General features: G+C 37.2%; 181 protein-coding genes and 7 pseudogenes (1 of these 188 only partly in view). 145 read left to right on the forward strand and 43 right to left on the reverse strand.

What is annotated here, in order from left to right; all coding sequences use genetic code 11:
* Positions 1-615, forward strand: partial view of a GmrSD restriction endonuclease domain-containing protein gene (locus ACQKMH_RS20215; protein WP_427589192.1) — the 3' portion only. It extends 564 nt beyond the left edge of the window; the window shows 615 of its 1,179 coding nt (coding positions 565-1,179); the start codon falls outside the window, past its left edge; the stop codon is at positions 613-615.
* An 813-nt stretch (positions 616-1,428) separates the two neighbouring features.
* Here ACQKMH_RS20215 and ACQKMH_RS20220 read toward each other — a convergent pair.
* On the reverse strand, positions 1,429-1,758 hold the full coding sequence (locus ACQKMH_RS20220; protein ID WP_427589193.1) for a hypothetical protein: 330 nt from the start codon (positions 1,756-1,758) through the stop codon (positions 1,429-1,431).
* Between the two features lie 795 nt (positions 1,759-2,553).
* Here ACQKMH_RS20220 and ACQKMH_RS20225 point away from each other — a divergent pair.
* From ACQKMH_RS20225 to ACQKMH_RS20235, 3 genes and pseudogenes are all read left to right on the forward strand, one after another.
* Positions 2,554-3,282: a DUF4145 domain-containing protein gene (locus ACQKMH_RS20225; protein ID WP_427589194.1), complete on the forward strand. Its 729-nt coding sequence runs from the start codon at positions 2,554-2,556 to the stop codon at positions 3,280-3,282.
* Between the two features lie 65 nt (positions 3,283-3,347).
* Positions 3,348-4,652: a hypothetical protein gene (locus ACQKMH_RS20230; protein ID WP_427589195.1), complete on the forward strand. Its 1,305-nt coding sequence runs from the start codon at positions 3,348-3,350 to the stop codon at positions 4,650-4,652.
* 1,038 nt (positions 4,653-5,690) lie between these two features.
* Positions 5,691-5,780 (forward strand): annotated as a pseudogene (locus ACQKMH_RS20235) (transposase); the annotation flags it as partial.
* A 310-nt stretch (positions 5,781-6,090) separates the two neighbouring features.
* Here the strand turns inward: ACQKMH_RS20235 and ACQKMH_RS20240 are convergent.
* The gene (locus tag ACQKMH_RS20240) at positions 6,091-6,984 is read right to left on the reverse strand and encodes an AraC family transcriptional regulator (protein ID WP_427589196.1); all 894 of its coding nucleotides are present in this window, start codon (positions 6,982-6,984) and stop codon (positions 6,091-6,093) included.
* A 127-nt stretch (positions 6,985-7,111) separates the two neighbouring features.
* On the opposite strand from ACQKMH_RS20240, the gene ACQKMH_RS20245 reads away from it, so the two are divergent.
* From ACQKMH_RS20245 to ACQKMH_RS20285, 9 genes and pseudogenes are all read left to right on the forward strand, one after another.
* Positions 7,112-8,437, forward strand: coding sequence for an alpha-glucosidase/alpha-galactosidase (locus ACQKMH_RS20245; protein WP_427589197.1), 1,326 nt, complete (start codon positions 7,112-7,114; stop codon positions 8,435-8,437).
* A 111-nt stretch (positions 8,438-8,548) separates the two neighbouring features.
* Positions 8,549-9,664, forward strand: a complete 1,116-nt coding sequence (locus tag ACQKMH_RS20250) for a LacI family DNA-binding transcriptional regulator (RefSeq protein WP_427589198.1) — start codon at positions 8,549-8,551, stop codon at positions 9,662-9,664.
* Complete coding sequence (locus tag ACQKMH_RS20255; RefSeq protein ID WP_427589199.1) at positions 9,661-10,926, forward strand: extracellular solute-binding protein; 1,266 nt, start codon at positions 9,661-9,663, stop codon at positions 10,924-10,926. Before ACQKMH_RS20250 ends, ACQKMH_RS20255 begins: the two co-directional genes overlap by 4 nt.
* Before the next feature lie 123 nt (positions 10,927-11,049).
* Entirely contained in the window at positions 11,050-11,925 is an 876-nt protein-coding gene (locus ACQKMH_RS20260; RefSeq protein ID WP_289327283.1) for a carbohydrate ABC transporter permease, read from the forward strand.
* Positions 11,925-12,755, forward strand: coding sequence for a carbohydrate ABC transporter permease (locus ACQKMH_RS20265; RefSeq protein ID WP_427589200.1), 831 nt, complete (start codon positions 11,925-11,927; stop codon positions 12,753-12,755). The genes ACQKMH_RS20260 and ACQKMH_RS20265 overlap by 1 nt, the downstream gene beginning before the upstream one ends.
* Before the next feature lie 281 nt (positions 12,756-13,036).
* The gene (locus ACQKMH_RS20270) at positions 13,037-14,218 is read left to right on the forward strand and encodes a galactokinase (RefSeq protein WP_427589201.1); all 1,182 of its coding nucleotides are present in this window, start codon (positions 13,037-13,039) and stop codon (positions 14,216-14,218) included.
* Positions 14,215-15,250: pseudogene (galE, locus tag ACQKMH_RS20275) on the forward strand (UDP-glucose 4-epimerase GalE). Before ACQKMH_RS20270 ends, galE begins: the two are co-directional and overlap by 4 nt.
* Positions 15,216-16,715, forward strand: coding sequence for a UDP-glucose--hexose-1-phosphate uridylyltransferase (galT, locus tag ACQKMH_RS20280; RefSeq protein WP_427589202.1), 1,500 nt, complete (start codon positions 15,216-15,218; stop codon positions 16,713-16,715). Before galE ends, galT begins: the two are co-directional and overlap by 35 nt.
* Positions 16,716-17,394: 679 nt before the next feature.
* On the forward strand, positions 17,395-18,312 hold the full coding sequence (locus tag ACQKMH_RS20285) for an aldo/keto reductase (RefSeq protein WP_427589203.1): 918 nt from the start codon (positions 17,395-17,397) through the stop codon (positions 18,310-18,312).
* A 196-nt stretch (positions 18,313-18,508) separates the two neighbouring features.
* On the opposite strand, the pseudogene ACQKMH_RS20290 reads toward ACQKMH_RS20285, so the two are convergent.
* Positions 18,509-19,110, reverse strand: a pseudogene (locus tag ACQKMH_RS20290) (IS6 family transposase); the annotation flags it as partial.
* 445 nt (positions 19,111-19,555) lie between these two features.
* Positions 19,556-20,419, reverse strand: a complete 864-nt coding sequence (locus tag ACQKMH_RS20295; protein ID WP_427589204.1) for a hypothetical protein — start codon at positions 20,417-20,419, stop codon at positions 19,556-19,558.
* Between the two features lie 464 nt (positions 20,420-20,883).
* On the opposite strand from ACQKMH_RS20295, the gene ACQKMH_RS20300 reads away from it, so the two are divergent.
* Positions 20,884-21,111, forward strand: coding sequence for a hypothetical protein (locus ACQKMH_RS20300; RefSeq protein ID WP_427589205.1), 228 nt, complete (start codon positions 20,884-20,886; stop codon positions 21,109-21,111).
* Positions 21,112-21,399: 288 nt separating this feature from the next.
* On the opposite strand, the gene arfA is transcribed toward ACQKMH_RS20300, so the two are convergent.
* Together arfA and ACQKMH_RS20310 are read right to left on the reverse strand one after the other, a co-directional pair.
* Positions 21,400-21,537 carry an alternative ribosome rescue factor ArfA gene (gene arfA, locus ACQKMH_RS20305; protein WP_427589206.1) on the reverse strand — a complete coding sequence of 46 codons (138 nt, stop codon included), beginning with the start codon at positions 21,535-21,537 and terminating at the stop codon, positions 21,400-21,402.
* A gap of 41 nt (positions 21,538-21,578) precedes the next feature.
* Positions 21,579-21,848 carry a YesK family protein gene (locus tag ACQKMH_RS20310; RefSeq protein WP_427589372.1) on the reverse strand — a complete coding sequence of 90 codons (270 nt, stop codon included), beginning with the start codon at positions 21,846-21,848 and terminating at the stop codon, positions 21,579-21,581.
* A 406-nt stretch (positions 21,849-22,254) separates the two neighbouring features.
* Between ACQKMH_RS20310 and ACQKMH_RS20315 the strand changes: the two genes are divergently transcribed.
* Entirely contained in the window at positions 22,255-23,223 is a 969-nt protein-coding gene (locus ACQKMH_RS20315) for an HNH endonuclease signature motif containing protein (RefSeq protein ID WP_427589207.1), read from the forward strand.
* A 23-nt stretch (positions 23,224-23,246) separates the two neighbouring features.
* Complete coding sequence (locus tag ACQKMH_RS20320) at positions 23,247-23,795, forward strand: SMI1/KNR4 family protein (RefSeq protein WP_347941999.1); 549 nt, start codon at positions 23,247-23,249, stop codon at positions 23,793-23,795.
* 45 nt (positions 23,796-23,840) lie between these two features.
* On the opposite strand, the gene ACQKMH_RS20325 is transcribed toward ACQKMH_RS20320, so the two are convergent.
* The 3 genes from ACQKMH_RS20325 to ACQKMH_RS20335 all read right to left on the reverse strand — a co-directional run bounded on the left by ACQKMH_RS20325 (position 23,841) and on the right by ACQKMH_RS20335 (position 25,414).
* The gene (locus ACQKMH_RS20325) at positions 23,841-24,038 is read right to left on the reverse strand and encodes a hypothetical protein (RefSeq protein WP_427589208.1); all 198 of its coding nucleotides are present in this window, start codon (positions 24,036-24,038) and stop codon (positions 23,841-23,843) included.
* Positions 24,039-24,212: 174 nt separating this feature from the next.
* Positions 24,213-24,416, reverse strand: a complete 204-nt coding sequence (locus ACQKMH_RS20330) for a hypothetical protein (RefSeq protein WP_427589209.1) — start codon at positions 24,414-24,416, stop codon at positions 24,213-24,215.
* 410 nt (positions 24,417-24,826) lie between these two features.
* Positions 24,827-25,414 (reverse strand): tyrosine-type recombinase/integrase, encoded by a 588-nt coding sequence (locus ACQKMH_RS20335; RefSeq protein ID WP_427589373.1) that lies wholly within the window; start codon positions 25,412-25,414, stop codon positions 24,827-24,829.
* 99 nt (positions 25,415-25,513) lie between these two features.
* On the opposite strand from ACQKMH_RS20335, the gene gloA2 (ACQKMH_RS20340) reads away from it, so the two are divergent.
* From gloA2 (ACQKMH_RS20340) to ACQKMH_RS20355, 4 genes are all read left to right on the forward strand, one after another.
* Positions 25,514-25,900: an SMU1112c/YaeR family gloxylase I-like metalloprotein gene (gene gloA2, locus ACQKMH_RS20340; RefSeq protein WP_427589210.1), complete on the forward strand. Its 387-nt coding sequence runs from the start codon at positions 25,514-25,516 to the stop codon at positions 25,898-25,900.
* A 244-nt stretch (positions 25,901-26,144) separates the two neighbouring features.
* On the forward strand, positions 26,145-27,140 hold the full coding sequence (locus tag ACQKMH_RS20345) for a LacI family DNA-binding transcriptional regulator (protein ID WP_427589211.1): 996 nt from the start codon (positions 26,145-26,147) through the stop codon (positions 27,138-27,140).
* A 191-nt stretch (positions 27,141-27,331) separates the two neighbouring features.
* Positions 27,332-28,624 carry a histidinol dehydrogenase gene (gene hisD / locus ACQKMH_RS20350; RefSeq protein WP_427589212.1) on the forward strand — a complete coding sequence of 431 codons (1,293 nt, stop codon included), beginning with the start codon at positions 27,332-27,334 and terminating at the stop codon, positions 28,622-28,624.
* Positions 28,625-28,954: 330 nt separating this feature from the next.
* Complete coding sequence (locus ACQKMH_RS20355; protein WP_427589213.1) at positions 28,955-30,391, forward strand: GntP family permease; 1,437 nt, start codon at positions 28,955-28,957, stop codon at positions 30,389-30,391.
* 162 nt (positions 30,392-30,553) lie between these two features.
* Here the strand turns inward: ACQKMH_RS20355 and ACQKMH_RS20360 are convergent, their stop codons facing one another.
* Both ACQKMH_RS20360 and ACQKMH_RS20365 read right to left on the reverse strand, forming a co-directional pair.
* Complete coding sequence (locus ACQKMH_RS20360; RefSeq protein ID WP_427589214.1) at positions 30,554-30,682, reverse strand: hypothetical protein; 129 nt, start codon at positions 30,680-30,682, stop codon at positions 30,554-30,556.
* Between the two features lie 279 nt (positions 30,683-30,961).
* On the reverse strand, positions 30,962-31,189 hold the full coding sequence (locus tag ACQKMH_RS20365; protein ID WP_427589215.1) for a hypothetical protein: 228 nt from the start codon (positions 31,187-31,189) through the stop codon (positions 30,962-30,964).
* A gap of 21 nt (positions 31,190-31,210) precedes the next feature.
* On the opposite strand from ACQKMH_RS20365, the pseudogene ACQKMH_RS20370 reads away from it, so the two are divergent.
* Positions 31,211-31,455: pseudogene (locus ACQKMH_RS20370) on the forward strand (IS6 family transposase); the annotation flags it as partial.
* Between the two features lie 117 nt (positions 31,456-31,572).
* Here the strand turns inward: ACQKMH_RS20370 and ACQKMH_RS20375 are convergent.
* Entirely contained in the window at positions 31,573-32,010 is a 438-nt protein-coding gene (locus tag ACQKMH_RS20375; RefSeq protein WP_427589216.1) for a MarR family winged helix-turn-helix transcriptional regulator, read from the reverse strand.
* Between the two features lie 478 nt (positions 32,011-32,488).
* Here ACQKMH_RS20375 and ACQKMH_RS20380 point away from each other — a divergent pair, with 478 nt between their 5' ends.
* Entirely contained in the window at positions 32,489-33,736 is a 1,248-nt protein-coding gene (locus ACQKMH_RS20380) for an MFS transporter (protein ID WP_427589217.1), read from the forward strand.
* Between the two features lie 1,647 nt (positions 33,737-35,383).
* Here ACQKMH_RS20380 and ACQKMH_RS20385 read toward each other — a convergent pair.
* Positions 35,384-36,601, reverse strand: coding sequence for a cytochrome P450 (locus ACQKMH_RS20385; RefSeq protein WP_427589218.1), 1,218 nt, complete (start codon positions 36,599-36,601; stop codon positions 35,384-35,386).
* Between the two features lie 388 nt (positions 36,602-36,989).
* On the opposite strand from ACQKMH_RS20385, the pseudogene ACQKMH_RS20390 reads away from it, so the two are divergent.
* Both ACQKMH_RS20390 and gloA2 (ACQKMH_RS20395) read left to right on the forward strand, forming a co-directional pair.
* Positions 36,990-37,278: pseudogene (locus ACQKMH_RS20390) on the forward strand (hypothetical protein); the annotation flags it as partial.
* 281 nt (positions 37,279-37,559) lie between these two features.
* Positions 37,560-37,841: pseudogene (gloA2, locus tag ACQKMH_RS20395) on the forward strand (SMU1112c/YaeR family gloxylase I-like metalloprotein); the annotation flags it as partial.
* Positions 37,842-38,515: 674 nt separating this feature from the next.
* On the opposite strand, the gene ACQKMH_RS20400 reads toward gloA2 (ACQKMH_RS20395), so the two are convergent.
* Positions 38,516-39,160 carry a GntR family transcriptional regulator gene (locus ACQKMH_RS20400; RefSeq protein WP_427589219.1) on the reverse strand — a complete coding sequence of 215 codons (645 nt, stop codon included), beginning with the start codon at positions 39,158-39,160 and terminating at the stop codon, positions 38,516-38,518.
* A gap of 182 nt (positions 39,161-39,342) precedes the next feature.
* On the opposite strand from ACQKMH_RS20400, the gene ACQKMH_RS20405 reads away from it, so the two are divergent.
* The 6 genes from ACQKMH_RS20405 (at position 39,343) to ACQKMH_RS20430 (ending at position 46,449) form a co-directional block, all read left to right on the forward strand.
* Positions 39,343-40,071 (forward strand): RraA family protein, encoded by a 729-nt coding sequence (locus tag ACQKMH_RS20405; RefSeq protein ID WP_427589220.1) that lies wholly within the window; start codon positions 39,343-39,345, stop codon positions 40,069-40,071.
* A gap of 100 nt (positions 40,072-40,171) precedes the next feature.
* A complete protein-coding gene (locus ACQKMH_RS20410; RefSeq protein WP_427589221.1) occupies positions 40,172-41,488 on the forward strand; it encodes an MFS transporter in 1,317 nt (438 codons plus the stop codon).
* A 45-nt stretch (positions 41,489-41,533) separates the two neighbouring features.
* Positions 41,534-42,715, forward strand: coding sequence for an aminotransferase A (locus ACQKMH_RS20415; RefSeq protein ID WP_427589222.1), 1,182 nt, complete (start codon positions 41,534-41,536; stop codon positions 42,713-42,715).
* Between the two features lie 25 nt (positions 42,716-42,740).
* Positions 42,741-44,417: a M20/M25/M40 family metallo-hydrolase gene (locus ACQKMH_RS20420; protein WP_427589223.1), complete on the forward strand. Its 1,677-nt coding sequence runs from the start codon at positions 42,741-42,743 to the stop codon at positions 44,415-44,417.
* A 268-nt stretch (positions 44,418-44,685) separates the two neighbouring features.
* Complete coding sequence (locus ACQKMH_RS20425) at positions 44,686-46,110, forward strand: amino acid permease (RefSeq protein ID WP_427589224.1); 1,425 nt, start codon at positions 44,686-44,688, stop codon at positions 46,108-46,110.
* Positions 46,111-46,302: 192 nt separating this feature from the next.
* Positions 46,303-46,449, forward strand: a complete 147-nt coding sequence (locus ACQKMH_RS20430; RefSeq protein ID WP_427589225.1) for a hypothetical protein — start codon at positions 46,303-46,305, stop codon at positions 46,447-46,449.
* A 604-nt stretch (positions 46,450-47,053) separates the two neighbouring features.
* Here the strand turns inward: ACQKMH_RS20430 and ACQKMH_RS20435 are convergent.
* Positions 47,054-48,265, reverse strand: a complete 1,212-nt coding sequence (locus tag ACQKMH_RS20435) for an ROK family protein (RefSeq protein ID WP_427589226.1) — start codon at positions 48,263-48,265, stop codon at positions 47,054-47,056.
* A gap of 236 nt (positions 48,266-48,501) precedes the next feature.
* Between ACQKMH_RS20435 and uxaC the strand changes: the two genes are divergently transcribed.
* From uxaC to ACQKMH_RS20475, 8 genes are all read left to right on the forward strand, one after another.
* Positions 48,502-49,905 carry a glucuronate isomerase gene (uxaC, locus tag ACQKMH_RS20440; protein ID WP_427589227.1) on the forward strand — a complete coding sequence of 468 codons (1,404 nt, stop codon included), beginning with the start codon at positions 48,502-48,504 and terminating at the stop codon, positions 49,903-49,905.
* A 125-nt stretch (positions 49,906-50,030) separates the two neighbouring features.
* On the forward strand, positions 50,031-51,458 hold the full coding sequence (locus tag ACQKMH_RS20445; protein WP_427589228.1) for a glycoside-pentoside-hexuronide (GPH):cation symporter: 1,428 nt from the start codon (positions 50,031-50,033) through the stop codon (positions 51,456-51,458).
* Between the two features lie 150 nt (positions 51,459-51,608).
* Complete coding sequence (locus ACQKMH_RS20450) at positions 51,609-54,011, forward strand: TIM-barrel domain-containing protein (RefSeq protein ID WP_427589229.1); 2,403 nt, start codon at positions 51,609-51,611, stop codon at positions 54,009-54,011.
* An 868-nt stretch (positions 54,012-54,879) separates the two neighbouring features.
* Positions 54,880-55,938, forward strand: a complete 1,059-nt coding sequence (locus ACQKMH_RS20455; protein WP_427589230.1) for an ABC transporter substrate-binding protein — start codon at positions 54,880-54,882, stop codon at positions 55,936-55,938.
* Positions 55,892-56,785: an ABC transporter ATP-binding protein gene (locus ACQKMH_RS20460; RefSeq protein ID WP_427589231.1), complete on the forward strand. Its 894-nt coding sequence runs from the start codon at positions 55,892-55,894 to the stop codon at positions 56,783-56,785. Before ACQKMH_RS20455 ends, ACQKMH_RS20460 begins: the two co-directional genes overlap by 47 nt.
* Positions 56,786-56,805: 20 nt before the next feature.
* Complete coding sequence (locus ACQKMH_RS20465) at positions 56,806-57,630, forward strand: ABC transporter permease (protein WP_427589232.1); 825 nt, start codon at positions 56,806-56,808, stop codon at positions 57,628-57,630.
* 298 nt (positions 57,631-57,928) lie between these two features.
* Positions 57,929-58,825 (forward strand): DMT family transporter, encoded by an 897-nt coding sequence (locus ACQKMH_RS20470; RefSeq protein WP_427589233.1) that lies wholly within the window; start codon positions 57,929-57,931, stop codon positions 58,823-58,825.
* Between the two features lie 230 nt (positions 58,826-59,055).
* A complete protein-coding gene (locus tag ACQKMH_RS20475; protein WP_427589234.1) occupies positions 59,056-59,187 on the forward strand; it encodes a hypothetical protein in 132 nt (43 codons plus the stop codon).
* Positions 59,188-59,447: 260 nt separating this feature from the next.
* Here ACQKMH_RS20475 and ACQKMH_RS20480 read toward each other — a convergent pair whose 3' ends face one another.
* Positions 59,448-61,226 (reverse strand): LamG-like jellyroll fold domain-containing protein, encoded by a 1,779-nt coding sequence (locus tag ACQKMH_RS20480; RefSeq protein ID WP_427589235.1) that lies wholly within the window; start codon positions 61,224-61,226, stop codon positions 59,448-59,450.
* 871 nt (positions 61,227-62,097) lie between these two features.
* On the opposite strand from ACQKMH_RS20480, the gene ACQKMH_RS20485 reads away from it, so the two are divergent.
* The 4 genes from ACQKMH_RS20485 (at position 62,098) to ACQKMH_RS20500 (ending at position 67,182) form a co-directional block, all read left to right on the forward strand.
* Entirely contained in the window at positions 62,098-63,573 is a 1,476-nt protein-coding gene (locus ACQKMH_RS20485; protein ID WP_427589236.1) for a spore germination protein, read from the forward strand.
* A 26-nt stretch (positions 63,574-63,599) separates the two neighbouring features.
* Complete coding sequence (locus tag ACQKMH_RS20490; RefSeq protein ID WP_427589237.1) at positions 63,600-64,814, forward strand: Ger(x)C family spore germination protein; 1,215 nt, start codon at positions 63,600-63,602, stop codon at positions 64,812-64,814.
* Positions 64,811-65,902 (forward strand): GerAB/ArcD/ProY family transporter, encoded by a 1,092-nt coding sequence (locus ACQKMH_RS20495; protein ID WP_427589238.1) that lies wholly within the window; start codon positions 64,811-64,813, stop codon positions 65,900-65,902. Before ACQKMH_RS20490 ends, ACQKMH_RS20495 begins: the two co-directional genes overlap by 4 nt.
* A gap of 722 nt (positions 65,903-66,624) precedes the next feature.
* The gene (locus tag ACQKMH_RS20500; RefSeq protein ID WP_427589239.1) at positions 66,625-67,182 is read left to right on the forward strand and encodes a GNAT family N-acetyltransferase; all 558 of its coding nucleotides are present in this window, start codon (positions 66,625-66,627) and stop codon (positions 67,180-67,182) included.
* Between the two features lie 79 nt (positions 67,183-67,261).
* Here the strand turns inward: ACQKMH_RS20500 and ACQKMH_RS20505 are convergent, their stop codons facing one another.
* Positions 67,262-67,588, reverse strand: coding sequence for an antibiotic biosynthesis monooxygenase family protein (locus ACQKMH_RS20505; RefSeq protein ID WP_427589240.1), 327 nt, complete (start codon positions 67,586-67,588; stop codon positions 67,262-67,264).
* 311 nt (positions 67,589-67,899) lie between these two features.
* Here ACQKMH_RS20505 and ACQKMH_RS20510 point away from each other — a divergent pair, with 311 nt between their 5' ends.
* The 5 genes from ACQKMH_RS20510 (at position 67,900) to ACQKMH_RS20530 (ending at position 73,351) form a co-directional block, all read left to right on the forward strand.
* Positions 67,900-68,745 carry a hypothetical protein gene (locus tag ACQKMH_RS20510; RefSeq protein ID WP_427589241.1) on the forward strand — a complete coding sequence of 282 codons (846 nt, stop codon included), beginning with the start codon at positions 67,900-67,902 and terminating at the stop codon, positions 68,743-68,745.
* Positions 68,746-68,808: 63 nt separating this feature from the next.
* Positions 68,809-69,360 (forward strand): dihydrofolate reductase family protein, encoded by a 552-nt coding sequence (locus ACQKMH_RS20515; protein WP_427589242.1) that lies wholly within the window; start codon positions 68,809-68,811, stop codon positions 69,358-69,360.
* Between the two features lie 384 nt (positions 69,361-69,744).
* On the forward strand, positions 69,745-70,614 hold the full coding sequence (locus ACQKMH_RS20520; protein WP_427589243.1) for a cation diffusion facilitator family transporter: 870 nt from the start codon (positions 69,745-69,747) through the stop codon (positions 70,612-70,614).
* A 465-nt stretch (positions 70,615-71,079) separates the two neighbouring features.
* Positions 71,080-72,708, forward strand: a complete 1,629-nt coding sequence (gene abc-f / locus ACQKMH_RS20525; RefSeq protein WP_427589244.1) for a ribosomal protection-like ABC-F family protein — start codon at positions 71,080-71,082, stop codon at positions 72,706-72,708.
* A 226-nt stretch (positions 72,709-72,934) separates the two neighbouring features.
* Positions 72,935-73,351, forward strand: coding sequence for a VOC family protein (locus ACQKMH_RS20530; RefSeq protein WP_427589245.1), 417 nt, complete (start codon positions 72,935-72,937; stop codon positions 73,349-73,351).
* A 226-nt stretch (positions 73,352-73,577) separates the two neighbouring features.
* Here the strand turns inward: ACQKMH_RS20530 and ACQKMH_RS20535 are convergent, their stop codons facing one another.
* The gene (locus ACQKMH_RS20535; RefSeq protein WP_427589246.1) at positions 73,578-73,853 is read right to left on the reverse strand and encodes a ribbon-helix-helix domain-containing protein; all 276 of its coding nucleotides are present in this window, start codon (positions 73,851-73,853) and stop codon (positions 73,578-73,580) included.
* Between the two features lie 679 nt (positions 73,854-74,532).
* Here ACQKMH_RS20535 and ACQKMH_RS20540 point away from each other — a divergent pair.
* From ACQKMH_RS20540 to ACQKMH_RS20585, 10 genes are all read left to right on the forward strand, one after another.
* Positions 74,533-75,861, forward strand: coding sequence for a PTS sugar transporter subunit IIC (locus ACQKMH_RS20540; RefSeq protein ID WP_427589247.1), 1,329 nt, complete (start codon positions 74,533-74,535; stop codon positions 75,859-75,861).
* Positions 75,854-76,150 (forward strand): hypothetical protein, encoded by a 297-nt coding sequence (locus ACQKMH_RS20545; protein WP_427589248.1) that lies wholly within the window; start codon positions 75,854-75,856, stop codon positions 76,148-76,150. Before ACQKMH_RS20540 ends, ACQKMH_RS20545 begins: the two co-directional genes overlap by 8 nt.
* Positions 76,147-77,229 (forward strand): DUF871 domain-containing protein, encoded by a 1,083-nt coding sequence (locus tag ACQKMH_RS20550; RefSeq protein WP_427589249.1) that lies wholly within the window; start codon positions 76,147-76,149, stop codon positions 77,227-77,229. Before ACQKMH_RS20545 ends, ACQKMH_RS20550 begins: the two co-directional genes overlap by 4 nt.
* Before the next feature lie 85 nt (positions 77,230-77,314).
* A complete protein-coding gene (locus ACQKMH_RS20555; RefSeq protein WP_230159835.1) occupies positions 77,315-77,620 on the forward strand; it encodes a PTS sugar transporter subunit IIB in 306 nt (101 codons plus the stop codon).
* Between the two features lie 30 nt (positions 77,621-77,650).
* Entirely contained in the window at positions 77,651-77,977 is a 327-nt protein-coding gene (locus ACQKMH_RS20560; RefSeq protein ID WP_427589250.1) for a PTS lactose/cellobiose transporter subunit IIA, read from the forward strand.
* Positions 77,978-78,323: 346 nt separating this feature from the next.
* Positions 78,324-79,226 (forward strand): aldo/keto reductase, encoded by a 903-nt coding sequence (locus ACQKMH_RS20565; protein ID WP_427589251.1) that lies wholly within the window; start codon positions 78,324-78,326, stop codon positions 79,224-79,226.
* A 287-nt stretch (positions 79,227-79,513) separates the two neighbouring features.
* Positions 79,514-80,854 (forward strand): sulfoquinovose isomerase, encoded by a 1,341-nt coding sequence (gene sftI / locus ACQKMH_RS20570; RefSeq protein ID WP_427589252.1) that lies wholly within the window; start codon positions 79,514-79,516, stop codon positions 80,852-80,854.
* A 93-nt stretch (positions 80,855-80,947) separates the two neighbouring features.
* A complete protein-coding gene (locus ACQKMH_RS20575) occupies positions 80,948-81,673 on the forward strand; it encodes a GntR family transcriptional regulator (protein ID WP_427589374.1) in 726 nt (241 codons plus the stop codon).
* 30 nt (positions 81,674-81,703) lie between these two features.
* Positions 81,704-83,137: an aldehyde dehydrogenase family protein gene (locus ACQKMH_RS20580; protein WP_427589253.1), complete on the forward strand. Its 1,434-nt coding sequence runs from the start codon at positions 81,704-81,706 to the stop codon at positions 83,135-83,137.
* 94 nt (positions 83,138-83,231) lie between these two features.
* Positions 83,232-84,134 (forward strand): AEC family transporter, encoded by a 903-nt coding sequence (locus ACQKMH_RS20585; protein ID WP_427589254.1) that lies wholly within the window; start codon positions 83,232-83,234, stop codon positions 84,132-84,134.
* A 777-nt stretch (positions 84,135-84,911) separates the two neighbouring features.
* On the opposite strand, the gene ACQKMH_RS20590 is transcribed toward ACQKMH_RS20585, so the two are convergent.
* Positions 84,912-86,141, reverse strand: coding sequence for a Gfo/Idh/MocA family protein (locus tag ACQKMH_RS20590; RefSeq protein ID WP_427589255.1), 1,230 nt, complete (start codon positions 86,139-86,141; stop codon positions 84,912-84,914).
* 667 nt (positions 86,142-86,808) lie between these two features.
* On the opposite strand from ACQKMH_RS20590, the gene ACQKMH_RS20595 reads away from it, so the two are divergent.
* From ACQKMH_RS20595 to ACQKMH_RS20610, 4 genes are all read left to right on the forward strand, one after another.
* Complete coding sequence (locus tag ACQKMH_RS20595; RefSeq protein ID WP_427589256.1) at positions 86,809-88,206, forward strand: MFS transporter; 1,398 nt, start codon at positions 86,809-86,811, stop codon at positions 88,204-88,206.
* A 280-nt stretch (positions 88,207-88,486) separates the two neighbouring features.
* Complete coding sequence (locus ACQKMH_RS20600; protein WP_133345340.1) at positions 88,487-89,167, forward strand: transaldolase family protein; 681 nt, start codon at positions 88,487-88,489, stop codon at positions 89,165-89,167.
* Positions 89,168-89,236: 69 nt separating this feature from the next.
* Complete coding sequence (locus ACQKMH_RS20605; protein WP_427589257.1) at positions 89,237-89,914, forward strand: DUF4867 family protein; 678 nt, start codon at positions 89,237-89,239, stop codon at positions 89,912-89,914.
* A 481-nt stretch (positions 89,915-90,395) separates the two neighbouring features.
* Positions 90,396-91,532: a DNA alkylation repair protein gene (locus ACQKMH_RS20610; protein WP_427589258.1), complete on the forward strand. Its 1,137-nt coding sequence runs from the start codon at positions 90,396-90,398 to the stop codon at positions 91,530-91,532.
* 177 nt (positions 91,533-91,709) lie between these two features.
* Here ACQKMH_RS20610 and ACQKMH_RS20615 read toward each other — a convergent pair whose 3' ends face one another.
* Together ACQKMH_RS20615 and ACQKMH_RS20620 are read right to left on the reverse strand one after the other, a co-directional pair.
* Positions 91,710-92,264 (reverse strand): HPP family protein, encoded by a 555-nt coding sequence (locus ACQKMH_RS20615; protein ID WP_427589259.1) that lies wholly within the window; start codon positions 92,262-92,264, stop codon positions 91,710-91,712.
* A 119-nt stretch (positions 92,265-92,383) separates the two neighbouring features.
* On the reverse strand, positions 92,384-92,968 hold the full coding sequence (locus ACQKMH_RS20620) for a CGNR zinc finger domain-containing protein (RefSeq protein WP_427589260.1): 585 nt from the start codon (positions 92,966-92,968) through the stop codon (positions 92,384-92,386).
* Positions 92,969-93,339: 371 nt separating this feature from the next.
* Between ACQKMH_RS20620 and treP the strand changes: the two genes are divergently transcribed.
* From treP to treR, 3 genes are all read left to right on the forward strand, one after another.
* The gene (gene treP, locus ACQKMH_RS20625) at positions 93,340-94,791 is read left to right on the forward strand and encodes a PTS system trehalose-specific EIIBC component (protein ID WP_427589261.1); all 1,452 of its coding nucleotides are present in this window, start codon (positions 93,340-93,342) and stop codon (positions 94,789-94,791) included.
* Positions 94,792-94,872: 81 nt separating this feature from the next.
* Positions 94,873-96,540 (forward strand): alpha,alpha-phosphotrehalase, encoded by a 1,668-nt coding sequence (gene treC, locus ACQKMH_RS20630; RefSeq protein ID WP_427589262.1) that lies wholly within the window; start codon positions 94,873-94,875, stop codon positions 96,538-96,540.
* Between the two features lie 31 nt (positions 96,541-96,571).
* Positions 96,572-97,282, forward strand: a complete 711-nt coding sequence (treR, locus tag ACQKMH_RS20635; protein WP_427589263.1) for a trehalose operon repressor — start codon at positions 96,572-96,574, stop codon at positions 97,280-97,282.
* 156 nt (positions 97,283-97,438) lie between these two features.
* Here treR and ACQKMH_RS20640 read toward each other — a convergent pair whose 3' ends face one another.
* The 3 genes from ACQKMH_RS20640 to ACQKMH_RS20650 form a co-directional block, all read right to left on the reverse strand.
* Positions 97,439-97,786: a DMT family transporter gene (locus tag ACQKMH_RS20640; RefSeq protein ID WP_427589264.1), complete on the reverse strand. Its 348-nt coding sequence runs from the start codon at positions 97,784-97,786 to the stop codon at positions 97,439-97,441.
* Positions 97,787-97,811: 25 nt separating this feature from the next.
* Entirely contained in the window at positions 97,812-98,141 is a 330-nt protein-coding gene (locus tag ACQKMH_RS20645; RefSeq protein WP_427589265.1) for a DMT family transporter, read from the reverse strand.
* A 435-nt stretch (positions 98,142-98,576) separates the two neighbouring features.
* Positions 98,577-99,071, reverse strand: a complete 495-nt coding sequence (locus tag ACQKMH_RS20650) for an AAA family ATPase (protein WP_427589266.1) — start codon at positions 99,069-99,071, stop codon at positions 98,577-98,579.
* Positions 99,072-99,198: 127 nt separating this feature from the next.
* Here ACQKMH_RS20650 and ACQKMH_RS20655 point away from each other — a divergent pair, with 127 nt between their 5' ends.
* Positions 99,199-99,783 carry a GNAT family N-acetyltransferase gene (locus ACQKMH_RS20655; protein WP_427589267.1) on the forward strand — a complete coding sequence of 195 codons (585 nt, stop codon included), beginning with the start codon at positions 99,199-99,201 and terminating at the stop codon, positions 99,781-99,783.
* 64 nt (positions 99,784-99,847) lie between these two features.
* Here ACQKMH_RS20655 and ACQKMH_RS20660 read toward each other — a convergent pair whose 3' ends face one another.
* Both ACQKMH_RS20660 and ACQKMH_RS20665 read right to left on the reverse strand, forming a co-directional pair.
* A complete protein-coding gene (locus tag ACQKMH_RS20660; RefSeq protein ID WP_427589268.1) occupies positions 99,848-100,150 on the reverse strand; it encodes a CotD family spore coat protein in 303 nt (100 codons plus the stop codon).
* A 211-nt stretch (positions 100,151-100,361) separates the two neighbouring features.
* The gene (locus ACQKMH_RS20665; RefSeq protein WP_427589269.1) at positions 100,362-101,273 is read right to left on the reverse strand and encodes a phosphotransferase family protein; all 912 of its coding nucleotides are present in this window, start codon (positions 101,271-101,273) and stop codon (positions 100,362-100,364) included.
* A 475-nt stretch (positions 101,274-101,748) separates the two neighbouring features.
* Here ACQKMH_RS20665 and ACQKMH_RS20670 point away from each other — a divergent pair, with 475 nt between their 5' ends.
* Positions 101,749-102,438, forward strand: a complete 690-nt coding sequence (locus ACQKMH_RS20670; protein WP_427589270.1) for an N-acetylmuramoyl-L-alanine amidase — start codon at positions 101,749-101,751, stop codon at positions 102,436-102,438.
* Between the two features lie 705 nt (positions 102,439-103,143).
* Here ACQKMH_RS20670 and ACQKMH_RS20675 read toward each other — a convergent pair.
* The gene (locus ACQKMH_RS20675; protein ID WP_427589271.1) at positions 103,144-103,782 is read right to left on the reverse strand and encodes a LexA family protein; all 639 of its coding nucleotides are present in this window, start codon (positions 103,780-103,782) and stop codon (positions 103,144-103,146) included.
* 133 nt (positions 103,783-103,915) lie between these two features.
* On the opposite strand from ACQKMH_RS20675, the gene ACQKMH_RS20680 reads away from it, so the two are divergent.
* Positions 103,916-104,140, forward strand: a complete 225-nt coding sequence (locus ACQKMH_RS20680; protein WP_427589272.1) for a helix-turn-helix transcriptional regulator — start codon at positions 103,916-103,918, stop codon at positions 104,138-104,140.
* An 813-nt stretch (positions 104,141-104,953) separates the two neighbouring features.
* Positions 104,954-106,486 (forward strand): esterase/lipase family protein, encoded by a 1,533-nt coding sequence (locus ACQKMH_RS20685; protein WP_427589375.1) that lies wholly within the window; start codon positions 104,954-104,956, stop codon positions 106,484-106,486.
* 604 nt (positions 106,487-107,090) lie between these two features.
* Here ACQKMH_RS20685 and ACQKMH_RS20690 read toward each other — a convergent pair.
* The gene (locus ACQKMH_RS20690) at positions 107,091-107,378 is read right to left on the reverse strand and encodes a hypothetical protein (protein WP_427589273.1); all 288 of its coding nucleotides are present in this window, start codon (positions 107,376-107,378) and stop codon (positions 107,091-107,093) included.
* A 596-nt stretch (positions 107,379-107,974) separates the two neighbouring features.
* Positions 107,975-108,598 (reverse strand): transcriptional repressor LexA, encoded by a 624-nt coding sequence (lexA, locus tag ACQKMH_RS20695; RefSeq protein WP_230159747.1) that lies wholly within the window; start codon positions 108,596-108,598, stop codon positions 107,975-107,977.
* Between the two features lie 155 nt (positions 108,599-108,753).
* On the opposite strand from lexA, the gene yneA reads away from it, so the two are divergent.
* From yneA to ACQKMH_RS20755, 12 genes are all read left to right on the forward strand, one after another.
* On the forward strand, positions 108,754-109,065 hold the full coding sequence (gene yneA, locus ACQKMH_RS20700; RefSeq protein WP_427589274.1) for a cell division suppressor protein YneA: 312 nt from the start codon (positions 108,754-108,756) through the stop codon (positions 109,063-109,065).
* A gap of 19 nt (positions 109,066-109,084) precedes the next feature.
* A complete protein-coding gene (locus ACQKMH_RS20705; protein WP_427589275.1) occupies positions 109,085-109,741 on the forward strand; it encodes a YneB family resolvase-like protein in 657 nt (218 codons plus the stop codon).
* Between the two features lie 65 nt (positions 109,742-109,806).
* Positions 109,807-110,040 (forward strand): DUF896 domain-containing protein, encoded by a 234-nt coding sequence (locus tag ACQKMH_RS20710; RefSeq protein ID WP_427589276.1) that lies wholly within the window; start codon positions 109,807-109,809, stop codon positions 110,038-110,040.
* Positions 110,041-110,269: 229 nt separating this feature from the next.
* On the forward strand, positions 110,270-112,273 hold the full coding sequence (gene tkt, locus ACQKMH_RS20715; RefSeq protein ID WP_427589277.1) for a transketolase: 2,004 nt from the start codon (positions 110,270-110,272) through the stop codon (positions 112,271-112,273).
* A gap of 293 nt (positions 112,274-112,566) precedes the next feature.
* Positions 112,567-113,007 carry a sporulation inhibitor of replication protein SirA gene (sirA, locus tag ACQKMH_RS20720; RefSeq protein WP_230159731.1) on the forward strand — a complete coding sequence of 147 codons (441 nt, stop codon included), beginning with the start codon at positions 112,567-112,569 and terminating at the stop codon, positions 113,005-113,007.
* Between the two features lie 84 nt (positions 113,008-113,091).
* Positions 113,092-113,307: a YneF family protein gene (locus ACQKMH_RS20725; RefSeq protein WP_230159729.1), complete on the forward strand. Its 216-nt coding sequence runs from the start codon at positions 113,092-113,094 to the stop codon at positions 113,305-113,307.
* 497 nt (positions 113,308-113,804) lie between these two features.
* Complete coding sequence (locus ACQKMH_RS20730) at positions 113,805-114,479, forward strand: hypothetical protein (RefSeq protein ID WP_427589278.1); 675 nt, start codon at positions 113,805-113,807, stop codon at positions 114,477-114,479.
* A gap of 298 nt (positions 114,480-114,777) precedes the next feature.
* The gene (locus tag ACQKMH_RS20735; protein ID WP_427589279.1) at positions 114,778-114,990 is read left to right on the forward strand and encodes a hypothetical protein; all 213 of its coding nucleotides are present in this window, start codon (positions 114,778-114,780) and stop codon (positions 114,988-114,990) included.
* Between the two features lie 106 nt (positions 114,991-115,096).
* Positions 115,097-115,516 (forward strand): RrF2 family transcriptional regulator, encoded by a 420-nt coding sequence (locus tag ACQKMH_RS20740; RefSeq protein ID WP_427589280.1) that lies wholly within the window; start codon positions 115,097-115,099, stop codon positions 115,514-115,516.
* Positions 115,517-115,625: 109 nt separating this feature from the next.
* Positions 115,626-116,012 carry an IDEAL domain-containing protein gene (locus tag ACQKMH_RS20745; RefSeq protein ID WP_427589281.1) on the forward strand — a complete coding sequence of 129 codons (387 nt, stop codon included), beginning with the start codon at positions 115,626-115,628 and terminating at the stop codon, positions 116,010-116,012.
* A 47-nt stretch (positions 116,013-116,059) separates the two neighbouring features.
* Positions 116,060-116,374, forward strand: a complete 315-nt coding sequence (gene trxA / locus ACQKMH_RS20750; RefSeq protein ID WP_427589282.1) for a thioredoxin — start codon at positions 116,060-116,062, stop codon at positions 116,372-116,374.
* Between the two features lie 106 nt (positions 116,375-116,480).
* Positions 116,481-117,605 carry an NADH-dependent flavin oxidoreductase gene (locus ACQKMH_RS20755; protein WP_427589283.1) on the forward strand — a complete coding sequence of 375 codons (1,125 nt, stop codon included), beginning with the start codon at positions 116,481-116,483 and terminating at the stop codon, positions 117,603-117,605.
* Positions 117,606-118,269: 664 nt separating this feature from the next.
* Here the strand turns inward: ACQKMH_RS20755 and ACQKMH_RS20760 are convergent.
* Positions 118,270-119,094: a hypothetical protein gene (locus ACQKMH_RS20760; protein WP_427589284.1), complete on the reverse strand. Its 825-nt coding sequence runs from the start codon at positions 119,092-119,094 to the stop codon at positions 118,270-118,272.
* Positions 119,095-120,668: 1,574 nt separating this feature from the next.
* Positions 120,669-121,067 (reverse strand): DoxX family protein, encoded by a 399-nt coding sequence (locus tag ACQKMH_RS20765; RefSeq protein WP_427589285.1) that lies wholly within the window; start codon positions 121,065-121,067, stop codon positions 120,669-120,671.
* A gap of 1,127 nt (positions 121,068-122,194) precedes the next feature.
* Here ACQKMH_RS20765 and ACQKMH_RS20770 point away from each other — a divergent pair.
* The 11 genes from ACQKMH_RS20770 to ACQKMH_RS20820 all read left to right on the forward strand — a co-directional run bounded on the left by ACQKMH_RS20770 (position 122,195) and on the right by ACQKMH_RS20820 (position 134,463).
* Positions 122,195-122,980 carry an IclR family transcriptional regulator gene (locus tag ACQKMH_RS20770; protein WP_427589286.1) on the forward strand — a complete coding sequence of 262 codons (786 nt, stop codon included), beginning with the start codon at positions 122,195-122,197 and terminating at the stop codon, positions 122,978-122,980.
* Positions 122,981-123,135: 155 nt separating this feature from the next.
* A complete protein-coding gene (locus ACQKMH_RS20775) occupies positions 123,136-124,329 on the forward strand; it encodes a CaiB/BaiF CoA transferase family protein (protein WP_427589287.1) in 1,194 nt (397 codons plus the stop codon).
* 58 nt (positions 124,330-124,387) lie between these two features.
* Complete coding sequence (locus tag ACQKMH_RS20780) at positions 124,388-125,170, forward strand: enoyl-CoA hydratase/isomerase family protein (RefSeq protein ID WP_427589288.1); 783 nt, start codon at positions 124,388-124,390, stop codon at positions 125,168-125,170.
* 76 nt (positions 125,171-125,246) lie between these two features.
* Positions 125,247-126,422, forward strand: coding sequence for an acyl-CoA dehydrogenase family protein (locus ACQKMH_RS20785; protein WP_427589289.1), 1,176 nt, complete (start codon positions 125,247-125,249; stop codon positions 126,420-126,422).
* 15 nt (positions 126,423-126,437) lie between these two features.
* Entirely contained in the window at positions 126,438-127,295 is an 858-nt protein-coding gene (locus tag ACQKMH_RS20790; protein ID WP_427589290.1) for a hydroxymethylglutaryl-CoA lyase, read from the forward strand.
* Positions 127,296-127,325: 30 nt separating this feature from the next.
* Positions 127,326-128,519: a thiolase family protein gene (locus ACQKMH_RS20795; protein WP_427589291.1), complete on the forward strand. Its 1,194-nt coding sequence runs from the start codon at positions 127,326-127,328 to the stop codon at positions 128,517-128,519.
* 74 nt (positions 128,520-128,593) lie between these two features.
* Positions 128,594-129,889, forward strand: coding sequence for an acetyl-CoA hydrolase/transferase family protein (locus tag ACQKMH_RS20800; RefSeq protein WP_427589292.1), 1,296 nt, complete (start codon positions 128,594-128,596; stop codon positions 129,887-129,889).
* 37 nt (positions 129,890-129,926) lie between these two features.
* Positions 129,927-130,838, forward strand: coding sequence for an SDR family NAD(P)-dependent oxidoreductase (locus ACQKMH_RS20805; RefSeq protein ID WP_427589293.1), 912 nt, complete (start codon positions 129,927-129,929; stop codon positions 130,836-130,838).
* A 194-nt stretch (positions 130,839-131,032) separates the two neighbouring features.
* Complete coding sequence (locus tag ACQKMH_RS20810) at positions 131,033-132,205, forward strand: acyl-CoA dehydrogenase family protein (RefSeq protein ID WP_427589294.1); 1,173 nt, start codon at positions 131,033-131,035, stop codon at positions 132,203-132,205.
* 337 nt (positions 132,206-132,542) lie between these two features.
* Positions 132,543-132,968 (forward strand): VOC family protein, encoded by a 426-nt coding sequence (locus ACQKMH_RS20815; RefSeq protein WP_427589295.1) that lies wholly within the window; start codon positions 132,543-132,545, stop codon positions 132,966-132,968.
* A 727-nt stretch (positions 132,969-133,695) separates the two neighbouring features.
* The gene (locus ACQKMH_RS20820; protein ID WP_427589296.1) at positions 133,696-134,463 is read left to right on the forward strand and encodes a hypothetical protein; all 768 of its coding nucleotides are present in this window, start codon (positions 133,696-133,698) and stop codon (positions 134,461-134,463) included.
* A gap of 431 nt (positions 134,464-134,894) precedes the next feature.
* Here ACQKMH_RS20820 and ACQKMH_RS20825 read toward each other — a convergent pair whose 3' ends face one another.
* Positions 134,895-135,632 (reverse strand): IclR family transcriptional regulator, encoded by a 738-nt coding sequence (locus tag ACQKMH_RS20825; RefSeq protein ID WP_427589297.1) that lies wholly within the window; start codon positions 135,630-135,632, stop codon positions 134,895-134,897.
* 151 nt (positions 135,633-135,783) lie between these two features.
* Between ACQKMH_RS20825 and ACQKMH_RS20830 the strand changes: the two genes are divergently transcribed.
* The 6 genes from ACQKMH_RS20830 (at position 135,784) to ACQKMH_RS20855 (ending at position 143,815) form a co-directional block, all read left to right on the forward strand.
* The gene (locus ACQKMH_RS20830) at positions 135,784-136,662 is read left to right on the forward strand and encodes a dimethylarginine dimethylaminohydrolase family protein (RefSeq protein ID WP_427589298.1); all 879 of its coding nucleotides are present in this window, start codon (positions 135,784-135,786) and stop codon (positions 136,660-136,662) included.
* A 14-nt stretch (positions 136,663-136,676) separates the two neighbouring features.
* The gene (locus ACQKMH_RS20835) at positions 136,677-137,441 is read left to right on the forward strand and encodes a dimethylarginine dimethylaminohydrolase family protein (RefSeq protein ID WP_427589299.1); all 765 of its coding nucleotides are present in this window, start codon (positions 136,677-136,679) and stop codon (positions 137,439-137,441) included.
* 128 nt (positions 137,442-137,569) lie between these two features.
* Entirely contained in the window at positions 137,570-139,177 is a 1,608-nt protein-coding gene (locus tag ACQKMH_RS20840; RefSeq protein WP_427589300.1) for a M20/M25/M40 family metallo-hydrolase, read from the forward strand.
* Positions 139,178-139,795: 618 nt separating this feature from the next.
* Positions 139,796-140,557: a dimethylarginine dimethylaminohydrolase family protein gene (locus ACQKMH_RS20845; protein WP_427589301.1), complete on the forward strand. Its 762-nt coding sequence runs from the start codon at positions 139,796-139,798 to the stop codon at positions 140,555-140,557.
* Between the two features lie 28 nt (positions 140,558-140,585).
* Positions 140,586-142,022 carry an amino acid permease gene (locus ACQKMH_RS20850; RefSeq protein ID WP_427589302.1) on the forward strand — a complete coding sequence of 479 codons (1,437 nt, stop codon included), beginning with the start codon at positions 140,586-140,588 and terminating at the stop codon, positions 142,020-142,022.
* A gap of 113 nt (positions 142,023-142,135) precedes the next feature.
* Positions 142,136-143,815: a M20/M25/M40 family metallo-hydrolase gene (locus tag ACQKMH_RS20855; RefSeq protein WP_427589303.1), complete on the forward strand. Its 1,680-nt coding sequence runs from the start codon at positions 142,136-142,138 to the stop codon at positions 143,813-143,815.
* A gap of 405 nt (positions 143,816-144,220) precedes the next feature.
* Here the strand turns inward: ACQKMH_RS20855 and ACQKMH_RS20860 are convergent, their stop codons facing one another.
* The 6 genes from ACQKMH_RS20860 to ACQKMH_RS20885 form a co-directional block, all read right to left on the reverse strand.
* On the reverse strand, positions 144,221-144,838 hold the full coding sequence (locus ACQKMH_RS20860) for a cell wall hydrolase (RefSeq protein WP_427589304.1): 618 nt from the start codon (positions 144,836-144,838) through the stop codon (positions 144,221-144,223).
* A gap of 1,050 nt (positions 144,839-145,888) precedes the next feature.
* Positions 145,889-146,518 (reverse strand): 2OG-Fe(II) oxygenase, encoded by a 630-nt coding sequence (locus ACQKMH_RS20865; protein WP_427589376.1) that lies wholly within the window; start codon positions 146,516-146,518, stop codon positions 145,889-145,891.
* Positions 146,519-146,926: 408 nt separating this feature from the next.
* Positions 146,927-147,763, reverse strand: a complete 837-nt coding sequence (locus ACQKMH_RS20870) for a TIGR03943 family putative permease subunit (RefSeq protein WP_427589305.1) — start codon at positions 147,761-147,763, stop codon at positions 146,927-146,929.
* A 14-nt stretch (positions 147,764-147,777) separates the two neighbouring features.
* Positions 147,778-148,632, reverse strand: a complete 855-nt coding sequence (locus tag ACQKMH_RS20875; protein ID WP_427589377.1) for a permease — start codon at positions 148,630-148,632, stop codon at positions 147,778-147,780.
* A 515-nt stretch (positions 148,633-149,147) separates the two neighbouring features.
* Entirely contained in the window at positions 149,148-149,888 is a 741-nt protein-coding gene (locus ACQKMH_RS20880; protein WP_427589378.1) for a polysaccharide deacetylase family protein, read from the reverse strand.
* Positions 149,889-150,077: 189 nt separating this feature from the next.
* Positions 150,078-150,437: a DUF4183 domain-containing protein gene (locus tag ACQKMH_RS20885; protein WP_427589306.1), complete on the reverse strand. Its 360-nt coding sequence runs from the start codon at positions 150,435-150,437 to the stop codon at positions 150,078-150,080.
* A 140-nt stretch (positions 150,438-150,577) separates the two neighbouring features.
* On the opposite strand from ACQKMH_RS20885, the gene ACQKMH_RS20890 reads away from it, so the two are divergent.
* Positions 150,578-150,958, forward strand: coding sequence for a DUF4183 domain-containing protein (locus ACQKMH_RS20890; RefSeq protein ID WP_427589379.1), 381 nt, complete (start codon positions 150,578-150,580; stop codon positions 150,956-150,958).
* A gap of 201 nt (positions 150,959-151,159) precedes the next feature.
* On the opposite strand, the gene ACQKMH_RS20895 is transcribed toward ACQKMH_RS20890, so the two are convergent.
* Positions 151,160-151,333 carry a Spo0E family sporulation regulatory protein-aspartic acid phosphatase gene (locus tag ACQKMH_RS20895; protein WP_427589307.1) on the reverse strand — a complete coding sequence of 58 codons (174 nt, stop codon included), beginning with the start codon at positions 151,331-151,333 and terminating at the stop codon, positions 151,160-151,162.
* A 257-nt stretch (positions 151,334-151,590) separates the two neighbouring features.
* On the opposite strand from ACQKMH_RS20895, the gene ACQKMH_RS20900 reads away from it, so the two are divergent.
* The 4 genes and pseudogenes from ACQKMH_RS20900 to ACQKMH_RS20915 all read left to right on the forward strand — a co-directional run bounded on the left by ACQKMH_RS20900 (position 151,591) and on the right by ACQKMH_RS20915 (position 154,444).
* Positions 151,591-152,298, forward strand: coding sequence for a cytochrome c biogenesis CcdA family protein (locus ACQKMH_RS20900; RefSeq protein ID WP_427589308.1), 708 nt, complete (start codon positions 151,591-151,593; stop codon positions 152,296-152,298).
* Positions 152,299-152,489: 191 nt separating this feature from the next.
* On the forward strand, positions 152,490-152,837 hold the full coding sequence (locus ACQKMH_RS20905; protein ID WP_427589309.1) for a response regulator: 348 nt from the start codon (positions 152,490-152,492) through the stop codon (positions 152,835-152,837).
* A 117-nt stretch (positions 152,838-152,954) separates the two neighbouring features.
* Positions 152,955-153,431 carry a CcdC family protein gene (locus ACQKMH_RS20910; RefSeq protein ID WP_427589310.1) on the forward strand — a complete coding sequence of 159 codons (477 nt, stop codon included), beginning with the start codon at positions 152,955-152,957 and terminating at the stop codon, positions 153,429-153,431.
* 136 nt (positions 153,432-153,567) lie between these two features.
* Positions 153,568-154,444 (forward strand): annotated as a pseudogene (locus ACQKMH_RS20915) (IS1595 family transposase).
* Positions 154,445-154,596: 152 nt separating this feature from the next.
* On the opposite strand, the gene ACQKMH_RS20920 reads toward ACQKMH_RS20915, so the two are convergent.
* Positions 154,597-154,770: a hypothetical protein gene (locus ACQKMH_RS20920; protein ID WP_427589311.1), complete on the reverse strand. Its 174-nt coding sequence runs from the start codon at positions 154,768-154,770 to the stop codon at positions 154,597-154,599.
* Positions 154,771-155,022: 252 nt separating this feature from the next.
* Between ACQKMH_RS20920 and ACQKMH_RS20925 the strand changes: the two genes are divergently transcribed.
* The 6 genes from ACQKMH_RS20925 (at position 155,023) to ACQKMH_RS20950 (ending at position 161,726) form a co-directional block, all read left to right on the forward strand.
* A complete protein-coding gene (locus ACQKMH_RS20925) occupies positions 155,023-156,078 on the forward strand; it encodes a YeeE/YedE thiosulfate transporter family protein (RefSeq protein ID WP_427589312.1) in 1,056 nt (351 codons plus the stop codon).
* Positions 156,079-156,117: 39 nt separating this feature from the next.
* Positions 156,118-156,345, forward strand: coding sequence for a sulfurtransferase TusA family protein (locus ACQKMH_RS20930; protein WP_048685981.1), 228 nt, complete (start codon positions 156,118-156,120; stop codon positions 156,343-156,345).
* Positions 156,346-156,468: 123 nt separating this feature from the next.
* Positions 156,469-156,774, forward strand: coding sequence for a DUF3219 family protein (locus tag ACQKMH_RS20935; protein WP_427589313.1), 306 nt, complete (start codon positions 156,469-156,471; stop codon positions 156,772-156,774).
* An 81-nt stretch (positions 156,775-156,855) separates the two neighbouring features.
* Positions 156,856-157,284 carry a DUF2621 domain-containing protein gene (locus tag ACQKMH_RS20940; protein ID WP_427589314.1) on the forward strand — a complete coding sequence of 143 codons (429 nt, stop codon included), beginning with the start codon at positions 156,856-156,858 and terminating at the stop codon, positions 157,282-157,284.
* A gap of 168 nt (positions 157,285-157,452) precedes the next feature.
* On the forward strand, positions 157,453-158,598 hold the full coding sequence (locus ACQKMH_RS20945) for an exonuclease SbcCD subunit D (RefSeq protein ID WP_427589315.1): 1,146 nt from the start codon (positions 157,453-157,455) through the stop codon (positions 158,596-158,598).
* Positions 158,595-161,726, forward strand: a complete 3,132-nt coding sequence (locus ACQKMH_RS20950) for an SbcC/MukB-like Walker B domain-containing protein (protein WP_427589316.1) — start codon at positions 158,595-158,597, stop codon at positions 161,724-161,726. The genes ACQKMH_RS20945 and ACQKMH_RS20950 overlap by 4 nt, the downstream gene beginning before the upstream one ends.
* 70 nt (positions 161,727-161,796) lie before the next feature.
* Here the strand turns inward: ACQKMH_RS20950 and ACQKMH_RS20955 are convergent, their stop codons facing one another.
* Entirely contained in the window at positions 161,797-162,204 is a 408-nt protein-coding gene (locus tag ACQKMH_RS20955) for an Hsp20 family protein (protein ID WP_427589317.1), read from the reverse strand.
* A 476-nt stretch (positions 162,205-162,680) separates the two neighbouring features.
* On the opposite strand from ACQKMH_RS20955, the gene ACQKMH_RS20960 reads away from it, so the two are divergent.
* The 23 genes from ACQKMH_RS20960 to ACQKMH_RS21070 all read left to right on the forward strand — a co-directional run bounded on the left by ACQKMH_RS20960 (position 162,681) and on the right by ACQKMH_RS21070 (position 186,131).
* On the forward strand, positions 162,681-162,824 hold the full coding sequence (locus ACQKMH_RS20960) for a hypothetical protein (protein ID WP_427589318.1): 144 nt from the start codon (positions 162,681-162,683) through the stop codon (positions 162,822-162,824).
* Positions 162,825-163,568: 744 nt separating this feature from the next.
* Positions 163,569-163,856 carry a hypothetical protein gene (locus tag ACQKMH_RS20965; RefSeq protein WP_427589319.1) on the forward strand — a complete coding sequence of 96 codons (288 nt, stop codon included), beginning with the start codon at positions 163,569-163,571 and terminating at the stop codon, positions 163,854-163,856.
* Positions 163,857-164,059: 203 nt separating this feature from the next.
* Positions 164,060-165,403: a YfcC family protein gene (locus ACQKMH_RS20970; RefSeq protein WP_427589380.1), complete on the forward strand. Its 1,344-nt coding sequence runs from the start codon at positions 164,060-164,062 to the stop codon at positions 165,401-165,403.
* Positions 165,404-165,451: 48 nt separating this feature from the next.
* The gene (locus ACQKMH_RS20975) at positions 165,452-166,630 is read left to right on the forward strand and encodes an amidohydrolase (RefSeq protein ID WP_427589320.1); all 1,179 of its coding nucleotides are present in this window, start codon (positions 165,452-165,454) and stop codon (positions 166,628-166,630) included.
* 287 nt (positions 166,631-166,917) lie between these two features.
* Positions 166,918-167,721, forward strand: coding sequence for an enoyl-CoA hydratase/isomerase family protein (locus ACQKMH_RS20980; protein WP_427589321.1), 804 nt, complete (start codon positions 166,918-166,920; stop codon positions 167,719-167,721).
* Between the two features lie 96 nt (positions 167,722-167,817).
* Positions 167,818-168,246: an acyl-CoA thioesterase gene (locus ACQKMH_RS20985; RefSeq protein WP_427589322.1), complete on the forward strand. Its 429-nt coding sequence runs from the start codon at positions 167,818-167,820 to the stop codon at positions 168,244-168,246.
* A gap of 95 nt (positions 168,247-168,341) precedes the next feature.
* Complete coding sequence (locus ACQKMH_RS20990) at positions 168,342-169,223, forward strand: PaaX family transcriptional regulator (RefSeq protein ID WP_427589323.1); 882 nt, start codon at positions 168,342-168,344, stop codon at positions 169,221-169,223.
* Between the two features lie 20 nt (positions 169,224-169,243).
* Positions 169,244-169,369, forward strand: a complete 126-nt coding sequence (locus ACQKMH_RS20995) for a hypothetical protein (protein WP_427589324.1) — start codon at positions 169,244-169,246, stop codon at positions 169,367-169,369.
* Complete coding sequence (locus ACQKMH_RS21000; RefSeq protein ID WP_427589325.1) at positions 169,362-170,342, forward strand: MBL fold metallo-hydrolase; 981 nt, start codon at positions 169,362-169,364, stop codon at positions 170,340-170,342. The genes ACQKMH_RS20995 and ACQKMH_RS21000 overlap by 8 nt, the downstream gene beginning before the upstream one ends.
* 151 nt (positions 170,343-170,493) lie before the next feature.
* Positions 170,494-171,432, forward strand: a complete 939-nt coding sequence (locus ACQKMH_RS21005) for a Phenylacetic acid catabolic protein (RefSeq protein ID WP_427589326.1) — start codon at positions 170,494-170,496, stop codon at positions 171,430-171,432.
* On the forward strand, positions 171,433-171,759 hold the full coding sequence (locus ACQKMH_RS21010) for a metal-sulfur cluster assembly factor (protein WP_427589327.1): 327 nt from the start codon (positions 171,433-171,435) through the stop codon (positions 171,757-171,759).
* Positions 171,756-171,986, forward strand: a complete 231-nt coding sequence (locus ACQKMH_RS21015; RefSeq protein WP_427589328.1) for a hypothetical protein — start codon at positions 171,756-171,758, stop codon at positions 171,984-171,986. Before ACQKMH_RS21010 ends, ACQKMH_RS21015 begins: the two co-directional genes overlap by 4 nt.
* 1 nt (position 171,987) lies before the next feature.
* Entirely contained in the window at positions 171,988-172,638 is a 651-nt protein-coding gene (locus tag ACQKMH_RS21020; protein WP_427589329.1) for a Phenylacetic acid catabolic protein, read from the forward strand.
* On the forward strand, positions 172,628-172,807 hold the full coding sequence (locus ACQKMH_RS21025) for a hypothetical protein (RefSeq protein WP_427589330.1): 180 nt from the start codon (positions 172,628-172,630) through the stop codon (positions 172,805-172,807). Before ACQKMH_RS21020 ends, ACQKMH_RS21025 begins: the two co-directional genes overlap by 11 nt.
* Positions 172,808-173,108: 301 nt before the next feature.
* Positions 173,109-174,662: a benzoate-CoA ligase family protein gene (locus tag ACQKMH_RS21030; RefSeq protein ID WP_427589381.1), complete on the forward strand. Its 1,554-nt coding sequence runs from the start codon at positions 173,109-173,111 to the stop codon at positions 174,660-174,662.
* 154 nt (positions 174,663-174,816) lie between these two features.
* Complete coding sequence (locus tag ACQKMH_RS21035; protein ID WP_427589331.1) at positions 174,817-176,595, forward strand: adenine deaminase C-terminal domain-containing protein; 1,779 nt, start codon at positions 174,817-174,819, stop codon at positions 176,593-176,595.
* A gap of 490 nt (positions 176,596-177,085) precedes the next feature.
* Positions 177,086-178,696, forward strand: coding sequence for a long-chain-fatty-acid--CoA ligase (locus ACQKMH_RS21040; protein WP_427589332.1), 1,611 nt, complete (start codon positions 177,086-177,088; stop codon positions 178,694-178,696).
* A gap of 130 nt (positions 178,697-178,826) precedes the next feature.
* Positions 178,827-180,104, forward strand: coding sequence for an MFS transporter (locus ACQKMH_RS21045; RefSeq protein ID WP_427589333.1), 1,278 nt, complete (start codon positions 178,827-178,829; stop codon positions 180,102-180,104).
* 86 nt (positions 180,105-180,190) lie between these two features.
* Positions 180,191-181,363 (forward strand): thiolase family protein, encoded by a 1,173-nt coding sequence (locus tag ACQKMH_RS21050; protein WP_427589334.1) that lies wholly within the window; start codon positions 180,191-180,193, stop codon positions 181,361-181,363.
* A gap of 173 nt (positions 181,364-181,536) precedes the next feature.
* Positions 181,537-182,685 (forward strand): acyl-CoA dehydrogenase family protein, encoded by a 1,149-nt coding sequence (locus ACQKMH_RS21055; RefSeq protein WP_427589336.1) that lies wholly within the window; start codon positions 181,537-181,539, stop codon positions 182,683-182,685.
* 108 nt (positions 182,686-182,793) lie between these two features.
* Entirely contained in the window at positions 182,794-183,978 is a 1,185-nt protein-coding gene (locus ACQKMH_RS21060; protein ID WP_427589337.1) for a thiolase family protein, read from the forward strand.
* Between the two features lie 93 nt (positions 183,979-184,071).
* The gene (locus ACQKMH_RS21065; RefSeq protein WP_427589338.1) at positions 184,072-184,476 is read left to right on the forward strand and encodes a PaaI family thioesterase; all 405 of its coding nucleotides are present in this window, start codon (positions 184,072-184,074) and stop codon (positions 184,474-184,476) included.
* A 65-nt stretch (positions 184,477-184,541) separates the two neighbouring features.
* Entirely contained in the window at positions 184,542-186,131 is a 1,590-nt protein-coding gene (locus tag ACQKMH_RS21070) for a long-chain-fatty-acid--CoA ligase (RefSeq protein ID WP_427589339.1), read from the forward strand.
* A 99-nt stretch (positions 186,132-186,230) separates the two neighbouring features.
* Here ACQKMH_RS21070 and ACQKMH_RS21075 read toward each other — a convergent pair whose 3' ends face one another.
* Both ACQKMH_RS21075 and ACQKMH_RS21080 read right to left on the reverse strand, forming a co-directional pair.
* Positions 186,231-186,983, reverse strand: coding sequence for a hypothetical protein (locus ACQKMH_RS21075; protein ID WP_427589340.1), 753 nt, complete (start codon positions 186,981-186,983; stop codon positions 186,231-186,233).
* Positions 186,984-187,433: 450 nt separating this feature from the next.
* Entirely contained in the window at positions 187,434-187,559 is a 126-nt protein-coding gene (locus ACQKMH_RS21080) for a hypothetical protein (RefSeq protein ID WP_427589341.1), read from the reverse strand.
* 639 nt (positions 187,560-188,198) lie between these two features.
* Here ACQKMH_RS21080 and ACQKMH_RS21085 point away from each other — a divergent pair.
* The 14 genes from ACQKMH_RS21085 (at position 188,199) to ACQKMH_RS21150 (ending at position 204,894) form a co-directional block, all read left to right on the forward strand.
* Complete coding sequence (locus tag ACQKMH_RS21085; protein WP_427589342.1) at positions 188,199-189,419, forward strand: M20 metallopeptidase family protein; 1,221 nt, start codon at positions 188,199-188,201, stop codon at positions 189,417-189,419.
* A 78-nt stretch (positions 189,420-189,497) separates the two neighbouring features.
* A complete protein-coding gene (locus ACQKMH_RS21090; protein ID WP_427589343.1) occupies positions 189,498-190,322 on the forward strand; it encodes a DUF3100 domain-containing protein in 825 nt (274 codons plus the stop codon).
* Between the two features lie 21 nt (positions 190,323-190,343).
* On the forward strand, positions 190,344-190,787 hold the full coding sequence (locus ACQKMH_RS21095; protein ID WP_427589344.1) for a hypothetical protein: 444 nt from the start codon (positions 190,344-190,346) through the stop codon (positions 190,785-190,787).
* A 942-nt stretch (positions 190,788-191,729) separates the two neighbouring features.
* The gene (locus ACQKMH_RS21100) at positions 191,730-193,049 is read left to right on the forward strand and encodes a transcriptional regulator (RefSeq protein WP_427589345.1); all 1,320 of its coding nucleotides are present in this window, start codon (positions 191,730-191,732) and stop codon (positions 193,047-193,049) included.
* 40 nt (positions 193,050-193,089) lie between these two features.
* Positions 193,090-194,568, forward strand: a complete 1,479-nt coding sequence (locus tag ACQKMH_RS21105) for a M81 family metallopeptidase (RefSeq protein ID WP_427589346.1) — start codon at positions 193,090-193,092, stop codon at positions 194,566-194,568.
* Between the two features lie 22 nt (positions 194,569-194,590).
* Positions 194,591-196,213 (forward strand): N-acyl-D-amino-acid deacylase family protein, encoded by a 1,623-nt coding sequence (locus tag ACQKMH_RS21110; RefSeq protein ID WP_427589347.1) that lies wholly within the window; start codon positions 194,591-194,593, stop codon positions 196,211-196,213.
* A gap of 52 nt (positions 196,214-196,265) precedes the next feature.
* The gene (locus ACQKMH_RS21115; RefSeq protein WP_427589348.1) at positions 196,266-197,495 is read left to right on the forward strand and encodes an MFS transporter; all 1,230 of its coding nucleotides are present in this window, start codon (positions 196,266-196,268) and stop codon (positions 197,493-197,495) included.
* Positions 197,496-197,969: 474 nt separating this feature from the next.
* Positions 197,970-198,521: a hypothetical protein gene (locus ACQKMH_RS21120; RefSeq protein WP_427589350.1), complete on the forward strand. Its 552-nt coding sequence runs from the start codon at positions 197,970-197,972 to the stop codon at positions 198,519-198,521.
* Between the two features lie 778 nt (positions 198,522-199,299).
* Positions 199,300-199,908 carry a ClpP family protease gene (locus tag ACQKMH_RS21125; RefSeq protein WP_427589351.1) on the forward strand — a complete coding sequence of 203 codons (609 nt, stop codon included), beginning with the start codon at positions 199,300-199,302 and terminating at the stop codon, positions 199,906-199,908.
* A 776-nt stretch (positions 199,909-200,684) separates the two neighbouring features.
* On the forward strand, positions 200,685-201,512 hold the full coding sequence (locus ACQKMH_RS21130) for a MerR family transcriptional regulator (protein ID WP_230156646.1): 828 nt from the start codon (positions 200,685-200,687) through the stop codon (positions 201,510-201,512).
* A 131-nt stretch (positions 201,513-201,643) separates the two neighbouring features.
* Positions 201,644-203,131, forward strand: a complete 1,488-nt coding sequence (locus ACQKMH_RS21135; RefSeq protein ID WP_427589352.1) for a UbiD family decarboxylase domain-containing protein — start codon at positions 201,644-201,646, stop codon at positions 203,129-203,131.
* Positions 203,132-203,186: 55 nt separating this feature from the next.
* Positions 203,187-203,762: a UbiX family flavin prenyltransferase gene (locus tag ACQKMH_RS21140; protein WP_427589353.1), complete on the forward strand. Its 576-nt coding sequence runs from the start codon at positions 203,187-203,189 to the stop codon at positions 203,760-203,762.
* 53 nt (positions 203,763-203,815) lie between these two features.
* Complete coding sequence (locus ACQKMH_RS21145; protein WP_427589354.1) at positions 203,816-204,277, forward strand: pyridoxamine 5'-phosphate oxidase family protein; 462 nt, start codon at positions 203,816-203,818, stop codon at positions 204,275-204,277.
* A 119-nt stretch (positions 204,278-204,396) separates the two neighbouring features.
* The gene (locus tag ACQKMH_RS21150; protein ID WP_427589355.1) at positions 204,397-204,894 is read left to right on the forward strand and encodes an HAD hydrolase-like protein; all 498 of its coding nucleotides are present in this window, start codon (positions 204,397-204,399) and stop codon (positions 204,892-204,894) included.
* The last annotated feature ends 432 nt before the right edge of the window (positions 204,895-205,326 follow it).

Genomic DNA, 205,326 nt, shown 5'->3' on the forward strand with positions numbered 1-205,326 from the left:
AAATATTATTACATCTTAAATTATGCTCAAGATTTGAATAAAGAAGAGCAAATGGAATGGTTTGATGTATTAAACTTAGCAGGTAGTCGAGTGACTGGAGTAATGGTTCATCTTACTGACATGTTAGAAAAAGGAGTAGACTTCTATGTTGAGTATGCTATCCCATTTGGAAAGAAGTTAGATGCAGTTGGATTAGGTCACTTGTTTATTAGGAAGACTACGGAAGTATCTATCCCGCTTGCTGCATTAAATGCTGCTTACGAAGTATTCAAGGGTAAGGAACGAAGCAATAACTTTAGTCCGATTCCTTCGGATGAAAAGTCTGAATTACTTGGGAAGTGTGAAAATGAGGAGATTAGACGTATTTTTAATATTACCTTAACAGCGTTGGATACTACACTTAATTTCATTTCAAGTATAAAAGATGATATTACACGAATTGACATAATAACATACTTGATTGGTGTGTTCGTTTATAATGACGTCAATAATTTTACTGATGAAACAAAACAAGAATTAATTGCTTGGGTAAAAGATGTTAATTTCACTAACCAATCAAATACTCAAAGAAGAGAAGAGTATAGTAGGCTTTTAAAAAAATTTAAGCAAGAATAACTGAAAGATACAAAAAGGAGCTGCTTATCTAAATTTCCTTTTTTTACATTTGAAAACTGAATGTGAGATGGGTAAAATCATGGACCAATTTTGAAAATGATTTCTTGATTGGTGTAAAGGCTTTGGGAATAATTCAGTTAGCGACATTAACAATCGAGTAAGCTTGCAAATAAACAATCATGATTGGAATTCATAATCTCTAAAAATAATAAAAACCCTTGATATATCAACATTCTTAAGCAATCCTTAATGGGTGGTGGCTTTACCATTGATAATCCCATTTCCATTGCATCATGTGGCTGTGGTTCTTCGTTTAAAAAAGCGAAGAATGAAGTACTCCAAATACTTTAGATCGAGTATCTAAGCTAGATATGGGTTAGATGCTTTATGATGAAAAACTTCTTTTATTAAATGAAAAACCAAACCCGTAAATTAAACGAGTTCGGTTTTTTGTTATTTTGTCGGTACATTTAATACATGGAAATCTTTGTGCCATTTAAAATATTTCTCTGTATTATCATTATAATAATCGCAAGGTTGATTGTGAAAATGCTTTAAGGTTTCTGTTAGATAAGGTGTGTTAGCAGTTTGATTCATTTTAAATACTCTGTCTTCAACCAAAATATCGCCTTTTTCAAAAGCAGCGTCACAACCGAAAGAACATAAAGGGAAGACAATATTTGAATCTAGTTTTTCCTCTTTAGATGCGAATTTACGTTTTTTAATATGAGCTGTAACTAAGTAACTAACAGGAAATTCCTTTTTACAACATGCACATTTTGCGGTTTTACGGTTACCGAAAAGAATTTTACGCTAGATACTTTGTTCTAAACGTCCTTGAGCTGTTGCATTGGAATTTAGGCTTTCTTTTTCTTCTAGAGCGAGTAAATCTTCTAGTAGGTTGTCATTAATTGAATCTGAGTCTTCTAAAATATACTCTGACTCAATAATTTCAAAAGCAAGTAACAGTTGAAGTGATTTTTCATGGCCTAATACACGGAAGCCCATTAGAGGAAACTTTTCTTCACGACCATAAACAAGTTTATTGAATTGCTCAACTGCTAAATTAAATGCTTCAACTTTAGTGACGAAATAAATGTTCTTATAAATCTCGTCTTTCCATAGGTATAAAGAGCTAATCAATATTGTTTTTTGGATGTTTTAAATAAAAAATGATTTTTCTGTTTTGTTTTTTAGTTTCTGTAATGAGGTTTATTAGTTGGAGTGCGGGGTACTTTTCCGATATTTGATTCAGTCAATAAAAACGATTTTGTACAACCTAGATCAACTACATTCAATGAGGATAAAAATGAAACGATTGGAAGTCTTGTTTTTGTGTTTATCAAAGCTCGGCTTAATGATGCGTGAAGTCAAACAAGGGGGATACGGTATTTCATCAAGCCCTTGAGGATGAGCTGAGAGAGTATCTTCAGAGGGTAATTGAAGAAGGGATATCTCAAAGAAACACTCAAATAAACAAACAGGCTGGCTCGTTAAGAGCTGGCTTTTTTTATTTGCCCTCACAGAATGCCCTCTGAGAAGCCTTATGAAGTTAACCTACTGTATAGTAAACACTCCACAATGAGCCACTGAGTGCCTTGCTTGAGTTGCCCTCATGTGCTTACTTCCCCAAGTACTCCCTCCGGTTTCACCATATGAGGAACAGGTCTATAGGTTGCTACTATATGAGCCCTATACAGTGTGTGTTCCGCTCAGATAAACTTTGATACATCGGGCTTTTGGAGGTGGATCTTGAGAGTGAACAGCTCAAGGAAAGACTTAAAAATCACGAGCATTGGAGGGTACTTCTCAATCTCATCTAAACATTTTTTGATGAGGTGAATTTCACACTTGTCACAATAAAAGAATTGATTATTATTAGAAATAATTACCTTTGAGGTGATATAATTTTTAAAAAACATATTGAGGGTGTACGAGTTGAGTGAAAAAGTAATTTTAACATGCCCCCATTGCGGGAATAAAGCTCCAATGAACTTGTTGAATAGATTTCAAAAAACCACAGACGTTCCTTTAGATTACAGTGAGGATGCTCAATTTCATGACATTTTTGAAGTATTTGAGTGTCCTGTATGTGATGGGTACCAATTAGTCCTCACACATTGGAATACTGAGGAAGCTTATTATGAAGATACAAATCTTTACGAAGTTGGTGAAGTTCTTTTTCCTACATTTGAAATGGTTAACCTATACAGATTACCCAAAAGTATTAAGGAAGCTTACGAATCAGCTATAAAGGTAAAATACATTGATAGCACTATATGTTTTATCGCACTTCGAAGGACGCTTGAAATGGTTTGCAAAGATAATGGAGCTGTTAAAGGGGAACTTCATCAAAAACTAAACCAACTACAGCAAAAGGGGATTTTACCACCTTTAATGGGAGATTTATTTAAGGTAATAAAGGATTTTGGAAATATGGCTGCTCATGGAGATCAAGTAACCTTTGAAAAGCCACTTGTTGAGAGTATGTTTAGGTTCACAAACAAAATACTTGAATATGTCTACATTCTTCCTAGAGAAATGAAACGAGCAAAAAGAGAACTTGAAATGTTAGCAGAAGAAGCGGGATTGCAACCTAGAGATGATGAAGAAAAACCACCTGAGGTAGAAACTAAATCGGTGGTGAAAACTGAGAAACAATCTTAAAGGTAGGACTATTCAGTTCGAGATAATCGTAACAGACAGTAATAAAATTTAATTGGGGAGACAAAATGATAACAAATTTTTTAATTTTTCCATTCATATACATAACAGCATTTTTCTTAGATGTATTTACTAGTCAAAAAAAATTAAAGAATATAATTACTATTTATAATATTATTTATGGATTGGTGCTTTCTGTCGTATATGGATTTTTGATTGGAATATTCTTGCTAATACTATTTAGTACTAGTAAAATTCCGATATGGACACCTATTCTATATTCAATAATTTTTATATTTTTTATTAATGTGTTTCTTAGTATTAAATATAAAGAAGAATATTTTATTTTGCCCAACCAATATATTATTATATTTGGACTAATGCTTTATATAATAAAAGAAAAGTATATGTTGAAGAGTCTTATTAAATTATTTGGAATTACAACACTTTTTTCCTTTTTATTTATTAATATAGTCATGATTGTTTTTAGGGAAAATTTAGAAGTTACTATGATAATTATTATAGGATTGTTCATTTCATTACTCCTGGCAATCCTGCTACTAAATAGAATTAATATACAGACATTAAAACAAGCAATATATCAATTTTTCCTTTACTTTAACTTATTTCTGATTGTGTTTTTGATAAGTGCAGTTCGTCTAACATTATATTCTGATTTTGGTTCAATCATAACATGGTTAGATATTTGTTTATTGATGTTATCAGTAATTGGTTTTATATTATCAGTTTTACCTTATGGAGCAGATGTTTACATAAAATTTAAGAGTCAATTTGAGAAAGGCTACCCTCTTTTTTGGGAAGAGCTTGAGAAGGTGAGTGGTTATTTTGAGGTAAAAACAAATTTTATAAAAGGTACTGTGGAGATTAAAGACGGCATTAATAACCTCAAAGTAGAATGGAAGAGTGGGGGTAAGAAAGAAATAGTAAAAAGGGCATTAATTAGTTTAGTATTAATACTTGTTTTGTGGTTATGTAGTTATCTTCTTTTCCAATATGATTATCTTATCAATATTGGAATACAAATGGTTTTTTCAAAACTATATGATTTTTGGAGTAGTTTATTTAATGATAATATTATTGTTCGAAAATCTTTATTTTTATTAATGAATTTTGTTTATTTACTATATTTAATATTTAAGCTTGTTTTTGCTATTAAGCACAAACATGCAGCGTCTGTTAAACTATTACAAATTAATAGACTTTTTTTCTTAATATTTATATTTATAATTTTTACAATTAGCATATACAATATACAAGCATCAAACTTTATCTTATTTTCTATAATTTTTTTATTTACTTCTTCTTTTATAATAAATATAGTTCAACATAAGTTAAAGCAAAATGGGAAGTAAACTTATTAATTAAACAATGGACAAATGACCTTTCCCCCCAGGAAGCCTTTTCGTCATTGCTTATACTTTGGCTACCCACTTTGATGATTTTGTTCAGATGTTGGCGGCACTTGTAAACAAAGGTAGTTAATAGGTTAGAAAAGAGTGGAGTTAACGCCCTCTTTTTTTTTACATTTTGCGTTTAATATAAAAGTTTCCTACAGTATTGACAAAGAGAGTCTACGAAATAAGCAAAGGGGGAGTGTTAAAGATAACTCAATTAAATCAAGAAGTAATTTAAGCAGAACGGAAAAATGGGTAGGATGAGCAAGGAAGCATTAACACGTCTTGAAGAAATGATTGAAGAAGTAAAAGCATTAGATCCTGATTTTTAACAGAAGTAATAGGGTAGTCATGAGATTTCCTCTTTGTAGTTCACAATTTTTCTAGTTTACATAACGTTTATTATAGGATGTTATAAAAACTCACAAACTTATAACTCAAAAAGATGAGTATTCATCAAATATAACGATGTCAAACAGTCCCTCTATTAATGGGAATATAGACGACACCACAATCACAAGCACCTACACTAAAACAGGTTAAGCGAGAAATGAATGAGAGCAATAATGATGCTCATAAGGTAATAGTATATAACCCCTTTAGATAATTTTCTAAAGGGGTTAACTGGTTTAACTTTTTTATAAACAGTTTAACTTTATTTCAAATACACAAAAAGGGTGATACATATTATACATGACTAATTTGTATCACCTTTTATTTTTTCTGACTTTTTATGATTTAATTGGAGGAAGAAGAGTTAAAAGAGCAAAGGGGAACCACCGATAAAATCCTGCCTATTAGAAGTGTACTGGCTTCTATAAAGCGAATCATGATGGAACGAGCGGAAGCGATGAACATTCGTGAGCATTTCTATATCTGCTTGTGTCTGTATCAGCAGTTTTTGACCACTGAAGGGCATTTTACCAGAAGAAAAGAGGGCGATTGACGCCCTCCCTTTGGTTTTTAAGTATGGTTAATTGTTATCAAATCTGATTGATAGGAGAAAAAATCGCAGCCATGATTATCTCAGAAATTGGTGAAATCGATCGGTTTAATCATCCGAAAAACCTGGCTGCCTTCGTTGGTTGCTGTAAATAATTATCCAATTAATTATATTAAGAGCATGATTTGATTAATCCTTTATCAAAACATGTTCTTTCTATTTAATCTTATATCAATTATTAGCATTAAAATTGATCAAACTTTATTTTAAAGCAACATCAGCGAAAGTTAAACGGCCTGATACCGTTCAAAATTATGGTGCCCTTTTGTGGAATTCATGGCAGCTTGAAGTTAGGGCAGTACTTGTCCTTTTGTTACCCGGATACATCCTAAGGTTTTTCTTTAAGTATACCAGGCGATGTGAGTGCAGAATCCATTCATTCAACTTATATAGCTAATCAATAATAACATGCTCAAAGTCTGGCATTTTTTTATCTTTTCGAAAACTGTCAGCAGAGGTGCCAATCATTTTTTTGAAAACTTTACTAAAATAATTCGCATTGTCATAGCCCGTTTCCATTGCAACTTCCTGAATCGTCATATTTGTTGTTGATAAAAGTTCCATTGCTTTCTGTATACGTCTCTTTGTCAAAAATTGAATGGGGGTTGTTTTCATGTACTTTTGGAATTTATTCGTAAAGTAGTATTTGGACAGTCCGGCGTGCTCCGCGATGGACTCCAATGACAGCGGTTCATGATAGTGTGTCGTCATGAATTGAATCGCCATGAGTATATCATCCGGTATCCCAGTTTGTTGGTTGTCCAGTCCTTTCGCAAAGCGATACAACCCCATGATAAATTCATATGCATATGCAGAAGAAGTAAAGGTATCTTCAATGCCTTCTTTTAAAGCAAATTGATAAATTTTTTGTAGTAAAAAAATTAACGGGGCATTTGCATCCACAGGGACTACCAGCTCAAATTGGCTAATCAGATAGTCCCAGCACTCCTCGGCTTTCGTCCCCTCCAGTGTAATGAAAATAAATTCCCACTCAGGACTTTCTTCAGGAAGATAATAACAATGTTCACTTGGTACTTTAACGATAAAAGCTTCGCCAGGTTTAACTGTATACGTTTTTTCACCTACCCGAACTTCTCCATATCCATTCAGTGTATATTGGAAAATACACGTTTTTAAATCATTTGGACGCATACGGCCATCCCAGTAATAATCAGTCGATGTTCGTTTTTCAAAACCGATGGAGGTTATCCGAGCTGCCTCAGTTAAAGGCTCCTTTGAAATATGATACACAAAGCTATGGTTATTGTCATTTGACCGAGATAGCAATATATTACCTCTTTTCCGATTTTATTTACCATTGCCTGGAAAATGGAAGCGCTGTATTATTTATTTAACAATATGTTAATTAAAATTTACTAAATTTTCAACACTAACTTTTAATGGAGGAAGACAAATGAAAAAAATTACATTCATCGGCGCAGGAAGTACCATTTTTACCAAAAACGTATTGGGTGACTGCATGTTGTCTCCTGCTCTTCAGGATTTTGAATTTGCTTTGTTCGATATCGATTCCGACCGTCTTTCAGAATCAGGGGTATTACTCAATGCTTTGAAAAGAACATTAAATGCCGGTGTTACAATCAAGACATACACAGATCGAAAAGAAGCATTGCATGGTGCAAAATATGTGATCAACGCCATTCAAGTTGGAGGTTACAAGCCAAGTACAGTTATTGATTTTGACATTCCGAAAAAGTATGGCCTTCGTCAGACAATTGCTGACACAATTGGAATTGGGGGACTGTTCCGTGCGCTACGTACGATTCCAGTTATGCTGGAAGTTGCCAAAGATATAGAAGAAGTTTGCCCGGATGCATGGCTCTTAAATTACACAAATCCGATGGCCACACTAACTGGAGCTGTCTCACGGCATACAAATGTGAAAATGGTTGGCTTATGCCATAGCGTTCAAGTATGTACAAGCGATTTACTAAAAGATCTTGATATACCATATGAAAACATTGAAGAACGTATTGCCGGTATTAATCATATGGCATGGCTGCTTGAAATCAAATCTAACGGCAAGGATTTATATCCTGAAATTAAGAAACGGGCGAAAGAAAAGCAAAAATCAAAGCATCACGACATGGTCCGCTATGAGCTAATGGACAAATTCGGATACTATGTGACGGAATCTTCTGAACATAATTCGGAATATCATCCTTTCTTCATCAAAGGTAAATATCCTGAATTAATTGACCGATTCAATATCCCCCTTGATGAATATCCGCGTCGATGTGAAGAACAAATTACCAATTGGTTAAGAACGAAAGAAGAGCTGATGAATGACCAATACTTGACGCATGAACGCTCCAAAGAATATGGATCGCGCATTATCGAAGCGATGGAAACGAACGAACCATTCGTATTTGGCGGCAACGTGTTAAATACCGGCGGCCTCATTTCCAATCTGCCGGAAAAAGCAGTTGTAGAAGTGCCTTGTATTGCGAATCGAAATGGTATTACACCAGCTTATGTGGGTGAACTTCCGGAACAGCTTGCGGCGTTGAACCGCTCTAATATTAATACACAGCTATTGACCATTGAAGCGGCTATGACAAAATTAACGGAAAAAATTTATCAGGCAGCAATGCTTGATCCGCATACAGCGGCAGAGCTTTCCATGGATGATATTATCTGCATGTGTGACGACTTAATTGAAGCGCATGGTGAGATGCTTCCGGAATATAAAACGAATATACAAGCTATCAGACAGTAAAAATGTCTGGTATCTAATAACTGAATATTCAGTGTGTATTATTGTAAGCGCTAACTTTCCGTGCTACACTCATTTTATTCAGTAAATTTTACTAAAAATGAGGGAAGTCTTATGGCAACAATAAAAGATATTGCCAAGCAAACGAATTTATCCGCTGCCACTGTGTCGCGAGTCTTAAATCATGATGAAACACTTTCTGCTTCACCAGAAACTAAAAAAAAAGTTTTCCAGATGGCCAGAGAGTTAAATTACCAGACGGTCAAAAGCAGGCGCATGCAAAATCAGGTCCATCAAAAAGAAGCAGTTAAAAAAGAAGATATAAAAATTGGAATGGTACTGCTTCAGTCACAAGAGGAAGAAGCAAGAGATCCTTACTGGCAGTCCATTAGGGAAGGCATTGAAAAAGAAAGTGCTGACAGGGGAATCACATCGTTAAAGTTAATTCGCCTTCAGCATATGGTCAAAGCAAAAGAAGAACTTTCAGAACTGGACGGATTGGTTGTTGTTGGACGGATAGACGCTCATATTCTTGAATCAATTTACGACTATAACCGCAATATTGTTCTTATTAACCAAGACGCGCATAAAGATCAATTCGATTCAATCATCTTTGATTATGAAAAGGCAGCCAGCTTGGCGATGGATCATTTGGGAGATTATGGGTACAGGCGAATTGGCTATATTGGAGGGACAGAACGAATATCCGTTGAAGATGCACAGGCATTGAAGAAGATTTATACACCTGATGCGCGCAAATCCGTTTATGAAAGCAAAATGAAGCAACGAAATGCCTATGATCCGGATTTGCTGTTTGTAAAAGAATATTCAATTCAGTCCGGCTACGATTTAATGAAAGAAGCGGTTGAAAAGGGCAGCTTGCCAGAAGCATTTTTTATCGCGAGTGACTCTATGGCGATTGGTGCCATAAGAGCGCTCCAGGAGGCAAATATCCGGGTCCCGGAAGATGTAGCAATCGTCAGTTTTAACGATATCGAAATGGCCCAATTTACAACACCGCCGCTGACAACTGTGAAAATCCCTACAGAAGAAATGGGGCGGTTTGGCGTCAAAATGATGCTTGATAGGCTAGAAGGCCGGGAAATGCCCGTAAAAATTATGGTTCCAACCACTTTAATGGTCCGGGAAAGCTGCGGTGTAAAGCAAAAGAAGCGGGCAGAAAATCATTCACTTAAAGATATTCATTTACAATCGGAGGGAAATCCATGAAAAAACGAATGGCATTATCTGTACTTTCTTTATCAGCAATTATGGCACTGACAGCCTGTGGAAATAACAGCGTGGATGGCGGAGGAGAAAGCGGCGGTCAAGTTAAATTAACACTCATGTCCACGGCAACGGTAAAAGCGGACATGGATACTTTTAAAGAAATCGTAGCGGATTTCGAGAAAGAAAATCCAAATATTGATATTGAAGATACATACCCGGGGGACGGTTATGAAGACCTTGCACGCGTTAAAATGGCAGCGGACGATATGCCGGACTTATTTGATACGCACGGATGGGCAAAAAGCCGGTATGGGGAATACACTGAAGATTTAGGTGATATGGAATGGGCAGCAAACTTGGATCCGGCTATGAAGCCTATTTTGACGGACGATGAAGGAAAACTTCACGCCTATCCTATTAACCAGGCTCTGGATGGATTGTCATACAACAAAACCTTGTTAGATGAATATGGCATTGAAGCACCTTCAACATTCGATGAATTCATGGCGGCACTTGAAGCCGTTAAAGAAAAAAGCAATGGAGAAGTGGTTCCATTTTGGTTGGGCGGATCAGATAAAAGCCAATTTGGCCAATATTTTGATCAATTTTCAACGCCGCTCCTTATCACCGATAAAGAAGACAGCTATAAAAAAGAGCTTTTGGACGGTTCCTTTGACTGGTCCAACTACACGTATCTTCCTGAAAAGCTGAAAGAAATGAATGATAAAGGACTGCTGAATAAAGACGTGCTGACAGCCCAGGTAACACAGGGGGCTGAATTGATGGCACAAAATAAAATTGCGTTTACGATGCTGAACGGTTCGATTGGCCGTGAAGTAACGGGGCTGAATCCGGAAGTGAAAGTTGGCACAATGCCGGTTCCGGCTATTCATCAAGGCGATTCACCAAGCTGGATCGGGGGCGAACGACTGACCCTTGCTGTATCGAAAAAATCGGAGCATCTCGAAGAAGCAAAGCAATTTATCAAGTATATTGCCCAGCCGGAAGTAGCGAAAAAGTTCGCGGAAGGTACGTCTCTTCCATCAGCGTTGACAAATGTAGAAGCAGACAACTACTTTGCGGAATTTTATAAACAATATAAAGGAACACAGATTCATCCTTACTTTGATCGCGAGTATTTGCCAAGCGGTATGTGGGATCCAATGGGTTCAACCGGACAAGAACTTATTGCCGGGACGATGAAGCCAGAACAGGTTTCTGAAAAAATGGCACAGGAATACACACGTTTAAGAGGGAAATAACAGCATCGGGAAAAGGAGCGGGCACCAGCTCCTTTTCTCCAATCGCTTAGAAAAAGGAGCTGGATAAAAATGGCTGTAGTGCTAACGAAGGCATCTGAAAAAACGAAAACGACGAGTCGAAAAATGAAAAAAAGCAGGCGGGAATCGTCACTGTGGTGGATGTATCTGCCAAGTGTACTAATTGTGTTTTTGTTTATTATCTATCCGTTCTTGGACGGCATCAGGATTTCATTTACAAACTGGAACGGCTTCTCGCAGACGTATGACTACGTTGGGATTGATCAATATAAGCGGATGTTTGCCGACCCTGATACATGGCTAGTAGTAAAAAATACATTGCTTTTTGGCATCGGCAGCACGATTTTACAAAACATCGTTGGACTTGGATACGCTTTATTGCTCAATCACAATTTAAAAGTACGATCCTTTACGAGAACGATCATTTATTTGCCTGTTATTATCAGCCCACTTATTATGGGGTACATCTGGTATTTCTTCTTTGCATTCCAGGGCGGTGCGTTAAACGATATTATTATGTTTTTCGGCAAAGAGCCAATTAATGCACTCGGCAATCCAGCGGTCAATCCTTACATAATTGTATTCGTTAACACGTTCCAGTTTGTTGGCATTGCGATGATTATTTATCTTGCTGGCTTGCAAAGCATTTCAAAAGATTACTTTGAAGCAGCGGATATTGATGGGGCGACTGGCTGGCAAAAGTTTAAAAACATTACCATTCCTCTATTAATGCCTTCGATCACAATTAATATGGTACTGAACATTATCGGCGGATTAAAGCTGTTTGATGTAATCGTTGCATTGACGAACGGCGGGCCGGGAAATGCATCTCAGTCGATGTCGACATTTATGTATAACTTGTATTTTTCAAGACAGGATGCGGGATACGCCGCAACGCAAGGGATATTGATGGCTTTGATTATTTTATTCATCAGTATGGCGGCACTTTTCTACTTTAAAAGAAAAGAGGTTGAAGCTTAATGGGGCAACTTTCATCACGGACAAAATGGCTGTTGACCGGACTGGCGCTGTTGATCACTGCGTTTCACCTGATCCCATTTTATATTTTAATCACGACGTCCTTAAAAAAGACGGACGATTTCACATCCAAATGGTCTTTTCCCGATTACTTTGACACAGAAAACTTCGTGCTCGCCTGGGAACAAGCTAATCTCGGAAATGCATTTGTAAACACGGCAATTATTACAATCTTCTCTGCAGTGCTTCTCATCTTTTTCGGCTCAATGTCAGCATATGCACTGGCAAGAAGAACAACAAAGCTAAACAAATACATGTATTTGCTGTTTGTAGGAGTTATGGTTATCCCTCCACTTACAGCACTTGTTCCATTGTACCGCCTTGTTGTCGATATCGGACTCATGAATACGCATTTGGTTGCGATTTTAAACAACGTCGCGGCATTTATGCCATTGACGATTTTCTTGTATGCAGGTTTTATCCGTTCAACCATTCCGAAAGAACTGGAAGAAGCCGCAAAACTAGACGGCGCTAGCACGCTTGGTGTATTTTTCAAAGTGGTATTTCCGCTCTTAAAACCGATTACAGCAACAGTATTGATTATCTCATCCGTATACATCTGGAACGACTACCAGTTTGCAATTTTCTTCCTTCAGGATTCAAGTGTGCAGACATTGACTGTCGCACTCGCAGGATTCTTTGGACAAAATGCCAGCCAGCTTAACCTGGTTGCAGCAGCCGCTTTAATGGCGTCGCTTCCGATGGTTATTGTCTTCCTATTCCTACAGAGGTTCTTTATCGAAGGACTGGCGGCTGGAAGTGTAAAGGGATAATCCTTCAGGTCCGGTTTTATACCGGGATTTTTCTTTTAACATTGTGGGAAAACCTTGAGCAAGCCCACTTACTAAACCTAATGTTTCCTTGGATTATCAGATTTGGATCACATCTCCCTTTCGGGGTTGGAGCCAGCCGCATAGGTGAACCTTTGAGGTTGGATACAGAATGTCCAGAACACACCACTCAAATGGAGAGGTGCCGATTTATATAGAAAATAAAAAAAGAGCGATCGTTTAATGATCTGAGGAGAAGCAGAGGAAGGAGTTAAAGTATTATTATGAAACAACAAGAACTAGAAGCATTATTTCAAGAGAAGTTTGAACATAACAACTATCGTTTATTTTTTGCACCTGGTCGTATTAATCTAATTGGAGAACACACTGATTATAATGGCGGGCATGTATTTCCATGTGCCATTACTTTTGGTACTTATGCTTTAGCAAGCAAACGAGACGATAAACTTATTCGCTTATATTCAGTGAATTTTCCTGAAGAAGGGCTTATTCAGCTTCACTTGGATAACTTACAATATGACCCAAAGCATTCTTGGACTAATTACCCGAAAGGGATGATTCGCTTTTTAAGAGAGGGTGGCTATGAAATTGAGACCGGTTTAGATATATTGGTTTACGGCAATATCCCTAATGGTGCAGGTTTATCCTCTTCTGCTTCGATTGAATTGGTCACTGGTGTTGCAGTGCAGGAGCTCTTGAATCTGGCTATAGACAGAGTGGAGCTAGTTAAAATCGGTCAGAAAGTTGAAAACCATTTTATCGGCGTCAATAGCGGCATTATGGACCAGTTTGCTATTGGTATGGGAAAAAAAGGATTTGGAATGCTTTTAAATTGCCAGACGTTATCTTTTGAATATGCCCCTATTGATTTAAATAATTACCACATCATTATTATGAATACGAATAAGCGGCGCGAATTAGCCGACTCTAAGTACAATAAACGAAAAAGTGAATGTGAGTGTGCGCTTAAAAAACTGCAGGAACATGTAAATATTGCATCACTTGGGGAATTAACGGAAGAATTATTTAACAGTCATCAAAATGTTATTGAGGATGAAGGGATTCGAAGACGGGTAAAGCATGTCGTTTATGAAAATTGCCGGACGATTAAAGCGTTGAAAGAGTTAAAAAACGGTAACTTATATAAATTCGGAGAATTAATGAATGATTCTCATCGTTCTTTACGTGATGATTATGAAGTAACGGGAAAAGAGTTAGATGCATTAGTAGAAGCTGTCTGGCAGCAAAAAGGCGTAATCGGAGCCCGAATGACAGGGGCCGGTTTTGGCGGATGTGCCATAGCGATTGTAAAATCTGATCAAGTAGATCAGTTTATTATGGATGTTGGCAGTTTGTATAAAGAAAAGATCGGTTATGAAGCAACCTTTTATGTTGCTCATATCGGAGATGGAGCGAGAGAAATCACAGGGGAAGAATTAGTATGAGTATTTTAGTTCTTGGAGGCGCAGGATATATTGGTTCACATGCTGTTTACCAGTTAATAGAACAAAATTTCAATGTAGTCGTCATAGACAATTTGCAAACGGGCCATGAAAAAGCTATTCATCCTAAAGCTGCATTCTATAAAGGAGATATTCGTGATAAAAGCTTTTTAAGGGAAGTTTTTGAACAAGAACATATTGATGGAGTAATGCATTTTGCAGCGAACTCATTAGTTGGAGAATCTGTAAAAATCCCTCTTAAATATTATGATAATAATTTAAACGGTACTCAAATATTGTTAGAAGTGATGAATGAAATTGGAGCCAATCATATTGTCTTCTCTTCTACCGCTGCAACAGATGGAGAGCCAACTCAAGTTCCGATTACAGAGGACATGCCAACATGCCCAACTAGCCCGTACGGAGAAACAAAATTAGCCATGGAAAAAATGATGAAATGGTGCAGTGAGGCATACGGTAAGGTATGTATCCCTTCGTTATTTTAACGTGGCAGGAGCCAGGGAAGATGGTGCCATCGGAGAAGATCACTCACCGGAAACTCATCTCATTCCTGTCGTATTAGAAGTACCCCTCGGTAAGAGAGAGTCGATTACTATTTTTGGAGAGGATTATGATACTCCTGACGGCACATGTATTCGCGATTATATCCACGTTGAGGATTTAATAGAGGCTCATATTCTATCCCTTCATTATTTGCAAAATGGCGGAAAAAGCGACATTTTTAATTTAGGTAACAATCAAGGATTCTCTGTAAAAGAAATTATAAATGCCGTAAGGGAAGTGACAGGACGTGCGATTCCGGAAAAGATAGGGACAAGAAGAGCTGGGGATCCAAGCAAATTGGTGGCGTCTTCATCAAAAGCTCAAGAGATTTTAGGGTGGTATCCAAAACGTACGTCAGTTTACAAGATTATAGAAGAAGCTTGGAACTGGCATAAACATAACCCAATGGGTATGAGGATTAAGGAAGGAGAGGTTTATGAATATTTATCAATTGATTCAAGAGCTGATTAATAAAGGTCTGGAAAAGAAGCTGATCGAGCCGGAAGATGAGTTATATGTAAGAAACCGAATCCTTTCCTTGTTAAATATGGACAACTTTTTCGAAGGGGAGCCCATTGTATCAGAAAGAGAGATTCCAGAAATTCCAGATATTTTAGAGTCCCTAATTGCTTATGCTTGTGAGCAAAAAATCATCGAAGACTTTTTGGATGCTAAAGAAATTTTAGCCAGCAAAATGATGGACTGCTTTATTTCAAAACCTTCTGTTATTAATCATACCTTTTATGAAAGGTATGAAGAAAAAACTGAATATGCAACTGACTATTTCTATGAGTTAAGTAAGAATAGCAATTATATTCAAACTAAGAGAATTAATAAGAATGTCAGTTATAGGGTAAACACAGAGTACGGAGAACTGGAGATTACGATTAACCTATCCAAACCGGAGAAAGATCCAAAACAAATTGCTAAAGAAAAAGCGGATGGTGGTACTAAAACAAATTACCCTAAATGTTTGCTCTGTATTGAAAATGAAGGATTTGAGGGAAGAATAGGACATCCTGCACGATCTAACCATAGAATGATACGATTTAATCTTAGGAATGAGGAATGGTTTCTACAGTATTCGCCTTATGTATATTACAATGAACACTGCATTTTGTTATCAAAAGAACATCGTGATATGAAAATTTGCAAGGAAGCTTTTTTACGTTTACTGCTGTTTGTAGAAAAGTTTCCCCACTATTTTACTGGTTCTAATGCTGACTTGCCAATTGTAGGCGGGTCTATTTTAACCCATGATCACTATCAAGGCGGCCGCTATGAATTTGCTATGTCCAAGGCGAAAGATGAGTTTTCCTTTAATATAGACAGCCACCCTCAAGTTAAATTTTCTGTGTTAAAATGGCCAATGTCAGTTATTCGAATGAGAAGTGAGGATATCCATTCATTGGTCGAAGCTGGTGGATATATCTTAGAAAAGTGGAAAGGTTATAGCGATCGATCTGTTGATATTCATGCCTTTACTAATAACACAGAACATAATACAATTACGCCAATTGCAAGGAAGAAAAATAATCTATACGAATTAGATCTTGTTCTTCGAAATAATCGAACAAACATTGAGCATCCGCTTGGTATATTCCATCCGCATCATGATGTACATCATATCAAAAAGGAAAATATCGGTCTGATAGAAGTGATGGGATTAGCTGTGTTGCCAGCACGTTTGAAATCAGAACTTGCTGAGGTAGAAAAATTTTTAATAGACCTTTCTCATAACATCGCCCATCATCATATGACCTGGGCAGAAGAGTTAAAGGTTAAATATCGTCACAAAATCGATAAAGAGAGTGTAAATAGAATCGTTAAGGAAGAAGTAGGTAAGAAATTCTTACGTTGCTTAGAAGATGCTGGTGTGTTTAAGCACAATGAAGAAGGTGCAGTGGCATTTATGAGATTTATAGAGACATTATAAGTTTTAACTAACCATTAGCGGGGACCTTCTTCCTCACTGATGATTAATGGATTGATCGCGCTGTTATGGGCGCTATAAAAACGCAATTGGGTTGAGAATTAATGAAGGGAATTTCACAGAAGTTTGGAGTAATATGCAATCAAGGGGTCCTACCAACAAAACGCGGAAAACATACGCTAAGAGAAATTCAGGATAAAAAATCCGATTTTTCCTACGCTAAGGAGTAACATCAGGAAAGGAAAATACGGATTTAAAATGGTAAGGAAATCCAAATATAAAAAAGCCTAATTTCTCGCTTTCAACACCGAGAAATTAGGCTTTAGTTACTTCATTAAAGCGCCCGATTGTTGAATAAGGTTATTAGTTAGTTGCAATGAATATCCAAAGTGCCCATAAAAATATCCCAACTTATATTGATATAATTACTAATTCCCTTTACGGAAATAATCTATAAAATAAAGTTAAATAATTATAAAAAGCAACTGCCTTCTGCATGGAGGACAAGGTTGAATACTGCGTAGTAATTTCTTGAAAACGCTGTACCTGTGAGTCACAATCAATAAGGGATACATACGCCAAATTTTCCATTGTCGTATATATATACTTTTGCCACCAGCGTGGAAGAAAAGTTCAAACGCGTTATATGAAATTACAAAATTACAATCAAGGAGGATATATCATGCGGACTATGAAACTTGGAAAAAGTACTTTAGAGGTGCCGGTTGTTTCAGTCGGCTGTATGCGCATTAATTCTCTGGAAAAGGCCGAGGCTGAGCACTTTGTCCAATCAGCGCTTGAATTAGGTGCAAATTTCTTCGACCATGCTGATATTTATGGGGGTGGAACATGCGAGGAAATATTTGCTGAAGCCATCCATATGAACGATGATATTCGTGAAAAGATTTTTTTGCAATCTAAGTGCGGTATTCGAGAAGGAATGTTCGACTTTTCAAAAGAACATATTTTAGAATCAGTTGACGGAAGCTTAAAGAGATTAAATACAGATTACCTAGATATACTGCTGCTACACCGTCCGGATACTTTGGTTGAACCAGAAGAAGTGGCAGAGGCTTTCGATATTCTTGAAAGTTCAGGAAAAGTTCGTCACTTTGGTGTTTCCAATCAGAATCCAATGCAGATCGAATTACTTAAGAAGTCGGTGAAGCAAACAATCGTTGCTAATCAACTTCAATTAAGTATTACCAATGCAAATATGATCTCTAATGGATTTAATGTGAACATGGAAAATGATTCTGCTGTGAACAGAGATGGTAGCATACTTGATTATTGTAGACTGAACGATATTACCATTCAGCCATGGTCCCCTTTCCAATACGGGTTCTTTGAGGGAGTATTCCTAGGTAACGACAAGTTTCCTGAATTGAATCAAAAGATTGATGAAGTCGCGAATAAATATGAAGTAAGCAACACAACCATCGCAATCGCGTGGTTATTGCGTCATCCAGCAAACATGCAACCGGTTATCGGTACGATGAATGAAGGCCGTTTAAAGGATTGCTGTAAGTCAGGTGATATCCTTCTTACTCGCGAGGAGTGGTATGGCATCTATCGTGCTGCAGGTAATGTACTGCCTTAATTTCTTTTTTCTATAATTTATACAAATGTAAATAAAGAATCCAAAACACGTCCTATAAAACCAAGCACCCTAAAGTCATTGTTGACAAAGGGTGCTTTATTTTTCAGTTGAACAACCGATAGAGTATTTCTTGTGGTTCTGGTGCAAATATGACCTGTTAGGAACATAGAACCTCAATATCCTTTTCATCTATGAATTATGAGGCTACTCCAAATAATTTATGTATAAATTCAATCTCACTTTGGACAGACTTTACCCCTTGTTGAAGTTGTCCTTTTTTCAGCATATGCATCACCTCCACTCCACAGATGATTTGTTTGGCTGTTCGAAACGTTTTTAATCCTAGCATAGAACGGAATCGCTACTTTATAAAGCGATGATCTTGCTCCACTATGTTATTCAAGTACTTCTGTTGTCTAAGTTGCATACCATCAGGTATGCTTCTCTTTTTTCAACTCTTCAATTACTATAGGATAAGCCGGATTCTTATCGACCGTCATGACACGAGGCTTAGAAAAATGAAAAGACCGTAAAGCTTTCTTGAAAAAGCGCTTTGCAGCCTTATTGTTTCTTGTTTTACTGAGATAAAAATCAATCGTGTTTCCTTTGGAATCCACTGCACGATACAGATACATCCATTGACCTTTTACTTAGATATACGTTTCATCTACTCTTCATGAATCATTGATTGGCTTAAGATGACGTCGTATTCGCTCATCTAATTCAGGACCATACTGTTGAACCCAACGTAATCGTTGTGTGAGCAATTGATAAGCCTCGTTCCTCCATCATTTCCAGTTCGCCACCTAAATAAGATTTATTAAACCTAGATTCCCCTATTTGAGAAGTAATATATGATACCAAATACAACATAAAGGATATTATGTTGTATTATAAAAACTGTTGGATTTAACAGGAATCTAAGGGTTTGTACTTCTCATAATCCTTGATTATATTAAATAGACGTAAAAGAAATGTGATACCCTTTATTCTAGTTGCTAAAAGTTTTAACTTTTGGACTATCAAACTAAAAGTTAAGGTGAAACTTGTCTTTTTATTATGGGCAAGTTCCTGCATTAACTTGTATACTGGTCGAGGAGTATGAAGAAAGGTTGAGTAAATAAATCTACATAATAGAAAGAAGCAAGCCAAAGGAAGCATTTACCTTTTTGGGCAGATACCTTTTCTTACGAAAGTTGATTGATCTTTTACAGTTGGGGACGCTAACTGGATTTTTGAAATGTTATTCTTTTACCTTTAAACCACCTTTTATATGTATTCTTTCAAAATTAATAGGATTTTCTACAGTTGATTTTGCATCAATAATTAGATACTTAGGAGTAACTGTCTTTTTCATCAAATCCACAGGTGCAATAATCAAATTATCTTTACGCTCCCCTAATACGGCATAACTTAAGTTATCTTGCCTAACAATCAAGTAACTATCTTTTCTTTCTGCGACAGAAAATCCAACCTCATAAAAATAATAAAATATTAACAATAAAATAATACTCAAAATCGTCCACTTTAGATAAACAGCTCTATCCCAATTGGATATTAATTTTTTAATATCATTAATTAGATCATCAATGAACCATGATACGAAAGGAATAGACTTAAACCATTTAAACTGTGATAATACTCTAAGGGTAAACAAAATAATAACTATTAATACAACCTCCACAATTAAATCCATGTTGATGCTTTCCTTATGGAAATAACTAAAGGAGAGAATAATAGAAATAGAAAGGGAAATAGGACTAATTAAAAAATCAAAGAATGTTCCTGATATTGTTAGGACAAAGGTAAAAATGATATATGTTATGGCTAGGATGAAGATCGGAACAGCTCCCATAGAAATAGCAGAGGCAATATCTGAAGGTGTAATCTCTACTGATGCAATTTCCCCTAATTGGTAATAACCCATATATCCTTCCCTAAAAGCATAAGTAGCAAAATAAGCTAAGCAAGTAAGTAATGCTAGCATAAATGCAGCATCTTTCCATAATTTGCTTCCTGTGAGTGTTTCTAACAAGCTTCTCCTCTGAGTTTCTTTTCCTAAATCTTTTGTTTTGTTTAATTCAGTCTTTTCAGTTTGAGGAGTCATCTTCTGCGTTACCTCCAATTGCTTATACTATCTCTTTATTTTACCATGTACGTTAAGGTAAAGAAGAAGGACTTAGAATATAATTAAGTTTATATAATACTATTTAGAAGAAAAAAATCCTTTGCTGTGATGAGCAGAGGATTTTGGTTCTGGTTGATCCGGAAAAGCAAAATGTTGAAGGTTATACAATTTCAGATCCACTCAAAAAGTTTAGAGATTCCATTTGAAACTATTATCAGTCTTTTAGAATTAGAAAACGTTTTTGTTCAGCCTAGCCAGTTTTTGTTAACTTTAAAAAAGGCTTTTTAGAAGAACTTAATGTTATTAAATTAACTAAATATATAAAATGAATTAATTTTTTAATTACTTATAATTTCATCCCGGAATGTAGTATATATGGGATGAAAAAGAAGATGGTAGAGCCAAAGAGAGACTGTGACATATAATAGAAGGTAGGCCCAATCATGGAAGATAAAAAAGAAGCCGCTTTCAAAAGCAATCCAACACCTAATAAGCGAATCTGGATTAACGAAGAAGAAGTATTCGACTTTATGAACAAGGAAGTTAGTCGGTATAAGCGTGACTTACTCGATGAAGCTTTGCAAAGTAAGGACGGGAAGTTTTCGAAGGAAATGAATGATAAGTTATATAAGGCTTTTGTAGAAGGCAAGCCACCGGACGATAAAGAATGAGAGATCACCTAACTAGGCAATCTCTCTTTTTGTGTTCAGTAAAAAGAATTATCCTTAACTTTTTTCGTAAGAAGGTTTTCAGCTTCTAATTTCTCTATTTCCCTTATGAAATATGTGTAAAATTTAGGTTCCGTTAGGTAGGATTTATCATATAATTGAATCATTGCTTCTCCTACATTACGGGGTTCCCCATACCCCATACGAAATCGAGTAGCATTTACGAACGGGAGATTGAGTTACCTAACCGACATGAAGAAATAATCGAATAAGAAAAAAATAAGAGCATCCTTAATAGGAGTGCTCTTTTTTCCGGTTATAAGATCCTTTGCCTTTTTTGTTTTTAATAACATGAGTGGAGGGATCAAAGGCCCAGCGCATCCGGCTGTTTGTCATTTCACCAATTGTTTTCTTTTTTGATTTACTCATTGTATATATTCCTACTTTCATAGATATTTGAAGTAAATACCTCAGCTCTGGACACCTTTGTTTTTACTCGCAATAATTGAAGCCACAATTGCAAAGGGAAGTAAAAAGAAAGCTAGAATTCCATATGCTGCTCCTTCAAATCCCCTAATGTACACAAAACTTATGTAAAACAAAATAATTGAAGCTATAAAGGTTAATATACCTGGTAAAAGCCTTACAAATAAAGAGAGGTTTAATTTTCTAAACCACCATGCCAAAAGTATTGCTATAATCCCTGGAACACATGCAATAAGAAGTGGAACTCCCAACATCAATTTTGTAACCCCCTTAAAGTTTATATGTGAATAATACCAGAATAAGTAAATTATTTCTTATTTTAATTAAAAAATGAAAAAGCCAGCCGGGGGTGGCTGCCTTCTTCTATGTGTGAGGGAGGAAAATAAAATGTCGAACTAAGGTAAAGGTAGGTTTAATCAAGTTGGATTCTCGGGAGGTATGAAGGTAAAACTTGTGAGGTAACTTACATTCTTAATAAAACCCTTTGAGTGAAATAGTGCAAACTTTAACTTTAGCATTTCTCTATACCCAACTTAGTTCTACTAAATAGTCCAAGAGTCTACAATAAAAGTATTTATTTGGAAGAACAAAAAGGTTTTTGGAATATTTTGGCGTAATATATAGTGTTAGGAAAAATTTACAAAAAGGAGTATGATAAAGTTGAAGAAGTTCACCGGAGTTTTGTTAGCATTTGTTTTTGTTTTAAGCATGTTCTTCCCATTTATAGGTGGAGATAGCGCTAGCGCTGCCGCTAGTCAAGGCTTTAAAGTATCTAGCCCAGAAGTAGTTAAAGAGACAGTATATGAAGACCTTGCAGTAGATAAGATAGGGGCAACGAGAAGCTTAAGCGCTAAAGAATCTCGTGAATTTCAAAAATTAGTAGAGAAAGAGTATTTTAAAAATCAGAAGAAAACTACCATATATACAAAAAAGGGACAGTTTAAATCAGATAATAAAGGAATGACAGCTAAAGCTAAAAAACCTGTTAATTTCTTGAGAGTAGAACACTTAACAGTAATTGACTCTACCAAAAAAACTATTACCGTTTCGAGTAAAATTGTAGCGATGACCGGACAAAAACCAAAGAACATATGGACGGGTGCAAAACTTTATCAGGGTAATGATCAGTATGGTAAATACACTCAAGTAACTAAATTTGATACAGAGTGGACAGGTGCAGAAATAAAAATCGGCAAAAAAACATCTAAGACTTACAATAATAAAACTACGAATTTTTACCAAACCCATTCAAGAACTACGGCGGCATGGAATGGTAGTGGGACACAAACCAGTAACGGAGTAACAGAAGAGGTATTAGTTAATAAAAAGACAGTTCCTTATCCTGAAATCACCAATTTAGACAATAATACATCTATGTGGATTCCTACAAAAGCTAATATAAAGGTAGTGCCACTAAAGGACAGAACAAAAAGAAAGAGTGGACTAAATAAAGATTATCAAAAGTGGTATATCAAACAATATGGAGATCCAAAATGGGATTGGACGCAGCTTCATGTACATCATGAAAAGCCATTAGAATATGGTGGAACGAATTCGATGTCCAACCTATTTGCTATACCTAAAGACTTTCATACAAAACAAGTTACTCCTTGGTGGAAAGCATATTAATTTAATTTGGAGGGATAAGTGAATTGAGCCATTTTGTACAAAACACACTATCTGGGTTTAAAGAATTATTGAATAACAACGACCAAATGAAAATAATATCATACGAAGGGGAAGTTAGAGAGATAACTTGTTCTTTTAATTCCGAAACTGGTACAGCTGAAATTGAAAAGTTTGAAAATGAAAATAGTATCAAACTTCCTGAAGACTACAAGGCGTTCTTAACACTCCATAATGGAGCAAGAATATATGAGTCAATCGGTGAGGACGGTGACAAACTAGGCGATGGTCTTGAGGTGTTTAGCTTAGACGAAATAAAAGAACATCAAGAAATTGACTATTTAAATGAAAACGGGATTCCGATTGCACATCTGTTGAATGATTGTTATCTAATATTAGATACAGAAAAACTAAAGGATGGGGATCCAAATTACCTTAATATTTTGGAGTTTACAGAGCTTTCATCTCTAAATCTTAATTTTGAAATCTTTTTAGACCGCTACATAATTTCACAAGGTGAAGCGTTTTGGAGCTGGCCTATTTACACAGCTGAAAACTACTATAGGACCAGGTAAATTAAAAGAGCGATTGCTAATTAAATGCAGTCGCTCTTTTTCATTTTATTTCGACTCGATTTCAAGTATCACTGTTTGTGTATGCTTAGTTTTGTTTGCTTCGTATATAAAAGAGTCTGCGGGATCTTTTAATCCTGACTCTTCTTTAGATGTCTTTCCTTTAGATACCTTTACATTCGATTGAGAAGAACAACCAATTAGCATTAAGCCAGCAAGTAAAATGACAGCATATTTTTTAATCATATTACAGCTCCTTATTCGTTTGTTAAAAGCATAGCATGGAAAGACATCACTTTTGTGTCACATTTTGAAAAAGAGGGGATAAATATTGAAATCCACTCTTACAACATAATGTTAATTTAGTTGAAAGACTGACATATAAAAAAAAACCAGAGATAAAATCCCTGGCTCAGCATACTAAGAACGGTCTTTTTTAATCATTTCAAAATCGGCAGCATATTTTAATAAGTCCTTTGGAAAAGATGAACCTGACGTGTAAATAGTGATTAGTTTCTTCGTATCCAACACGCCTTTTCTAATAGCAAAGCTGGTTGATACAAAGTCTTTTCCTAAGCCGTCTATCATAATACCATTAATAACATTTTCTTTGAAATCATTCAATTCAAGATTTTCGTCTAAAAACTCGGTTCCTTTTAATGGTGAAGATGGCTTTGATGGTGGTGAAAATTGATTTACATACATTACAATAAAAGAAAATGATTCAAGAAAAAGTAAATGTTTTTTTATGTCTCACTACAACAAGATTACTTGTCATTTTGAGACGCATTTTTTTGTGTACTATTAACCCTATAATTTATCTTATGTTAACTAATAAAATTGTAAACTACGAAAAGGGCAATCTAATGACTACCCTTCTGCAAGTTTTTTTAATCTTGAACTTTCGCATTTAATAAATATTTTATACCGTATCTTTTTCCAAATCAATGCAAATTTCCGAAGTTACACTCAATATAAAAAAGAGAAGACTAGAAAAATCTTCTCTTTTTTCATTTAATCCTTTTCAAAATAATTTATTCTTGTCTCTCCCAGCAGTTTCGCAGCCTTTTTAGCCTTCTCTTGTTCAGGATTTGTATAGAGGACAGCCGTTGTGATTGAAGTATGACCACAAGTTTGGTCATCAATAAATGGATGTCTCCTGACTGCTCCATTAAGTTCGTCCCATAGGTGTGCCTAAGTTTGTGTGGTGACATGGATTTATTGGACTTAAATGCCTTCGTGTATTTCTTTACTAGAGCCTCGATGGCGCGGTTGGAAAGAGGGATAGCACAATCATTCACCCTAGTCAAGAATACATAGGTCGTATAATCATTTGAGCCCCTATAACGTTCCCATCGCACAGCTAGGTAATCTTTTATGTCCTGCATAGACGGAGGAGAGACTGCAACTACATCTTTTTTTCCAACCTTACGTAAAACGTGTATTTGTTTTTCTTCTAAATACAAGTCTCTTAGCCTCAAGTTGAATAACTCGTTTACTCGAATGCCGCTTTCTAAAAAGAGGGATAAGATCGCAAAATCACGTTCCTTAAATAATCTAAATGGGGGAGTGTTAAGACCTATATCTGGTGAAAGGGAAATGGATGTACCAGTATCATGCAGTAGAGTTCGAAGGAAGCACTGAAATCTAAGTTTTTATTAATGTATAACTTTGGTAAAATTAGATTATAAAAATAACCAATGATCTTAGGGAGGAAGCAAATGAAGGTAAAAAAAATACATCATGTAGCTATAATTTGTTCCGATTATGAAAAGTCAAAAAACTTCTATGTAAACATTTTAGGCTGTGATATTAAGCAGGAAACATATCGGGCAGAAAGGAAGTCCTATAAATTAGATTTAATGGTGGGAGGGGAATATCAGCTTGAATTGTTCTCATTTCCTGATAGCCCCCATCGTCCAAGTTATCCAGAAGCAAGAGGGCTTAGACATCTTGCTTTTGAAGTGGAAGATATTCATCAAGCTATTGAAGATTTAGAAAAAGAAAACATTCCAGTCGAACCTATCCGTGTTGATGAGTTAACAGGAAAAAAGTTTACATTTTTTTGCGATCCGGATGAGTTGCCTCTTGAAATATATGAAAAGTAGCAATTACTAGTAGGGTTATGTATATTTCGATATAAGAAAAGACTTTCATCAAGGTGCCCTAAAACAAAATAGTACTCAAAACAAAAAAGGAATAGAACAAGTCATCCAGATTACTTGTTCCCCCTTTTAATCTCATGACAATACTTATAATAATTTGTGGTAATTGGCGATGTTAGTGGTAAAGATATATAATAAAAGTATGATGATAAAACTCATAATCCACGTATATTTGGAGGGAAGATTCTTGAAGAAAAAATCGGTCAATGCGATGGAGGTTGCGAAATTAGCTAATGTTTCCCAGTCAACAGTTTCGCGTGTGTTTACTCCAGGATCGAATGTGTCTGAAAAGACCAAGAGAAAAGTGAAGGAAGCCGCATCAACTTTAGGTTATCGGCCGAATGCTTTTGCCAGGGGATTGATTATGAACAAATCCAATATGATTGGACTAGCCATGAAAGATATCCAAAATCCGTTTTACCATGAAGTTTTAGGGAAATTTTCTAAGGGGCTTCGCGAAAAGGGATATCATGTATTGTTTGTTTATACCGAAAATGATGAGATTCAACAAGAGGAGATTGCCCAATTTCTTGAATACAATGTAGAAGGTGTTATTGTAACGGATGCCTTTTTGTCCTCCAATGTGGTTTCCCATCTCCATGAAAACAACATACCTGTTATTTTATTTAACCGATACAGTAAAGACATTCCTTGTCACTCCGTAAGCTGTGATAATTATACGGCTGGTATGCGGATTGGTGAATATCTGCTTGAACAAGGGTACAGCAAATTAGCCTTCATTACGGGTCGGAAAAATACATCGACCAGTCAAGATCGGCAAAGAGGATTTTGTGAGTTTTTAAAGTCAAAAGGGATTGATCCGGTCATTGAAGAAGGGGACTATACGTATGATGGGGCCTATGAAGCCGCATTAAAGTTATTGACACGAGAAAATCGGCCTGAGGTCATTTTCGGAGCAAATGATATAACCGCTTTAGGCGCAATAGACGCTGCAAAAACGTTGAATTTATCCATTCCCGAGGATATTGCCATTGTTGGATTTGATAACATTCAAATGGCTTCATGGCCGTCTTATTCGCTCACTACATGGGAACAGCCTGTCGATGAAATGATTGAATTAACCATCAATACTCTATTAATCGAAATGAACCAAAAGGGTTCCAATTCCAAACCAACTCTAGTATCAGGGAGATTGATCGAAAGAAATACAACAAAATCTTAAACTATTAAAAAAACTTGACAGATGAAAGCGATTTATTTATTCTATGTTTAGAAGATTTCATAAATTTTTAATTTTCCCCATTCAAATGCATACGTATGCATTTCTGGATGGGGCGATAGTTAACTGAAAAATGCATACGTATGCATTTTGAAAGTTTTAATCATAGGTTTTTAAAAACAAGGAGGATTTATATGGCAACTTATTTAAAGCAAGGTAAAGCACAGGAAGAAATTGCACAGAATGACGCACAAGTATCCGATACGGTACGTCAAACGATACAAAAAATTGAGCAAGAAGGCGACGCGGCAGTTAGGGAATTATCTGAAAAATTCGATAAGTGGTCACCAGAAAGCTTTCGATTAACTGATGAGCAAATTGGAGAAATCATTAGCCAGGTTCCTGATCAGACCATTGAAGACATAAAGTTTGCACAAAGTAATGTGAAGCGATTTGCGGAAGAGCAAAGGAAGTCCATGATTGATATCGAGGTAGAAACACTACCTGGTGTAATCCTTGGTCATAAAAATATTCCGGTCGATAGTGTTGGCTGCTATATTCCTGGTGGACGATATCCAATGGTAGCATCTGCCCATATGAGTGTATTAACGGCTAAAGTAGCTGGAGTCAAACGAGTAATTGCATGCACACCTCCTATAGGTGGGGAAATCCCAGCAGCAACTGTAGCTGCAATGCATATGGCGGGAGCCGATGAGATTTATATACTCGGTGGCATTCAAGCAATGGCTGCAATGGCTGTCGGAACTGATACGATAAAATCCGTTGATATGATCGTCGGGCCAGGTAATGCATTCGTTGCTGAAGCAAAACGACAACTATACGGACGCGTGGGAATCGATCTTTTCGCCGGCCCTACAGAAACACTAGTCGTAGCTGATGAAACGGCTGATGCAGAAATGATTGCTACGGATATTCTAGGGCAAGGGGAGCACGGTCCGACATCGCCTGGGGCATTGATTACCACTTCTCGTAAACTAGCAGAAGAAACTGTTGTTGAAATTGAGCGACAATTGGGAGTTCTTAAGACAGCAGACGTGGCCCGTGTTTCTTGGGAGGATTATGGCGTTATCATCCTGGTTGATACCATAGATGAAGCAGTACTTGAAGCAAACCGACTAGCATTTGAACATGTTGAAATTCTTACGGAAAATCCGGACTACTTCCTGGAAAATATGACTAATTACGGCTGCCTATTCCTGGGACCTGAAACAAACGTTGCATATGGGGATAAAGTCATTGGCACAAATCATACATTGCCAACAAAAGGTGCTGCACGATATACCGGTGGTTTATGGGTCGGTAAATTCTTGAAGACTGTTACCTATCAAAAAGTAGCGGAAGACGCCAGTGCCATGATTGGGGAATATGCTGCGCGCCTTTGCCAATTGGAGAATTTTGCTGGACATGCTGAACAAGCACTTCTTCGTGTACGTCGTTATGGAAAAGTACCGGTTAATAACAAGTAAAAGGATAGATAAATTAACAAGTGAAAGAGGATACATAAGCTTTTTATGCATCCTCTCTTTTCAAAAAAATGCATGCTCATTATTTTTGAATTTGACTTTGCTGAAAGTGCAGCTAATGGGGGAAGGCGCACGCAAGACACTTTAAAATTTTACAAAATTCGGAAAACGCTTACAAAACAAACAATTTTATTAACAAACAAGTAAAAGGAATGTCTGAGTGATTCAATTTACAACTAACGAAGCTTTGACAATCCATTTTTGTGATTTGAATAACCTACGGAAAAAGAAAGAAAATGCATCTAGGTTTTAAGCGATATAGGGGGGGAAATAATGGATTTAATCATCATAATACTTGCTTTAGGGCTATTAATGTTTATTGCTTACCGTGGTTTTTCTGTCATTCTTTTTGCACCACTTTGTGCGTTACTTGCTGTCATTCTAACAGAGCCCAGCTATGTTTTGCCGTTCTTCTCTAATATTTTTATGGAGAAGATGGTTGGATTTATCAAAAACTACTTTCCTGTCTTTTTGTTAGGAGCCGTTTTTGGAAAGTTAGTCGAAATGTCGGGAATTGCTGAGTCTATCGCCAAGACGATTGTGAAACTAGTCGGCAAAAAAAGAGCAATTTTAGCAGTTGTCCTAATGTGTGCCATATTAACTTACAGTGGAGTGAGTCTATTCGTCGTTGCATTTGCAGTTTATCCATTTGCTGCTAATCTTTTCCGAGAAGCCAATATTCCTAAACGGCTTATTCCAGGGACGGTTGCTTTAGGAGCATTATCTTTTACAATGGATGCGCTGCCGGGAACACCGCAAATCCAAAATGTAATTCCTACTTCTTATTTTAAGACAGATATATATGCAGCACCGATATTAGGAATTATTGGTTCGATTTTCGTTTTGTCTATGGGTATGATTTACTTGGAAAGACGTCGTAAAAAAGCTCAAGAGGCGGGTGAAGGTTATTTAGGATTTAATGGAGATGGAGGAGAAACGGCAGTTGCTGCAGAAACAGTCAATCCATTACCAGTTCCTTTAGCTGTTAATACAACTCCAGTACGACAAATATTTGCATTTATACCGCTAGTTTTAGTGGGTGTGGCGAATAAATTTTTTACTATGTCTATTCCGAAATGGTATCCAGAGGGATTTGACTTTTCAAAGATAGGATTAGATTTGTTTGGGAAAGTAGATCTTGCGACAGTAACAGGTATTTGGTCTGTCGAACTAGCTCTAATTTTAGGTATTATTGCAACAGTTGCTTACGATTGGGGCCGTGTTACAACAGGGTTTCAACAGGGCATTAATGCCAGTATTGGTGGAGCGTTACTAGCAGCTATGAATACTGCTTCTGAATATGGATTTGGTGGAGTCATCGCTTCATTACCTGGATTCGCAACTGTACGTGATGGTATTTCACACACTTTTACGAATCCACTTGTAAATGGGGCCGTTACAACAAACGTGTTATCTGGAATTACTGGTTCTTCGTCTGGTGGAATGGGAATTGCGCTTAGTGCGATGGGAGATAAGTATATACAAGCTATTAATCAATATAATATTCCTCCTGAAGTAATGCACCGTGTCATAGCGATGGCATCAGGCGGGATGGATTCGTTACCTCATAACGGCGCTGTTATTACCTTACTTGCGGTTACAGGCTTAACACACAAACAATCATATGGAGACATCTTTGTGATTACAATTTTTAAGACACTAGCAGCATTTGTAATTATTCTAGTCTACAGCTTAACTGGATTAGTTTAATAATAAAAAGGAATTAGAAGATCATGATAAATTGTACTTAAAGTAACGATACTTTACTTCAATACCAGGAGCTGATTAGCAGCTCTTTTTTGTATGAAAACAAATAGGCACTCCATATTCTAATTTTTGAAGTACGTAAATGTATTATGTTATTTTATCTGGTTACGCAGTTTGTTTTTCAGATGGGGCGATGGTATAGCCTTTCTTTTTTAGATATTCGATCATTTGTTGATTGATCTTACCGTCTTCATCATAAACATGTTTCTGCCAACGATTTTGAAACAAGTCCAACGGTGCACCTTCCAGCACCTTTCATTTATTGTGCTGATTCATGTCCTTTACCGTTTCAATTGCCCTTAGCAATATGGACCCCAAATATTGCAGATGAAAACTCTAAAGATTCCGGCGGGGAATAGTGGGAAATCATTATTATAGTCATTTAATATTTTCTTGAATAAGCCTATTCAAGAACAAATCTCGAATAGGCTTATTTTTACAAAAAACGCCTTGCTTATGGTATAGATCACCGTAATGCATTTAAATGGTGTTTTTATTTTTGTCTTTATCAAACTACCAATTGAACAATTTTTGTTTGATCCCCTTTTGTTTATTTTTCGGAGGTGTTAGCTCTTTTGGAATTAGGGATGTATAAGTTTCCCCATCGAGTCTTTCAGCTAATTCTTTTTTAGCATTATCAAGTAATTCTGGGTTTTCAAGAGCCGAAATAGCGGTACATGCCATTGCTTTTCCAGCTAATAACATGGCATCATGTGCGTAGCTTTCTTTACCTTGCGCCACAGCCTGCCAAGTATGAAATAAAAAGTTGAAAAAAGAAAAAGCATACCTGATGGTATGCAACCTAGACAACAGAAGTACTTGAATAACATAGTGGAGCAAGATTAAGCTTTATAAAGAAGCGAGTCCGGTTCATGCTAGGATTAAAAACGTTTCATCTGTGCGTGGAGGTGATGCATATGCTGAAAAAAGGACAACTTCTACAAAGGGTAAAGTCTGTTCTAGGCAGGATTGAATTCATACATAAATTATTTGGAATAGCCTCATGATTCATAGATTTATTAGCACCAGAATCCAATATCTTTACAGAATATTTATGTGCATATAATAATTTGTAAAATAAAAAAAACTGCTGAGGTAGATCGACGTTATAAATTCAGTATTTTTTATTCTGTTTTTTTTCTCATTATAGATTGATTAAATTTTCTCAACAGATCTCCAAACTTTTCGCAATCCTCATCCGACCATCCGTTCAGCAATTTTGTTACCCGATCCAATCGTCCTTGTTTATATTCAACTAACATCTTTGTTCCAAAATCAGTTATTTGGTAGAAGTAGGCTCTCCCATCCATAGCGTCTGGAACTTTGACCACATATCCTTTTTTCTCAAGAGCTGCAGCTTGTCTGCTTACGGTGGAAATATCCAATTGGAATTCATCTGCCAAAGCTTTTACTCCAGAAGAACCTTGAAGGTATAGTTGATGCAACAAAAGATAGGCAGAACGATCTAGAATAGCATTTCTTTTATCAGCTGTAATAGATGTGAGACGGCGAGTTAAAACCGCCATTTCAAGCTCTATAGTTTCCAGTGGATTTTCTTTCATTTCTTTTAACACCTCACAATTGCCATTATAAACACTATTCTATCCTACCGTAAGCGTTTGTCAATTTACCACAATTAAGAAAAAAACATTGGAGTATTTTGGATTTTTGTTGTATTATACAATCAAATAGTTGCATGGTACAATTAAATGGTTGTTAAAAAAATAAATATAAAAGGGAGCTAATTATGAATAATATAAATAAATAATTAATTAATGATTTCAATAAATTGAATCCTAGCTAACTGTTTTTTCCTGTCTTCAATTTTTAACACGATAGATGGATGCATGCATACTCATGAAATCATGAACAGACAAGGGTACGCTTAGCCATCTGGAAATTTATTGAGAATCAAACTACTAATTGATAGTAACGGGGTATTTTTAGTGATTAAGGATCACTACAGATTGCAATTTTTTATTAGAAAATATTCCTGTTTCGAATCAGTCAAACAAAATATTTAGTAGGAGAGGAAAGTATATGAAATCCGTAACTCAAAAGGGTTCATCTGTTATAAGTAACGCAAAACCAACTATTCAAGAAGAGGGAAGTCTTCTTAAACAGCCCAAGGCAGTATGGGCAGTCTTTTTTGCTTGTATTATTGCATTCATGGGGCTGGGGCTTGTTGACCCAATCTTGCCAGCAATTGCCGAACAATTAAACGCCTCGCATAGTGAAGTAACTTTACTTTTCACCAGCTATAATGCTGTTATGGCCGTTGCAATGCTGATTACCGGTACTGTTTCTTCAAGAATTGGCATTAAATGGACACTGCTTACTGGTATCGTAATCATTGCATTATTTTCTGCATTAGGAGGGTTTTCGAGTGATATCTGGACACTCGTTGGACTACGAGGCGGGTGGGGCCTTGGTAACGCACTTTTTGTTGCTACGTCTTTAACAGCGATTGTGTCACTTTCAAATAGCGGAACGGCGAAAGCCATCATTCTGTATGAAGCAGCAATCGGACTTGGAATCTCGGTCGGTCCCTTGATTGGCGGCTGGTTAGGCGCTATGTCATGGAGAGGTCCATTTCTCGGAGTCGCCACATTGATGGTCATAGCTTTTATTGGTCTTTTTATATTAATGCCATCGTCAAAAACGCCAATAAATACTGTAAAATCCAAAACATCATTAATGGATCCATTTCGGGCCTTGAAGCACCGCTCTCTCTTAGTTTTTGGAATTGCAGCTGCTCTGTATAATTTTGGGTTCTTCACTTTGTTGGCTTATGCACCTTTCGTCATGGGTCTAGATGAGCATGGATTGGGCTTTGTATTCTTGGGCTGGGGTATACTACTGGCCATCACCTCTGTTTTCATGGCTCCAAAGCTTCAGCAATGGTTTGGAACAATTAGATCTATGAGTATAATGTTGATCTTGTTTGCTATCGTATTGATTGCAATGGGCATCTGGACGTCAACCCAATGGGTAGTTATCGCTGCTGTAATTTTCTCTGGTGCATTATTGGGGAATAATAATACATTAATTACGACAGCTGTTATGAATGCAGCACCTGTTGAACGTTCAACTGCCTCTGCTGCATACAGCTTCTTGCGTTTTATCGGAGGAGCTATTGCACCATTTACAGCAGGGAAACTATCGGAAATTTACAACCCAAGTGTACCATTCATTGTGGGTGCATTTTTTGTATTTATTTCGGTACTGTTTATTGGGTTCAATTATAAGCATGTAAAGCATGTTGATACTGTTGAAACAACGCATTGATCAAATAGAGGACCAACTTCTGTTTTAGTGTAAAAAACGCCTATATTTGCCACCGGTATTTCTCCTATAGTCGTTTCACTTGTTTTAAATCCAACTTCTGTAGATAACCGTCATCACCTATTAAGTTTTTTATCAGATTCTATTTTGATCTTGCGTTTTTGTAATTCTTGAACTCCTCTAAAGATAGATCAACTGCATTAGTTAAGAGAAAGAAGGGGAATATTTGTAATATGGATATTTTATGGAGTTTGAATTCTGATTTTCCTAAATTAGCGTTTATGATAGGTGCCAATTATTATTTGTATTGATAAGAGAAATTTTTCCGGGTATATATTCCATACTCAAGATTAAAACTAGTTAAACACCGTTTGGATTATTCTAACGGTGTTTTTGCTTTGTTTGAAAGCTATTTGCATACGCGAACATGTCGCGGATGTTGCAGATTCAATACCTAATACAATATTGGCTAATGTTTCCCAACAATTGCAATGCATTCGCCAGGAGCCACTGAAAATGTGATATGTTTAAATATAGGATGCGAAGTCTTTTTAAATTTAAACCATGTTCGTTGTGTATATGTTTTATTAATTGCTACGACGTCCAATATATTATCACTTTCCCCTTATAATCTTGCTTCGAGTAGTTGTTTCGTATGTGGGTGTTTAGGAGAATCAAAGCAAGTATAAACATCGGAATATTCAATGATATCGCCAAAATAAATTACTGCAACATCATCTGCTAATGCTGCAATCACTCCAAGATCATGTGTAATTAAAAGCATTGTTAGTTGTTCTTGGTTTTGTAGTGTCCGTAACAATGCTAAAATATTATACTGATATGCTCCTGCTCAGCAATGCCTTCGGCTATCAGCAACTCCAAAAATAATTTATAATCAGGAACGTAATCCAGAGGGTCGAAGGGGACCGGGTATCCAATTTTACATTGGTACAGTGCAAGTACCCATGATTGTACTAATGATGATTCAATGGGGGATGAGTTTATAATGGACTAACCTTAACAAAAACATATTCTTAGTACTGATTTCACTTCTTTTATTGCAAACTTTACAATTTGAGGAAGCATTAATGGACAGACAACTATGTCTTTTTCCTATATTTGAAGGATGGAACAGAAGAGTTATTTTTACTGAAACAGAAAATTGTATCTTAAGGGTTAAAGGACACTCTGATTTAAATGAGTGTTTTTTTGTACAGGAATCCACTGAATTATCTAAAATTACAATTGACCATAATGGGACAGCTGATTTTGAATTGATATGTATACGAAATTATGTTTTTTTTATAAAACATAATGAGAGTTGGAAATATATATTTCTAATGGACAATTTTCAATTGTGTTCTCAAAGTTGGGAATTAAGTAAAAAAAAGACTTAGGGAGGTAAGTAATATGTTTAAGAAAAAATGGTTCGTTCTGCTTTGTTTGGTGTTTATAGTATCTGGATGCAGTTCAAGTGACGAAACTACTACATCTCCGACAAATGCTTTCAAATAATCTCAATGAAAAAGGTCGTAATTTAATATACTCCTTTTTTCATTGAGATTATATAAAAAAATTCATTTTTTGTTATTAATAGGTTTTTGTATTACCTAATCTATGTTCGTTTATATTATTAGGCAGCAAGGCTCATTATCTTGTGAATTTTAAAGGAAGACTTTTCACTCCAAAAACGAACGGACTTGGAATCGCCTCCAGCTGAGTCCCTTTTACACCTTCCAATTTTGCAAATGTACTTAATAGTGTCACGAGAGCTACTTCTGCTTCTAGACGTGCAAGCGGGGCACCTAAACAAAAATGAATACCAAACCCGAAACTCAAATGATGATTTAATTTTCTTTCTAACGTAAACCGATTAGGTTCTGTAAACTTTTGTTCATCCCGGTTTGCCGAAGCGACCCAGCAAATTACTTGTTCCCCCTTTTGGATTGTTGTGCCCCCAACTTTGACATGTTCCTTTGTAACACGGCCAATTGCCTGTATTGGAGGATAAAAGCGTAGTGTTTCTTCTACCAATTTTGGTATTAAAGGCAAATTTGTCCTAGCTTGTTCTTGAATGTTTTCATCTTCTGTCATATAGCGTACGGCATTTGTAATTAAATTAGTTGTTGTTTCATTGCCCGCAACTAATAATAAAATACAGAAAGATAGTACCTCGTCTTCTGTTAATTTTTCCCCATCAATTTTTGCCGCTAATAATAGCGAAATTAAATCTTCTTCAGGATTAATTTTTCTCTCTAAAATTATTTTTTTGAAATATTCTTTAAGAAACCCACTTCCTTCCTTACGTTTTTGTTCCATTATTTGGAAGGCTTCATTTGAACCATCTTTGGCCCCTTCCACGAGAACATCAGAATAGGTTTTAAAAAGATCCCGATCCTTAGCAGGGACCCCCAATAATTCGGCAATTATAATGACAGGCAACGGACCAGCAAGATTATGAACGAGATCCATAGTCCCCTTCTCATTAACTTGATCGAGAAGGTAAAGTGTCACCTCTTCGATTTTATTTTTTAAATCCTTCACTGCTTTAGGAGTGAATGCCTTGTTCACTAAGTTTCTCATTTTCGTGTGTCTAGGAGGGTCCATTGTCAAAATGCTTCCTTGAAGAGTTCCAGCGCCTCGTTCCGATGAAAACAGTTTTGGATTTTTTAGAATATAATGAACGTCTTCATATCGAAACACATCCCAGCAGCTTCGAGCCTCGTCGTACCTTACAGGAGTTTTTTGTCGTAAACTATTAAAGATTGGAAAAGGAAATAATTGATCTGCGTTCGAATCAATTTCGCTCATGGGAATGAGATTAGCATACTGCTCCACTGCGCTTGTTGATTTACGTTCTTGTGTCATGGTTTCATCTCTCCTTTTATTGTGCCTAATATTCATACTGAAAATAGTCATGAACCGGTTCATTAACTAAGATAACAAACTCGTAATTTGGTTTCAATTGACATAAATTGAGATATTTTTCAATAAGAAGAAAGTAATAACTCGGAAAATTTGATTCACCACCTATTGAAAACTCTTTTGAGTTTCATAGCTTCTCGTTTAAGGTCATGCCTGTACCCCAAGTCATGACAGCAGTGTAATACTTAGCTTTTTATATTTATATCTCAAAAAACTCTCAAGCTATCCACAAAATTCCTGCATAAAAATTCTATATTGATAATAAAGAAAAGTTGGGATGAAAGTTGGATACGTATGATATCAGAATAGTGATTCATTACTATACAAGTATGGTGTTTTGAAGGTACCGATAGCAGGATGGGACAATCCTATATCTGCTTTATATCCGTAGATTTTAATAGGGACGGGATATATGGGCTCGAAGCATATCAGAGGATAGCCGGAAGGTACAATGCCGATTCACTCGGAGTTGTACAGACCGTTTTGAAATGGAACGGCAAGCGTTCGGTCCTGACCGTCAGAATGTGGCTATCTTTGGAAGGGATATAGCATTTAGGAAAGGAATGTTCATGAAGAAGGTAACGGGCAAAACCTTTGCGCAAAAGACACCGAAAGTATGAAAGGTATTAAGGGGAATTATATTAATAAAATGTAATCTAAAATATAGCGGAAAAATGGATAGGGGGCTTAGTGGATTAGGTCTTCCAATATTGATTTATCACATATTTCATCCATAAATTGTAACGAGAAATCATCTAACAAACCATTATACCTATATTCAGCCTTATCCACTATTATTTTTAGTTTGCCGCTGAAGTTTTTACGAGAAGCAATAGGTGGGTTTCTGCAAAGGGTGTGTCAATCTTGCGATGCTGGCTACATGTAAGGGAAGTTTCATAACTATCGGGCAGAAAGGAAGTCCTATAAATTAGATTTATTGGTGGGAGGGGAATATCAGCTGGAATTGTTTTCATTTCCGGATAGCCCACACCGTCCAAGTTATCCAGAAGCAAGAGGGCTTAGACATCTTGCTTTTGAAGTGGAAGATATTCATCGAGCTATTGAAAATTTAGAAAAAGATAACATTCCAGTCGAACCTATCCGTGTTGATGAGTTAACAGGAAAAAGGTTTACTTTTTTTTGTGATCCGGATGATTTGCCTCTTGAAATGTATGAAAAGTAATAATTACAGTAGGGTTATGTATATTTTGATATAAGAAATCGAGGTACCTTAAAACAAAATAGTATTCAAAACAAAAATGGAAATCATTTTGTGATTTCCATTCAAACTGTAGACAAACTCGATAATAATGGAGTTTGTTTACAGTTTTTTTAGGTTTTTAAAATATGACCGTAGATTACCTGGACGCGCATTTTCCGCAGGAGTCTCGCACACCAGTTCCAATCAACTATGTCATAAAATCCGAATTATATATTAAGTCTTTATCAACCTAGTGTATTAAAATTCCCATGACATAAAGATAGGATTTAACATCTTATGCTGAAAACGATTCCAAATAATTAGGTCGGATGGGGGAGATCCGGTCAATACTTTCATGTAAACGCTGGATGCAGCCTGTTACTGTTAAAAATGTTGGGATCACTTTGATCAAACGCCACGCCATCAACCTACAGCATAAAATCAATTTCTTCTTATATTTCGATTCCTTTCCCTTCAAGGATAGTATAAAAGGCATTACCCTTATTGACTATATGCCGGCCATCAGTTGTTGTTCTCTAGCATCCATTCGTGTAACAGGAATGCAAAGCTCCTTTAAAAGTAAGGATGTGTCAAGGCATAAAAATTCCTTCTTGTAACCTGGCCGCCGACAATGAAACACCATCAGTTCCAAACAGTCATGAGTCCAGGAGTGTTTTTCTGCCATATTGTAAGTGTTCTTCCATATGACGAACTGCTTCTTCCGTGTTGTTTTTTTCCAGTGCCTCTACAACTAGTACGTGTTCATCATATGTTTGCTTGAGGCGATCTAATTTTTTTTTCAACACTTCTTTTCCGAAAAATTCCAGCTTGTCTCTAATGCTTTTAAACATCTCAAACATTTGTTCATTTTTATTAAACTCCATTATTTTAAGGTGGAACATCATATCGCATTCAAGTGCTAAATGGGAATCTTCATTTTTTATATACTCGTATTGCTGGTTTAATATGTCATAAAGTTCTTCAAGTTGCCATTTTTCAATACTATGTGAAAGCTTCCGTAACGCAAAGGTTTCCAGTGCAATTCTTATTTCATATACTTCATTGACCTGCTTTACAGAAATATCGCGTATATAGATACCTTGTTTTGGGTGAATACGGACAAAGCCATCATGTTCTAATCGCTGAAGGGCTGACCGAATGGGGGTCCTGCTCATTTCTAACTGTTCGCTAAGTTCCCCCTCAGAAATAAATTTTCCTGGAGACAACTTTCCATTCATAAGTAGTTTCTTTATCATTTCATAAGCTTTATCTTTTAAAAATTGTCGTTTAGGTATGCTCATTTTATCTATCCTTTTTTTAAAAAGTATTAATAGTATGTAAAAACAAATCAAAAATAGAATCTCATTAACTTCTTACTCTATTCTATCATAAGTATCGCTCATTTAAATTCAGAATACATTGACTAATTATTTTATCTGTTGTATACATATGATATACAACAAGAATACAACGAGTCACAAGAGTGTGGCAAGAAGCGATACCGCTTACAAAGAAAGAAAGGATGAATGCAATGATAACGGTAAATTCTAAAACTCCAAGGCCTAAACTTGAAGAAGTAAAGCAATTGGGCACTATTTCACCAAGTGACTATGGGCATCATTTGAATTTCCAATTAATCAGTACTAAGAAAATCAAGCCTTTATTCCCGATTGAAAACACATTTGCTGGTCCGGCAGTGACGGTCCGAATCCCACCAAATGACGGTCTATTAGTTTATAAGGCACTGGATTTAGTGCAGCCTGGTGATGTAGTTGTGATTGATATGAACGAAGAAGAGCGTTTTGCATGTTGGGGAGAAATTACGACAAGAGTTGCGCTGGAAAAAGGAGCCATTGCTGCAATTATTAACGGGCCTGTTACCGACACTAAAATAATTAATGATTTGCAATTCACCGTGTTTTCTTACGCGATTTCACCTTTAACTACCAAAGTCTATAGTATTGGTGGCGACGTAAATGTACCTGTATCCATTTCAGGATGCATCATTAACCCTGGGGATATTATTGTTGGAAGTAATGATGGCCTGTTAGTTGTTCCACAACAAGAAACATTAAGTTTTATTGAGATTGGCAAAAAGGAAGAAGAAGAAGATGAAAAACGACGTCAAGAGTTGCAAGAGTTAGGTGTTGAAAGATACCTTCGTCGGTTCGATCCTCTTTGGGAAAAGATGTTAAATAATAATCAGAATTAAGCGATTTACTAAAAATACTTATTTCTCACCTAGGCTCCCAACATAATCCTGTTTTATACTTTTTCAGTTATCAATTCTTATAAAGGAAGTGGATAAAAAGATGAAACAAGTGAAAATCGAAAAGCAGGTAGAATTAGTCGCTGAATCTCAAGGGAAGGAAAGAAAAATTGGATTACGTTGGGGAATGGGATTGATCTTTTTTATTATAGGTTTGATAGCGTACATGGACCGAGCCAACCTTTCTGTGGTCGCTAAACCGATGATGGATGCTTTAAATATGAACAAAGTTGAATTTGGGCTTTTGTCTTCCCTCTTTTACGCAGGATATTGTATTGCTCAAATTCCAGGGGGTATGCTGGCAGAAAGGTTCGGGTCAAGGAAAATCATTATAATAGCGATTACCTGGTGGTCTGCATTTACAGCACTTACAGCGGCCTCCACTTCTTACGTTGTATTATGCATTGTAAGGTTTTTATTTGGTGTTGGAGAGGGTCCGATGTATCCAGCCAACGCTGTCTTCAATTCATACTGGTTCCAAAAACATGAAAAGGGACGAGCGGCAAGTGCATTATTAGCTGGTTCTTTCTTCGGACCTGTTATAGCACCAGGAGTTTCAGTAGCTATCATGCTGCTTTTTGGATGGCAAGGCGTTTTCTATAGTTTCGCTATTCTCGGCATTGGTATTGGCTTAATTTGGTATATTGTTGGTCGTGATAAACCAGAAAATCATCCTTGGATTTCTGAAAAAGAAAAAGTTCTTATATGTGAAAATCGAAGCATCACCGGAACAGAAAAAAAGACCGCCCCGTGGAAGATGTATCTTAGAAACATCCGATTTTGGGCGGTTGGGATACAATACTTTGTCGTCATCTATATGAACACCTTCTTTTTAACATGGTTACCTACTTATCTAATGGAAGCACGAAATTTCTCTTTAAAAGAAATGGGGGTTGCTGCAAGTTTCCCTTGGCTGGCTATTTGTTTCACTGTTCTAGCTGGAGGCGCCGTATCGGATAACATCTTACAGAGAACAAACTCACGAATGAAGGCTCGAGGTAGTCTAGCATTGATCGGATTCATTTTTTTCATTATCGGTTTGTATTTCGCTGCCTACTCCACAAGTCCTTGGATGAACGTTGTCTGGTTGACACTAGCACTTGGTGCTCTTGGGCTGCCAATCGTTACTTCATGGGCAACCGCAAACGATTTAGGTCAAGAATTCGCAGGATCTGTCAGTGGTTGGATGAACCTTTGGGGAAGCATTGGAGGAATAACGTCCCCGATTATCTGCGGATGGTTTGCGCAGGAAATGGGTTGGAATACAACCCTTTTAATCAACATCATCCCTATAGGACTTGCAATTTTCTTATGGTTTCTCATCAAACCCGATCGTCCATTAATTCCTGCTGAAAATTAGAAACATTATGTAAGGTCAAAATTCTTAATAAAGGTGATAGGACAAATGGAAAATTCGATAAATAAAAGCGTCTCAACCATCAAGATTCCCGGCATACGGACATTTTCCAATATGGTGATCCATTATTCCGATGCGATCAACCTTACCCTAGGTCAGCCAGATTTCACAACACCTGAACATATTAAAGAAGCTGCAATAACAGCGATTAGACAAGACCATACAGCCTATACACATAACGCCGGCCTATTGAGCCTACGGAAGGCTGCCGCAGATTATGTATTCCAAAAGTACAATCTCACCTACAATCCTGAGGATGAAATCATTGTAACAAACGGTGCAACTGAAGCCATTGACAGTGCGTTCCGGACCATTTTACAAGCAGGGGATGAAGTCATTCTTCCCTCTCCAATTTATCCTGGATACGAACCGTTAATTACATTATGCGGAGCAGTTCCGGTTTACGTTGATACGTCAAAAAATTCTTTCAAAATGAATGCTGAAATGATTAAGAATAAACTAACGGAACGAACACGCTGCATTGTTCTTTGCTCACCTTCAAATCCTACCGGAAGTATGTTAAGTGAAGAAGATATCCTTGAAATTGCTAATGTACTTAGAAATACAAACATCTTTGTTGTATCAGACGAAATCTATAGTGAACTGTCTTATGATAAAAAGCATTGTTCAATTGCCTCTGTTCCAGGTATGAGGGAGAAAACCATCGTCATTAACGGACTTGCAAAATCTCATTCTATGACAGGTTGGAGAATTGGTTTTACTTTTTCGCCTTCCTATTTATCTAGCCAAATGTTAAAAGTCCATCTTTATAATTCAGTATGTGCCAGCACAATTAGCCAATATGCCGCAATCGAAGCTTTAACCCAAGGGAAGGATGATCCGAGCCAGATGGTTGAAGAGTATCGAAAACGAAGAGAGTACATCTGCACACGGCTTACCGACATGGGTTTAGATGTGGTCAAACCAGATGGTGCCTTTTACGTTTTCCCTTCTATAAAAAGTACAAAGATGAAATCGTTTGATTTTGCGCTGAAGCTGCTCCAAGAGACAAGTGTTGCAGTTGTTCCTGGCGATGCGTTTTCAGAGTTTGGAGAAGGGTACGTAAGGATATCTTATGCGGCTTCTATTGAAACGCTTGAAGAAGGATTAGACCGAATGGAGCAATTTGTCCATTCAATAAAGCGTAATTTGTTAGCAACTAATAAATAAAAAATTTTTTAAGGAGATAACAATCATGTACAACAAAATTTACAACATGACAATGCCTGAAAAAGTAGAAACACTTACACGTGCTCTTGTAAGTATTAACAGCATTAATGGAACAATTGGCGAGGTGGAAGTAGCCAACTTTGTAAAAGAAACTCTTCTAGGCTTTCCGTATTTTCAACAAAACCCATCTCAAGTATGGGAACAGCCGGTTCCAAACGATCTACTGGGCCGGAAAAATATATTTGCTTTAGTCAAAGGGAAAACAGAGACAAAAGATACAATTATTTACCATTCGCATTTGGATACAGTTGGTATTGAAGATTATAGCAACATGAAAAAAGATGCGATGAATCCGGATGCGTTAGAGGATTTTTTCAAAATGTATGAATTTGACAAAGATGTACAAAAAGATGCTCAATCAGGAGAGTGGCTGTTTGGAAGAGGGTCCGTTGACATGCAAAGCGGAATCGCAATACATATTGCCAATGTTCTCCACTTTTCCGAACATCCCGAAGAATTAACGGGTAATATTCTGTTAATGGTGAACCCTGATGAAGAGAGCCAGCATAAGGGAGTGATATCTGCCATTGCTGAGTTGAATAGATTGAAAGAGGAGCAAGGATTGTCTTATACGGTAGCTATTAATGATGACTTTATTACTCCCTTATATGATAATGACCCTCACCGCTATATTTATACGGGAGCAGCAGGAAAGCTTCTGCCGAGTTTCTATATTTATGGTCGCGAGGCCCACGTAGGTGACACGTTATCCGGTATTGATCCAAACTTTATTGCGGCTGAGATAACGCGCCGTGTGCATAATAACCTGGATCTAGCCGAAAATATTGATGGTGAATTGGTTCTTCCGCCTTCTTGTTTGTATCAACGCGATACAAAAGAATTTTACAATGTTCAAACCGCTACTAGTACCTACCTATATTTTAACTACTTTGTTTATAAAGCGACGACGAAAGAAGTCATGGATAAATTAACTGCTGTTGCAATTGAGGCCTGCAGGGAAACAGAACATGTTCTATTCGAGCATTACAACGATTTTCTCATGCGCACAGGGTTGCCACCGAAAACACTATCCTGGAATATTGAAGTAACGAGTTTAGCCGATTATGTGGATGAGTTGGAAAAGATGGGTATCAATACATCGGACAGAATGAAGACAGTGTTTAATGAGAATGAAAATTTAGAGCCAAGAATGCTTTGCTTCAAAATTGTCGAAGCCTTACAAGAACTTGATCCGAATAAAAAGCCTCGGGTCATCATGTTTTTTGCGCCACCTTATCTTCCACACAACTATTTAAATCAAGATAATGAGAGGGACGCTAATCTGGAAAATGCGTTAAAAGAAGTATTAGCTGAAGTAGCAAAAGAAACCGACGAAAAGTTTGCACTGAAAAAGTTCTTCCCCTATTTGGCAGATGGCAGCTTTTTATCATTGCACGAAACTGACGAGGACATCCTGGCGTTATTAAATAATTTCCCAGAATGGGAGTCCATTTATCCTTTGCCTATAAAGGATATTAGAAATCTTAATATTCCGTCTATTAATATCGGGGTATATGGAAAAGACGCTCATAAATGGACAGAACGGGTTTATAAACCTTATACTTTTGGCATTTTACCCGGACTTTTGAGAAATGTAACTCTTAAGTTATTAAAAAAAAATGAGGGAATTTTAAGTAAATAGATCCGGAAATGTAATGGCTTCAGAAGATAGGAAGGAGAGAGTAGCTTTTATTCCTTCCTATCTTCCCTAAAAATTTAATGTTTATTAAGCTTTTAATTGCTATCGAATTATTTAGGAGATGCTAAATAGTTTATGTAGTTTTTTGCAACAGGTAATGAATATGAATAAAAGTAGATATAAACTACTTTCCAAGAAATGTGCACGTAATAATTATCGTAATATTAAAAAAATATGTTTTATTTAATGATATAAGAAAGAGTGGTAAAAAATGGGAATGGTACCTAAGGAAAACGATGAATTAAAGCGCACGATGAAAAGCAGACATTTGTTCATGATTGCACTTGGTGGTGTCATTGGAACTGGATTATTTCTCGGTTCAGGATTTACAATTAGTCAGGCAGGACCCGGAGGAGCTGTTCTTGCTTATTTACTTGGTGGGTTTCTTATGTATCTTGTTATGCTTTGTCTTGGTGAATTAACAGTAGCTATGCCAAGTTCGGGCTCTTTTCAAGCATATGCTACGAAATTTATTAGTCCTTCAACCGGATTTACGATTGGCTGGCTTTACTGGTTAAGTTGGGCAAATACGATTGGATTAGAATTTACATCTGCAGGTATTCTTATGCAGCGTTGGTTTCCGGAAGTTCCGGTTTGGATTTGGTGTATGGTATTCGGAATTATCGTATTCTCAATCAATGCATTGTCCACTAGAAGCTTTGCAGAAACAGAATTTTGGTTTTCTAGCATTAAGGTGACTGCTATTGTTCTCTTTATAATCCTAGGTGGTGCAGCTATGTTTGGTTTCCTTAACTTAAAAGGTGATGAATCTGCCCCATTTTTTTCGAATTTCACAGGTGACGGTGGCCTTTTTCCAAATGGGATTCTCGCCATATTTTTAACAATGGTTACTGTGAACTATTCTTTCCAGGGAACTGAGCTCATTGGTATCGCTGCTGGAGAAAGTGAAAATCCAGACAAGACACTTCCTCGCTCCATTCGAAATATCATTTGGCGTACCATGTTTTTCTTTGTTTTGGCGATGGTTGTACTTGTTGCACTAATACCGTGGAAAACTGCCGGGTTGGTTGAAAGTCCGTTTGTTTCCGTATTTGACATGATTGGAATTCCATATGCTTCAGATATTATGAATTTTGTTATCCTTACCGCTGTTCTATCTGTAGCTAATTCAGGATTGTATGCAGCATCAAGAATGCTCTGGTCACTTTCTAAAACTGAAATGGCCCCATCTTTGGTAGGTAAATTATCTTCAAAAGGTATTCCGTTGAATGCGCTGATTATCACGATATCCATATCGGCCCTCTCACTTCTTACTAGTGTCGTGGCTGCAGAAACTGTATATGTATGGCTTATTTCTATCTCTGGTGTGATTACAATTGTCGTATGGATGTCTATTTGTGCATCACAGTTCTTTTTTCGAAAACGGTTTATAGCAGAAGGTGGTAATGTAAAAGATTTGAAATTTAGAACACCCCTTTATCCACTCGTTCCGATCTTGGGATTCGTATCATACGGAATTGTGTTAATTAGCCTTATTTTTATCCCTAATCAAAGACTAGGGCTATACTGTGGTATACCTTTCATGGTAGCCTGTTATATTTATTATCACGTAATAATAAAGAAGAGAAATAAGCAAAAAAGTGGCGAAGACAATGAACTTGGAAAAGCACAATGATTTCAATGTAGAATATTCCCCACATTACATGGATAAGTTTTCATGAACTAACTTCGTTGTAATAGAGATTCACAAGATTATCAAGACCTAAATTAGATTTTGAAAAAATCCCTCTTGTTTTATTGGATAATTTCGAATTCAAGGTTATTGCTAATCTTTTCAGCCGTTTCTAAGACGCAGGGGAGGTATTCATTGATTACTTTATTAATGTCTACTCTTCCGGAATGTGTTGGGCAATTCAAGGCAGCAACAATTTCTCCTCGTAAAATAAATGAAAATGGGATAGCCTCCTTTAAAAGAATAGAGGCAATCCCATTTTTTATTGGAAAGGCAGAATAAAACCGACCATTTGGTATCGGTGTTTTATGCGTATTTATACAAGTCGTTGTTCATAATTTCGGATAGTTTAAACTGTTTTGTGGATTGTTTAGAGGCCAAGTTACCAGTAAGTTAGGATATACCTAAAAGGGAGTGTGGGAAATGAAAAAAAGTATAAGCAAACTCATATTTTTATGTTTAATGTTAGCGCTCTCACTAACGGCGTGTTCATCGGACGATAAGTCGAGTGATGGGGAAAAATCAAATGACTTGACGGTATATTCTCTTCAAATTCAATTATGTTTGCACCAGAACCAAATCCCATTAATTGAATCTTTTCTTCTTTTGTAAGTGAAAACAAACATATGTTCTGGTTATTAAGTTATTGTTCATTTGTGAAATTTTACAAATGAAATAATTGGGAATTCTTATAGAAGGGAGTCTTTATCTCAATTAGTAGATTAAGGGCTGTTCAGCAGCTAAAATTCAGGTTTAATTCTGTATTAACAAATAAGAGTATGTATCTGGAAATAAAAACCATAAAGCTATTTTTACTAAAGCTTTACGGTTTTTATAGCTGTTAGGAAAGTATCAGCCTAGTTTTCTGTCAGAAAGAATCCTTAACCTATAACTTTTTGACAGACATATTATTCAGTGAATTAATATCTTCTATTGATTCAGGATATACAAAGTTAGGCATCGTAATTTCAAGAAAATTCTTTATCACCAATGCACAGGCACCTAATTCACATGCTTTTTCTCCAATTGAGGATATTAATAATTCTCGATAATGAATTGTGGAGGAAGAAAGATTTTTCTTAATTTCATTTATAGAATCTGGGTATAGAGAAAGTAATTCACTATCAATTATTAGAACTTCAGGGTTATATATGTTGATGATATTATTCAAACCGATTGAAATATAATAGAGGAAGTTTTCCATTTGTCTATGTAGTTCAGTATCGTTTTGATTAAGCCATTCTTCAATATGTTTATAAGTTATATTACTAACTTGTTTTTCTTTAGAAAGTTGTTTTAAAAAGATAGACTCAGAAGCATATCTTTCCCAGCAGCCTTTGTTCCCACAAGCACAAAGGTCTCCTCCTGGTTGGATAATCATGTGACCAATCTCTCCAGCATAGCCATCATGTCCTTTAGATAATTTGTTATTTATTAATATACCAAGGCCTATACCTGATCGAAGTGTTATGCATACCAAATTATCAGATTTATGATATGTGTAGGCTCGTTCAGCAAAAGCTGAAAGATTTGCATTATTTTCAAGATATACGTTAACGTTTAACTCTTTTTCTAAATCATTCTTTAAGTCCACATCATACCAGTTTAACCGAGGAATAAAATGAATGAGTTCATCTGTAGAGACAAGACCATGAATTGAAATTGCTACACCAATAAGTCCGTATCTAGACTTAAGGCATTCATTTTTATATTTATTAATTTTTTCAACTAGTAAATCAAAGATATCCGAATAACTTGTCGTATGTATTTTAATAGTATCTGACGAAACAGGATGACCATGAAGGTTAGAAAGAGTGAAAGAGATTTGACTATAATCTAAATCAATACCTAATGCATATCCTGCTGCTCCATTTAAAGATAGCATTATAGGTTTTCTTCCAACTTTTGAATGATCCTGCTGTGTCTCAATAATTATATCTTCATCAATTAAGCTTGCAATCTGTACTGAAATAGTGGCTTTTGTTAATGTTGTAATCTTAGACAATTCTGCCCTTGAAATTATTCCTGCTTCTACAATTTTACTAATAATTAAAGATCGATTTAATTTCCTGATATAAGCTGCATCACCAGTAGGCATAAATGTGTCCTCCAAATCTTAACTGACATTGCTCTTTATTATAGCATTTTCATTTGAAAAATATTGACACTTAATTAAAGAATTTTAATTGACTGAATTTTATAAACATGATAAATTACATCTTATAATTAATTAGTTTACTAATCGAACAAATTAAATTAACCAAAAATGAAAGTGTTTGCATTGAGAGTTTTAATCTTATAAATTTAATCTTATTCCCCTAGGAGGAAAATAATATGAAATATTTTTTAGGAGACGATTTCTTACTTTCCACACCTACAGCAGTTCATTTATATAAAAATACTGCAAAAGAAATGCCAATCTTTGATTTTCACTGCCATTTAGATCCAAAAGAAATTTTTGAGAATAAACATTATGAAAACCTTACTCAACTATGGTTAGCAGGCGATCACTACAAGTGGAGAACGATGCGAATGAATGGTATAGGGGAGCATTTTATAACAGGAGAAGCCAGTGATTGGGAAAAGTTTTTTGCTTGGTCTCAGACGGTACCATGTTTAATTGGAAATCCACTTTACCATTGGACTCATATGGAATTAAAGAGCTTTTTTGACATTGATAAAAGACTTAGTCCCGATACCGCGATGGAAATTTGGGAAGAATGCAATAAAAAATTACAAGATACGGAGTTTACACCTCAATCTTTTATTAAGAAATCTAATGTGCAATTTATTGGTACTACAGACGACCCTATATCTACTCTTGAATACCACCAATTATTAAACTATGATTCTACGTTTAAAACAAAGGTTGTACCAACCTTTCGACCTGATGGAGCACTGTTTATTGAACGTCCAACTTTTCAAGATTGGTTAAAGGAGCTAGAGCAAGTAGTTCATCAACGAGTGACATCTTTAGCAGAATTAATTAAAGGACTTCAATACCGAGTTGACTTTTTTCATGCAAATGGAGGCAGGGCAGCCGATCACGATATTCCTTACATGGAGTATAAAAAAGTAACTCTAGCAGAGGCAGAAACAATTTTTACAAAACGTATGAATGGAGAGTCGCTTTCACAAGAAGAATTGATCAAGTATCGATCTTTTCTTCTAAAAGAACTAGGGAAAATGTACGCTCAAAAACAATGGGTGATGCAATTACATATTGGGGCTATGCGAAATAATAATACAAAAATGAAAAATCTTTTGGGCTCGGATACAGGGTTTGATTCAATTGGAGAAGCAAACATCGCACGAGGATTATCCCATCTTCTTGATGCGCTTGACCAAGAAGATGCGTTGCCAAGAGTCGTATTATTTAATTTAAATCCTAAAGACAATCCGGTATTAGCCTCCATGATGGGGAATTTCTATGAAGAAGGTGTTCCAGGAAAAGTTCAGTTTGGTACAGCTTGGTGGTTTAACGACCACATCGATGGAATAGAGAAACAATTGAAAGATTTAGCTAACGTCGGGTTACTTAGTCATTTTATCGGTATGCTGACAGATTCTCGCAGCTTTCTTTCCTATGAAAGACATGATTATTTCCGTCGGATCCTATGCAACCTAATCGGGAAATGGGTAGAACAAGGAAGGGTTCCAAACGATAATGTGCTTCTTCAAACACTGATTGAAAATATTTCCTATTACAATGCAGAGAAATACTTCTTACAGCGTTAATACAGGGAATGCTCTTTTTGCTTATTAAAGATATAGCAAGCATCAAAGGGGGGATAGTGCTTAAGGGTTAAAATACACGCTATTTCTGCTTCTTTATGAAAAGGTTTACAATACAGGGGTTATATATGGGGAAAGAAGGGGATGGTTATATGGGATTACCAGTGGTTCCTGTTAAAAAGACAGCGGTCACCGCTTCTAAAAAGCTCACTTTTAAAGAAAAGTTGTCTTACGGTTTTGGTGATATTGGAAACGGGCTTATGTTTGATATGGGACAGTTATACCTTCTGAAATTTTATACAGATGTTTTAGGAATCTCCGCTTACTGGGGAGGCTTGGTGTTTTTAATTTCAAAAATTTTCGATGCATTTGCAGATACAAGTGTTGGTGCATTTGTAGATTCAAGAACAAATTTCTCAAAACGAGGAAAGTTCCGCCCGTTCATTTTATGGGGAACTGTTCCACTGGCATTAATGACGGTCATCTCATTCTTAGCTCCAGACTTTTCGGATAATGGGAAGATTGTGTGGGCGTTTATCACCTATATGGGGTTTGGTCTAGCTTATTCAATTGTTAATATCCCGTACGGATCATTATCTGCTGCCATGACGCAAGATCCAATTGATCGAGCATCTTTAGGTTCATTTAGAGCAATTGGTAGTCAAATGGCACTTCTTATTTCTGGAATGGCAGTTATTCCTATTGTAGTTCAGTTTGCTAATAAAGAAGTAGGATACATCGTTGCTATATCTGTAATGGTGATATTCGGAATAATATTTCATCTTATTTGCTATCACAATACAACAGAAAATGTTATTAGAGCACCAAAAAATGAAAAGGTACCGCTGTCTACGTTATTCAAGGCATTGGTTTCAAATCGACCTCTTATTGTATTGTGTTTAGCAGCTTTGTTCATGATTACTTCATCCAATATTCGCAACGCTGTTCAATTGTACTACTTAGAATACAATTTAAAGAATCCGGAACTTATGTCAATACTATCATTTTTAAGTATTGGGCTCGCTGTAGTTGGTTCAATGTTCATTCCAACAATGGTAAAAAGAATTGGTAAGAAAAATACCTTCATGCTTGGACTTATGGTTTGTATTGCTAGTGATGTATTAAATTTTGTATTGCCAACAGGTACGGCTACGTTTTTAACTATTTTCTCTTTGGGAAACTTTGGGTTATCGTTTGCACTTGGTCTACCGTGGGTAATGATTGCTGATTCTATTGATTATCATGAGTGGAATTCAGGAGAACGTACAGAAGGGATTGTTTATTCAACGTACAGTTTCTTCAGAAAGCTTGCACAGGCTCTCGCTGGTTTTATTCCAGGGGTAGCGCTAGGGCTTATTGGATATGTTCCAAATATTCAACAGTCTGCAGATACACTGCTAGGTCTTAAAGGACTGTTATTTCTCGCTCCAGCAGCCCTCAATATTATTGGATTAATTATTCTATTTTTCTTCTATAATCTTACAGATAATTTATACAGTAAAATTGTAGCAGACTTAAAAGAAAGAAATAAAGATAATCAGCTTGACTTAAACTAAACCTAAGAGGAGACGTGATGAAAAAATTTCTTAATTATTTTTGTATGCGTTTTATTAAATGCAGTAAATAGCTATTAGAGAGCATCTCTGATGTTAGCTTAATCTTATACTATTTGATTTATAATATACACACAGAGAAGGAGATATCAAATGAGCATTAAGGAGAACTATCAGTTTACTTTCATTAAAGAGAATAACAATATTCTTGACTTTAAATTACTAGATGGAAACACATATGCAAAAATTATGGTGCTTGAAAAAGACATCATTCGAATCTTATTTACAAATGGAGAAAAATTAAAACTTGATAAAACCTGGAGTGTGGCACCAGGACAAGCAGACGTTCCATTGGAGGGCCGTGATCGATTGGATACAAGCGGTTTTTCACTACCAAATTATGAATTTAGACAAGATGATGATGAATTCATAGTAGAAACTTCACGCTTAAAGATTCAGGTGAAGTTAAATGGATTTAAGATCAGCTGGTTTTATCGTGAGAATTCTGAGTGGGAGAACTTTGCGAATGATCGACAAACTCAGGCATATAACTTTGATGGCTCACTTTGTCAGGACATAGTTCATTATTTAAAGCGCGATTTAAATGAACAATATTTCGGATTAGGTGAAAAAACGGGCTCAGTTGATAAGCATGGAAAGCGCTATCGGATGCAGACAATTGATGCGATGGGTTACGATGCAGAATATAGCGATCCCCTTTATAAACATATCCCATTTTATATTACAAGACAGAAGAAAACTGGATTTTCATTTGGAATTTTCTACGACAATTTGTCCAGCTCTATTTTTGAATTAGGTACAGAGCTTGATAATTATCATGAGTTGTACAGATATTATCAAGCTGAACATGGTGATTTAGATTACTATATCATCGCAGGTCCGAAAGTTAAAGATGTCACTCGCAAATTTTCGTGGTTAACTGGACAAACAATCTTTCCACCAAAATGGAGTTTAGGCTATTCTGGATCGACAATGAGTTACACTGATGCTCCGGATGCGCAAGTGCAGTTAAATAAATTCCTAAAGCTTTGTGAAGAACATGATATTTTATGTGATTCGTTCCAGTTGTCATCAGGATATACATCAATCGGCAATAAACGTTATGTGTTTAATTGGAACCGTTCAAAATTTCCGTCTCCTAAAGAGATGGTACAGAATTTTCATGATAAAGATGTACGATTGTGTGCAAATATTAAACCATGTTTGTTAAAAGATCATCCTTTATTTAATGAGTTAAAAGAAAAAAAGATGTTTATAACAAACAGTAAGACAGAAGAACCTGAAATGGCACAATTTTGGGATGATATCGGCGCTTATTTAGACTTTACAAACAAAGATTCGTATGATTGGTGGAAAAGTCAAATAAAAGAAAAATTGTTGTATTATGGAGTTGATTCAACTTGGAACGACAATAATGAGTTTGAAATTTGGAGCAAAGACGCTATTTGCCAAGGCTTTGGCAAAAATCAAGAGTTTGAGCTAATTCGTGCGGTCCAGCCCCTCCTTATGATGAAAGCTTCTTATGAAGCACAGTTAGAATACAATCCTGAATTGCGCCCATATCTAATATCACGCTCTGGTTCTGCGGGAATGCATCGTTATGTGCAAACATGGACAGGTGATAATCGTACCAGTTGGAAAACATTGAAATTCAACATTAAGATGGGAATAGGGTTAAGCTTATCAGGTATTTACAATTTTGGCCATGATGTAGGAGGATTTTCGGGTCCTGCTCCTGAACCGGAGTTGTTTGTGAGATGGGTGCAAAATGGAATTGTTCATCCAAGGTTTACTATACATTCTTGGAATGACGACCAAACAGTTAATGAACCTTGGATGTATCCTGAAACACTGGAATCGATCAGCGCATTGATTAAATTTAGAACAAAGATCATTCCATATCTATATACTGCTCTGCACGAAGCCTATGATAACTATCAGCCTATCATCCGACCGACGTTTTACGATTTCGAACATGATGAAACTACCTTTGAAGAAAACGATGACTTTATGCTAGGTGAGTCACTCTTGGTTGCTTCTGTTGTCGAAAAGGGGAAGAGAGAACGGGAAGTTTATTTACCTAAGAATACTGATGGGTGGTATGACATTCATACGGGAAAATGGTATGAAGGAGGCCAAACAGTTGTAATTCCAGCTCCTTTATCCTATACGCCAATACTAGCCAAAGCAGGATCAATACTTCCAATTAATCAAGCAGAAGTCACTTTTGCAACTAAGAAAGAGGATGAAAGGGGATTTTTATTATTTCCTTCTAAAGGAAAAGGAAAGTCCTCTTACAAATTATATGAAGATGATGGTTTAACAAACAACTATTTGCATACATTTGCCTACATTAATGTTGAAATGGAAGCTGATGAAAGTGAGATTCAAGTGACAATTCATAAGAAAGGATCTTATAAAATGCCATATGATCAGGTCACATTCCACCTCCCAGAAAATGAACAGAGAAAATTAATCGTCAATGGAATAAAACAGGACAGTGATAAAGGCACTTTTAATTATCAATTAAACTAGATTTTCGCTGAATACTTTATCAAATAATCCAAAGTTTATCATCCTCTTATAACGATAATGATATTATATTTCGTTTTTTATTTGGATGATTGCGTGCATCTATTGAACTTTATCTTTTTGATTTTCCTACAATAACCAAAATTGGCCCTTTATTTTGCTCTAGTCAGTATATATTATTGCTTATTGAAGTGACTGGTCTCCTGAGATTATTTTAATGGTTCTTCACTTATATGAAGTACATAAGAACATATAAATAGGAATCCTATCTAATGTTATGTATCATGAAATTAGATTGATGAACAATCAGCATTAAAAAGAGGTATCTCACTTGAATATCCACATGATAAGGTTCAAAAATAAAGAATGAAAATTAACTCCTAGCCTCTAGTATGCTGGGAGTTAGTTTCATTTCCTAAAATTAACAGCGCGATCATAGGTTAATTCTTGTAGGTGTAAGTCAGAAGATTAAACCCAGTTATGAAGAAACATTCATTCTTTGTTCGTAAAAGTACACTTTTGCATACGGTAATGTTTTATGTGTCACATTAGGAGTTATTTTGCACGATAAGTAAATATAAAAAAAGAGATTATATCTAACGGGGTAATCGATCTCCATTTGCATATTCCATATATCTATCCGAATGAACTTAACACTCAATGATTCTAAATGAGTGTTTTTTTTGTGCGAAAATCCACTGAATTATCTAAATTTTCCAAAATTATAATTGACCCAATTGGGATAGCTGATTTAGAATTGATATGTATATAAAATCATGTTTTGTATATAAAACTAAAATAAGGAGGAATAGTAATATCTTTTTATGGAGTATTTCAATTGACTAAAAATTGATTTAGGGAGGTAACTAATATGTTTAAGAAAAAATGGTTCGTACTGCTTTGTTTGGTGTTTATAGTTACTGGATGCAGTTCGAGTGACGAAACTACTTCAGAAAATAAGGGGAATTCAGGAGGAAAAGCGGTAAAGCTTACTTTTACAGAACCTGCACGGTTGTTGTCGGTTGCCCCATTGTACGTAGCCATTGAGCAAGGATATTTTGAAGAGGAAGGAATTGAAGCTGAAATTGTTTCTGGTGGTGGAGGAGCACAAGTAATCGCTTCTGTATTATCAGGTGAAGCTCAGTTTGCGGTCTCAGGTCCTCGAAGTATGTTTACTCCTCTTGACAAAGGTGAAGATTTATTGGCAATTCAATCTTTAAATTCAGCGTTAACCTATCAAATTACACTCTCTAAACAATATCAAAAGAAAAAGAATATTGCTAAAGACTCACCACTTGAAGATAGAGTTGCTTCATTAAATGGCGCAACTATTGGTACAAACCTTGTTGGCGATTCCGGAGATGTATACACCCGATATTTAATGCAATTACATGGAGTGGATCCTAATACTCTAAAAACCGTCAAATTAGCAGGAGATGGATCGAAGATTGGCGGAATGCAAGAGGGGATTGTTGACGGTGGTATAGCATCACCACCGATGGGTTTACAAGTGGAAAGTAAAGATGTTGGTGAGATTGTAATCAATACAAATGAAGAGCCAATGTATGGAAACATGGTCTGGGAAGCTGTTTTTGCTAAAAGGGAATACTTAGAAAAAAATAAGGAAACATCTTTGAAAGTGGTTCGAGCAATTGGCAAAGGTATGGAATTTACCCGTAATCATCCAAGAGAGGCTGCCGAATCAATCGTATCTTATTTTGACGGGATTGATGTTGATATTTTAGAGGAATCAATAATTGGCTTAAAGAACACTTTTAAAGGCTATGGCGAAATGAATCAAGAAGCTTGGGATAATGCTCAAGATCCATTAGTTGAATTTGGCAAAATGTCAGGCGTTTCTACTAAACAGGATACTACTGAAGATGTTATTTGGACAAATAGTTATATTGAAGAAGCTTTTAAAAAATAATGAAAATGGAAAGGAGATGATAGTTAAGGTGGAAAACGCACAATTGGAAGAAAATTTCAAATTATCTACTCGTTTTTTGGATGTTACATACGTAAACAATAAAACTGGTGCAGAAGTGATTGCCCTGCAGAATATTAACTTAAATATCAAAGATGGTGAATTTATATGTATTGTCGGGCCGAGCGGCTGTGGAAAAACAACTTTTTTAAATACTGTAGTTGGATTACTAAAGCCAAGTAAGGGAGAGATTCTATTAGATCAGCAAAAAATTGATGGACCCGGTAAAGATAGGGCAATGGTTTTCCAAAATCCGAGTCTTTTACCTTGGAGAACAGTTTTGGAAAATGTTCTCTATGGAGTTGAACTATTAAAGCAAGTAACAGCAGAGAAAAAGAAAGAGGCCAAAGAATTTATTGAAATGGTCGGTTTAAAAGGTTATGAAAATCATTATCCACATGAATTATCAGGGGGGATGCAGCAAAGGGTAAACTTGGCTAGAGCTTTAACGGTAAACCCGTCATTAATATTACTGGATGAACCATTTTCGGCATTAGACGCACAAACTAGGGAATTTATGCAAGGTGAGTTACTTAGAATCTGGGATGAGACAAAAAAGACAAGTCTTTTTATTACACACCAAATTGATGAAGCGGTATTTTTAGCTGATAGAATTTTTGTTTTTGGTGCAAGACCAGGACGTGTTGTGGAGGTTGTGGATGTTGATATCCCTAGACCAAGAGAGCTCCAAGTGAAGCGTAGCCCAGAATTTTTAAAGATTGTGGACCATATATGGTCAATTATTGAACAGGAGTCTTCAAAACAAGGTTTCGATAATAAAGAAAAATAATAAAGTGAAAGGAGAATACTATGACTAAGGGTACTATCCAACTTACACAATCAAAACATAAGATAAAAAAGGCGAAGAAAATAAAAAAAGAAAAAAAGTCATTTTTTATCAGCGTTGCTTCTGTTTTAATATTCCTGTTACTTTGGGAAGTGGCCTCTCAAAATGAATGGATAAATCCATTGTTTATTAGCTCACCAATTGAAATTGCTCAAGCGGCAGTTTTAATGGTCCAAGAAATTTCTTTTTGGGAAAATATGAAAGTAAGTGGTTACGAATTTGTTGCAGGCTTCGTTTTAGCAATACTTATTGGAATTCCAATTGGTGTGTTGTCTGGCTGGAATGCTAACTTTAATGCAGTAGTTAATCCTTTTATTTCAGGATTATATGTAACTCCTAAAGTTGCCCTTTTACCCGTTATTATCATTGCATTCGGAATAGGGCCAGCATCAAAAATTGTTATAGTATTTTTGATGGCCTTTTTTCCCATAGTGATGAGCGCTCAAAAAGCTATGTTAACATTAGATCAAAACTTAATAAAAGCAGCAAGAACTTTTAATGCAAGTGAATTCCAAATTTTTAAAACGATTGCATTGCCTTCCACGGTACCATTCCTTTTAAATGGTATTCGCTTAGGTATCGGGCAAGGACTGATTGCTGTAGTTGTAGGTGAATTATTCGCTTCGACAGCTGGTATCGGATATCAATTGACAAGCAATGGACAAAATCTACAAACAGATCGTATGTTTGTTGGAGTGTTAGTCATTACCATTACGGGAATCATTCTTACTTCATTATTAGGTATGATTGAAAGACGCTTTTCTTCTTGGAAACCAGAGAATAGTTAATTTATATAGGAATGTAATCGTTATTTTAAACGGTTACATTGTAAAAAGTCTCAAGACAGTATTTCGAGTAATCTATATCTTGGACATTGGTGCTTCTGATACGAAGCACCTTTTGTTTAGCATGCTTTTCAAAGCCTAATCCATCCGTTCCAAGCCCAGCTGGAATTTACTTTCCTATAGAATGTACGCTAGTTCCGTATTTTACTTTGTCACTTCACAGTAAGATGGAAATTTTATTGAAGTTCTCCCATATCCATGTTACCTTCAGGTTATAGTGAATGGTTGGGGGGAATTGGTTTTGAACACTAAGGCATTTTTATTGGCATCAATTACAGTTATTATTTGGGGATCTACATTCGCAGCTATTCGTGCAAGCCTTCATGGCGGGTATTCAGCTGGGCATTTGGTACTTGTTCGTTATCTTATAGCATCAGGGATTTTTGTCCTTTATGCTCTTTGGCCAGGAGTGAAATTTCGTCTCCCGAAAAAAGAGGATTTATTGAGGATATCGATCCTTGCATTAATTGGTATTAGTATTTATCATATCGGGGTGACGTTTGGGGAACAGACCGTTTCGGCGGGAACTGCTGGAATGCTGATTGGTTCAGCACCTGTTTTCATCGCGATCATTGCTTCTATCGTTTTAAAAGAACGCCTTGGCCTATTCGGATGGATTGGTTTAGGAATAGGTTTCACAGGGATCACCTTAATAACATTAGGTACTGCAGGCCCTTCCCTGGATATTTCTGAAGGAGCCTTTTTAGTGCTGATGTCTGCTGTTGCTTCAGCGGTGTTTTTTGTTTTCCAAAAGCCTCTGTTTAGCCGCTATAATCCGATTGAATTGACAGCTTATTTCACATGGATAGGTACGATACCCTTTTTTATATTTGTTCCTGGGCTATTTCAAGAAATGCAACACGCTACAATGGAAGGGCATTTATCAGCTATTTTTGTTGGTATTTTCCCTGCGGCCATCGGTTATGTTACATGGGCAATTGCACTATCGTTAGGAAAAGCCAGTTCCGTTTCAAGTCTGTTATACATTGAACCTGTAATAGCCATTTTCATCGCTTGGCTATGGCTGCAAGAGGTGCCGAGTACTCTCTCAGTCATTGGAGGTGTGATTGCGATATTAGGGGTTCTTGTTGTTAATGGGTTCGGAAAGTACAAATCAGTCATGAAAAAAGCTGCATGAAAAATCAGGGTCTTGGTCTTTCCAACCGGGAATTTTTGAGTGCTTTTTATATATAAGACGAGATATATTCATGGATGCAGATATGAAAGAAGCGCCTAAGAACTGCTTGACATGGTAAATCATCAAATAGCCGCACGCTGGGCTGCAGATTGTACAGATCGCATTTCAAACAAAATTAGCCGCATGATGATCGAGCGATAAAAAGCAAGTATCGCATAGGAGAATTTAGTGTGGAAGAAGCCCGCAAAGCTGCTTTCACAGCCCATGCTGCTGTTGCAGCAGGGTTGCCACTGTACATATGTTTGGGCATGCGCTTCATGAATTCACCTACCAAAGTCTTTTTGATTAGCGAGGCCAGCTAACTTGAAGATATGTTCAAGTTTCACAGCATTTTACCTTCGTAATGTAGGATGATTGTTTATCCTTCCAAACCTTTCTTTGGAAAATGCCGATATATAAAATAGTAATTCACAACCGTTATCAGGCTTTGGAAAAAAATGATGATAGTGCATGATAGCTTGAATGATCCAACACAAAGGGAGGAGTAGTCCAAATAAAAGGAAAGAACCCAGGTTGATTGATTGTTCAGGATACCTGGGAAATATTTTCCTTGTGATTCAAATTACTTAAAGTTAAATCTATTTTTAAAATTCCAATCCAATTTAAATGAATTATTTTCCCCTGTTAAAAATTTATAATCGATATAGGTCTTTTCCTTTTTAGACATTTCATTGACAAATGGGGAAAAAGTACGGAAAAACAGTTCGTTTTTCTTTTCATTAAATTCCACAAGTCTTAGCCAACCATTTCCCCCGCGATAATTCGCTTGGTAATTGACTAGCATTTGTATCACATCATTCCCTGCTGAGTTTTGTTTTACCTGATGTGCTATCCCAAAATAATGTCCATTAACCGTCATGAACACTTGATTGTGATCCTTTACAAGTTCATCCCAGATTAGTCGGCCATTAGACGACTCGACGGCTTTGATTTCATTACCTTTAACCTCTGGGGAAATAATATCATGTGAGACGAGGATGGTCGGTTTATCTTTATGCTGATCTAGAACCTTTTTTGACCACTCTAAGTCCTTATGCAGATTTTTCATATCTACGATCAAGACTAAGTATTCATAACTTCCTGCCTTAGCCATTGCATAAGAGCTATATCCAGATTGAGACGACCCCTTATAGTATTTTTTATTCACAAATCGTTGCGGTCCATAATGTGTTAAAAAAGGGTTTCCGTCAGCATAGTCATGATTACCTGCTGCCATCATATATGGAACTTCATTCTTATCCAAAACGGAAATGGCTCCGAGGGAAATCTGCCATTGTTTTTCTGAATCACTATCGACAATGTCCCCAACGAATGTATTCATAATGATATTGTTTTTTTTCGTATTCTTGGAAATCCAATTCATTTGGCTATTGAAAATCTCTGGATTTTGGCTTGCGTATTTCTGGGTATCTGGAACAAAAAGAAAATTATAATTCTTTTTATTCGTTAGAAAGGGTAAAGATTTGTTTGATCCTTCGAATGGTTCATCGTCACGAGCATCCCGCACAAGCCATTCTTTCTCTGTCAATGCTTTATTAGCAATCCGTATTTCCTGGATGTTTCCTGCAAATAGTGTTCCCAATTTATTTCCCCACTGAGAAGCACCGATGTTCCAGCCTTTACCTTTTATTGCTGCAATGCCTATAACTTTTTCTGATTTTCCGTAATCACTAACGCCATTCAATGTTAAAGTCGTTGTGCCACCGTCATTAACAATAGCCAAATGATACCATTCATCAGGATTTAACGAACGAGACCAATTACTTACATTATATTGTAGGTTGGATGGATGGCTTGACCATTGAATTTTTTGATCACTAGAAACAGTTAATGCAGAAAGAATTTTTTTCTCCCCTTCCATTTTATTAAGGGCCACGGCCTGTCCTTGTCTTGAAAACATGCCCATGCTGCTTTTTAAATTACTTGGCAATTTGAATATTGTCTCGATGGTGAATCCATGATCGAATTTCTCAGAATTTATAGGTGCATCCTTTTTTGTTTTGAAATATCTTCCTGATGGGGCGTTTTCATAATTAGCGAATTTCAAACTATCCACTTTTTCATGATCATAATAATCTTCTTTAGACCATTGAAGCATATTTTTTAATTCAGGCGAGGCCGGATCACCTATCGTCACCAACTCTAGATCATTTCCATGTTTGCTTGCATCTTCAATAATTAAATTACCTTTATCGATTGAACCACTTTTTACATGTTGTTTTGTAAATTTCCAGTCAGCCAGGATATTGCTTCGGTCACTTAAAGATTTTGCCGAATTGGCAATACCAGGAACAATCAAACATAAGAGTGATAGACCTATAAATGCCTTTTTCATCTTCATAAAACACTCACCCCGATAAATTTTGGTCAAGCCATTTAATAATAACGTTTATATTTGTATTCTTTTTTAACTACCTGGATAATTTGTGGAAAACTATGCCTAGGTAGGGAGAGTCCGTTAAAGGCGCAATATGGTATAGTTTGCTTATCTTCTTGATAACTTATTAAGGATGAGTAAAAAAGACTTATTCTTTTAAAAAGGATTAGGAGATAAGACCTAATTCGTGCAATTTAACTTGTTGATCGCTTTAATCACAACAAATTGTCAAAAGTGAATAGGAAGAGGTGTTATTTGAAGAAATTTGAAATTTAGATGGTGAGGTAGGGAAACAAGCAGTGTTTTCGTATAAGGACAGTTGAAGGTGCGGGGGAATGGCTTGTATTAAAAGAGCTAATACCAGAGCTGCGAAATAAGAGTGTACTTGATTTGGGCTGCGGTTTCTGAAGGCATTGCCGATTTGCCCGTGAACAGCAAGCCAGTTCCGTCGTTAGTATTGGTATTTCCGACAACATACTTTAAAGAGCACGTGAAAAAACGGATGATACTTTCATTTCATATAGTAAAATGCCAATTGTCTATGGCTGCATTTCACTATCAGGGACCGTCAATAAGGTTGTGTAAATAAGCAATTCCTTTTCCTACTGATTTTATCGACTTGTGTGCTTTAAACATCCATTGTATATGTAAAAATTCCTTTTCTCTGACGCAAATTTTCCTTTTATGAATTTGAGTTAAGTAAGCTTTAAAAGCTCTACTTCAGTTATTTTTTATACCCTCTCCTCCTCGTCCAATTCAGGTATATTTCCCCTATTACAGGTTATCCTAATCAGCATATGTAAGCGTTATTAAAGAAGGAGACCTAGAAACCAAAATGGCAATTCAACGTGGTCTAATAAATGAAAATATTGAACAATTTAAGGTGCATCTAGAAAAAGAACTTGGGGCTAATTCAGACCTTTTAATTAGAGAATTTCAATTACATAACCGTGTAGATTTAATCATTGTCTATATTGATGGGATTTGTGATAAACAAGTGATTGAAACTTCTATTATCAAACCTATTTTGGAAGTATGTAACGATTCTTTTTATTTCAATGAACCTAATAGAACAACCGAGTTAAACAATTATCTAAAAGACCAGGTATTATCTGCTTCAGAAGTAGAAATAGCGTCTACGTGGGATACTATATTATCTTCTCTTGTATCAGGAAATACAGTTATCTTTTTTAACAAGAGTTCAGAAGTATTAGTGATAGGGACTAAATCGATTGATTCTCGCTCCATTAGCGAACCTACCACACAAGTTCTTGTTCGCGGTCCCAAAGACAGCTTTACAGAAAAAATCCGCACGAATACGTCTCTCGTGCGTTCACGCATTCAACATCCTAGTTTACGCATTGAGTTTTTTAAATTAGGGGAAAGGACACAAACGGATATAGCTATCCTTTATATTGAGGATGTAGTAGACGGATCTATATTAAAAAAAGTAAAAGAGAAAGTAAAAAATATTAAAATCGATGGCATATTGGAATCTAGATATATCGAAAGCTTTTTAGAAGATGAAACATACTCTCCCTTTCCCCGTACGTTTAATACAGAACGGCCAGATGTAATGGCTGGTAACTTGTTAGAAGGGAGAATAGGCATTTTAGTGAATGGGACACCATTTGGGCTTATCTGTCCTACGCTATTAATGGATCACTTCAAAACCGCAGAAGATTATTATGAAAAGTCTGATATTAGCTCGCTCATGCGCTTATTGAGGATATTTTCTTTTATTATTTCATTGTTAACACCAGGTGTGTACGTAGCTTTAGTGACACATCACATTGGAATGATTCCAACTAACTTAGCAGTTAGTATTGCAGCACAACGAGAAGGAGTACCTTTTCCAACTGTTGTCGAAATCTTTTTGCTTGAAGTGACATTTGAGATTCTACGAGAAGCAGGCATTCGGATTCCCCGAGCTTCAGGACAGGCAGCATCCATTGTAGGTGCTCTAATTATTGGGCAGGGGGTTGTAGAGGCCGGATTTGTCTCTTCTGTTTCAACTATTATCGTAGCTTTAACGGCAATCAGCAGCTTTGCTGTCCCTCAATATTCCATTGGAGCAACGGGCAGAATCTTGCGATTTGTTTTTTTATTTATGGGAGCTTTTATAGGTTTATATGGTATTATGCTCTCTTTATTTTTTATTGGTTTTCACATCGCAAAGCTACATTCTTTTGGTGTACCATATTTATTACCTGTGACTCCATTTAATGCTGCTGCTCAACAAGATAACTTTATTCGAATGCCTTGGCGTCAAATGAAGCGAAAAAATAATAAGATAAGAGATGAAAAATAAGAGGTCTAAAAGAGATGGTGAGAGACATGATCGGAACGTTTTCTAAAGGGTTTAAAGTTCTAGCAATCATTTCGTTTTGTAGTTTTCTTGCAGCTTGTAGTGATTATAAAGAAGTAAATCAGATTAGTTTTGCAATCGGTGTGGCCTTGGATAAAGAAAACGACGGAACATATAAGGCTACTCTACAGGTGGTCAATCCTTCCAATGTTACTTCAGCTAGCAGTACAGGAGGACAAGGTCCGGCCATATTAAATTATCAAGGACAAGGAAGAACCGTAGGAGAAGCTATGTGGAAGAGCTTCGAGAAACTCCCTCGTCCAGCTAGTTTTCCTCATTTAGAGATAGTGGTAATAAGTGAGGCGATAGCGAAAGAAGGTTTACTTAATGCTCTAGAGTTGTTTGATCGAGAGCCCGATGTCCGTTTATCAACGGCTGTGACAGTTTCCCATAATTCCTCTGCACGTTCTATTTTAAACGCGCTCACACCTTTAAATAAGATACCAAGCAACTCGTTAATTTCTAATCTAGAGAATATTAAAAAAGTAGCAGGTACGGGTCAATCGTTAACTATTAGTCAAATTATTCAATATATTAAAGATGATGGGCAGGAAGTAGCGATATCAACTGTAGCATTACCTAAAAAGAAAAAAGGTTCAGGTGATTTATCTAACCTAGAAAAAGCATCTCCTACTTCTCCTGAGATAGATGGGACAGCCTTTTTTAAAGAAGATAAATGGGTAACATGGAGTAAGGATCATGAAATACGTCCTGTATTAATAGCTTATAATGAGATGAAATCTTCGTATATCACCGTCCCTTTTGAAAAACATAAATTTGTTACCGCTCATTTACTAACTGTAAAATCTAAAAAGTACACAACTGTCAAAGATGGAAAATCCTACATTAAGATGAATGTAAAAGGGCAAGCAGAGATAGAAGAGATAAAGGGCTTATATACCTTAGAGAATGATAAAGACCTTCAACCTATTGAAAAATGTGTAGAGGAAGAAATAAAGAAGGAAATAAAAAAGATGATTGCCCTTACCCAGAAATATCAAACAGACACATTAGGATTTGGTAAACAATTATCCTTTCAACATCCTTCTCAATGGAAAAATTACCGTAAATCATGGAGTTCTCTTTACCAAATAGCCCAAACAGAAGTTCACGTTGATATTTCGATTAAAACAGCAGGATCACGTACACATTCAAACCAATTCCAAAGGGGTGAAACACAATGAAAGAGAAAATAAATACGATTCAATTTTTCTGCCTCATTGTGTTATTTGAAATAGGAAGCGCTCTATTGCTTGAAATAGGGCGACCTGCGGGTAAATATGGATGGATTGCCTTGATGGCTGCAGGCCTATTAGGGTGTTTACTTTATCTAGTATACACAAAGCTTCATACCTATTACCCATCCTTACCTCTTACTCAATATACTCAATTAATCTGGGGGAAGCATATTGGAATAATAATTAGCTTCCTGTATGTCCTCTATTTCATGTACATGGCGGCACGTATCTTGAGAGACTTTACAGCCTTATTATTAATAATGGCCTATCGTAATACTTCTCCAGTTATACTTGCAGCATTGATGATGGGAGTATGCATGTATGGTATTAAACAAGGGATACAAACAATAGGAAGAGTAGCTTTAGCTGGATTTGTTCTTCTTTTTTCTATTTTATTTTTAATCATTATCTTTCAATGGATTAACGGGTTATTGGAAGTAGATAATGTACGGCCTATAATCCCAAGAGATTGGTCTCCAATCCTTCATACAATTTTCCCAACAGCGTTAACCATTCCATTTGGAGAGATGATTGCTTTTTTAATGATTTTTCCTGTTCTAGATCAGAAATCGAAAGTGAAAAAAATAGGATTATATGCCATTATAGCTAGTTGCCTCTACTTGGCTTTTTCCTCTATTGTTAATATTATGATATTAAATGAAGATATTGTAGAATCATCTATTTTTCCACTTCTATCAGCTGCTTCTCTTGTGGATATTGCTCATTTTATTACCCGTTTGGAAGCGCTAGTTGTTATTACATTGGTTACGTTAGGGATTTTTAAACTGTTGATTTTCTTCTATTGTACTGTTATTGGAACAGCAAATATCTTACAAATAAAGAACCAAAATAAATTAATCTTACCCTTAGGACTTTTAATTTTAACTTTGTCGTTTGCTATTGCGCCTAATTATATTGAACATCTTTATATTGGAATTCACAAAGTACCTTATTACCTACATATTCCTTTGCAAATTGTTGTGCCTATACTACTTCTTTTGACAGCTTTTATAAAGAATAGAAAAAAAACATAACTATATTGAATATAAGACCATCGTAAATGCTACCCATTTTGACTTCAATATTGTATCCATTACCTTTAAATAGAATGTGTAATAGCATTTTTCTTTTTCATGATTTATCATATTAGTCTACATCCAATAAAACGATATTTTGTACATAATAATTAAAAAAGCTACCCCGGGTCGACAGGCGGTATGCTCGCCCTATAATAGACAAGTAAAAGAAAGTAACCTATTCTGTCTACTATGGAGGGGATTTTTTTATGGGGAAAAAGAAGAGAACGTTCGACATTGAGTTTAAGAAAGAGCAGTTGATTTATATCTTTGGAGTGGTATGAGCTTTTTTAATATTCCATTTTCAACTTTATATCGTTTTATTTTCTTTTCTGTGTTCTCTGAATAAGTATGTGAATGCCCTATTGTTTTGGCCCTTTTTGTTTAGCCTCGTAGTTCTTCGAGTCCTTTCATGCCTTCAGTTTCAAAGTGACGAACACAACTCACAAGGGTTGTATGATTAATCCCTAATTCTTTTCCAACCCTTACAATCCATGACAGTTATCCCCCATAATAGACCAACTATCCTATTAATTATTATCTGAATTTAACGAAAGTAGGGACGCTTTTTCTTTATTAACATTCATTCTTTAATCAATAAATCGTTGATTATTGGCTTTATTTAGGTGATGATTGAAACAGTAAAATATGAAAAAGGGACATCAGAGGAGGGAAATTGGATGGGGAAAGAATTTCCGCTTATTGAAACAAAGCGATTGATTTTAAGGGAAGTTACAAAAGCAGACGCGAGTGATATGTTTACATATCTATCTGATACGGATGTAGTGAAGCCAATGGGGTTAGATCCATGCCAAACAGTAAATGACGTATTGGATGAAATAAAGTGGTACGAATCTATATTCCAAGAAGGTACGGGAATTAGATGGGGAATTACATTAAAAGATACCGGTAAGGTAATAGGAAGCTGTGGTTTTCTGAATATGGCCACCAAACATCATCGAGCTGAAATTGGATATGAATTAAATAAAGCATATTGGGGAAAAGGTATTGCTAGTGAAGCGTTGGAAGCCGTTGTAATGTATGGGTATCGTCACTTTCACCTGGAAAGGATTGAAGCTCTAATTGAACCTACCAATCACCCATCCCAAAAACTAGTGGAAAAACGAGGATTTAGAAGAGAAGGATTGCTGAGGCATTATGAATATACTTGTGGCAAATTCGATGATTTATATATGTACTCACTCATTAAAGAGGATCTTATTGACATTTCTTTTTAGGTAGACCGCTAAAAAAGCGGTCTTTTTCTATAGCAAAAATCATAATAAAGCCATGCAAGTACATGAAATCTTAGTATTTTTACTTACTTGTATAATCTCTTTCAACCTTACAAATCCGGGTTGTGTATGACGAGTACCAATCTTTCATACCTTTTTCTTGTGCCTTCTTGTGAGCGGCGTTTTCTTTCCAGAGCTTAATGGCATCGAGGGATCTCCAATAGGATACAGTAATTCCTACTCCGTGTTGATCTCTCACGCTTTCGACTCCTAAATAGCCTTCTTGTTGAGCGGCAAGTTCATCCATGAAATCTGCGGTAGAATTGTAGCTTTCGGCATCTTTATCGCTTCTCTGGGAAGTGAAAATACAAGCGTAGTATGGTGGTTCAGGTGTATTTGCAAAAAACATGAAATGATGCCTCCTTTTATCCTAATATTCAAAATAATACCACATCGGATAGAACGTGGATACAGCATTTTCCTATAAGGGAATCTTACTTAAAATCCCATTATCGGGAAGAAGCAGAAGGGAATCCAGCGTTGTAAAAAGACGAAGATGAGCATATTTCACAGATACGAAGAAACGACTAATATTCAGAAGGCAATTTTCGGAAGCTATTAATTTCAGTAATTCAGTATTTCAGAGGAAGAAGGGGTTTTTTTCCTGATTCACGAATATATAGTTTTGTAGGTTTTTCAAAGAAAGGAATGATTTTATGTGTGGGATTTGTCAGTAAACATATAGAAAGAGATGCATTTTTACCAAAACATCGCGATATTCTATTGGATAATGCATTAAAGGATTTATCAGCAGATCCTAATGTTTTGGCAATTTACCTAGCTGCTTCATTAGCAAAAGGAAACTTTGATAATTACTCTGATATAGATTTGCACACCATTGTCATTCCAGAACGGAAAGCGGATTCCTTAAAGGAAAAAAGGAATAGGGCCAATAACTGGGGAACTGTTTCATTTCACGAAGACTACAATCCTTCTTCACCGTATGTCATCACTCATTATGATACCTTTGTAAAAGTGGATAGCTGGTATCACTTACCTGAGGAAGTTGTACCATCCATCTGGTTAAAAGGGGTTGAAGTACTATATGATCCTTTTAATATGATGAGTCATGGTATAAAGGAATCAGGAAAACTAGTTTATAAACCGTCACCCGATGAAGTTGAGCATTGGGGAGGGAAGCTGCTTGCTTTTATTCATGAAACTTACAGAGCTGTTATGAGGGAGGAAATATTTTATGCACTTTCTAATCTTGATAGGGTACGGTGGCTGATTGTGTCTGGTTGGTATATGGAAATGGAAATGGAAGAACATGTAGATAGTCCCTATTGGGTATGGACGAAAATCGAAGGTAAAAGAAGTAAATTAGATGAAAGGCAATTATTCCTTTTGGCAGGTTGGGATTGTGGCCGTAATTCAAATGAAATCATGAAAACGATGAGAGGTATGTTCCCAGAATTCCTTAGACTGAATAAATACCTAAGTACTCAAGTGGATATCGAAGCAAAAGAAGACCACATAAAAAAAATAATGGATATGGCTATATGATACAAATTTTCTACTAAAGCAATGAATGGCGCTCGAATAGAATGTTTTTGGAGGGATGACAAAGTGGCGAAATTGGTTTATCATGTTGCAGTCTCATTAGACAATTTCATTGCGGACCAAGGGATTGTAGATGGGAATATTAATCAATCACTTTTCTTATTTGAAGGGGAACATGTCCCGGATTTTTTATCCGATATCCAGCAATATGAAGCAGTGTTGATGGGGAGAAAAACATATGAGTTTGGTTTTCATTTTGGAGCTAAGCCGGGTGAACCTGGCTATAAAGGTATAAAGCATTATATATTTTCAAATTCCCTTCAGTTCGAATCAAACGAGGAAGTAGAGCTCATCAAAGGTGACTCTGTAGCATTTATTGAAAACCTCAAACAGCAAGGGACCGGTAAGCTATGGTTATGTGGGGGAGGAGAACTGGCTGGAACGTTAATCAACCATAAACTCATTGATCAATTGGTGCTGAAAGTGAATCCAGTCATTATCGGTGAAGGTATACCTCTATTCGGAAGCGTAAAGCCTTGTCTTAAATTAGATTTAGTTGAAATGAAACAATATCCAAACAGTGTGATTAAATCCACGTATAATATCATATATACCTAAAAGGATACGAGTTGGCCGAAAAGCTTCATTCCTACATACAGGAGTGCTTTTTAATAATTAGTGAGGGTTGCGTTGGCAACCCTTTTTTAAATGCAACAAACAAAGTTCAAACGTGTTGTGGCTTTCAAATTCATTGGTCTTGGATATTGAAGTTTAACAAGGGAGCTTCCCTTAAGAAAAAAGTGAAAAATAGATAATGGAACAACATTCAAATGATTTTGATTTATTAAAAACTTCATATATTTATTCTTTTCAGACAGTTTCCCCTATGCAACATAGTTACCTATTACTTACTTATATAAAACGGTACAAAAAGGTTGCTATAGACCCACCCAATTTAAAGTTGATATTATATTCATGTACTTAATTGTGGGGGGAAGTTGAATGGAAGAACAAAAATATAATGACCTCAAATTAGGCGAACGTGGTGCAATCATTAGTATAATTGCTTATATTTGTCTATCTATCTTAAAACTGGTTATAGGTTACATAAGTGACTCAGCGGCATTAAAAGCGGATGGGTTGAACAATACCACAGATATTATCGCATCCATTGCCGTACTGATTGGATTAAGGCTAGCTCAAAGGCCCCCTGATAAAGATCATGGTTATGGTCATTGGAAAAGTGAAACGATCGCTTCTATGGTTGCTTCCTTCATAATGTTTGCCGTTGGTGTACAAGTTTTAATAGATGCTGTCACTTCCATGCTTGAAGGTGGAGAGGAATCCCCTGACGTATTGGCGGGATATGTGGGTGTTTTATCTGCGATAGCTATGTATTTTGTATACCGATATAATAAAAAGCTTGCTCTCAAAATAAACAGTAAATCTGTTATGGCAGCTTCAAAAGATAATATATCCGATGCATGGGTTAGTATAGGAACAGCCATAGGTATCTTTGGGTCCCAATTAAACATGCCTTGGCTGGATCCCCTAACTGCCATCATTGTTGGTGTTTTAATATGCAAAACTGCGTGGGAGATATTTATACAAGCCTCTCATGAACTTTCTGATGGATTTGATGAAGATAAAATTCATCTTTATAAGGATGTAATTACAAATGTGGAAGGCGTTAAGGGGATAAAAGAAATTAAAGGGAGAAATTATGGGAATAATGAAGTGATTGATGTTGTGATTCTTGTTAATTCCACATTGGATATTAAAGAAGCTCATGATATTGCGACACACGTAGAAAAAGTTATGACGAAAGAACACGGAGTGTACGATGTTCATGTCCATGTAGAACCCAATTAATTTTATGGGCACGGCAAATAAGTGGTCTATGGATGGGGATTCATGTATCTTCATTCTACAAAACACGATATGTTCCGAATTAGAATTAGCCCTTTTTTAAAAAAATGGTTGACAACAAGAGAATAAAATGCAATCATAAATACATTACATTGGAAGGAATAGGTACCTCATACAATGAAGCAGTAATCTTATCAAATAAACAGTAAATCTAAATATTTTTCAATGGGTGTATATGGTCAGGTATGTTCAATGCTAGTACGCGTCACTTTTTCATTTGAACAATCACTTCTTACCCATGTGAAATTTTTAATGATTATGTTTAGAGATGGGATTCGTCTGCTCGTTTATAGGTACTAATTCATATACAAATACTTTTTCTGTCAGCGAAAACAGGAGAGGTATGTTTAGTTTGTGTATATTTTAGTAGCAGGCGATCTCTCTCTAAAAATTAGAGGGGGATTTTTTATGTTGTTTTTAAAAGCCAGTGATTTAAAGAAAAGCTACGGGAACCGTGAAGTTCTTTCCGTTGATTCACTCCAACTTTACAAACATGATCGTGTTGGCGTAGTTGGGAGAAATGGAGAAGGAAAAACGACATTGCTTTCCATATTAGCAGGTGTTAAGGAACCGGATTCCGGTCACATCGAGAACTATGGAACGGTCACTTATATCCCACAGCTAGAAGAAACTGAACAGGAAATAAGTGGAGTGTTGGCGAGTATTTGGAACTTGCCCAATGAGGATCAAGAAATGATAAGCGGCGGCGAACGCACCCGAAGAAAAATAGCTGCAGCCTTGACATCCAATGCGGATGTCTTGATTGCAGATGAGCCTACAAGCCATTTAGATGTATTCGGAATTGAACAGCTGGAAAAGGATCTGATGTCTTTTGATGGAGCTATATTGCTCACTTCCCATGATAAAGCATTCTTAAATCACCTGTGTACAACAATCTGGGAAGTTGATCAAGGCAAGGTTACAGTATATGAAGGGAATTACGAAGATTATACCGAACAAAAGCAGGCAAAAACAGAAAAGGAAAATAAGGAATATGCAGAGTATAATCGTGAAAAGGATAGGTTGAAGAAGGCTGCTCAAAACTTACAGACCAAATCGGATTCAATCAGGAAAGCCCCTAAACGAATGGGGAATTCGGAAGCAAGACTTCATAAACGGAGCTCCGGGAAACAGAAGGCGAAATTGAACCGTTCTGCTGAAGCGATCGAAACTCGAATCGAGAAGTTAGCAAAAAAAGATAAACCTAGGGAAAATCCTCCTATCATTTTTGATATTTCCGAATTTCCCTCTTTACACAGCAAAAGGGTCATTCGATTTAATGGCTGTTCCCTGAAAGTCGGGTCTAACACACTAAAGCAGCATATCTATGGGGATGTCCCCCTAAAATCCAGGCTCGCCATCAATGGGCAAAATGGGTCAGGCAAATCGACGTTATTGAAAAAGATAGTCGATCGTCAAGCGGATTTAAATGTAGCGAAGCCGGCAAAGTTAGGGTTTTTCGCACAACAACAAGAAAATTTGATCGAAAGTAAAACGGTACTTGAAAATATTTTGCAGGATAGTCCATACAATCAAGCCTTTGTTCGAACGATATTATCCCGATTAGCCTTTAAAGGAAATGATGTGTACAAACAAGTATCACTCTTAAGCGGTGGTGAAAGAGTCAGGGCTTCGCTGGCAAAGGTTTTTTTGGGAAACTATAATGTACTGGTTTTGGATGAACCTACAAATTACCTGGATATAAGCACTAAAGAGGCTTTAACCGAGGTGTTAAAAGCATATCCAGGAACCATTATTTTTGTAACCCATGATCGTTCATTGATTCAATCACTTGCAACACATACTCTTTCTTTTGAAGATGAACCTTCGAGAGTTAGAGTCATCAACCAGGAACCAAAAAAAATGGATGCGGAAGAAGTTGATCATCAAGACAAAAAGGCTGAACTGCTTACGATAGAAGTGCAAATCCTCGAGACACTTGGGAAACTGTCCACGGTTATGAATGACGCGGAAAAAGAGGAATTGGATAGGGAATTCAAGCGGCTCTTGAACAAGAAAAGGAAGCTTGAAAGCTAAAGGGCTTTCCTATTTCTAAAAAAGGAATTGTTGCAGAAAATAGACGATATCACCTAGCGAATAAATCAAAGAAATTCAACAACAGTCAGGTCTTCTTTCTTAACATAGAAAATGCTGCAGATAAAATAATACTTTTTAAGAATGTACTTCATTTCTTTCGTTCCGAATCAGTTTTTGATAAGTTGGGAATACATGATAATGAAGAAAGCATGAAGGGGGCAATAGGATGAAACCACGGATTACTGTCATTACATTAGGTGTAGATGATTTGGAAAAATCGCTAGAGTTCTATCGTGATGGGCTTGGATTTCGAACAGAAGGGATAATTGGCAAGGAATTTGAGCATGGCGCCGTTGCCTTTTTCGACTTGCAATCAGGCCTAAAGCTTGCCATTTGGAATCGAAAGGATATTGCTCATGAGGCCAAGGTTGCTTTGACTCCAACAAGTTCTACAGAATTTACCATTGGTCACAATGTAGCCAGCAAAGAAGAAGTGAATACCGTGGTGGAGCAAGCAAAAAAAGCGGGTGCGGTCATAACTGATCCGGCACACGATACATTCTGGGGAGGATACTCTGCACACTTTCAAGACCCGGATGGCCATTTGTGGGAAGTGGTTTGGAATCCGGAGTGGGATATCTGAGAATCTTGAATGTGATCCATTTCAAGTGGTTCTTGCGTTTAGAAAGCATCCGTAGAAGTTCTATCCAAATGTTAAAACAAAGTTAATTGGAATGGAAGGTATGTGACTCCTGCGGGAAAGCGAGTAGCCTACGTTCCATCAACGTTTACATTGTAAAAGCCATAAAAAACTGTAGGCAAACCCGATTTTCAACGAGTTTGCCTACAGTCTGAAGCAAGCACTTTACCTAGAGGTATAGTGCTTGTTTTTTATTAATAAAATCTCTGCTTTTTTCAATCATTTCTTTATTCTTTTCAATCGCTTCGTTATTACTGAATTTCACCTGTGCATTAACGGTCTCATTGTCTTCCATGTATTCAAGCAGCAAGTCTACAGCTTTTTCCATGAGTCTTTCTATGGGGATATTTCTATCTTCAGAAAGATTGGTGAGTCTATTAGTTAAATAAGGATTAAGCGTAATGTTTAATGGTTTTCTCGTTTCGGAATGAATAAGTCGTTCCACCTTAAGTCGTTTTATCTATTATATAACTATAATTATAGTTAAACAAATGTGAGTGTATGCAGTGGCTTATTGGAACCCGAAGTCCCAATATTAAAAGAGAAAGTAGAGTTTCGTAAATATCACTTAAAGTTGAAGATGATTTTATACTATTTTGTCATCACAATTAGTTGCTGAATCACTGTTTCACGTAAATGATCATCTAACGGAGCTGTATTAAAAAGCTCTGATTAATAAAGACCATCTATGGCTAATCGATTGATAGCTGCTGTTACCGAATTAATATGATCCTGCTCCACTTTGTCTTGAAGAACGATTATCCCTCTTTAAAAATGTCATCATCCCATTTCATTAAATTCACAGAGCATTGTAAGTTTCTACTTTTGTATAGTTAGTCCTCCTTAAGTATGAAGGTATCACTGTCCCCAGATTTCATCCTTAAAACAGTAAAACTTGATATGTAGGGAAAGTCACTAGGTGGATTACTCTTTAATACATTTATCCCCTTAATCTTACCTGGCTTAATATCTGGATAAAATCTTTTAGAACGACTTATTTAAGAGTCTTACACTGATTTAAGGGTAGGTGAAAAAAATGTTGACATAATCAATATAACGTTATAATGTTTATTTATTGTAATTTTTTGTTTTTTCAGACTATAAATAAAAAGGGGGTAAAGTTATTGAATAATTTTATGGGGTTTCTCGAAGCTAAGGTGCTGCCAGTGGCAAACAAAATTGGTTCACAAAGACATCTACTAGCTATTAGACATGGCGTTCTAGCAACGCTTCCTTTAACGATCATTGGATCATTCTTTGTTATTTTGTTGAATTTTCCAATTGAGGGGTATGATGAATGGATAGCACCTTATCGTGCTGCTTTAGATGTTCCGTTTCGGTTTACAGTAGGAGCGATGGCTTTATATGCAGCTTTTGGGGTCGGGTCAGCTCTTGCTGGACATTATAAATTAGATCAGCTCAGTGCAGGCTTTCTATCAGTCTTAGCTTTTTTAATTACATGCGTTGTGCCTACGCAAGTCATGGAAACTGTTCCAGGAGTCATCGAAGCAGGGCGTTGGTTACCAATCAGCTCTTTAAGTGCAGCTTCTTTATTCGGAGCAATTGTGACAGCATTGATTTCCGTAGAAATTTTTCATTTTCTGATTAAACGTGATATCAAAATTAAATTACCGGAAAGTGTTCCGCCAATGGTTTCGAATTCCTTTGCAGCTTTGATTCCAACATTAGTCGTCGTCCTTTTATTCTGGGGCATTCGCTATGGTTTAGGCTTTGACATTAATTCGATTATCACTACATTGGTATCTCCTCTCAAAAATTTATTGGTAGGAAATAGTTTAATAGGTGGTCTGCTTACTGTCTTTCTCATCGTTTTCTTTTGGTCACTGGGTATTCATGGGCCTGCAATATTAGGGCCGATCATACGACCAATGTGGGATTCGGCGATTCTTGAGAATATGGATACATTTGCGAGAACAGGTAATGCAGCTAATTTGCCCAATTTATTTACCGAACAATTCATTCAATGGTTCGTCTGGGTCGGTGGTGCAGGTTCGACTTTATCGCTCGTTGTATTGTTCTTATTTTCAAAATCGAAATATTTGAAAGAGCTGGGTAAACTGTCCTTTGTTCCAGGGATTTTTAATATTAATGAACCTGTCATCTTTGGAGCACCTATCGTTATGAATCCTATATTAATGGTCCCATTCATTGTTGCTCCTTTGGTTAATGTCATCGTTTCATATACGTTCTTTCAATTGGGATTAATACCAATGATCATGGCAAAGCTGCCGTTTACGGTGTTTAGTCCGATTGCAGCTGTAATCAGTACTGATTGGACAATCATGGCCGGGGTTCTTGTTTTATTGAATTTCTTCATCTCATTAATGATCTATTTTCCATTTTTCAAGATGTTCGAGAAGCAACACTTGCGTGATGAAAATAAAATAGAAGATAGACCAGAGAAAAACAAAGAGGACATTAAATATGCTTGAAATAATATGTGCAATCCTTTCATTTGTAGGAGCCCAAATCATTTTTTCCCGTACCAGTCTAGGTGAAAAATTAACTCCCTGGAAATCGGTTGGCCTCTCTATTTTAATTATTGGCTTTTCTATTTTTCTGTTCAGCGCAATGGGTTCGACTTATTATTTGATAGTCATTGTACCAACGATTATTTGTTCTGTAATGGTATCCTCCCGCTACCGTGATTACTTAGTGGGTTTACAAGCTAAGCGGGCTCAATGGAAAGAAAGTAGAAAAGGAGTGAATGATAGCTTATGAGAAGATTAGGTATTTCCATTTATCCTGAACACTCTACACCGGATAAAGACAAGCAATATATTAAACTTGCCCATGGTTATGGTTTTGAACGAATTTTCACGTGTTTATTATCGGTTTCAAAACCTCTTGAAGTTGTGTTGGAAGAGTATAAAAATATTATATCTTATGCGAAATCATTACATATGGAAGTCATTCTTGATGTTGCACCAGCTGTTTTCGACAAGTTTGGCATCAGTTATGATGATTTGAGTTTTTTCGCAGAAATGGGAGCTGACGGTGTTCGTCTTGACCTTGGGTTCGATGGCTTGAAAGAAGCTAAAATGACATATAATCCTTATGGGTTGAAAATCGAATTGAATATGAGCAATGATGTCGATTATTTATCGAATATTCTGACGCACCAAGGGAATAAAAATCAAATCATCGGTTGTCATAATTTTTATCCACAAAAATTCACGGGTCTGCCTTATGAGTTCTTCATTTCCTGCAGTAAACGTTTTAAAGAAAACGGCATTAAAACAGCGGCATTTGTTACTTCACAAACTGGTGATATAGGGCCATGGAGCATTAATGATGGTTTATGCACATTGGAACAGCATCGTGACCTATCAATTGATGTACAAGCTAAGCACCTGTGGGCAACTGGTTTAATTGATGATGTAATCATTGGAAACGCATATGCCAGTGAAGCGGAACTGAGAATGCTTGGTTCCTTACAGCGTGACATGATCGAATTGAAAGTGGAGTTTCATTCGGATGCGTCTTCAATCGAGCAAAAGGTTGTATTGGATGAATTACACCTTCGCCGTGGTGATATCAGTGAGTATATGGTCCGTTCGGTGGAAGTTCGGAAAAAATATGCGAATGAAGATTTTGCAATTAGGGAAAGTATTCCACAGGTGAAAGGATCCGTTTTCATTGGTAATGATTCTTTCGGGAAATACAAAGGGGAACTTCAAGTCATTTTACGGGATATGCCTTTGGATGCACGAAAAAATGTTGTCGCACAAGTTGTAAAAGAAGAACATTTTTTACTGGATTACATTAAACCGTGGGGCACATTCAGATTGATTAAATAGTCTACACGACTTACCACTTTAACGAGCTTTAAATATAATCATTTGCTTACTATCCAGTAAGAAAATTTTTAAGGGGGAAAGAGAAATGAATATTTTATTATGTTGTTCTGCAGGAATGTCTACTAGTCTATTGGTTAACAAGATGGAGAAAGCTGCAGCGGAAGAAGGAATGACCGTGAAAATACAGGCTGTAGCCACTATGGAAGTAAGAAACCACATTAATGAAGTGGATGTTATTCTTTTAGGTCCTCAGGTTCGTTACTTACTTAACGATATAAAGAAAATAGGTGATGAGAAAGGGGTACCCGTAGACACGATAAATCCGATGCATTATGGCTCATGTAACGGTAAAGAAGTATTGAAAACAGCTATCCAATTAATTTCAAAATAACATACTATCAAAATATAAGAGGGTGTTAATGTGACAAAAACAAAAGAGGATCTTTCTGAATTATCATTTCAATTAATTCTTCATAGCGGAAATGCCCGCAGTTGCGCAATGGAAGCCATCGCCTTGCAAAAACAAAAGAAATCAAGCGATGCCCAAGAAAAACTAAAGGAAGCAGAGAGTGAGTTTGTTGCAGCACATAAAATCCAAACGGCATTGATCCAACAAGAAGTGAATGGTGAAGAATTCGAAATTCCATTGCTCTTAATCCATGCTCAAGATCACCTGATGACTTCCATGACCACAAAAGATTTAGCGAAAGAAATCGTGGAATTACACGAGAAAACACAAAATAACTAACTAAGTGATCATGCTGCTAGGGGAATGAGTTCTTATTTAAAAGGTTGCTAAGGCAGCCTTTTTCTTTTGGACATAATGGGTGAATTTGCACAACAAGGTGGCGTTATATTTCTATAGTTTAGGTCATGAACGTAAGCTAAAGTATTATGGCATATAAGGTCACTCAAGATTAGGAATCTCCGAAATTTTAATTTATACTAATACTCATGGCAATAGCAAATGATACTGACACAGATTAACCAGTATGTTTATGAAGGATATTCAGGACAGAAAGCATTAACATAGGTAAGCCATAACAAACAACTTATTAGCAAGGTCAATCATGATATAAAAGGAGAGAAAAGGCATGCAAAGAGTCAATTTAACTGAAGATTTTAGTCTTTCACGCATTGTTCACGGTATGTGGAGATTAGCAAATTGGAAATTTTCAAACGAAGAAATTCTATCACTTATTGAACATGGTATGGATCGAGGTATCACTACATATGATCACGCCGATATATATGGCAGTTACACATGTGAAGAGATTTTTGGGAACGCTCTTTCATTAAAGCCATCTTTACGCGATAAAATGGAGATTATTACGAAATGTGGCATAGTACTTCAATCAGAAAACCGTCCTTCTCATAAAAGTCACCATTATAACACTAGTAAAACCCATATAATAAAGTCTGTTGAACAATCTCTTATGAATCTTAAAACGGATTATATAGATTTATTACTTATCCATCGTCCGGATCCCCTGATGGACCCGGTGGAAACGGCTGAGGCGTTTAATCAATTAAAAGAATCAGGAAAGGTCCGTAACTTTGGCGTATCGAACTTCAAAAAACCGCAATGGGATATGCTTCAATCTTATCTTGAATATCCACTTGTGACGAATCAACTGGAGCTTTCTGCATATAATCTTGAAAACTTCGAAGATGGAACCATAAACTTATGTCAGCAAACGGGCGTGGCGCCGATGGCATGGTCACCGCTCGCAGGAGGAAGCATCTTTGAGGAATCGGATGAAAAGGCTGTCCGTTTAAGAAAAACGTTAGAAATCGTACAAGAAGAAATAGGGGCTAATGGAATAGATGAAGTCATGTATGCCTGGCTGTTGAAGCATCCTGCAAAAATCATTCCAATCGTTGGTTCCGGCAAGGAAGAACGCCTGGATAGCGCCATTGATTCATTAAACCTAAGTATGAAACAAGAGCAATGGTTCAACATTTTAACGAGTTCCATGGGGCATGATATCCCGTAATGATCATACAGTTGAACCGCAAAAGAATGGGACTTCCAAAAGGGGGCCCATTCTTTTTTGCGTGAAAACATAATTGGGAATTAACTAGAGATGTAGACAGGCAATCGTTTAACCAATCCTTCCGTAAAGACCAACCTATCAATTCAAGTGAACGACTGGAACATCAATCTTTAACCCTTTTAAGTAATACCTTCAATTTTTAATAGTATATTTTTATTGATAAAGATAGTTATGTATTTTATAATGGTTATAATGAATTAACATCATGGATAAGAGGGGGTTCGTACATGCTTAACACGGTCGTTTTATATTTACCTATAGGTAGAAAAACGTTTGATATTGAAGCAGCTGAAATATATCGTAAGCAAAGTATGGAGTGGTTGGAAGAAAGCTGCAGCCATCTTGTAGCACCAGAACAAACCGTGACATCTGTTGAGGAACTTCAAGATTTTTTAGATTCCATAAAAGATGTGAAATTCGATACGGTTTTATATCAGAGTGTTACATTTGCAGATGGAGAGTTTATGGTCAAGGTATTGGAGTATTTCAAGCAGCCTGTCATTGTTTGGTCAGTTCGCGAACCGAGTGTTGGAGGACGATTACGCCTCAATTCATTAACTGGTGGGAACAGTACAAGTAATGTACTGCGGAATCATCAACATCCGTTTGCTTTTGTATTCGGGAATCCAGATGAAGATGCTTTAAGAAAGCGTTTACTAAGACAATTTGATGTTATGCGTGTTCTAAAGGCATTAAGTGAACTGAAAATAGGCGTGGTAGGTGAATATCCACCAGGTTTCTTCTTCTCACAAGCTAATGAAGGAGAACTGCAAACAGCACTTGGGGTTACACTTCATAAAATTGATTTACAAGAGGCGTTTACACATTGTGTGGAACTCCCAGAACAAGAGTGGATCGGTGAAATTGACCGTGCTGAGAAACAAGTAATTGGATTGAATCGTAATGATGAAACCGTTACGAAGTTCGCTCAATTTTCAACGTACATAAAAAAACATATCCAGCAACAAGAATTGAACGCATTGGCGATGCGGTGTTGGCCGGACTTTTTTAACGAGTTGGGAGCAGCTCCGTGTTCGACTCTATCCCAATTCACAGAAGACGGAATGGTAACATCATGTGAATCGGATATTCATGGATCGGTTTCTATGTTTATTTTACGTGAATTAGCTGGTGGAAATGCACCTTATTTAGGAGATTTAGTCCATGTAGATGAAGCAAAAAATTCGGTTGTATTTTGGCATTGTGGTGCGGGAGCTTATTCACTTGCCAATCCTACTACAGGGGCAACAGTCGGTGTACATCCAAATCGGAAAATAGGCTTTGCAATGGATTTTGGTTTGAAAGCAGGAGTAGTAACGATCTTTAGAGTAAGCCATACACCTGAAGGCTATCGTCTTTTAGTCATGAAAGGAAATGCATTGGATGGAGAGCAGCCGTTTACAGGAACATCTGTGGAAGTGGAATTAAAAACAGATGTAATGGACACACTTTACAAACTTATGCATGCAGGATATGAGCCTCACTTTGCACTAGTTTATGGAGATGTAACGGAACATCTAATTGAATTGGGACGTATCCTTCAATTAGAAACCGAGGTATATGTATAAGAAAACAGTATTTCACCATTACAGCAATAGCTAGTTAATGATATATAATTTATCTTATATACTAGCTTAAAGGGGTTGGACAACGTGAAAAATATGATAGATGCTAATAAAAATGTGGCTCTTTATTTACAGGTAAAAGACATTTTAGTTAAGCGCATTCAGGAAAAAGTATGGAAGGCAAACGCATTAATACCAACGGAACAAGAGTTGATGCAAGAATTTGATGTTAGCCGTACCACTTTAAGGCAAGCCATTTCCATTCTTGTACAAGATGGATTATTGGAGAAAAAACAAGGAAGGGGAACAATTGTAAAGCCTCAACCTCTTATTGGTGGGAGCTTAGGAAAACTAAAGGGGTTAGCAGAAGAAGTAACAGAGAGAGGCTTGACACCTAATTCAAAATTATTGCGTGCAAACTTTAAAAAAAATCTATATTACGAAACATCAATGCTCCAACTAGCAGAGGGAGAAGAAGTTTTTGTAATTGAAAGAATCCGTTTCGCTGATGATGTTCCCATTGCCATTGAACGCTCATGTTGGCCCAGGCATATTGGTAAAATAATTGAAAAACATGACCTGAATAGTGCAAAGTTTTATGAGATTCTAGAGGAAAACGAAACTTTTTTAAAACGTGCGAAAGAAAAAATTTGTGCAATCAACGCAACTATTTATGAAGCAGATTTACTTGGGATTCGCGGTGGTGAAGCTTTGCTTGAAATGACAAGGCTAAGTTTTGGATTTGATGATAAACCACTTGAATTTACGATAACAAAATACCGTAGTGATAAATATCATTATGATATTGACCTTTTTAGATAAATCTTAATACGTTTAGGGGAGTGGAGAGATTTGACGAATGGAACACTAGTTAAGCAATATGGTTTATATGTGGACGGTCAATGGGAGAAAACGTCAGAAACAATGAACGTACTAAACAAATATACGCAAGAACCCGCAGCTCAAATTTCAGTAGCAACAAAAAAACATGTGGATAAATCTGTAAAAAGTGCAAAAACAGCGCTAAAAGTAAATTTTTCACCATATGATCGATATGAGGTATTAATGAAAGCTGCTCAGTTGCTAATTGAGCGTCGTGAAGAATTTGCTCGAATTTTAACTATTGAAGTTGGGAAGTCCATTCGCGAATCACGTGGAGAAGTAGATCGTTCAGCTCAAACTTTACAAATATCAGCAGAAGAAGCAAAGCGTATTCATGGAGAAGGTGTGCCTGTTGAATCAGCTCAAGGTTCAGAGAATCGCATGGCCTTTACAGTACGTGTTCCGGTTGGGGTCATTGCAGCTATCACCCCATTTAATGCACCTATAAATCTGGTCTGTCATAAAATCGGACCAGCACTTGCTGCTGGCAATAGTGTGGTCTTAAAACCAGCCGAAGTAACCCCAATCTGTGCCATTAAACTGGCAAGCCTATTGGAAGAGGCTGGTCTACCAAAGGGACGCCTTCAAGTGCTGACTGGAGATGGTGCAAAAGTTGGTGAATGGTTGCTAGAAAATCAAGATGTTAACATGTTTACTTTTACAGGAAGCCCTCGGGTAGGAGAATTAATCCGTTCAAAGGCGGGATTACGGAAAGTGTCTCTTGAATTAGGAAACAATTCAGCCACCATTGTTCATAAAGATTCTGATTTGGAAAGAGCTGTAACTTTAGTTTCACAAAAAAGCTTTAACAATGCAGGACAAGTTTGTATCTCAGTCCAACGTATCTATGTTCATAACGATATCTATGAAACCTTTGTTGCTAAGTTAATAGAAAAAACAGAAGGTTTTGTAGTTGGTAACCCATTGGATGAAAAAACAGATATCGGACCTATGATTCGTCTTACTGAAGCGGAGCGGGTAGAGGAATGGGTGAAAGAAGCAGTAGAACAAGGTGCACAGATTGAGTTAGGCGGCAAACGTGATGGCGCTTTTTATTTTCCTACAATCTTAACGAATGTAAATGATGACATGAAAGTTTGCCGTCAAGAAGTGTTTGGGCCAGTTGTGTCCATTGCACCATATGAAGAGATAGACGAAGTGATCGCTAAAGTAAACGATTCTGATTATGGTTTACAAGCTGGACTTTTCACGAACGATTTACAATTAACAATGAAAGCAGCGCGTGAAATAGAAGTGGGCGGGCTGATTGTTAATGATGCGTCAGCATATCGGGTCGACCATATGCCTTATGGTGGCGTGAAGAAGAGTGGAAATGGAAAAGAAGGTCCGAAATATGCAATTGAAGAAATGACGGAAGAACGTATTATTGTCATAAATTTATAATTGTATGATTTATAAAAAAAGGACCTAGAGGGGAAAGGATCTAGGTCTTTCCTTTAGCCAAATGACAAAACAAAAGGTAATGAAGGTGACAAAGATGGAGTTTTTAACTATTCTCCTACCTATTTTCGGTATTTTTGCGATCGGATTTATTGGACAAAAGAAAATCGGATTTGATACAAAGACAATTTCAACAATGGCGCTTTACATCATGTCTCCCGTTCTAGTATTTCAAACTTTTTATACAACACCATTTAACGTTGATTATTTATATCTTACTTTTTACACATTTGCCCTTTGTTTTTCCCTGATTGCAGTTGTTTATATGATTGCTTTTTTTCACGGATATTCGACTCCTGAGACATGTGGGCTGATATTGGCGTCGTCTTTTATGAACAATGGAAACTATGGTACCCCCGTTGTCTTATTACTTTTCGGTGCTACCGGACTAAAATCTGCCATCATTTTAATGGTGATACAACAATTAGTTATGTGTACGGTGGGGGTGTATTATGCTGCAAAAGGGAGTCCAGAAGGGAATGGTATACGTTCAGCGCTTCGGGCAGTTCAACGTATGCCCACTATATATGGCGGACTTTTAGGCGCTACTTTTCAATTATTGGATATTCCATTAAGCAGCGCCGTACAAGAAGCTGTAGGCTTAGTAGCTGATGCAGCTATTCCTACTGTAATGATCGTACTAGGAATGCAGCTTGCTAGAATATCAATAAAACATTTAGCAAAAGCCAAGATTTCGTGGTCGCTCATTGTCAAACTTGCGATTTCACCTGCCATAGCTTATATGCTAACACTTTTCTTGCCTGTAGATGATATGGTTAAACAAATTATGATTATTATGGCTGCCATGCCAACAGCAGCTAATACGACTATGTACGCTCTCCAATTCAATACAGAGCCAGAGTTTGTTTCAAGTACGACACTAATTAGTACTTCGTTAAGTCTTGCTACTTTGCCAATTATTTTTATGATGGTCTTATAAAAAAATAGTGGAATTCCATATATATTTACGATCAAAAAATGTTAGAGGATGATTAATCAGAGTCCTCCCAATAATACAATCCTGAACAAGTAAGTAGATATTATGAGTTTGTAGACAAAAGGGATTCTATCTAAATGATAAAAACAAGTTGATTGGATCGGGTGTGCAAGACTCCAGTGGGAAAAGCGCGACCAAGGGAGACCTCTCAGGCGCAAAGGCACCGAGAAGGCTCCCGGACCGCCCGCGGAAAGCGAGTGCCTGGAGGGGAAATCAACGGGCAAATTTTAAAAACCTAAAAAAATGTAAACAAACTCAATTATTATCTAGTTTTTCTACTGTCTGAAGCTTTTATATCATATAAAAGCTTCTTTTTAATAAGTTTCTTCTATATAAGGGGGGGACAGTCAGCGATATGGAAATACCCGTCTTTGCTATCATTGTCTCATGGTTAAATTCAAAGGGGCGGAACAACTTAATATTTGTTTGTAACATAGTTTAGAAAATTGATTTGCACATAGGATTTAGAGTGAGTGCTTTACGGTGGAATGAGGGAAAATAAAACTAAGTACCGGCTTACCCCGGAATTCAAAGGGAAGAAGCATGTAAGATGCTCTAATATCCGAAAAGGATACTGTGCATTTTACATGCTCCCATTTACACCGAGAATGAACACAAAACAGAAAGGTGAGTTGTAGATCTTTAACGCCATACACCATAGTTTACATACCGTGGGGGAGAGGACTGTGCTTAAGACGTACCCCTACTAGATTCAATTCATTAGAAGACTATAGCTTTCCCTTTATAAACGCTTTTTAACAACTCATCAATGTATACTACTTTTCCTGTTTTTATGGATTCTTCTGCCGCGATTCCGACGACAATAGACCAAAAGCCTTCTTCAACAGTTGCCGTTGTTGTGGATATGCCTTCAATATTATCGATAAAGTATTTGTGCTCATAATAGGTTCCCCCATTATGCCCACTGCTCTGGATAACAGATGGATAACAAGGAGTGGAGATTCTTGTAGGTTTACTTTCACCACTTAATACTTCTAGGTGTGTATTCGGTCTATTTACTGGTAAAAAATCATCGTTTTCATATGCTCTCAGTCTTCCTTTATCTCCACATATCGTTATTTCTTCATAAAACATAGGAGAAAACATACATAAATTAAAATTCGTGTTAACACCGTTTTCATAAATGATATTGACATTAGCATGATCAATAACATCCGATTTTTGATCTTTATATTCAAAATCAGTAAAATTGACAGCGCTTCCTCCAGTTGCATATACGTAAGATGGTTTAGATTGAGCAAATAAGTTTAAAAGGTCAAAGTAATGACAACATTTTTCAACTAATGTCCCGCCTGAATACTTAGAAAATTTATTCCATTGGTTTACTTTATCGAGGAATGGAACCCTATGTTCTACAATGCTAATTGTTTTAACGTCACCAATGGATTTTCGCTCGATTGCTTCATGAATCGATTCATTATAAATGGCTTTGTATCGATATTGAAGGCCAATTTGAAATATCCCTTTATAATCATCAGCAAGTTCTTTAATTTCCAATGCATCTTCTAAATTTGTAGCCATTGGTTTTTCCAATAAAATATGTTTACCAGATTTGACAGCTTCTCTCACAATCTCAAGATGGGTATAGTTTGGCGTGCAAATAATTAGTCCATCTACCTGTGGATCATGACAAGCGTCCGTTAGACTCTGATATTCTACTAAATCGTGGCCAGGGAAGTTTTCTGAGAACATTCTTTTCGTATTTTCAATACTTTTCTTATCTATATCATAAATACCATGGATGGTGGCTCTTCCTTCTAACATGGTTACTTTAATATGCTCATGCCCTATCATTCCAGCACCAATAACGTTGAATTTATATTTTTGTTGTTCACTTTTATAAATGTATTTATCCTTTTCAGATAAGTAATCAACATTTAAAAAGCCTGAGAAAAAGTTACTGTTTAATTCTTTTCTTTTTGTACTCATATCAATAACCTCCAGTAATGCCATATTTTTAATTAAATTTCACCAGTTTTTCCCTCTAATTATTTAGTTTGGTATTCCAAAAGAAGGTGTAAAATACACTTGCTAGCGTTATAGGAAAGATAGGTAATTACTAAGCTAACGTTGAAGTTTGAGGGCAAAATGCAACATCATGCACAATAAACGTAATTACCTTTAAATAAAAATCAGTACCTTTGTTCATTATAAGAATACGTTTACAAAATTACAAGTGAAGATTTTAAAAAAATCAAAAATTCTGAAAAGATAAAAACTGAATTTACATCTAACTAATAGTTAAGGCATATTAAAAAAAGAAGAAGCTATGTGTAGGTGGAAATCTGATGAACGAAAGATTCGGTAGAGTATGGAAGTATATTTGTAGACTTTTACTATAGGATATATTTTTTAAAACTGAAAAAAATATATGGAAAAGGCTTGCTATTTTGTATGCGTTTTCATAATATAATTAAAACATAGTAACTTTTTTAAAAAGATAGTAATCTTATCTCTAAAATAGAAGGGAGATCATGCCGTGAAGATTTGTTAACTGGAATTTTTTAGTGTCTGCATTTCTTATGAAGGGTTATCTACAAATATCCAAGTGGAAATTTCTTGAATTATAAAAATGGTCTCTAAAAGGAGAGAACTTATGGAACAATCAGTCATTCAAAACGTTGAACGTTCAGTTGAAACTTCTAAGAAATTAAAACTCAAGGAAAAAATCGCTTACGGAATGGGGGATGTTGGAAATAATTTTTTGTTTGATTTAGGTCAAATATATTTGCTTAAGTTTTATACCGATGCACTAGGATTGCCTTCTGCAACTGCTGGACTAATCTTTTTAATTACAAAAATTTGGGACGCTTTTGCCGATATTACTGTAGGTACTTGGGTTGATAATCGAAAAAAAATTGGTCCTAAAGGAAAGTTTAGACCTTTTATACTTTACACAGCAGTACCGCTAGCTCTTATTACAATCGTGAGTTTTACTAATCCAGATTTTTCACTTACAGGAAAAATGATTTGGGCTTATGCTACTTATATGGCTTTTGGAACCATTTATAGTATTTCGAATATCCCTTACGGTTCAATGGTTCCGGCTATGACCAAAGATCCTGTAGAAAGAGCAGAGTTAGCTGCATTTAGACAAGCAGGTGCAAACTTTGGCTTACTTGTTACTACAGTTGGGTTTATGCCTATTGTGTTACTTTTTGATAGTGAATCTACTGGATATATAGTAGCTGTATCGATATTTGCATTTGTAGGTGTTTTATTTCAAATATATTGTTATGCGAATGTTAAAGAACGGTATGTATATGAGAAGCCAAAAGAAACGCAAGTAAAACTAAGTGATAGTTATAAAGGCCTTCTAAAAAATACGCCTCTTCTGATACTTTGCTTAGTCAACTTGTTTACCTTTTCAGCGTTTAATGTGAAGCTCGCAGTACAAGTATATTATTGTCAATATGTTTTAAAAAATGTTTCTATCGTTCCTTACATGGGTTTTTTTAGCATTGGCTGTGTGTTTATTGGTGTGGCATTAGTTCCGTTTATGGTTAAAAAGATAGGAAAAAAATACACGTATATACTTGGTTGTGCAATTTGGGCAGTTGGCGATATATTAGCTTATCTTTTTGCTGATAACGCAGTAATATTTATCATTTTAGCTTGTTTTGCATTCTTTGGAAGTTCATTTGTTAATAGTTTAAACTGGGCATTTGTTTCTGATGCAGTTGAATATGGAGAATGGAAAACAGGTAACAGATCTGAAGGTGTGGTTTATTCTTTCTTTACTTTCTGTCGCAAACTATCTCAGGCCCTTGCGGGTTTTATTCCAGGGATTGTTTTAGGGTTGGTCGGTTATGTTCCCAATGCAGTGCAAAATGCTAATGTAGTTGAAGGGATTAGAGGACTAATGTTCATATATCCAAGTACTTTAGCCTTGGCAACTATTATTGTAATGGGAATATTTTATAAACTATCAGATGAAAAATACAATAATATCGTAAAAGATCTTAATGACCGTAAAACCGGTGTACCTATGTAAAATAAAAGTGAAGAGTAAGACTGTAGGATTTAACCATTTGAAGACCAGTTATGTTAGGGTATTGCCATTTTTGAACCGATGGATGTATGTTTTTACGGTGAAAATTCCAAGTGTGCTTCTATCGTAAAAACGGACTGGCGGTATTGTATAAAAAGATATTTACTAGAATCTGTATAAAAAGCTTGAAATATTGTAGTCTATTTTTTATTATAATGTTAAAGGTAATGATGTTTTATATAAACATTATTATGTTTAAATTAATAACAAGGAGGAACAAACTATGAAATATTTTTTGGATAGTGCTATTCTTGAGGAAGTTCGTTATGCATATAAAAATTGGGCAATTGATGGTGTGACAACAAACCCCCGTCACATAATGACTAGTGGTAAACCATTCCTAACAGTTTTAGATGAATTAGGAAGTGAATTTAAGGGCGTTGAAAACTTTCCTATTTCAGTCGAGATTAATCCTCATTTAGAAGATGCAAAAGAAATGGTTGTAGTAGGAACTAAAATTGCAAAATTATCTTCTAATTTCGTCATTAAGATCCCGTGTACAGAGCCTGGTTTAATTGCGGCGAGGGAATTTGAAAAAGAAGGTATTCCTACGAATGTTACCCTTGTTTTTTCTCCGTCTCAAGCCTTACAGGCTGCCCGAATTAAGGCTAGTTTTGTATCACCTTTTGTTGGATGGAAAGAAAATAGCGGAGATGACACAACTCAATATATTCAAGACATCGTAAATATCTATAAAACATATAATTTTGATACAGAAATTATTGTGGCTGCATTACGGAACGGTAAACAAATGGTTGATGCTGCGAAAGCAGGTGCTCATATCGTGACTTGTGGCTTCGACGTTTATAAGGAAAGCTTCCACCACGCATTTACTGATTATGGATTAGATAAATTCCGCAATGCTTGGGATAACACAATAACGGAAGCACCCGTATTAAAATAATAGATTGCGATGAAGGGTACCTCATAGGTTTTTCTTTGCGGGGCCTTTTATAGAGAAGAAATGAGGCGAATGGCTTTGTCTAAATTCGAAACGATAAAAGGGCTTAATAAACACGTTTCTTTTTTTCATGTTGAAGATAGAACTTTTACACCATACGGTAAAATAATTAAGGGATATGATTTCCATGAGTTACAAACTTATATGGAAGATATAGAAATTCCTCAAGATCAAAATTTATATATTGCCTCTGTTGCAAATATGGAAAATACGAGAGTGAAAGAACAAATTCAAACAGCATTTTATGGTGAGATGTCGATACAAATTGGATATTGTAATGGTCCTAACTCAACTTTAAATGGTTTAGAATATCATAAAGGCAGTGAAATCAACATCGCTGTGACAGACCTGGTTCTTCTCTTAGGAAAGGTACAAGATATTCAAGACAATATCTATGATTCTAATAATGTGACAGCTTTCTTTATACCTAAGGGAACTGCCGTGGAATTATATAGTACGACATTACATTTTGCGCCGTGTAAAGTAAATAATGATGGTTTTAAGACCATCGTTATTTTGCCATCCGGAACAAATGAACCATTAAAAGAGGACTTGGAAAAAAGAACAGAAGAGGATAAGCTATTGTTCATGAAAAATAAATGGCTACTTGTTCATCCTGAAAGAAAACAGTTAGTAAGCCGCGGTGCATATGCAGGAATAAGAGGAGAAAATATTTCAATTTTCCAGTAATGTCAGATCATTAACTAATAGAGGGACTTTAAAAAGAATATAATGTTATAAGTATGCAAACAATTTCCTTCTTCTTTATCTCTCTTTTTCTAATTTTTTTGACGAGTTGCCCAACATTAAAAAGAAAACGTTCTCAATTCATAAAAGCCTTAAAAAGAGGCATATCATTTGAATGTCTACCGAAGGCTCATATATTAAAAATGCATTCAACTCCAAGTCTTGTCCTGCTTGGAGTTGAATGCATTTCTTAACATGATTATAATAAACCGTCAAATATTAACCTTTGTTCAACTGAGCAAAGCTAAAAAAAGAGAACGTGTAAAATGAATTTGGCAAGGGGAGCTAAATGGCTATTTTTGATATGATTCTCAAGGATGTTATGTGTTCAGGTTATTGCGTTATCTCCTTGTTATATGATAGGGGAAAATGCTATGGTTGAGATACATGTGCAAGTCCAATATAAAGAAAAGAAGTGAAATAAATGGCTGAGCCCTTAAAGGATTTATATAATGAAACGTTTATTCGTGAATTCGGTGAAAAAGTAAAGGGTGTCCATCCGTCCTTCTCTACTGAATCGTTTGTAAGGGAAGTGATTGATGAGCATTGGGACGAGAGGAAGTTAAAAGAACGAATTAGACATATTTCCATTACCCTCGGGAAGTACCTTCCAAGTGATTATCAAGAGGCTTTGGATATTTTGTATCGAATTGATAAGGATTGTGAAGGGTTTAGATATTTATTTTTCCCGGATTTCGTCGAGGTACATGGATTGAATAAGGAGGATTGGCCGTTATCGCTAGATGCGTTAGAGCGTTTTACTGCAAGGTCATCCTCTGAATTTGCAATCCGTGCTTTTATCTTGCTTGATCCCGTTTTACTGATCGAGAAGATGAAAGAATGGACCAAGCATGATAATGAACATGTCCGCAGGCTGGCCAGTGAGGGGTGCCGGCCCAGGTTACCTTGGGGACAAGCTTTACCGATATTCAAGTCTGATCCGACACCTGTATTGGAATTGCTTGAGAACCTGAAAAGCGATCCGTCCCTTTATGTACGCAAAAGTGTGGCAAATAACTTGAATGATATTGCGAGAGATCATCCAAATGCCGTCATAGCGACTGCCAAGCGCTGGCATGAAAGTGGAAACGCCCAAACGATTTGGATTATCCGACGGGGATGCCGGAACCTTGTTCGTCAAGCAGATCCAGAGGTCCTTTCATTATTTGGTTACACGGATGTATTGAACAATCCTACTATCATTACAAACGCATTTCTTAGAAATGAACCAGATTCGATTTTTATTGGGGAAACCAGTGAAATTCATTTCGGGTTTCAAGTGCACGTGAAGGATCCAGCGAAACTTCGTATAGAGTACACGATCGATTTTGTAAAAGCCAATAAGAAAACGTCTCGCAAGATATTCCTACTGGCAGATAGGAATTTCACGGATGGAGAGCGGGTAGAGAGAGTCAGAATCCACAATTGGAAGGATTTGACCACACGTCGTCATTACACGGGAATCCATCGAATCTCCCTTCGCGTAAACGGGGTGGAAGTTGCAGAAACGCATGTAAAACTAAACGCTGAACCTTCATTGTTTATTGATAATATCGAATGAGTGCCTGGAGGGGAAATTAACGGTCAAATTTTAAAAACCTAAAAAAACTGTAAACAAACTCCAATATTATTGAGTCTGTCTACAGTCTGAGAGGAGTAGCCTAGCTCATCTTTTTGTTATTAGATATAAGTGCAGATTACTCATTTTTGAATACACTTCGTTACATCGTTTATCGCATCAAATCCAAAAAGTCGGATAGTTCCGATTGCTGCGCAAATTATTAATTAACAGTGCAAGGAAAACGATTATCACGGAACCAATTAACACAGGTGTAAATAAATAGCTCCAGCTATAATGACCAAGCATAACAATAAGTGGGTCTGCCCCTGCTGGTGGGTGTGTCGTTTTTGTCAGCATCATGACGGCAATTGCTAATCCGACTGCTAAGCCGATTGCCCAAGGCTCATCGCCAAAAAAATGATAGAAAGCTAAACCTACGAATGTAGAAACAAAATGGCCGCCAATAATATTGCGGGGCTGTGATAACGGCGCGTTCCATAGACCGAACGCCAGTACACAGCTTGCACCAAATGGAGCCATTAACCACACTGCTGAAGTCATTTTTGTTAAAATAATTAAAGCGAAAATAGTTAAAAATCCACCGATTAGGCCGGTTATTGCGTCTTTTACATTTATATGTAAAGGACTTCTTCCTTTTCCCTTCATTTTAGATAAATACCGTATATGAAATGAGCGTGATTCTTTTTGCCCCGTAACAGCTATGCGGTCCATTATTCCCCCTCCTTAAATGTACATTTACACTTTACACGAAATCAACTAACCTGTCAAAATCATTTTTAACAGTTAGTTAAAATTCGTAAAAAAACCAACTCTTTTAATAAGTTGGCTCTTCATTCATCATCAGATTTCCGGTGTTGAAATCGGGCGACCTTTTTTCTATTACCGCATATTTTCATTGAACACCACTTACGTCTTCCACTTTCATCGATAAATAACAATACGCAATCATTATTCGAGCATCGCTTTAATGAGGCTAGCTTATTTTCTTCAATTAAAGTTAATAAGTCATAAGCAATAAAAGAAAGCATGGTATCTTCTGATTCTCCAACAGGTATGGGAGTTAATTTTTGATTCATTAATTTATAAGTGAATGGAGCTTTTTCGATTTTTTTTTCTAAAAAAGCGATAAACTCATCAGGAATCGGATTCCCATCTGCAAGTAATTCGAATTGTCTTCTTAAAATTGAACGCATTTCTAGTAGACATACTAATACCTGCCCGATTCTCTCTTTAAGTTTTAAGCAAAGCTGATCATTCCAAAATGAGTTTTGCTCTTTTATTACAGTAAGCCAGTCCAGCACATCTTCTTCTGATAGCAATAAGTCTTGTCGTTGACCTCGACTGACTAGTTCCGTGTTCACTAAATCCAAAGAAAGATTACCTGATATTAGTGGAAATTTATTAGTTTCGGACATAAGTTCATCTCCCATTTACCTATTATATTCTAACCATTAAAGTGTCAATAAAGAGGTTATATCCTCATTATACCTTATTACGGAATTTTACAGCTACTAATCATGTCTGATGGGAATCCCTTAAGGTATATCTATTAATGCACCCTTAACTGGATAACATTTCAAAGGTTGTAATTCCTTTATTGTGGATGAATCGTATAGTAAATCGAAGCCATGAAAATCAACCCTAAATAATAGTGAAGGTAGATGGCTGGAAAAAAGTGATTGACAAAACCTGTACGTACAGGGTAACATGAAAGCGTATACAGAACCTATACGTACAGGTTATAAAATCAATTATATTTTGCTTTCTAGGGAAGGGAAGTAGTGAAATGGGTAAATACACAGAACCTGCAAGGGATTTGCTCCAACATGTCGGAGGGAAGGAAAATATTGCGACGGTTACGCATTGTGCGACAAGAATGCGTTTTGCGTTGAAAGATCCCGCCAAGGCGGATGTAACGAATATCGAATCGATTAAGCTTGTGAAAGGAACGTTTACACAAGCTGGCCAGTTTCAGGTCATAATCGGGAACGAAGTATCATCGTTTTATAATGAATTCGTTTCCATAGCTGGACTTCAGGAAGCGTCAAAAGAAGATGTGAAAAATGCAGCTAAACAGAATATGAGCTGGCTGCAGCGTATGATTGCACATCTAGCTGATATTTTCACCCCGCTGATTCCTGCCATAGTCGTTGGCGGCCTCATTCTTGGATTCCGCAATATCATCGGGGATATTAAAATGTTCGATGACAGCACAAAGACCCTTGTGGATATTTCACAATTTTGGGCAGGGGTACACGCCTTCCTTTGGCTGATAGGTGAAGCAATTTTTCATTTTCTTCCTGTTGGGATTACATGGTCGATCTCAAAAAAAATGGGTACGACTCAAATCCTCGGTATCGTCCTTGGTTTGACCCTGGTTTCCCCACAACTTCTGAATGCTTACGCAGTTGCAGGCACGAAGGCAAGTGACATTCCTTTTTGGGATTTCGGTTTTGCCCAGGTCGATATGATTGGCTACCAGGCTCAAGTCATCCCAGCGATACTTGCAGGGTTCGTCTTGGCGTATTTAGAACGGTTCTTGAGAGATAAAGTGCACAATTCCATTTCCATGATCGTCGTTCCATTTTTTGCTTTACTTCCAACAGTAATCATTGCCCATACCATTTTGGGGCCTTTAGGTTGGAAAATCGGTTCAGTCATTTCAACGGTTGTTTATTCCGGACTGAATTCATCAGTTGGCTGGCTTTTTGCTGCCGTCTTCGGCTTTGCCTATGCACCACTTGTCATCACAGGCTTGCATCATATGACAAACGCAATCGATCTTCAGCTTATGAGTGAACTAGGCGGAACGAACCTTTGGCCAATGATCGCTTTATCCAATATTGCTCAAGGTACAGCAGTGCTTGCGATGATTTACATTAACAGAAAGGATCAGGAGGAAAGACAAGTTTCCATTCCCGCTACGATTTCATGTTATCTCGGAGTAACGGAGCCTGCCATGTTCGGCATTAACTTGAAATACGGCTTTCCGTTCTTAGCCGGTATGATCGGTTCACTTTTCGCAGGCATCGTTTCAGTCGGATCTGGGGTGATGGCGAACTCAATCGGTGTTGGGGGGATTCCAGGTATCCTTTCCATCCAGCCAAAGCATATGGGTATGTTTGCGGTCGCGATGTTGGTTGCATTCATCGTGCCATTCATTTTGACTATAGCATTCTCCAAGCGTCCTCAAATGAACTTGAAAACAAGAACGAAAACAACGAAATTAAATGCGTAATTATGCGGAGGGGGAGCATTCTCCCTCTTTTTTATCATAGAGACAATAAGATACAACCGGGAAAGTAGAGGAGGATTTACAATGAAGGATTTTAAAAAAAGTACCATCTATCAAATTTATCCGAAGTCTTTTAAGGACTCCAACGGCGACGGCATCGGCGACATAAAGGGTGTCATTGAAAAACTTGATTATCTGAATAAACTGGGAGTGGATTATATTTGGCTGACCCCCTTTTATCGTTCACCTCAAAATGATAATGGATATGATGTAGCGGATTACACATCCATTGATCCAGCGTTTGGAACGATGGATGATTTCGAAAGATTGGTGAAGGAAGCTAATTCACGGGATATCCAAATCATGCTGGATATGGTATTCAACCATACTTCAACAGAGCATGAATGGTTCCAGAAAGCACTGGCTGGAGAGAAAGCATATAAGGATTATTATATTTTCAGGAAATCACAAAATGAGGATCCCCCTACAAATTGGATTTCAAAATTCGGTGGCTCTGCATGGGAATATGTAGAGGAACAAGATGAATATTACCTCCATTTGTTCGATCGGACACAAGCGGACCTTAACTGGGAAAATCCGAAAGTAAGGCAGGAAATCTTCAATATTATTAACTTCTGGCTGGATAAAGGTGTCAAAGGATTCCGATTGGATGTCATCAATCTTATTTCTAAACCCCAATTCTTTGAAAATGACATAGAAGGAGATGGACGTTGCTTTTATACAGATGGTCCCAAAATTCATCAATTCCTTAAGGAGATGAATGAAGAAACGTTTGGGAAGGATATAGAGGTGATGACTGTAGGGGAAATGTCATCAACCACCATTGACCATTGCATCAAATATTCATCACCAGTTGAAAAGGAGCTGTCCATGGTATTCAATTTTCATCATCTAAAGGTGGATTACAAGGATGGTGAAAAGTGGTCGATTGTTGATTTTGACTTCAGGAAGTTAAAAGATATCCTAAGCAGCTGGCAATATGGGATGCAAGAAGGCAATGGGTGGAATGCCCTGTTCTGGTGCAACCATGACCAGCCGAGGATCGTCTCCCGGTTTGGCAATGATTCAGAGTATCAAAAGGAATCCGCCAAGATGCTTGCGACGGCCATCCATATGCTTAGGGGAACCCCCTATATTTATCAAGGTGAGGAAATAGGGATGACCAATCCGAAATTCAATCAAATTGAACAATACCGCGATGTGGAGTCGATTAATTATTTCAATATCTTAAAAGAGGAAGGCAAAGATGAGAGTGATATAATCGAAATCCTCCAAGCTAAATCCCGCGACAACTCGCGAACTCCCATGCAGTGGAAACATGCAGAGCATGCAGGTTTTACGGAAGGGACGCCATGGATTACAGTGCCTGATAATGCAAAGGCCATCAACGTGGAACAGGCACTCAATGATCATGATTCCATCTTCTATCATTACCAAAAACTTATATTATTAAGGAAGAAACATGATATCATTGCATATGGGGACTATCAGGAAATTCTAGGCGACCATGACGAACTATTCGCCTATTTACGCAGTCATGCAGATGAGAAACTCTTGGTTATCAATAACTTTTATGCAAAAGAAGCTTCCTTCGAAATTCCAAGGGAGGCAGACCTATCCGGATTCAAGTCAGAGCTCCTGATCTCAAATTATCGTGATTCAAAAGAGCATGCAGGTGATTTTATCCTGCGCCCCTATGAATCATGTGTCTATTTGTTGAAAAGGGAGTAGCAGACTAACAAATATGTATTGTGGTGATGAAATGAACAGTAAGTATCTATCGCTATACGGTGATATCGTTTCAAAAATTGAAGAAGGTAGCTTTCCCACCAATTCAAAGCTTCCATCTGAAAGTAGTTTTATGGAAGAATATGGAATATCGAGGGATACTGTGAGAAAGTCCTTACACCTGCTTGAACAAAATGGGTATATTCATAAAATCAAAGGCAAGGGTTCCTTTGTGTTGGATTTCAGCAAATTTAATTTTCCAGTAGCAGGCTTGATTTCCTATAAAGAAATGGTGGAAAAGTTGAATATGCATTCCAAAACGATCATCCATACCCTGGAGCTTGAGCCACCTGATTCAAACATGATTAAGCTTCTTGACTTAACTGAAGGTGAAAAAGTATGGAAAGTTGTCCGAGTCAGGCAAATCAACGGCAAGAAAATCATTTTGGACAAAGACTATTTCAATAGTGAGTTCGTAACTAACCTGACAAAGGAAATTTGTGAGGATTCAATTTATGGATATATTGAAAAGATACTGGGACACCAGATTGGTTTTTCAAATAAAGAAATTACCGTGGAACCATGCAGAGATGAAGATAAACAATTATTGGACATAGAAGACTACAATATGGTGGCAGTTGTGAAAAGTACGGTTCATTTAATGGATGGAACACTGTTTCAGTATAGTGAATCCAGACATAGACCCGATAAATTCAAGTTTACGGACTTTGCACGAAGAACTTGATGAAGGCTGAGGTATGTGGTGACAGGCTAAGAAAATCGTGTACAAATGAACCAGGTAAATAAGGATGGGAACAATAATTCTCGTGTTTCTCTAATAGAGATCGAGTTGGACTCTTTTTCTTTTTGAACGAGCGGGGATAGGGGGATCGTCAAACCATTAGTTTGACGATCCTTCTGCTTGTTTCGGAGTATGGGAAGCATTTAGTAAAACCACTCCCCCAATGATTAATACTAAGCCACCTAATGTAGTAATACTAAATGGCTCATTCCATAATAGTACGCCAATTAATGCTGTTAAAGCTGTGCCTATTCCTGCCCAAATGGCATATGCCAAGCTTAACGGGATTGTTTTAAGGCATAAAGATAAGCTATAAAAGGCTATTCCAAATCCTATTATAACCCCAAATGAAGCGGATAAATGAGAGAAGCCTTCAGACAACTTAAGCATGGTCGTACCAAATACTTCGCTTATGATTGATATTCCTAAAGCTATGTAACCTTTCAAATTATGACCTCCAATTACTAAATTGTTAATGAGTGCCTCCACTAGAGAGTTTCAAAACAACCACTCCTCCAATGATCAGGACTAAACCTAAAAATTTTTTCAGGTTAAAACTTTCTTTATAAACGATAACTCCCACTAAAGCAGTTAAAGCTGTGCCTATTCCCGACCAAATGGCATAAGCCGTTCCAAGCGGGATGGTCATTAGAGATAACGACAGGCAATAAAAAGCCAAACCCATTCCAATTACCACACCAACGGAGGGGAATAACTTTTTAAACCCGTTTGATACTTTTAACATCGAACTGCCAAACACTTCACTTAGGATGGCTATCGCCAAAAATGCATAAGGATTCAAGATGAACTCCTCCTAAATATTGATTACTATTTTCAATCACTTCCCCCAAGAATCTTATCATCAAAAGGACTCATTTCACCAGTGAGAACATACTAAAGAGCAAAGACTTTAGGAAACGAATAATAGAGTTGAATCGTTAAACGGCAACAGCGGATTAATAGAAAACAATGATGGGGGTTGATGGACAGTGGGAAAATGGTCATTAAGAGCTTGTCCATTTTTTGTTTGGCTGAATGCCCATCAATAAAGTCATCAGGGTAGCAGCATTTTTTCCTAAGAAAGTAGGGAGTAGGAAAGTGGTAGAAAATGAAATTAATTATCAGGTTCATTATTTCATGGATTTCCTTATGAAAACCAGAAGCAGACAAGTTTGAGCTTTTAGAAAAGCTGTAGGCGTTTCATCAGAAAGCTTCATATCTTCATTTATAAAGTTCTTTATTTAGGCAAGTTCTTCATTATCCATTGTTTAATTAACTTAGCAACTTGTGGTGGAGAAGTGTTAGAAGTGTCTATAGTTGGTACTGGTGGAACTGAAGTTTTGGCTTCTTGAACTAATTTATCAGATAGTGCATTCATATATTTAATGCTGTCAGTCGTCCATTTGCCACGAGCCGATAATCGTTGTGTACGCGCTTCTTCGTTACAATGAAGATGTAGGTAATGAACTGGATTGAATAAAGGGAAATGGTCGCAAATTTCAATATTATATGGATCAGGTACATTGCCGAATAATACGGAATTTCGCCCGGAATAAGCACTATAATAGGCAACTTTCAACCAATTATCACAAGCTGTTTGATAATCGTCATTGTTAACGATAAGATCCATATCAAATACATTGAAATCAACCATGATTTTCTGCAATTCCAGTGAAGTTGCCGATTTACCTGAGCCGCTAATGCCAGTCACAATAAAAAGAGGGTAAGTCATGATCATCACCTTCCAGTATGTTAAGGAAATAGGTTACTATTATCATAAAGATATTTTCCACTTTATTTATTAGTATGTTGAAACTGTTGATTCGCGTCTTTTATTTACCCAGAAGGAGTAAAGAACTTTGACTGCCCATAAGATTGTTTTAGGAATGGGCTGCTTAAGTACTGCTAGGATTGTACTTTTTGAATGTGGACGTTGCTTGTTTGTATATAAAAACTCACAGGATATAGAAAGGGGGATAATTATGTATGTTAGTCAAACCAGCGATCATGAAATAATTGCAAAATTAAACCAAAATGTTCACAATTTGCATGTAAAACTATATCCAAAGTATTTTAAGGAATATGACTATAGTGCAATGAAGGATACATTCAAAACTTTAGTTGAAAATAACAGGTATATTTTTCTTCTTTTAAAAGATCATGAAGAACCGGTCGGTTACGCATGGATTGAAATTAAAAACCATCCAGAAAATGCTTTTAAAAATGCGTATAAATCTGTATATGTACATCAACTCAGTATCGTCGAAAGTCAAACCCAAAAAGGGTACGGTAAAAAACTGATGAATGAAGTCTATGATATTGCTAAAAAGAACGATATTGATTTAATTGAATTGGATTATTGGTTTGAAAACAATGGTGCAAAAGAATTTTATAAAAAACAACACTTTAAAAAGTATAGGGAGTTTGCATTTAAACAGTTGTAAATGATGAATATCAAATTTCAAAGGTTGAAGGAATTAATAAAAACCCCGAATTGGGGTTTTTTTATTAATATCTGAACATTCTCCTTGAATAACAAGGGGGTTGAGGAACTCCACAAACAAAGTTTTGGGTATAACACTCTTTCACGACACTTCGGGTATGCGGAATATACGTGATAAAGTGTTTATTCACGGTAGTTGTATGTGTTGGATGAAAAACTGGAATCACAGTGTTACTGACATTTGTTTTAACATCATGCTTTGTTGGGGAGATTTGTGGTGGATTATTCTGAGTAGGCATTGTTCGATGCGGGCAATATTGTGGTGGACATTGACCGCCTTGTGGATGCCCCCATGGCTTATTATACATATCAACACCTCCTATATTGTTTATAAAGTCATTGTTAGTTTATGAAAATAAGTGATAAAGGGACTAGTATAAATGCCTTTATCAAAAATAATGACTACATAATGTCACTGTATTAATGGTTCACTTTATCGAAAACTTTTTCCTAGCAGGGAGAGGGGATTTTATCAGGGGCCTATCTGATCTTTCACTCATTTAAAAAAATGATTAAACATCAATTAAAACGAATTTGGTTAATCGCTTGATGAACAAATGTCTTGTGCCTTTTCCGCCAGTTATTTTCCTTGCTTTTTTCCAAGCCCCATTCAGGAAATGTAGATAACCGTAATGCGGCAAATAATTGCCAGTAGGGTAAGTTTGTAAAATTCACCTCCGACATCATGCATTTATATTGATTAGTGAAGTCATTCATCGCTTGCATTCCAAAATGATATAAAATTTCGAGTTGACTATTTGCAAGGTCGGCCAAAGGATCCCCTAAGCCTGAGTCTTCCCAATCAATTATGGAAACTAATTTATCTTCTTTCCATAATATATTTCCTGGCCAATAATCTCCGTGAAGGATAACTTCCTTATTCAGTGAGGGTATTGGCATGGAGGATTTTAATAAATCTCTAATCAAGCTCAGATTCAATGTTTCGTCCAGGATTACCTTATTTAACATCTCGACATAGGTGTTTTCTAGTATAGGCAGAAATGATAAATCTAGATTTGAACAATCGACACGGTGGATTTTTGCTAGATTGGTTGCCAACTGAAAGATATATTCTTTTAAATTTGAGGGAGTGAATTCGGGCTTTCCATCAATAAATTCGATAATTACACATGGCTTGGAAAAAAACTCGCCGGATTGATCGAAGTAATATGGCGTCGGGACCGGCAAACCTGCAGCTTTTAATACCCTTAAGAGCTTATGTTCATCTGCCGCAATATTTGGGTTTCGTTTCAAATCATTATCACCATGCTGACGAACGACCATTCTTATGTTCTGCCCTCTAGATTGTAATGCTTCAAGTCCAGTAACCTGTGCAGAGATTCCGCCTTTTAAGTCCCAGACACGAATAAGCTTGTTTCCTGGATCTAACTTTTGAATCAATTGCTCAAACCGTTTGAATTCATTCGTCATGCGTTCTTCTCCTTTTAAAATCGAGTATTGAACATCACAATGATGGGATATCGATAGTGTCCATCGGCACTGTTACCCACATTTGCAGAATCATAAGGGCGCCTTGCCTGTTTGCCCATTATAAGAATATGGTTATTTCATGTATGATGTCACGTCCATCAATTGATAGAAGTTCCTGTTTGATTTTACCAAAGTAAAATAATAGAAGAAAGCATTTAATGAAGTCAAAAGTTAATTGCACTTTAGTCGTAGTGTTTTGTATCAAGATGATCATACCATGGTATAAACACCCGGCGGGGTGTATTTTTTTTGAAAAAGAAAAGGGTGGGGAGTAGAAGAGATTCCATAAGAACTGAGGCAGCGGAGTAAGGAAAACAAAGAATTTTCTCTATTAATTTCAGTTTTTTTTAATCCGGTAGGATATGTGTACAAGCATATGTCGTGACGTGACATAAGATTAATAGAGGTGATAAAAATGGTAAAAATATTTATTGACCCCGGACATGGCGGTACGGATCCAGGCTCGGTGGGAAATGGATTAAAAGAAAAAGATTTAACTTTATCCATTGCAACTAGAATTAAAGATATTTTAATAATAGAATATAATAATGTTTCTGTAAAAATGAGTAGGACCCTAGATACGTACCCCTCCTTAAACGATCGAACGAATCAAGCGAACGCTTGGGGAGCCGACTTCTACCTCTCCATCCACATTAATGCAGGAGGCGGCACTGGTTATGAGGATTACATTTATACCTTCACGGACCAGGCAACGAAAACGTATCAAGATCAAATTCATTCAGAGGTCATGAAGCTCATTAATATCCAAGACAGAGGACAAAAAACAGGAGATTTACATGTGCTCCGGGAAACGGACATGCCTGCACTTCTGACTGAAAATGGATTTATCGATAATGCCAATGACGCAGCCAAATTGAAAATGGCCTCCTTTATTGAAGCCCTCGCTCGCGGACATGTAAACGGTATCGTTAAATGCTTCAATCTTACAAAGAAAAGTACAGCGGTATACCATACTGTTGTTGACGGGGACACCGTGTATTCCTTAAGCCTGGCCTATGGCAGTACTGTTCAAAAAATTAAAGAGTGGAACGACCTTGACAGCCAGTACACTATTTTTGTAAATCAGAAGTTACGAGTGAAATGAATAATTTGTAATTGATTGGTTAAATTATGTATAACTTCTAGAAAGCACACCATGTAAAAAGCCCTTCTCTTTAAAGAGAGGGTTTTTTTATTGGTTCAAAAAAGGTCAAAAACATGTGACCGTTTTACTCATTATGTTTAAATCATGCTATACATATTTTGAAGGAGAGCGAAAAGGGGGTTATAGGATAAAAATATAATTTGCCTTAGACTTGATAAAAGGGGAAATAAGTGATTTAAAGACTACGATAATAAATGGCAGTTTTATAGAGATACAAGCCCCTGACGGGATTCGAACCCGCACTTTCGTAAGCATAGGTTAGGGGAGAACACGCTTCCCTACGGATTTTCACCGGCAGGAATTGCACCTGCCTCAGCTTATTTGCTTTTCGGTGCTTCTGAAACCCTTACCTTGCGCCCCGGTGTCTACAATGTTTTCCGGCGCTCTTCCCTTCTAGAGCTACAGGGGCGAATGTTTATCATTATATTTTATTATACGATTCTTATATGATGCTGGAAACCGGATATGATATTTTAAATCCATGTTTCATTAAAACAAGACTAAAAAAGCACAAACCAAATGGCCTGTACCTTATATGTATCACCAAATTGAATGCTTATAAAGAATACCATCGTAAAGATAGGGTCGTTGTATGTAACCAATTTATTCATTGCCACTAATGAAACCCTAAAGGGCATGGAGTGTTCAATCGTATATTTTAATCGCTTGAACCACTTTCCCTAAAATTCTTACGCGATCATTTTTGATATGATAGATTTTTTCTTCATAAAAAGGATCCGTGCTGCAGGGAGTAAGTGTGATGCTTTCTTCGCTAATATTTACTTTTTTGACAGTAGCATCGTACCCATTTACTAAGACCACACCGATTTTCCCATTATCGACGTAGGTTGTTTTTTCAACAAGGATCAAGGATCCGTCACTGAATTCTTTGTTCATGCTGTTGCCTTTTACTCTAAGGAAAAAGTATTCCTGATCGGTCTTTAGCATGGAATTTAATGTCGGCATATACGCTTCAATATATTCATGGGTAAAATTTGGCTCTCCAGCAGGGATATTTCCGTAGACACCAATTAATCTAACATTATTTTCGTTTAAAAATTCCATTGAAGGATTATTTTTAACGATAGGTGTTCCTTCAATGAGGTGAGATAGCGGTATTTCAAAGCAGGTGGACATCATGCTCAATTTATCCATTAATGGCTTATTCCGCCCTGATTCCCAAGCTGAAACTGCCGTTGGGGCCACTTTTAATATTTTTGCCAAATCTTCTTGTGTCATTTTTCGTTCTTTTCTAAACATTTTAATCCGTTCACCAATGTGCATATTTCTTCACCTCTACCTCGAATATACACCATGAGTGAAAGTGAGTAAACTCAAAGTGCGTGAATTTTACAAAAAATCGTTGGAAACTATACTTCAAGTGTGATAGTATTTTTATAATAGGGGGTGACAAGATATGACAAACGTTAAATTCACACTTAAACAAGCTAGGAAGTATAAAGGTATAACTCAAGAAGAAATGGCAAAAGTGCTAAAGATGGCCAAGAGGACCTACATTGACTATGAGCAATATAAGATTCCATTGCGGATTGATAAGGCGTATATGTTTGCTGAATGTGTAGGATTCTCGATCGATGATATCATTTTTTTTGACCCTAATCTACACTTTAAATGTAGTTGAAAGGTCAAAGGCTGAATGTGCGTCATGACGATATGGAAAATCTGTTCATCGGCAATTCTAACGCGCCAAGGGGATACAAAAGTCCATATGAGTTTCATGTAGTGGATGGAAAAGTTGCTGTAGGAGCAGCCGTTAGTACCATTGCGATTGGAAAGAAATTCTCTTTAGCAATGTGTAAGGGTTTTGTTTAATACAGAGATTAATTGTGTATCTATTGGAAAAATTGTTGTCAAAAACACCAAGATTAGGGGCAATTGGATAGTGGCATATTCAAAGGAATTAGTACGGAGGTTCATAAATAGTCAAGCCCTTTATCCTTTGAAGGAGAAGGGCTTGTTCTCATTTTTACGTAAGGAACTTAAATTGCATGTGATGAAAAGGTCTTCTTCCCTAATTTCTAAAGCTAGACTGTGTCATTATTGTAAAATCCTATTTTTGTACTTTGTGAAAAAAGAGAATCACTAAAAGCGGGGCAGAAAGTTAAAGAAAATATCCCTTCAAAGTTAAGCACTCTCTCCCAATCGAAAATGAGTTAATAGAAATCGTCCGTAAGTAACATTGACGCATCCTCATACTTTATCTCTATATTAATGAATTCCTTCTAGTTTTTTTCTCCCATTTTTATAAAGATTGCAGGTAATGGATTGTAAAAGTACAAATATAAACTTATGAATGAATAAAGCAGACTTGGCAAAGGAGGACATAGATAATAGGAGAATTCAAAATTTCAAAGGATATGGGAGGAGATAGCAATTGAAAAGGAATGTAATCAATTATGTCATTTTTCTTGTCCTTATATTAACAATATTACTTATGTCCAAACCAGACATTTCCACAGCAGGAAAATTGAAGCCGCCTTCCGAAACTTTCAGCCCAGGGGATTGGTTTCTGGGGAGCAGCCCTCCCAATCTTGACGTAAATAAACCACCTATCGTATTTGTTCAAGGGAAAAATGGCAGCTCAACAAGCTGGTACGGTGAAACGGATTATCATGGTGTCAATGATATGTATACCAAAGCATATGAGGCTGGCTACCAAACCGTTTTTGTTCAGCTTTATGATTCAGCTGGAAATGGATCTGCTAGCCAATATGATAATGGTAGGCTGTTAGCATCCATGCTTGCAGAAATCAGTAACCATTTCGGCGGAGAAAAAGTAAATATTATCGCTCACAGCAAAGGGGGACCAGACACCCAAGCGGCTCTTGTACACTATGGAGCACACCAATATGTTGGCAGGGTCATCACTTTAGCTTCTCCACATCACGGTTCTCATCTAGCTGATTTGGCTTATAGCTGGTATGCAGGTTGGCTTGGTTCGCTTTTAGGTCAAAAAGATGATGGAACATATTCTTTGCAAGTTGGCAAAATGGCGGAATTTCGCTCTGCCACGGATAACCATGTTAACTCTCGTAAAAACATGTATTTCACGGTGACAGGAATGAATAGAGGACCAGCTCTTTCTGCTTTATCAATGGGGGGGCAATATTTATCTACGTATGGAGAAAATGATGGTTTAGTGAATGTATGGAGTTCAAAAATTCCCTATGCGTCACATTTGTTTACTGATCCGAACTTAGATCACGATAATATTCGAGTGGGTTCAGCTGTATTTCCAAGAATTGAGCCCTATTTAAGAAGCGCTTCCACTGTTGAGCTTCCGAGTGTAATGGTTAAATATAAACAACAAGTTGAAGATGATGTCATTACAACCGCTCTCGCACAAACCGTTCTAGGAGGTGTTCTGCAACGAAATATCTGGAACGAACAAACTTTCCATGTAAATGAAGCAGCCCCAGGTAATATAACCATATATACAGCCTCAAAAGATGTTGAGGTTGAATTAATTTCTCCATCCAATAAAAGGCATTCGCCTTCGGTAAAGGTCCACTCTGCAAAATATGAAGCTTCCTTTTTTAATGGTGCAACCATCCAAACATTTAATGGAAACAACCTTGAGATTGGGGACTGGAGAGTGCGAATGAAGACTAAGTCACCAACTGACGCCTACCTGTTAACAGCACAATTTAACGAAACGAATCCCATTACATTAAGCATGTCTGGAAAGGTTAAGCAAAAGGATGCGAAATTTTTAATAAAGAATCCTATCAATAATAAAAAAGGGCCAATCAGCACCACTTTTATGGTTCATTTGTTAGATGAATCCGGGAATGAAATTAATGAAAAAAGCTCAATACAAGTAATGGACAAAGAAAATTTTTCAGGTACCCTTCCAGATGTACCTAAATCGGGTGTTTATAATGTAACGATTGATGTCATGGAAAGAAGTGTCAGTGGTGCTGAAAGGACCCGTACGCTGATTCGTTCTGTTTATATTGAAAAATAGTAAGAAGATGCCTTCTTTTTATTGAAGGCATCTCGGACCGCCCGCAGAAAGCGAGTGCCTGGAGGGGAAATCAGCGGTCAAATTCTCCCCACCAAAAAACTGTAGGCAAAATCCATTATTATCGAATATGTAGACAAAAGGAGTTCTATCTACCTGTTAAAACAAAGTTGATTGGAACGGAAGGTCCGAGACTCCCGCTTAGGGATACGCGTCCAAGGGAGACCCCGCAGGCACAAAGAGCGCCGAAAGCGAGTGCCAGAGATTAAATCTACGTTAAAATTTACAAACCTAAAAAACTGTAGACAAACTCAATTATTAATTAGTTTGTCTACAGTCGAAGAAATAAATCAAAATCGTGAAAACAGTGGAAAGAAGCCTTTACCACCAGAAATTCATCAAGATAGAAACCAAGGAGCTTAAAGAGATTTCAACGGAGCTTGAGAGGTTACTATTTGAAAGATGAACCAACAAAAAAGTTTGCCTATTCGTTTCTTACAGCAGCATACCGCAATATAAATTGCGTGTGGTCGATGGTATAGATACGATGTAGTAGCCTGTTATTTAATAGATGAATGAATTTCATCTCCGGCCATACACTAGATAGCTAATCTGTCTTTTCATTAGATGATCTATAGGACAAAATGCCAGTTTTGAGCGCAGCGTAATTGCCTATACTTGCATAGCCATAAAACCAGCCCATAAAAATTCCTGCAACCAAATGATTTCTATGGCTGATGAAAATGGAAATGAACAAGCCAAGAACTAATGCGATGGTAGGGATGAATTTTTTAGGAGTATGAAACAAAACCTTAATCAGTTGAGTAAGTATTATTATGGTAGGAATGGCTATCACTGCATCCCAAAAATTTGTATGGATGGTCGGGAAGTCCATAATTTCACCACCTTAAATTGGAAGATGTACAAAATTAACTTTCACCATTTATATAGGATTTATACCACAGTAATTTTTACGATAGAAGCCATTTAACAAAGAAAGGTAATCCGAGCAGTTTTAAAGATTTTCAACGGTCAACTTATAAAGCCATCAATCCAAGTAAAGTAATGGATTTGATGGCTTTTTCTGCGTTGGAGGACAAAATGGTTTAGGTGTCAACGGTACGCCAGTTTAACGATTCAGAATCGTTGAGGATAATCATATCGTCAAGATTCAGTCTCTGCGCATGCCGAAGCATTGGATTTTATGGAAGTACAGTTTTTTTAGCTTGATCACATGAACTTTATCTGGGTGCGTGAATTTATTCCTCTTTTTTAAAATTTAACTATAGGTTGCATTTACATAGGCTTCCACGCACCGAATGGCAATTGTTTACTTTCCTATTAGCAATAAAAGAAAAAAGGAAAATTGAAATAATCCTATTAAAATTCCCTTCTATTAAATAAAAGTAATCAAAACCTAGTCTTCCATATGCATAATGAGAGAGTTTGGGACATAAATTAAAACAAACAAAAAAAGCGCCTTTAGCGCTTTTAGTGTATTTGTCTATATAAGCCTATTACTTTTCCAAGTATCGAAACATCTCTTAAAATAATGGGTTCCATATTTGAGTTCTCAGGCTGAAGCCTTATGTAATCCGGTTCCTTAAAGAATCGTTTTACAGTGGCTTCATCATCTTCAGTCATAGCCACGACGATATCTCCGTTATTGGCACTGCTTTGTTGTTTCACGATGACATAATCCCCATCATGAATTCCTGCCTCGATCATACTCTCTCCCATGATTTCGAGCATGAATACATGGTCATCATGTGGAACCATGCTTTCGGGAAGCGGGAAGTATTCTTCTATGTTCTCAATGGCCGTAATCGGCATGCCTGCTGTTACTTTTCCAAGTAAAGGCACGTTCACAACATTCGTTTTCGGTATACTGTTGGCTTCTTCTAAATTCAGGATTTCAATGGCCCTCGGCTTGGTAGGATCACGTCTTATCAGTCCTTTGCTTTCCAGGCGGGATAAATGTCCGTGAACTGTTGAACTTGATGCAAGTCCCACTGCTTCGCCAATCTCCCTTACGGAAGGCGGATACCCTTTTTGGCGAACTTCTTCTTTAATGAAATCAAGAATATCTTGCTGCCGTTTTGATAGTTTAGTCATTTTTGCACCTCTTCTCCAATTTTCTTTGCTTCATTATATCATGGCCCCCATCTCTATACAAACATAAGTTCGAATTTTGTTGTTGACTGAAACAAACGTTCGTATTATAATTCGGATATAACATACGAACGAACATTCGCTTTGGAGGGATATTTATGAAAAATTTATACAAAAACTATATTTATACGATTCTATTAGCGGGATCTGTATTCATCTTTTCAATTTTATTCTCTTGTACATTAGACAACGATCAAAAAAAGGATTTCCTTTCTATAGAAGTAAGCGAAGGCGACACCTTATGGGGAATTGCCGAAGAATATGAAGAAGCTAATTTGACAAAAAAAGAATTCATTGGTTGGATAGAAGAGCATAATGGGGTCAGGGCGGATTCAATTAAACCTGGTCAAGTCATTGTCATACCTGTTAAAGGGGAAGAACTTGTTCAGAATTTGGCAAGCGAGCAGTAAGTAGCGAAGGTAGGGTATTATGAAGGCAGTAATCTATTGCAGGGTTAGCACAGAAAAAGAGTCACAGGAAACATCATTGGCAAGGCAGGAAGATGAATTGGTCAAATTGGCAGAGAAGCTGGATGTAGAAGTTGTTTCCATAATAAAAGAACAGGCTAGCGGTTATGAGTTAAACCGTGATGGCATTTTTGACATGCTTGAACTTTTTAAAACCAAAGAAGCTGAAGTTCTATTAATCCAAGACGAAACAAGGCTGGGGAGAGGGAATGCGAAAATTGCCCTTTTCCATGTCATTCTTAAAGAAGGCGTGAAAATTTATACGCTTTCACACGATGGGGAACTGGAGTTATCGGATTCAGATGCCATGGTCATCCAGATAGTCGGTATTGTCGAAGAATATCAAAGGAAATTACATAATTTGAAAATAAAACGCGGTATGTTAAGAGCCGTTGAAAAAGGATACCGCCCTCAAAAAAATCTTCATAATCAGAGGAATTCTACCGGAAGGGAACGTAAGGAGATTCCTATTGAAGAAATTATTAAACTTCGGGCTAATGGATTGACGTTTGCAGAAATCGCAGCCACTTTAAGGGGCTTTGGCTACCATGTATCTAAAGCCACTGTAAACCGACGCTTTCTTGAACATCAACAAAATACACAGGAAAGTCAATCATAGAACTTGTAATTTCGCTTTTTTTTTAATACCATGACAATATCCGCAGATTACGAAGGAGCGAAATTATGCTATCACAAGAAAAATTAGCCCGTATTAATGAACTTTCTAAAAAAGCAAAGGAAGAAGGATTAACGGAAGTTGAGGCGAAAGAGCAAACACAATTAAGAAGTGAGTATTTGGAAACATTTAGACGGTCCATGTCCAATACCTTGGAGCATGTAAAAGTTGTCGATCCAGAAGGTAATGATGTCACTCCTCAAAAGATAAAAGATATAAAAGAAAAAAGAAACTTACATTAATGCTTGGAATTTTCTGATGGTACACTCCATTGGAAGATTCTTTTTGCTTTATGATTAATAACAGATAGCATTCATGTATGTATTCGCCCATTTAGTTTAATCTAAATAGGGGACTTCCAAAATTTTTAAAAATTGAAGTATTGAGGTAGTAAATAGTGATTTTAGTTGTGATATTGTGCAGGTCACTATAATATAAAGAGGTACATTACAGGAAGGGATGTTTTACAATATGTTAGATAAATTAGATGCACTTTCCATCAATACGATTCGTACATTATCGATTGATGCAATTGAAAAGGCTAATTCAGGTCATCCAGGTATGCCAATGGGTGCAGCGCCAATGGCGTATAAACTATGGACTGATTACATGAATCATAACCCCAAAAATCCAGATTGGTTTAATAGAGATCGCTTTGTTCTTTCAGCTGGTCATGGATCTATGCTGTTATACAGCCTTCTTCATTTATCAGGATATGGCTTATCTATCGATGATTTGAAAAGCTTCCGCCAATGGGGCAGCAAAACTCCAGGTCATCCTGAATACGGACATACTGCTGGTGTAGATGCAACGACAGGACCGCTTGGACAAGGGATTGCAATGGCAGTGGGTATGGCAATGGCAGAACGCCACTTGGCTGAAAGCTATAACCGTGATTCATATAATGTAGTCGATCACTTTACATATAGCATTTGTGGAGATGGAGATTTAATGGAAGGCGTTTCTGCAGAAGCCGCTTCATTAGCCGGACATCTTCAACTTGGAAGACTTGTTGTTTTATATGATTCTAATGACATTTCCCTTGATGGCGACTTAAGCCAATCATTTAGTGAAAGCGTGGCAGACCGGTTCAAATCTTATGGCTGGCAATATGTCCGTGTTGAGGATGGGAATGATCTTCAGGAGATTGCTAAAGCGATTGAAGAAGCGAAATCTGATGATGCACGCCCAACATTAATAGAAGTGAAAACCGTTATTGGTTACGGTTCACCAAACCGTTCAGGTAAATCTGCTGTACACGGCGCTCCGCTTGGTGCAGATGAGATGAAGCTGACTAAGGAAGCATATAAATGGACATTCGAAGAGGATTTCTACGTTCCTGAAGAAGTGTATTCACACTTCAGTGAGGCTTGTGTAGATGCAGGCGCTCAAAAAGAAGAAGCTTGGAATGAATTGTTCAAAAATTATAAAGAAGCACATCCTGAATTAGCTGAACAATTGGAGTTGGCAATCAAAGGTGAAATGCCTGCTGAATGGGATCAGGATATTCCGGTCTATGAAGAAGGTAAAACATTAGCTTCCCGTGCTTCAAGTGGGGAAGTATTAAACGCAATTGCCAAAAGGGTTCCTAGCTTTATCGGTGGTTCAGCAGATTTAGCTGGGTCTAATAATACTGCTATCAAAGGTGAGACAGATCTATTACCAGGCAATTACAGTGGTCGTAACATCTGGTTTGGTGTACGTGAGTTTGCTATGGGGGCGGCTTTGAATGGGATGACCCTTCACGGCGGATTGAAAGTGTACGGGGGAACATTCTTCGTATTCTCTGATTACTTACGTCCTGCCATAAGAATGGCAGCATTGATGGGCTTACCTGTTACTTATGTTTTCACTCATGACAGCATTGCTGTAGGGGAAGACGGACCGACACATGAGCCAATTGAACAATTGGCATCATTACGGGCAATGCCGAACCTGGGCGTTATCCGTCCAGCTGATGGTAATGAAACGGCAGCAGCTTGGAAAGTGGCTATGGAGTCTACAAATAAACCAACTGCCCTTGTACTTACACGTCAAGGATTACCAACAATTAAAGGCACTTCCGAAACTGCTTATGAAGGTGTTTCCAAAGGGGCTTACATCATCTCCGCTTCTAAGAAAGAAGTAGCCGATGCATTACTTCTTGCGACTGGTTCCGAAGTGAACTTGGCTGTAGAAGCACAGAAAGCTTTAGCAAAAGAAGGCATTGAAGTTTCGGTAATCAGCATGCCATCATGGGATCGATTTGAAACTCAATCTAAAGAATATAAACAAAGTGTAATTAATCCGGCAGTGAAAAAACGTCTAGCCATCGAAGTGGCTTCACCGTTTGGCTGGGATCGTTATGCAGGTGATGAGGGTGAAATTTTGGCCATCAATCATTTTGGAGCCTCTGCACCAGGCGGTAAGATCATGCAAGAGTTTGGTTTCACTGTAGAAAATGTAGTTGCTCGTGTTAAAGAAATGCTTAAATAAAAGTAAGGGAACTGACACCAACTGGTTTGGTGTCAGTTTTTTTATCGAAATTTCTTCATGTGTGTTGAAAGTGCACCTATTCTACGGAAATTCTTCCATTCGACAAAAAAAGAAGAAAATTTCTCCAGCAAACAACATATCTTGTTGGTTTGTCAATATATAATGAGAATAATTAATTTTCGTTTAAATGTGTCATTTATAGGGGAAAGTCATTATGGATAGAAAATAATGGAAGGGTCCTGGTGTTAAGTTGTTCTGGTTACCAAAATAGGAAAGCTAGGAGGCATTGGCTGATGAGAACCTATCAAATTTTTTTAATCGAAGATGAATTTGCCCATCATTATTATGGAAGAGAAAAGCTATTTTTCAATTTGTTTTTGGAGCATATTCAAGCAAGGGGCCGATTGAAGAGTATTTTGCAAAAACAAATCGAATTTGTCACCAAGACAGTCCCCATTCTCCAATTGCAGGTAGCCGTTGAACAACGCTTGCAAAAAAAGATGAATTTTTGGTCTCGAAATGGAAAATACTATCTAGAAAAAACAAACGGATCAAGTAAAGCCGTTTTAATTATCCAGGATGAATCCATTACACTTAAAGCAGAAGGAGATTATGAAGCAGAGACGGCTTTCTTTGAATGCATTCGAAAATATGAAGCGAGTTTTCTAGCCATTGATTTTGAACATGAAAAATACGGCTGGTTAAAACCGATAAAAGAAAGAAAATTTGTCTAAATGGGGGACTTTTCAGTAGCGGGTATTGTATAATAACCTTTGGTCTAGTACACTGATGTTAGACAACACGAAGGAGGAAATAGTATGTGGGTTTACATTCTAGTTGGCGTACTGGCATTGATTGCTGGATTAGTGCTGGGATTTTTCATCGCTCGTAAATACATGATGGATTACTTAAAGAAAAATCCGCCAATTAACGAACAAATGCTGAAAATGATGATGATGCAAATGGGTATGAAACCATCCCAAAAGAAAATTAATCAAATGATGAGCGCAATGAATAAACAACAAACAAAATAACCTTGTGGCTCTAGGTTTTATCAATTGATTGATAGCAATTATAAGATAAGCAAATCATAAACTACCTTGAAGAGTTAATCTTTCATCATAAATTTTCCTTGTTTTTGCTTTATCTTTCATTTATTAAACCGAAACCTCTTTCTCTGATTGAAATTACAGAGAAAGAGGTTTTTTGTTAGTTTAGAGAAAGAACATGGAGTAAAACTGTAACAACCATAAGCATAAGGTCAATAGAGAAACCATGAAGAAGGCATGGGTACACAATGGAAGAATCATTTCATTAATAATAATGAAGCAAGAAGAAAGCAACATTACCCAAGACTAAAGGGAATCATGGTTGAAACACCTCATGCAAATAAAGTGGATAAATAGAGTGACTCATGCCGTGAAAAAAACTCATGATGATATATATTATTTTAGAGAATTAAAAAAAGGTAGGAAAAAGCTAAATTGATCTATATAATGTATGTGTAGGTAATTTGGCAGGGGGTTAAAGTATGAGTTTTTTACGCGGTTTAGGTAAAGGTCTTGGCATTATTGCAGGAACAGTTGTTGGTGGTCCGATTAAATTAGTGGGAGAAGTTACTGGAGCAAGATTACTTGAGGATATTGGAGACGGAGTAAAAAAGGCTTCCACCTTTACTGGAGATACTTTGGGAACATTTGCAGACGGAGCAGTTAATACGGTTTCAGGAATCGTACAAGATGATATGAATAAACGGGATAAGGGATTAAACAACATGGGAGATGCAGTTGGCAGAACGGCCAAGGGAGTTTACTATACAGCTAAAAATGCCGTGAAGAACAGTGGAGAAGTGGTTGTTGGGGCTATAGATGGCGATATGGAAATGGTGAAGAAAGGGGCGTCAGGGCTTATTACTACTGTAGCAGTTGGTGCATTGGCTGTTGGAGTGGTAGATATAATGGATGGTACAGATGGAGGGTCTCATGAAAGTGATGTTACTCTTGATGATACAGATAATAAGATTCCTGGCACTCATGAGGTAAGTCCTGGTTATGTTGATGACTATACAAGATCAGATGGTACAGAAGTATCAGGTTATTATCGTGATGGAGATGGTGATCCCGATACTCAATTAACAGTAGAACAAGGCGGAGGTTATGAACAGTCTAATCCTGATGGAAATCCCAATAATAATTTAAACGCTTAATACATAACATAATCTCTTGCTTTTAAGTAAAGTAAGGGATTTTTTATTTGTTTCTCCAAAATGATAACGGCATGTCCAGGTTTGACTCCTGAGCTTTCTGTAAAAATAATCAAAAGTAATGAATAAGACCTTTTGAACAACGAAAGATAAGGAAGTGATTTTGAAGTAAGACGAATTTTTTGTGAAATATGGCGGGTATGGGCGGTATGACCTGTTAGGTGATTGCAACTGACTTTTTAAATCCAAATCAGGAATAATCAAAAACGCATTCGCAATAACTATAACAACTACACCTGAAATGAGGGCTGCATTACGGGAATACCCAAGTGCTGTTGTAGAAACACACGGGGCCATTAATGATTATTTGGTCTCGAAAGGTTATTATCATCCCGAGGATATTAGTGAGCAATCACAAGTGAATGCAAGAGCGACTAATGCGGCAATAACCCTTTCGCAACAATGGTCAATGAAAACTCCTATCCTAAGTGAACAGAGAAGAATTTCAATGTAATGAAAAAGTAATCAACAAAGTTGAATAAGCAGTTGAGTTTTTTGAGTTGACTTAATCAACTGTAAAGATTAAAATTACAGTAATCTCCTTGAGGAGGATGCAAAAATTGAATAGTGATTTTACAATAGCTGTGCATAGTTTGGTCTATTTAGCTTATCTACCAGATCATATGGCGAGCAGTGAGTCTATCGCAGAAAACGTTTGTACAAATTCGGCAAGGATTCGAAAAATGATGAGCTGCTTGCGAAATAAAGGATTCGTTAAGACTAAAGAAGGTGTTGGCGGTGGCTATATTCTTGACTGCAATCCTGAAGAGGTAAGTTTGGCTGATATCTATATTACGGTCTCACATGGAACCTTGAAGCCTAAGTGGTGTACAGGTGATCCGGAGAAACAATGTGTGATTTCTTCCAATACCCAAGTGGTTATGGATCAAATATTTGATGAAGCTGAATTATATTTTGAGAAATATTTAGAGAATATAACCCTAAACACTTTTTTGGAAAAAATTAAACAATGTCCGTGATATTGATTTAATTTTTTTCTTTGCACATACTGTATATTTAATTTTTACAGTTAATAAACTATAACTTATAGCGTGAAAGCCAAATGAACATATAAGGGGTGTAATGGATATGACCGAAAATAATCTACTTGAAAATGGTGATTGGGTACAAGGAAGATCAAGAGACGGGGAACTAATCCATGGTTTCATTGAAATAATAAATGATCATCGTGAAATTGTTAAAGTGAATGTAGTGGAAAGTGACAATGAAAAAGCGGTTGGGAAATCAATTTGGATTCCGAGTAAATGGACTGAAAAGCTTCCGGATTTAGAAGTTAGTAACGAAAGTCATCTTATGGCATTAATTGATTTGGCTTTACTTTCTAAAGATGAGACGTGGTTTATGGAGTTATCTGGAAAATTGGAATCCATTAAAATCCACCCAAAAATAAATGCTAAGAAATCCGAGTTTTTTACTTCGAAAAATAGAATCAGGAATCTCGATTTAAATAGATGATGAGTCAAAATCATAAAAATTTCAGATAATACAAGGAGGAAATGATCATGACAATCAAACATGTTACAGATGATAATTTTGCTAGTGAAATAAAAGAAGGTTTAGTACTAGTTGATTTTTGGGCACCTTGGTGCGGTCCGTGTAAAATGATTGCACCAGTGCTTCATGAAATTGATGATGAAATGGGTGATCAGGTTAAGATCGTAAAGCTTAATGTGGATGAAAATTCAAATACTACAAGCGAATATGGAGTGATGGGAATTCCAGCCCTTCTTCTTTTCAAAGATGGAGAAAAGGTAGATCAAGCTATTGGATTCCAGGCTAAGGAGGCAATTTCGGCATTAATTGAAAAGCATGCATGATTTTTTGTTGATTTTAACATTCGTGATATGTGATGTAGTTTAAGAACTTATATTAATCAGTACCAGTAAAAGAGCAGAAAACTTAATTTAAATGGAGGATTACCTAATGAATTCTAAATATACACCATTGTTTGAATCGTTTAATTTAGGAAAAGGGATGGAAGTGAAAAATCGATTGGTGATGGCGCCTATGACAAATTTCTCTTCGAATCCAGACGGGACGGTAACTGATGCTGAAGTTAAGTATTATGAACGTCGGTCAAACGGGGTGGGCATGGTTATAACAGCATGCACATATGTGACGGCCAATGGTAAAGGTTTTCATGGTGAATTTGGCGGAGATACGGATGAAATGATTCCTAGTTTACGTCGTTTGGCTTCTGCCATTAAGGCAAAAGGTGCAAAAGCCATTCTACAAATATTTCATGGCGGCCGGGAGGTTCCACCGGAATTAGTACCGAATGGTGATGTTGTAAGTGCAGGCAATATCCCGTCGGAAGGCGAAGGGAAACCTGTTCCACGTTCACTGACTGAAAAGGAAATTGAATTGATCATTCTCGATTTTGGTGAAACTACTCGACGAGCCATTGAAGCTGGTTTTGATGGTGTCGAAATTCATGGTGCCAATGGTTACTTGCTTCAACAATTCTTTTCACCTCATTCAAACCGTCGTGAAGACAAGTGGGGAGGGACCCTTGAAAAACGTCTGACTTTTCCCTTAGCAATAGTTGACGAAGTGAAAAAGGCAGTGGCTGAACATGCAAAAAATCCGTTCATCGTAGGATATCGCTTTTCACCAGAAGAGCCTGAAACACCAGGAATCACTATGGATGATACACTTGCATTAGTTGATGGACTTGCGAAAAAGGATCTGGATTATCTTCATATTTCATTAATGGATTTCTGGTCGAAAGCAAGACGTGGAGCAGAGGTTGACCGAGCTCGGATAGAAATTATTAAAGAACGTGTCGGAGATCAAGTTCCCGTCATCGGTGTAGGATCCATCTATACAGCAGATGATGCGATCACAGCACTTCAGTCTGGCGTTCCATTAATCGCATTGGGCCGTGAACTCATAATCGACCCTGAGTGGGTACAAAAAGTGGAACAAGGAAGAGAATCAGAAATCATAACAAAGATAAACAAGGATAACCAGCAGCAACTTGAGATTCCAGATCCATTATGGCAAGTAATCATCCACTCTCCAGGGTGGTTTCCAGGGATTGAATAAGTAGACGTTCATATATTAGTGATATTAAAAGATGCTCATTGAAATGATCGTAGTTGGATAGTTGAAAAAAATCAACAATCGTATGGAGGAGTCCCCCGGGAAACGGACACGCATCAAAAAGTGTTCATCATCCGGGGGTTTTTATGTGGATGAAGGGTTTTTTAGATTATTTATAAAGGTATATCATAATTGCTTCAGGATGATTTAATGCAAGCTTTTACGAATATGATAAGGGGAAAGACTGCTAACAGCCACGACTTTTCATTTACAGTGGTTTAAATAGTGAAATTTATAAGGGGTAACCAGAACTTGTATATAGCGCTTGCATGATATATTTGAAAAGTTTAGTGAGGAAGCGGGACGCCTTGGTAAAGAAAGGTGTGGACCCTTCTCTTCACAAACTGTAGAAGGACCATCTTAGGTAGGCCGCAAAATAACACAAAAGAACAACCATTATTGGTTGTTCTTTTGTGTTATTTTCTTTTTAATAGAATGGCTAGTATCAGAGATGCCTGTAGAGAAATTATAAATAAAAACGAAAGCATATACTCACTATCTAATGAGGCATTATAGCTAAGGATAAAAAATAAAACTACTGATATTACTAAAATGAAAATAAAATTAATAATAATTTGCCTCATAGTACCCCCGTTCTAACAACAGATCAATAAGACAGTGTTAATGCATATGACCTTGTATCTGTTGTTGAATTTGGTGTAACTGATAAACCGGCTGGATAAACGGACACTGTAGGTGTACCCGAAATTCTTTTATGTCCATATGCTATTTTTATGTTTATTTTACCATTTTTAGATGTAGGAACATATACGTATTGTCCGATATACCCTTTATGCTTGGTTTTACTAGTAGAAGCTTTTAAATCATATGAACCAGCCACACCAGCACTTGGTTCCCAATTACTTGGAGAATATTTGATTGCATAATCAATCCAACGTCCATTTCCTTGTTGATCTTGAGAATATCTGTGTTGGTGCTGTTTTACTTTCCCTCCACTAGTAGGCAAATATAGTCCGGAACTTGAAGGGAAACCAATAGTCATTTTATCAACTAAATTATAGGAAGGTGTTTTTAACCATTGAAAGTTACCGTATATATAAAATTTATCTTCTTTTGATCGATCACTTTTTACTTTATATACAGTTCCACCGAGTTTTAAAGTTGTGGTAGCGATAGAAGCAAAATTACTAATTTGCACTTGCCCTGACTGATTAAATTCTGGTATATAAATATCCATAATTTCTGTTCCAGAATCAATAACTTCAGCTTCCTCTTCAATTAATTGTCTTGAAACCTCAACAGGTAAATCCTCGGATTCTTCTTTAGTATGGCCCACTTCATTTACAAGATAATCTAACTCTTCTTGTGTGAGTCTCTCATCATTAACGTCTGTACCATTTTCCTCAGAAAATCCTACTGTAGCAAAACTAAAAGAAAATAAAAATACGGCCATTACTGATAAAAACCTCATTTATTCTGCCCCCTTTTACTTTATTAGTACTGATCCTTCAATTAGTACTATTTTTCTGTTTTGAAATGATAAATAACAACTGAGCAATGTGTTAATCTAGTGAAATCTTTTTTGTTTCTAGAGACTATATCTCAATCGTATGCAACTGAACATTAGAAAACTTTATGAACATATCTAGATGCGCTGATTCCTAAAACCCTCGGATAGGAGTACTTTAACTCTCCCTGGGGGAATATTTCTTTCTTCAAAGAATAGGTGATCTATTGATTCATTGGGGCCACTCCGGAGATAAAATAAACCATCATGAGATTTGATCATTCTCACTAATACTGTACCTTACTTTTACTGGTTTTTGATTTTAGTTTTGAGATGTGATATTTCAAATTTGAATGAAAAAGCACCTATTTTTTTCTTGTATATTCTGCTTATATTTACCAACAAAGTAATTTGAGCATAAGTCCTGTAAAAACATCCAAAACAGGAGAGGAGGAACAGGATGATGGAAAGTAGGATACGTTAGTCCATAATTATTCATGGCATTAAACCAGAAAAATGTGAAAAGGTGTAATTATCTATGGAGGATCCGAAGGGAAAAAGTCTCCATCCTAGGCTATAATTCCTCCCGTACAATTTCGCTCACACAGCTGGTTTTTATTTCATTATTGACACAACATATTTTATATTGGGGACAACGTCCATCCCTATTTTCCTTACACCACAATCGAAGTACGTTTGCTCGAGATGTATGCGTTGTAACCTATAGATAATGAATTACTTTTTATAGATAGATATCTTAACGACTTATATTGATGTCTAAAAATCGCTGAATCTTAAACCTTTAAATGGTGCTTCTAAGAAATCACTTATAACTTCAATCAAAATTATGAAGTCTATGTTAAGCAGATTTGTAATGACCAATGAAAAAAATCTATCTCGATAATTTCATTGAACAGAATACGTGAGAGACAGATACCAAATGAAAGAGGTCTGTTTTTGCTAATAATGAAAAAGAACTGCAATTTTTGTTCAAGATAAACAGATTAAAAAAGGGAACTTCAAGAAATACGCTATTAGGTTTTTAAGAAATGAAAAAAATTTGTATTACCTTTATGAATAGATATATGGATGAACTGAAGATAAATTTTCTACTGATAGATTAAATAAGATGAAAATTCAAAAAAGATAGTATGAAAAAAATTCTAGTTTTCAAGGTTAGATATGGGAGAAAAAATGAACTGATACAATCTCACATGAAATTATTCATTATCTACACATGTTAAAAGATAAAAAATATTCGAAGAGAAGCTGACAAGAAAGGGTATCAAATTGTGGACAAGCACTCAGAGACATTCATAGAATAAATAAAACTCCATTGTTGGAGGATGACATTAAGCATTCATGCCAAAGATTAGAGTCTAGTGCAAAAATAATTTAATTGAGGCGCAAAGCCTAAATAATCTGTTGCTTTCGTCTGGCGAAAATGATGAGAATGGAGATAAGAAAAAACACGGAGTGGTTTTATCCAACTCCGTGTTTTTATAATGTATGGATCAGTCTATTCCAAGCTCCATTCTTTAAAATAGAAAGGCATCAAGTGAGTATGGGCCAGCTCCAGTTATCGCTATACCAATCGCCACTGCAAGGATGGCAAGATTATATTCATAACCGTTTTGAGTTGCCCAGTATCCATTTGCACCGTGAACTTTAACGATTGCAACCAGCATTGTAAATGCAATTAAGATCCCTGCTAGTGGTGTAAATAGACCTAAAGCAAATAACGCACCGCCAATTAGCTCTGATAAACCAGCAAACAGGGCCATGGTAACTCCTGGCTTCATGCCAATCGAGTCAAACCAGCCTCCAGTACCTTTTAAGCCATGACCGCCAAACCAACCGAACAATTTTTGAGCACCATGACCAACAAACGATAAACCAATTACTACACGTATAACAAATAAACCTATACCAATCATTTATAATTCCTCCTGGATTTTTATATTGAATTTAGATATTTTTAATTCGAGATTGTTGTGAAAAAAATAACGAATTATCTCGAATTAATTTATCTTTAATTAAAGATAATATTTTTTAATCGATTTGTCAACCTAATTTTTTTCAATTTGTACGAAGGATGATGTTTCCTTTCAATGTTTCGTAAGAACAGCAAATGTGCTATAAGCCACTTTTTCATTCAAACCTTATTTGATGATTATATTTCTGGTATTTTTTATTTCTTGGTGATCCGTGATTACCTTTTGAGTATTGATGAAATGCCGGATTACCAATCATACGATACGTGTGCATTCGCACTGTGGGCTATAAGTTTTTAACTTGAATAACCATCAATTTAATTAGCCATATTATTAACATGATGAAAAAGATAAAACGACTAATTATTGGATTTTTTAAACGGTTTTATTTATTGGTTAAGAGCCTCCCAATATTGTTTCAATTATTATTTGTTTACATATTTGTATTTCTGCTTATTGTTGCTGGCAGTTTTCTCTTAAAAAAGTATGGCCTTTAACCTTCGTAACAAATTCACTTTAGGGCTAATAGGTTGTGGGATAGGAGGCGGATGGTTACTTGTCCCAGTACTTATTTATCTATTTATACCCCCCCTCATATTGTAACAACAAATTCTATTTTTACACTATCCATTTATTCATTGGCGTTTATTAGCCATACTTGTTATTGTCATAGGTTTAAAGCTAGAATATAGAGTCTCTTAATTATCCTGTCTTGTAATGGAGGAAGGGGGTAGTACGCAATTTTTTGCGAAAAAAATATATATCCCAGCCAGCAATTACATAGCAGATTAAACAACTAGAAGAGGTATGAGCCACTTCAAATAGCCCCGTTTATAGTAAATACTCAGGGTAGCTCTGCAATCAATTTAGTTTGTATTTGAGGACTTAGTTGGGGTACTGTTTTTGATCCAAATTCAGTAAGTCTATTTTAATGATGTCTTTACTATTTATTGAATCAATGATAATTCAACTTTACAATTCTATAAAAATACAGATGAATTGTGAGAATATTTGATTATTTCATTGACAAAATATTTTTTACTATATAAAATTAATCTCGAGAGGTGCACATGATGGAAAATTTAAAACCTAAAGAAAAACGGAAGTATTCAGTACCCGCAGTGGAAAATGCTTTTGAAATCCTTAAATTATTAAGTCGTAATCGTTTTCGCGAAAGCACGGTTACAGAAATCGCAAATGCTCTTTCGTTGAGTCCAGCAACTTGTTTTAGAATATTACAAAGTTTAGAAGGACTATCAATCGTTCGATATTTGGATGATAAAAAAAGGTATACGCTAGGTCCTTATTTAGTTGTCCTAGGTGAAAGAGCCAAAGAACATTTAGATTATATAAACATAATTATGCCGCATCTTGAAAATTTAACGAAAGAAACAGGGATGACCTCGATACTTGTTAATAAAATTGGTGAACAAAAGCTAGCGATTGTAGCAAAAGTGGAAGCAAATGATTTTGGAGTAAGTGTTTCAGTAGGCAGACATTTTTCAATTACGGATGGTTCATTTGGGATGTGTTTTCTTGCATATATAGATCAATCATCGAGGGAAAACTTTTTAAAAGAAGAACAAGGTTTAAAAACATTTTCTGAAGAAGACATACACGTGATTGAACAAGAGATTGATCATATTAGGAAAAATGGCTACCACATTACATACGGAGAATACATAAAAGGTTTATGTGGGATTGCTGCACCAGTTTTCAGTCATGAAAATAAGGTGGAAATGTCCATTGCAGTCATAGGGTTTTCGTCCCGGTACGAAAAAGAAGATCTGCATTCTATCGGTAGCTTAATTAAAGGAGCTGCGGATGAAATAAGTAAAAAAATTAAGGATTTTTAAAGTTTTATGAACGAATGGTAAGCATAAAAAGCTTCCTGTATTTTATCTAAAATGTAAGCGTATACAGACAAATGTTCTGTCGAAGCTAATTTTTAAGAGGTAATAAAGATTTTTCATATATATTATCAAAAAAGGATATTGAAGGAGGGGAAAGCTTGGGTGCACTAAGTGGAATCAAGGTATTAGATTTATCAAGATTACTGCCTGGACCGTATTGTTCATTAATGATGGCCGATTACGGTGCAGAAGTGATAAAAATCGAAGAACCGGGTCGAGGTGACTATATTCGCTGGAGAAAACCAGCGATTAAAGGAATTGGAGCCAGGCATTTAACGATAAACCGAAATAAAAAGAGCATGGAGTTGAATCTAAAGTCTGAAGAAGGAATAGAAATATTTAAAAAAATGGCAGCAAACGCTGATGTCATTTTAGAAAGTTTCCGTCCAGGGGTAATGGACCGTTTGGGGATTGGATATGACGAAATCTCAAAGATCAATGAAGGCATTGTTTATTGTTCATTAACAGGGTATGGACAGACTGGACCATATCGTAATTTACCTGGACACGATATCAATTATATAGGTTATAGCGGGATTTTAGGCCTTATTGGTCAAAAAGATGGAAAACCGGTTGTCCCTGGCGTGCAAATTGCAGATATCGGCGGTGGTGCATTAATGGCACTTTCCGGAATCAGTATGGCACTCTTACATAAAGAGCGGACAGGCAAAGGGCAATATGTTGATGTATCCATGTTAGATGGTGCGGTTTCATGGTTATATGCTGCAGCTTCCGACTACTTTGCCTCAGGTTTAGTCCCAGAAAGAGGAAATACTCGCCTGTCCGGACAATATGCCTTTTATGACGTGTATGAAACGAAGGATAAAAAATACATTTCCGTTGGGGCTTCTGAAGAGAAATTTTGGAAAGAAATTTGTCTGCTTGTAGGGAAACCAGAGTGGATTGAACTACAAAATGGACCAGAAGATGTTCAAGAACAATTAAAGAAAGAAATGTCAGAGCTATTCAAGCAAAAAAATCAAAAAGAATGGCTGGAATTATTGCAAACAAAGGATACATGTGTAGGACCTGTCTATGATATAGATGAAATCTTCTCTGACCCTCAGATTATTGAACGACAATTGTTTACAGAAATGAACCACCCAGTTGCTGGAGTCATTAAGCAATTTGGTTTTCCGATTAAATTTTCTCAAACACCGGGAAAAATACATACACACTCACCAATGCTTGGAGAACATACAGAGGAAATTCTATCAGAATTAGAATACTCAACAAAAAGTATAGAGACCCTCAGAATGAAAGAAGTGATAGGGAAAAGACAATCACATTAAGACTGAATATTCAAAAAAATAAAAAGACTTTTCACGTTTTAACTAGGAGGAGAACCATATGGCATTTGTTGAATGGAAACGCATTGGAGAAAAAGAAGCCATCGCAGAAATTGTCTTGAATAGACCGGAAGCTAGAAATGCATTTACTTCCGAAATGGCCGAACAAATTCTCGGGATATGTCAAACTATTGCGAAAAGTGATGTTAGGGTCGTTATGATTACATCCTCTAACGAAAAGTCATTTTGCTCAGGGGCTGACCTAAAAGAACGAAATAACATGACAGAAACCGAATGGAAAATCCAACACAAATTGTTTCAACAAATGTTTAATAGCATCGCTGATATGAAGCAACCAGTTATTGCGGTTGTGGATGGTTATGCATTAGCAGGTGGTTTTGAAATCGTGCTAAATTGCGACATGATTGTAGCGGCTGATACAGCTATGTTTGGCCTTCCAGAAGTGACAAGAGGAATCATGCCAGGTGGTGGCGGAACAAGATTACTTTCCAAGAGAATAAATGTTCATCGAGCCAAAGAATGGGTGTGCACAGGTAAATTGGTCTCAGGTGAGGAAGCTGATCGAGCTGGACTTCTTAATATATTGACAAAATCTGATGATCTACGAAAAAAAGCAATCAAATTAGCCGAGAAAGTTGCGAATAACGCCCCGCTTGCGGTCCAAAATTGTAAAGCATCCGTTGATGAATTATTCGGGATGACAAATGAAGAAGCGAGAAAAGTAGAAATAGAATATTACAATCGTTGTATAAACACAGAAGATCGTTTGGAAGGAGTCCTTGCTTTTGTTGAAAAACGTACTCCCGTGTTTGTTGGTAAATAAATGTAAAGGGCACTTAGAACAGCATAAACCTGCATTTGAACAATGAAAAGACGATTCATACTAGGAGGAATTACAAATGACTGGAACAAGTGTGAAGGAAAATATTAAATTTCATGAGGAATTAAGACAAAGTGTTCGTAGTGTTTGTAGTAAATACCCTGATTCTTATTGGAGAGAACTAGATGCTAAAGGAGCTTATCCCGAAGAATTTGTTAATGAGATTACAAGAAATGGATTTTTAGCAGCTCTTATCCCTGAAGAGTTTGGTGGCTCAGGCCTAGGAATCACAGAGGCTTCTATTATATTGGAAGAAATTAATCGTTGTGGTGGAAATGCCGGAGCATGTCACGCCCAAATGTATACAATGGGGACACTCCTTCGTCATGGGAATGCGGAACAAAAAGCAAAATATTTACCAAAAATTGCAGACGGATCACTAAGGTTACAAGCATTTGGAGTCACTGAACCTACTACTGGAACAGATACGACCAAATTAAAAACTTTCGCAGAACGTAGAGGTGATAAATATATCGTCAATGGGCAAAAAGTGTTCATTTCACGTACAGAGTATTCAGATTTAATGATTTTATTAGTCCGTACAACCCCACTTGAACAAGTTCAAAGGAAGACGCAAGGCCTCTCGGTTTTACTGGTCGATCTTAGGGAAGCGGTAGGAAATGGCATTACAATTCGTCCTATACGTACAATGATGAACCATGCCACTACAGAGCTATTTATCGAAGATTTGGAAGTTCCTGTAGAAAACCTAATTGGGGAAGAAGGGAAAGGCTTTTCATACATTTTAGATGGAATGAATGCAGAGCGAATCCTCATCGCTGCTGAATGTATCGGAGATGGTCGCTGGTTCATCGAGCGCGCAACCAATTATGCTAATGAAAGAGTAGTGTTCAATCGGCCTATCGGGCAAAATCAAGGAGTCCAATTTCCCATTGCAAGGGCTCACATAAATATTGAGGCAGCCGATCTAATGCGTTTCCAGGCAGCTCAATTATTCGATTCTGGTCAAAAGTGCGGAGCGGAAGCAAATATGTCCAAACTTCTAGCAGCAGACGCATCTTGGGAAGCCGCAAATGCAGCACTTCAAACACACGGCGGTTTTGGTTTTGCAGAGGAGTATGATATAGAACGAAAATTCCGGGAAACTAGACTATATCAAGTTGCTCCAATTTCTACAAATTTAATCCTTTCCTACGTATCGGAACATGTGCTTGGGATGCCGAGATCGTATTAAGAGAGGTGGCAGAAAATGTTTTTCCCAAAGGAAATCGAAATTATAGAAGTAGGACCCCGAGATGGACTGCAAAATGAACCTGTTGCCATTCCTACAGCAAAGAAAAAAGAGTTGATCTCAAGGTTGGCGAAAGCCGGGTTTCACCGGATGGAAACTACTTCTTTTGTACATCCGAAATGGGTACCACAGATGGCTGATTCTGAAGAAATTGCACATTATTGTAAAGAACTTGGTATTATCCAAATTGCCCTAACACCAAACCTTAAAGCTTTGGAAAGAGCTATTGAAGCTGATGTACCGCAAATTGCTGTATTTGTAGGAGCGAGTTCTGAATTTAATAAAAAAAATATTAATAAAACGACTTCCGAATCCTTAGATGAATGTGAGCCCATGTTTACTCGGGCAAAAAAAGAAGGGATGTTCATTCGTGCCTATATCTCAATGGCTTTTTCGTGTCCATTTCAAGGACCGGTATCATTTGCAGAAGTAAAAGATGTTTGTGATCGCTTTATAAAACTCGGTGCCGATGAAATTGATATAGGAGATACGAATGGACAAGCAGACCCCAAAATGGTGTACGAACGTTTTTCAAGATTGCGAGACTTATATCCTGACACCACCTTTGTTGGTCATTTTCATGATACCCGTAAAATGGCATTGGCGAATGCAGTTGCCGCCATGCAAACAGGGATAACCAAGTTTGATAGTTCCGTTGGTGGACTCGGTGGTTGCCCATATTCTCCAGGGGCAACAGGGAATGTTTCAACAGAAGAGTTACTGGATATGGTCACGAGTATGGGGTGTCAGACCGGTGTTGATTTTAATGAATTAGTCAAAATAAGTCCTTTTGCGAAAAGCCTTTCTACACGTTAATAAAGAAAAGAATAGAATAGGAGAGTTAAAATGAGAAATGCAGTAATCATTGACTCCGTCCGAACAGCTGTTGGTCGTATGGGTGGAACTTTAAAGAACGTAGAAGTGGATTATTTAGCCGCGAAAGTAATTGACGAAATTTTAGTTCGAACGGAAATAAATAAAAATGAAATTGATGAAGTAATTATAGGACAGGCAAAACAAAGTACCGATCAGCCAAACTTAGCTCGTCTAGCATTATTGCGTGCGGGGCTTCCGGTTGAAATTCCAGGATATACTGTTCATCGCCAATGTGGATCCGGTGTTCAGGCAATGAATAATGGCACCCAACAGATCATGTGTGGATTATCTGATATTGTCATTGCCGGTGGTGCTGAAAGTATGAGTACAGCCCCATATTACCTCCGAAACGCCCGTTACGGGTTTGGAGCTGGGAATGCAGAAATACTAGATTCAAATACGGAGAGTCAGCCTCGTGCACAGCCTATCGAAACATATGGAAATTTGACAATGGGCATGACAGCCGAAAACTTAGCGGAAAAATATTCCATTTCCAGGACTGAACAAGACGAATTTGCCTTAAGAAGCCAAGAAAATGCTCAAAGGGCCATTGCAGAGGGACTTTTCACTGAGCAAATTGTTCCTTATGAAGTGAAAACGAAAAAAGGGACGTTTGAATTTAAAGTCGATGAGCATCCAAGAGAAACAAGCATGGAAAAGCTATCTCAGTTAAAGGCAGTTTTTAAAGAGAACGGAACAGTAACAGCCGGAAATACTAGTGGACGTAACGACGGGGCAGGCGTCATATTGTTGATGTCTGAAGAAGCAGCCAATCGTTACGATAAAAAGCCCAAGGCGAAAATCATTGCACAGGCTGTAGCTGGTGTGTCTCCGGAAATCATGGGAATTGGTCCTGCTCCAGCAACGCGGAAAGCTTTGCAATTAGCTGGCTTAAAGCTAAATGACATTGGACTTATAGAATTGAACGAAGCCTTTGCAGCTCAATCACTTGCCGTCATAAAAGAACTTGGACTTAATATGGATCGAGTTAACGTAAATGGAGGAGCCATTGCTTTGGGGCACCCAATTGGGGGAAGCGGTGGAGTCTTGGTAACAAAATTACTTCATGAAATGGAAAGGCGTGGAGAAAAATACGGATTGGTTACATTCTGTATTGGCGGCGGCTTAGGAATTACCTCGATTATTGAAAATTTACAAGTTTAATTACAATTACCGATTATTTCCGTATTTCTTGTACTAGATGGAGTGAATATAGAATTTGCGGAGGCGAATCAATCGTGGTCAATAAAACATGGGATGCTGTATATAGTTCCCGTCAAGCAAGCGCTAAGCAGGCGATATCAACCATACACTCTTTTCAAAAAGTATTTCTAGCTCCTTTCTGTAATGAACCTCAAACACTTGTAGAGGAGTTAGTTCGACAGAAGGATCGTTTTAAGAATGTTTTCCTGTATAACATGGTGATCGGGAGTCCATGCATCTATGCCGATACAGCTTGCCATCCACACTTTATAATACGTACTTTTTTAAGTTCGCCCCTATTGAAAAAAGCATTTTTAAATGATGCATGTGAATATCTGCCTGTTAATCTTTCAGAAATACCTCGTTGGATTAAACAGGAAAAAATAGATGTGGCGCTAATCCAGGTCTCACCTCCAAACGAAGCAGGATATTGTAACCTGGGCATATCTGTAGATATTGTGCAAACATTGATAAAGAAAGCGAACTATGTCATCGCTGAAGTGAACAGCCAAATGCCATTAACCAATGGAGACACCTTACTGCATATATCAGAGATTGACCAATTTGTACTTTCCGATCGGCCGTTACTATCCATACCTTCTGGAGAACCGAGTGAAGAGGAAGTGGCAATTGGTAAATTTGTTGCAGAACTCATACCTGATCATTCAACCATTCAATTGGGGATTGGCAAAATAGCAGATAGTATTCTTTTATCCCTTAAATCCAAAAAGGGTTTAGGGATTCATTCGGGGTCGATCACAGACCCGGTAAAGGAATTAATAGAACTGGGAGTCATCACCAATGAGTACAAGGAGGTCAATCAGTACAAAACGGTATGTGCAACCATTACGGGTACAGAAGAACTATATAAATTTTGCCATCTTAATGAATCTATAGAAGTATATCCCACAGATTATACACACAACGCAGCGATTATATCTAAAATAAGTAATTTTCATTCTGTCAATTCAGCACTGGAAGTAGATATATTCGGTCAAGTCAATGCTGAGCAAGTTGGCGACTTCACCATGGCCGGAGTTGGAGGTCAGATGGATTTCATTCGCGGAGCAAGACTTTCAAAAGGTGGAAAGGCGATCATTGCTCTTCCTTCCACAGTGAAAAAAGGAACACAGTCCCGAATAAAGACCAAGACTCCCTATGTAACTTCTTTAAAGTCAGAAATTGATTACGTTGTAACCGAGTTTGGAGTTGCCTCTTTGTTTGGAAAATCACTTAGAGAGAGGGCTAAAGCGTTAATCAATATTGCTCACCCGAATTTTCGTGAACAACTACTTGCTGAATATGAAGAAAGTTTTCCCGTGAAAGTATAGGTCATAATGGGAATTTTTGTAGAAGGGTCGGATCGTTATGAAAAAATTGGAAGGTAAAGTCGCTATAATTACAGGTTCTGGACGCGGAATCGGCAGGGATATCGCCTTATATTTAGCTAAAGAAGGAGCAAAGGTAGTAGTGAATGACCTTGGTGGCGGATCTGATGGCCAGGGTAACGATTCAAAAGTGGCAGACGAAGTGGTACAGGAAATAAGAGAGTTAGGTGGAGAAGCAATAGCAAATTATGATTCAGTTGCCGAATATGAAAGCGCTGAACATATTGTGCAAACAGCTTTAAATGAATTCAAACGCTTGGACATTGTGATTAATAATGCCGGTATTTTAAGAGATCGTATGCTATTCAAAATGAGTGAGGAAGAATGGGATTCCGTTATCGCAGTTCATCTAAAGGGTTCATTTAATATGACAAGGTCTGCTGCTCCATACTTTAAAGAACAGAAGAGTGGCCGTTTTATTAACTTTACTTCAACATCAGGTTTAATAGGAAACATAGGCCAAGCTAACTATGCAGCAGCAAAACTGGGAATTGCTGGACTTAATAAAATTACCGCTCTAGACATGGCCCGCTATAATGTAACGGCCAATGCGGTAGCGCCGTTTGCATGGAGTCGACTTATTGGCTCTATTCCAACAGACACAGAAAAGGAAAAGGAAAGAGTCAAAAAGCTTCAGCAGTTGTCACCAGCTCATATTGCACCTTTAGTGGCTTTCCTAAGTTCAGATGAAGCGGCTGACGTATCAGGACAAATCTTCGGTGTTAGAGGAAAAGAAATTATTGTGTTTTCTCAACCTCGACCAGTCCGCTCCGCCTATAATTCAGAAGGTTGGTCAATAGATAGCATCAATTCTATCAAGGGATCTTTGCAATCAGCCTTTACCCCACTTGAAGTAAGCGCAGATGTTTTCCCATATGAACCATTAGTTTAATATATAAGAATTTTCACAAATGGTGTAATTATCGAGTAAAGTTAAAAGTTCCATTAAATAACATCTTTTCGTTACTGTTCGTACTTGTTGTATAGCTCACCTATTCATGTTCCTTTAACTTGAATACATATTGATAGATAGTGTGCTATAAAATAAGAAATTCCAAAACTTGTAAAATTAAAGGAGTGTTTATAATGAACTTTACCCTTTCACCTGAATTATTAGAAATGAAAAAATCAATTAGGGATTTTGTCGATAATACTGTTGATCCACTAGCAGATCAAATTGAAAAGGAAAATAAAATTCCAGAACATATTATGAAAATGAGCAGGGATATTGGTTTATTTGGTCTTAGTATTCCTGAGGAATATGGTGGCTTAGGGATAGATATGGTAGGGAAATGTGCGATTTACGAAGAAATTGGTCGTACGCATAACGGTTATACAACAGTTATCGGTGCGCATACAGGTATCGGCTCGGTCGGAATCGTTGAGATGGGTACTGAAGAACAAAAGAGAAAATATTTGCTGGAAATGGCAGCTGGAAATCTAATTGGAGCATTTGCTTTAACTGAACCGAGTGCTGGTTCAAATGCAGTAGCGTTGAAGACCAATGCTGTTCGCAAAGGAGATAAATATATAATAAATGGGTCAAAACATTATATTACAAATGGACCCATTGCCGACGTATTTACGGTCATGGCCGCTACGGATCCGACAAAGGGGGCAAAAGGAATCACTTCCTTTATCGTTGAAAAAGATTTTAAAGGATTAGTGATTGGCAAGACCGAAGAAAAAATGGGATTGCGCGGTTCCTACTCTTCTGAAATTTTCTTTGAAGATTGTGAAGTACCAGTCGAAAATGTACTTGGTGAAGTAGGATTGGGATATGTAAATGCTCTAAAAATCCTGGCTAATGGTCGTGCTGGATTAGCAGCTCGGAACCTTGGATCTTGCCAAAAATTGTTCGAATTGTCGGTCAAGTATGCCCATGAACGCGTGCAGTTCGGAAAACCAATATTTGAACAGCAAATTATCCAGCATTATTTAGCGGATATGGCATTGGATATTGAAACATTACGCTCAATGACCTACCGTGTTGCTTGGATGGTCGATCAAAAAATGAATGTAATCAAAGAGGCAGCGATGGCAAAGCTTTTTGGATCTGAAGTTTATAATCGCATTGCCGACAAGGCTGTACAAATCCATGGAGGACTAGGCTATATTAAAGACTATCCAATTGAAAGATATTACCGTGATGCCCGAATCGCAACAATCTATGAGGGGACATCGGAAATACAAAAAAATATTATTGCCGCCCAGATTCACAAGGAATACGTAAAGAGCGCACAAACGGTTTATGTGTAATGTAAGATAAAAAATGATAGGGACTAACGTTTTAAAGTGATACAAGGGGACAATGTTTCCCTTGTATTTTTATATGATGAAATGACCCGATTCACCCGCAGTAAAACTGGAAAATCACTAATGGCATTTATCGATTTAATCGAAGAAAATTCCAACAAATGAGTCGGAAAAATTGTCAGTTTTCGATTCATTTTTATTGACGAACATATGTTCTTTAATGTAAAATGAAATCATAGGTAATAATGGTATAGCGGTTATTATCACTGACAAGTTCAAAAAAAGGCTTGGTAGTTTCTCAAGCTATGTAAAAAAATAAGAACCAAGGAGCTGTTTAATTATGACAATGCGATTATCTCCCTATTTAATGATGAATGGAAATGCGAAGGAAGCGATCCAATTTTACGAAAAAGCATTGGATGCGAAAGTCCTTTTTAATCAAACTTTTGGAGAAATGCCTGAAAACCCCGATTTTCCTTTACCAGAAGAAGCAAAGGATCTTGTGTCACATGCAATGTTAAAAGTTGGGGAAACTGACCTCATGTTTTCTGATATGTTTCCGGGTCAAACCAGTCAAATTGGTGATCAAGTTACGATTTGTATCTCAACGAATGATGTCGAAAAATCAAAACAAATTTTTGAATCTTTGTCGCAAGATGGACAAGTAAAAATGCCGCTGCAGGAAGCTTTTTTTAGCCCAGCTTATGGAATTGTCTCCGACAAATTCGGTGTTACCTTTCAAATTTACACAGAGGGCCAACAATAATTTTTTTAATTAAAGGCGATGCTTGTATAAAAGCATTTCGCAGGGTCCCCGACGTAGGGCGCAATTGTTGAATGATTAAATCCCAATTTCTCATATATATCACAGAGAGATTGGGATTTTTAATACTGAAATCCAAAACATTGTAAATCCACCCTGTATGGGTGTGATTCTTCAGTAAGTGGGATCGCCTTTTCTAATGAAACTAAAGATCATCGGTTTTCCCTTTGAGTGGGCTCGTTATTAATCTGAATAAAATGTTGGTTTTTAACATTGAAAAGGTTAGAAAAACAAGGAGGGGACTCAGTTTTCATAATGAAGATCGAGAATCCTCATGAAAGATACCATTGGTTAGTTTGTTTAATCCACCATATCTTCTCCAATACAAAACAAATCCTCCGATTTAGATGCCTTGGGAATTCCTTAATCCAAAAAGAAATACGGGAAGGTAAGCCTGTACTCTTGCCCGTCGGTTATTCCTAGTTAAGAGGTATCCTAATTTTACATGCCATTGATGTTGTGATTTAGAAACGAAGGACAGATGCCATTAATTATTCTAGTATTATTTTAAATTTTGATATGTTATCGTTATCCTTCTGTTATATTTGTCATCTATTATTTATCTATTTGTTCTTTGTATAGAAAATAGCTATGCTATTATTTAAAACATTAGCTAACATAATTGCTTGCGTAATGGTAATAACCTATGAAAAAATCACGGAGGTACATTGTGAACACAGATCAAGCTTTCAACCTGTTAAAGGATGCAGGTGTAACGGAAAGTATCAGCATTCAAACTGTTAGACGTTGGCTGCGTGAAGGTAAGATTAAATACGAGGGTGGAAACGGGAATCGGATAACTGGATACATAATGGAAAATACAGATCAGGCTTTTGACTTATTAAAAGACGCAGGAATAACAGATAGTATTAGTATTCAAACTGTTAGACGTTGGCTGCGTGAAGGTAAGATTAAATACGAGGGAAACGGAAAACGGAAAACTGGATACATAATCGATGACTCAGCCTCAAAGTTGTCTATAAATCAAAATAAGGACGAAATCATCCAGCGATTAAAATTAAAAATACAAGCACAAGATAAGCATATAGAAGGAATTGAAGAACTTCATGAGAATGCCCAAAAAATACTAATCCAACAAAGAGATATGTTTAAGAAGGAAGTTGTAATTCTAACGAATGAGAAAAGTGAATTACAAAATGAAACAAAGGATTTATTAAAAGAAAATATTGAATTACGTAATGAATTGATAAAAGTAAAAGAAAACATAAGACACAAGTACACTTTTGACTCTACTACTCAATCAAATGATTACAGTAAAAAATTAGGGCTTTCAAAAATGGCGAGTAATAAAGAAATGGTAGCAGAATATAAAAGGTTATTAAAAATAACTCATCCAGACCATGATGGCAACGCAAAGGTATTTCATTACATTAAAACTGATTACGATAATTTTAGAAATAGTAACAAAGGTAAATGATTATACTGTTAAATCCCAAACTTTAATGCAGAATAGGGAAAAGAATGCAAAGTAAAAGCTAATCAGCATTTGGATTTCCAAGCTGCCGCAAGATAATAAACCTTTAAAGAATCCGATATCCTTAATAAAAAAACACCCGATTATTCGGGTGCATACTTGCTCATTCCATCTAAATAAATCATGTATTTTTGCAGAATACACTCTCTTATTTTGACTTTTCCCTTCACCAATTCTTCCAACATATTTTCATCTTCTTTAGTAGTTTTAGGAATCTCTCTTGAATAAAACACTTTGAACGGCACTCAGAAGTTGTTCGTATAGTCTAATTCATGAACGATCCCCTTAACTCCTCACCGTAAAGTAAGTTCCCAGGTACTATATTCTATCGTCCACAATTTCAAAAATTATATTCTCTAATACAGGTATTGAACTTATCCACTATAACCCAATTTTGTGGAAACTCGGTTGCCAGTTTCCATCACATTTTTAATGAGAAAATCAAGCCTGTCTTCTGTCAAGTTAAAGCTGACAAAGCCAATACTCACCGCCCCGTGTACTTCCCCAAAATGGTTCAAAATCGGAACAGCAACAGAAGATGTTCCCTCTGTTCTTTCACTGTGACTGATTCCGAATCCCTTCATTTTAGTCTCTTGCAAGGTTTTCCAAAAATCAGGTCTTTCTTGTTTTGGGAGAAGAGCATCTATAATTTTTTCCGCTTGATTATATGGCATAAAGGCGAGCATCACCTTATTAGCAGCTCCAAGATGCATAGGGACGCGTGATCCGAGCTGATCATAAACTCGGATTTGGTTTTTTTCACTATCGATTCGTTCGATGATGAGTGACTCCAATTCTATTGGCTGACTAAGATAGACGCTTTCCTCTACTATGTTCATCAGTCTTTCCAGTTCAGGTCTTATTTGACTGATGTAATCCATTTTGTCATACATACGTAGGCCATATTCGAGCCAAATGTTACCTAAACCATATTGTTTGGATTGTTCGTCTTGTTGAATTAAGCCGTGTTTAGACATGGCTTTTAACAAACGATGCATGGAACTAACAGGAAGATCACACTCTTGAGATAGTTCCGTAATAGATAGCCTGTTTTCCGATGAATTGGAAACTAAAACCTTAATAACGTTCATGGCACGGTCAATTGATTGCATAAACTTACCACCTATCTTTCATTTACGAGTAACATAAAAAATATCTAAAAATTTAAAACATATTGACAGTATACCATAATTAATTTTATAATTTAATAAAATTTCCTATTAGCGGAATCGTTTTCCGTTATGCGGAAAAAGGAGGAAGGTAATGAACTATTGTTCGTCTATGTACAAACCATTGCAACGTGTCATTGTAAAACATCCAAACGACGCTTTTATTAGTCAAGAACATATTAGCCAAGAATGGCGGAAGTTCAACTATGCAGAAGAGCCAGATTTCAAAGAAGCCTTAACAGAGTTTGGTGACTTTATTTCCATTTTGGAGAAATATGTTCCAAACATCGATTATTTACCCGCATCTTCGGAAGTGGGCCTGGACTCTTTGTATGCACATGACCCTGTCAAATTCACAAGCGAAGGAGCCATAATTTTAAAGTCTGGGAAAGAATTGAGGCAGCCTGAAGCAGATGTATACAAGGAATTTTGTAAGGAAAAGAACATCCCGATCATTGGTGTTTTGACTGGTGATGCTGTCGCTGATGGCGGGGATATCGTTTGGCTTGATGACCGGACACTTGCTGTCGGACATGGCTATCGAACAAACGCTGAAGCGATTCGACAATTAAAAGAGATGACTGCCCATCTTGTGGATGAATTCATCGTTGTCCAGCTTTCGCATGATCAGGGCGAAGGAGAATGTCTCCATCTTATGTCTTTCATCAGCATGGTCGACCATGATTTAGCGGTTGTTCATTCTCGTCTTATGCCAGTCTTTTTCAGAAAACTGCTTATAGAACGTGGCATTCAGCTTATCGAAGTGCCGGATGATGAGTATATGAACCTAGGTTGCAATGTGCTTGCATTAGCTCCGCGTGTTTGTGTAATGTCTAGTGGCAACGCTTACACCAAGCAAAAGCTTCTCGATGCCGGAGCCACAGTATATGAATACAAAGGAAATGAAATCAGTTATAAAGGCACTGGCGGACCCACCTGTTTAACCTGTCCGGTTGTGCGCACGAATATATAAAAATGGGGGAATAAATGATGTTTAAACATACAATTGTAAAAAAACCAGGAAAAAGTTATGTAAATGGATTAACAACATCCGACTATGGAAAACCAGATTATGAAAAATTATTGGAGCAGCATGCTGCATATGTAGAAGCTTTAAAAAAATGCGGGGTTTCAGTTACAATCTTGCCGGCAAGCGAAGAGTTTCCCGATTCAACATTCGTTGAAGATACCGCTGTTTTGACTCAGGAATTTGCCGTCATCACTAATCCGGGAGCTGATACAAGAAACGGTGAAATAAAAGAAATGGAGTCCGTTCTGAAGGATTTCTATAAAAAGTTTCACTATATAAACGCTCCAGGCACATTAGATGGAGGAGATGTCCTTCAAGTCGAAGAGCATTTTTATATTGGTATTTCCGATCGTACAAATGAGGAAGGTGCCCGCCAGTTAAAGGAAATCTTAGAATCTGAAGGCTATAAAGGGACGATTGTTCCGTTAAAAGAGTTCTTCCATCTGAAAACAGGAGTTGCCTACCTTGGCAATAACTTGATTGTAGCTGCAGGTGAATTTATCAATCATCCAGATTTTGCACAATACAAGAAAATCACGGTTTCAGCTAAAGACGAATACTCAGCAAACTGTATCCTCGTAAATGACTATGTGATTATTCCAAAGGGATATGAAGAAACGAAACGTAAAATGAATGATGCCGGTTATAAAACGATTGAACTTGATATGTCGGAAGTCCAAAAACAAGACGGTGGATTGAGCTGCCTGTCACTGCGCTTTTAAAAATCAGAAAATTGAGAGAAATGAAAGGTGGTTCGTCCTATGCGGGGATGAATGAACAAGTCATTTCATTAAGATCTTGAATCTTTCAAGACTACTCTTACATTAGTTAAATCCGGAAGGTGAATTCAATGAGTCAATTACTATGGGGTAGCCAGAGAACGCTTCGTGCTTTGTTATGTGAACTAGTTAGTTGGGAAAGCTGTACACACACAGAAGGGGAGCGCACATTCCCTTATAAAGTTCAAGAGAAATTAAGTGAACTTGATTATTTTAAAAAGAATCCAGATCACTTATCACTTCACAAAGCTGATCTGGGGAGGAATTTTGTCAATGCCTTTTACAAACATCCTGAAGCAAAGGAGACAGTTGTATTAATTAGCCACTTTGATACGGTTCAGACTGAAGAATACGGCGATCTTGAGACTCTTGCTTTTCAACCGGAGGAGCTCACAAGAAAACTTCATGATCGAAAAGGTGATTTACCGGAAGAAGCGCGCATTGATCTCGAATCGGGAAAGTACTTGTTTGGAAGAGGAACAATGGATATGAAAATGGGGCTTGCCCTTCATATGGCTCTTATTGAAAAAGCAAGTACCGAGCTATGGTCGATCAATTTGCTGCTGTTAACTGTCCCTGATGAGGAAGTGAATTCCGCGGGAATGAGAGCGGCAGTTAAAGAGCTTGTGAATTTACGTGATAAATATGATCTTTCTTATAAAATGTTTATTAATAGTGAACCATCTTTTTCACAGAAACCGGGGGATGATAGACATTATATTTATTCTGGAACGATGGGGAAAATCATGCCGGCAGCTCTTTTTTATGGGAAAGAAACTCACGTAGGTGAACCATTAAAGGGAATAACAGCCAACTATATTTCCACGTTCCTTACGCAGCTCATGGAGTGGAACCCTCTGTTTCAGGAAAGTGACCTTGGAGAGAAAACACCTTTACCCGTATCGCTCCAGCAAAAAGATTTGAAATTACAATATTCAACACAGACGCCTTATCGAGCAGCAGCGCTTTATAATGTTTTCCTTTTGAAAAGAAGTGCTGCTGAAATTATGAATTTATTCGAACAGGTTGCACAGGAAGCGGCGCTCATGTGCAATGATTCATATAAAGCTCTTTGCCGACGTGAACAAATTGAAGGTGTAGGCGAAGTGCAAGTGTTGCGCTACGAAAAATTAATTTCTTATGCAGAGGGGAAATTTGGTGGCAATTTTGTTGAACAAATAAAGAGTGAAGTCCAAGGAAACAAGGATTGGGATGAGCGGGATAAATCACTCCGAATCGCTGACAAATTGATGATTCAATGTCAGGAGCTGGCGCCGGCCATCGTATTGCTTTTTGCTCCTCCATATTATCCGGCAGTCAATGCATCTGATGACCCGCTTATCATTGATTCTGTTCAATTAATAAAGGAAACCGCCGGCAAGCTTGATGTAGAAGTCAGCCAAATTCATTATTTTAATGGCCTTTGCGATTTAAGCTATGTTCAATATAGTGATGAGGCTGATGGCTGGACGGCTTTTGAACGGAATACGCCAGTCTGGGGCGATACTTACAGCATTCCTTTCGCTGATATGCTTCAACTTCAAGCGCCCGTGCTCAATGTCGGACCGTTTGGCAAAGATGCACACCAGCGTACTGAGCGCCTTCACATCGATAGTGCCTTCATTCATACTCCTATTATGCTGGAGAGTTTAATGAAGAGTTTGGTTGAGCAGCGATAAAGGCATCCTATCATTTCTGTAAGGTTTGCGGAAGAATCTAAATTAAACGATGACAACGTATGCTTCGATTCTCTTCACACACAAGATTGAGTGAAAGCTAAACCAGGAATAACAATACGCCATATGAATCCATAACATTAGCAAATTACTTAAATTTTAGGAGCGATAACCGGTACAGGAAGGTTTGAAGGAGGATATGTCTATTGGCGGATGAGTGCACTCTGCCTGCAGCAAGAGGGGTTAGGACCAATGATGAAGCAATTGGACAATTGAAAGAAATTTCGTCACCTATTTAGAAAGTAATCGTAGTTCCTCTACTTCATGTAAAGGGTGCGTTGTCTATTCTCCTCTCAAGCCTGTTTTTGGAAACTCCAGCTGAATAGAGGAATCAATCCAATTGAAGTTTTAGATAACGAAAAGATATGAAGTTGCCGTGTGTTATCTATTCCATTAAGAAGATGTAATATGCTTGCTGGAAAACCATTACATAAAATGGATTGAACAGCATCGAGTGAAAGAGACAAATAGGAAGGAACAGAAATTTCATTTAAAGGTACGGGAGGTCCATTTAATACACTTCCCTTATTTTAAAAGTTCACTATATTAGGAGGAATATATATGTTTAAACAGGCGATTGTACGAAAGATTGGAAAAAGTTTTGTAAATGGATTAACTACATCCGATTTAGGAACCCCAAATTATGATAAAGCGCTTGAACAGCACGTCGCTTATGTAAAAGCCTTAAAACGCAGTGGTGTGAAAGTGACCGTACTCGAAATGGATGAAAACTTCCCTGATTCAACATTTGTAGAAGATACGGCGGTGTTGACGCCAAAATGTGCCCTTATAACCAATCCTGGTGCAGAAAGCCGAAATGGTGAAATTATTGAAATGAAAGAAGTATTAAAGGACTTTCATGACACAATTGAATATATTCAATCCCCTGGAATGTTAGATGGCGGAGATGTTATGCAAGTTGAAGATCGCTTTTATGTAGGCCTTTCTACCAGAACCAATGAAGCTGGAGGTCTGCAGTTTAAAGAGATTATGGGTAAATATGGATATGGCACGACCATTATTCCTCTTAAGAAATTTTTTCATCTAAAAACAGGAGTCAATTATTTAGGCGACAATAATTTATTAATAGCCGGAGAATTCATCAATCACGAGGCTTTTTCTAGCTATAATCGAATCGTTGTAACAGAGGAAGAAGAATATGCGGGTAACTGCATCCGAATGAACGACTACGTTATTATCCCGAAAGGATTTGAGGGAACTAAGAAAAAGATTGAAGATGTGGGATACACTGTGATTGAAGTGGAAATGTCTGAATTCCAAAAACAAGATGGCGGTCTTAGTTGTCTTTCTTTGAGATTCTAAGATAAGTAGGGAGAAGCTGGAATAAGGGATGAGAAAAGGACGTGATAATATGGGGAATGTTCTGGAGAACAATGATCAACTGCAACGCTCTATGAAAAGCCGTCATTTATTTATGCTTTCACTTGGTGGTGTTATTGGTACAGGCCTTTTTTTAAATGCAGGCTATACAATTAATCAAGCAGGTGCCGGAGGGGCTCTGGTGGGCTATTTAGCCGGTGGTCTTATCTTGTATATGGTAATGGTCTGTTTAGGCGAGCTAGCCGTTCATATGCCGGTTACAGGATCATTCCAAAAATATGCTGCTGATTATATTGGACCTTCCGCTGGTTTTTCGCTTGGATGGATGTATTTCGTCGGTTCAGCCGCAACTGCAGGAGTTGAGTTTACCGCTGCAGGAATATTGATGAAACAATGGTTCCCTCATGTTCCTACTTGGATTTGGTGTGCTGTGTTCATTGTGCTTTTATTTACATTGAATGCATTAACAACAAGGGGTTTCGCAGAGGCGGAATATTGGTTCGCTGGAATAAAAATCGTTGCAGTAATCTTGTTTATCATCATTGGAATCGCGGGCATCTTTGGCTTTGTCTCTTTCTCGGATCGTCCAACTCCATTCTTGGAGAATCTGGCTCCTACAGGTCTTTTTCCAGCAGGGGGTATTGCCATTGTCTTTGTCACAATGATGAATGTAATATTTTCTTATCAAGGCTCAGAACTAATAGGAATAGCAGCAGGGGAAAGTGAAAATCCTGAACAGAGCATTCCTAGGGCCATTCGAAATGTAATTTTTAGAATCATTGTATTCTACATTGCGTCTATCATTATTCTTTCTGCCATATTCCCTTCTTCCGAATTGGGTTTATTAGAAAGTCCCTTTGTCACTTTAATGAAGATAGCAGGGGTTCCATATGCAGCAGGTATCATGAATTTCATTATTTTGACCGCTATACTTTCTGTTGGGAATTCATGTCTTTATGCATCTTCACGTTTACTTTGGTCGATGGCACATGATGGAATGGCACCTAAGATGTTTGGTATTTTGACTAAGAGAAAAGTGCCGTTGAATGCCCTGTTATTTACCATAACTTTTTCACTTTTATCGTTATTAACTAGCTTTATTGCTGCTGATACTGTGTTCGTATTACTAATGTCTATTGCGGGTATTTCCGTTACAATCTCATGGATGGGAATTGCTTTATCGCAATATATGTTTCGAAGGAAGTTTATAAAAGCGGGTGGGAAATCGGAAGAATTACATTTCAAAGTCCCTTTTTATCCATTTGTTCCTTTGTTTTGTATAAGCTTTTGCTTGTTGATTCTAGTATTCCTTGCTTTTGACCCCACTCAACGAGTTGGATTATTTTATGGGATAGGATTTTTGGTAGCCTGTATATTATTCTATAAATGTATACTGGCAAAGAAAGAGAAGTCAAAAAATGATAGTAGAAAAGAAAAAATAATATAGTAATGACGATTCTGGTGATTAGCCAATATTATAAGTCCTTATGCTAGTAAATATAAGTTAACTAGATAAAAAGAGAAAGCGTTTCCATAATGATGAATATGAGGAGTGAGGGTGTGTATCATCAATTACAGAAAAAAGATATACCTGGACAGGTTGAATTTTTGACGCGACACCTAGTGGGAATTCAAAGCATTAATGGATCAGAAGGTGAAAGTGCTGTTGCAGATTTTATTAAAGAAGTTCTTCAAAGCTTTCCTTACTTTAAACAAAACCCTGGTTTTGTATGGGAACAGCCTGTTCCAAATGATACGGTTGAAAGGAAAAATATCTTTGCTCTCGTACGAGGAAAGAAAGCGTCCGATAAGACCGTTATTTTTCACTCTCATATTGACACGGTAGGAATTGAGGACTTCGGTCATTTAAAATCAGATGCTGTAAATCCTGATGTTTTGGAATCGTTTTTTTCCACATACGAGTTAGACAGCGACGTGCAAGCAGATGCTCAATCTGGGGATTGGATGTTTGGAAGAGGTTCTGTCGACATGAAAAGCGGTGCTGCGGTACACCTAGCTAATGTTTTGTATTTCACCGAACATTTAGATGAGCTATCAGGCAATATCCTTTTGATGATGAATCCTGATGAGGAAAGCCAACATAAAGGTATTATTTCGGCCATCCCAGAATTGAAAAGATTAAAAGAAGTGTATGAATTGGATTACGTATCAGCCATTAATAATGATTTTATCACCCCCCTTTATGAAGGTGATCCTCACCGCTATATTTATACAGGAGCAGCCGGCAAGCTTCTACCAAGCTTTTATGTATATGGGCGCGAGTCTCATGTAGGCGATACGCTTTCAAGCATTGACCCGAACTTTGTTGCGGCAGAAATCACACGCCGTATCCATAACAATTTAGAACTGGCAGAAAATATTGATGGCGAACTGACACTGCCGCCAACATGCTTGCAGCAGCGTGATAATAAAGAGTTTTATACGGTACAGACAGCGACAAGCAGTTATTTATACTTTAATTATTTTCTTTATGAATCAACAGCTAAAGAAGTGATGGATAAACTAACGGCTATCACAAGAGAAGCCTGTTTAGAAGCTGAGTATTATTTATTTAAACAGTACCAGGAATTTCTTAAACGTTCGTGTTTACCAGGAAAGGAACTTTCTTGGTACATCGAAGTCACGAGTTTAGCGGATTTTATAAAAGAGCTGGAAAGCAAGGGACTTCCTGCTGCTAGAACGGCAAAAGAAGTACAAAAAGAACATCAGCATATAGAACCAAGAAAACGTTGCTTTAAAATCGTGGAAGCACTGCAAAATCTAGATCCGAATAAAAAACCAAGGGTCATCATTTTCTTTGCTCCGCCTTATTTACCGCACAATTATTTGAATGAAGAAGATGAGCGTGATGCAAAGCTTCTGCAATCCATCAAAGAAGTATTAGCGGAAACGGAACAGCAGACCGGTGAACAATTTGCCTTGAAAAAATTTTTCCCTTATTTGGCAGATGGCAGCTTTCTTTCCTTGCATGAAACGGATGAAGAAATCAGTTCTTTGACTAATAATTTTCCGGAATGGGAATCGATTTACCCAGTCCCGGTTAAAGGCATTCGTGAACTGAATATCGCTTCCGTGAACATGGGCGTTTATGGGAAAGACGGACATAAGTGGACGGAGCGCGTCTATAAACCGTATACATTCCATGTACTTCCTGAACTCATTCGCAAAACAGCTATCAAATTATTGGAACAGGAAGAAAACACACTGTTAAGTGTTTGACAATATGCCTGTTGCTACCTATATTCTTTCGGGGAGTGACAGGTATTTATGGACATCCACTAGTAGGGTCATATTATGACTCATCCACCATTTATGAATAGTGAGTGGTTCATTAGCTATAATTCTTTTTGTATTTTGAACGTAGATACAGGGGCAGCTTCACATGCCCATCAAGATAACAGGATGAACCACCCAAAATGATAAAATGAACATTTCTATTTTTTAGATGAAAAAAAATTTCGTTTTGGGGGTTAAACATTTTCTTAGGTTGATGGCTATTGGGGACGCCAAAAAGGTCGGGCAAATACTGCCTGACCATTCAACTATACCCCATGAAATAGTTAATTGGGATAATGATAATTCGAAACTATAAAAATATAATGGCAATATGTATGTAGATTAGTTTTACTTTGCAAATAAGTGGTTGCCTATTTTAATGACTTTTTCCCTAGTGAAAATCCATTCATCTGTTGCCAAGTGTGGATTATAATAATAAACAGAACCCTTTGTAGGATCCCAACCTTGTAATGCATCAATAACAGCTTGATAAGAATTGCTATTTGGGGTCAAATAATATTGCCCATCATGTATAGCTGTAAAAGCATTTGTCTGAAAAATAACATCGTAAGTATTTTTAGGAAAACCTGGTGTTGACATTCGGTTCAAAATTACTGCAGCGACAGCAACTTTTCCTTCATAGGTTTCTCCTCGAGCTTCTCCATGAACAACCCTGGCCATCATTTCAATACTATTTACCTTTTGTTGTGTTTGTAATCCATAAATTCCATCTGGCAATAGTTTAGCATCTAATTGAAGTTGTTTCACTGCATGATCAGTAATTGACCCATAATATCCTGTTGGTTGGCTTTTAAAGTAACCCATTTTCTTTAACTTTTCTTGTAGGTCATAAACTGCTTGTCCTTGACTTCCATTGTGTAAAATTTCTTGAGCAAAGATTGAATTTGGTATGAAAAACAAGAAAAAAACGAAAGCAAAAAACGACATTTTAACATTTAACTTCAAAATAATACCACATCCTTCGATTAATTTTGCTACTATTCTACTTTATCATACAAGGAAAATAGATTTATCTTACAATAGTTCTATTTTTAACCTAATATAGAATTAATTTTCAGGCTAATGAGTTTCTTGATAAAAAGAGAAAGAATCGACTAAATGGAAGTTTATCATGGAATCGGGACCTACAGCAGATCATGCCATCGCTCATTTTCATGCTGCCAGAGAAGCTATTACGAACAAGTAAGCGGACAATTGTTAATGCTGTAACAAATGGCGGAATTTCTTTATTGAAAAGACTCGGTTTTAAGGAGTTTTAGAGAAAGCAACAAATTCAGGCCGAGGAGTTAGCTGATTGGTTTAAAAATGGAATAAAAAAAACCCGGATAAATAGCCGGGAATGGGTCTATAACTGGTGTTTGGTGTATATTATTGCGCGCAGGTCGTAGTTTAGCTAACTAACATGTTTGTCGTACTCTTTAGTTTGGTATAGAAGGAAGAGGGGGAGGCTTCATTGCTCACTTTGGTTGCGCGTTGATAATGATTGTTTTGATCCATTCATGCTAAAAAAAAGATGTAACCACGTACAATATCAAGACATTCAAACAACAAAATTAGCGATGTTCCAATTTATTGAAGGATGTATAACAGAAAAAGAATTCATAGTAGTTTAGGGAGCCAAATCCTACTAGGCGATTGTTTGGAATAGGGCTTTCTTAATATTAAACTTTTGTGTCCAAAATAATGACTCAAATCCAATCTGTACCTTTTTTCATACATTCGAATATGTAAACGATTTTTGAAACGGACTTATTATGAGTACGACACTCTTGAGTTCAAAATTCAAAGACCTCTCTGAAAATACGACTTTCTTCTATATTAAAAGATTTTATAAGAAAAAAGGGGAGGTCATTCATAAGATGTCGATATTTTGTGAATTTTTTGTCCCCGACTTCATTCCTAAAGGATAATAACAAATTTAAAGGTTTAGAGGGGACAGGTATTTGAAAAAAATACTCTAATTTACCGTTTTGGACAATGAACGTCTATCAGTTGTTACTTTTTTTGTCTTCTCATCCATTGTGTTGCAACCCATTTTTCTTCAGTTATAACTGGCGCTCCACCATGTAAAGTTAGCTCGTTTACGTGTTTATCGTTATAGAAATATTCAAAATACACTGCCATCCCTTTTTTGGGTGATACAGAAAAATTCAGTTTAGGAAAAAACGTTTCTCCCCCATGCTCTACATCATTTAAGTACATGACAATTGTGCTGATTCTATTATTTTTGGTCTCTTTACTTGTAAAAAAATCAAAATGAGCTTTATATTCTTGACCAGGAGAATATTTGAGAATTTGAATCCCATCCCCATGTTCAATGGGTATATTCATTATAGATGATATTCTTTTTTCAATTCTGGCAATGATATCATTTTCATTTTCTTGAAAAAACATACCACTGCTTGTTCTTATCTCATTTACTTCATGGGAATCTCCAATTTTAGAACGATGCATTTTGTCTTTTGACAACCTAATTAGTTCGTCACATTCTTCGTCACTCAAAACACTTCCTAAAACTACTATTAGTGGTTCTTCTAATCTGGCAATGATATCTATTTCTCTATCTTCCGTTTTGATTCTATTTCCAATATGGTTAAAAATAGTTTGTTCTTTACTAATATCCATTGTCAATTTTCATCGACTCCTTAAAGGTTTCAATTTTCAGAATGCGGTTATCTATGATGATTATATCATGAACCTCTCGTAATATACCTGTTCTGTATTCAGCTAACAGGTACGATCAAATAAAAAGGCTTACTAGAAAAATAATACTGGTTGCCCTTTTTTAAGAGAATTTATTATGAGCAGCCGGGGGAAGACATAAGGTGTGAGGGTCATTTTACAAGCGAAGATATAAAACAAGCCCATCCTTAAAGATGGGCACTTTGAATTTAGTATTTAAGTTTAATAAATTATGCATCTTCAATAAATTACCTCAATAAACCAACAGCATAATCTTTCAAACCATGGTTACCGATGTGCAATCATTTGACTGGCTGAAGGATATATAGTTACCTCTTAATGAATAGTTCTTTAATAATTTCTATAAACATAAGGATCATCGGGCTCAACGGTTTTAGTCTGCGATGTTACTTTGAGTATGGGAATGGTTTTCTTAAATGGCTGATAATAAATGGTTTCTAGTTTACCTGTCACGGAATACCACTCATCATTTTTTGGATGCATTCCTTCCGGAAATTCGATTAGCATACCGAATACCCCAGAGTCTGCGACACAATGGATGACCCCAAAGCGAAACAGAAATACCTGGTTTTTAGATAAATCCTTTGAATTGTAGGAAAAACCAGTTAACGTAATGTTTTTACCTGTGAACTTTCCAGGAGAATAATAGATGGCTTCCAAATCCTTAAGGTAGTTTTTGTCGGTTAATTGCAGGCTATCACGTTTAACTAAGCTGTTTAGAGACTCATCCATTAAAGTTAAATAGTCATCCTTACCATAATACAAACTTGTATCAGGTTGCAGAAATTGATGCTGACTATATTCATCGGTGTCATCGTATACGGGGAAATGAAATCCTTTCTTTTCTACGATATTCGAATCCATTGTGGCAACAGGCAAGAAGAGTCCGGTATAAATGGGAATCAAAAATAGCGAGTAAGTAAGGAGTTTTTTCCATCTTTTGTTTTCTTTTGAGTGATCATGCCCGCAATGACAATCATCACACTCTTTTTTATCATCTTCTTTAATATATAAGTAGGAACCCATTAATGTAAAAATAGCTAATATATAGATAGCAATCTCTGAAACATAAGAATATTCCATATTAATGTATTTCGATATATTCCCTGAGGCGTGTAAATGCATGAATAAAAAAGTAAGTCCAAGTAATATGAATAAACGTCCCATATAAAACACCCTCTTTAAGAAATGAACAATAAAGTTAAGCCTAGTACGGAAATAAATATATAAGCCATCAAACATAAAACAAATTTTGTTTTGAAAGTACCTAAAAGCATGATCGTATTTTTAATATCGAACATGGCCCCAAATACAAGAAACGCAACGATTGAAGAGGTCGAGAAGGTGCTTCTAAAAGAACTCGCAACAAAGGCGTCTGCTTGGGAACACAAGGACATCACATAAGACAATGCCATCATAACTACATTCCCGGATAGATTTCCTTGACCAATTTCAAGCAATAGGGATGTTTTCAAAAAGGTTTGAATGGCAGCTGCCAGTAGTGCGCCAATTATTAAGTACTTTCCAACAGAAAAGAACTCTTCAATCGAGTGTTTAAACATCCCCGTTATTTTGTCTTTAACCGTATGGGAATGGTGATTGGTATGTTCGATATGTTCATGTTTAAGTTGATTTGTCTTAAATTGGAAAGAGAGAATACACGCAATAATTATGACGACCAATAGTGCAGTTCCGCCACGATAGATAACCATGCTCCAGCTATTCCCAAATGCAATATAAGTGGAAAACAGAACAATTGGATTCAGAATAGGTGCAGAAAGCATAAAGGCAATGGCAGCTGAAAGTGGAACGCCTTTAGCAATCAAACGGCGGGTAATCGGGACGATCCCGCACTCACAAGCAAGAAAAAATACCCCTGCACATATTGCGAATAAAACAGATAAGATCGGATTTTTCGGTATAACCTTTGCTATCATTTCTTCTGACACAAAAATTTGGATGATTCCAGATATAAGGACTCCCAATAAAATGAAGGGAAGGGATTCAATTAGGATGCTAATAAATATCGTATTCATTTGTAAAAGTGCCTGAACGTTCAAATCATAAACCGCCTTCCATATAGCTGACTTAACTATACTAGTTTCGGAATGCAAGGAAGTCAATTTATTATTACTGGGAGCTATAGGTTAAAAGGTAGGAGATATTTGTAAGGTGAATTGGTTATATATTATATAGGCTTTAAAGGAAGGTTAAGAGAAGAACACCGGGAGAATTACAAAACAAAAAAAGTAGGGTATTGTAATTTGAATCAACAAATATTTTCCGAATTATTGTATTTTGGAATAGAAAGTAAAACAGAGATCGAAGGGTTCAGGAGAGAAGAAATAGCGGCTATGAATATACAGGAATAAATGACTGGAAGGCGTAATATGTAATTCGGAAAGCCCCATTATTGTTTCTCGTGATGCCTTTCAGAAGCGAGAGCTTGCAGAGGACCTGATCGTCCATCGATAGGTCCATTTATTTGCCGCCAAAATGAAATGATTTTGGAATGAATTCCAGATAAATAAAAATGTTTTTTACGATATGCTCATTCAACAGGGAAGGTTCTGAAAAATCCGGGTGTACTCACGTTGGAACGAAATATTAAATCAGATACCGTAACACATTCATAGCCGTTTTTATACAAATAATCCAATGTCGTTTCTAATGCTATTACCGTTTGGGGACGATCGCTCCAATCGTGCAGGAGAATGATATCACCTGCTCGTAACGAATTGATTATATGAGTGGAGATTTTATTTGGTGCAGGTCTTTTCCAGTCTTGGGGATCTTGATGCCAGGACCACAGAATAACCTTATATCCTTTTTTTACTGCTGTATTAATAATTATATCGTTATGAAGACCACCTACAGGACGATATAGGGATGGTTTGTATTTAGCAATGTCCCAAATCACTTTATCTGTTTGATCTAATTCAGAAGATAATAAATCGGCTGTCATATTTTTATTGTAATAATGATGATAGGTGTGATTAGCAATTTCATGACCTTCTTTTATTTCTCTCATTAGAATGCCAGGATTACTTTTTACTTTATTACCTGAAACAAAAAAGGTAGCTTTGGCATTATACTTAGCCAATATATCCAGGATTTGAGGTGTGTAGGAAGGGTGTGGTCCATCATCAAAAGTTATGGCTACGATTTTTTCTTTTGTGTGTCCTTCCCAAATAACATTTCCAGTTTTTTCGTATGCTTCGCGACTGGAAGTTATGGCCTGGATATATGGAGTGTCACAAAATAAACAAAGGATGAAAACTGAAAAAGTCATGAGTAAGGTTTTCAAAATAATGCCCTCCTGTACATGTATATACGACATAGTATATGGAGTTCAACTTTATTTATTAAAGACGTTCAATAGTTCAGCCCATTTATTAAAGTATTACTTGTTGGTGATTTTTTGTATTACAAGAAAGTGCAGGATTCAACCGTTTCCTGTTTGCTTATTGAGGGAAGTTGTTTAAATAACGAACATTTGCAATATGATAGGTGTCCCTTTTATTGGTGTATCAATCGTATTCAATTTAAACTTTCCCTTTTCAACCGTGTAATTATCATGAGGCTGTAAAACACCATTTATAAATAAATTCATAAAGGAAGTATTTGAGGGATCAAGTATTATCTGTTTACCTATATCTGTAATTCCATCTTTTTCTTCAAATATGCGTTGGTAGCCATTTGCAATAGCATAAAATTCGTAAGAAACAATGTTTCTCGGAATCCTTGTGCGAATTTCTTGGGGAGAGCACTTAGGGAAAAACAACAAAGGTTTCGGGATTTGGGTATCCATTTTAATGAAACGGCAATTTTCCTGATCCATTTTTAAAACTCTCCCCTTTTTTTCTTATCTCCTTATCTATTTTATAAAAAGTGCAGATTATCGGTGAGGACCATTTTTGGATTTAGTCTATACAATTCCATTCATGAAGTCATAGCATGGAGAGAAGAGAGGTGAATATATTGCCGTTAAAAATAATGAAATTAGCCATAGCGGCTACCTCGGAGATCAATATAAATCCACTGGTGACCCGATTTTTTTATGAGGTACCCGCTGCATTGGATGGTCCAACGACACTTCCAATTGATGCAGCAAGTTTTTGGTCGGATACGGGCGCTCCTGCTACTGCGTTGCCTGTATTAAGTACGGAAAACAGCTCATATGAAGTGTATATTAATGGTGTGCTGCAAATGGAGGATATATCCACATACACTCCAGGGGCAACTGGAGTAGGAAGTCTTGTAATCACTGTTCCAACCGGTTCCTCCATTATAGCTGGATCTCCGGTAACTCTTGTCGTGACTAACTATGCACCAACATCCGATGTTGATATTGTAACGTGATCGTTGTATGTCATCTTAAATAAAAAGATGAAGACAGGCAGTGCCGAAAGGGATTGCCTGTTTTTTTATTTGAGGGTATGTCATTTTTATAATCATTCACATTATGGAAGGGTTTGGAAAAGGGGAGATTGACTGTCAAAAGTAAGCATACAATGACAGAGATGAGATCGAAGGGAGAGATAAACTGGTAAGAAATCAGGATTAAAAATCTGTACCAGTTTTATAAAAAAGTTCATTATATTTATTTAATAAATGATCAAGCTGCTGGCTATATTCAACTGCTACACGGGAGTTTAAACCATCTTTAGCGACAATTTTAATTAGCTCATTTCTCTTTATTTCAATCTGTTCGAGAAATTCATTCTCTTTAGCCATTTTAATTCCTTTCTGTCCCCAACATTTTTTCAAGGTACCTTTTTAATAAGTGTTAGTTGTAAAATCTGTATGAATATAACAATTATATCGGCTTGGACTTATGAATTCAAATAAGTTCACTTTATAAAACTTAAGCACGATTCTATTTTGAATGTCTGCCTTTTAGTTGTCATGAATTATTCACAGTTCCATAAATGTATTTTTTTATCTTATTTGTTACAATGTTTATAGTTTGACATACATAGGGGTGAGCTTATTTGAATGATATAAACATATTTTTAGCTTTTGGGGCAGGCTTTTTGAGTTTTATTTCTCCGTGCTGCTTACCGCTATATCCAGCTTTCTTATCTTATATCACTGGTATGAGTGTTGGAGAAATCAAATCCGAGAACGCCATGCTTCAAAGGAGAAGCATGCTTCATACTTTATTCTTCCTTCTTGGATTTTCATTGGTTTTTATTGCAATAGGTTTTAGTACAACCTTTCTAGGTTCTTTTTTCTCGGATTACAAAGAATTAATCCGTCAAATTGGTGCCATTTTAATTATCGTTTTTGGATTATTCATTGTAGGGATATTTCAGCCGAAATCATTGATGAAAGATAGTCGGTTTGAATTTAAAAACCGACCTAGCGGATACGTTGGTTCCATTCTTATCGGTCTTGCTTTTGCTGCTGGATGGACACCTTGTGCAGGTCCACTATTAGGTGCCGTCATCTCTTTAGGTGCAACAAATCCAGGGGCTGCAATGAGCTATATGACTGCCTATATATTAGGTTTTGCCATACCGTTTTTCATTTTATCCTTCTTTGTTGGAAAATTGAAATGGATCAAAAAATACAGCCAATACATTATGAAGATTGGCGGATATTTAATGATTGTAATGGGTATCATTTTGTTTTTTAATTGGATGACCAAGATAATTGCAGTCCTATCTAGACTATTCGGTGGCTTTACGGGATTTTAGTGCATAATAATACATTTATTCAAAAAAATTCTAGTTGAATGATTTTTAGGTATTTTTCACCCTGTATTTTGTTCGTTTCTAGGTTAAAACTGTTGATTTTGGGGTCTAAAGACATGTATCCTACATAGTATAAATTACATTTCTAACGATAGGTTTAGCAGTGCTACTGTTTGAAATGAGGAGGAACGGACATGGCCCGAATATTAATAGTTGATGATGCTAAGTTTATGAGAATGACACTTTCAAATATTTTATCAAAAGCAGGGCATGTTGTGATCGGTGAAGCTGAGAATGGGAAAGAAGCGGTTGATCTAAATCCTGACTTGGTGACAATGGATATAACGATGCCAGTATTAAGCGGTCTGGATGCGGTTAAAGAAATTAAAAAGGAATTTCCTTTTGCAACGGTTATCATGTGCTCTGCAATGGGGCAGCAAAAAATGGTTGTCGAAGCAATTGAAGCCGGGGCAAAAGATTTTATCGTTAAGCCTTTTGACGAAAGTAGAGTACTGGATGCCATCCATAGGGCGCTAAATTAATAACGCTCTCCTTGTTTATCTTAAATAGGTACTATATACTTTGTTTATTAATGGAAGTCATATATAATTTTTTATGGGTACTTACCTATTTTTAGTTAAAAAAGGGATGGTTATGAAATGATATATATATCAACAGGTATAGCGATTGTGATGGCTATGGGTGTATTCATGTTAAGAATGAAAGAAACTAAAAAACCGGTGAATGAAAAGAAAATCATCTTACCTCCGCTGTTCATGAGTACAGGTGCTTTAATGTTTCTTTTCCCAATGTTCCGGGTCACTCGATACGAATTTTTGGAGGCACTTGTTGCAGGGATGCTATTTTCCATCCTATTAATAAAAACTTCAAAATTCGAAGTTCGAGATGATAAAATTTATATTCTTCGTTCTAAAGCGTTTATATTCATTCTGATTGGACTCATGGTGATTCGGCTTGTGGCGAAACTGATGCTTGGTAGCACAATTGAAATTGGCGTCTTAAGTGGAATGTTTTTCTTACTTGCTTTTGCGATGATCGTCCCATGGAGAATCGCCATGCTATACCAATACAAAAAGGTTAAAGCCGCTAGTTTCAGCGAAAGTAATTTGGTGTGAGGGATAACACTTACAACCTGAGTCGACATTTATGATGACTCAGGTTTTTTCAATTGGCTGTTTTCGTGTAGATTGTTGCTCTCTTGAAAATACTGATTATGGTTGAATATAATGCATTTTCAGGTGGCGTTCAATAATGTGGAGATATGTGTATGAAGTAGTCGGAGAATTAAAAAAAGTTGATCAACTAGCCTTATTTAAGGCGATAAAACAAGACCTATACCCAAAAGAAGAAAATAAAATGGTTACTTCCTAAGATCAAGGAGTCTCGCTTTTCGTCTGGTTTAGGTTGTCTTCATTGCGGAAGTACTGCTGTAAAACGTAATGGTAAATATCGTTCTAGACAAAGATATTTATGCAAGGGTTGTGGAAAAATATTTAATGATATGACAAATACGCCTTTTTCAGGTTCACGTTATCCGGAAAAATGGATTAAATACATTAAAATGATGATAAACGGCGTTACATTACCGAAGATTTCAGACTCTTTAAAAATTCAAATATCTACCGCATTTTATTGGAGACACAAGATTTTAAATGCTTTAGGAAGTCACGGGTTCAATCAATTATCTGGCATCATTGAAAGTGATGAGACTTTCTTTCGTGAATCTTTAAAAGGTCGTAGATTTATACATCGTAAACCAAAAAAACGAGGAGTAAAGGGCGAAAAACGAGGTATTTCAAATCTGAAAATTGCTGTAGTTGTAGCACAATACCGCAATAAAACAATATTATAGCGAGAATGGCGGGTAGAAAGCAGATGAAATTGATGCGGTTATCGGGGATTATATAGCCCATTCTTCTTTGTTATGCACGGCTTGAAAGGATGGATGGAACGATTTCAAGGCGTTGGTACGTATTATTTGGATAGTTACCTCTACTGGTATCGTTTGATTGAGTTACATAAAAACTTAGCATTTGAAAATCGGATAGAGCAAATGCTTATTTCAGCTTGTCAAAAATCTAACTATTTCACAGTTGAAGCGTTAAGAAAAGATAAAAAGCATCATTAATCAGATGCTTTTTGGTAGATTCAGTGGTTTATTGTTATTTAACTAACGGAGCAGTTTAGTTGAATAAGAAAAAAAGATTAATGCGTATTTGACTTAAAATGCGAAACAAAAATAAACTGTACAAGGATGACAATTCATTTAATAGGTAGGTATTATTTCACATTCTTTAGAGGGGAAATTACCTTGTTATAAAAAAATCTTTCCCATTTAGCTAACAAACCGTTCCCATTTTCACCACATTGAATTTCAATTTCGTGGTTTTTATGAAATTCTGCTATTCGTTTATTATGCTCTTTGTGCAATTGATGGAAAGCTACTTGTTTCATTATTATCCCTCCTTTCGATTAACCATAATTATATATCCTGGGTTGATTATAGCAAAGTATACTACACCTTTTGTAGATTAAATCTGCCTTTTAGTTTTAACAGCAACAATCTTTGAGAAAACAGCCTTTCAATTTTTTCTTGGAACATTTCATGTTAATGATCACTTTTTTGATTAAAAAACCTAGTAATTTCATATGAATTATATTATATTAGTACTGTTATTATTATTTTACTTAAGGAGGAAACGGTTCATGTTACAAATGATTATATTCGGGATTATTTGTGGTGTACTGCTGGGATTTGTGCTTCAAAGAGGCCGTTTCTGTGTTGTTGGTGCATATCGTGATTTGATTTTAGCTAAAGATGGACGTATGTTTTTAGCTACATTCGTTGTTATAGCGATACAAAGTATTGGTGTTTATGCATTGAATGATACAGGGATCATTCAATTTGGAAATGACGGTTTTCCTTGGTTGGGAACTATCGTCGGTGGATTTATTTTTGGCATTGGAATGGTGCTAGCCGGCGGTTGTGCTACTGGAACTTGGTACCGTGCCGGAGAGGGCATGATTGGCAGTTGGGTTGCCCTTTTTGGATATATGCTTGGAGCTGCAATGACAAAATACGGGGTTTGGAAAGCGGCAGGGGACAATCTGTTGTCGTATCGTACAAGTGATACGTACATTCATGAAACATTGAATGTTTCGCCATGGGTGCTTGTAATTGTTGTGACCATTTTGGTGGGCATCTTGGTGATTCGTGAATTAAGAAAACCTAAACTGCCAATCTTCAAAATGAAACCGAAAAAAACCGGATTGGCTCACATTTTATTCGAAAAACGGTGGCATCCATTTGTTACAGCATTATTGATTGGCCTGATCGCAATCATGGCCTGGCCACTAAGTGCAATGACAGGTAGGATGTTCGGTCTTGGAATTACGGCTCCTTCCGCTAACATACTCACTTTCCTAATAACAGGTGATAATGCGTTGATCGATTGGGGGACGTTTTTAGTATTGGGTATTTTCCTTGGCGCTTTCATTGCAGCAAAAGGGAGCGGTGAATTCCGTTGGCGCTTGCCTGATATCAAAACGTTGCGTAATAATGCAATTGGCGGTGTAATCATGGGATTTGGTGCAAGTGTTGCAGGAGGGTGTACAATAGGTAATGGTCTGGTGAACTCGGCGTTATTTGCTTGGCAGGGTTGGATTGCCATTGTCTTTTTCCTATTAGGTACATGGGTAGCCACTTATTTCACGATTATCCGTAAGCAAAAGAAAACAGCGGCTATTTCAAAAGCTGCATAAGAATGTGATGAAAATTATCTATTGGGGAGTGTAATGTATATGGCGAAGGTATTGGAAACGACTGGGATGGTATGCCCATTCCCTTTAGTGGAAGCTAAAGAAGCAATAGTGGATATGGCCAAAGGAGAGGAACTAATCATCAATTTCGATTGTACCCAAGCAACGGAGAGCATTCCTCGCTGGGCAGCTACTGAAGGTCATGAAATCACGGAATTTGAACAAATCGATGACGCTAAATGGCGTATAATCGTTAAAAAGGGAAAATGATTTAAAGAAACGTGCCAAGGTAACTTGTGCACGTTTTTTATATTATTTAAGGCTGAATCGTTGGAGCTAAAAAGCCCTAAGTGATAACATATCATTAACCACATTTAAGGAGATGTTGATAAAATGGTAGATGAGGTCATTTTAAATGATGTTCCACTGCAGGTTACTGATTTTCTTGCTGAAACTGTAAAGGATTCTGAAAGTGGAGAAATCAGAAAAGTCAGTTTTAATTTCAAGGTCACGAATAGTGAATATCATGATATTACTACACTGCTTTATCAAATGGTTTTTGATGTGAAAATTCCACAGTCAAATGAGGAATTTAGGGCAGAGATTTTTAACTATGCAACTTCAGTAACGAATCTTTATGAAGAAAATGCTGTGGGTGACTTTTCGCTGGTCTTACTGGAAGTGAACGAAACGGAATGATTACATTGCCAGTCTTGTAAAGATATGGGTTACTGTCTATAATAATAGTGACGATCATTCTATACATATGAGGTGGTACTTTTGCTAAGTGGCTGGTTTTTATGGTTTATTCTATTTTGGGTAGCCCTTTTAATTATATTGATGAGCATAGGTGGCTTTTTCATGTTTCGAAAGTTCCTTAAAAGATTTCCTAAAGAAGATGGGAAATCCGATATGGATTGGGAAGAATACTATTTGGAACAAACAAAGCACCTTTGGTCAAAGCAGCAAAAGGAATTACTTGAAGATTTAGTGAGCCCTGTACCAGAACTTTTCCGCGATGTTGCCCGTCATAAAATTGCGGGGAAAATCGGTGAATTGGCTTTAAAGGAAAAAGCGGACGATATTTCGGAGGATCTAGTGATACGCGGATATATCATTGCCACACCAAAACGTGACCATAAATTTTTACAAAAAAAATTAGCCGAAAGAAAAGTGAATATGAGTCCATATGAACATTTATTCAGCTAATGATGAAAAAGGCAGACTCTTAGGAGTGTGCCTTTTTTATTCTGTATAAATGATGTATAAATGAAAACGGACTATGTGGTAAAAATTAGAACGTTTGTACCCAAACCATGCTAATCGTTAAATTTTTGATATAATAATAGTAAGTAAAAATGAGGACGGAGTGAAACTATGAAATTTATACATACGGCCGATTGGCATTTAGGGAAAATCGTTCACGGGGTACATATGACCGATGACCAAAGGCATGCGCTCTTGCAATTCATAGAAATTGTCGAAGAAGAAAAACCGGATGCGGTCGTGATTGCCGGTGACCTATATGATCGTTCGGTTCCGCCGACTGAAGCGGTAGAACTTCTTGATGAAATCCTTTATACGATTAATGTGAAAATGAATACACCGATCATTGCGATATCGGGAAACCATGATTCAGCAGAAAGGCTTGCATTCGGTTCATCATGGTATCGTCATAGTCAGTTATACATCCATGGCAAATTGACAAAAACATGTGAGCCGGTCCGCATCAAGGGAGTCAATTTTTATTGTGTACCATATGCAGAACCAGGGACGGTTCGCCACCTTTTTGAAGATGATAGTATCCATTCTCATCAAGACGCGATGAAGCGGATAACCGGAACGATTGCGGAAACCTTCAATAAGGATGAACCGAACGTCTTCGTAGGACATGCTTTTGTATTAGGCGGTAAAACGAGCGATTCAGAACGAGTCTTGTCAGTAGGTGGCTCTGGCTGTGTTTCATCGGACTTATTCGATGCATTCGATTATACGGCACTTGGACACTTACATAGTCCGGATGCGATACGTCATCCTAAGGTGTTTTACTCTGGTTCACTATTAAAATACTCTTTTTCGGAGGCCAAGCAAAATAAGTCGCTTTCCATCGTAGATATGAAGGAAGATGGAAGCTTTGATTTGCGTTATCGCTCTTTGGTACCCAAGCTAGATATGAGGGAAATATCCGGAACAATGGAAGAGTTACTTGATCCCTCTTTTTATCAATCGCAAAAAAAGGATGACTACTTGAAAATAACACTTAATGATGAGGGATCACTCATCGATCCGATTAATCGCTTGAGACAGGTTTACCCGAATGTACTTCATCTTGAGAGAAAGTGGGATTTGACTGACCTTAGAAGAAAAAAATCCTTTTCATCTGTAAAAGATGAACGGAAATCAGAATTGGATTTGTTTGAAACGTTTTATCAAGAAATGACAGATCGGAACTTTGATTCTCAAAAGCAAGATTTGATGGTTTCGGTAATTGAAGCTGTGAAGAAAGAGGAGGCTTTGAAATGAGACCACATATTTTAACGATGCAGGCTTTTGGACCCTATGCAGGAAGAGAAACCATTGATTTTAATTCCCTAGGAGAACGGACCATGTTTGTCATTTCTGGAAAAACAGGTGCTGGGAAAACCACGATTTTTGATGGGATAAGTTTTGCAATTTATGGAAAAGCGAGTGGGGAAGATCGAAGCGGCCAAGATTTACGAAGTCAGTTTGCCGAAGATGATATGTTGACGGAAGTCTCGCTGCAATTTTCTCTGCGAGGAAAAACCTATTTAGTGATCCGGTCACCGCAGCAGGAACGGAAGAAAAAAGCTGGTGAAGGAACGACTACAGTTGGTGCAAAGGCTGAATTATATGAATTATCGACCGATGGAAAAAAAATACTTGGTGCAAATGTACGTGAGGTTGAAGAAAAAATCAAATTACTTATTGGTCTTGATGCCAATCAATTTAGGCAAATCCTGATGATTCCACAGAATGAATTTCGAAAACTGTTAACTTCCGATAGTAAGGATAAAGAACAGATTCTCCAGAAATTATTTCATACTGAACTTTATAAACGAATAGAAGAAAAATTAAAAGAAGAGGCTTCGATCCTTAAAAAGCAAAGTGAAAAAAGTGCTCAGCGTAGAATTGAATTAATGAAAGGTATCAAGCCTGGTAACCATGTAGAATTGTTGGCGCAATTGCAAACGGAAGAGCCTAATGAGCAACAGGTCTTACCACTTTTACAAGAAGTCATTTTGGCAGCAACAGAAAAAAATGAATTTGTAGATAAACAAATACAGGAAAAGCAGAAAGCTCGTGATCAAATAAATCAAGAGCTTTCAAAGGCCGTCGATTTATTAAATAGATTTTCGGAAAAAGAAAAACTGCGAAAAGAAAAGGATGCCCTTGAAGCAAAGCAGCCTGAAATGGAATTAGTGAAAGAACAAATCAAAATGGCACACAAAGCCGCCTCGCTCGAAAAGCAGGAACAATACTATTTACGTATTGGCAAACAAGTACATGATGCAAAAACTGAACTAGAAAAGTTAAGTGAGCAGGCGGAGAAGTTGCAAGTTGAGCGCAATGAGAAGCAGAATTCCTATGAACAGGAAATGTTGAAAGAAAACCAAAGGGAGCAGGCCATACGAAATGTTCATCAGCTAGAGCAGGTTAAAGAAGCTGTCTTGACTTTTGCAAGTTTAAAAGCTCAAGTTACTTTAGATGAAAAAGCGTGGCGAGCAAGTAAAGAACTTCGGGAAAAATATGTCTCGGACCAAAAGGCAATCGAAGTGGAGGCCGAGAGAATAGCTCAAGAAAAAACTGAAGCGGAAAAAGCAGCGGTTCTGTATCGTGATAAGGAAATCGAAGTGGAAAGAAACAATCAATCGTTCATGCAAATAAAAAAGCTTCAAGAAGTTCTTTCTGAAATTCAGAATATGAAGCGGTTTTTGGATGAAAAGAATGATCGGTTCAAGGAGATTCAAAACAGTCATATTCAGGAAAAGGGAAAACTGGAAGCCCTAACTCAAAAGTGGCTATCAGGTCAAGCAGGTATGCTGGCTTCCATGTTGCACTCAGGAGAAAATTGTCCTGTGTGCGGATCGCTAAATCATCCTGAACCAGCGCTAATGCATGAGGATATGCCGACGGATATGGAACTGAAAGAGCAAGAAAACAAGCTGAAAGCTTCAGAACAACAAAAAAGCCAAGCTGAAAGTGCATACTATCAAGCAAAATCCAAATACGATGCACTAGTGGAGTCTTCACAAGAAAAGTTGGCAGACTTACAAAAAGACATGCCGCAGTTTAAGGATGACGATATCGATGATCATTTGAAGCAATTTGAACAGAATGGAAAAGCGCTGCAGGAGCAGTTAACAGAATTGAATCGTAAAAAGTCTTTATTTAGCAATTTGGAAAGACGTTTGCTGGAGTTAAAAGAGAAAGCAGCCAAGCTACAAGAGAGCCTGACCTCTTTAGAAAGAAAAGAAGACCATGAGAAAACGAGGTTTATCGAAAATTCTACAAAACTTTCAGGATTAACCGATTCCCTGCCGGATGGAATAAGGACAGAGGAAGAATATGATGCTGTCTATCAAATCGCTGTAAAGACGCAGAAAAGCTTGCAAATGGCCTTGGAAGATGCACAAAAAAGCCTGCAAATGGTAAAAGAAAAAGAATCGGCCATCAATGCAAAAAAAGATTCACTAAGTGGAAATATAAATGCTTTAAATCAAGAATTGAAAGAAGAACGGGAAAAGTTAATCTCGGATATGACAATTCAAGGTTTTTCCAACTATAAAGAATATACAGCAGCAAAAAGATCGGAAACGGCTCTTGGAAACTTAGAGGACCAAGTCCAGCAGTATAATCAAAATTGGCAAAGTGTTTTGAGTCTGTTTCATGATTTGGAAATGAAATTAAAAGATGTAATCAAACCGGACCTTGAAGGATTGAAAAAGACTTTTGATTTCATAGATGGAGAATTGGAATTGTTACGTCAAAATCAGAATGAATTGCAAGCCGAAAAACGGACAAATGAAGAAATTGAAATGAAACTGGCGCAAATCAGGGAAGATCAGAAAGAACTGGATGAAAAGTACAGTATCGTCGGTCATCTGTCAGAGATTTCAAAAGGACAAAACTCCTTCCGAATAACTTTTGAACGGTATGTATTGGCCGCTTTTTTAGATGATATCTTAAAAGAAGCCAATTCAAGATTACTGAAAATGACCAGCGGCCGCTATCAGCTGTTGCGAAAGCTAGATCCTACACGCAGGAATATCCAGAGCGGTCTGGAGTTGTCTGTGTATGACCAATATACCGGTCAGGAGAGGCATGTCAAAACCCTATCGGGAGGAGAGAGCTTTAAGGCATCACTTGCTCTTGCTTTAGGTCTTGCGGATGTTGTCCAGCAGAATGCAGGCGGAATCTCTCTTGAAACGATGTTCATCGATGAAGGTTTCGGTACGCTTGATCCCGAATCACTAGATCATGCGATTGAAGCGTTAATGGATATACAAAGCACTGGAAGATTAGTCGGGATCATTTCTCATGTTCCAGAATTGAAAGAAAGGATTGACGCCCAGCTCCAGGTCATTTCGACACAAAAAGGAAGTCGAACATCCTTTTACTTTGCTGGATAAATCAAAATAAAAAAGAATGGCTAAGGAGCAGGGTGCTCTCTACGCCATTCTTTTTATTATGATGAATGTACTACTCGATATTTATATCTTCGACTGTTTTTCCGGGGGAAAACTTATGGATGCGAATCACCAATATCGGATTTGAGAATTCAGCGGTAATCCGTCGTGAGCAAATCGAAAAGGGGAAGGGGATTTTCCTCTGTGTGGGTAGTGTATCCACTTTTTTTTCAAGAAAGGGCTTTTGATTATCGTCAACGATGATCGATAACTCATTATCACTTAGGCAAACTTTAATATCTTTAACATCATGATTTTCTAAAACCGCTTCCACCATATACTCATCGTCACTTTCGTATATATCAATTGAAAAAAGTTGATGATCCAACGCACAAGTTTCCGGATCCAGAAAAAATTTTTTTACCCATTCATCAAACTTTTCAACCTCGTTCATTTGCGATCCATGTTGATTGTCTTGCATGTTGATACCCCCGGTTTTACTTTGTTAATATTGTATGTTTGAAGAATGAAGATGGTGATTGAAAAAATGAAAATGGTTACAAAAAAATTAGGCTATTTTAAGTCTTCAAAAAACAGAGATGAAGAAGCCGGATTTTTTTTATAAATTCCTCGATTAAGTAATTTTTTTAAATACCATGATTTAGAAAGAACGATTCAGTGCATTCGTATTTTCAGATTCGTTTTAGGCTTTTAACACGGTGGATGGAGCCTAGCGGAAGTTATGGATAACCGTTTTCCGATGATTTAGATAACAGCACTCTCATTACATCCATAGCCCTATCAATTGTTTGCATGTGTATACCACAAACTCCAGAAGCTGTTTTTTGAAAATTCTTAATACATTGACATTTTATTCTTTTTAATTTTATAATTAAATAAGATTTCCACTTTAAGAAAAGTGTTTCCACTATGTGGAAAAAAGAGAGGAGGCCTATATTGTTTTTCTATGTATTAACCATGAAAGCGAGGAATCTGACACCAAAAGGAAGCGTTTATCAGTTATTCCAAAAGGATAGGAAATTGAAGATGTCGGAGTTTCAAAAGCAAGTTGCGGGCTTTAGCTGTTTATCCTATTTATGAAAAGTTTTCAAAGAACTCCTTTGGAATTGTAGTAAAACTATTTATTTAATTGGAAAAGGTTAGGTGTAATGAGTCATTTACTATGGGGATCAAAAGAATCACTTCGAAATTTATTATGTGAACTTGTCAGTTGGGGCAGCCGGACACTCACTGATGGAGAACGGAATTTTGCGTATAGATTGAGGGATAAATTAAGCGAAATTGAATACTTCCAACAAAACCCTAATTAAGTCTCTCTTCATGAAGTGGACCCGGGGCGAAATTATGTCACGGCTCTTTACAGAAATCCAAAATTTGAAGACACCGTTGTATTGATAAGCCATTTTGATACGGCCCAAACTGAAAATATGGTGATTTAGAACCACTCGCATTTTATCCGGAAGAACTCACGAAGGCACTTCATCCACGAAAATGTGAGTGATCAAATGAAGCGCGCTGTGATCTTGAATCAGGAGAATATTTATTTGGCAGAGGGACAATGGATATGAAAATGGGGCTTGCCCTTCATATGGCTTTGATGGAAAAAGCCATTTTTGAGAATTGGCCGATTTTTCCCAAGTCCTCTTCCCTAAAAAGAGGATTCCGTGAAAAGTCATTACGAATTGCTGACAAATTGTTAATACAATGCCAAGAACTAGCTCCAGCGATCATCATATTGTTCGCGCCGCCTTACTATCCTCCAGTCAATACATCACATGATCCTCTTATTATCGAATCTAAAAAAAAGTGGCCAATAAATTATCTATGGAAATCAATCATATTCACTATTTTAATGGTGTTTGTGATTTAAGTTATGTCCATTTTAACAATCATGTTGATGGTTGGTCTGCTTTTAAACGGAATACGCCCGTTTGGGGAGAAACGTATAGTATCCTCTTTAAAGATATGATGAAACTTAAAGCACCCGTTTTTAATGTAGGACCTTTAGGAAAAGGAGCACATCAACGTACGGAACGCCTTCATATTTTTTTCACACCGATGATGATTGAGTATTTAATGAAAAGTATGTTTTCACACATTCATGCCAATTAACACAATTTGGCATGAATCCATAGTCATTTACCTTAGAAATGGAAGTTGGGAGATCATGAATCATTATTAAATGCAAATGGGGGACAAATATTATGAGTAATCCAACTAATCATGAAATTACATCCAATTCACTTGAACAGCAGCCTATACCAGCCACCCCACCAAAAGAACCGAAAGGAAAAGAAATAAATCCTTTTGTCTTGATGTTCATTGTCATTATCATTGCCACCGTTTTAACCTATGTTTTACCTGCAGGGCAATATGAACGAGTTGAACAGGATGGCCGAACCATCGTGAATCCAACTTCATTCGAATTTGTGGATTCGACACCTGTGGGATTTTTAGAGATGTTTAGCAGTGTTCACTTAGGTATGATTGAAGGAGCTTCCATTATTCTTTTTGTGTTTCTGTTCGGTGGGGCTCTTGGAATCATGCAAGCAACTGGCGCCTTGGATTCTTTAATCAAATTCGTTGCCGCACGATTAGGTACTAAAGAAAAAGTGTTAATTCCGTTTATGGTATTGATTTTTGCTTTATTAGGTACGCTGATCGGCTCAGCTGAAGATGCCTTAGTGTATATTGCTATAGTCGTGCCCATGAGTATTGCGCTAGGGTTTGATGCAATGACAGGATTCGCGATTGTGGTGCTTGGCACTTTATCTACGGGATTTACCTCCGGAATCACAAATCCCTTTAATGTGGGCATAGCTCAAAGTATTTCTCAATTGCCGATGTATTCAGGTATGGAATTCCGTGTCGCCATCTTCGTCGCATTTTATATCATTACAATTTTATATATTTATTTTCATGCGATGAAGGTAAAGCGTAACCCGAAATTAGGGGAGTTCGGGAAATTCAAATCAAATGCAGATACGGAAATTGATCTGAATTTCAAATTAAGTAAAAGACATCTTCTTGCGCTGCTTCTTCTATTGGCAAATTTCATCGTGTTGATTTATGGCGTTATCAAACTAGGTTGGTATATTAGTGAGATTAGCGGATTATTCTTGATGTGTGCGATTTTTATGGGCTTTATTGGACAGCTTTCACCGTCTAAAATGGCTAATGGTTTCATTTCAGGCGCAGGGGACATGGTTTCTGGGGCACTTATTATTGGTGTCGCACAAACCATCTTAGTTATTTTCACGAATGGTGGTTTATTGGATACGATTTTATATTATACGTCTGGATTAGTTGAACAATTGCCCCCAGCCATTAATGCTTTAGGCATGTTTGTTTTACAAATGCTCATTAATTTTGTTGTTCCATCTGGAAGTGGACAAGCTGCGCTCACCATGCCAATTATGACACCTTTAGCAGATATGGTAGGGATAACAAGACAAACCGCTGTGTTAGCTTTCCAATTAGGCGATGGTTTATCTAACATCATATTTCCTACTTCAGGAGTTCTATTGGCCGGTTTAGCAGTTGCTGGGATACCTTTTACCAAATGGGTGAAATGGATTTTTCCGTTTTTTCTAATTCAAATGGCTGTATCGATCATCTTTTTAATTATTGCCCAATCTATTAAATATGGTCCTTTTTAACATGTGTAATGGAATGTTCATCATCTAATATAAGGAGGTCTTTCATTTATGAAGACAATGGAAAAAGCAATTATGAAACAAGTAATCTCGTGGAGGCGCCATCTACATGAAAACCCCGAGCTTTCGTATCAAGAGCATGATACATCAGATTATATTTACAATCTATTACGGACATTTCCAGGATTGGAAGTAACGAAACCAACAAATACAAGCGTATTGGCAATATTAAAAGGATTAAAGAAGGCTGATCAGAAAAACTATACCATTGCGTTCCGTGCAGATATAGATGCATTGCCCATTCAAGAAGAAGCGGATGTGGGCTATAAATCGAAAAATCCTGGTGTTATGCATGCCTGTGGACATGATGCACATGCTGCGATGTTATTGGGTGCAGCGAAGGTACTCTCTCAAAAAAAGGGGGAACTTTTTGGAGAAATCAGATTTATTTTTCAACATGCTGAAGAATCCTATCCAGGGGGGGCATCAGAATTAGTGGAAAGAGGAATCATGGATGGAGTTGACTATGTTTTCGCTCTTCATGTTTCTCCTTATGAACGAAAAGGGACAATTTGTATTAAAGATGGGGTATTCTGCGCGGCTGCTGATGACTTTGAAATTAAAATTATTGGCCAAGGTGGACATGCCTCCACTCCTGAACTAACAATCGACCCATTAATCATTGCAGCAGAAATCACCACCAATATTCAACATATTATCTCAAGAAAACTACCTGCACTTAAGGCACCTGTCATATCCGTTACTACTTTTCATGCAGGAAGTGCTCTAAATGTCATTCCAGAATATGCGGAGCTTGGCGGGACCATTCGATCACTAGATGGTGATAGCCGCATAAAGTCTAGAGAATATTTAGAGAAAATTGTAAAAGGGATTACTGATGCACATGGTGCATTATATGAAATCAAATGGTTATTAGGTTATCCCGCTGTAGTCAACAACAAATCAGCAGTAGACATCTCTCGGGAAATAGTAGAAGAAGTTTGTGGGATAGATAACCTGATCAACGTAGAGGAACCAATGTTTGGGACTGAAGACTTTTCTGCCTACTCCGAGATTGTTCCAGCTTCGATGCAATTTATAGGTGTTCACAGTGATGAATTAGGAAAAGCATATCCGTTGCATCATCCTAAATTCAAGATAGACGAAAGTGCCCTGCAATATGGAGTAGAATATTTCGTTGGAGTGGCAAGGAAAGTGTGCGGGCTTTAAAGGCCCAAAAAAAGAATACAAACTATTAATAATGACCAATTCATCATGAATTGGTCATTTCTTTGATTAATTAGGATTTAATAGTGATCTGAAGTGTATGGGTGTACAACTTAAACAGCTATTAAGAAATGTAAACACATTGTTAATATAGTAAAAAATAACAGGATGAAAGTAAAATTTTTAAAAAAATACCAAAAAGAATTGCAATTCTGAAAATTCCGTAGTATATTATGTAATATAAACGGAGGTAAATAAAACGTAATACTAAAACAGAGGAGTGTTGATGAATGAGTACAGCAGTTGAAACGAAGCAAACGCTTACAATTCAAAAGAACAAAGAAACTGGGGTTGCAGAGGTACATCTTCATATTAATAAGACCAATGCCTATACGCTTGATTTTTACAAAGAATTAAATGCTGCAATTGATGATATTCGTTTTGATCCAGATATGAAAGTAGCAGTGTTAATGAGCGATATGCCTAAATTTTTCTCGGTCGGGGCTGATATTAATTTCCTTAAAGCAGCTGATCCCGTTTTTAAAACACAATTCTGCTTATTCTGCAATGAAACCCTTGATAAAATCGCTCGTTCACCGCAAATCTGGATTGCTTGCCTGGAAGGTCATACAGTAGGTGGCGGACTTGAAATGGCGATGGGCTGTGATCTTCGCTTTATGGGGGATAAAGCAGGGAAAATCGGTTTACCGGAAGTTAACCTTGGTGTCCTTGCAGGTACAGGGGGGACACAGCGTATGGCTAGGTTAGTAGGACACTCAAAGGCAATCGACCTGAATATCACAGGGGAGTCCATTTCACCTCAGGAAGCTAAGGAAATACGTTTAGTCGATCGGGTGTTCCCGCAAGACGAAATACGTGAAAAAACATTGGAATATGCCAAGAATGTAGCAAGTAAAGCTAGTTATGCAGTTACTAATATTAAGCTATCGATCATGAATGGTAAAGAAATGCCTTTAAACGCGGCGATTCGTTACGAAGGGGAAATACAAAATCTTTTATTCCGCTCACAAGACGCTAAAGAAGGATTAGTTTCATTCCTTGAAAAGCGTGAACCACAGTGGAAAGGTAAATGATGAATGTGTCCTTTTAAAAGTAAAGAAGCAATATCGGTTCCTGCCGATATTGCTTTTTTTATATAAAAAGACTTACGGAGAGATGGTGAATATATAATGGAAGAAACTCATTTGAAAAGACGTGTCAACGAAACGAAATTTCAAATACAATGGGGTGATACAGACCGAGCTGGGATTGTCTATTATCCCAATTATTATAAATGGTTTGATTTAGCTGGACATAATTTTTTTCGTTCTATAGAAATGAGCCCGAAATATTTGGAAGAAGAAAAGAAAATTATCATTCCACTACTGGAAGCTAAATGCTCATTTGAAAAGCCATTGTACTATGATGATGAAGTTATCGTATACACCCATGTGGAGGAGTTGAAAACAAAGACGATTCAATTTCATCATGAAGTATATTGTGGGGAAAAAAGGACTGGATATGGATATGAAATTCGCGCCTGGACTTCCATCGAAGGTGACGGGTTTAAGGCGGTTCCCATTCCAGAAAATATAAAAAGATTATTAATGGGTAACTAGCAAATGAAGGGATGTTTATCTCCGACAAGTTTGAAAATTGAGCCAATTTAGATTACATTAAGAAGAAAAGGCTTTATGAGAACAGGAGAATCAACATGAAACCAAGGTCATTATTGTTTACACTTTTTGGTGATTTCGTTCAATTCTACGGTGGGGAAGTATGGATTGGCACACTTATTAAAATGATGAGTCATTTTGGTATTTCTGAATCCTCTGTACGTGGAGCGATTCTACGGCTCGTTCAACAGGAGTTAATAACCGGACGGAAAATAGGAAATAAAAGCTATTATTCGTTAACACAAAAAGGAAAACGCAATATGGATGATGGTGTCAAGCGTGTTTACTCAATTCGGAATAACCAATGGGATGGTTTGTGGAGAGTGGTTACATACTCCATTCCAGAGGAAAAGCGTGTCCTAAGGAATCAAGTGCGTAAGGAATTGAGCTGGACCGGTTTTGGGCTATTGTCCAATAGTATTTGGGTAAGTCCCAACCCATTGGAAAAACAGGTCCTAACACTGATGGATACATATGATTTAAAGGAATATTTGATTATATTCAGTTCAAGTCAAGTCATCACCCATTCAAATGAAGAGATTTTACGTGCTTGTTGGAATTTAGATGAAATAAATAAAAACTATTTAACTTTCATACAGCAATATGAAACGAAGCTTCATGACATGCAGCAGGCTGTTTGGGAAGATAGAATATCAAATGAGGAATGCTTTTATGAGCGTACCGGGATTGTGCACGAATATAGAAAGTTCCTTTTCTTGGATCCTGGTTTCCCTCTTGATTTGTTACCTGAGGACTGGCATGGAATCAAGGCTAGGGAGTTATTTTGGAATATTCATCAGCTTATATCGGTCAAAGCAGTGAAATATTTTGAATCGATCATGGAATATCCGCCTGATAAAGAGGGATATGTAAATCGTGAGAAAGCAATCAACCCTTTTTCAGAAATCTATCATGATTGATTTAGAAGAGGAGAGGTTTCATGCCAACAATTCTTGTTACCAACCATATCTATTTGAATCGTCTATCGGGACGGGGGATCGAAGGGAAGAATTGCTCGCCTTTTAAAGAGGAGAACCCGTTTTTAAGGAGTCCTGACCATGACTGAGACTTCAGGAAACTATCAACCATTAACAGATTATTTAATACGTATCGGGATACCCATACCGTTCCCCATGAAGCATGTGTATTGTTATTTATTTCGCATGAAAGAAGAAATCATTCTGGTGGATGTCGGTTTTCCAACAGAAGCCGCCAAGAAGTATTGGGAAAAAGTCTTTGAAGAGCTGTCCATTAAACCAACAAATATATCAAAAATCATCCTGACTCATTTTCATCCGGATCATACTGGTTTGATCAGCTGGATGCAGCAAAAAACCGGTGCACGCGTTTATATGAGTAATGTGGAAGCCAAGATGATTAGAACTGTGTTTGGGGGTAGTACAAAACAGGCTGAAGCAACATATGACTTATTTGGTAAACATGCTGTTCCAGAGCCTTTGTTGACGAAAGTGAAAGAGAACGTAATGTTTCTTTCAAATAAAGTGAATCCACTTCCTGAAATTGAGGATTTTGAAGATGCATATTTAGAAAGTCCTGGAGGAAGATGGAGCGTCCAAACATATAGTGGCCATGCTGAGGGGCATTTATGTTTTTATCAAGAGAGTCAGAAAGTCATGTTAATAGGTGATGTAGTCTTGAATAGAATCACGCCTAATATTAGTCTTTGGCCCAATTCCGATCAAAATCCTTTAAAAAGTTATCTTTCAACTTTGCAGCGACTTGGTGAACAAGATGTGAGCATTGCGTATCCCGCCCATGGAACACCAATAGAAAATCTTGCACAGCGAGCTAAGGAAATCATTGAACATCATGATGGACGATTAGCAACCATCCTAAACATTTTGGAATCAAGACAAGTGGCGTACGATATTACGGAAAAGCTTTTTCGACATAAGAAGTTAACTGATCATCAATGGAGATTTGCCATTGCAGAAACGTTAGCACATCTGGAATATTTAGTCGAAGAAAAAAGAATTCAAAAAATCTCGGATGGCCGAATGTTTCGATATGAGTTATAAACAAATAAAACGAGATGCTCTATAGTGCATCTCGTTTTATTTTGTTTTCTGAAAAATCTGATAAAGTGTTGACTAACCAGATAAAGTAAATTATTATATTACTTATATAAGACGATAGTTCAAAAAACATAATACGATAGGAGAGGGAGAAATGACAGAATCTACAAATGATTTAATGAGCAAGGTCCAAGCCGGTTTTGTGGTGGAGAGAGTTGAAGATATGGATGAAAATTATAAAAAGGCATTGAAACAAACTTTGATGATCGTTGGGGATACAGAATTATTAAGTGTCCCGCCACTTTTGACTGTTTACAAAGATGCCCCCAATTTAAATTATAAAATTACGGCACTTGCAGTGATGCAGGATGAAATCGGTCATGCTCATATTGCCTACAGGTTATTAAAGGATTTAGGGGAAGATGTTCAATACATGTTGTATGAGCGTCCATCAAATAGATGGAAGAATCCCTATGCTTTTGATTTTAAATTGGATAATTGGGTCGAGCTAGGAGTATTCAATGGCTTATTTGATCGAGCAGGATACACCTTATTGGGAGATGCACACCAACATACGTCATATGGTCCTTGGAAACGGGCATTGGTCAAAGTTGATAAAGAGGAACTATTTCATTTAAGAAACGGTGAAATCATCATGAAGGCAGCCATGAAAAATCCAGAAACGGCTAAGCAGGTTCAAGAAGCGATTGATTGGATGTTTATCATGTCCCTCGAATTCTTCGGTGTAGCCGATAATTTAAAAAGCAGGTCATCCCAGTTGGATTATAAGTTGAAAGGACAAACGAATGATGAATTAAGGCAGAAATGGATGTCAACAGCTGTTCCTTTCTGTGAATCTCTTGGACTTGAAATCCCGGCCAGATACAATACTGAGACTGGGAAGTATGAATTGAAAGTTCCCTTCCCGTGTAAATTCGATGAGGAAAACAAACGGTGGAAATATGATGAACCTGATACTTGGGATAATGTCATCAAGCGTTTTAAGCAGCGTGGTCCGCAAAATCAGGAGTTCGTTAACCGAATCCAAAAAGGGCATCAGTTACTTGAAGCCTATCGAAATGAGGCGATATAGATGGGAGCGGTTTTATATAGGGATCCCGTTCTAATCCATGCGTTACAAGAAGTTGCTGATCCGGAATTTCCGATTAGCATCGTCGATATGGGATTGATTTATGGCGTTGAATTACGAGGGAATACAGCATATGTAGCAATGACATATACTTCAACAGGTTGCGGATGCATGCAGTGGATTGAAAGCGATATCAAAAAAAGGCTGCTACAAGAAGAATGTGTTCATGATGTGGAAATTGAGGTGGTTTGGAGTCCTGCATGGACGGTCGACCAAATGAGTGAAGCAGGCAGGCAGAAATTAAAGACCTGGGGGGTTAGTTCAAAATGAGTGATAGTAAAGTCCATAACTTTGAATATGATGTACTTTCCCGAATCAATCGTGGTGACGATTTAATGCATATTGGAACCGTTGAGGCCAATAGTGATGAGTTGGCTCGTGTTTATGCCCGTTATATCTATGATGAAGAAAAATGGGTGGAAATGTATATAGTCAAACGGGAAGACATGATTTGCATTAGAGAAGTAGAGCCATTTTTTAAGAAAAGGGTGGTTTAATATGATGAATTCCACAAAAGTCAACGCTGAATTGATTACTCTAATAGAAACAATTGCTGATAATAAGTTCATTCTAGGAGATCGACTTGTAGAGGTCGGTGTCAGTGGGCCAAATTTAGAAGGAACACTTGCTGCAATTGCAATGGCCCAGTCAGAGCTAGGACATGCGCGTCTTCTCTATAACTGGGGGGAGAGTTTGAAAAGTGGTAAAGGGAACAAGAAGGATGTGAGGGAACAAACTGGAAAAGCGTTTGCCAGCATCGTTCAAATCGAGGAGTGGATCGGACTGATAGCAGGGCTCTATTCCATGAACACGGCGCTTTGCACTTTAATAGCTTCATTGACCAGTCATCAAAAAGGCAGTGAAATTGAGCTGCAATTCAATAAATTGGCAAGAGAACAGGAAGAGCATATTTTGTACTCGAAAAACTGGGCACTCAAGTTACTGAATGATGGAGGATCGATACCTGTTCGATTCGGGAGGGCTTTTAAACACTGTGAAGGTGAAGTCATTACTTGGCTGAAACAAGTGGAAAACAATCGCGTTCTTATTGAACATGATATTCTTCCTGTAAATAGTAATCTAGTTGATTCTTATATGGAAGCTTTGATCCCGAGTTTAAGGAACGAGGGGATCATAAATGCTCGGTGAAAAGGAAAATCCAACTTGCCCATTTTGTGATGGCAAAAATGTTGAATTATACTCATCTTTCGGTACTGCACAGCTTGTTAGGCAATACTATTGCCGAAATTGTAAAACCGTATTTGAAAGTATACGTTGGAAAAGTACTCCTTCTACTATTCAACCTCATGAAAACTAAATGGTCGCAAACAGTAATCTTGCTTTATTATAAGATAAGAATGATTTGAAAGCGGTTACTAATTGAAAGATCCATTGTCACAAGGATATTTGTAAATCAAGGTCGCTTAGTGTTTCCGAATGAACGGCCACTTTCCATCAAAAAATCTTTGTGGAAGTGTGGAAGATTAATCAGGTAATGTAATGGTATCCATCTTCTGGCATTAAAAACAGAAGGTGGTTTGTCTCATGAAATCCATTAGCTTTTTGAGGAGGATATATGTGTGATAAAAACTGAGCATAAAATTAGAGGGCTGGGCGCGATGTATAATGCTTCTTATCATTTCTTCCAGAAAAATATTGAAGCAGGCAGAGGGGATAAAGCCGCTATTTATTATGAGAATCGATCTTATACCTATCAAGAAATCGATACACTGGGTAACCAATTTGGAGCAGCTTTAAAAGAACTGGGTACAGAGATGGAACAGCGCGTCCTACTTATATTACATGACTCTCCAGAATTCATCATTAGTTTCTTCGGAGCAATTAAGGTTGGTGCAATTCCGATTCCAACCAATACTCTTTTGCCAATAAAGGATTATGAGTATCTTTTGAATAATAGCCGTGCAAAAGTGTTGGTTACGACTTGTGAACAATGGGATAAATTAAAAATCAATAAAAATAGATTACTATTCTTAAGGCATGTCATCCTGGTTGATGGGGAAAATCAAGACTTGATGGAAGAAAACGAACACACTTTCCAAGAGATTACCCGCAGGCAATCTAAAGTACTGCCGCCTTGTTATAGCAATATCAATGATCAAGCATTCTGGCTCTATACATCAGGCAGTACAGGTGAGCCAAAAGGTGTGATTCACCTTCAAACCGATATGGAAGAAGCTTATAAAAATTACGCCAAGAACATTCTGGAAATTACTGAAAATGATATAACTTTTTCTGCATCGAAGCTTTTCTTTGCCTATGGTTTGGGTAACGCGATGTATTTCCCTTTTGGAGCAGGGGCTACCACTGTTTTAATGCCGGACCGTCCGACTGCAGAAAAAGTGTTCGAAACGATAGAGAGGTATCGACCAAGCATCTTTTTTGGTGTCCCCGCTTTGTATGGATCCATGCTCAATTATCTTGAGAAGACCAAGAATACCTATGATCTCTCTTCGATAAGACTTTGCGTATCAGCTGGTGAGGCGCTCCCGGCTTCTTATATCGAACAATGGAAGAAAACGTTCGGCTTGGATATCATTGACGGTATAGGTTCTACCGAATCTCTTCATATATACCTTTCTAATCAGGTAAATCAAATTCGGCAAGGAAGCACAGGGAAAATCGTTCCAGGTTACGAGGCTAAAATAGTGGATGAACATGGTCAGGAAACACAGGTGAATGAAGTGGGAGATCTTTTAATTAAGGGGGAGAGCATTGCTGCCTCCTATTGGAACCTTAATGAAGAAAATAAAAAGAAGTTTATTGGTGATTGGCTAATGACAGGAGATAAATACTTTAAGGATGAAGATGGCTTTTTTTGGTACGCGGGCCGCATTGATGACATGATGAAGGTAAATGGGATCTGGGTTTCGCCAATAGAAATTGAAAACGCCCTATTATCACATCCCGATGTACTGGAAACTGCTGTTATTGCTGTAAAGGATGAAAATGATTTAATAAAACCCAAGGCCTATATCGTATTGAAAGCAAGTGCGGATCCTAATGAAAGAATGAAAGCGGAAATAAAAGGATTTGTAAAAAAAGTGTTAGCACCGTATAAGTATCCCCGCGTCATTGAATTCGTTAATGAATTACCAAAGACTACTACAGGGAAAATACAAAGATTTAAATTAAGAGAGCCTGAGATTCAATGATAATCGTAAACAAATGGAGGAATCATTCTCAAATCATGCTGCTTCAAAACTAAAATCTTGAAAGATTGTGAATTCAGTAAAGGGATACATTCTGCGAGCAGTATGGTTTTATAGTATCTTGAGGACATACAAATGGGGATGGGGGCGAAGCGAAGTGAATGCAAGAGCATATCGAGATGAATTGCTCGAAGTGGCGCAAGGAAAACGACCCGCTGATATATTCATAAAAGGCGGAACGGTGATAAATGTTTATTCTGGTGAATTTCTTCAGCAAAATATTGCACTTTATAAAGATTGCATTGCATATATCGGGGAACGTGAAGTAATCGTTAATGACGACACCACCGTTATTGATGCCAATGGTTTGTTCGTGTCTCCAGGATTTATCGAAACTCATGCACATCCTTGGGTGGTATACAATCCAATAAGCGTAACGGCAAAGGTATTGCCATTGGGGACCACCACAACCGTGAATGATAATTTATTTTTTTATTTGCACATGGGTCACTCGGGATTTAAACGGCTTGTAGGCGACTTGAAGAAATTGCCTGGAAATTTCTTTTGGTTAGTAAGATTAGTTTCTCAGGCCATTTATCCGGGTGAAAGGGACTGGTTCAACAAAGAGGATATAATGGACCTTCTTTCGCTTGAAGAAGTACTTGGAACTGCAGAAGTGACTCGTTGGCCTTTATTATATAAAGGGGACCCCGTATTACTCGACATTATAGATGTAGCAAAAAAAATGGGAAAAGTAGTTGACGGGCATAATGCTGGGTGCTCTTATGAAAAATTAAATTCGATTGCAGCTTCAGGTATAAGTGCCTGTCATGAAGCAATAACGGCGGAAGAAGCCCTGGATCGATTACGGTTAGGATTATGGACAGTTCTTAGAAATAGTTCGCTTCGTCCTGATTTGTCAAAGATAATCAAGCTGATTACAGAAGGACAAGTGAGTACGGGCAGGATATTAATGACAACAGATGGACCGCACCCATCTTTTATTGAAAAAGAAGGATTCGTCGATGGGCTCGTCAGGCAAGCGGTGGAATTAGGAGTCCCTGTTATGGAAGCTATTCAAATGGTGACCATCAATGCAGCTACTTACCTAAAACAGGATGATTATATTGGAGGATTGGCCCCGGGGAAAAAAGCGGATATATTGCTATTGCCTGATTTGATAGAGTTCCGTCCGAACTTGGTAATCTCAAATGGACAAATAGTGGCTGAAAATGGCCAATTGACGATCCAGATGCCAGATTTGGATTGGGGTAGGTATTTACCGGAAAAACCATTTTCATTTTCAGCGGGAATTTTAGCAAATCATGATTTGTATCTATATCCAAACGAATCTTCAAGCGATTCAGTACCTGTTATTCACTTTCTTAGCAATGTAATAACCAAACGGAAAGATTTGGTGCTTCCAACCAAGAATGGGTTTGTCGATCTTTCGAATCAAGAAGGACTTATGTATGCAGCTCTGATCGATAGAAAGGGGGAGTGGGTGACAAAAGGTATTTTAGAAAAGTTTGCGGTGGATTTAGATGGGATGGCCTCAACCTTTAATACGACGACGGACTTGCTTACCATCGGTAGAAATCCAGAGGCAATGTCAATAGCAGCTGCACGTGTTCATGAAATGGGAGGCGGTGTGGTCATTGTTGATGGCAAAGAAATCATCCTCGAAATTCCTTTACAGCTTACGGGAATGATGACTTCTGAACCTTCATTTGATAGAGCCGTTGAATTTAATGACAATTTATTAAAGGCAGTCCAATCGAGGGGCTTTCCATTCCACGACATATTATATACCTTATTATTTTTAACATGCGACTTTCTTCCTGGGCTACGATTGAATCCCTTTGGGCTATACGATGTGAAAACGGATAAAATCTTATTTCCTTCCATAGCCGTAACGTGCGAAATGAAAGCGTAGAAAAGATGATGATAGTTAATAGTTTCCGTTTGAATACCAAAAAAGACATATAAAACGAGGCTGCCAGTACACCTGCCTTTTGGTATACTGGCAGCTTATTTTGTTCGTGCTATTAAGAAAGAAAATTCCTTGATCACAGACTCTATATTCATTCGGTTTCATGCTTGCCCATCCAAACAAGGATGGGCTTTACTCATTTCTTGCAACAGCATAAGTATTCCGGTAAATGTAAAAGACTTCATTATGGGAAAGAGGTTTTATTCATAGGTAGAATGTCTGGAGGTTTTTTAAATTCAAAAATGAATTAATGGTGTAATGATGAATCCTCTACAAGTAGGCTTTAGTATGGAATAAAATTCATTATTGAATTAAAAGGATCTTTACATCGAGCTATTCTCACACATGTATGACTTGGCATGCAAGTTGCATTGATAAACAAGTATAAATCAAGCATGCACGATATGAAATTCGTTTATGTGTGGAGGGATAAATGGTGCGAAAAACGATGAATCAACCATGGAAGCAATGGTATGTTGAAAAAATGAAGTCTATGAAGCTACCGGAAATGTCCGTCTATTCACTCCTTGATATAACAGCTAGTAAGTTTCCTCATCATACTGCCATTATTTATGAAGACAATTCAATGGATTATAAGAATCTTAAAATGCAGGTAGATAAACTAGCAGGGAAATGGAGTGAAATGGGCTTTGTTAAAGGAGAACGAATTGGTCTGATGATGGCTAACCACCCTTATTTCATAATCAGTTATTATGCCGCCCAGGCATTAGGTCTGATAGTTGTACAGATGAATCCCATGTATAAACCAAGGGAACTATTGCAAATTTTAATAGATTCGGGTGCTAAGTATATTGTATTTGATCAAACCGCCGCGAATACGGTCGAAGAAACGAAAACGATATATGAGTTTGCCGTCTGCATGAAAACGGAAGAAGTTCAAAATCAAGATGGTTCACATTCGCTTCAATCAATGATTCAATCCGGTAAGGTCATGACAGAACCTGTAATCATCAACCCGTATGAAGACACTGCCGTCATTCAATATACAGGCGGGACCACTGGCAAGATGAAGGGAGTCATGCTTACTCACCATAATTTGACTTCCAATGTCGTACAGAGCTTTGAAATGTATGGGGATGCCATGGTCCCTGGTGAAGAAATCGTTTTGGCAGCAACGCCTCTTTACCATGTATATGCGATGACAAGTGCGATGAACTTAGGTATCTATATAGGAGCTGCCATTCTTTTATTTTCGAAATTCGATCTCCAACACGTTCTTACTAACATTAAAAAATACCGCCCGACTTTTTTTCCTGGAGTTCCAAAGATGTATAATGCCTTCGTCAATCACCCAGAAATTGAAACCTATGGACTGGATTGTTTAAAAAGTTGTTCTTGTGGCTCTGCCCCCCTTCCAGTAGAAGTGATTAAGCGATTTGAATTGCTGACCGGTGCAAAAATTGGTGAAGGCTTCGGTTTATCGGAAGCTTCCCCTTCCACGCATCGTAATCCGCCTTTTGGAAAAAGGAAAATAGGGAGCATCGGCATCCCGTTTCCAGGAACGGACTGTATGATCATCGACGATGATAATAATGAAGTGCCTAACACTGGTGTCGGTGAGTTGCTCATAAAAGGACCGCAAATCATGAAGGGCTATTGGAATAATGAAGCCGAAACCAAAAAGGCTTTACAGAATGACTGGCTATATACCGGTGACCTTGCGGTGATGGATGATGAAGGATATTTCTATATCGTCGGCAGAAAAAAAGAAATGATCATCGTTGGCGGATTCAATATTTACCCGCAAGAGGTGGAAGGGGTTCTATATGAACATCCGGCTATTAAAGAGGCAGCCGTGGTGGGTATCCCCCATAAAGAAAAAGGTGAAGTGGTGAAAGCATTCATCGTACCGAAAGATGGCGCTTCAATAGACCTTGAAGAAATAGAAGGATATTGTTATTCCCAGTTGACGCCCTATAAGGTTCCGAAAGTATTTGAAGTAAGAAAAGAACTGCCGCGAAACACAGTGGGTAAACTTTTAAAAAGATTGTTAGTTAAGGAAGAACTTGAAAAGGAAAAATGATAGTGAGGGAAGTGGTTGGTTCGCATGCTCATTCCAACATGCGATGTAAGAAATGCTCAATTTCATGACTATGATTACATTTGATGAAATGCGAGATTGTACAAACATAAAGAAAAGAGGAGGGATTCATATGCGTTGGGTTGTTCTCATTCTATTATTCTTTGGAGCCGTCATTAATTTTGCGGATAAATCGATCGTCGGTCTGGCAGCTGTTCCTATCATGAAAGAATTCGACCTTTCCTATGCGGAGTGGGGGCTTGTCGGAAGCAGTTATTACTGGCTCTATCCAGTAACGGGAATCTTTGGGGCGGCATGGGCTGATCGCCTGGGGGCCAAAAAAGTGCTTGGATTCATCATGTTGACATGGACTGTTTTGCAATTCGGCGTTTTAGCCATTACCGCGCTTCCATTTTTGATTCTATACAGGATTTTACTGGGCGCATTCGAAGGTCCTTATAGCCCAATTGCATATAGTCATGCTGATAAGTGGTTTCCGCCGAAACTAAAAGGCTTCGCCAATTCCGTAGTGGTTGGCGGGGGAACGGTTGGTGCAATGATCGTGGCGCCCATCCTCGTTTCCTTAATTACGATATTCGGTTGGAAGGTTGCCTTTGCCACTCTCGGTGCAGCAAGCCTTGTTTGGTTCTTCCTCTTTCAATTTTTAACAAAGGAAAATCCAGTTGAAGTATATGAAAAAGTACAAAAGAAAAAGAAAGCAAAACTTGAAAAGTTCAAAGTGAAAGACTTTCTGTTGCTGCTGGCGTCACCTACTGCTTTATTTACGACCCTGGCATATTTTTCAACGTATATCCTAGTTGTTTGGTTTTCAGTTTGGCTCCCGATTTATTTAGTGGAAGCCGTAAAAATGACTCCCGGCCAAATGGGAACCAGTGTAGCAATAATCGGAGTCGTCTCTGTATGCATTTATATGGGTGTTTCGATGGTGTCTGACCATTTATACAAGAAGAATCAGAATTGGCGGTCATCTAGGGTATTTGTCGTCGCGGGCGCAATGATCCTGGGGGCATTGTTTTTTTCATCAATCATGGTCTTTCAAAATCCAATCTGGGTGATCGTCGCCATGTGTTTAGCAAAGGGACTGACGTACGCCATTTTACCGATTGGACCAACGATCATGATCAATGAAATGCAAGAGCGGGGTGGATTGATGACGAGCATCCTAACATCATCAGGGAACATGGCAGGCATCATTGCCCCTCTTTTAACAGGCTATATCATAAGTTTAGCTGGAGGAAATAAACTGTTGGGCTATAACCTATCTATTTTGTTCATGGCCATCCTTGTCTTGGCTTTTGGCATCCTATTTGCCATATTCGTAAAACCTGCTAAATCAACAGGGAACCAGAAAAATAAACAATCGGGGAACTTTGATCTTAAGTCCTCATAAGTATGGCGGACCAGTTTAACGTCAAGGTCATCAATAATTAAGGAACCTCAAGGTGTAATAGAAAAGGAAAAGGAGCGGATGAAGAAATGAATAGAGATGCCGTCATAGTTTCTGCAGTACGGACAGCAATTGGAAAACAGGGAGGTGCACTTGCATCGGTTCCCGCTCACGTATTTGGGGCGGTAGTGGTGAAAGAAGCCATAAAACGAGCGAATGTAGAACCTGAAATGATAGATGATGTTATCATGGGGAACGTTTTAAGCGGGGGTGGAAACATAGCCAGATTAACGGCGTTGGAAACAGGCCTTTCCATTCATCTGCCGGGACTGACAGTTGATCGTCAGTGCGGTTCGGGCATCAACGCTATCAATCTGGCTGCACAGGCGATCCGGGCAGGCGAAGGAGATGTTTATATCGCCGGTGGTGTAGAGAGCATGAGCAGGGCGCCTTACTTGATGGATCGTCCGGAAAAAGCTTACAGCGCGAGGCCCCAACAGTTCAGGAAGTCGCAGTTGTCCCCAAAAGAAATTGGCGATCCGCCAATGGGAATCACCGCTGAAAACTTAGCTGATAAATATGAGGTCAGCAGGGAAGAACAAGATGAATTTGCCTTCCAAAGTCAAAAAAATATGGCAAGAGCCATGGAAGAGGGCCGTTTCATTGAGCAGATTGTGCCAGTAAGCATTCCGGTCAGAAAAGGTGAGGCCATAGAGTTTAAAGTGGATGAACATCCACGCCCGCAAATAACGAAAGAAGGGCTAGCCAAATTATCACCAGCGTTTTTAGAAGGCGGATCCGTGACGGCAGGCAATAGTTCGGGATTAAATGATGCCGCGTCTGCCCTGGTTATAATGTCAAGGGACAAAGCAGAAGAATTGGGGATAAAGCCCCTAGCGACGATTAAGGCATCGGCTGTTGCAGGGGTAGATCCAAATTATATGGGGATAGGGCCAGTACCCGCCATTAGAAAGGTAATGGAAAAATCAGGACTTTCATTAAGTGATATGGATATCGTTGAAATTAATGAAGCCTTTGCGGCTCAAGTGATTGCTTGTAATAGGGAGCTTGATTTGGATCCCGCAAAAGTGAATGTGAATGGGGGAGCCATTGCTCACGGACACCCTCTCGGTGCGACAGGTGCCATCCTCATTACGAAAGCGGTGTGCGAATTGAAGCGTTCCGAAGGAAGATTTGCTCTTATCACAGCCTGCATTGGAGGCGGACAGGGAATTGCGACGATAATTGAGCGTGAAGCCTGAATTGATAAAGGTAAGAACGCTAGTTAACTAGAAGATTGTTCCTATTGAATTCGATCCAATTATACGTGAATGATTAGCTGATAAAATGTCATTAAATGAAATCCCTTGTATGGTGCGGGATGAACTCACCATTGTATCACTTTACGTGAACAATCCTAAGGAGGAAAATAATCATGACAATCACTTTAACCAAGGAAATGCAGCAAATGAAGGAAATGATCCATAATTTCGTCGAAAGGGAAGTGGAGCCTTACGCCTTACAAATTGAAGAGGAAGATGCCATCCCGCAGCATTTGGTGGAAAAAGCAAAAGACCTTGGCTTATTCGGGATAAGCATTCCTGAACAATATGGTGGGATTGGCTTAAATGCAGTGGGAAAGGCTACCGTATTGGAGCAGTTAGGAAGGACCCATAATGGTTTTGTTTCATTGATCAGTGCTCATACAGGGATTGGCAGTACAGGTCTAGTTAAGCTTGCATCCGAATATTTGAAAGATAAATATTTGCCTGAAATGGCAGCGGGCACTAAAATTGGAGCTTTTGCTTTATCTGAACCAGGAGCGGGATCGGATGCTACCAATTTGGCAACAAGTGCAGAAAAGAAGGGGGACTATTGGGTGATGAACGGGACGAAACATTTCATCACCAATGGACCGGTTGCCGATGTTTATACAGTATTCGCATTAACGGATAAAGACAAAGGGGCAAAAGGAGGGATTACCGCTTTTTTAGTAGAAAGGGATTTTCCAGGCCTGACTGTCGGCAAAAAGGACAAAAAAATGGGGCTAAGAGGATCGTATACTTCACAAGTCATTTTCGAGGATTGTATCATACCAGAAGAAAATGTTATCGGCGAAGTTGGCATGGGCTATATCTCTGCCCTTAAAATTTTAGGTGAAGGGCGTGTAGGGCTGGCTGCAAGAGCGGTGGGATCATGCGGAAAATTGATTGAATTATCAGGTAAATATGCGAAAGAGCGCATTCAATTCGGCAAACCAATCGCAGACAACCAAGCGATTCAATGGATGCTTGCTGATATGGCGACGGAAACGGAAGCTGCAAGGGCATTGACGATGATGGCGGCACAAAAGATTGATGAAGGAAAAAAAGTGATCAAGGAATCATCAATGGCAAAACTGTTTGCTTCTGACGTTTTTAATAGGGTAGCGGATAAGGCGGTTCAAATTCATGGCGGAATGGGATATATGGCCGAATATCCAGTTGAACGTTTTTATCGTGATGCCCGCATTACTAAAATATATGAAGGAACGAATGAAATTCAACGCTTAATCATTGCAAGGAATGTCTTGGAAGAGTGCTAACCGGTTTCCATTTTAAATAACAAACGAAAAGAATTAGAGCCATAATCATAGCTTGTTGACGGATATTCTTTGAAATTAGTATATGGAACTTCAAGGGGGAGAAACGATATGAAAGAAGATATTGTAATCGTGAGTGCTGTACGAACACCGATAGGACGATATGGAGGCGCATTTAAGGAATTGAGTTCTGGTCATTTGGCGAGTATTGCCATCAAAGAGGCAATCAAAAGGGCCCATATAGTAGCTGAACAAGTGGATGAAGTCATTTTGGGGGAGGTTAGGCAAACGACTGAATCCTCAAATGTGGCGAGAGTGGCGGCACTGCGGTCAGGGATTCCCGATTCTGCTCCAGCTTTTACAGTAAATCGATTATGTGCATCGGGAATGCAGGCCATCACTTCAGCAGCACAGCAAATAGGTTCCGGCCAAGCCGATATTGTCGTTGCCGGAGGAACGGAAAGCATGAGCCGTGCCCCCCTTTATTTAAGAAGTGCCCGGTTTGGGGGAGATCGGACCCAACTTGTAGACTCCAATACTGAACCTGGACAACAGCCTCAAGAAATTTATGGAAAAGGTTTAGGGATGGGAATCACCGCTGAAAATGTCGCACAGCGATACAATATTTCCAGGGAAGAACAAGATGCCTTTTCGGTCGAAAGTCAAAGAAGAGCGGCAAAAGCGATAGAAGAAGGAAAGTTCAGGGATGAGATCGTTCCTGTCCAGGTCATTGATAGGAAGACTACGGTTACTATTGAGGCGGATGAATACCCTCGACCTGATACCACCTTCGAAAAGCTAGCAAGCTTAAAACCGGCATTCAGGGAAAATGGAACCGTCACTGCAGGGAATGCCTGTGGCCGTAATGATGGAGCTGCCGCATTGGTATTAATGAAAGCTAGTGAAGCGGAACGGTTACGAGTAAAACCAATCGCAAAGATTGTCGATTGGGCCACTGCGGGAGTTTCTCCTGAATTGATGGGAATTGGTCCTGTACCAGCCGTCGGAAAACTTTTGGAGCGCACCGGGAAAAAAGTAGAAGAAATTGGGCTTTTCGAATTAAACGAGGCGTTCGCTTCACAGGCATTGGCAGTAATCAGGGATTTATCACTTGATGAAAACAAGGTTAATGTAAATGGTGGAGCTATAGCACTGGGACACCCAGTCGGATCTACGGGTGCACGGATCGTGACGACATTAATATATGAACTGATTCGAAGGAAAGAAAGATATGGAATTGCTACACTTTGTGTTGGTGGGGGACAGGGAATGGCAATTATGGTTGAAACGATATAGATTTCCAGGAATAAAAAGGAGAGGAAACTCCATGCAGTTCTGCTCCTTTCGGTATATTAATTGGATCGCGCAAAAGTGAGGGGGAGGAAAAATTTGCCTGTTGAAGTGGAGGATATACGCAACCAATTCGAAAGTAGTGCATTCTTTTCACATATAGGGTTTGAAATCATTCGGTTTGAGGAAAGCAATGTTACTATAAAATTAAACATTGAAGATCATTTACTTAATGTTAATGGAACCCTGCACGGTGGTATTCATGCTACCATGCTGGATACCATTCTCGGAATGGTGACCCGCTCGGTGACTAAATCCAAAGTTGTGACAACAAGCTTAAATGTAAATTATTTATCCAGCATATCGAGCGGAGAATTATTTGCAGAAGCAAAGGTCCTGCAAAAAGGATACAAAATTGCCTTTACAGAAGGAGAGATAAAAGACGCTGAAGGCAATATCATTGCAAAAGGCACTGGGATATTCAAAATCATTCGTGATAAATGAGGCAAGGATGACCAAACAATGAGAAAAGCGTTAAAAACGAGCCATTTTAACAGAAAGAATGAGGTGTGAAGAATTTGACTAAAATTTGGCATGAATTTTATCCAAAAGGAACCCCTTCTGTAATGGAGATTCCCTCATTGTCATTATACGGACTTTTAGAGCGTTCGGCCCATCATTACCCTACCTGCAAAGCAGTCATAGATGGAGAGAGGGAACTGACTTATTTGGAATTGAAGAATGCATCAGATTGTTTTGCCGTGGATTTATACAATCAGGGATTTCAATTAAATGATCGGATAGCAATCATGCTGCCAAATTGTCTAGAATATATCATCGCCTATTATGCCATACATCGTTTGGGTGGAGTGGTCGTTCAAGTAAACCCCATGTATCAGACAAGTGAATTAGCATATATTTTAAGTGATTCTGAAGCGACCTGGTTCATCGGTCGTGAGGAACAACTGGATAAATTGGTGCTGGCTGGTTTTTCTGACAAGCTAACGTTTATTTCTGCGGAAACAATACTGAAAAGTGGAACGGATTTATCCGGGGTGGATATGGTACTTCCTGCATTGGCCATCGATCCCGAGCAAGATTTGGCTGTACTTCAATATACAGGTGGGACTACAGGTAAATCAAAAGGAGTCATGCTCACGCACTCTAATTTGGTTTCCAATGTTTTTCAAGACTTTTCCTTTACGGCAAATTCGCTTCTACTCCAAAGACCCGGCGAACGAATGCTTGGATTGACCCCATTATTTCATGTGTTTGGTAATGGACGATTGAATAGTGCCATATATGCCGGATCGACTTATATCACATTAGAAAAATTCGAAATAAACAAGGTGGTAGATTTGATACGGAAACATAGGCCAACGATTTTCCCAGGCGTCCCGACCATGTATATCGCCTTATTGAATCATCCGGATTTAACGGCGGATGATTTAAGTTGCTTAAAGTACTGCAGCTGCGGTTCAGCCCCGCTCCCGATAGAAATCATCCATCAATTCGAAAAAAAATTAGGCATTTCGATATCGGAAGGGTTCGGCATGTCTGAAACTTCACCTACAACACATCGGAACCCTGTAATGGGACAAAAAAAGCCAGGAAGTATTGGAATTCCATATCCTAATACTGATGCCAAAATCGTTGATTTGAAAACAGGGACAGATGAATTGCCAACAGGGGGAATAGGTGAACTTATCATTAAAGGACCGCAGGTAATGAAGGGGTATTGGAATAATCCTGAGGAAACGGTAACTGCTTTACGTGACGGCTGGCTATACACGGGGGACATCGCGACGATGGATGAAGAAGGATATTTTTATATAGTAGGAAGAAAGAAAGATATGATCATAGCAAGCGGCTATAATGTTTATCCAATCGAAGTGGAAGATATCATTTATCAGCATCCAGCTGTAAAAGAGACATGTGTATATGGAATTCCGGATACATACCGAGGGGAAACGATTAATGCGGCCATAGTCTTAAAGAAAGGAAAGTCAGTCACGGAGCAGGAAATCAGGGAGTTTTGCGTGCAGAGATTGGCCAGATACAAAGTGCCGCGAAGTTTTGAGTTCAGGGAACAACTGCCAAAATCAGCTGTAGGGAAAATATTGCGTAGAATATTAATGGAGGAAGTAACGCAGAAATAAGTATCAGTTATCGTAAGGGAGCTCATATGAAACCCTAAATAAGTGAAACCTTTTTTCGAGGTTCCACTTATTTAGGGTTTTCTATTATACTCGTGAAAACTACTTTCCTTTTAGGGGAATTTCAAATGAAGTCCCATCCACCAATAATTCATGTGTCTCACCATCCGCTATATCATCGGTAGTGAATGCAAAGGAATCGAGCTCCTCGATGTTTTCTTCTGAATCAACTAATAATCCAATTGTGCCTTCTCGTATTTCTCTTGGTTGGTAATCTGATCGACTTACTTTTTTTGTCCCCATAAACGTATCTCCGGAATGGATGAAATTTTTAGAAGGCACATCATATGTAAGGTCGTTATTGAAAGTAACATTTTCCATGCTGAAGAACTGAAGTTCCTTCGAATCTTTATTTTCAACAGAATAAGTTATCTCTAGATAGGAAACCGCTTCATCAATATCCGTTTTAGAAAACGCAGCCTTTTGATCGATTTCCTCCATGGATAAATTCTCTTTATAATATATCGAATAGGCCTCTTCAAAACTCAATCCCGTATAGGACTTGAGCTCCTCCTTTACTTCATCTGTGAGTGAAGATAATTGAATTCTGCGGATATCCTTGATTGTAATGACCATGGGTGCCAATTCAAATGACTCATTAATAGACTTCGTTTCAAGTAATGTGAAGGTTCCCCAATTTTTTTGGCGAACCTTATCGCCGACTTTTTCAAGATGGGTCCCGCCATATTCCTGAACCTCTGGAATTTTGGACTCCTTGGTTTCCGCATTTTTCCCTTTTTCAGTTTTATCGCTCTCGAAATAATTGAAGGCAATTACACTTAAAAAAATAAGCAATAATCCAACAATTGTTGAAATGATCCATCTTTTACGGATACTTCATCACTCCCTGTCTTAAACCATTGATGTCATAAACTATAATATACCATTTCTTCGCAAATGGTGGGGTTGGGTATCTGAAGAAATTAAAAGGCATGAGCCCGGTAGATTACCGGGTTCATGCCCTCAAGGCTGCTTATTGAAATAAAGTGTCTAACTTTTTGGGTTCACTGGGATGAGGCTACATATCGTATGGTTCCAGTTAAATTTAAAACCAAAGTTGATTGGAACGGAGGGTACGAGACTCCTGCGGGAAAAGCGTGTCCAAGGGACAGCCCGCGGAAAGCGAGTGCCTGTAGTGGAAATCAACGTTCACATTTTACACCCCCTCAAAAAAACTGTAGGGTAAAATCAGTTAATTTTGAGTTGTTTACAGTCTGAGATGATAATAAATCCTCTCAGTTTATTTTACTTTTTTATTTGTTCATCAGATTTTTGGACGATTTCTTTTAATTCTTCAATGTCACCTTTAGCATTAATAATTTCAAAAATCTCATTTAAGCCTTCTGAGGTTTTTTCGTCTTCTGTTTTCACTATACCCCTCCTTATTGTAGTTATTTTTAAGGTCTCCAAAAAATAGTAGATAAAACATAATAAGATAAAAAAGGGGTAGGAAAAGTGTTCCAGTTAATTTCAAAAAAAATATAGGTGAGTTGCTACATACTGATCTAGACGTTCACTTAAATAAACGCTTCGACCTCCATTCTGCATGATCATTTACAACTGGGATAAGCTCTACTGCTCTTTGTATATTTTCCATAATCCAACATACAGGTGCGATACTTCAATAACGTAGTTTCGCTTTTTTATGATCTTTTGCTAAAGTCGTACACGTCCTTAAAAGCAAACTCTTTCCGATACTTGATGAATCGCTTTCATGGCTTTCCTTATCTTGTACAAATCCGGCCCTCAAGACTATTGTTCCTCGAACATCTTGGCTCTTTGTTCTTCTTCTGGAACACTCGCTTATAGAGAATAATGATTTTTTTATATTTTCAATATTTACAGTCAATATTTGAAATGGTAGTATAACAATATCTATTAAGAATTTTCAAATAATAAGGTTTTTTCGAAATAATCATTTTTTTATTATAATGAAAGTTTTTTAAACTGAAATATTATTATTATAGTTAGAATATTTTGTATTTAATTTTCTTTAGGGGATGAATGATGATGAGTATCAAAAAAATGTCAAATTCAATAAAGTCAACTGAAATAGTAGAGCAAACATCTGGAATATATGAAGAAGCTGTGAGATTAAGAAGAATGATCCATGAAAATCCTGAACTTGGATTTGAAGAGCATAAAACGGCTGAAATTATTGCGAATTATTTAAAAGAGCTTGGAATAGAAGTGACAACCGGAGTAGCTAAGACAGGAGTAGTGGGTATTCTTCGTGGAGATAAAGAGGGGCCTGTGCTTGCTTTACGAGCTGATATTGATGCTTTACCTATTCAGGAGAAAACAGATGTAAGCTACAAATCTAAAAATCCTGGGGTTATGCATGCTTGCGGACATGATATGCATACCGCAATGTTACTATCTGCCGCTAATATTTTATCTCAAAATAAGCATCTTATTTCAGGTACAATAAAATTCATTTTTCAACCTGCTGAAGAGATGAAAGGCGGAGGAATAATGATGGTTGAAGAAGGTGTATTAAGCAACCCTCCCGTTGACCATGCTTTTGCTTTTCATGTTTGGCCTGAATTAGCTACTGGAACATATGGTTTTAGAAATGGTGCGATAATGGCAAGTATGGATTCTTTTGATGTTGTATTAAAAGGTAAACAAGGTCACGGGGCAGCACCGCATCAAGGAGTAGATGCTATTGTGGGTGCTGCCCATGTTGTAACAGCTCTACAAACAATTGTTAGCAGAGAAACAGATCCAGTAGATTCTGTTGTTATTACAATCGGAACAATTGAAGCAGGAGATGGCTATAATATTATTCCTGAAAAAGCTAGTTTTAAAGGAACTGTACGAACACTGAATGCGAACACTCGTAAGGAAGTGGCTGCAAGTATTCAACGTATTATCGAAGGAGTGGCTTCCGCACTTAAATTAGAAGTTGAAATAAACTATAACTTTACAGTGGGGTATCCTGTTACAATGAATGATCCAAAATTTAATGAACATGCTGCTGCTATTGCTACTGATTTATTTGGAGAAAACTCAGTGCAGTGGTTGACTAAACCAAGTATGGCAAGTGAAGATTTTGCTTTCTATTTAGAAAAGGTCGCGGGTACATTTGTCTTCTTAGGAGTAGGAGAAAACCCAGAGGATCCGATGAAACTGCATAGTGACGTATTTTTACCAGATGAAAAAGCGATGATCCAAGGGATTTCCCTTATCGTAGGACTAGCTATAAATACGACTGAAAAAATTCAATAAGTTAAAAAATACTAAGCAAAAATAGTGTTGGTTTTCCTTTTAGAATCAGCATAATTTTTAGAAAAGGAGTGTAATAAAGTGGAAGGGAATTCTCTGCGTAATTGGAAAATTCATTTATTTGTTTTGATATTAGTCTGTGTTACAGAATTTATTGGCGTAAAAACGTTTAACATTGGGATTGGAGCCATTGCATTATTTCCAATGTTGTATGCATTAATTATCGGAGCCATTATTAGTTTACCTTCTTTAAAAATTTTAAAAATGAAGGAAATGAATGTTGCGGCCAATATTTTAGGTATATCATTCATGCTTTTTGTAGCCAAATTGGGAATGTTAATGGGGCCTTCATTGCCGAAGATATTTGATGCCGGGATTTCTTTAGGATTACAAGAAGTGGGACATTTCGCAGGGACAATCCTATTAGGTTTGCCAATTGCTTTATTACTTGGAATGAAAAGAGAAGCAGTCGGTGCTACTTTTTCAATCGATAGAGAACCTAACTTAGCCATTATTGCTGAAAAATATGGCTCGGATTCACCAGAAGGACGGGGAGCACTAGGCGTATATGTTTGTGGTACTTTGTTTGGAGCTTTATATCTGTCAGTGTTAGCAAGTTTTTTGGCTCAAACTGGTTGGTTTCATCCAATTTCACTAGCCATGGGTGCGGGTGTAGGTTCAGGTAGTATGATGGCTGCCATGTCAGGAGCATTAGCTGTTATATTCCCAGAATCCGCAAAGGATATCGCCGTTTTTGCTGGTGCTGCTAACTTAATTACAACAATTTTAGGAACGTATATATGTGTATTCTTTTCTCTTCCTTTAACAAACTATTTATACAAAAAATTTGAGCCTATTTTAGGGCGAAAGTCAAAAAAAGATCAAATGAAAAATATTGGATCATAGGACATAAAGGGGAGAATGTAAATGAAAGATAAAATATTGACTTTTATAATTATTGGGATAATAGCTATTATGGGAAACTGGGTTGGATACAATGTTTCACCAATTGACGCATTACCAGGTATGATGATTATTGTTGCTGTAACGATATTAGGGTTCTTATTCGCGAAAATCTCCCCTATTAAACTACCAATTGTTGTTTGGGTTTCTATGTTGGCCTTATTGGTTACAACTCCGATTTTCCCAGGAAACGCATCAATCATTAAAGTAACAGAACAAGTTAATTTTATGGCCTTGGCAACACCTATTTTGGCTTATGCTGGCCTTTCTTTCGGGAAAGATTTGAAAGAATTTAAAAAATTAGGATGGCGTATAGTCGTTATCTCTCTGGTTGTATATACAGGAACATTTTTACTATCAACTCTAGTTGCAGAAATTGGTTTTAGATTAACTGGTAAATTCCATTAAGTTATTGTGATCGTGCTACTCGTATTTAACTTAAAATCAAGGAAACGAAAAATTGAAAGAGCTTATGGCGACTATAGAACGAATAATGAAGGTGTCTACGCTGTATGAGATGTCAAAAGAGCAGCACAGTTTTACCTTACCTTTAATAGCTTTATAAAATGTCTGATTCTAATCTTGGAATCGGGCATTTTTTATGCAATGGAAGCATTAATTTCCCCAGTTAGAACTGAAGTATTAGGTTCCTGGAATTGGTATCTTATTTCCAATGGATATGAGATAGGATTAGCAAAATATCCTACGCAATATAAAGCCCTGTATACTCTTTAACATTGAAGCAGCCAGAGGATTGCAAATGTTTAGTAAGGTATTTTCTTATTAATGGAAAAAATATAGATAATAAAACGAATGAGCTTGGAGATACTTTTCCAAGTTGATTTTAATGTGAATAATATTTTAAATTCATTAGTGAATAGTTGTGTGTTCTTTAATGAAAATTTTTTCCCCTATGTCTTTTCAGTAAGTTCTAATTAACCTTAAAATAGTACGCCTTCATATGAATCTTTTAAATCAGTTCTTTTATTAATTTAGCCCAAAATATGCGATGGATCATTTATATCCCCGATTAGTGGTGATGGAGGAAATAGGGGTTTTACAGTCGATATATGTGGGAAATAGACATGTTTTTCCAATATCGCCCGATTAACGTATGATAAGGATAATAGATCCTAATGGTCCGGGTCTATTAATAAACTGAATATACGAACATATAGTATCCTCTGGTGGAAATGGAGTGGAGAAAGATCAAATAAATAACTGACGGCTCAAAAAAATCGTATTTCGGTCCATTAACAGACATTTACTTTTAATATTTAGGTAGTTAAAGTTAAAACAATAATAAAAACTTACTATTCAGTATTATTTGAAAATAAGGGTGGAGGATGCATGAATACAAAAGTATTAGTTATAGGTCCTATTGATTTAGTAGAACTAGTGATTTCCATCGGCCAATCATACTCCGACATTACCATGTTACCTGCTCCTTACAATCATGAACAGGAAACAATGAATGTGATTAATAAAAGAGTCGACGAGGCGGATGTTTTATTCTTTTTAGGCATCATCCCTTATCAAATAGCAAAGAATCAAAATATTACTAAGCCAATGGTTTTTATTCCATCGACGGGCACATCTTTATATCGGACTCTTTTTAAGATCATTACAGAAACTTCTTTTAATCCAATAAAAGCACCGTTGAGGATCAGCATAGACACATTGCCAAATAGAGAAGTAAAAGAATGTCTTGAGGATTTAGAAATATATCCTGAAAAAATATTTCTTAAAACCGGTCAAAAAGCCGATGAATTGGTTCATTTTCATTATGAACTGTGGAAGAATAAGCAAACACAAGTGGCCGTTACGTGTGTTAATTCCGTCTACGAATCGTTAAAAGGGCTAGGGGTGTTAGTTTTTAGGGTTCTCCCTACCATGTCTGCGATTCGAACTAGTCTGAATAATGTTCTTTTAGAGGGGAAGGCCTTGCTTCAAAGCGATACACAAATTGCCATTGGAATCCTTCATTTTAATAATTTGCTTTCTTCTATAAATAAGCCCTTATCAGAATATGGAGAACAGCGTAAAAAGGCTGAACTGCAAAACCTCCTAATAGATTTTTGCGAAGAGGCCCAGGCTATTTTTGACTGGTCAGAACGAGATGTCGTTCGATTTATAACCACACGTGGCGCCATTGAAAGTACGACCCAAAAATATAAAAAAGCTCCGTTATTAGATGAGATAGCCATGAAAATTGATGTAGAGACCACCATCGGGATTGGGTTTGGACATACAGCAAACGAAGCAGAAGTGAGTGCTCGTAAGGCACTAATGAAAGCAAAAGTGAATAAACCGAGCTGTTTTGTGGTTGACATGGATGGAACAGTATTTGGTCCTGTCGGAAAAGATGGGAGATTGAAATATTCCTTGCGGAGTGATGACCCAAAACTAATGAGCTTAGCAAAGACAGCTGGACTCAGTATTGCAACCATAAACAAATTACTTTCCTTTTGTGAGTGCTTTGGCAATAAAAGCATCACAGCAAATGATCTTGCTAACGGACTAGGTTTAACGATTAGGAGTGCAAGGAGAATCCTGAATACTCTTGAGAATACGAATCTAGCTGTCATCGTTGGTGAGGAACAGCCCATACACCGGGGGAGACCGCGACAGCTGTATGAATTACAATTTTTTAAGGAGTCAGTCAGATAAGATTTTTATTATTCATACTAGTAAAGAAAGGGGTAATTTAATGAGAATAGCAATTGGTCAGTTGGCTCACGAAACGAATACGTTTTCTCGAGTAAGAACGACAGTCGAATTATTTAAAGTATGGGAATGGACCCAAGGAGAGGAACTTCTCGATAGGCATACTGGTGTATTGGATTATTTGGGTGGGATGATCCATCGGGGAGAAGAGCTAGGGATTGAAATTGTGCCGACCTTTGCAGCCATGGCCAATCCATCAGGTACGATAACACCTGAAACGTTTCAAAAAGCAAAAAATCTATTAATATCAAGCATTATGAATTCGGGCAAACTGGACGGGATTTGTCTATTTCTTCATGGAGCAGGAGTAGCAGAAGGTATTGACGATATTGAAGGTGAGATTTTATCGGAATTAAGAAGCATTTTGGGATCAGAAATACCAATCGTAGCTGCTTTGGACCTGCATGGTAATATTACGGAAACCATGGTTAAAGAAGCAGATGTACTACTCGGCAATATAGATTACCCTCATACGGATTCCTATGAAAGGGGGATAGAAGCGATTGATGTAACTGCTCGTATCATTCAAGGTAAAGTTAACCCGGAAATGTCTCTAACTAAATTACCATTACTTATTCCTACTACTACTTCCTACTATTCTCCAATTAAAGAAATCAATGAATGGTGCCAGGAATGGGAAAAACATCCTAAGGTGCTTGATTGTACCTTATTTCACGGCTTCCCATATTCAGATATCCCTCACGCAGGAGTTTCAGTAATTGCCATTACGCACAATGAACCCTCATTAGCACAAAAAATTTCAGATGATATAGCTGTTAGAATTTTTGAGAAGAAAGATGAATTTTTTCCTATATTGCCTTCACCAAAGAAAGCCATTACATATGCTTCCTCCCAGAAGGAAATGCCCATCATCATTAATGAAGCTTCCGATAACCCTGGTGCGGGTACACCGGGAGATGGCACATTTTTATTGAAGGAAATGATTGAAGCAAACATCCCAAATAGCTGCTTTGGATTTATTTTTGATCCAGGAGTTGCGGAAATGGCGCATAAAGAAGGTGTGGGTTCCCTAATTCAAGTCGAATTAGGCGGTAAAACAGATACATTACACGGCAGCCCTCTAAAAATATCAGCTTATGTAAAAAGTCTGTCTGATGGCAAGTTTATTCAATCCTCACCGATGTGGAAAGGAAGCAAAGTAAACCTGGGTAGAAGTGCAAGATTATTGGTTGGAAACGTGGATATCATTGTATGCTCTGTAAATTCACAGACATTTGATGAACAAATTTTCCTCCTTCATGGAATAGATGTTGAAAAATCAAGTATTGTTGGATTGAAATCATCTCACCATTTCCGGGCAGCCTTCATGCCTATTGCTAAAGAAATTATAACGATTGACTCGCCAGGGTTAAGCAGTGCAAAGCTATCAACCTTTAATTACAAGAATATAAGCAGACCTATTTACCCTTTTGATTCTAGTTTAAATAATTTATTAGTCTAACTAAAATATAGGATGTGATCAAATGCTAGACGTAATAATAAAAAATGGAAGGGTTTATGATGGAACAGGAAACCCATGGACGAAAACTGACATTGGAATAGAGGATGGAAAAATTGTTTTTATGGGAAATTTAAGCGGTGAACAAGCTGTACGAACTATCGATGCCAATGGGTTGGCAGTTTCCCCAGGGTTTATTGATCCTCATGTCCATTCTGATTTGCTCTGCACCGTTCCGGAAGTTCATAAAATAAAGGCACTTCAGGGTGTGACTACAGAATTATTTGGACAGGATGGCATTTCTGTCGCTCCTGTATCAGAAAAAACAAAGCCGTTATGGCAAAAACAATTAAGTGGACTAAATGGCGATATCGGGGAGTGGCCCTGGAATAGCATTGATGAATATTTTTCATTTCTAGATAAGTCAAAGATGATAGGCAATGCTGCTTACCTAATACCTCATGGCGCGGTCCGTTCCTTGGTTATGGGATTTGAGGATAGAGCGGCTACTAAACAAGAATTGGAAAAAATGCGTTTGCTGGTCGAGGAAGGAATGCGTTCAGGAGCAGTAGGCTTGTCCTCAGGTTTGGTATATCCGCCAAACGTTTTTTCCAATAAGGATGAATTAATTGAAATATGTAAGGGTACTGCGAAATATGACGGCTGTTTCGTTGTCCATATCCGCAATGAAAGCATTCACTCGTTAACTGCTTTGGATGAAGTCGTAGATGCCTCCAGACAATCAGGTGTGAGATTACATATTTCCCATTTTAAGATAATCGGCCAGGGAAATCGGGATAAATTTAAGATAGCGTTGGACAAGATGAATGCCGCTAGACAGGAAGGAATTGAAATTACTTTTGATCAATATCCATATTCAGCCGCTTCAACCGTTTTTCATGCCATACTTCCGCCTTGGATGCATTCAGGGGGAACGGAAGAAATGCTGATTCGATTGGGTGTTCCAGAAGTACGAAAAAGAATCACGGAAGAATTTAAAACAAACACAGAATATGAAAATTGGGTGTTAAATTGTGGCTGGAAAAATATCATAATTACATCCGTTCAAACTACTTCGAATAAAAGCTTAGAAGGAAAAAATATGATTGAAATTTCAGAAATTAGGCAGCAGTCCCCTGAAGATGCCGCATTTGATATTCTGATAGAGGAAAAGGGAAATGTTGCCATGGTTATTCATTGGGGTTTTGCAGAAGATGTTCTGCTGGGTATGTGTCATCCACTGCAAATGGTAGGATCTGATGGGATTTTTGGTGGAAAGCCGCATCCTCGGTTATATGGGACATTTCCGAGAGTATTAGGAAAATATGTTAGGGAAGAAGGAGCTTTGACACTTGAACAAGCCATTCGTCGAATGACAGGTGCCCCTGCGCAGCTGATGAGATTAAAGGATAGGGGGTTAATAAAAACGGGTTATCAGGCAGATATTGTTATATTCGATCCTGACAAAATTAAAGATCGAGCTACATTTGAGAATCCGCTATTAGAGCCAGAAGGTATACTTGCAGTTTATATAAACGGAAAATTAACCGTTTACCAGGGGGAATACACAGGAGCACGAGATGGGAAAGTAATCAAAAGTACTCCAAGGTCAAAAATTGATACAGTGGGAACATTTCAGGGTCGATAAATAATTTCAATTAATTTGCCTGCGAAAAATGAGTAGAAAAGGGAGGAATAAGATGAAGCGTTCCATTGGAGTGTCCCAAAATAAGCACTTTATATTATTTTTACTGTTTGTGGGTTATCTGGTTGATTATTTGGATCGGATGGTCATGAGTGTGGCTGTTGTATCTATTAAGGAAGAATTTAATTTGGATGCTGCTGCTGTCGGGGCAATTTTAAGTAGCTTCTTCTTATCCTATGCTATCATGCAAATACCAGGAGGATGGCTGACAGACAAATTGGGCTCGAGAAAAGTCTTAATATGGTCCATCATCGTGTGGTCGGTTTTTACCGTATTTACCGGTTTTGCTTGGTCTCTTATTTCGTTACTTATCATACGTTTTCTCTTTGGACTTGGACAAGGAGGGTATCCATCAGCCTCCCAAAAGGGGATTGCGGATTATTTTCCCCGGGATGAAAGGCCAAAGGCTTCTGCTTACTTAATGTCTTCCAATTATTTTGGAATGGCACTTGCCCCACTGGTGGCTGCGCCGATGATATTATTTATGGGCTGGAGAAACATGTTTTATGTAATTGGGTTGCTAGGAATATTGTTAACAATTGCATTCTGGTTGTTTTTTAAACCAAAAGAAAGCACTGTTACAAACAAGGCATTAAAAGAGAATAGCGTGCCTATGAAGGAATTGTTGGCGAATTCTGGATTGTGGAAAATAACTGTCATGTGGTTTGCTGCCGGAATAGTAAACTGGGGACTTTCTTCCTGGATACCATCCTATTTGATGGAAGCTAGAGGGATGGATCTCTTGTCCATGGGTTTTTATGCAGCGTTACCAGGTATCTCAACGGGAGTTGCTATGTTGTTCAGTGGATGGCTTCTTGACCGATTTTTTAATAATTTGGAAAAATATTATGCGGCATTTGGCATGCTTATGTCAGGGATATTCCTATATTTGATGTTTACGTCGACCTCCTTAGTAGCTGCAATGGTTTATTTGAATCTTTGTATGATCTTTAAAAGCTTTGCCTTTACAGTTGCTTTTGCTTTGCCGCATAAAATCATGTCTAAAAAGGTTATCGGTTCTGCGATGGGAGTGATTAATATGGGGGCACAGGCAGCAGGTTTCATATCTCCTCTTGTCATGGGCTTTATCATCACCCTTACAGGATCCTACAATGGGGCTTTTTGGTTCTTAATCGCATGTTCCGCAATTTCAATAATTGCTGCGCTTTCCATTAAAAAGAATAATCATATGGAGCAACCAAATGATGTTGACTTATTAGCATAATTCATGAAGAGTCCATCTTGTAAAACATACTTATCAAAAATGAAAAGAAGAAAACCCCGGATCTGGTCTTTAAAACCACCCCGGGGTTTTTGAATTTATTTAAGAAGATTTCAAAAATAAGCCCTTTTCTCTCTCTCTCCTTCCTTCATTCGAATAAGTGTATACTTTTGCCAGTATCTTCAGCTACAGTACAAGCCGTTTCTATATAAAAGTCATATATATATATCGAAGGAAAAATCTTGAGAATCTGAGAACATGCTTGGTAATAAATCCGTGGATGATGAAAATGACTTAGGAACGGCAAATAGAATATCTTTCCTACTTCTTAACATTCAAAACTGTACAATTACTCTTTTCCAATAACAGCCTAATTTATATCTTTTGTTTATTATTGCTTCTTCCATGTACTTGTTATTTCATATCCTTGGAAAATCCATCATGCAAGAAAAAATTTAAAAAGGAGACGTTTAGAGAATGTGGCCAATTAATAACAATGGTAAGGAAATAATAAACCAGCCGAATGAAAGTAAAATGCTGTCCCAGCAAGAGATAAAAGCCATTGAGTCCTGGATATCTCAAATAGGAACAATCCAATTTCTCCAAACGGCAGATCAACAAATGGTTACTGCTAACAAAACTCTGAAATTCAAGTATAAAATGATCGGGTATGGTTTTAACCGGGTCGTCTATGATTTAAATAATGGCTATATTTTAAAAATCGCATTGTCAGAAGTAGGATTAATAAGCAATGCAAATGAAGCCTATATATATAATAACTGTCATGAGGCAGTCAAACAGTGTATATGTCCGGTTAAGGAGCATGGGACGGGCTGGATTATCATGAATAAGGTGGAAACGAATGTGCCGTTTGCATTCAATGAATATACGAAACTGATCAAGTTGGAATTAAAATTCCTGACATACGGTATTATACCAATTGATTTGCGTTTAGAGAATGTCGGTTATAACGAGAATGATGAAATGGTCGTCACTGATTACGGTCTATTCACTAGATGGTTAGTTTGACCATCTGAATATGATAAATAAATCCATAAGGGCTGCTAATGGCAGTCTTTTTTTAGAATCCAAATCCAGTAATCGTTAAGGTGAATAAATGGTATTGAAAAAGATGGAAATACCATAACAGATCTTATGAATGAAGCAGGAGTCTAAAAAAATAGTGGTATTGAAAAAACTATTAAAAAAAGATTGATTCCAAATGGAAACGAACATCGATTACTAATAATGACTGTTAATATTAATTATTTTTAAGAGCAGAACAAGAGATGTTTTCTCTTGTTTAAGACTTTAGATAAACCTGAACGTTGAGTGTAACGTAGGGCATTCGCTTCCGCGGGCGGTCCGGGAGCGCATGTGGGATCTCCCTTGGACGCACTATTCCCGCATAAGTCTCGCCCTTCCGTTTCAATCAACTTTGATTTGAAAGTTAGATAGAACTCTTTTTGTCTACAAACTGGAACATGATTTTTCTCTTGTTTTTTATTAGCAACTTAGTTGTGTAAACAAATTATAATATATTTAGGTATAGAACTCGCTAGAATACATTATGTTTAAAGTTTGCCCAAAAGAAGTTTTTTACAAAAAAAAAGGGAATAGCTCTCTTAATTCTTTTTGCTTTGTTTTCTTAGTTCACTTAACTATGTCCTAAAAAATAATGGACTGAAAATGATGATGAATGCTGTTGCAGAGCTTGTTATTGCTGAATAAATTAATAAATAGACATGATTGTGTAATTACCCTTTTTCTTACTGTATCTCCACATATTATTAAGGAGGATTTTATAATGAAAAACGTTGAATTCAATAAAGAATATTTGGAAATAATAGGAAGTTTACCTGACTCTCTTGAGGAGTATCAGTTTTACCTTGGACTAAAAGAACGGAAAATTTATTTTAATTATGATGTGGATACAACCATTGTCAATAAAATTGTTTATTGGATTCAAGAATGGAATCGAGAAGATGAAGAATTAAATATTCCAATAGATAAAAGAAAGACAATACAAATTTATATAACATCTGATGGTGGGGATGTAGTGGCAGGTTTTTCTGCCATTGATGCTATTAAATCAAGTAAAACGAAAGTTGAAACCATAGGTGTAGGCTCTTGTGTTTCTATGGGTGCGTTACTGTTGATTAGTGGACATTATAGAAAAGCATATCCCAATACAATAATTCTCATACATGATGGCAGTATGTCTGTTCAATCAACTTCTAAGAAGGCTAAAAATACAATGAATTTCTATGATCGTTTAGATAATCGTATTAAGGATTTTATTGTGGAAAATACCAACATCTCAGAAGAATTGTATAATGAAAAGGGAGATGAAGAATGGTACATGTTTGCAAATGACGAAGGATTGAGTTTAGGAATAGTACATGAAATAATTTAATTGTTAGGTAATAAGGAAGTATAATTGATTGTAATTCCTTCATCCTGTTACTAAAGATATTATTCAATTATTTTATTGAAGAAAAACGTGAATCTTGTCGATTATAGTGTTGAGTCTATGCAAACAAACAATAAAATTAAAAAATAAACATTCAACTATGAACGCTAAATTTGGTAAACGTCAAGTAGCCCCAAAATATACTACATATGTGGTGTGTTTTGGGACAACTTTTGTTCGTTATTAGCGAGAAAAGACCGTAAAGTACTTTCTTTCTTAAAAATGACTAACACAATCAAAAATGCAATTAATACAAAAAGTGATAAGATCAACAGTATGTATTTTTTCATAATGCTTACGTTCTGCAGCTGTAGCATCTTAACCTTAATTTACTTGTTACTTTTTGTTGATTCATTTAACAAGCACCTTTCCACAAATTATTTCTATTCCAATGATGTACTTTATTATTCATAGACTTAGTCTTGGATATACCATTCTTTCATTTTGAAAAAATGGTAAAGTGCGGGGAGAAGAGCTGAAGGAATAGGTACGCCATTAATAAAGATGAAAATTAAAGAGGGGTATTCTTTAATTTGTACGATGCTTTAAATTTGATATAGAAATAAACATTCAAATTATCTTTCTCTCGATTTGATATAGTATACTGTTTGTTTTATTCGTCGAGATTCCCATCATTTCCACCTATATGACAAGAAGTAATAGTTTATTTATGACTAAAGACGTATCTTTGAAAAGGGCTTGGTAGAGGAGGAACAGAATTGGAGAATTATTTATCGATCAGTGAAATGGCTTCCATTCACAGTATCTCAAGGCAAACACTCATTTATTACGATAAGATTGAATTATTTAAACCTGTACATATAGATGAACACGGTTATCGGTATTATAGTGCAGTTCAGATTCCATTTCTAAGGGAAATTTGCTTTTTGAAGTCGATTGGCATCAAACTGAATGATATTAAGCACCATATTGGAAATCGCAATTTGACTACTGCCATGTCACTTTTGGAATTTCATCAAGAATTCATAGATAAAGAAATAAATACCTTAATGAATACTCGCACCTTTATTCAACAGAGATTAATGAAATATTCAGAAGCCAAAAATATTAAGAGTGAATTGGATAAACCTATTATAGAAGAATTTCCTGAAAGGGATGTCTTGTTTATACCCTTTGAAAATAAATTGTGCCGAGAGGAATTACATTTAACGCTGATGAAAGCTTGGAATGTATTAAGTAAGCATGAGATGCTTCCTTCCGAGGGATTTGGCACGGTTATTTTAAAGGATAAGCTTGGCACGGATGATATTTTCGAGGGTGCGGGAATATATACTTCCTTACCTTTTATAGATCCTGATATGGAGAATATGATAACCTTGCCTGCTGGGCAATATGCATGCGTGTATAAATATGGAATGCCATATAATATTGAGTTTTTAAATAAGCTGGTTCAATGGATTAGTGATAATCATTATAGAATTGTAGGGGATGTTATAGACGCTTGTTTATTAGATACGACTTTTTACGAGAATGATAATAGTGTTGATTTTTGTCAACTGCAAATCCCTGTAGAAAAAATTACTTGAATTTTCAAATACCTATTGACTGTATAGTAGAAATACACATTAATGTATTCCCTGTAACCGTTATCATATAGTTCCGTTGAAACCGAATAGTACATAGGGTACTGATTATATGAATGCTAGGGGGATTTTTAATGTCTACAAAAAAGAAAAAAGTAACTGATTTACGTTCGGCTTTAGAACTTCTACAAACGATTCCAGGTCAATTAATTGAAACAAATGAACCGGTCAATCCACATGCTGAACTATCTGGGGTTTATCGTCATGTCGGGGCAGGCGGAACAGTAATGCGTCCAACAAAAATTGGACCTGCCATGGTTTTCAATCATGTATTGGGACATGAAGATGCAAGCGTGGTGATCGGACTTTTAGCCAGCCGGGAAAGAGTCGGCCTCATGCTTGATACAAAACCGGAGCGACTGGGTTTCCTTTTAAATGAGGCTGTAAAATCTCCAATTGATCCAATCACGATTTCAAATGATAAAGCGAAAGCTCAAGAAGTGATTCATTATGCAGAAGATCCAGGTTTCGATATTAGAAAATTAATTCCTGCACCTACGAATACAGAGGAAGATGCAGGGCCGTATATCACCATAGGCATGTGCTATGCCTCTGATTCAGAAACGGGAGAATCAGATATTACGATACATCGTTTATGTTTACAAAGTAAAGATGAGATGTCCATGTATTTTGTTCCTGGCCGACATTTAGAAGTTTTTCGTGAAAAGGCAGAAAAAGCCGGAAAACCATTACCTATTTCCATTAGTATCGGCGTTGACCCTGCTATTGAAGTAGCGGCTTGTTTTGAAGCACCAACGACACCGCTAGGCTTTAATGAATTGAGTGTTGCAGGAGCGATTAGAAATGAAGCTGTTGAACTAGTACAATGCTTGACCATTGATGAAAAAGCTATCGCAAATGCTGAATATGTGATAGAAGGGGAATTGGTTCCCGGGGTGCGTGTTCGAGAAGATCAAAACACCAATACCGGAAAAGCAATGCCGGAATTCCCTGGTTATACGGGTTCAGCAGTAGCTGAACTGCCTTTAATCAAAGTAAAAGCGGTTACGCATCGTATCAATCCAATAATGCAAACAGTCATTGGCCCAAGTGAAGAACATGTGAATATGGCTGGTATTCCTACAGAAGCAAGCATACTTCAAATGGTGGAAAAGGCGATGCCAGGCAAATTATTAAATGTGTATGCCCATACTTCAGGCGGCGGTAAATACATGGCAGTTTTACAATTTAAGAAAAGTCAGCCAAGCGATGAAGGACGTCAAAGACAAGCTGCACTGTTGGCGTTCTCTGCCTTTTCTGAGCTTAAGCATGTCTTCATAGTGGATGAAGATGTGGATCCATTCGATAGCAATGATGTTATATGGGCATTAAATACTCGATACCAAGGTGATGTTGATACAGTATTCATTCCTGGAGTACGTTGTCATCCGTTAGATCCTTCGCAAGATCCAGCTTACAGCCCATCTATTCAGGAAAAAGGGGTTTCCTGTAAGACCATTTTTGACTGTACAGTACCCTTTCATTTAAAAGATGAATTTAAAAGGTCAGAATTTAAAGACGTAGATCCAAGGCGATTTGTTCCTGGTTTCTCCAATGTATAAATTCTCTAAATTTCAAAGTTTCGATTCAGTGACTAATGAATAAGGAGGGGAATTAATGAAAATCATTGTTGGAATTACAGGAGCGACTGGAGCCATTTTCGGTATAAGGGTTCTTCAAATGCTTAAAAACAGTGGAGTTGAGACCCATTTAATCATGTCCCCTTGGGCACATGCCACCATTCAACATGAAACTCCATATTCTGTTAAAGACGTGGAGGGATTAGCTGATCATTCCTATTCTTACAAAGATCAAGCAGCAAGAATATCAAGTGGATCTTTCCGGGTTGATGGAATGATTGTAGCCCCCTGCAGTATGAAAACTCTAGCATCTATTCGCATGGGTCTAGCGGATAATTTATTAACAAGGTCTGCGGACGTCATGTTGAAAGAAAGAAAAAAATTATTACTAATGACAAGAGAAACCCCTCTAAATACGATTCATTTGGAGAATATGACGGCACTTTCCAAAATGGGGACCATTATTTTCCCTCCTATGCCAGCATTCTATAATCATCCTGAGAACGTTAACGATATCATTGACCATCTGGCATACAGGGCATTAGATCAATTTGAGATAGATGTTTTCGGTGCGAAACGCTGGGATGGGATGAAATATAACAGCAAAACATAGCATAATTGCCAGAGGATTTAGTGTTTATTACTTAGGGGAAAAAAGGTGAAATAATGATTGGAATGGAGATGTCAGAAGAGGTATTCGACTTGTTAAATGGCAAAGAATTGGCCGACAAGCAGCATGAAGCCATGATGCTGTTAACGGTAAGTGAAGATGGATGGCCACATACCGCGATGATAAGCGTTGGAGAAATTGTAGCCATAACCAGTAAGGAACTACGAATTGGATTATGGCCAGAGACTTCGACTACAGCCAATATCATACGTACTCATAAAGCTACATTGGTACTGTTTTGGAAAGGGAAAGCGCATTATATTCGACTATCAATAGAGAGATTAAAAGAGTTGCCAACTGCAAGATACCAAAGAGAACGATTGTTGGCTAAGGTTGTCTCGACACGTGAGGATGTTGCAAAGTATGCAGATATCACCTCTGGTATTAAAATAAAGTTGAAAAATTCTAAAGAAGTCGTTGAACGATGGGGCCAGACTATTGAGGATATGCGTCAGTGAAGTTCAGCAACTTTCACTAATCGAACAAACATCAAGGGAGCCTCGTTCGCTTCTGTTACAGATCAATGATGTTACTATATTTCGTTAATTAAGAAAAGAAAACCCTGTCACCCAAGCGGATGACAGGGTTTTCTTGCTATCAGCCAGCCGAAGTAGATAAAGCAGTTGGATTCTTTCGGCAGCGGTTTAAAGAAAAAGGGATGTTTGAAAATGGACTTTATCCCCGCATTCCTTCTTTATTAGCAAAACTGAAACAGGAAGACAAAACATTAGTTGTAGCGACTTCCAAACTTTCAGCATTTGCTGAGGGGATATTAAAGTATTTTAAAATCGACCATTATTTTGAATTCGTAGAGGGCAGCAGCTTAGAAGGAAATACAAAAGCAGAAGTTATTCAACATGCTTTAATTCATTTTCCAGGTGTAGATAAAAAAGATTTTATTATGATAGGCGATCGGAATCATGACATTATTGGTGCGAGTAATGCAGGAATCGACTCAATAGCTGTAGCATACGGTTATGGTTCAGTTGAAGAGTTAAAAAATGCTGAACCAACGTTTATCGCCAACAGTGGTGAAGAGCATGAAGAGATTTTAACCGTTCCATTTGTAAAATAAGTAGTTAGTATCCAAAGGGGTAATTTACATAACCATAATTTTTTCTGTCTAGAGAAGTGTAGACGCGCCAGATATCAACCAGTGCAATCGTAATCCCTTTTATTATACAATTTTTTTGTTTGTAATTGACAAGTGGGTTATGAGTCTTTTTTTCCTTTTCAGAAATTATAATCCTTTTGATTGATAAGCAGCTAAATCAGATGACTATGAAACTCTAAGAAAACACGAGAAATCGAGAGATTCGTTTTCTATATTGAGGGAGTTCCATAAATGTAGTGTAATCGTACTGTGACATAGCAAAATAACAGCCACTGATGTTTCTGTTTCTTTTTTTTGAAATTTGTAAAATTATAAATAGGGATAGTCCAATCACTATCCCTAACATTACATATGATTTCTATTAACGAGTTCTTCCGCCTAATTGTTGTTCAG

This window comes from Peribacillus sp. NPDC097895 (assembly GCF_050277555.1).
In the GTDB taxonomy this organism is placed as follows: domain Bacteria; phylum Bacillota; class Bacilli; order Bacillales; family DSM-1321; genus Peribacillus.

What these genes read in the sequence shown, in the direction of transcription:
- ACQKMH_RS20230 (WP_427589195.1), top strand. Translation starts at nt 3,348, where the DNA reads ATGATAACAAATTTTTTAATTTTTCCATTCATATACATAACAGCATTT.
- ACQKMH_RS20245 (WP_427589197.1), top strand. Translation starts at nt 7,112, where the DNA reads ATGAAAAAAATTACATTCATCGGCGCAGGAAGTACCATTTTTACCAAA.
- ACQKMH_RS20250 (WP_427589198.1), top strand. Translation starts at nt 8,549, where the DNA reads ATGGCAACAATAAAAGATATTGCCAAGCAAACGAATTTATCCGCTGCC.
- ACQKMH_RS20255 (WP_427589199.1), top strand. Translation starts at nt 9,661, where the DNA reads ATGAAAAAACGAATGGCATTATCTGTACTTTCTTTATCAGCAATTATG.
- ACQKMH_RS20260 (WP_289327283.1), top strand. Translation starts at nt 11,050, where the DNA reads ATGAAAAAAAGCAGGCGGGAATCGTCACTGTGGTGGATGTATCTGCCA.
- ACQKMH_RS20265 (WP_427589200.1), top strand. Translation starts at nt 11,925, where the DNA reads ATGGGGCAACTTTCATCACGGACAAAATGGCTGTTGACCGGACTGGCG.
- ACQKMH_RS20270 (WP_427589201.1), top strand. Translation starts at nt 13,037, where the DNA reads ATGAAACAACAAGAACTAGAAGCATTATTTCAAGAGAAGTTTGAACAT.
- galT (WP_427589202.1), top strand. Translation starts at nt 15,216, where the DNA reads ATGAATATTTATCAATTGATTCAAGAGCTGATTAATAAAGGTCTGGAA.
- ACQKMH_RS20285 (WP_427589203.1), top strand. Translation starts at nt 17,395, where the DNA reads ATGCGGACTATGAAACTTGGAAAAAGTACTTTAGAGGTGCCGGTTGTT.
- ACQKMH_RS20295 (WP_427589204.1), bottom strand. Translation starts at nt 20,419, where the DNA reads ATGACTCCTCAAACTGAAAAGACTGAATTAAACAAAACAAAAGATTTA.
- ACQKMH_RS20300 (WP_427589205.1), top strand. Translation starts at nt 20,884, where the DNA reads ATGGAAGATAAAAAAGAAGCCGCTTTCAAAAGCAATCCAACACCTAAT.
- arfA (WP_427589206.1), bottom strand. Translation starts at nt 21,537, where the DNA reads ATGAGTAAATCAAAAAAGAAAACAATTGGTGAAATGACAAACAGCCGG.
- ACQKMH_RS20310 (WP_427589372.1), bottom strand. Translation starts at nt 21,848, where the DNA reads ATGTTGGGAGTTCCACTTCTTATTGCATGTGTTCCAGGGATTATAGCA.
- ACQKMH_RS20325 (WP_427589208.1), bottom strand. Translation starts at nt 24,038, where the DNA reads ATGATTAAAAAATATGCTGTCATTTTACTTGCTGGCTTAATGCTAATT.
- gloA2 (WP_427589210.1), top strand. Translation starts at nt 25,514, where the DNA reads ATGAAGGTAAAAAAAATACATCATGTAGCTATAATTTGTTCCGATTAT.
- hisD (WP_427589212.1), top strand. Translation starts at nt 27,332, where the DNA reads ATGGCAACTTATTTAAAGCAAGGTAAAGCACAGGAAGAAATTGCACAG.
- ACQKMH_RS20355 (WP_427589213.1), top strand. Translation starts at nt 28,955, where the DNA reads ATGGATTTAATCATCATAATACTTGCTTTAGGGCTATTAATGTTTATT.
- ACQKMH_RS20375 (WP_427589216.1), bottom strand. Translation starts at nt 32,010, where the DNA reads ATGAAAGAAAATCCACTGGAAACTATAGAGCTTGAAATGGCGGTTTTA.
- ACQKMH_RS20380 (WP_427589217.1), top strand. Translation starts at nt 32,489, where the DNA reads ATGAAATCCGTAACTCAAAAGGGTTCATCTGTTATAAGTAACGCAAAA.
- ACQKMH_RS20385 (WP_427589218.1), bottom strand. Translation starts at nt 36,601, where the DNA reads ATGACACAAGAACGTAAATCAACAAGCGCAGTGGAGCAGTATGCTAAT.
- ACQKMH_RS20400 (WP_427589219.1), bottom strand. Translation starts at nt 39,160, where the DNA reads ATGAGCATACCTAAACGACAATTTTTAAAAGATAAAGCTTATGAAATG.
- ACQKMH_RS20410 (WP_427589221.1), top strand. Translation starts at nt 40,172, where the DNA reads ATGAAACAAGTGAAAATCGAAAAGCAGGTAGAATTAGTCGCTGAATCT.
- ACQKMH_RS20415 (WP_427589222.1), top strand. Translation starts at nt 41,534, where the DNA reads ATGGAAAATTCGATAAATAAAAGCGTCTCAACCATCAAGATTCCCGGC.
- ACQKMH_RS20420 (WP_427589223.1), top strand. Translation starts at nt 42,741, where the DNA reads ATGTACAACAAAATTTACAACATGACAATGCCTGAAAAAGTAGAAACA.
- ACQKMH_RS20425 (WP_427589224.1), top strand. Translation starts at nt 44,686, where the DNA reads ATGGGAATGGTACCTAAGGAAAACGATGAATTAAAGCGCACGATGAAA.
- ACQKMH_RS20435 (WP_427589226.1), bottom strand. Translation starts at nt 48,265, where the DNA reads ATGCCTACTGGTGATGCAGCTTATATCAGGAAATTAAATCGATCTTTA.
- uxaC (WP_427589227.1), top strand. Translation starts at nt 48,502, where the DNA reads ATGAAATATTTTTTAGGAGACGATTTCTTACTTTCCACACCTACAGCA.
- ACQKMH_RS20445 (WP_427589228.1), top strand. Translation starts at nt 50,031, where the DNA reads ATGGGGAAAGAAGGGGATGGTTATATGGGATTACCAGTGGTTCCTGTT.
- ACQKMH_RS20450 (WP_427589229.1), top strand. Translation starts at nt 51,609, where the DNA reads ATGAGCATTAAGGAGAACTATCAGTTTACTTTCATTAAAGAGAATAAC.
- ACQKMH_RS20455 (WP_427589230.1), top strand. Translation starts at nt 54,880, where the DNA reads ATGTTTAAGAAAAAATGGTTCGTACTGCTTTGTTTGGTGTTTATAGTT.
- ACQKMH_RS20460 (WP_427589231.1), top strand. Translation starts at nt 55,892, where the DNA reads ATGTTATTTGGACAAATAGTTATATTGAAGAAGCTTTTAAAAAATAAT.
- ACQKMH_RS20465 (WP_427589232.1), top strand. Translation starts at nt 56,806, where the DNA reads ATGACTAAGGGTACTATCCAACTTACACAATCAAAACATAAGATAAAA.
- ACQKMH_RS20480 (WP_427589235.1), bottom strand. Translation starts at nt 61,226, where the DNA reads ATGAAGATGAAAAAGGCATTTATAGGTCTATCACTCTTATGTTTGATT.
- ACQKMH_RS20485 (WP_427589236.1), top strand. Translation starts at nt 62,098, where the DNA reads ATGGCAATTCAACGTGGTCTAATAAATGAAAATATTGAACAATTTAAG.
- ACQKMH_RS20490 (WP_427589237.1), top strand. Translation starts at nt 63,600, where the DNA reads ATGATCGGAACGTTTTCTAAAGGGTTTAAAGTTCTAGCAATCATTTCG.
- ACQKMH_RS20495 (WP_427589238.1), top strand. Translation starts at nt 64,811, where the DNA reads ATGAAAGAGAAAATAAATACGATTCAATTTTTCTGCCTCATTGTGTTA.
- ACQKMH_RS20500 (WP_427589239.1), top strand. Translation starts at nt 66,625, where the DNA reads ATGGGGAAAGAATTTCCGCTTATTGAAACAAAGCGATTGATTTTAAGG.
- ACQKMH_RS20505 (WP_427589240.1), bottom strand. Translation starts at nt 67,588, where the DNA reads ATGTTTTTTGCAAATACACCTGAACCACCATACTACGCTTGTATTTTC.
- ACQKMH_RS20520 (WP_427589243.1), top strand. Translation starts at nt 69,745, where the DNA reads ATGGAAGAACAAAAATATAATGACCTCAAATTAGGCGAACGTGGTGCA.
- abc-f (WP_427589244.1), top strand. Translation starts at nt 71,080, where the DNA reads ATGTTGTTTTTAAAAGCCAGTGATTTAAAGAAAAGCTACGGGAACCGT.
- ACQKMH_RS20530 (WP_427589245.1), top strand. Translation starts at nt 72,935, where the DNA reads ATGAAACCACGGATTACTGTCATTACATTAGGTGTAGATGATTTGGAA.
- ACQKMH_RS20545 (WP_427589248.1), top strand. Translation starts at nt 75,854, where the DNA reads ATGCTTGAAATAATATGTGCAATCCTTTCATTTGTAGGAGCCCAAATC.
- ACQKMH_RS20550 (WP_427589249.1), top strand. Translation starts at nt 76,147, where the DNA reads ATGAGAAGATTAGGTATTTCCATTTATCCTGAACACTCTACACCGGAT.
- ACQKMH_RS20555 (WP_230159835.1), top strand. Translation starts at nt 77,315, where the DNA reads ATGAATATTTTATTATGTTGTTCTGCAGGAATGTCTACTAGTCTATTG.
- ACQKMH_RS20565 (WP_427589251.1), top strand. Translation starts at nt 78,324, where the DNA reads ATGCAAAGAGTCAATTTAACTGAAGATTTTAGTCTTTCACGCATTGTT.
- sftI (WP_427589252.1), top strand. Translation starts at nt 79,514, where the DNA reads ATGCTTAACACGGTCGTTTTATATTTACCTATAGGTAGAAAAACGTTT.
- ACQKMH_RS20575 (WP_427589374.1), top strand. Translation starts at nt 80,948, where the DNA reads ATGATAGATGCTAATAAAAATGTGGCTCTTTATTTACAGGTAAAAGAC.
- ACQKMH_RS20585 (WP_427589254.1), top strand. Translation starts at nt 83,232, where the DNA reads ATGGAGTTTTTAACTATTCTCCTACCTATTTTCGGTATTTTTGCGATC.
- ACQKMH_RS20590 (WP_427589255.1), bottom strand. Translation starts at nt 86,141, where the DNA reads ATGAGTACAAAAAGAAAAGAATTAAACAGTAACTTTTTCTCAGGCTTT.
- ACQKMH_RS20595 (WP_427589256.1), top strand. Translation starts at nt 86,809, where the DNA reads ATGGAACAATCAGTCATTCAAAACGTTGAACGTTCAGTTGAAACTTCT.
- ACQKMH_RS20600 (WP_133345340.1), top strand. Translation starts at nt 88,487, where the DNA reads ATGAAATATTTTTTGGATAGTGCTATTCTTGAGGAAGTTCGTTATGCA.
- ACQKMH_RS20605 (WP_427589257.1), top strand. Translation starts at nt 89,237, where the DNA reads ATGGCTTTGTCTAAATTCGAAACGATAAAAGGGCTTAATAAACACGTT.
- ACQKMH_RS20610 (WP_427589258.1), top strand. Translation starts at nt 90,396, where the DNA reads ATGGCTGAGCCCTTAAAGGATTTATATAATGAAACGTTTATTCGTGAA.
- ACQKMH_RS20615 (WP_427589259.1), bottom strand. Translation starts at nt 92,264, where the DNA reads ATGGACCGCATAGCTGTTACGGGGCAAAAAGAATCACGCTCATTTCAT.
- ACQKMH_RS20620 (WP_427589260.1), bottom strand. Translation starts at nt 92,968, where the DNA reads ATGTCCGAAACTAATAAATTTCCACTAATATCAGGTAATCTTTCTTTG.
- treP (WP_427589261.1), top strand. Translation starts at nt 93,340, where the DNA reads ATGGGTAAATACACAGAACCTGCAAGGGATTTGCTCCAACATGTCGGA.
- treC (WP_427589262.1), top strand. Translation starts at nt 94,873, where the DNA reads ATGAAGGATTTTAAAAAAAGTACCATCTATCAAATTTATCCGAAGTCT.
- treR (WP_427589263.1), top strand. Translation starts at nt 96,572, where the DNA reads ATGAACAGTAAGTATCTATCGCTATACGGTGATATCGTTTCAAAAATT.
- ACQKMH_RS20650 (WP_427589266.1), bottom strand. Translation starts at nt 99,071, where the DNA reads ATGACTTACCCTCTTTTTATTGTGACTGGCATTAGCGGCTCAGGTAAA.
- ACQKMH_RS20660 (WP_427589268.1), bottom strand. Translation starts at nt 100,150, where the DNA reads ATGTATAATAAGCCATGGGGGCATCCACAAGGCGGTCAATGTCCACCA.
- ACQKMH_RS20665 (WP_427589269.1), bottom strand. Translation starts at nt 101,273, where the DNA reads ATGACGAATGAATTCAAACGGTTTGAGCAATTGATTCAAAAGTTAGAT.
- ACQKMH_RS20670 (WP_427589270.1), top strand. Translation starts at nt 101,749, where the DNA reads ATGGTAAAAATATTTATTGACCCCGGACATGGCGGTACGGATCCAGGC.
- ACQKMH_RS20675 (WP_427589271.1), bottom strand. Translation starts at nt 103,782, where the DNA reads ATGCACATTGGTGAACGGATTAAAATGTTTAGAAAAGAACGAAAAATG.
- ACQKMH_RS20680 (WP_427589272.1), top strand. Translation starts at nt 103,916, where the DNA reads ATGACAAACGTTAAATTCACACTTAAACAAGCTAGGAAGTATAAAGGT.
- ACQKMH_RS20685 (WP_427589375.1), top strand. Translation starts at nt 104,954, where the DNA reads ATGTCCAAACCAGACATTTCCACAGCAGGAAAATTGAAGCCGCCTTCC.
- ACQKMH_RS20690 (WP_427589273.1), bottom strand. Translation starts at nt 107,378, where the DNA reads ATGGACTTCCCGACCATCCATACAAATTTTTGGGATGCAGTGATAGCC.
- lexA (WP_230159747.1), bottom strand. Translation starts at nt 108,598, where the DNA reads ATGACTAAACTATCAAAACGGCAGCAAGATATTCTTGATTTCATTAAA.
- yneA (WP_427589274.1), top strand. Translation starts at nt 108,754, where the DNA reads ATGAAAAATTTATACAAAAACTATATTTATACGATTCTATTAGCGGGA.
- ACQKMH_RS20705 (WP_427589275.1), top strand. Translation starts at nt 109,085, where the DNA reads ATGAAGGCAGTAATCTATTGCAGGGTTAGCACAGAAAAAGAGTCACAG.
- ACQKMH_RS20710 (WP_427589276.1), top strand. Translation starts at nt 109,807, where the DNA reads ATGCTATCACAAGAAAAATTAGCCCGTATTAATGAACTTTCTAAAAAA.
- tkt (WP_427589277.1), top strand. Translation starts at nt 110,270, where the DNA reads ATGTTAGATAAATTAGATGCACTTTCCATCAATACGATTCGTACATTA.
- sirA (WP_230159731.1), top strand. Translation starts at nt 112,567, where the DNA reads ATGAGAACCTATCAAATTTTTTTAATCGAAGATGAATTTGCCCATCAT.
- ACQKMH_RS20725 (WP_230159729.1), top strand. Translation starts at nt 113,092, where the DNA reads ATGTGGGTTTACATTCTAGTTGGCGTACTGGCATTGATTGCTGGATTA.
- ACQKMH_RS20730 (WP_427589278.1), top strand. Translation starts at nt 113,805, where the DNA reads ATGAGTTTTTTACGCGGTTTAGGTAAAGGTCTTGGCATTATTGCAGGA.
- ACQKMH_RS20735 (WP_427589279.1), top strand. Translation starts at nt 114,778, where the DNA reads ATGAGGGCTGCATTACGGGAATACCCAAGTGCTGTTGTAGAAACACAC.
- ACQKMH_RS20745 (WP_427589281.1), top strand. Translation starts at nt 115,626, where the DNA reads ATGACCGAAAATAATCTACTTGAAAATGGTGATTGGGTACAAGGAAGA.
- trxA (WP_427589282.1), top strand. Translation starts at nt 116,060, where the DNA reads ATGACAATCAAACATGTTACAGATGATAATTTTGCTAGTGAAATAAAA.
- ACQKMH_RS20755 (WP_427589283.1), top strand. Translation starts at nt 116,481, where the DNA reads ATGAATTCTAAATATACACCATTGTTTGAATCGTTTAATTTAGGAAAA.
- ACQKMH_RS20760 (WP_427589284.1), bottom strand. Translation starts at nt 119,094, where the DNA reads ATGAGGTTTTTATCAGTAATGGCCGTATTTTTATTTTCTTTTAGTTTT.
- ACQKMH_RS20765 (WP_427589285.1), bottom strand. Translation starts at nt 121,067, where the DNA reads ATGATTGGTATAGGTTTATTTGTTATACGTGTAGTAATTGGTTTATCG.
- ACQKMH_RS20770 (WP_427589286.1), top strand. Translation starts at nt 122,195, where the DNA reads ATGATGGAAAATTTAAAACCTAAAGAAAAACGGAAGTATTCAGTACCC.
- ACQKMH_RS20780 (WP_427589288.1), top strand. Translation starts at nt 124,388, where the DNA reads ATGGCATTTGTTGAATGGAAACGCATTGGAGAAAAAGAAGCCATCGCA.
- ACQKMH_RS20785 (WP_427589289.1), top strand. Translation starts at nt 125,247, where the DNA reads ATGACTGGAACAAGTGTGAAGGAAAATATTAAATTTCATGAGGAATTA.
- ACQKMH_RS20790 (WP_427589290.1), top strand. Translation starts at nt 126,438, where the DNA reads ATGTTTTTCCCAAAGGAAATCGAAATTATAGAAGTAGGACCCCGAGAT.
- ACQKMH_RS20795 (WP_427589291.1), top strand. Translation starts at nt 127,326, where the DNA reads ATGAGAAATGCAGTAATCATTGACTCCGTCCGAACAGCTGTTGGTCGT.
- ACQKMH_RS20805 (WP_427589293.1), top strand. Translation starts at nt 129,927, where the DNA reads ATGAAAAAATTGGAAGGTAAAGTCGCTATAATTACAGGTTCTGGACGC.
- ACQKMH_RS20810 (WP_427589294.1), top strand. Translation starts at nt 131,033, where the DNA reads ATGAACTTTACCCTTTCACCTGAATTATTAGAAATGAAAAAATCAATT.
- ACQKMH_RS20815 (WP_427589295.1), top strand. Translation starts at nt 132,543, where the DNA reads ATGACAATGCGATTATCTCCCTATTTAATGATGAATGGAAATGCGAAG.
- ACQKMH_RS20825 (WP_427589297.1), bottom strand. Translation starts at nt 135,632, where the DNA reads ATGCAATCAATTGACCGTGCCATGAACGTTATTAAGGTTTTAGTTTCC.
- ACQKMH_RS20830 (WP_427589298.1), top strand. Translation starts at nt 135,784, where the DNA reads ATGAACTATTGTTCGTCTATGTACAAACCATTGCAACGTGTCATTGTA.
- ACQKMH_RS20835 (WP_427589299.1), top strand. Translation starts at nt 136,677, where the DNA reads ATGATGTTTAAACATACAATTGTAAAAAAACCAGGAAAAAGTTATGTA.
- ACQKMH_RS20840 (WP_427589300.1), top strand. Translation starts at nt 137,570, where the DNA reads ATGAGTCAATTACTATGGGGTAGCCAGAGAACGCTTCGTGCTTTGTTA.
- ACQKMH_RS20845 (WP_427589301.1), top strand. Translation starts at nt 139,796, where the DNA reads ATGTTTAAACAGGCGATTGTACGAAAGATTGGAAAAAGTTTTGTAAAT.
- ACQKMH_RS20850 (WP_427589302.1), top strand. Translation starts at nt 140,586, where the DNA reads ATGAGAAAAGGACGTGATAATATGGGGAATGTTCTGGAGAACAATGAT.
- ACQKMH_RS20865 (WP_427589376.1), bottom strand. Translation starts at nt 146,518, where the DNA reads ATGGATATTAGTAAAGAACAAACTATTTTTAACCATATTGGAAATAGA.
- ACQKMH_RS20870 (WP_427589305.1), bottom strand. Translation starts at nt 147,763, where the DNA reads ATGGGACGTTTATTCATATTACTTGGACTTACTTTTTTATTCATGCAT.
- ACQKMH_RS20875 (WP_427589377.1), bottom strand. Translation starts at nt 148,632, where the DNA reads ATGAATACGATATTTATTAGCATCCTAATTGAATCCCTTCCCTTCATT.
- ACQKMH_RS20880 (WP_427589378.1), bottom strand. Translation starts at nt 149,888, where the DNA reads ATGACTTTTTCAGTTTTCATCCTTTGTTTATTTTGTGACACTCCATAT.
- ACQKMH_RS20885 (WP_427589306.1), bottom strand. Translation starts at nt 150,437, where the DNA reads ATGGATCAGGAAAATTGCCGTTTCATTAAAATGGATACCCAAATCCCG.
- ACQKMH_RS20895 (WP_427589307.1), bottom strand. Translation starts at nt 151,333, where the DNA reads ATGGCTAAAGAGAATGAATTTCTCGAACAGATTGAAATAAAGAGAAAT.
- ACQKMH_RS20905 (WP_427589309.1), top strand. Translation starts at nt 152,490, where the DNA reads ATGGCCCGAATATTAATAGTTGATGATGCTAAGTTTATGAGAATGACA.
- ACQKMH_RS20910 (WP_427589310.1), top strand. Translation starts at nt 152,955, where the DNA reads ATGATATATATATCAACAGGTATAGCGATTGTGATGGCTATGGGTGTA.
- ACQKMH_RS20920 (WP_427589311.1), bottom strand. Translation starts at nt 154,770, where the DNA reads ATGAAACAAGTAGCTTTCCATCAATTGCACAAAGAGCATAATAAACGA.
- ACQKMH_RS20925 (WP_427589312.1), top strand. Translation starts at nt 155,023, where the DNA reads ATGTTACAAATGATTATATTCGGGATTATTTGTGGTGTACTGCTGGGA.
- ACQKMH_RS20930 (WP_048685981.1), top strand. Translation starts at nt 156,118, where the DNA reads ATGGCGAAGGTATTGGAAACGACTGGGATGGTATGCCCATTCCCTTTA.
- ACQKMH_RS20935 (WP_427589313.1), top strand. Translation starts at nt 156,469, where the DNA reads ATGGTAGATGAGGTCATTTTAAATGATGTTCCACTGCAGGTTACTGAT.
- ACQKMH_RS20945 (WP_427589315.1), top strand. Translation starts at nt 157,453, where the DNA reads ATGAAATTTATACATACGGCCGATTGGCATTTAGGGAAAATCGTTCAC.
- ACQKMH_RS20950 (WP_427589316.1), top strand. Translation starts at nt 158,595, where the DNA reads ATGAGACCACATATTTTAACGATGCAGGCTTTTGGACCCTATGCAGGA.
- ACQKMH_RS20955 (WP_427589317.1), bottom strand. Translation starts at nt 162,204, where the DNA reads ATGCAAGACAATCAACATGGATCGCAAATGAACGAGGTTGAAAAGTTT.
- ACQKMH_RS20965 (WP_427589319.1), top strand. Translation starts at nt 163,569, where the DNA reads ATGGAAATCAATCATATTCACTATTTTAATGGTGTTTGTGATTTAAGT.
- ACQKMH_RS20970 (WP_427589380.1), top strand. Translation starts at nt 164,060, where the DNA reads ATGTTCATTGTCATTATCATTGCCACCGTTTTAACCTATGTTTTACCT.
- ACQKMH_RS20975 (WP_427589320.1), top strand. Translation starts at nt 165,452, where the DNA reads ATGAAGACAATGGAAAAAGCAATTATGAAACAAGTAATCTCGTGGAGG.
- ACQKMH_RS20980 (WP_427589321.1), top strand. Translation starts at nt 166,918, where the DNA reads ATGAGTACAGCAGTTGAAACGAAGCAAACGCTTACAATTCAAAAGAAC.
- ACQKMH_RS20985 (WP_427589322.1), top strand. Translation starts at nt 167,818, where the DNA reads ATGGAAGAAACTCATTTGAAAAGACGTGTCAACGAAACGAAATTTCAA.
- ACQKMH_RS20990 (WP_427589323.1), top strand. Translation starts at nt 168,342, where the DNA reads ATGAAACCAAGGTCATTATTGTTTACACTTTTTGGTGATTTCGTTCAA.
- ACQKMH_RS20995 (WP_427589324.1), top strand. Translation starts at nt 169,244, where the DNA reads ATGCCAACAATTCTTGTTACCAACCATATCTATTTGAATCGTCTATCG.
- ACQKMH_RS21000 (WP_427589325.1), top strand. Translation starts at nt 169,362, where the DNA reads ATGACTGAGACTTCAGGAAACTATCAACCATTAACAGATTATTTAATA.
- ACQKMH_RS21005 (WP_427589326.1), top strand. Translation starts at nt 170,494, where the DNA reads ATGACAGAATCTACAAATGATTTAATGAGCAAGGTCCAAGCCGGTTTT.
- ACQKMH_RS21010 (WP_427589327.1), top strand. Translation starts at nt 171,433, where the DNA reads ATGGGAGCGGTTTTATATAGGGATCCCGTTCTAATCCATGCGTTACAA.
- ACQKMH_RS21015 (WP_427589328.1), top strand. Translation starts at nt 171,756, where the DNA reads ATGAGTGATAGTAAAGTCCATAACTTTGAATATGATGTACTTTCCCGA.
- ACQKMH_RS21020 (WP_427589329.1), top strand. Translation starts at nt 171,988, where the DNA reads ATGATGAATTCCACAAAAGTCAACGCTGAATTGATTACTCTAATAGAA.
- ACQKMH_RS21025 (WP_427589330.1), top strand. Translation starts at nt 172,628, where the DNA reads ATGCTCGGTGAAAAGGAAAATCCAACTTGCCCATTTTGTGATGGCAAA.
- ACQKMH_RS21030 (WP_427589381.1), top strand. Translation starts at nt 173,109, where the DNA reads ATGTATAATGCTTCTTATCATTTCTTCCAGAAAAATATTGAAGCAGGC.
- ACQKMH_RS21040 (WP_427589332.1), top strand. Translation starts at nt 177,086, where the DNA reads ATGGTGCGAAAAACGATGAATCAACCATGGAAGCAATGGTATGTTGAA.
- ACQKMH_RS21045 (WP_427589333.1), top strand. Translation starts at nt 178,827, where the DNA reads ATGCGTTGGGTTGTTCTCATTCTATTATTCTTTGGAGCCGTCATTAAT.
- ACQKMH_RS21050 (WP_427589334.1), top strand. Translation starts at nt 180,191, where the DNA reads ATGAATAGAGATGCCGTCATAGTTTCTGCAGTACGGACAGCAATTGGA.
- ACQKMH_RS21055 (WP_427589336.1), top strand. Translation starts at nt 181,537, where the DNA reads ATGACAATCACTTTAACCAAGGAAATGCAGCAAATGAAGGAAATGATC.
- ACQKMH_RS21060 (WP_427589337.1), top strand. Translation starts at nt 182,794, where the DNA reads ATGAAAGAAGATATTGTAATCGTGAGTGCTGTACGAACACCGATAGGA.
- ACQKMH_RS21085 (WP_427589342.1), top strand. Translation starts at nt 188,199, where the DNA reads ATGAGTATCAAAAAAATGTCAAATTCAATAAAGTCAACTGAAATAGTA.
- ACQKMH_RS21095 (WP_427589344.1), top strand. Translation starts at nt 190,344, where the DNA reads ATGAAAGATAAAATATTGACTTTTATAATTATTGGGATAATAGCTATT.
- ACQKMH_RS21100 (WP_427589345.1), top strand. Translation starts at nt 191,730, where the DNA reads ATGAATACAAAAGTATTAGTTATAGGTCCTATTGATTTAGTAGAACTA.
- ACQKMH_RS21105 (WP_427589346.1), top strand. Translation starts at nt 193,090, where the DNA reads ATGAGAATAGCAATTGGTCAGTTGGCTCACGAAACGAATACGTTTTCT.
- ACQKMH_RS21110 (WP_427589347.1), top strand. Translation starts at nt 194,591, where the DNA reads ATGCTAGACGTAATAATAAAAAATGGAAGGGTTTATGATGGAACAGGA.
- ACQKMH_RS21115 (WP_427589348.1), top strand. Translation starts at nt 196,266, where the DNA reads ATGAAGCGTTCCATTGGAGTGTCCCAAAATAAGCACTTTATATTATTT.
- ACQKMH_RS21120 (WP_427589350.1), top strand. Translation starts at nt 197,970, where the DNA reads ATGTGGCCAATTAATAACAATGGTAAGGAAATAATAAACCAGCCGAAT.
- ACQKMH_RS21125 (WP_427589351.1), top strand. Translation starts at nt 199,300, where the DNA reads ATGAAAAACGTTGAATTCAATAAAGAATATTTGGAAATAATAGGAAGT.
- ACQKMH_RS21135 (WP_427589352.1), top strand. Translation starts at nt 201,644, where the DNA reads ATGTCTACAAAAAAGAAAAAAGTAACTGATTTACGTTCGGCTTTAGAA.
- ACQKMH_RS21140 (WP_427589353.1), top strand. Translation starts at nt 203,187, where the DNA reads ATGAAAATCATTGTTGGAATTACAGGAGCGACTGGAGCCATTTTCGGT.
- ACQKMH_RS21145 (WP_427589354.1), top strand. Translation starts at nt 203,816, where the DNA reads ATGATTGGAATGGAGATGTCAGAAGAGGTATTCGACTTGTTAAATGGC.
- ACQKMH_RS21150 (WP_427589355.1), top strand. Translation starts at nt 204,397, where the DNA reads ATGACAGGGTTTTCTTGCTATCAGCCAGCCGAAGTAGATAAAGCAGTT.